At 72.0% G+C, this 229,583-nt stretch carries 207 protein-coding genes and 1 riboswitch (2 of these 208 running past the window's edge); of the genes, 91 read left to right on the forward strand and 116 right to left on the reverse strand.

All coding sequences use genetic code 11. From position 1 onward, the window contains the following. The 5 genes in view from K1X13_RS02455 to hisD are tightly spaced (at most 49 nt apart) and all read right to left on the reverse strand, a layout consistent with a single transcriptional unit that may run on beyond the window. Positions 1-158, reverse strand: the beginning of a protein-coding gene (locus tag K1X13_RS02455; protein ID WP_221023450.1) for a hypothetical protein. 175 nt of this gene lie to the left of the window's left edge; 158 of the gene's 333 nt are visible here — the first part of the coding sequence; it begins with the start codon at positions 156-158; its stop codon lies beyond the left edge, outside the window. Positions 159-207: 49 nt separating this feature from the next. Then, positions 208-840 (reverse strand): imidazole glycerol phosphate synthase subunit HisH, encoded by a 633-nt coding sequence (hisH, locus tag K1X13_RS02460; RefSeq protein ID WP_221023451.1) that lies wholly within the window; start codon positions 838-840, stop codon positions 208-210. Beyond that, on the reverse strand, positions 837-1,448 hold the full coding sequence (gene hisB, locus K1X13_RS02465; RefSeq protein WP_221023452.1) for an imidazoleglycerol-phosphate dehydratase HisB: 612 nt from the start codon (positions 1,446-1,448) through the stop codon (positions 837-839). Before hisB ends, hisH begins: the two co-directional genes overlap by 4 nt. Beyond that, complete coding sequence (locus tag K1X13_RS02470) at positions 1,445-2,512, reverse strand: histidinol-phosphate transaminase (RefSeq protein WP_221023453.1); 1,068 nt, start codon at positions 2,510-2,512, stop codon at positions 1,445-1,447. The genes hisB and K1X13_RS02470 overlap by 4 nt, the downstream gene beginning before the upstream one ends. After that, a complete protein-coding gene (hisD, locus tag K1X13_RS02475) occupies positions 2,509-3,819 on the reverse strand; it encodes a histidinol dehydrogenase (RefSeq protein WP_221023454.1) in 1,311 nt (436 codons plus the stop codon). The genes K1X13_RS02470 and hisD overlap by 4 nt, the downstream gene beginning before the upstream one ends. Positions 3,820-3,923: 104 nt before the next feature. Here hisD and K1X13_RS02480 point away from each other — a divergent pair, with 104 nt between their 5' ends. Together K1X13_RS02480 and ybaK are read left to right on the forward strand one after the other, a co-directional pair. Further along, positions 3,924-4,595: an LON peptidase substrate-binding domain-containing protein gene (locus K1X13_RS02480; protein WP_221023455.1), complete on the forward strand. Its 672-nt coding sequence runs from the start codon at positions 3,924-3,926 to the stop codon at positions 4,593-4,595. Next, positions 4,595-5,086, forward strand: coding sequence for a Cys-tRNA(Pro) deacylase (gene ybaK / locus K1X13_RS02485; RefSeq protein ID WP_221024520.1), 492 nt, complete (start codon positions 4,595-4,597; stop codon positions 5,084-5,086). The genes K1X13_RS02480 and ybaK overlap by 1 nt, the downstream gene beginning before the upstream one ends. Before the next feature lie 38 nt (positions 5,087-5,124). Here ybaK and K1X13_RS02490 read toward each other — a convergent pair whose 3' ends face one another. From K1X13_RS02490 to K1X13_RS19540, 8 genes are all read right to left on the reverse strand, one after another. Further along, the gene (locus tag K1X13_RS02490) at positions 5,125-6,810 is read right to left on the reverse strand and encodes a DUF3352 domain-containing protein (RefSeq protein ID WP_221023456.1); all 1,686 of its coding nucleotides are present in this window, start codon (positions 6,808-6,810) and stop codon (positions 5,125-5,127) included. 94 nt (positions 6,811-6,904) lie between these two features. Next, positions 6,905-7,468, reverse strand: a complete 564-nt coding sequence (locus K1X13_RS02495; protein ID WP_221023457.1) for a hypothetical protein — start codon at positions 7,466-7,468, stop codon at positions 6,905-6,907. A gap of 50 nt (positions 7,469-7,518) precedes the next feature. Beyond that, a complete protein-coding gene (gene dnaE / locus K1X13_RS02500; RefSeq protein ID WP_221023458.1) occupies positions 7,519-11,091 on the reverse strand; it encodes a DNA polymerase III subunit alpha in 3,573 nt (1,190 codons plus the stop codon). Between the two features lie 157 nt (positions 11,092-11,248). Then, positions 11,249-11,656: a PPOX class F420-dependent oxidoreductase gene (locus tag K1X13_RS02505; RefSeq protein WP_221023459.1), complete on the reverse strand. Its 408-nt coding sequence runs from the start codon at positions 11,654-11,656 to the stop codon at positions 11,249-11,251. An 86-nt stretch (positions 11,657-11,742) separates the two neighbouring features. Next, the gene (locus K1X13_RS02510; RefSeq protein WP_221023460.1) at positions 11,743-12,510 is read right to left on the reverse strand and encodes a GNAT family N-acetyltransferase; all 768 of its coding nucleotides are present in this window, start codon (positions 12,508-12,510) and stop codon (positions 11,743-11,745) included. Next, a complete protein-coding gene (locus K1X13_RS02515; RefSeq protein ID WP_221024521.1) occupies positions 12,497-13,423 on the reverse strand; it encodes an RluA family pseudouridine synthase in 927 nt (308 codons plus the stop codon). Before K1X13_RS02515 ends, K1X13_RS02510 begins: the two co-directional genes overlap by 14 nt. A 17-nt stretch (positions 13,424-13,440) precedes the next feature. Next, entirely contained in the window at positions 13,441-14,061 is a 621-nt protein-coding gene (locus tag K1X13_RS02520; protein ID WP_221023461.1) for a signal peptidase II, read from the reverse strand. Beyond that, positions 14,034-14,870, reverse strand: coding sequence for a TraR/DksA family transcriptional regulator (locus K1X13_RS19540; RefSeq protein ID WP_308249345.1), 837 nt, complete (start codon positions 14,868-14,870; stop codon positions 14,034-14,036). Before K1X13_RS19540 ends, K1X13_RS02520 begins: the two co-directional genes overlap by 28 nt. Positions 14,871-15,385: 515 nt before the next feature. Between K1X13_RS19540 and ileS the strand changes: the two genes are divergently transcribed. Then, positions 15,386-18,556, forward strand: coding sequence for an isoleucine--tRNA ligase (gene ileS / locus K1X13_RS02530; protein WP_221023462.1), 3,171 nt, complete (start codon positions 15,386-15,388; stop codon positions 18,554-18,556). A gap of 178 nt (positions 18,557-18,734) precedes the next feature. Here the strand turns inward: ileS and K1X13_RS02535 are convergent, their stop codons facing one another. From K1X13_RS02535 to mraZ, 19 genes are all read right to left on the reverse strand, one after another. Beyond that, on the reverse strand, positions 18,735-19,502 hold the full coding sequence (locus tag K1X13_RS02535; protein WP_221023463.1) for a DivIVA domain-containing protein: 768 nt from the start codon (positions 19,500-19,502) through the stop codon (positions 18,735-18,737). Positions 19,503-19,651: 149 nt separating this feature from the next. Beyond that, entirely contained in the window at positions 19,652-19,942 is a 291-nt protein-coding gene (locus tag K1X13_RS02540) for a YggT family protein (protein WP_221023464.1), read from the reverse strand. Between the two features lie 10 nt (positions 19,943-19,952). Next, on the reverse strand, positions 19,953-20,447 hold the full coding sequence (locus tag K1X13_RS19875) for a cell division protein SepF (protein ID WP_221023465.1): 495 nt from the start codon (positions 20,445-20,447) through the stop codon (positions 19,953-19,955). Positions 20,448-20,505: 58 nt separating this feature from the next. Continuing rightward, complete coding sequence (locus K1X13_RS02550; RefSeq protein WP_308249346.1) at positions 20,506-21,255, reverse strand: YggS family pyridoxal phosphate-dependent enzyme; 750 nt, start codon at positions 21,253-21,255, stop codon at positions 20,506-20,508. After that, a complete protein-coding gene (pgeF, locus tag K1X13_RS02555; protein WP_221023466.1) occupies positions 21,252-22,037 on the reverse strand; it encodes a peptidoglycan editing factor PgeF in 786 nt (261 codons plus the stop codon). The genes K1X13_RS02550 and pgeF overlap by 4 nt, the downstream gene beginning before the upstream one ends. A gap of 18 nt (positions 22,038-22,055) precedes the next feature. Beyond that, positions 22,056-23,366, reverse strand: a complete 1,311-nt coding sequence (gene ftsZ, locus K1X13_RS02560; protein ID WP_221023467.1) for a cell division protein FtsZ — start codon at positions 23,364-23,366, stop codon at positions 22,056-22,058. A gap of 342 nt (positions 23,367-23,708) precedes the next feature. Next, positions 23,709-24,485: a cell division protein FtsQ/DivIB gene (locus K1X13_RS02565; RefSeq protein WP_221023468.1), complete on the reverse strand. Its 777-nt coding sequence runs from the start codon at positions 24,483-24,485 to the stop codon at positions 23,709-23,711. Then, complete coding sequence (murC, locus tag K1X13_RS02570) at positions 24,472-25,902, reverse strand: UDP-N-acetylmuramate--L-alanine ligase (protein ID WP_221023469.1); 1,431 nt, start codon at positions 25,900-25,902, stop codon at positions 24,472-24,474. The genes K1X13_RS02565 and murC overlap by 14 nt, the downstream gene beginning before the upstream one ends. Further along, on the reverse strand, positions 25,899-26,975 hold the full coding sequence (gene murG, locus K1X13_RS02575; protein ID WP_221023470.1) for an undecaprenyldiphospho-muramoylpentapeptide beta-N-acetylglucosaminyltransferase: 1,077 nt from the start codon (positions 26,973-26,975) through the stop codon (positions 25,899-25,901). The genes murC and murG overlap by 4 nt, the downstream gene beginning before the upstream one ends. Before the next feature lie 9 nt (positions 26,976-26,984). Next, entirely contained in the window at positions 26,985-28,238 is a 1,254-nt protein-coding gene (gene ftsW / locus K1X13_RS02580; RefSeq protein ID WP_308249347.1) for a putative lipid II flippase FtsW, read from the reverse strand. Positions 28,239-28,293: 55 nt separating this feature from the next. Next, the gene (gene murD, locus K1X13_RS02585; protein ID WP_221023471.1) at positions 28,294-29,742 is read right to left on the reverse strand and encodes a UDP-N-acetylmuramoyl-L-alanine--D-glutamate ligase; all 1,449 of its coding nucleotides are present in this window, start codon (positions 29,740-29,742) and stop codon (positions 28,294-28,296) included. A gap of 49 nt (positions 29,743-29,791) precedes the next feature. Then, positions 29,792-30,862: a phospho-N-acetylmuramoyl-pentapeptide-transferase gene (gene mraY, locus K1X13_RS02590; RefSeq protein WP_221023472.1), complete on the reverse strand. Its 1,071-nt coding sequence runs from the start codon at positions 30,860-30,862 to the stop codon at positions 29,792-29,794. Next, the gene (locus K1X13_RS02595; protein WP_221023473.1) at positions 30,859-32,280 is read right to left on the reverse strand and encodes a UDP-N-acetylmuramoyl-tripeptide--D-alanyl-D-alanine ligase; all 1,422 of its coding nucleotides are present in this window, start codon (positions 32,278-32,280) and stop codon (positions 30,859-30,861) included. Before K1X13_RS02595 ends, mraY begins: the two co-directional genes overlap by 4 nt. Continuing rightward, positions 32,277-33,806, reverse strand: coding sequence for a UDP-N-acetylmuramoyl-L-alanyl-D-glutamate--2,6-diaminopimelate ligase (locus K1X13_RS02600; RefSeq protein ID WP_308249348.1), 1,530 nt, complete (start codon positions 33,804-33,806; stop codon positions 32,277-32,279). The genes K1X13_RS02595 and K1X13_RS02600 overlap by 4 nt, the downstream gene beginning before the upstream one ends. 19 nt (positions 33,807-33,825) lie before the next feature. Next, entirely contained in the window at positions 33,826-35,508 is a 1,683-nt protein-coding gene (locus K1X13_RS02605; protein ID WP_221023474.1) for a peptidoglycan D,D-transpeptidase FtsI family protein, read from the reverse strand. Positions 35,509-35,627: 119 nt separating this feature from the next. Next, positions 35,628-36,263, reverse strand: coding sequence for a cell division protein FtsL (gene ftsL / locus K1X13_RS02610; RefSeq protein WP_221023475.1), 636 nt, complete (start codon positions 36,261-36,263; stop codon positions 35,628-35,630). Further along, positions 36,260-37,225 carry a 16S rRNA (cytosine(1402)-N(4))-methyltransferase RsmH gene (gene rsmH, locus K1X13_RS02615; RefSeq protein WP_221023476.1) on the reverse strand — a complete coding sequence of 322 codons (966 nt, stop codon included), beginning with the start codon at positions 37,223-37,225 and terminating at the stop codon, positions 36,260-36,262. Before rsmH ends, ftsL begins: the two co-directional genes overlap by 4 nt. A gap of 10 nt (positions 37,226-37,235) precedes the next feature. Next, the gene (locus K1X13_RS02620; RefSeq protein ID WP_221023477.1) at positions 37,236-37,388 is read right to left on the reverse strand and encodes a hypothetical protein; all 153 of its coding nucleotides are present in this window, start codon (positions 37,386-37,388) and stop codon (positions 37,236-37,238) included. A 200-nt stretch (positions 37,389-37,588) separates the two neighbouring features. Then, positions 37,589-38,020, reverse strand: coding sequence for a division/cell wall cluster transcriptional repressor MraZ (gene mraZ / locus K1X13_RS02625; protein WP_221023478.1), 432 nt, complete (start codon positions 38,018-38,020; stop codon positions 37,589-37,591). A 453-nt stretch (positions 38,021-38,473) separates the two neighbouring features. Here mraZ and K1X13_RS02630 point away from each other — a divergent pair, with 453 nt between their 5' ends. The 3 genes from K1X13_RS02630 to K1X13_RS02640 are packed head-to-tail and all read left to right on the forward strand — an operon-like array spanning position 38,474 to position 43,201. After that, the gene (locus tag K1X13_RS02630) at positions 38,474-39,475 is read left to right on the forward strand and encodes an AAA family ATPase (protein WP_221023479.1); all 1,002 of its coding nucleotides are present in this window, start codon (positions 38,474-38,476) and stop codon (positions 39,473-39,475) included. 13 nt (positions 39,476-39,488) lie between these two features. Further along, positions 39,489-40,787: a DUF58 domain-containing protein gene (locus K1X13_RS02635; RefSeq protein ID WP_221023480.1), complete on the forward strand. Its 1,299-nt coding sequence runs from the start codon at positions 39,489-39,491 to the stop codon at positions 40,785-40,787. Further along, a complete protein-coding gene (locus K1X13_RS02640) occupies positions 40,784-43,201 on the forward strand; it encodes a transglutaminase TgpA family protein (protein WP_221023481.1) in 2,418 nt (805 codons plus the stop codon). The genes K1X13_RS02635 and K1X13_RS02640 overlap by 4 nt, the downstream gene beginning before the upstream one ends. A 134-nt stretch (positions 43,202-43,335) precedes the next feature. Here the strand turns inward: K1X13_RS02640 and K1X13_RS02645 are convergent, their stop codons facing one another. Then, positions 43,336-43,788: an SCO2097 family morphological protein gene (locus K1X13_RS02645; protein WP_221023482.1), complete on the reverse strand. Its 453-nt coding sequence runs from the start codon at positions 43,786-43,788 to the stop codon at positions 43,336-43,338. A 339-nt stretch (positions 43,789-44,127) separates the two neighbouring features. Here K1X13_RS02645 and K1X13_RS02650 point away from each other — a divergent pair, with 339 nt between their 5' ends. Then, positions 44,128-44,859: a L,D-transpeptidase family protein gene (locus tag K1X13_RS02650; protein WP_221023483.1), complete on the forward strand. Its 732-nt coding sequence runs from the start codon at positions 44,128-44,130 to the stop codon at positions 44,857-44,859. Between the two features lie 90 nt (positions 44,860-44,949). Here the strand turns inward: K1X13_RS02650 and K1X13_RS02655 are convergent, their stop codons facing one another. The 6 genes from K1X13_RS02655 to K1X13_RS02680 form a co-directional block, all read right to left on the reverse strand. Continuing rightward, positions 44,950-45,336, reverse strand: a complete 387-nt coding sequence (locus tag K1X13_RS02655) for a VOC family protein (protein ID WP_221023484.1) — start codon at positions 45,334-45,336, stop codon at positions 44,950-44,952. Positions 45,337-45,515: 179 nt separating this feature from the next. Beyond that, complete coding sequence (gene dinB / locus K1X13_RS02660; protein ID WP_221023485.1) at positions 45,516-46,727, reverse strand: DNA polymerase IV; 1,212 nt, start codon at positions 46,725-46,727, stop codon at positions 45,516-45,518. A 60-nt stretch (positions 46,728-46,787) separates the two neighbouring features. After that, complete coding sequence (locus tag K1X13_RS02665) at positions 46,788-47,549, reverse strand: methyltransferase domain-containing protein (RefSeq protein ID WP_221023486.1); 762 nt, start codon at positions 47,547-47,549, stop codon at positions 46,788-46,790. 34 nt (positions 47,550-47,583) lie between these two features. After that, the gene (locus K1X13_RS02670) at positions 47,584-51,525 is read right to left on the reverse strand and encodes a DNA polymerase III subunit alpha (RefSeq protein ID WP_221023487.1); all 3,942 of its coding nucleotides are present in this window, start codon (positions 51,523-51,525) and stop codon (positions 47,584-47,586) included. Next, positions 51,515-52,048, reverse strand: a complete 534-nt coding sequence (locus K1X13_RS02675) for an SAV_6107 family HEPN domain-containing protein (protein WP_221023488.1) — start codon at positions 52,046-52,048, stop codon at positions 51,515-51,517. The genes K1X13_RS02670 and K1X13_RS02675 overlap by 11 nt, the downstream gene beginning before the upstream one ends. 11 nt (positions 52,049-52,059) lie before the next feature. Continuing rightward, positions 52,060-52,434: a DUF6504 family protein gene (locus K1X13_RS02680; protein ID WP_221023489.1), complete on the reverse strand. Its 375-nt coding sequence runs from the start codon at positions 52,432-52,434 to the stop codon at positions 52,060-52,062. Positions 52,435-52,776: 342 nt separating this feature from the next. On the opposite strand from K1X13_RS02680, the gene K1X13_RS02685 reads away from it, so the two are divergent. The 4 genes from K1X13_RS02685 to K1X13_RS02700 all read left to right on the forward strand — a co-directional run bounded on the left by K1X13_RS02685 (position 52,777) and on the right by K1X13_RS02700 (position 54,819). Then, a complete protein-coding gene (locus K1X13_RS02685; RefSeq protein WP_221023490.1) occupies positions 52,777-53,253 on the forward strand; it encodes a VOC family protein in 477 nt (158 codons plus the stop codon). 46 nt (positions 53,254-53,299) lie between these two features. Next, complete coding sequence (locus tag K1X13_RS02690; RefSeq protein ID WP_221023491.1) at positions 53,300-53,788, forward strand: YbaK/EbsC family protein; 489 nt, start codon at positions 53,300-53,302, stop codon at positions 53,786-53,788. Positions 53,789-53,799: 11 nt separating this feature from the next. Beyond that, positions 53,800-54,165: an ArsC/Spx/MgsR family protein gene (locus K1X13_RS02695; RefSeq protein WP_221023492.1), complete on the forward strand. Its 366-nt coding sequence runs from the start codon at positions 53,800-53,802 to the stop codon at positions 54,163-54,165. Positions 54,166-54,345: 180 nt separating this feature from the next. After that, positions 54,346-54,819, forward strand: coding sequence for an STAS domain-containing protein (locus K1X13_RS02700; protein ID WP_221023493.1), 474 nt, complete (start codon positions 54,346-54,348; stop codon positions 54,817-54,819). Between the two features lie 93 nt (positions 54,820-54,912). Here K1X13_RS02700 and K1X13_RS02705 read toward each other — a convergent pair whose 3' ends face one another. Beyond that, on the reverse strand, positions 54,913-56,889 hold the full coding sequence (locus K1X13_RS02705; protein WP_221023494.1) for an N-acetylmuramoyl-L-alanine amidase: 1,977 nt from the start codon (positions 56,887-56,889) through the stop codon (positions 54,913-54,915). 194 nt (positions 56,890-57,083) lie between these two features. Between K1X13_RS02705 and K1X13_RS02710 the strand changes: the two genes are divergently transcribed. Then, complete coding sequence (locus K1X13_RS02710; RefSeq protein WP_221023495.1) at positions 57,084-58,481, forward strand: ATP-grasp domain-containing protein; 1,398 nt, start codon at positions 57,084-57,086, stop codon at positions 58,479-58,481. A gap of 24 nt (positions 58,482-58,505) precedes the next feature. Next, the gene (locus K1X13_RS02715; protein WP_221023496.1) at positions 58,506-59,810 is read left to right on the forward strand and encodes a phytoene desaturase family protein; all 1,305 of its coding nucleotides are present in this window, start codon (positions 58,506-58,508) and stop codon (positions 59,808-59,810) included. 6 nt (positions 59,811-59,816) lie between these two features. On the opposite strand, the gene metF is transcribed toward K1X13_RS02715, so the two are convergent. After that, positions 59,817-60,734 carry a methylenetetrahydrofolate reductase [NAD(P)H] gene (gene metF, locus K1X13_RS02720; RefSeq protein ID WP_221023497.1) on the reverse strand — a complete coding sequence of 306 codons (918 nt, stop codon included), beginning with the start codon at positions 60,732-60,734 and terminating at the stop codon, positions 59,817-59,819. Between the two features lie 60 nt (positions 60,735-60,794). On the opposite strand from metF, the gene K1X13_RS02725 reads away from it, so the two are divergent. Continuing rightward, entirely contained in the window at positions 60,795-61,880 is a 1,086-nt protein-coding gene (locus K1X13_RS02725; RefSeq protein WP_221023498.1) for a polyprenyl synthetase family protein, read from the forward strand. 39 nt (positions 61,881-61,919) lie between these two features. Here the strand turns inward: K1X13_RS02725 and K1X13_RS02730 are convergent, their stop codons facing one another. Together K1X13_RS02730 and K1X13_RS19545 are read right to left on the reverse strand one after the other, a co-directional pair. Next, entirely contained in the window at positions 61,920-62,363 is a 444-nt protein-coding gene (locus tag K1X13_RS02730; RefSeq protein WP_221023499.1) for a barstar family protein, read from the reverse strand. Between the two features lie 100 nt (positions 62,364-62,463). After that, positions 62,464-62,874 (reverse strand): Rv2175c family DNA-binding protein, encoded by a 411-nt coding sequence (locus tag K1X13_RS19545; RefSeq protein ID WP_221023500.1) that lies wholly within the window; start codon positions 62,872-62,874, stop codon positions 62,464-62,466. Positions 62,875-62,971: 97 nt separating this feature from the next. Here K1X13_RS19545 and K1X13_RS02740 point away from each other — a divergent pair, with 97 nt between their 5' ends. The 8 genes from K1X13_RS02740 (at position 62,972) to aroF (ending at position 73,477) form a co-directional block, all read left to right on the forward strand. Beyond that, entirely contained in the window at positions 62,972-64,690 is a 1,719-nt protein-coding gene (locus tag K1X13_RS02740; protein ID WP_221023501.1) for a sulfatase family protein, read from the forward strand. Positions 64,691-64,859: 169 nt separating this feature from the next. Then, the gene (locus K1X13_RS02745; protein WP_308249349.1) at positions 64,860-65,882 is read left to right on the forward strand and encodes a LysM peptidoglycan-binding domain-containing protein; all 1,023 of its coding nucleotides are present in this window, start codon (positions 64,860-64,862) and stop codon (positions 65,880-65,882) included. Positions 65,883-66,003: 121 nt separating this feature from the next. Next, the gene (gene pknB / locus K1X13_RS02750) at positions 66,004-68,031 is read left to right on the forward strand and encodes a Stk1 family PASTA domain-containing Ser/Thr kinase (protein WP_308249350.1); all 2,028 of its coding nucleotides are present in this window, start codon (positions 66,004-66,006) and stop codon (positions 68,029-68,031) included. 26 nt (positions 68,032-68,057) lie between these two features. Continuing rightward, positions 68,058-68,990 carry a deoxyribonuclease IV gene (locus tag K1X13_RS02755; RefSeq protein WP_221023502.1) on the forward strand — a complete coding sequence of 311 codons (933 nt, stop codon included), beginning with the start codon at positions 68,058-68,060 and terminating at the stop codon, positions 68,988-68,990. Next, complete coding sequence (locus K1X13_RS02760) at positions 68,987-69,925, forward strand: DMT family transporter (protein WP_308249351.1); 939 nt, start codon at positions 68,987-68,989, stop codon at positions 69,923-69,925. The genes K1X13_RS02755 and K1X13_RS02760 overlap by 4 nt, the downstream gene beginning before the upstream one ends. Before the next feature lie 96 nt (positions 69,926-70,021). Next, positions 70,022-70,816: a DinB family protein gene (locus K1X13_RS02765; RefSeq protein ID WP_308249460.1), complete on the forward strand. Its 795-nt coding sequence runs from the start codon at positions 70,022-70,024 to the stop codon at positions 70,814-70,816. A 114-nt stretch (positions 70,817-70,930) separates the two neighbouring features. Then, positions 70,931-72,148 carry a low temperature requirement protein A gene (locus K1X13_RS02770; protein WP_221023503.1) on the forward strand — a complete coding sequence of 406 codons (1,218 nt, stop codon included), beginning with the start codon at positions 70,931-70,933 and terminating at the stop codon, positions 72,146-72,148. 279 nt (positions 72,149-72,427) lie between these two features. Next, positions 72,428-73,477 (forward strand): 3-deoxy-7-phosphoheptulonate synthase, encoded by a 1,050-nt coding sequence (gene aroF, locus K1X13_RS02775; protein WP_225914498.1) that lies wholly within the window; start codon positions 72,428-72,430, stop codon positions 73,475-73,477. Here aroF and K1X13_RS02780 read toward each other — a convergent pair. The 3 genes from K1X13_RS02780 to K1X13_RS02790 form a co-directional block, all read right to left on the reverse strand. After that, entirely contained in the window at positions 73,405-74,442 is a 1,038-nt protein-coding gene (locus tag K1X13_RS02780; protein WP_308249352.1) for a threonine aldolase family protein, read from the reverse strand. The genes aroF and K1X13_RS02780 overlap by 73 nt on opposite strands. Beyond that, positions 74,439-75,770: a class II 3-deoxy-7-phosphoheptulonate synthase gene (locus K1X13_RS02785; RefSeq protein ID WP_308249353.1), complete on the reverse strand. Its 1,332-nt coding sequence runs from the start codon at positions 75,768-75,770 to the stop codon at positions 74,439-74,441. The genes K1X13_RS02780 and K1X13_RS02785 overlap by 4 nt, the downstream gene beginning before the upstream one ends. Before the next feature lie 103 nt (positions 75,771-75,873). Further along, positions 75,874-77,298 (reverse strand): APC family permease, encoded by a 1,425-nt coding sequence (locus K1X13_RS02790; protein WP_308249354.1) that lies wholly within the window; start codon positions 77,296-77,298, stop codon positions 75,874-75,876. A gap of 286 nt (positions 77,299-77,584) precedes the next feature. Here K1X13_RS02790 and K1X13_RS02795 point away from each other — a divergent pair, with 286 nt between their 5' ends. After that, positions 77,585-78,715: a S8 family peptidase gene (locus tag K1X13_RS02795; protein ID WP_221023506.1), complete on the forward strand. Its 1,131-nt coding sequence runs from the start codon at positions 77,585-77,587 to the stop codon at positions 78,713-78,715. 106 nt (positions 78,716-78,821) lie between these two features. On the opposite strand, the gene K1X13_RS02800 is transcribed toward K1X13_RS02795, so the two are convergent. The 3 genes from K1X13_RS02800 to K1X13_RS02810 form a co-directional block, all read right to left on the reverse strand. Next, the gene (locus K1X13_RS02800; protein ID WP_221023507.1) at positions 78,822-80,969 is read right to left on the reverse strand and encodes a RecQ family ATP-dependent DNA helicase; all 2,148 of its coding nucleotides are present in this window, start codon (positions 80,967-80,969) and stop codon (positions 78,822-78,824) included. A 63-nt stretch (positions 80,970-81,032) separates the two neighbouring features. Then, on the reverse strand, positions 81,033-81,824 hold the full coding sequence (locus K1X13_RS02805) for a hypothetical protein (protein ID WP_221023508.1): 792 nt from the start codon (positions 81,822-81,824) through the stop codon (positions 81,033-81,035). A gap of 157 nt (positions 81,825-81,981) precedes the next feature. Further along, positions 81,982-83,010 carry a 6-phosphofructokinase gene (locus K1X13_RS02810; protein WP_221023509.1) on the reverse strand — a complete coding sequence of 343 codons (1,029 nt, stop codon included), beginning with the start codon at positions 83,008-83,010 and terminating at the stop codon, positions 81,982-81,984. 120 nt (positions 83,011-83,130) lie between these two features. Between K1X13_RS02810 and K1X13_RS02815 the strand changes: the two genes are divergently transcribed. Next, positions 83,131-83,970 carry a DUF1028 domain-containing protein gene (locus tag K1X13_RS02815; protein ID WP_221023510.1) on the forward strand — a complete coding sequence of 280 codons (840 nt, stop codon included), beginning with the start codon at positions 83,131-83,133 and terminating at the stop codon, positions 83,968-83,970. Next, positions 83,967-85,442 carry a glycerol kinase GlpK gene (gene glpK / locus K1X13_RS02820; RefSeq protein WP_221023511.1) on the forward strand — a complete coding sequence of 492 codons (1,476 nt, stop codon included), beginning with the start codon at positions 83,967-83,969 and terminating at the stop codon, positions 85,440-85,442. Before K1X13_RS02815 ends, glpK begins: the two co-directional genes overlap by 4 nt. A 10-nt stretch (positions 85,443-85,452) precedes the next feature. On the opposite strand, the gene K1X13_RS02825 is transcribed toward glpK, so the two are convergent. The 4 genes from K1X13_RS02825 to K1X13_RS02840 all read right to left on the reverse strand — a co-directional run bounded on the left by K1X13_RS02825 (position 85,453) and on the right by K1X13_RS02840 (position 90,642). Next, a complete protein-coding gene (locus K1X13_RS02825; protein ID WP_221023512.1) occupies positions 85,453-86,427 on the reverse strand; it encodes a coiled-coil domain-containing protein in 975 nt (324 codons plus the stop codon). Positions 86,428-86,482: 55 nt separating this feature from the next. Further along, positions 86,483-88,192 (reverse strand): MXAN_6640 family putative metalloprotease, encoded by a 1,710-nt coding sequence (locus K1X13_RS02830; RefSeq protein ID WP_221023513.1) that lies wholly within the window; start codon positions 88,190-88,192, stop codon positions 86,483-86,485. Between the two features lie 100 nt (positions 88,193-88,292). Continuing rightward, positions 88,293-88,928, reverse strand: a complete 636-nt coding sequence (locus tag K1X13_RS02835; protein ID WP_221024531.1) for a response regulator — start codon at positions 88,926-88,928, stop codon at positions 88,293-88,295. Positions 88,929-89,079: 151 nt separating this feature from the next. Next, a complete protein-coding gene (locus K1X13_RS02840) occupies positions 89,080-90,642 on the reverse strand; it encodes a bifunctional AfsR/SARP family transcriptional regulator/alpha/beta hydrolase (protein ID WP_221023514.1) in 1,563 nt (520 codons plus the stop codon). A gap of 120 nt (positions 90,643-90,762) precedes the next feature. Here K1X13_RS02840 and K1X13_RS02845 point away from each other — a divergent pair, with 120 nt between their 5' ends. Continuing rightward, positions 90,763-91,302: a YbhB/YbcL family Raf kinase inhibitor-like protein gene (locus K1X13_RS02845; RefSeq protein ID WP_221023515.1), complete on the forward strand. Its 540-nt coding sequence runs from the start codon at positions 90,763-90,765 to the stop codon at positions 91,300-91,302. A gap of 21 nt (positions 91,303-91,323) precedes the next feature. Here K1X13_RS02845 and K1X13_RS02850 read toward each other — a convergent pair whose 3' ends face one another. The 4 genes from K1X13_RS02850 to K1X13_RS02865 are packed head-to-tail and all read right to left on the reverse strand — an operon-like array spanning position 91,324 to position 96,160. Next, positions 91,324-93,057: a glycoside hydrolase family 13 protein gene (locus K1X13_RS02850; RefSeq protein ID WP_221023516.1), complete on the reverse strand. Its 1,734-nt coding sequence runs from the start codon at positions 93,055-93,057 to the stop codon at positions 91,324-91,326. 1 nt (position 93,058) lies between these two features. Further along, complete coding sequence (locus tag K1X13_RS02855; RefSeq protein ID WP_221023517.1) at positions 93,059-93,901, reverse strand: carbohydrate ABC transporter permease; 843 nt, start codon at positions 93,899-93,901, stop codon at positions 93,059-93,061. Beyond that, positions 93,901-94,866 (reverse strand): carbohydrate ABC transporter permease, encoded by a 966-nt coding sequence (locus K1X13_RS02860; protein WP_221023518.1) that lies wholly within the window; start codon positions 94,864-94,866, stop codon positions 93,901-93,903. Before K1X13_RS02860 ends, K1X13_RS02855 begins: the two co-directional genes overlap by 1 nt. Before the next feature lie 4 nt (positions 94,867-94,870). Further along, positions 94,871-96,160, reverse strand: coding sequence for an extracellular solute-binding protein (locus tag K1X13_RS02865; RefSeq protein WP_221023519.1), 1,290 nt, complete (start codon positions 96,158-96,160; stop codon positions 94,871-94,873). An 87-nt stretch (positions 96,161-96,247) separates the two neighbouring features. Here K1X13_RS02865 and K1X13_RS02870 point away from each other — a divergent pair, with 87 nt between their 5' ends. Then, positions 96,248-97,390: an ROK family protein gene (locus tag K1X13_RS02870; protein ID WP_221023520.1), complete on the forward strand. Its 1,143-nt coding sequence runs from the start codon at positions 96,248-96,250 to the stop codon at positions 97,388-97,390. A gap of 74 nt (positions 97,391-97,464) precedes the next feature. Beyond that, entirely contained in the window at positions 97,465-98,469 is a 1,005-nt protein-coding gene (locus tag K1X13_RS02875; protein ID WP_221023521.1) for a potassium channel family protein, read from the forward strand. A gap of 1 nt (position 98,470) precedes the next feature. Here K1X13_RS02875 and K1X13_RS02880 read toward each other — a convergent pair whose 3' ends face one another. Beyond that, a complete protein-coding gene (locus K1X13_RS02880; RefSeq protein WP_221023522.1) occupies positions 98,471-98,695 on the reverse strand; it encodes a hypothetical protein in 225 nt (74 codons plus the stop codon). Positions 98,696-98,967: 272 nt separating this feature from the next. On the opposite strand from K1X13_RS02880, the gene K1X13_RS02885 reads away from it, so the two are divergent. Beyond that, a complete protein-coding gene (locus K1X13_RS02885) occupies positions 98,968-99,162 on the forward strand; it encodes a hypothetical protein (RefSeq protein WP_221023523.1) in 195 nt (64 codons plus the stop codon). A 27-nt stretch (positions 99,163-99,189) separates the two neighbouring features. On the opposite strand, the gene K1X13_RS02890 is transcribed toward K1X13_RS02885, so the two are convergent. Next, positions 99,190-99,702, reverse strand: coding sequence for a flavin reductase family protein (locus K1X13_RS02890; protein WP_221023524.1), 513 nt, complete (start codon positions 99,700-99,702; stop codon positions 99,190-99,192). Positions 99,703-99,940: 238 nt separating this feature from the next. Between K1X13_RS02890 and K1X13_RS02895 the strand changes: the two genes are divergently transcribed. After that, entirely contained in the window at positions 99,941-101,815 is a 1,875-nt protein-coding gene (locus K1X13_RS02895; RefSeq protein ID WP_221023525.1) for a GAF domain-containing sensor histidine kinase, read from the forward strand. Here K1X13_RS02895 and macS read toward each other — a convergent pair. After that, positions 101,799-102,968 (reverse strand): MacS family sensor histidine kinase, encoded by a 1,170-nt coding sequence (gene macS / locus K1X13_RS02900; RefSeq protein WP_221023526.1) that lies wholly within the window; start codon positions 102,966-102,968, stop codon positions 101,799-101,801. The genes K1X13_RS02895 and macS overlap by 17 nt on opposite strands. 6 nt (positions 102,969-102,974) lie before the next feature. Then, positions 102,975-103,727, reverse strand: coding sequence for a lysophospholipid acyltransferase family protein (locus K1X13_RS02905; RefSeq protein ID WP_308249356.1), 753 nt, complete (start codon positions 103,725-103,727; stop codon positions 102,975-102,977). A 129-nt stretch (positions 103,728-103,856) separates the two neighbouring features. Here K1X13_RS02905 and K1X13_RS02910 point away from each other — a divergent pair, with 129 nt between their 5' ends. From K1X13_RS02910 to K1X13_RS02920, 3 genes are read left to right on the forward strand one after another with little or no spacing between them, the layout of a single operon-like run. Next, positions 103,857-104,627 (forward strand): alpha/beta hydrolase, encoded by a 771-nt coding sequence (locus K1X13_RS02910; protein ID WP_308249357.1) that lies wholly within the window; start codon positions 103,857-103,859, stop codon positions 104,625-104,627. Further along, positions 104,624-105,169 (forward strand): hypothetical protein, encoded by a 546-nt coding sequence (locus K1X13_RS02915; protein ID WP_221023527.1) that lies wholly within the window; start codon positions 104,624-104,626, stop codon positions 105,167-105,169. Before K1X13_RS02910 ends, K1X13_RS02915 begins: the two co-directional genes overlap by 4 nt. A 36-nt stretch (positions 105,170-105,205) precedes the next feature. Then, positions 105,206-106,450 carry an ornithine cyclodeaminase, nickel-pincer nucleotide-dependent gene (locus K1X13_RS02920; RefSeq protein WP_221023528.1) on the forward strand — a complete coding sequence of 415 codons (1,245 nt, stop codon included), beginning with the start codon at positions 105,206-105,208 and terminating at the stop codon, positions 106,448-106,450. A gap of 27 nt (positions 106,451-106,477) precedes the next feature. Here the strand turns inward: K1X13_RS02920 and K1X13_RS02925 are convergent, their stop codons facing one another. Together K1X13_RS02925 and K1X13_RS02930 are read right to left on the reverse strand one after the other, a co-directional pair. After that, complete coding sequence (locus tag K1X13_RS02925) at positions 106,478-107,959, reverse strand: hypothetical protein (RefSeq protein WP_221023529.1); 1,482 nt, start codon at positions 107,957-107,959, stop codon at positions 106,478-106,480. Positions 107,960-108,031: 72 nt separating this feature from the next. Beyond that, a complete protein-coding gene (locus tag K1X13_RS02930; RefSeq protein ID WP_308249358.1) occupies positions 108,032-109,024 on the reverse strand; it encodes an ROK family glucokinase in 993 nt (330 codons plus the stop codon). Positions 109,025-109,231: 207 nt separating this feature from the next. Between K1X13_RS02930 and K1X13_RS02935 the strand changes: the two genes are divergently transcribed. The 3 genes from K1X13_RS02935 to K1X13_RS02945 are packed head-to-tail and all read left to right on the forward strand — an operon-like array spanning position 109,232 to position 112,708. After that, a complete protein-coding gene (locus tag K1X13_RS02935) occupies positions 109,232-109,705 on the forward strand; it encodes a TadE/TadG family type IV pilus assembly protein (protein WP_221023531.1) in 474 nt (157 codons plus the stop codon). A 1-nt stretch (position 109,706) separates the two neighbouring features. Next, positions 109,707-111,605, forward strand: coding sequence for a TadE/TadG family type IV pilus assembly protein (locus K1X13_RS02940; RefSeq protein ID WP_221023532.1), 1,899 nt, complete (start codon positions 109,707-109,709; stop codon positions 111,603-111,605). A gap of 17 nt (positions 111,606-111,622) precedes the next feature. After that, on the forward strand, positions 111,623-112,708 hold the full coding sequence (locus K1X13_RS02945) for an acyltransferase family protein (protein WP_221023533.1): 1,086 nt from the start codon (positions 111,623-111,625) through the stop codon (positions 112,706-112,708). Positions 112,709-112,730: 22 nt separating this feature from the next. Here the strand turns inward: K1X13_RS02945 and K1X13_RS02950 are convergent, their stop codons facing one another. From K1X13_RS02950 to K1X13_RS02965, 4 genes are read right to left on the reverse strand one after another with little or no spacing between them, the layout of a single operon-like run. Then, complete coding sequence (locus tag K1X13_RS02950) at positions 112,731-113,675, reverse strand: ROK family glucokinase (RefSeq protein ID WP_221023534.1); 945 nt, start codon at positions 113,673-113,675, stop codon at positions 112,731-112,733. Beyond that, the gene (locus K1X13_RS02955) at positions 113,675-114,091 is read right to left on the reverse strand and encodes a hypothetical protein (RefSeq protein WP_221023535.1); all 417 of its coding nucleotides are present in this window, start codon (positions 114,089-114,091) and stop codon (positions 113,675-113,677) included. Before K1X13_RS02955 ends, K1X13_RS02950 begins: the two co-directional genes overlap by 1 nt. Then, positions 114,088-115,266, reverse strand: coding sequence for an ArsA family ATPase (locus tag K1X13_RS02960; protein WP_221023536.1), 1,179 nt, complete (start codon positions 115,264-115,266; stop codon positions 114,088-114,090). The genes K1X13_RS02955 and K1X13_RS02960 overlap by 4 nt, the downstream gene beginning before the upstream one ends. Positions 115,267-115,270: 4 nt before the next feature. Next, a complete protein-coding gene (locus K1X13_RS02965) occupies positions 115,271-115,711 on the reverse strand; it encodes an SRPBCC family protein (RefSeq protein WP_221023537.1) in 441 nt (146 codons plus the stop codon). 179 nt (positions 115,712-115,890) lie between these two features. Between K1X13_RS02965 and K1X13_RS02970 the strand changes: the two genes are divergently transcribed. From K1X13_RS02970 to K1X13_RS03015, 10 genes are all read left to right on the forward strand, one after another. Then, a complete protein-coding gene (locus K1X13_RS02970; RefSeq protein ID WP_221023538.1) occupies positions 115,891-117,681 on the forward strand; it encodes an AMP-dependent synthetase/ligase in 1,791 nt (596 codons plus the stop codon). A gap of 236 nt (positions 117,682-117,917) precedes the next feature. After that, positions 117,918-118,676 carry a Flp pilus assembly protein CpaB gene (gene cpaB, locus K1X13_RS02975; RefSeq protein WP_221023539.1) on the forward strand — a complete coding sequence of 253 codons (759 nt, stop codon included), beginning with the start codon at positions 117,918-117,920 and terminating at the stop codon, positions 118,674-118,676. Positions 118,677-118,681: 5 nt separating this feature from the next. After that, positions 118,682-119,878, forward strand: coding sequence for a CpaE/TadZ family protein (locus K1X13_RS02980; protein WP_221023540.1), 1,197 nt, complete (start codon positions 118,682-118,684; stop codon positions 119,876-119,878). A gap of 6 nt (positions 119,879-119,884) precedes the next feature. Next, a complete protein-coding gene (locus K1X13_RS02985) occupies positions 119,885-121,276 on the forward strand; it encodes a TadA family conjugal transfer-associated ATPase (RefSeq protein WP_221023541.1) in 1,392 nt (463 codons plus the stop codon). 1 nt (position 121,277) lies between these two features. Next, positions 121,278-123,251 (forward strand): type II secretion system F family protein, encoded by a 1,974-nt coding sequence (locus K1X13_RS02990; protein ID WP_221023542.1) that lies wholly within the window; start codon positions 121,278-121,280, stop codon positions 123,249-123,251. A gap of 2 nt (positions 123,252-123,253) precedes the next feature. Next, complete coding sequence (locus K1X13_RS02995; protein WP_221023543.1) at positions 123,254-124,198, forward strand: type II secretion system F family protein; 945 nt, start codon at positions 123,254-123,256, stop codon at positions 124,196-124,198. Position 124,199: 1 nt separating this feature from the next. After that, positions 124,200-125,795: a sensor histidine kinase gene (locus K1X13_RS03000; RefSeq protein ID WP_221023544.1), complete on the forward strand. Its 1,596-nt coding sequence runs from the start codon at positions 124,200-124,202 to the stop codon at positions 125,793-125,795. Further along, on the forward strand, positions 125,792-126,445 hold the full coding sequence (locus tag K1X13_RS03005; RefSeq protein WP_221023545.1) for a response regulator transcription factor: 654 nt from the start codon (positions 125,792-125,794) through the stop codon (positions 126,443-126,445). Before K1X13_RS03000 ends, K1X13_RS03005 begins: the two co-directional genes overlap by 4 nt. A 164-nt stretch (positions 126,446-126,609) precedes the next feature. Further along, positions 126,610-126,804, forward strand: a complete 195-nt coding sequence (locus tag K1X13_RS03010) for a Flp family type IVb pilin (RefSeq protein ID WP_221023546.1) — start codon at positions 126,610-126,612, stop codon at positions 126,802-126,804. Positions 126,805-126,891: 87 nt separating this feature from the next. Beyond that, positions 126,892-127,065 carry a Flp family type IVb pilin gene (locus tag K1X13_RS03015; protein WP_221023547.1) on the forward strand — a complete coding sequence of 58 codons (174 nt, stop codon included), beginning with the start codon at positions 126,892-126,894 and terminating at the stop codon, positions 127,063-127,065. Here K1X13_RS03015 and K1X13_RS03020 read toward each other — a convergent pair. The 7 genes from K1X13_RS03020 to K1X13_RS03050 all read right to left on the reverse strand — a co-directional run bounded on the left by K1X13_RS03020 (position 127,062) and on the right by K1X13_RS03050 (position 134,082). Further along, complete coding sequence (locus K1X13_RS03020) at positions 127,062-128,198, reverse strand: glycosyltransferase family 4 protein (RefSeq protein ID WP_221023548.1); 1,137 nt, start codon at positions 128,196-128,198, stop codon at positions 127,062-127,064. The two genes, K1X13_RS03015 and K1X13_RS03020, sit on opposite strands and share 4 nt — an antisense overlap. After that, positions 128,195-129,469: a M48 family metallopeptidase gene (locus K1X13_RS03025; protein WP_308249359.1), complete on the reverse strand. Its 1,275-nt coding sequence runs from the start codon at positions 129,467-129,469 to the stop codon at positions 128,195-128,197. Before K1X13_RS03025 ends, K1X13_RS03020 begins: the two co-directional genes overlap by 4 nt. Positions 129,470-129,488: 19 nt before the next feature. Next, on the reverse strand, positions 129,489-130,727 hold the full coding sequence (locus K1X13_RS03030; protein WP_221023549.1) for a gluzincin family metallopeptidase: 1,239 nt from the start codon (positions 130,725-130,727) through the stop codon (positions 129,489-129,491). Positions 130,728-130,761: 34 nt separating this feature from the next. After that, positions 130,762-131,778: a C40 family peptidase gene (locus tag K1X13_RS03035; protein WP_308249360.1), complete on the reverse strand. Its 1,017-nt coding sequence runs from the start codon at positions 131,776-131,778 to the stop codon at positions 130,762-130,764. 11 nt (positions 131,779-131,789) lie between these two features. After that, a riboswitch (cyclic di-AMP (ydaO/yuaA leader) is annotated at positions 131,790-131,941 on the reverse strand. 199 nt (positions 131,942-132,140) lie between these two features. Then, entirely contained in the window at positions 132,141-132,347 is a 207-nt protein-coding gene (locus K1X13_RS03040) for a hypothetical protein (RefSeq protein ID WP_221023550.1), read from the reverse strand. A 134-nt stretch (positions 132,348-132,481) separates the two neighbouring features. Beyond that, entirely contained in the window at positions 132,482-133,780 is a 1,299-nt protein-coding gene (locus tag K1X13_RS03045; RefSeq protein ID WP_308249361.1) for an NYN domain-containing protein, read from the reverse strand. Between the two features lie 53 nt (positions 133,781-133,833). Further along, entirely contained in the window at positions 133,834-134,082 is a 249-nt protein-coding gene (locus K1X13_RS03050) for a hypothetical protein (RefSeq protein WP_221023551.1), read from the reverse strand. A 109-nt stretch (positions 134,083-134,191) separates the two neighbouring features. On the opposite strand from K1X13_RS03050, the gene K1X13_RS03055 reads away from it, so the two are divergent. The 5 genes from K1X13_RS03055 to K1X13_RS03075 all read left to right on the forward strand — a co-directional run bounded on the left by K1X13_RS03055 (position 134,192) and on the right by K1X13_RS03075 (position 142,801). After that, positions 134,192-135,988, forward strand: a complete 1,797-nt coding sequence (locus K1X13_RS03055) for a DEDD exonuclease domain-containing protein (protein ID WP_225914500.1) — start codon at positions 134,192-134,194, stop codon at positions 135,986-135,988. 10 nt (positions 135,989-135,998) lie between these two features. Continuing rightward, positions 135,999-136,277, forward strand: coding sequence for an Lrp/AsnC family transcriptional regulator (locus K1X13_RS03060; RefSeq protein WP_221023552.1), 279 nt, complete (start codon positions 135,999-136,001; stop codon positions 136,275-136,277). 135 nt (positions 136,278-136,412) lie between these two features. Next, positions 136,413-139,883 carry an Ig-like domain-containing domain gene (locus K1X13_RS03065; protein ID WP_221023553.1) on the forward strand — a complete coding sequence of 1,157 codons (3,471 nt, stop codon included), beginning with the start codon at positions 136,413-136,415 and terminating at the stop codon, positions 139,881-139,883. Positions 139,884-139,892: 9 nt separating this feature from the next. Continuing rightward, on the forward strand, positions 139,893-140,507 hold the full coding sequence (locus K1X13_RS03070; protein ID WP_221023554.1) for a hypothetical protein: 615 nt from the start codon (positions 139,893-139,895) through the stop codon (positions 140,505-140,507). Between the two features lie 224 nt (positions 140,508-140,731). Further along, positions 140,732-142,801, forward strand: coding sequence for a M36 family metallopeptidase (locus tag K1X13_RS03075; RefSeq protein ID WP_221023555.1), 2,070 nt, complete (start codon positions 140,732-140,734; stop codon positions 142,799-142,801). 92 nt (positions 142,802-142,893) lie between these two features. Here K1X13_RS03075 and K1X13_RS03080 read toward each other — a convergent pair whose 3' ends face one another. Continuing rightward, positions 142,894-143,559, reverse strand: a complete 666-nt coding sequence (locus tag K1X13_RS03080; RefSeq protein ID WP_221023556.1) for a hypothetical protein — start codon at positions 143,557-143,559, stop codon at positions 142,894-142,896. Positions 143,560-143,737: 178 nt separating this feature from the next. On the opposite strand from K1X13_RS03080, the gene K1X13_RS19550 reads away from it, so the two are divergent. Both K1X13_RS19550 and K1X13_RS03090 read left to right on the forward strand, forming a co-directional pair. Further along, on the forward strand, positions 143,738-145,849 hold the full coding sequence (locus tag K1X13_RS19550; protein ID WP_221023557.1) for a sensor histidine kinase: 2,112 nt from the start codon (positions 143,738-143,740) through the stop codon (positions 145,847-145,849). Next, entirely contained in the window at positions 145,846-146,499 is a 654-nt protein-coding gene (locus K1X13_RS03090) for a response regulator (protein WP_221023558.1), read from the forward strand. Before K1X13_RS19550 ends, K1X13_RS03090 begins: the two co-directional genes overlap by 4 nt. A gap of 45 nt (positions 146,500-146,544) precedes the next feature. Here K1X13_RS03090 and malQ read toward each other — a convergent pair whose 3' ends face one another. Genes malQ through K1X13_RS03110 form a run of 4 tightly spaced genes read right to left on the reverse strand, consistent with a single transcriptional unit; the run spans position 146,545 to position 151,182 of the window. After that, positions 146,545-148,704, reverse strand: a complete 2,160-nt coding sequence (malQ, locus tag K1X13_RS03095) for a 4-alpha-glucanotransferase (RefSeq protein WP_221023559.1) — start codon at positions 148,702-148,704, stop codon at positions 146,545-146,547. Between the two features lie 25 nt (positions 148,705-148,729). After that, positions 148,730-149,767, reverse strand: coding sequence for an anthranilate phosphoribosyltransferase (gene trpD / locus K1X13_RS03100; RefSeq protein WP_221023560.1), 1,038 nt, complete (start codon positions 149,765-149,767; stop codon positions 148,730-148,732). 10 nt (positions 149,768-149,777) lie between these two features. After that, positions 149,778-150,221, reverse strand: coding sequence for an Rv3143 family two-component system response regulator (locus K1X13_RS03105; RefSeq protein WP_221023561.1), 444 nt, complete (start codon positions 150,219-150,221; stop codon positions 149,778-149,780). A 10-nt stretch (positions 150,222-150,231) separates the two neighbouring features. Further along, positions 150,232-151,182, reverse strand: a complete 951-nt coding sequence (locus K1X13_RS03110; protein WP_221023562.1) for a cytochrome c oxidase assembly protein — start codon at positions 151,180-151,182, stop codon at positions 150,232-150,234. Between the two features lie 88 nt (positions 151,183-151,270). On the opposite strand from K1X13_RS03110, the gene ctaE reads away from it, so the two are divergent. From ctaE to qcrB, 4 genes are read left to right on the forward strand one after another with little or no spacing between them, the layout of a single operon-like run. Next, positions 151,271-151,945, forward strand: a complete 675-nt coding sequence (gene ctaE, locus K1X13_RS03115; protein ID WP_221023563.1) for an aa3-type cytochrome oxidase subunit III — start codon at positions 151,271-151,273, stop codon at positions 151,943-151,945. 28 nt (positions 151,946-151,973) lie between these two features. Beyond that, entirely contained in the window at positions 151,974-152,828 is an 855-nt protein-coding gene (gene qcrC, locus K1X13_RS03120) for a cytochrome bc1 complex diheme cytochrome c subunit (protein WP_221024538.1), read from the forward strand. After that, complete coding sequence (qcrA, locus tag K1X13_RS03125) at positions 152,825-153,919, forward strand: cytochrome bc1 complex Rieske iron-sulfur subunit (protein ID WP_308249363.1); 1,095 nt, start codon at positions 152,825-152,827, stop codon at positions 153,917-153,919. The genes qcrC and qcrA overlap by 4 nt, the downstream gene beginning before the upstream one ends. Beyond that, entirely contained in the window at positions 153,919-155,694 is a 1,776-nt protein-coding gene (gene qcrB / locus K1X13_RS03130) for a cytochrome bc1 complex cytochrome b subunit (protein WP_221023564.1), read from the forward strand. Before qcrA ends, qcrB begins: the two co-directional genes overlap by 1 nt. Positions 155,695-155,981: 287 nt before the next feature. Here qcrB and K1X13_RS03135 read toward each other — a convergent pair whose 3' ends face one another. The 4 genes from K1X13_RS03135 to ctaC all read right to left on the reverse strand — a co-directional run bounded on the left by K1X13_RS03135 (position 155,982) and on the right by ctaC (position 160,519). Next, positions 155,982-157,163 carry a L,D-transpeptidase gene (locus K1X13_RS03135; RefSeq protein ID WP_221023565.1) on the reverse strand — a complete coding sequence of 394 codons (1,182 nt, stop codon included), beginning with the start codon at positions 157,161-157,163 and terminating at the stop codon, positions 155,982-155,984. Between the two features lie 244 nt (positions 157,164-157,407). After that, entirely contained in the window at positions 157,408-157,806 is a 399-nt protein-coding gene (locus tag K1X13_RS03140) for a cytochrome c oxidase subunit 4 (RefSeq protein WP_221023566.1), read from the reverse strand. Then, complete coding sequence (gene ctaD, locus K1X13_RS03145; protein WP_264082271.1) at positions 157,803-159,551, reverse strand: aa3-type cytochrome oxidase subunit I; 1,749 nt, start codon at positions 159,549-159,551, stop codon at positions 157,803-157,805. Before ctaD ends, K1X13_RS03140 begins: the two co-directional genes overlap by 4 nt. 53 nt (positions 159,552-159,604) lie before the next feature. Then, positions 159,605-160,519, reverse strand: coding sequence for an aa3-type cytochrome oxidase subunit II (gene ctaC, locus K1X13_RS03150; RefSeq protein ID WP_308249364.1), 915 nt, complete (start codon positions 160,517-160,519; stop codon positions 159,605-159,607). Between the two features lie 94 nt (positions 160,520-160,613). Between ctaC and K1X13_RS03155 the strand changes: the two genes are divergently transcribed. Together K1X13_RS03155 and K1X13_RS03160 are read left to right on the forward strand one after the other, a co-directional pair. After that, complete coding sequence (locus K1X13_RS03155; RefSeq protein WP_221023568.1) at positions 160,614-161,777, forward strand: cysteine desulfurase family protein; 1,164 nt, start codon at positions 160,614-160,616, stop codon at positions 161,775-161,777. Beyond that, positions 161,774-162,049 carry a sulfurtransferase TusA family protein gene (locus K1X13_RS03160; RefSeq protein ID WP_308249365.1) on the forward strand — a complete coding sequence of 92 codons (276 nt, stop codon included), beginning with the start codon at positions 161,774-161,776 and terminating at the stop codon, positions 162,047-162,049. The genes K1X13_RS03155 and K1X13_RS03160 overlap by 4 nt, the downstream gene beginning before the upstream one ends. Positions 162,050-162,081: 32 nt before the next feature. Here K1X13_RS03160 and K1X13_RS03165 read toward each other — a convergent pair whose 3' ends face one another. Next, entirely contained in the window at positions 162,082-163,068 is a 987-nt protein-coding gene (locus tag K1X13_RS03165) for a carbohydrate kinase family protein (RefSeq protein ID WP_221023569.1), read from the reverse strand. Between the two features lie 98 nt (positions 163,069-163,166). Here K1X13_RS03165 and K1X13_RS03170 point away from each other — a divergent pair, with 98 nt between their 5' ends. Further along, positions 163,167-163,418 (forward strand): hypothetical protein, encoded by a 252-nt coding sequence (locus K1X13_RS03170; RefSeq protein ID WP_221023570.1) that lies wholly within the window; start codon positions 163,167-163,169, stop codon positions 163,416-163,418. Between the two features lie 336 nt (positions 163,419-163,754). Here the strand turns inward: K1X13_RS03170 and K1X13_RS03175 are convergent, their stop codons facing one another. The 3 genes from K1X13_RS03175 to K1X13_RS03185 all read right to left on the reverse strand — a co-directional run bounded on the left by K1X13_RS03175 (position 163,755) and on the right by K1X13_RS03185 (position 166,644). Continuing rightward, positions 163,755-164,843, reverse strand: coding sequence for a ScyD/ScyE family protein (locus K1X13_RS03175; RefSeq protein ID WP_221023571.1), 1,089 nt, complete (start codon positions 164,841-164,843; stop codon positions 163,755-163,757). A gap of 229 nt (positions 164,844-165,072) precedes the next feature. Next, positions 165,073-165,438, reverse strand: coding sequence for an iron-sulfur cluster insertion protein ErpA (gene erpA, locus K1X13_RS03180; RefSeq protein WP_221023572.1), 366 nt, complete (start codon positions 165,436-165,438; stop codon positions 165,073-165,075). Between the two features lie 108 nt (positions 165,439-165,546). Further along, positions 165,547-166,644: a glycerate kinase family protein gene (locus K1X13_RS03185; protein WP_221023573.1), complete on the reverse strand. Its 1,098-nt coding sequence runs from the start codon at positions 166,642-166,644 to the stop codon at positions 165,547-165,549. Between the two features lie 49 nt (positions 166,645-166,693). Here K1X13_RS03185 and K1X13_RS03190 point away from each other — a divergent pair, with 49 nt between their 5' ends. The 3 genes from K1X13_RS03190 (at position 166,694) to K1X13_RS19555 (ending at position 169,456) form a co-directional block, all read left to right on the forward strand. Beyond that, entirely contained in the window at positions 166,694-167,584 is an 891-nt protein-coding gene (locus K1X13_RS03190) for a GNAT family N-acetyltransferase (protein WP_308249366.1), read from the forward strand. Between the two features lie 30 nt (positions 167,585-167,614). Beyond that, positions 167,615-168,802, forward strand: a complete 1,188-nt coding sequence (gene nadA, locus K1X13_RS03195) for a quinolinate synthase NadA (protein WP_221023574.1) — start codon at positions 167,615-167,617, stop codon at positions 168,800-168,802. 210 nt (positions 168,803-169,012) lie between these two features. Beyond that, positions 169,013-169,456 carry a transglycosylase family protein gene (locus K1X13_RS19555; protein ID WP_221023575.1) on the forward strand — a complete coding sequence of 148 codons (444 nt, stop codon included), beginning with the start codon at positions 169,013-169,015 and terminating at the stop codon, positions 169,454-169,456. A gap of 30 nt (positions 169,457-169,486) precedes the next feature. Here K1X13_RS19555 and pspAB read toward each other — a convergent pair whose 3' ends face one another. Genes pspAB through K1X13_RS03220 form a run of 4 tightly spaced genes read right to left on the reverse strand, consistent with a single transcriptional unit; the run spans position 169,487 to position 172,078 of the window. Continuing rightward, a complete protein-coding gene (pspAB, locus tag K1X13_RS03205; protein WP_221023576.1) occupies positions 169,487-170,059 on the reverse strand; it encodes a PspA-associated protein PspAB in 573 nt (190 codons plus the stop codon). A gap of 2 nt (positions 170,060-170,061) precedes the next feature. Continuing rightward, complete coding sequence (gene htpX, locus K1X13_RS03210) at positions 170,062-171,009, reverse strand: zinc metalloprotease HtpX (RefSeq protein ID WP_221023577.1); 948 nt, start codon at positions 171,007-171,009, stop codon at positions 170,062-170,064. After that, positions 171,009-171,287, reverse strand: a complete 279-nt coding sequence (gene pspAA / locus K1X13_RS03215) for a PspA-associated protein PspAA (RefSeq protein ID WP_221023578.1) — start codon at positions 171,285-171,287, stop codon at positions 171,009-171,011. The genes htpX and pspAA overlap by 1 nt, the downstream gene beginning before the upstream one ends. Continuing rightward, entirely contained in the window at positions 171,284-172,078 is a 795-nt protein-coding gene (locus K1X13_RS03220) for a PspA/IM30 family protein (protein WP_221023579.1), read from the reverse strand. Before K1X13_RS03220 ends, pspAA begins: the two co-directional genes overlap by 4 nt. A 148-nt stretch (positions 172,079-172,226) precedes the next feature. On the opposite strand from K1X13_RS03220, the gene K1X13_RS03225 reads away from it, so the two are divergent. Beyond that, the gene (locus tag K1X13_RS03225; RefSeq protein ID WP_221023580.1) at positions 172,227-172,814 is read left to right on the forward strand and encodes a DUF3043 domain-containing protein; all 588 of its coding nucleotides are present in this window, start codon (positions 172,227-172,229) and stop codon (positions 172,812-172,814) included. Here K1X13_RS03225 and K1X13_RS03230 read toward each other — a convergent pair. Beyond that, positions 172,780-173,103 (reverse strand): thiamine-binding protein, encoded by a 324-nt coding sequence (locus K1X13_RS03230; RefSeq protein WP_221023581.1) that lies wholly within the window; start codon positions 173,101-173,103, stop codon positions 172,780-172,782. The two genes, K1X13_RS03225 and K1X13_RS03230, sit on opposite strands and share 35 nt — an antisense overlap. A 71-nt stretch (positions 173,104-173,174) precedes the next feature. On the opposite strand from K1X13_RS03230, the gene K1X13_RS03235 reads away from it, so the two are divergent. Then, positions 173,175-174,182, forward strand: a complete 1,008-nt coding sequence (locus K1X13_RS03235; protein WP_221023582.1) for an aldo/keto reductase family protein — start codon at positions 173,175-173,177, stop codon at positions 174,180-174,182. A gap of 88 nt (positions 174,183-174,270) precedes the next feature. Here K1X13_RS03235 and fdhA read toward each other — a convergent pair whose 3' ends face one another. The 4 genes from fdhA to K1X13_RS03255 form a co-directional block, all read right to left on the reverse strand. Beyond that, the gene (gene fdhA, locus K1X13_RS03240) at positions 174,271-175,482 is read right to left on the reverse strand and encodes a formaldehyde dehydrogenase, glutathione-independent (protein WP_221023583.1); all 1,212 of its coding nucleotides are present in this window, start codon (positions 175,480-175,482) and stop codon (positions 174,271-174,273) included. An 82-nt stretch (positions 175,483-175,564) separates the two neighbouring features. Then, positions 175,565-176,314: an MIP/aquaporin family protein gene (locus tag K1X13_RS03245; protein WP_221023584.1), complete on the reverse strand. Its 750-nt coding sequence runs from the start codon at positions 176,312-176,314 to the stop codon at positions 175,565-175,567. Between the two features lie 175 nt (positions 176,315-176,489). Continuing rightward, positions 176,490-177,659, reverse strand: a complete 1,170-nt coding sequence (locus K1X13_RS03250) for an AAA family ATPase (protein ID WP_221023585.1) — start codon at positions 177,657-177,659, stop codon at positions 176,490-176,492. Positions 177,660-177,808: 149 nt separating this feature from the next. After that, entirely contained in the window at positions 177,809-178,072 is a 264-nt protein-coding gene (locus K1X13_RS03255) for a hypothetical protein (protein WP_225914503.1), read from the reverse strand. Between the two features lie 290 nt (positions 178,073-178,362). Between K1X13_RS03255 and K1X13_RS03260 the strand changes: the two genes are divergently transcribed. Genes K1X13_RS03260 through K1X13_RS03290 form a run of 6 tightly spaced genes read left to right on the forward strand, consistent with a single transcriptional unit; the run spans position 178,363 to position 184,857 of the window. Further along, positions 178,363-179,073 carry an SCO2322 family protein gene (locus K1X13_RS03260; RefSeq protein WP_221023586.1) on the forward strand — a complete coding sequence of 237 codons (711 nt, stop codon included), beginning with the start codon at positions 178,363-178,365 and terminating at the stop codon, positions 179,071-179,073. Positions 179,074-179,092: 19 nt separating this feature from the next. Then, the gene (locus tag K1X13_RS03265; RefSeq protein ID WP_221023587.1) at positions 179,093-180,223 is read left to right on the forward strand and encodes a CbiQ family ECF transporter T component; all 1,131 of its coding nucleotides are present in this window, start codon (positions 179,093-179,095) and stop codon (positions 180,221-180,223) included. Beyond that, positions 180,220-181,851 carry an ABC transporter ATP-binding protein gene (locus tag K1X13_RS03270; RefSeq protein ID WP_221023588.1) on the forward strand — a complete coding sequence of 544 codons (1,632 nt, stop codon included), beginning with the start codon at positions 180,220-180,222 and terminating at the stop codon, positions 181,849-181,851. The genes K1X13_RS03265 and K1X13_RS03270 overlap by 4 nt, the downstream gene beginning before the upstream one ends. After that, on the forward strand, positions 181,848-182,645 hold the full coding sequence (locus K1X13_RS03275; RefSeq protein ID WP_308249367.1) for an ECF transporter S component: 798 nt from the start codon (positions 181,848-181,850) through the stop codon (positions 182,643-182,645). Before K1X13_RS03270 ends, K1X13_RS03275 begins: the two co-directional genes overlap by 4 nt. Beyond that, positions 182,642-184,036, forward strand: a complete 1,395-nt coding sequence (locus K1X13_RS18975) for a bifunctional adenosylcobinamide kinase/adenosylcobinamide-phosphate guanylyltransferase (protein WP_225914504.1) — start codon at positions 182,642-182,644, stop codon at positions 184,034-184,036. Before K1X13_RS03275 ends, K1X13_RS18975 begins: the two co-directional genes overlap by 4 nt. Before the next feature lie 23 nt (positions 184,037-184,059). Next, entirely contained in the window at positions 184,060-184,857 is a 798-nt protein-coding gene (locus tag K1X13_RS03290) for an adenosylcobinamide-GDP ribazoletransferase (protein ID WP_221023589.1), read from the forward strand. A gap of 15 nt (positions 184,858-184,872) precedes the next feature. On the opposite strand, the gene gcvT is transcribed toward K1X13_RS03290, so the two are convergent. Beyond that, a complete protein-coding gene (gene gcvT / locus K1X13_RS03295; RefSeq protein ID WP_221023590.1) occupies positions 184,873-185,997 on the reverse strand; it encodes a glycine cleavage system aminomethyltransferase GcvT in 1,125 nt (374 codons plus the stop codon). A gap of 93 nt (positions 185,998-186,090) precedes the next feature. Between gcvT and K1X13_RS03300 the strand changes: the two genes are divergently transcribed. Further along, the gene (locus K1X13_RS03300) at positions 186,091-187,593 is read left to right on the forward strand and encodes a leucyl aminopeptidase (protein WP_221023591.1); all 1,503 of its coding nucleotides are present in this window, start codon (positions 186,091-186,093) and stop codon (positions 187,591-187,593) included. Between the two features lie 76 nt (positions 187,594-187,669). Here K1X13_RS03300 and K1X13_RS03305 read toward each other — a convergent pair whose 3' ends face one another. Beyond that, a complete protein-coding gene (locus tag K1X13_RS03305; RefSeq protein WP_221023592.1) occupies positions 187,670-187,981 on the reverse strand; it encodes a hypothetical protein in 312 nt (103 codons plus the stop codon). Between the two features lie 202 nt (positions 187,982-188,183). Here K1X13_RS03305 and lpdA point away from each other — a divergent pair, with 202 nt between their 5' ends. Continuing rightward, positions 188,184-189,572, forward strand: a complete 1,389-nt coding sequence (gene lpdA / locus K1X13_RS03310; RefSeq protein WP_221023593.1) for a dihydrolipoyl dehydrogenase — start codon at positions 188,184-188,186, stop codon at positions 189,570-189,572. A gap of 51 nt (positions 189,573-189,623) precedes the next feature. Further along, positions 189,624-191,528, forward strand: coding sequence for a 2-oxoglutarate dehydrogenase, E2 component, dihydrolipoamide succinyltransferase (gene sucB, locus K1X13_RS03315; protein WP_221023594.1), 1,905 nt, complete (start codon positions 189,624-189,626; stop codon positions 191,526-191,528). Positions 191,529-191,848: 320 nt separating this feature from the next. On the opposite strand, the gene K1X13_RS03320 is transcribed toward sucB, so the two are convergent. Both K1X13_RS03320 and K1X13_RS03325 read right to left on the reverse strand, forming a co-directional pair. Continuing rightward, on the reverse strand, positions 191,849-193,744 hold the full coding sequence (locus K1X13_RS03320) for a proline-rich domain-containing protein (protein WP_221023595.1): 1,896 nt from the start codon (positions 193,742-193,744) through the stop codon (positions 191,849-191,851). Positions 193,745-194,071: 327 nt separating this feature from the next. Continuing rightward, entirely contained in the window at positions 194,072-194,551 is a 480-nt protein-coding gene (locus tag K1X13_RS03325; protein ID WP_221023596.1) for an NUDIX hydrolase, read from the reverse strand. Between the two features lie 67 nt (positions 194,552-194,618). On the opposite strand from K1X13_RS03325, the gene K1X13_RS03330 reads away from it, so the two are divergent. Next, a complete protein-coding gene (locus K1X13_RS03330; protein ID WP_221023597.1) occupies positions 194,619-195,512 on the forward strand; it encodes a TIGR01777 family oxidoreductase in 894 nt (297 codons plus the stop codon). Here the strand turns inward: K1X13_RS03330 and K1X13_RS03335 are convergent. Then, complete coding sequence (locus tag K1X13_RS03335) at positions 195,478-196,110, reverse strand: hypothetical protein (RefSeq protein ID WP_221023598.1); 633 nt, start codon at positions 196,108-196,110, stop codon at positions 195,478-195,480. The two genes, K1X13_RS03330 and K1X13_RS03335, sit on opposite strands and share 35 nt — an antisense overlap. Positions 196,111-196,212: 102 nt before the next feature. Next, a complete protein-coding gene (locus tag K1X13_RS03340) occupies positions 196,213-198,372 on the reverse strand; it encodes an MMPL family transporter (protein WP_221023599.1) in 2,160 nt (719 codons plus the stop codon). Positions 198,373-198,548: 176 nt separating this feature from the next. Here K1X13_RS03340 and lipB point away from each other — a divergent pair, with 176 nt between their 5' ends. The 9 genes from lipB (at position 198,549) to K1X13_RS03385 (ending at position 207,395) form a co-directional block, all read left to right on the forward strand. Next, a complete protein-coding gene (lipB, locus tag K1X13_RS03345; protein WP_221023600.1) occupies positions 198,549-199,292 on the forward strand; it encodes a lipoyl(octanoyl) transferase LipB in 744 nt (247 codons plus the stop codon). A gap of 44 nt (positions 199,293-199,336) precedes the next feature. Beyond that, complete coding sequence (locus K1X13_RS03350) at positions 199,337-200,305, forward strand: ABC transporter ATP-binding protein (RefSeq protein ID WP_221023601.1); 969 nt, start codon at positions 199,337-199,339, stop codon at positions 200,303-200,305. Next, positions 200,302-201,273 carry a hypothetical protein gene (locus K1X13_RS03355; RefSeq protein ID WP_221023602.1) on the forward strand — a complete coding sequence of 324 codons (972 nt, stop codon included), beginning with the start codon at positions 200,302-200,304 and terminating at the stop codon, positions 201,271-201,273. Before K1X13_RS03350 ends, K1X13_RS03355 begins: the two co-directional genes overlap by 4 nt. Positions 201,274-201,360: 87 nt before the next feature. After that, positions 201,361-202,356: a lipoyl synthase gene (gene lipA / locus K1X13_RS03360; protein ID WP_372450660.1), complete on the forward strand. Its 996-nt coding sequence runs from the start codon at positions 201,361-201,363 to the stop codon at positions 202,354-202,356. 71 nt (positions 202,357-202,427) lie between these two features. Then, a complete protein-coding gene (locus tag K1X13_RS03365; protein ID WP_221023603.1) occupies positions 202,428-203,123 on the forward strand; it encodes a DUF4191 domain-containing protein in 696 nt (231 codons plus the stop codon). A 68-nt stretch (positions 203,124-203,191) separates the two neighbouring features. Next, positions 203,192-203,980, forward strand: coding sequence for an alanyl-tRNA editing protein (locus tag K1X13_RS03370; protein ID WP_221023604.1), 789 nt, complete (start codon positions 203,192-203,194; stop codon positions 203,978-203,980). Positions 203,981-204,070: 90 nt separating this feature from the next. Then, positions 204,071-205,348: an NAD(P)/FAD-dependent oxidoreductase gene (locus K1X13_RS03375; protein ID WP_308249368.1), complete on the forward strand. Its 1,278-nt coding sequence runs from the start codon at positions 204,071-204,073 to the stop codon at positions 205,346-205,348. Next, the gene (locus K1X13_RS03380) at positions 205,345-206,097 is read left to right on the forward strand and encodes a DUF1365 domain-containing protein (protein ID WP_221023606.1); all 753 of its coding nucleotides are present in this window, start codon (positions 205,345-205,347) and stop codon (positions 206,095-206,097) included. Before K1X13_RS03375 ends, K1X13_RS03380 begins: the two co-directional genes overlap by 4 nt. After that, positions 206,094-207,395: an SAM-dependent methyltransferase gene (locus tag K1X13_RS03385; protein WP_221023607.1), complete on the forward strand. Its 1,302-nt coding sequence runs from the start codon at positions 206,094-206,096 to the stop codon at positions 207,393-207,395. The genes K1X13_RS03380 and K1X13_RS03385 overlap by 4 nt, the downstream gene beginning before the upstream one ends. Here K1X13_RS03385 and K1X13_RS03390 read toward each other — a convergent pair. Further along, positions 207,361-208,704 (reverse strand): phosphoribosyltransferase family protein, encoded by a 1,344-nt coding sequence (locus K1X13_RS03390; RefSeq protein ID WP_221023608.1) that lies wholly within the window; start codon positions 208,702-208,704, stop codon positions 207,361-207,363. The genes K1X13_RS03385 and K1X13_RS03390 overlap by 35 nt on opposite strands. A gap of 139 nt (positions 208,705-208,843) precedes the next feature. Continuing rightward, positions 208,844-209,284, reverse strand: coding sequence for an RDD family protein (locus K1X13_RS03395; protein WP_221023609.1), 441 nt, complete (start codon positions 209,282-209,284; stop codon positions 208,844-208,846). A gap of 207 nt (positions 209,285-209,491) precedes the next feature. On the opposite strand from K1X13_RS03395, the gene glnA reads away from it, so the two are divergent. Both glnA and K1X13_RS03405 read left to right on the forward strand, forming a co-directional pair. Beyond that, positions 209,492-210,910, forward strand: coding sequence for a type I glutamate--ammonia ligase (glnA, locus tag K1X13_RS03400; protein ID WP_221023610.1), 1,419 nt, complete (start codon positions 209,492-209,494; stop codon positions 210,908-210,910). Positions 210,911-211,190: 280 nt separating this feature from the next. After that, complete coding sequence (locus K1X13_RS03405; RefSeq protein WP_221023611.1) at positions 211,191-212,192, forward strand: hypothetical protein; 1,002 nt, start codon at positions 211,191-211,193, stop codon at positions 212,190-212,192. Between the two features lie 241 nt (positions 212,193-212,433). On the opposite strand, the gene K1X13_RS03410 is transcribed toward K1X13_RS03405, so the two are convergent. Then, positions 212,434-212,709 (reverse strand): hypothetical protein, encoded by a 276-nt coding sequence (locus K1X13_RS03410; RefSeq protein WP_221023612.1) that lies wholly within the window; start codon positions 212,707-212,709, stop codon positions 212,434-212,436. Positions 212,710-214,028: 1,319 nt separating this feature from the next. Between K1X13_RS03410 and K1X13_RS03415 the strand changes: the two genes are divergently transcribed. Together K1X13_RS03415 and K1X13_RS19880 are read left to right on the forward strand one after the other, a co-directional pair. Then, positions 214,029-215,102: a hypothetical protein gene (locus K1X13_RS03415; RefSeq protein WP_221023613.1), complete on the forward strand. Its 1,074-nt coding sequence runs from the start codon at positions 214,029-214,031 to the stop codon at positions 215,100-215,102. A gap of 84 nt (positions 215,103-215,186) precedes the next feature. Beyond that, positions 215,187-215,399 (forward strand): luciferase domain-containing protein, encoded by a 213-nt coding sequence (locus K1X13_RS19880; protein ID WP_443678908.1) that lies wholly within the window; start codon positions 215,187-215,189, stop codon positions 215,397-215,399. A gap of 51 nt (positions 215,400-215,450) precedes the next feature. Here the strand turns inward: K1X13_RS19880 and K1X13_RS03420 are convergent, their stop codons facing one another. The 10 genes from K1X13_RS03420 to K1X13_RS03465 form a co-directional block, all read right to left on the reverse strand. Further along, a complete protein-coding gene (locus K1X13_RS03420) occupies positions 215,451-216,047 on the reverse strand; it encodes an NADPH-dependent FMN reductase (protein ID WP_221023614.1) in 597 nt (198 codons plus the stop codon). 40 nt (positions 216,048-216,087) lie between these two features. Continuing rightward, positions 216,088-217,755: an FAD-dependent oxidoreductase gene (locus K1X13_RS03425; RefSeq protein ID WP_221023615.1), complete on the reverse strand. Its 1,668-nt coding sequence runs from the start codon at positions 217,753-217,755 to the stop codon at positions 216,088-216,090. Then, positions 217,733-218,011, reverse strand: coding sequence for a UBP-type zinc finger domain-containing protein (locus tag K1X13_RS03430; RefSeq protein ID WP_221023616.1), 279 nt, complete (start codon positions 218,009-218,011; stop codon positions 217,733-217,735). Before K1X13_RS03430 ends, K1X13_RS03425 begins: the two co-directional genes overlap by 23 nt. Then, a complete protein-coding gene (gene trxA / locus K1X13_RS03435; protein ID WP_221023617.1) occupies positions 218,008-218,460 on the reverse strand; it encodes a thioredoxin in 453 nt (150 codons plus the stop codon). The genes K1X13_RS03430 and trxA overlap by 4 nt, the downstream gene beginning before the upstream one ends. Continuing rightward, positions 218,457-221,093, reverse strand: a complete 2,637-nt coding sequence (clpB, locus tag K1X13_RS03440) for an ATP-dependent chaperone ClpB (RefSeq protein ID WP_221023618.1) — start codon at positions 221,091-221,093, stop codon at positions 218,457-218,459. Before clpB ends, trxA begins: the two co-directional genes overlap by 4 nt. Continuing rightward, on the reverse strand, positions 221,084-221,404 hold the full coding sequence (locus tag K1X13_RS03445) for a chaperone modulator CbpM (protein ID WP_221023619.1): 321 nt from the start codon (positions 221,402-221,404) through the stop codon (positions 221,084-221,086). Before K1X13_RS03445 ends, clpB begins: the two co-directional genes overlap by 10 nt. Then, positions 221,401-222,384, reverse strand: a complete 984-nt coding sequence (locus tag K1X13_RS03450) for a DnaJ C-terminal domain-containing protein (RefSeq protein WP_221023620.1) — start codon at positions 222,382-222,384, stop codon at positions 221,401-221,403. The genes K1X13_RS03445 and K1X13_RS03450 overlap by 4 nt, the downstream gene beginning before the upstream one ends. After that, positions 222,384-222,932, reverse strand: a complete 549-nt coding sequence (locus tag K1X13_RS03455; RefSeq protein ID WP_221023621.1) for a nucleotide exchange factor GrpE — start codon at positions 222,930-222,932, stop codon at positions 222,384-222,386. The genes K1X13_RS03450 and K1X13_RS03455 overlap by 1 nt, the downstream gene beginning before the upstream one ends. 5 nt (positions 222,933-222,937) lie before the next feature. Next, positions 222,938-224,830, reverse strand: coding sequence for a molecular chaperone DnaK (dnaK, locus tag K1X13_RS03460; RefSeq protein ID WP_221023622.1), 1,893 nt, complete (start codon positions 224,828-224,830; stop codon positions 222,938-222,940). Positions 224,831-224,933: 103 nt separating this feature from the next. Then, the gene (locus K1X13_RS03465) at positions 224,934-225,809 is read right to left on the reverse strand and encodes an MEDS domain-containing protein (RefSeq protein ID WP_221023623.1); all 876 of its coding nucleotides are present in this window, start codon (positions 225,807-225,809) and stop codon (positions 224,934-224,936) included. Between the two features lie 864 nt (positions 225,810-226,673). On the opposite strand from K1X13_RS03465, the gene K1X13_RS03470 reads away from it, so the two are divergent. Together K1X13_RS03470 and K1X13_RS03475 are read left to right on the forward strand one after the other, a co-directional pair. Continuing rightward, positions 226,674-227,078 carry a VOC family protein gene (locus tag K1X13_RS03470; RefSeq protein ID WP_308249369.1) on the forward strand — a complete coding sequence of 135 codons (405 nt, stop codon included), beginning with the start codon at positions 226,674-226,676 and terminating at the stop codon, positions 227,076-227,078. Positions 227,079-227,351: 273 nt separating this feature from the next. After that, positions 227,352-227,654 carry a DUF309 domain-containing protein gene (locus K1X13_RS03475; protein WP_225914506.1) on the forward strand — a complete coding sequence of 101 codons (303 nt, stop codon included), beginning with the start codon at positions 227,352-227,354 and terminating at the stop codon, positions 227,652-227,654. 41 nt (positions 227,655-227,695) lie between these two features. Here the strand turns inward: K1X13_RS03475 and K1X13_RS03480 are convergent, their stop codons facing one another. Continuing rightward, entirely contained in the window at positions 227,696-229,192 is a 1,497-nt protein-coding gene (locus K1X13_RS03480; protein WP_221023625.1) for an FAD-dependent monooxygenase, read from the reverse strand. Between the two features lie 200 nt (positions 229,193-229,392). On the opposite strand from K1X13_RS03480, the gene K1X13_RS03485 reads away from it, so the two are divergent. Continuing rightward, on the forward strand, positions 229,393-229,583 hold the 5' portion of the coding sequence (locus K1X13_RS03485; RefSeq protein ID WP_221023626.1) for a YiaA/YiaB family inner membrane protein. The gene runs 100 nt beyond the window's last position; the window shows 191 of its 291 coding nt (coding positions 1-191); its start codon is at positions 229,393-229,395; the stop codon falls past the right edge of the window.

Genomic DNA, 229,583 nt, shown 5'->3' on the forward strand with positions numbered 1-229,583 from the left:
TGCTTCCCACGCGGGGTCCAGGTCGGCGTCATCCGCCGCAGTGCCCTCTTCCTCGCCTCGTGACGCTCGCGACGCTCGGCCTCCGAGGCCCGTGCCGCCGCCCTGATCGCGGCCTCGCGCTCCCGTTCCGCGCGGCGCCGGGCACGCTCCTTGCTCATCGCCGCCCGTCCGACGGCGCGGCCTCGGTCCCCCGGCGGGGCCGGGGCGTCACAGCGACTCGACCCAGTTGCGCAGCAGCGCGGCACCGGCGTCGCCGGACTTCTCCGGGTGGAACTGGGTCGCGCACAGCGGCCCGTTCTCGACCGCGGCGACGAACCGGTCACCGCCGTGCTCGGCCCAGGTCACCAGCGGCGGGCGCGTCCGGCCGTGGGTCTCCAGGACCCACTCGCGGACGCCGTACGAGTGCACGAAGTAGAACCGCTCCCCCTCGATCCCGCGGAACAGGCTGCTGCCCTCGGGCACCTCGACGGTGTTCCAGCCCATGTGGGGTACGACGGGCGCCTGGAGGCGCTCCACGACCCCCGGCCACTCGGCCAGCCCCACCGTGTCGTCGCCGTGCTCGACGCCGTGCGCGAAGAGGATCTGCATGCCCACGCAGATGCCGAGCACGGGACGGCCGCCGGCGAGACGCCGTCCGATCACCTCGTGCCCCTTCACCGCGCGGAGCCCCTCGACGCACGCGCGGAAGGCGCCGACGCCGGGCACGACCAGGCCGTCGGCGTCCGCGGCGGCCTTCCGGTCGGCGGTCAGTGTCACGTCGGCCCCGGCGCGCTCGAGCGCGCGGACCGCCGAGCGGGTGTTGCCGGAGCCGTAGTCGAGGACCACGACGAACTTGGTCACAGGCTGCCCTTGGTGCTGGGCACGCCCGTCTCGCGCGGGTCGTAGGCGATCGCGTCGCGCAGGGCACGGGCCACGGCCTTGAACTGCGCCTCGACGAGGTGGTGCGGGTCGCGGCTGGAGAGCACCCGCACGTGCAGCGCGATCTGGGCGTGGAAGGCCAGCGTCTCGAAGACGTGCCGGGTCAGCGACCCGAGGTAGGAGTCCCCGATCGTGACGAAGACCTGCGCCTCGGGCTCGCCGGTGTGCACGCAGTACGGGCGGCCGGAGACGTCGACCGCGCACTGCACGAGCGCCTCGTCGAGCGGCACCAGGGAGTCCCCGAAGCGGCGGATCCCCTTCTTGTCCCCCAGCGCCTCGCGCAGGGCGTCGCCGAGCGCGATCGCGGTGTCCTCGACGGTGTGGTGGGCGTCGATGTGGGTGTCGCCGTCGGTGTGCACGGTCAGGTCGATCAGCGAGTGCCGCGCCAGCGAGGACAGCATGTGGTCGTAGAACCCCACGCCGGTGGAGACGTCGGCGTGCCCGGTGCCGTCGAGGTCGAGCTCGACGAGGACCTTCGACTCCTTCGTCTCCCGCTCGATGCGTGCGCGGCGGTTGTCTGGGCTGCTCATCGTCCTAGTACCTCCAACAGGGCGGCCTTGAAGGCCGCCATCTCCTCCGGTGTCCCGACCGAGACCCGCAGCCAGCCGTCGGGGCCGGTCTCGCGGATCAGCACCCCCTGGTCGAGTAGACCCTGCCACACCGCGTGCCGGTCCTCGAACCGGCCGAACAGGCAGAAGTTCGCGTCGCTGTCGGCGACCTCGAGGCCCTGCTCCCGAAGCCAGGACACGGTCGCGTCCCGCTCGGCACGCAGGTCGTCGACCCGGGCCAGCAGCTCGTCGGCGTGCCTCAGCGCGACGCCGGCCACGGCCTGGGTGACCGCCGAGAGGTGGTACGGCAGCCGCACCACCCGCAGCGCGTCGCAGATCTCGGTCGACGCGGCCAGGTAGCCCAGCCGTGCCCCGGCCAGCGCGAACGCCTTGCTCATGGTCCGCGAGACGATCAGGTTCGGCGTCGAGGCGAGTAGCTCCAGCGCGCTCGGCGTGCCGGTGCGCCGGAACTCGCCGTACGCCTCGTCGATCACCACCACCCCCGGGGCCGCCGCGCAGACGGCCTTGACCGTGTCGAGCGGCAGCGCGGTGCCGGTGGGGTTGTTCGGCGACGGCAGCAGCACGACGGTCGGCCGGTGCTCGGCGATCACGGCGAGGGCGTGCTCCACGTCGAGGGAGAAGTCGTCCTCGCGGTGTCCCACGACCCAGCCGGTGCTCGCGTCGCGGGCGTACTCCGGGTACATCGAGTACGTCGGCGCGAAGGAGACCGCGACCCGGCCCGGGCCGCCGAACGCCTGGAGGATCTGCAGCATCACCTCGTTGGACCCGTTGGCGGCCCACACGTGCTCCGGGGCCACACCGTGGCCGAGGTAGTCGGCCAGCGCGACCCGGAGCGCGGTGAACTCGCGGTCGGGGTACCGGTTGAGGGTGCCGGTCACCGAGGCGACCGCGGCGGCGACGTCGGCCACCACCGCCTCGCTCGGGCCGTAGGGGTTCTCGTTGACGTTGAGGGCCACGGGCACGTCGAGCTGGGGGGCGCCGTACGGCTCGATGCCACGCAGCTCCTCCCGAAGGGGAAGCGTCATCGGCGGTCCTCGAGACGGACCCGGATGGCGGCGCCGTGACCTGGCAGGTCCTCGGCGTCGGCGAGGGTCATCACGTGGTCGGCGATGTCGCGCAGCGCGGCGTCGGTGTACTCGACGACGTGCACGGCCTTGCGGAAGGACCGCACGGACAGGCCCGAGGAGTGGCACGCGCAGCCGGCGGTCGGCAGCACGTGGTTGGAGCCGGCGGCGTAGTCGCCGAGCGAGACCGGGGCGAACGCGCCGACGAACACGGCCCCGGCGTTGCGGACCCGGCCGGCCCAGCGGCCGGCGTCCTCGGTCTGGATCTCGAGGTGCTCGGCGGCGTAGCCGTTGACCACGGCGAGCCCCTGCTCGAGGTCCTCGACCAGCACGATCGCGGACTGACGGCCACCGAGCGCGGTGCGGACCCGCTCGACGTGCCGGGTGACCGACACCTGCTTGTCGAGCTCGGCCTCGACCTCACCGGCGAGCCGTTCGGACGGGGTGACCAGCACGGACGACGCCAGCGGGTCGTGCTCGGCCTGGCTGATCAGGTCGGCGGCGACGTGCGCGGGCACGGCGCTGTCGTCGGCGAGGATCGCGATCTCGGTCGGGCCGGCCTCGGAGTCGATGCCGACGACGCCCTTGAGCAGCCGCTTCGCGGAGACCGTGTAGATGTTGCCCGGCCCGGTGACCAGGTCGACCGGCCGGCAGGGCCCGGCGCCGTACGCGAACATCGCGACCGCCTGCGCACCGCCCACGGCGTAGACCTCGTCCACCCCGAGCAGCGCGCAGGCCGCGAGGATGGTCGGGTGCGGCAGGCCGCCGTTGGACGCCTGCGGGGAGGAGGTGAGCGCGATCGAGCTCACCCCGGCCACCTGGGCGGGAACCACGTTCATGACCACGCTGGAGACCAGCGGCGCGAGGCCGCCGGGCACGTAGAGACCGACCCGCTCGACCGGGACCATCCGCTGGGTGACCGTGCCGCCGGGCACCACCTCGGTGACCACGTCGGACTCGAGCTCGGCCTCGCAGGTGATCCGCAGCCGGCGGATCGACTCCTCCAGCGCGGCCCGGACGGCGGGCTCGAGGGCGTCGAGCGCCTCGGTCAGCGCCTCCCGCGGCACCCGGATGTCGGTCTGCTCGACCCGGTCGAACTTCGCGGCGAACTCGGTGATCGCCTCGACCCCGCGATGGCGCACGGCGTCACAGATGGGACGGACGACGTCGAGGGCGGCCTCGACGTCGAGCTCTGCGCGCGGCACCACGGTGCGGTAGTCAGGAGCCGCGTCCGCGGACGCGCCCCTGAGGTCGATACGGCGGATCATGGGTCCCAGTGTAGGGCTGCGCGGTGAGCCGCCCTGCGCGGTGTGTCAGCGCGCGGACCCCGCAGGGATGCCCCGGTGGGTAAGCCGGTGGGTAGGTTGTCCCCGTGACCTCGCAGCTGCCCATGTTCCCCCTGAACACCGTGCTGTTCCCGGGCGTGACGATGCCGCTGCACGTGTTCGAGGACCGGTACCGGGCGCTGGTCCACCACCTGCTGACCATCCACGACCGCAGCGAGCGGCTCTTCGGCGTGGTGGCGATCCGGGAGGGCTACGAGGTCGGCTCGCACGGCTCGCGGTCGGTGCACCGGATCGGCTGCGTGGCGCAGATGACGTCGGTCGAGCCGTACGAGGACGGGCGCTTCGACATCGAGGTGGTCGGCCGCTCCCGGTTCCGCCTCGACGCGATGGACACCTCGGGCCCCTTCCTCGTGGGTCAGGTCACCCACCTCCCGGACGACCCGCGCAAGGCCGGTACGGCGGAGGAGGCGGCCCGGGCTCTCGAGACGTTCGCGGTCTACCGGGCCCGGCTGTCGGAGCTGCGCGGCGCCGACGTCCTCGACGGGGCCCTCCCCCGCGACCCGACGTACCTGTCCTACACGCTGGCGGCGACCTGCCTGCTGACCCTGCGCGAGCGGCAGGCCCTGCTCGAGGCGGACTCCGCCCGCGAGCGGCTCATCATGCTGCGGATGTCGCTGCGCGAGGAGATGCGGGCGATGCGCGCGATCCCGTCCCTGCCCGCCACCGAGGTGGCCCGCACCGGGTGGTCCCCGAACTGATGGCGCGCAGGAACGCTCCCGGCGGTACGCCGGCGACCGTGGCCCTCACGCGCGCCGGGGTCGGGTTCACGACCCATCCCTACGACCACGACCCGGCCGCGGAGTCCTTCGGCCTGGAGGCCGCCCGGGCGCTCGGCGTCGACCCGGCGCGGGTCTTCAAGACCCTGTTCGTCTCGGCGGACGGCCGGCTCGCCGTCGGGGTGGTCCCGGTCTCGGGCCGGCTCGACCTCAAGGCGGTCGCCGCGGCCCTGGACGCGAAGAAGGCCGTGATGGCCGAGCCGGCCGTGGCGGAGCGCGCGTCGGGCTACGTGGTCGGCGGGATCTCCCCGGTGGGCCAGAAGCGTCCGCACCCGACCGTGGTGGACGAGTCGGCGCTCGCCTTCGAGACCGTCTTCGTCTCCGGCGGCCGGCGGGGCCTGGACCTGGAGCTCGCTCCGGCCGACCTGCTCCGCGTCACCTCGGCGACGACGGCGCGGATCGGCCGGAGCTGAGCCGGTGCCCGGTCAGTCGGTGGTGAGCCGGTGCCCGGTCAGTCGGTGGTGAGGCGGAACCGGGCGCGCACGACGTTGTCGGAGTCCACCCAGCTGCTGGCGCCGAGGGCGTCGAGCGGGGCGAGGTTCTCCTGGATCGTCAGCTCGTCGGGGCCGGTCTTCCCGGCCGCCTCGGTGAAGTCCTTGGCCAGCTTCTCGACGGCGTCGAAGCTCAGGTAGAAGGCGCTGGTCGCCTCGTCGGCCTCCGGAAGCACCTCCTGGAAGGCGACGTCGTCGCCGAGCGCCCCCTCCTCCACGAGCCGGGCGACGTACGCCGGGTCCAGGCCCAGGGCGACCAGGCCCTCGGCCTGCTCGACCTGGAGGAGGTCGGCGTCGGGGCCGATGGCGGCCTTGACCTTGTCGACCGCGGCCGTGACCTCGGCGGGGTCGCCGGAGACGCGGACCCCGACGGGCACCGTGGTCGGGTCGCCGGCATGCATCAGGGCATGGACGTCCACGTCGCCGTCGACCGAGATGCTGAAGCCGTCCCCAAGCAGCGCCTCGACGTCCTCGGGCAGGGCCAGACCGGTCTGCGCCTCGGCCTCGCGGAGCATCTCCTCGGTGGACATCCCGGGACCGAAGACGCCCGACATCGAGTCGAGCCAGGTGCCGAGCCAACCGTCCTCGAGGCCCACGGTGAACGCCGCCGCGGTCGTGGCGGGCAGGTCGGAGAGGCTCGGGCCGGCCGCCTTCTGCGAGACGCCGGCGGGCATGCCCTTCCCGGCGACCTCCACGTCCATCGCACCGTCCTCGAACCGGACCACCCCGGCCATGCCCTCGAAGTCGGCGTAGAGCTCCTGCACCTCCCGCATCCGGTCGGCGCCGGCCCCGGCCTCGAGCCGGGCCGTCGTCCCGCTCGGCGCGTAGTCGAACCAGGCGTCGCCCGACTCGCTGAGCTCGGCGAGCACCTCGGGGGCCTCGGCGGAGGCGTACATGGTCACGATCCCGGGGTCACCCACGGCGTCGGTCCACTCCTGGAACTCCGCGTCGTCGGCCAGCGACGCCTCCGCGGCTGCGGCCGCGAGCGCGTCGGCGTGCTTCTGGGTGTCGCTGACCACGGCGTAGTCGCCGACGAAGGCGAAGCCGCCCTCGGCGTCACCCTCGGACGTGTCGCCGGAGCCACCGGTGTTGTCCTCGCAGGACGACAGCTTCTCCAGGCCCGTCCGGGCGGCGTCCTCGTCGGTGACCTGCAGGGCGAGCACCGGGGTCGGACCTGCGTCCTCGCCGTCACCAGGGACGACGGCCAGCGCGACCCGGTCACCGATCCACGGGGCCACGTCGTCGCCGTAGGCGAGGTCGGTGCAGATGCCGTCGGCCTGGATCTGCTCGAACATCAGCCGGCGCAGGTCGTCCTTCGCCTCGAGGTCGAGCTCCTTCTCGAGCCCGGGGAACTTCTTGAGGATCCGCACGGCCTCGATCTTCTGCTCCGCGGAGGGGTCGAGGTCGAGGCTGACGTAGCCGACCGCGTCCGCGGGCACCGCGTCGGCGGGCTGGCTCCCACCGCCCATCAGGGCCAGGGCGCCCCAGCCGCCGACGCCGACGACCGCGACAACGCCGAGGGCCGCCACGGCGAGCAGGGGGCCGCGGCGCGTGGGCCGCGACTGCTCGGCGCCGCCCGCGCCGAGGTACTCCGGGGACCCGGCTCCCGTCGGCTCGTCAGGACCGGTGGGCTGGTACGACGACATGGCTGTCTCCCCGTGCGTGAAAGGTGGTTCTCAAGGATGGGTGCGATCCGCGACGAGACGCGCCGAGACCGCCCCCGTCGTTGCGGGGCCTACGCTACCGGGCCGGGCCGCCCTCGGTGCGGTCCTCGCCGAGATGGCCGAACGCGTCGTGGTCGCGGCGTGCGCCGGACGGCTCGTCCTTCGGTGGCGACCACAGGATGATCAGCGCACCGAGCAGCACGGCCACCGGCCAGACGAGGTAGCTCGCGGGGGCGGTGACCAGGAGCTCGACGGGCACCTTCTCCCCCGGCCGCGCCTGGGCAAGGGCGGCGTCGGGATCCCCGGGGCCGAGCAGCCACCCGGTCAGCGCCATCGTCGCGGCGGCGAGCCCGGAGCCGAGCACCAGGGTGAGCGTGGTCAGGCGCAGGTCGCGCTGCCGCCACCAGGTGAGCACGACCCCGGCCGTGAAACCCGCGACGGCGGCGACGACGGCGTACCAGCCGTCACTGTCGAAGCGCTTGGCGAGCTCGGCCTCGCCCATCGAGCCGCCGCGCCGGCCGGCGGTGAACACCGCGGGGTCGACCAGCGCCCACCACACGACACCGCACATCACGCCGAGCCCCAGCAGGGTGCCGAGGACCGCGGCCACGTCGGCGGCGGCGCCCGCATGCCGTCGCACGGACGGGGCCGGACCAGCAGCGCCGGCGCCGGACCCGGGGGCCGGGCGACTCACACCCCGGCCAGACAGCTCGGACCGAGCAGCGCCTTCAGGTCCGCGAACAGGGCCGAGGTGGGCGTGACCCGCAGCCGGTCGTCGAGCTTCATCACGGTGGTGGAGGTCTTGGTCATCAGCCGCAGCCGCACCTCGGTGACCCCGGGGTGCGTGCCGAGCACGTCCTTGAGCTGCTCCACGACCGGCGGGGTGCAGCGGGTCGAGGGCAGGCTGATCACCACCGGCCCGGCGGGACCGTCGTTGAGGTCGGGGAGGCTGACCTCCTGGCCGTGCATCTCCGGCTGGTCCTTGCTCCGGCTCAGCCGGCCCTTGACCGTGACGATCGCGTCCTCGGTGAGCAGGGTCGAGGCGAGCTGGTAGGCGCTGGGGAAGAGCAGGATGTCGATCGCGCCCTCGAGGTCCTCCAGGGTCACCATCGCCCACGCGTCACCGCGCTTGGTGATCTTGCGCTGCACCGAGGTGATCAGCCCCGAGATGGTGACCGTCGAGCCGTCGGTCCGTTCCTCGTCGAGGAGCAGCTGGCCGATGGTGCAGTCGGTGCCGTTGGCCAGGATGTGCTCCAGGCCGAGCAGCGGGTGGTCGGAGACGTAGAGGCCGAGCATGTCGCGCTCGTGGCCGAGCAGCGTCTGCTTGTCCCACTCGTCGATCTCGGGGATCGCGATCGACACGCCCCAGCCGCCGTCCTCGCCGGCGCTGTCGAGGCCCCCGAAGAGGGAGTCCTGGCCGATCGCCTCGTTGCGCTTGATGTCGACGTACTGGTCGACCGCGTTCTCGTGGATGGTGACCAGGGCCCGGCGACGGTGGCCGAGCGAGTCGAACGCGCCGGCCTTGACCAGCGACTCGATCACGCGCTTGTTGCAGACCAGCGTGGAGACCTTGCCCATGAAGTCGCCGAAGTCGGTGAAGCGCCCCTTCTCGGCGCGGGCGGCGACCACCGCGTCGACCACGTTCGTGCCGACGTTGCGGATCGCGGACAGGCCGAAGCGGATGTCGGTGCCGACCGGGGTGAAGTTCGAGTCCGACTCGTTGACGTCCGGCGGGAGCACCTTGATGCCCATCCGGCGGCACTCGTTGAGGTAGATCGCCATCTTGTCCTTGTCGTCCTTCACGGACGTCAGGACCGCCGCCATGTACTCGGCCGGGAAGTTCGCCTTGAGGTACGCCGTCCAGTACGACACCAGGCCGTACGCCGCGGAGTGCGCCTTGTTGAACGCGTAGTCGGAGAAGGGCAGCAGGATGTCCCACAGCGTCTGCACCGCGGCCATCGAGTAGCCGCGCTCCTGCATGCCCGCGGAGAAGGCCTCGAACTGCTTGTCGAGCTCCTCCTTCTTCTTCTTGCCCATCGCCCGGCGCAGCAGGTCCGCCTGACCCAGGGAGTAGCCGGCGAGCTTCTGCGCGATCGCCATGACCTGCTCCTGGTAGACGATCAGACCGTAGGTCTCACCCAGGATGTCCTCGAGCGGCTCGGCCAGCTCGGGGTGGATCGCCACGACCTCCTCGCGGCCGTTCTTGCGGCGGGCGTACTTGTTGTGCGAGTCCGCGCCCATCGGACCGGGGCGGTACAGCGCGCCGACCGCGGAGATGTCCTCGAAGGTGTCGGGGCGCATGCTGCGCAGCAGGGCGCGCATCGGGCCGCCGTCGAGCTGGAACACCCCGAGCGTGTCGCCGCGGGCGAGGAGCTGGTAGGTCTTCGGGTCGGTGAGCTCGAGCTCCTCGAGGACGACCGTCTCGCCACGGTTGGCCTCGACGTTCTTGACCGCGTCGTCGAGGACCGTGAGGTTGCGCAGCCCCAGGAAGTCCATCTTGATCAGGCCGAGGGTCTCGCAGGTCGGGTAGTCGAACTGCGTGATCATGGCGCCGTCGGCGGGCCGCCTGAGCAGCGGGATCACGTCGACCAGCGGCTCGCTGGACATGATGACGCCGGCGGCGTGGACGCCCCACTGCCGCTTGAGGCCCTCGATGCCGATCGCGGTGTCGACGACGCGCTTCACGTCGTTGTCGGACTCGTAGAGGCCGCGGAACTCCCCGCCCTCGCCGTACCGCTTGTGCTGGGGGTCGAAGATGTCGTTGAGCGGGACGTCCTTGCCCATCACCGCGGCCGGCATCGCCTTGGTGATCCGGTCACCCATCGCGAACGGGTAGCCCAGGATCCGGGAGGAGTCCTTGACCGCCTGCTTCGCCTTGATGGTGCCGTAGGTGACGATGTAGGAGACCCGGTCGTCGCCGTACTTCTCGGTGACGTAGCGGATCACCTCGCCGCGCCGACGCTCGTCGAAGTCGATGTCGAAGTCGGGCATCGAGATGCGGTCGGGGTTGAGGAACCGCTCGAAGATCAGTCCGTGCTTGAGCGGGTCGAGGTCGGTGATCCGCATCGCGTAGGCGACCATCGACCCGGCTCCGGAGCCACGGCCGGGGCCGACCCGGATGCCGTTCTCCTTGGCCCAGTTGATGAAGTCGGCGACCACGAGGAAGTAGCCCGGGAAGCCCATCTGGGTGATGACGCCGATCTCGAACTCGGCCTGCTTGCGGACCTCCGCGGGGACCCCGCCCGGGTAGCGGAACTGCAGGCCCTTCTCGACCTCCTTGACCAGCCAGGAGTCCTCGTTCTCGCCGGGCGGGCAGGGGAAGCGCGGCATGTACGTGCCGTTCCCCTCGGTGAACGACACGTCGCACCGCTCCGCGATGAGCAGGGTGTTGTCGCACGCCTCGCGCAGGCCGTACTTGCCGTCCCACAGAGCCCGCATCTCGGCGGCCGACTTCAGGTAGTAGCCGTCCCCGCTGAAGGCGAACCGCTGCCCGGGGCCGTCGCCGGCCGGGATGTCCATGGTGCTGCCGGAGTTGATGCAGAGCAGGTGCTCCTGGGACGGCGCGTCCTCGCGGTTGACGTAGTGCGAGTCGTTGGTCGCCAGCAGCGGGATCTGGAGGTCCTTGGCCAGCCGGAGCAGGCCGTCGCGGACCCGCTTCTCGATGTCGAGGCCGTGGTCCATCAGCTCGAGGAAGTAGTTCTCCCGGCCGAGGATGTCCTGGAAGTCGGCCGCGGTCTGGCGGGCCGCCGCGTAGTTGCCGTAGCGCAGGTGGACCTGCACCTCGCCCGAGGGGCAGCCGGTGGTGCCGATGATGCCCTTGCCGTGCTGGGCCAGGAGCTCGCGGTCCATCCGGGGGTGCTTGAAGAAGCCGTCGCGCCAGGCGCCCGTGGAGAGCCGGAACAGGTTGTGCATGCCCTCGGTGCTCTCCGAGAGCAGCGTCATGTGGGTGTAGGCACCGCGGGCGGAGACGTCGTCCGGACCGCCGTCGTAGAAGTTGACGCCGCGCTTGTCGAAACGGGAGATGTTCGGCGTGAAGTAGGCCTCGATGCCGATGATCGGCTTGACGCCGGCGGACTTGGCCTTCCTGTAGAACTCGTAGGCGCCGAAGACGTTGCCGTGGTCGGTCATCGCCACCGCCGGCATCCCCAGCTCGGCGGCCCGCTCGGTCAGCGCGGTGAGGCGCGCCGCGCCGTCGAGCATGGAGTACTCGGTGTGCACGTGCAGGTGCACGAACGAGTCGTTCGAACCGGACCCGACTGACATTGGCGGCGATCGCCCCTTCCAACCCGAACACAGACAAACAACAGCCGACGGGGGTCACCGCCGCTGGACCTCTTGGGGAAGAGAAGTCAGCCTACGTGACCCGTGAGCCCCATCGTGGCAGGACCCTCCGACAGTCCCGGGTGCGCCGGACCACAGGTCAGGAGCGCGCCGCGGAGCCCCACCCGTGCCACCGGTCGACCTCGATCCAGGCGCTGACCCGGGCCCGCTCGCGGTTGGGGTAGCGCCGTCCCGTGTAGTGGGTCGAGAGCCGGTCGATGTCGGCCAGGTCGGGGTCCTCGCGCAGCTCCACGATGCGGCCCTGGAGGCTGACGTGGGTGTACCAGCCCGCCTCGTCGAGGGCGGTCAGCGAGACCCGCGGGTCCTCGCGCAGGTACTCCAGCCGCTTGCGGCCCTCGTCCATGTTCACCAGCACCCGGTCGCCGTCCAGCAGGTACCAGGTGGCCACGGACACCGGCGCGCCGTCCGGCCGCAGCGAGGTGATCACCGCGGGGTTGGGCTTGGCGAGCAGGTCGCGGACGTCGTCGGGCAGCGGTGCGGCGGGCATGGGTCCTCCATCGGTACGGCGGGTGCCCGGGGACGTCCCGGGCGGGCGTCCCCGAACCTAGCGCGGCGGGCGACGCCGCCGTACGGCTAGCGACGGTCGGCGTCGACCGCGTCGCCGGCGGCGTCGAGGCTCACCGCGATCACGGTGTGCATGATCGCGGCGACCCGCTCCGGACCCAGGTTGGGGGTGCGGGCGGCCATCCGGGCCACGATCTCCGCCTCGCGCTCGGCGTCGCGGCCGGCGTGGCCCGGGACCGTCTTGCGGCGCTGGACCTCCGCGGTGAGGGCGGCCCGCTCGTTGAGCAGGTCGGCGAGCCGGTCGTCGACCTCGTCGATCCGGCCGCGCAGCTCGGCGAGGTCCCCGCGCCACACCATCCGCACGTCGGGGGCCTTCTCCTCGTTGCCGGCGCCGTCGGTGCGCTCGACCGCGACGAAGCCCTCGCGCTCGTAGAGGCGCCTGGCGTCGGTGTTGGACTCGAAGACCCACAGCTGGAGGCCGTCGGGACGGACCCCCTTGGCCAGGTCGAGCAGCACCGTGCCGATGCCCTGGCCGGTCCGGCCGGCCGCGACGTAGAGCGAGTGCACCCAGTCGTCCTCGAGCAGCAGCAGTCCGACCACCTCGCCGTCGAGCTCGGCGACCCACGCCTCACGGTCGCCGTGCAGCTGGTCGGAGAGGAACGCGCGGTCCTCGTCGGGGGTGTGCACCGGCGGGGGCATCATCGGCACCGCCGCCAGCCGGGTCTCGGAGAACATCGCGGCGACCGCGTCGAGGTCGTCGGGCACGCCGAGGCGCACCACGAGGTCGGCTACGCCGTCGGACCGCTCCATCCCCGCGTCCCCGTCAGTACTCGTCACGCAGCGCGTCGAGGGCGCGCTGCAGGTCGTCGGGGTACGGCGACTCGTACTCGACGTACTCCCCCGTCTCGGGGTGCTCGAAGCCGAGGCGTACCGCGTGCAGCCACTGCCGCTCGAGTCCGACCCGCTGCGCGAGCACCGGGTCGGCGCCGTAGGTGAGGTCGCCGACGCAGGGGTGCTTGAGCGCCGACATGTGCACCCGGATCTGGTGGGTCCGGCCGGTCTCGAGGTGGATCTCCAGCAGGCTGGCGAACCGGTGCGCCTCGAGCGTCTCGTAGTGCGTGACGCTGTCGCGGCCGCCGGCCATCACCGCGAACTTGTAGTCGTAGCGCGGGTGCCGCCCGATCGGGGCGTCCACGGTGCCGCGGAGCGGGTCGGGGTGGCCCTGGACCAGCGCGTGGTAGGTCTTGTCGACGGTGCGGTCGCGGAAGGCGTTCTTGAGCACCGAGTAGGCGTGCTCGGACTTGGTGACCACCATGACGCCGGAGGTGCCGACGTCGAGCCGCTGCACGATGCCCTGTCGCTCGGCGGCACCGCTGGTCGCGATCCGGAAGCCGGCCGCCCGCAGGTGGCCCACGACGGTGGGTCCGGTCCAGCCGGGGCTGGGGTGCACCGCGACGCCGATCGGCTTGTCGATGACCACGATCGACTCGTCGTCGTGGATGATCTTGATTCCCTCGACGGTCTCCGGCACCACCGCGACCGGGTCCACCAGCGACGGGATCTCCACGTCGAGGAAGGCGCCGGGCTCGACCCGGTCGGACTTGGCGACGGGCTTGCCGTCGAGGGTCACGTGACCGGCGGCGATCAGGTCGGCGGCCCGGGTGCGCGAGAGGCCGAACAGCCGCGCCAGGGCGGCGTCGAGCCGCTCCCCCGCCAGGCCGTCGGGCACCACCAGGCTGCGGCGCTCCATGCCGCCTGCGTCCAGTGTCACGGGCGGGTCCCTCCGCCGGCGGCGCCGGGGTCGGTCGCGGGCCGGGGCTCGCGGTCGCGCGCCGGCTCCTCGTGCCGGCCGCCGTCGACCCGCACGCCCCGCAGCGCCTGCAGGATGATCACCCCGGCGGCGATGTTGATGCAGATGTCGGCGACGTTGAACACCGGGAAGTTCGGGAACATGAAGAGGTCGACCACGTGGCCGCGGAACGGCCCGGGCGACCGGAAGATCCGGTCGCTGAGGTTGCCGGCCACGCCGCCGAGGAGGCAGCCGAGGCCGATCGCCCAGCCCACGCTGCCGAGCCTGCGCGCGGTCCACAGCACCGCCACGACGGCGACGACGGCGATGCCGGACAGCACGACGGTGTACGACGTACCGGTGCTGAAGGCCGCGCCGGGGTTCCGGGTGAGGTACAGCGAGAAGTAGTGGCCGACCAGCTCCACCGGGGGCTCACCGGTGAGCCGGTCGACCGCGATGATCTTGGTGACCACGTCGGTGACGAAGGCGACCGCCGCGATGGCGGCGAAGAGCCAGAGGTACCGGCGCCGGGACCGTGGCTGGGACTGGGGGTTCGACTGGTCGCTGGTGTTCAGCGACGCTCCTCGCGCTGCTTGCATGACAGGCACAGTGTCGCACGCGGGAAAGCCATGACCCGCATCTTGCCGATGGGCTGACCACAGCTCTCGCAGACGCCGTAGCTCCCGTCGTCGATGCGCGCGAGCGCCCGCTCGGTCTGCGCCAGCATCTCGCGGGCGTTGTTGGCCAGGCTCATCTCGTGGTCGCGCTCGAACGTGGTCGAGCCGACGTCGGCCTGGTCGTTGCCCGCGCCGTCACCGGCGTCGCGCATGAGCCCGGCGAGCTCCTCCTCGGCGTCGTGCAGCTCGTGCCGCAGCCGGTCGGCGTACTGGTTCAGCTCGTCGCGGACCTCGGCGAGCTCCGCGGTGGTCCACGGCTCCTCGTCGGACTTGACCGCCAGCGAGCTCGCAGCCTCCGCCGTGGACTTCTTCGCCGTGCTTCGCGCCGGGGCCTTCTTCGCCGCGGCCCTCGCCGTGGTCCGGGTGGCCGGAGCCGTGCTGCTCGTTGCCTTCTTCGTGGTTGCCATCTTGTTCACCGTGGCCTTCTTGGCGGGAGCCTTCTTGGCGGGAGCCTTCTTCGCCGGCGTCTTCTTCACCGACGTCTTCTTCACCGCGGTCGTGGCCGTGGAGGCCGTCTTCGCGGGAGTCTTCTTCGCGGGGGACTTCGTCGCCGGGGCCTTGGCGGCCGGCGCCTTCTTCGCGGGGGCCTTGGCCGCCGGCGTCTTCTTCGCGGGAGCCGAGCCGGTGGAGCCGGTGGAGCCCGGCGAGGCCTTGCGGGCGACCGTGGACGTCACGCGCTTGGCTGCCGCAGCGGTCCTGCCGGCGAGCTTCTTCGCGGTCGAGCGTGACATGGTGGAGCGGCCCCCTCAATACAGAAGGTGTGGCAGCAGCCACACGCGTGCCGCGAGAATATGCCCCTCGGAGGGGCTCAGCAACAGAACTCGCCAACTCCGACGCACAATCTCCACCGTCCCGGCACAGCCCGGGAAGCACCGCCGTGCGCCCGGACCACCACAAATCGGACCGTCCGTCTCACATCGGCACCGCCGTTCGCCCGAAAACCGGTGTGTGGCCTGCCCGGACGGTCTGGCAGACTTGGCGGCATCGCACGGCGTTGATGGGACGAGTAGCCCTGTACGGCCACGAGCGACCCGGGGACGGTGGGAGCCCGGGGGTGTCGGCAACGGTGAAGATCACCCCGGAGCCGCCGGAAGAGCGCCCCTCGGGGCGGGTAGAACCGGCAGCGATGACCTCACGAGAGGGTCGGCCTCCGCCAGGAGCCGGCCAAGGAGGGTGGTACCGCGGGTGCGGCCGACGGCCGGGCTCGTCCCTTCGCCAGGTTGACCCGGTGTGAAGGACAGAACCCGTGAGTGAGTACCGCCCCGTCCCGCCTCAGGTGGACCTCCCCGCCCTCGAGCACGACGTGCTCGAGCTGTGGCGCGAGCAGAGGACCTTCGAGCGGTCCCTGGAGCGCACCGACGGCGCCAAGCCCTGGACGTTCTACGAGGGCCCGCCCACCGCCAACGGCATGCCGGGCACCCACCACGTCGAGGCCCGCGTCTTCAAGGACGTCTTCCCCCGCTTCAAGACCATGCAGGGCTACCACGTCGACCGCAAGGGCGGCTGGGACTGTCACGGCCTGCCGGTCGAGCTCGCGGTCGAGAAGGAGCTCGGCTTCTCCGGCAAGGGCGACATCGAGGCCTTCGGCGTCGCGGAGTTCAACGCCAAGTGCCGTGAGTCCGTGCTGCGCCACGTCGGGGCGTTCGAGCAGATGACCGAGCGGATGGGCTACTGGGTCGACACCGAGGACGCCTACCGGACCATGGACCCCTCCTACGTCCAGTCCGTGTGGTGGGCGCTGAAGCAGATCCACGACCGGGGCCTGCTCGTCGAGGACCACCGGGTGGCGCCGTACTGCCCCCGCTGCGGGACCGGGCTCTCCGACCACGAGCTCGCCCAGGGCTACGAGACCGTCACCGACCCGTCCGTCTACGTCCGGATGCCCCTGACCTCCGGCCCGTACGCCGGCCGGGCGAGCCTGCTCGTGTGGACCACCACCCCCTGGACGCTGGTGTCGAACACCGCGGTCGCCGCGAACCCCGACGTGGACTACGTGGTGGCCGGCAACGGCGAGGAGACCCTGGTGGTCGCCGCGCCGCTGCTCGAGACCGCCCTCGGCGAGGGTTGGACCGTCGAGGCGACGGTGCGCGGCCGCGACATGGAGCGCTGGACCTACCAGCGGCCCTTCGAGCTCGTCGAGTTCCCCGCCGGCAGCACGCCCGCGCACTTCGTGGTGCTCGGTGAGTACGTCACCACCGAGGACGGCACCGGTCTCGTCCACCAGTCCCCCGCGTTCGGCGAGGACGACATGACGGTGTGCAAGGCCTACGGGCTGCCGGTGGTGAACCCGGTGCGCCCCGACGGGCACTTCGAGGACTCCCTCCCGCTGGTCGGCGGCCAGTTCTTCAAGCACGCCGACGCCGACCTGGTGAAGGACCTCGACAAGCGCGGCGTGCTCTTCCGCCACCTGGCCTACGAGCACTCCTACCCGCACTGCTGGCGCTGCCACACCGCCCTGCTCTACTACGCCCAGCCGTCGTGGTACGTGCGCACCACCGCGGCCAAGGACGCGCTGCTCCGGGAGAACGAGAAGACCAACTGGTTCCCCGACACGATCAAGTGGGGCCGGTACGGCGACTGGCTGAACAACAACATCGACTGGGCGCTGTCCCGCAGCCGCTACTGGGGCACGCCGCTGCCGATCTGGCGCTGCGCGGAGGGCCACCAGACCTGCGTCGGATCGCTGGCCGAGCTGTCGGGGCTGACCGGCACCGACCAGTCCGAGCTCGACCCGCACCGGCCCTTCGTCGACGACGTCACCTTCGCCTGCCCCGACTGCGGCGAGGAGGCCCGCCGGGTGCCGGAGGTGATCGACGCCTGGTTCGACAGCGGCTCGATGCCGTTCGCGCAGTGGGGCTTCCCGCACGCCGAGGGCTCCGAGGAGGCCTTCCGTACGGCGTACCCGGCGGACTTCATCTGCGAGGCGATCGACCAGACCCGCGGCTGGTTCTACACGCTGATGGCGATCGGCACGCTGGTCTTCGACCAGTCGTCGTACCGCAACGTGCTCTGCCTGGGCCACATCCTGGCCGAGGACGGCCGCAAGATGTCCAAGCACCTCGGCAACATCCTCGAGCCGATGCCGCTGATGGAGCAGCACGGCGCCGACGCGGTGCGCTGGTTCATGGCCTGCAGCGGCTCCCCCTGGGCCGCCCGCCGGGTCGGGCACGGCACCATCCAGGAGACGGTCCGCAAGGTGCTGCTGACCTACTGGAACACCGTCGCCTTCCACGTCCTCTACGCGCGCAGCGCCGGCTGGACCCCGGGCGGCGACGTGCCCCCGGTCGCCGACCGCCCGGTCCTCGACCGGTGGCTGCACGCGGAGACCGCGCGGCTGACCCGCGGGGTGACCGAGGCGCTCGAGGCCTTCGACACCCAGCGCGCCGGGAGCCTGCTGGCGCAGTTCGTCGACGACCTGTCCAACTGGTACGTACGGCGCTCGCGCCGCCGGTTCTGGGACGGTGACGCCGCCGCCCTGGCCACCCTGCACGACACCCTCGCCACGGTCACCAAGCTGCTCGCGCCGCTGACCCCGTTCATCACCGAGCGGGTGTGGCAGGACGTCGTCCGCCCGGTCGACCCGGCGGCGCCGGAGTCGGTGCACCTCGCCGACTGGCCCACCTGGACCGACGCCGACGTGGACGAGGAGCTCTCGGCCGCGGTCGCGCTCGCGCGCCGCCTCGTCGAGCTCGGCCGGGCCGCCCGCGCCGACGCCAAGGTGCGCACCCGCCAGCCGCTGCGCCGCGCGCTGGTGGGCTCCGCGGCCTGGGCCCGGCTCACGGAGGAGCTGCGCGCCGAGGTGGCCGACGAGCTCAACATCGGCGCGCTCGAGCCGCTGTCGTCGGCCGGCGCCGACCTCGTGGACCACACCGCCAAGGGCAACTTCCGGGCGCTGGGCAAGCGGTTCGCCAAGCGCACCCCGCAGGTCGCCGCCGCGGTCGCCGCCGCCGACGCCGCCGCCCTCGCCGCCGCGCTCGCCGAGCACGGCCGCGCCACGGTCAGCGTGGACGGCGAGGAGGTCGAGGTCCTCCCCGACGAGGTGATCGTCTCCGAGCGCCCGCGTGAGGGCTGGTCGGTCGTCAACGAGCAGGGCGAGACCGTCGCGCTCGACCTCGAGCTGACCCCCGCCCTGGTGCGGGCCGGTCTGGCCCGCGAGGTGGTCCGGCTGGTGCAGGAGGCCCGCAAGAACAGCGGCTTCGACGTCAGCGACCGGATCGTGCTCACCTGGAAGGCCACCGGGGAGACCGCCGAGGCGCTGCGCGAGAACGGCCCGCTCGTCGCCGGGGAGGTGCTCGCGGTCGAGATGCACGAGGGCGAGCCCGTGGGGCAGCCGGTGGCCCCGGCCGACGGCACGCCCACCGGGTCCGTCGTACACGACCCGGACCTCGGGCTGACCTTCTCGGTCACCCGCGTGTGAACCCGCGGCGCGGTGTCCCGGCCGCGACGTGCGACCGGGACGCCGCGACCGCCGGGTGCTGCCCGCCGTGGTGCCCGCCGGGGTGGTGTCCGCCGGACCGCGCGGACGAAGCACAACGCCGAAGGCCGGCTCCCCGTGCGGGGAGCCGGCCTTCGGCGTCTGTCTCTGCTGGCGCGGGTCAGCCGTGCTGGCTCTGCCCGCTCTCCTCGCCGAGAAGGGACTTGAGCCGCTTCGGGGCGTGGTCGCTCGAGCTGAGCGAACCGCCCTCGCCGTTGCCCTCGAGCGCGGACAGCTGCTGCTGGAAGTAGCTCTTCAGGCGGCTGCGGTACTCGCGCTCGAAGGAGCGGAGGTTCTCGACGTCGGCGCTGAGCTTGTCCTTCTCCTTCTCGAGGTCGCCGAAGAGCTGCTGGCGACGCTCGGCGGTCTCGGAGTCGAGCATCTGCGAGCGGGTCCGGGCGTCGGACTCCATGCGGTCGGCCTTGACCTTGGACTCGGACTCGAGCCGCTCGGCCTTGGTCCGCGCCTCGCCGACGATCTTGTCGGCCTGGTCCTTGGCGTCGCCGACGAGCTCGTCGGCGTTGCGGGCGGCGATCTCGAGCAGCCGCGCGGCGGCGCTCGACGCCTCCGCGACGGTGGCGACCTTGATCGTCTCCACCGAGCTCGACGCCGAGGCGGCGGGAGCGGGAGCGGGCTCGGGAGCCTTCACCGGCTCGGGGGCCTTGACGGGCTCGGGCGCCTTCTCCTGGACCGGGGCGGCAGCCGCGGCGGGGCCGCCCTGCTGCGCGCTGGCGAGCTTCGAGCGCAGGTCGTCGTTCTCACGAGTGAGTCGAGCAAGCTCGGCCTCGACCTCGTCGAGGAACTGGTCGACCTCGCCCATGTCGTAGCCCTCGCGAAGGCGGACCGGAGTAAAGCGCTTGTTGCTCACGTCCTCAGGCGTCAGCGGCATGACCTCACCCTTAATTCGTAGTCGGATGGAACGTGCGGCATCGCTGCCGCTGTCGCGCCCACGGTACTCCGCACGGAGGGCGGGGGCGCAACGGGGCTGCCCGATGGTCGAGCAGCCACAGAAGAGTATCGTCCGGGAGCCGCCAGCACTTAGACGAAGCTCTCGGTCAGGTTGAGCAGCAGGTACGTGATGATCAGCACGATCATGAAGCTCAGGTCGAGCGCGACGCTGCCCAGGCGCAGCGGCGGGATGAACCGGCGGAAGAAGTTGATCGGCGGATCCGTGATCGTGTACACGATCTCGAGTACGACCAGGATCGGTCCCGACGGCGTCCACGACCGCGCGAACACCTGCACCCAGTCCACGATGAAGCGGACGAAGAGCAGCGCGAGGAACAGCCAGAGGACCAGGCTCAGGATCTGGGCGACGGCACTAACCACGGAGACGAATCTAGCTCTGGTTGAAGAAGCCGCCCTCGGCGATGCGCTGCTTGTCCTCAGCGGCCACCGAGACGTTCGGGGGTGAGAGCAGGAACACCTTGTTGGTGACCCGCTCGATGGTGCCGCGCACGGCGAACACGAGGCCGGCGGCGAAGTCGACGAGACGCTTGGCGTCGTTGTCGTCCATCTCCGACAGGTTCATGATCACCGGGACTCCCTCGCGGAAGTTCTCGCCGATCGAACGCGCCTCGTTGTAGGTGCGCGGGTGCAGCGTGGTGATCCGCGACAGCTCCGCCACGACACCGGTCGGGCCGGGCGCGGGACGACGACGCTCGGCGATGTTCGCGACCGGCGTGGGCCGCGCGGCCTCCGCCCGGTCGGCCTCGGTGCCACGGGCCTGTCCGCGCTCGTCGTACTCGTCGTGGGAGGCGTACTCGTCGTCGAAACGATCGGTGTCCTCGAGCAGGCCTAGGTACACACCCATCTTGCGCATTGCGCCGCTCATGACCTGATGTCCTCCGGTACTCCGCGCCCTCGGTTAGGACGCTGCTGCTTGCTTGACACTACTTGATGGTGGGGCGACGTCCGAGCACCGCGCTGCCAATCCGCACGTGTGTCGCCCCGGCCCGGACCGCCTCTTCGAGGTCCGCGCTCATGCCCGCCGAGACCCAGGTGGCCTCGGGGTCCAGCCGTCGTACGTCGGCCGCCACCTCGGCGAGCCGGGCGAACGCCGCGGCGGGGTCGCCGCCGAGCGGGGCGACCCCCATCACGCCCCGCAGCCGCAGGCCCCCGGTGCCCGCGACCCGCTCGGCGAGGTCGAGCACGCCGTCGGGCTCGACACCCGCGCGGCCCTCCCCCGCACCGGGCGGGTCGAGGCTGACCTGGACCAGACAGTCGAGCTCCGCGCCGCGCTCGGCCGCCCCACGGGCCAGCCCGGTGAGGAGCTTGGCCCGGTCGACGGACTCGACCACGTCGGCGTACCGCGCGACCGCGGCCGCCTTGTTGCTCTGCAGGGTGCCGACGAAATGCCAGCGCAGGCCGAGGTCGCGGGTCTCGGCCGCCTTGGCCTCGGCCTCCTGGTGACGGTTCTCACCGACGTCGGTGACGCCGAGCCCGGCGAGCAGGCGTACGTCGGACGCCGGGAAGAACTTGGTGACCACGGTGAGCGTGACCTCGTCGGGGGAACGCCCGACCGACGTGCACGCGTCGGCGATCCTGACCCGCACCGCGGCGAGGTTGCGCTCGATCTCGGTCCGTCGCCGCGTGGCGGTGGCGTCCGTCTCGGTCCCGGTCCCGCTCGTGCGCGTGCTCACGGGCGCACCCAGACCAGGCCGGCGGAGCGGCCCGAGGCGGCGCCCTGGCGGCGGTAGGAGTAGAGGTCGTCGTCCTCCAGGGTGCAGCGGGAGGCGTCGAGCACCTCCACGCCGGCGGCCCGCAGCTGCGCGGTGACCCCGGCGCCCACGTCGACGGCCGGGGTGCCCCATGACGTCTCGGCGTAGGACTCGGGGACGACCGCGGCGACCTCGGCGCGCATCTCCTCCGGGACCTCGTAGCAGCGGCCGCACACGTGCGGCCCCACCCAGGCCACGAGCTGCTGCGCGCCCAGGTCACGCATCGCGGTCACGGTGCGCGTCACCACGCCCGCGACCATCCCCGGCCTTCCGGCGTGGGCCGCTCCCACGACGCCGTGCGCCTCGTCGGCGAGCAGCACCGGGACGCAGTCGGCGACCCGGACCATGAGAGCCACGCCGGGCACGGCCGTGACGAGACCGTCGGCCACCGGAGTCTCCTGCTCGTGCGGAGCGACGACGTACGCCTCGTCGACCACGTGGACCTCGGCCCCGTGGACCTGGTGCATGCGGACGACCAGCGGCGGGCGGACCCCCTCGGGCAGCGCGAACGGGTCCCCGTCGTACGCCTCGCCGCCCCGCGCGAACGCGTGGGCGACGAGGTCGACGTTCCTCCGCACCGTGACGGCGTCGTCCTCACCCTTCTCGGCGAGGTTCAGCGAGGCGTACGGCCCCGCGCTGACCCCGCCGTGACGGTCGGTGAAGGCGACGTCGATGACCCCGCGCGTGTCCTGGAAGGCGAACAACGAACCGGCGACCCTCGCCTACTTGAGGAAGTCGGGCACGTCGAGGTCGTCGTCGTCGAACTGCACCTGACGCGGCTGGCGCGGCGGGGCGGGCTGCGACGGCTGGCTCTGCTGACCCTGACCCTGCTGACCCTGACCCTGCTGGCCCGGCTGCGGACGCGACCCGTAGCCGCCCTGCTCGCCGGCCGGAGCGGCCGGACGCTGCGCGGGGGCGTCGGACTGCGGCCGCTGGTGGCTGACGCCGCCCTGGGTCGCGAGGCCGGGGTTGGCCGCCGGCCGCTGCGAGGCGAAGGACTGCGCGGCGGACCGCGTCTCCGCCTGCGACTGCGACTGCTGCTGCGGCTCGCGGCGGAGCACGGTGCCGCTGTCGCGACGCTTCGGCATGCCGCCGTCGAAGCCGGCCGCGATGACGGTCACGCGGACCTCGTCACCGAGCGCGTCGTCGATGGTCGCGCCGAAGATGATGTTCGCCTCGGCGTGTGCGGACTGCGCGACGAGCGCGGCGGCCTCGTTGATCTCGAACAGGCCGAGGTCGGAGCCGCCGGCGATCGAGAGCAGGACGCCGTGGGCGCCGTCGATGGACGCCTCGAGCAGCGGGCTGGAGACCGCCATCTCCGCGGCCGCGACCGAGCGGTCCTCGCCACGGGCCGAGCCGATACCCATGAGGGCGGAGCCGGCGTTGGCCATGACCGACTTCACGTCGGCGAAGTCGAGGTTGATCAGGCCCGGGGTGGTGATCAGGTCGGTGATGCCCGAGACGCCCTGGAGCAGCACCTGGTCGGCCTGCTTGAAGGCGTCGAGGACGCTGACGTTCCGGTCGCTGATCGACAGCAGCCGGTCGTTGGGGATCACGATGAGGGTGTCGACCTCCTCGCGGAGCTGGGAGATCCCCTCCTCGGCGGAGTTGGCGCGGCGACGGCCCTCGAAGGCGAACGGACGCGTGACGACACCGATGGTCAGGGCGCCCAGCGAGCGGGCGATCCGGGCCACGACGGGAGCGCCACCGGTGCCGGTGCCACCACCCTCGCCGGCGGTCACGAAGACCATGTCGGCGCCCTTCATGACCTCTTCGATCTCGTCGGCGTGGTCCTCGGCGGCCTTGCCACCCACCTCGGGGTTGGCTCCGGCGCCGAGCCCGCGGGTGAGCTCGCGGCCGATGTCGAGCTTGACGTCGGCGTCGCTCATGAGGAGTGCCTGGGCGTCGGTGTTGATCGCGATGAACTCGACGCCCTTGAGGCCGACCTCGATCATCCGGTTGACGGCGTTGACGCCACCTCCACCGATACCCACGACCTTGATGACGGCCAGGTAGTTCTGCGGTGCTGCCACGGCGGGTGCCTCTCGCTGCTCTTGCTGCCTGCTGCTTGCAGGCAGACGGGGTGTACGTCGGTGGGGGAAGTAGCCACGAGGCCTGTCGATAACCGGGAACCCTAACCCTGAAGTAGAGGGTTATAGTTATGTCAACCTCGTGCTTGCAAGACAACGTAGGCGGTGGGCCCAGGAGGAAACAAACGACACGCGGGGCACGCGGTACTTGTTTTTCGTGGCGTCCGACATGTGGCGCGCCCCGGCCCGCGCACGAGTGCCCTCTCGACGCCGTACGACTGACGTCTCAACGCCTCACGACTGACGCCTCAACGCCGAACGAGTGACGCCTCGACGCGGGCGGGGTCAGCGGGTGATGGTGGGCTGGCCGGGGACGCTGACGTCGTACACCTGGGCCTTGCGGTCCAGCAGCACGTCGAGCACCTCCGCCTTGTTCGCGGAGTCCTCCGCGCTCCCCCACAGGATCGTGCGCCCGTTGCGCAGCACCAGCGAGATGGTGTCCACGGTGCGCACCTCGAGGTAGTCGACCTTGCCGGACAGGTCGTCGGGCAGCGCGTCGATCACCAGCGCGGCCTCGGCGAGCGCCTCGGACCGGGTCGCCGCGGCCATGCGTACGACGGGCAGCCCGGCGGGCTTCGACGGGTAGCTGCGGAACAGCACCCCCTCGTCGTCGAGGCCGCGGACGATCCCCTCCCGCTCGACCACCGCGACCGCGACCCGTTCCTGGACCGCGATCCGGACCGTGTCGGGCCAGGCCCGGGACACGTCCACCGACTGGGTGGGCGCGAGCCCCTCGACCCGCGCGGCGATCGCGTCGAGGTCGACGGTCGCAAGGGGCTCCCCGAGCGGGACCGCTGCGGTGCGGCGGACCTCCGCCGTGTCCAGCACGTCGGTGCCGGTCACGCGGACCGAGGCCACGGCCAGGGTCGAGGAGAAGAGCACCAGCCACCCGGCGGCGCCGGCGAGGCCGAGCAGGAGCAGCGCCACCAGGATCGGGCGCCAGGCGAGCCAGCGGCGCGCCCACTGCCGGCGCGCGAAGCGTCGCCGCGCGACCCGGACGGTCTGCTCGTCCTGGTCCTCGCCGCCCTGCTCCGCGCGGGAGTCCGGCCTAGCCCGCAGCATCGCCCGACCTCTCCGCGAGCAGCACCAGCACCTCGGGGCCGACCAGGGTCACGTCCCCGGCGCCGAGGGTCAGCACCACGTCGCCGGGCCGGGCCCGCTCGACGAGCCGCTGCGGCGTCGCGGACCAGGACGGCTCGAAGACCACCCGGTCCGCGGGCAGCGGCACGTGCGAGGCGACCATCGCGCCGTTGACCCCGGGCTCGGGGTCCTCGCGAGCCACGTAGACGTCCATCACGACCACCTCGTCGGCCGCGCCGAGCGCCTCGCCCATCTGGGCGCCGAAGATCTTGGTCCGCGACACCAGGTGCGGCTGGAAGGCCACCACGAGGCGCCCCTCCCCCACGACCGAGCGGGCCGCCTGGAGGTCGCCGGCGATCTCGTTGGGGTGGTGGGCGTAGCTGTCGTACACCCGGATCCCGCCGACCTCGCCCTTGAGCTCCATCCGGCGGCGGGTGCCGCTGAACGCCTCCAGGCCGCGGCGCAGGTCGGTGAAGGAGAACCCCAGCCGCAGCCCGGCCGCGAGCGCCGCCAGCGCGTCGAGCACGTAGTGCCGGCCCGGGATCTGCAGGGAGACCTCCCCCAGCCGCCGGCCGCGGTCGACCACGGTGAAGGTCGAGGTGGAGCCGGCGAAGACCAGGCCCTCGGCGCGGAGGTCGGCCTCGGGCGACTCGCCCACGCCGACCGCGGTCATCCCGCGCTCGCGGGCCTGGCGCACCAGGTCCGCGGCGCCGTCGTCGTCGACGCAGGCGACCAGGAACCCATCGGGCGAGATCCGGTCGAGGAAGTCGGTGAAGGCGGCGTGGTAGGCCTCCTCCGTGCCCCAGTTGTCGAGGTGGTCGGCCTCCACGTTGGTGACCAGCGCGGCGTACGGCGAGTAGACGAGGAACGCGCCGTCGCTCTCGTCGGCCTCGGCGACGAACAGGTCGCCGCTCCCGTCGTGGGCGTTGGAGCCGGACTCGTTCAGCTCCCCGCCGATCGCGAAGGACGGGTCGGCCGCGCAGTGCTGGAGGGCCACGGTCAGCAGCGACGTGGTGGTGGTCTTGCCGTGCGTGCCGGCCACCGCGACCACGCGGCGGCCCTGCATCACCGACTCCAGCGCCGCCGAGCGCGGCAGCAGTCGCAGCCCCTGCCGGCGCGCCTCGACGACCTCGGGGTTGTCCTCGCGTACGGCGGTCGACACCACGAGCGTGTCGACGTCGCGCACGTGGGAGGCGTCGTGGCCGATGTCGCAGCGGGCGCCCAGCGCGCGCAGCGCCTCGATCGTGCGGGACTCCTTGGCGTCGGAGCCGCTCACGGTGATGCCGCGGGCCAGCATGATGCGGGCGATGCCGGACAGGCCGGCGCCGCCGATGCCGACGAAGTGGACGCGGCCGAGCCGGTCGGCGGGGAGCAGCTCGTCGGGGACGGGGACGATCACCGGACCGCCGCCGTCACCATCGCCGCGAGCCGCTCGTCGGCGTCGCGCGGGATCAGGTCCGAGGCCGCGGCCGACATCGTCTCCAGCCGCGCCCGGTCGCCGAGCAGCGTGGGCAGGGTCGCCCGCACCCACTCGGGGGTGAACGCGCCGTCCTGCACCAGCAGCCCGCCGCCGGCGTCGACCACGGGGCGGGCGTTGAGGTCCTGCTCCCCGTTGCCGATCGGCAGCGGCACGAACACGGCCGGCAGGCCCACGGCCGACACCTCGGTGACCGTGTTGGCGCCCGCGCGGCAGACCACGAGGTCGGCCGCGGCGTAGGCGAGGTCCATCCGGTCGACGTACGGCACCACGACGTACGCCGGGTCGCCGTCGCGGCGCTCGACGCTCACCTCACCGGACGGCCCGGCCACGTGCAGCACCTGGACGCCGGCGTCGGCGAGCGCACGCTGCCCGGCGGACACGGACTGGTTGAGGCGGCGGGCGCCCTGGGAGCCGCCGGTGACCAGCAGGGTCGGACGGTCGGGGTCCAGCCCGAAGGTGGCCCGCGCCTCGGCGCGCATCGCCGGCCGGTCGAGCGTGGAGATCATCCGGCGGATCGGCAGGCCGAGGTAGCTGGCGTGCCGCAGCGGTGTCTCGGGGAAGCTGGTGGCGACGTGCGTGGTCATCCGGGCGCCGAGCTTGTTGGCGATGCCCGGCAGCGCGTTGCCCTCGTGCACGACCAGGGGCAGCCGGCGGCGGCGGGCGGCGAGGTACGCCGGCACCGACACGTAGCCGCCGAAGCCGACCACCACGTCGGGGCGGACCCGGTCGACCACGTCGAGCGCGGCGCTCACCGCGCTCCTGAGCCGGCCGGGCACCCGGAGCAGGTCACCCGAGGGCTTGCGGGGCAGCGGGACCGGCGGGATCAGCTCGAGCGGGTAGCCGGCCTCGGGCACCACCCGCACCTCGAGCCCGCGCGGGGTCCCGAGGGCGGTGACCTCCACCGACGGGTCGGCCCGTCGCAGGGCATCGGCAGTCGCCAGGAGCGGCGAGGTGTGCCCCGCCGAGCCACCCCCGGCCAGGAGAACGCGCATCAGAGTTTTCTACTTTCCTCGTCTCGACAGTCCGCCGTTGGCGGTCACCCCCGCGGTACGCCGCCGCCGCTTGGCCTTGAGCGCTGCCGCGGCCCCGGGCTCGGAGCGGGCGAAGGACACCAGCAGCCCGAGCGCCACCAGCGACGGCAGCAGCGCAGACCCACCGTAGGACACGAGCGGGAGCGGGATGCCGATGACCGGCAGCAGCGCGAGCACCATGCCCACGTTGATCATCATCTGCACCGTCAGCCAGATCGTGATGCCGGCGGCCATGTAGCGCACGAACGGGTCGGTGGTACGCGTGGCGACCCGGATCCCGGCGTAGGCGATGGTGAGGAACAGCGCGAGCACGAGCAGGGTGCCGACCAGGCCGAGCTCCTCGCCGAGCACCGCGAAGATGAAGTCGGTGTGCGCCTCGGGGAGGCTGCCCCACTTCTGCTGGCTGGCGGAGATGCCCTTGCCGAACCAGCCGCCGCTCGACATCGCGAAGAGGCCGTGCGCGGCCTGCCAGCCGGCGCCCTCGTAGTTCTTGAACGGGTCGGCGAAGTTGGTCAGCCGCTCCAGGCGCTCGGCGCTGGTGCTGGCCAGCCAGAGGGCGAGCACCGCCACCACGAGCAGCGCCCCGCCGAACAGCCGGGCCGGGGCGCCGACCACCCAGAGCATGCCGAGGATGATCGCGAAGAGCACAAGGGCGGTGCCGAGGTCGCCGCCCTTGATCACGAGCAGGGTGAGCAGGCCGGTGACGGGGAGGACGGGGATCAGCGTGTGCTTCCAGTCCCCCAGCAGCCGCTCCTTGCGGGCGTAGAGGTCGGCGCACCACAGGATGATCGCGAGCTTGGCGATCTCCGACGGCTGGATCGTCAGCGGCCCCAGCGCGAGCCAGTTGGTGTTGCCGTTGACCTCCCGGCCGAGGCCGGGCACCTGGGTGAGCACCAGCAGGACCGTGGAGACGGCGAGGCCGGGCCAGGCCAGACCCCGGATCAGGCGGTGCGGCAGCCGCGACGCGACGAACGCGATGGGCAGCGCGAGCACGACCCAGGTGAGCTGGCGGAAGAAGACGTAGTAGCTGTTGCCGTCGTACTGCGTGTAGGAGTACACGCTCGAGGCGCTCAGCACCATCATCAGCCCGATGGTGAGCAGCAGCGTGGAGGCCCCGAGCAGCAGGTAGTACGACGTGAGCGGCCGGTCGAGCGCGTGCTTCGTCGCGGCCACCCAGCCGGCGACCGCGCCCTGCCTGCGCTGCTGCCCTGCCGTCGTGGTCACATCCAGCCCTTCTGCCCGTCGTACCGTCGCGGGCCGCGGGCGGTCCCGGCGGCCCCTAGCGTTCGCGGAGCCGGTGCACGGCGGCGGCGAACGCGTCGCCTCGCGCCCCGTAGTTCGCGAACATGTCCATGGACGCGCAGCCCGGGGCGAGCAGCACGGTGTCGCCTGGCTGGGCCAGGTCCGCCGCCGCTCCGACCACGCGGTCCATCACGTCAGTGTCCCCGCCCTCGATCGCGATGACGCGGACATCGGGGGCGTGTCGCGCAAGCGCGTCGGCGATCACATCGCGGTCCCGGCCGAGCAGGACGACGGCACGCAGCCGGTCCTTCGCGGCCCGCACCAGGTCGTCGAACCGGGCGCCCTTGGCGAGCCCGCCCGCGACCCACACGACGGGCTCGTAGGCCATCAGCGACGACTGCGCGGCGTGCGGGTTGGTGGCCTTGGAGTCGTCGACGTAGCGCACGTCGTCGACGGTGTCGACCAGCGCGATCCGGTGCCCGTCTGGCTCGAAGGCGCGCAGCCCGTCGCGGACCGACACCGGCGGCACCCCGTGCGAGCGGGCGAGGGCGGCCGCGGCCAGCGCGTTGGCGACGAAGTGCGGCGCGTCGGAGGCGAGGTCGCCCACCGTGCACAGCTCCGCGGCGCTGGTCTGCCGCTCCTCGACGAAGGCGCGGTCGGCCAGCACATCCTCGACCAGGCCGACCATGCCCACCTGGGGCGTGCCCAGGGTGAAGCCGACGGCGCGGCAGCCCTCCTGCACGTCGGCCTCGCGGACCAGCCGTTCGGTCACCGGGTCCGCGACGTTGTAGACGCAGGCCCGCTCGGCCCGCTCGTAGATGCGGCCCTTGTCGGCGGTGTAGTCGGCCATGGAGGCGTACCAGTCGAGGTGGTCCTCGGCGACGTTGAGCACGACGGCGGACTCGGCGGCCATCGAGTGCGTGTAGTGCAGCTGGAAGCTGGAGAGCTCGACCGCGAACACGTCGTACGGCGTCGGGTCCATCACCGCCTCGACGATGGGCAGGCCGACGTTCCCGCAGGCCACGCTGCGCAGGCCGTGCGCACGCAGGATGTAGTCGAGCATCTGGACGGTGGTGGTCTTGCCGTTCGTGCCGGTGACCGCGAGCCACGGCGCGGGGTGGTTCGGGTCGCGCAGCCGCCAGGCGAGCTCGACCTCCCCCCAGACCGGGATGCCGCGCGCGGCGGCCTGGGCCAGCAGCGGCGCCGAGGGCGACCAGCCGGGCGAGGTGACCACGACGTCGACGTCGTCGGGCAGCTGCGCGGTCGACCCGGGGCCGAGCCGGACGTCCGCGCCGAGGATCTCGAGGAGGGTGCCCTTCTCGCCGCGGTCGCCGGCGTCGGACTCGTCGAGCGCGGTCACGTGCGCGCCCTGGTGGGTGAGGTTGTCGGCGGCGGCGAAGCCGGAGACGCCCATGCCGGCCACGACGGCGCATACGCCGTCCCAGGCGTCGAGGCGGCCGAGCCGCTCCAGGTCGGGCTTGTTCATGCGGGGTCCCCTCCGAGGTGTGGGCGCGGCGAGGACGTGCGGGGCGTGCTCATGCTCCTGCCACCCACTCCGCGTAGAAGACGCCGAGGCCCGCGGCGACGCAGAGCCCGCAGATGATCCAGAACCGGATCACGATGGTGACCTCGGCCCAGCCCTTGAGCTCGAAGTGGTGCTGCAGCGGGGCCATCCGGAAGAGCCGCTTGCCCTTGGTCGCCTTGAAGTAGCCGACCTGGAGGATGACCGAGAGCGTGATCAGCACGAACAGGCCGCCCACGATGAGCAGCAGCAGCTCGGTGCGGGTGAGGATCGCCAGCCCGGCCAGCGCGCCGCCGAGCGAGAGCGACCCGGTGTCGCCCATGAAGATCTTCGCCGGGGACGCGTTCCACCACAGGAACCCGAAGCAGGCACCGGTGAGCGCCGAGGCGACCACGGCCAGGTCGAGCGGGTCGCGCACCTCGTAGCAGGCCGGGCCGGGGGCGATCTGGCACCACTGGTTGTTCTGCCAGATGTTGACCAGCGTGTAGGCGCCGAAGACCATCGTCGACGCGCCGGTGGCGAGGCCGTCGAGGCCGTCGGTGAGGTTCACGCCGTTGCTGGCGCCGGCGATCATCAACATGATGAAGACGATGACCACGACGCTCGGCAGGGTCAGCGCCGGGAAGTCCCGGATGAAGGAGATCGCCCGCGAGGCCGGGGTCTCACCGCGGCTGTCGGCCAGGGCAGGGTGCAGCGCGAGCAGCCCGAAGACCACCGCCACCAGCGTCTGGCCGGCCATCTTCGCCTTGCTGCGCAGCCCGAGGCTGCGCTGCTTGGCGATCTTGATGTAGTCGTCGAGGAAGCCGACCGTGCCGAGCCCCACGAACAGGAAGAGCAGCAGCAGCGCGGACGCCGAGGGCCAGTCCTGGGTGAGCAGCTTGGCGATGAAGTACGCGAGCACCACCGAGAGGATGATCACCAGCCCGCCCATGGTGGGCGTGCCGCGCTTGGTGTGGTGGGTGGTCGGCCCGTCGTCACGGATCAGCTGGCCGTAGCCCTTGGCCACCAGCACGCGGATCGCCACCCGGGTGCCGAGCAGCGTGAGGATCAGCGAAAGCCCGCCGGCGAGCAGGATCGCTCTCATCGGGGTGACTCCTTCGGTCCGGGGTCCTGCCCGGGGTCGTCGGCCAGCAGGGCCTCGGCGACGGTCTCCAGGGCGGCTGCCCGGGAGGCCTTGAGCAGGACGACGTCCCCGGGAGCCACGTGCTCCCGCAGCCACGCGAGTGCGTGGGCGTTGTCCTCGACGAAGACCGACTCCTCGCCCCACGAGCCCTCGAGGCAGGCCCCGAGGTGCATCGGGCGGGCCGGCTCGCCGACGACGAGGAGCTGGTGGATGTCGAGGCGCACGGCCAGCCTGCCGAGGGCGTCGTGCTCGTCCCGGCTCGACTCGCCGAGCTCGCGCATCTCTCCCAGCACCGCGACGGTGCGGGTGTCCGGGCCGCGGCCGCGGCCGACGGCCGCGAGGGCCTTGAGCGCGGCCCGCATCGAGTCGGGGTTGGCGTTGTAGGCGTCGTTGATCACGGTCACGCCGTCGGCGCGCTCGTGCACCTCCATCCGCCAGCGCGAGGCGCGGGCGGCGGTGAGCGCCCGGGCGCAGTCGGCGAGCGGGACCCCGAGCGCGAGCGCGGTCGCGGCCGCGGCGGTGGCGTTGAGGGCGTGGTGCTCCCCCACGAGCCGCATCTCGACGTGGGCGCGTTGGGTGCCCGTCACGAGGTCGAACCGGGGCCGGCCGAGCTCGTCGAGGGTCAGGTTCTCCAGGCGTACGTCGGCGCGGGCGCTCTCCCCGAAGGTGAGCACCGCGCCGCGGGACCGTCCCGCCATGGCGAGCACCAGCGGGTCGTCGGCGTTGAGGACCGCGGTCCCTTCCTCGGTCAGCGCGTCGACGAGCTCGCCCTTGGCCTGGGCGATGGCCTCCTGGCTGCCGAACTCGCCGATGTGCGCCTTGCCGACGTTGAGCACGAGCGAGACCAGCGGCGGCGCGACCGCGCACAGGTCGCGGAGGTGGCCGATGCCGCGGGAGCCCATCTCGAGCACGAGGTTCTCGGTGGCGGCGTCCGCGCGGAGCACGGTCAACGGCAGGCCGATCTCGTTGTTGAACGACCCGGCGGTGGCGACGGTGGTGCCGGACTCCGCGAGCACCCCGGCCAGCAGGTCCTTGGTGCTGGTCTTGCCCTGGGAGCCGGTCAGCGCGACCACCCGGACCTGCGGCAGCCGGGCGAGCACGTGCCGCGCCAGGCGGCCGAGCGCGTCGAGCGGGTCGGCGACCACGACGGCGGGCAGGCCGACCGGGCGGGTGCCCAGCACGGCGGCGGCCCCGGCCTCGAGGGCGGCGGCCGCGTAGGCGTGCCCGTCGACGTGCTCCCCCGCGAAGGCGACGAACAGCCCGCCGAGCTCGGCGACACGGCTGTCCACGAAGGCGGGCCCGGTGACGGTGACACCGGTGTCGTCGTGGACCTCGCCGCCGACGACGGCGGCGAGCTCCGGGAGGGTGAGCGGGATCATCGGCGGGTCATCTCCTCGAGGAGGACGGTGCGGTCGTCGAACGGGTGCACGGTGCCGTGCACCTCCTGGCCGGACTCGTGGCCCTTGCCGGCCACCACGACGGTGTCGCCGGGGCCGGCGAGCCCGACGGCGAGGCGGATCGCCTCGCGCCGGTCCCCACACTCGTGGACCTCGGCGCGGTCGCCCCCGGGCACGGAGGCGGCGCCCTCGAGCACGGCGGCGCGGATCGCTGCCGGCTCCTCGGTGCGCGGGTTGTCGTCGGTGACGACCAGGACGTCGGCCAGCCTGGCCGCGATCTCACCCATGATCGGCCGCTTGCCGTGGTCACGGTCGCCGCCGGCGCCGAGCACCACGACGAGGCGACCCGCGGTGAGGGGGCGCAGCGCGTTGAGGGCGGCGGTCACGGCGTCCGGCTTGTGGGCGTAGTCGACGACGGCGAGATAGTCCTGGCCGGCGTCGACCTGCTCGAGGCGGCCGGGAACTCCCCCGGACGTGGCGATGCCCCGGGCGACCGCCGCGGGGTCGAAGCCTGCCTCGCCCAGCGCCGCGATCGCGCACAGCGCGTTGGAGACGTTGAAGTCGCCGGTCAGCGGCACGTGCGCCGGGAACCGGGTCCCGTCGGGGGCCCGCACGGTGAAGGTCGAGCCGGTGGGCTCGAGGGCGACGTCGAGCGCGGTCCAGTCGGCCTCGCCGCCGGCCGCGGAGAACGTACGGACGGGGATGGTGGCCTCGCCGACGAGCCGGCGGCCGTACTCGTCGTCGACGTTGACCAGCCCGAGCCGCGCGCGCTCGGGGGTGAACAGGGACGCCTTGGCGGCGAAGTACTCCTCCACGGTGGCGTGGAAGTCGAGGTGGTCGCGTCCGAGGTTGGTGAAGGCGGCGACGTCGAAGACGACGCCGTCGACCCGGCCCATGACCAGCGCGTGGCTCGAGACCTCCATCGCGCAGCCGCGTACGCCGCGCTCGCGCATGACCGCGAACAGCGCGTGCAGGTCCGGCGCCTCGGGCGTGGTCAGCGTGGTCCTCACGTCGACCCCGTCGATCCGGGTGCCGACGGTGCCGACCACGGCGGCCGGGACGCCGGAGGCCTGCAGGCCGCCCTCGGCGAGCCGGGTGGTGGTGGTCTTGCCCTGGGTCCCCGTGACCGCGACGAGGCGCAGGTCACGAGCGGGCTCGCCGTACACCCGCGCGGCCAGGCCGCCGAGCACCGCCCGCGGGGCGGGTACGACGAGCACGGGCACGTCGAGCCCGTCGCAGAGCGCGACGCCGTCGGGGTCGGTGAGCACGGCGCTCGCGCCGGCCTCCACCGCGGCCGCGGCGAAGGTCGCGCCGTGCGCGCGGGCGCCGGGGAGCGCGGCGTACAGGTCACCGGGCCGGACCCGCTGCGAGCTCAGGGTCAGGCCGGTGACGAGCGTGGAGTCGCCGTGCCCGCCGGCACGGGCGAGCTCGGCTCCGAGCCAGTCGCGGACGGCGCCGACGGCGGTCTGCGGGGGCACGCTGGGGCGCGCGGGGATCACGTCTGGCACGCCGGAAGGTTACCTGCGCTCACCATTCGAGGGGGTGGTCGGGGGCGGGCACGCCGGTGGGCGGCACGGCGTACTTGCGCAGCAGGTAGCTCATGATCTTGTGGAACGCCGGACCGCCGATGGAGCCGCCGCCGCCGTCGTTCTTGGGGTCCTGGACCACGACGTACACGAGGAACCGGGGGTCGTCGGCGGGGGCGAAGCCGGCGAACGAGACGGTGAACGTGCCGTCGTAGCACTGGCACTCCTCGCCGACCCGCTGGGCGGTGCCCGTCTTGCCGGCCACCCGGTAGCCCTCGATGGCCGCGGCGGGCGCGGTGCCCTCCTCGGGGTCGGTGACCGCCTCCATCATCTCCGCGGTCTGCCGCGCGGCCCGCTCGCTGATCACCCGGCGGGCGGTCGTGGTGTCGGTGCCGACCTCGGTGCCGTCGCTGGTCGTCGCCGACCCCTCCACGAGGCTGGGCTGGACCAGGACTCCCCCGTTGGCGATCGCGTTGACGGCGGTGGCCATCTGGAGCGCGTTGACCGAGACGCCCTGGCCGAAGGAGATGGTGTCCTGGTTGATCTGCGACCAGCCCTCCCACGCGGGCAGCAGGCCACGGGACTCGCCGGGGATGCCCGAGCCGGTCTTCTGCCCCAGCCCGAAGCTGGACAGGTAGCCGTGCAGCTCCTCCGGGGAGAACTCGTCGGCGGCGAGGACGGTGCCGATGTTGGAGGACTTGGCGATCACGCCGGTCAGGGTGAGCCGCAGCCGGCCGTGGTCCCAGTAGTCGCCGATGACGCGGTCCTGCCGGGGCAGCTCCGCGGGCACCGGGATCTTGGTCTCCGGGGTGACCTTGCCGGCGTCGAGCAGCGCGGCGGCGGTGAGCACCTTCTCCACCGAGCCAGGCTCGTAGACGTCGGAGACCGACCGGGTGCCGAGGTCGGCCGGCGAGGAGAGCATCGGCTCGTTGGCGTCGAAGGTCGGGTGGTCGGCGAGCGCGAGCGTCTCCCCGGTGCGCGTGTCGAGCACCACCGCGGCGCCGGACTCTCCGCCGGAGCCCTGGACGGCCTCACGCAGCACGCGCTGGGTGTACCACTGCACGTCGCGGTCGATGGTCAGCTGGAGGTCGGAGCCGTTCTCCGGCGCCACGACGCTGTTGTCGCCGAGCGGCAGCTTCTGCCCGCCGCCCATCTCGTACGTCGCCGAGCCGTCCTTGCCCGACAGCAGGTCGTCGAAGATCAGCTCGAAGCCGGCGAGCGGCTCGCCCTCGGTGCCCATGAACCCGAGCAGGTTCGCGGCCACGTCCTTGGCGGGGTAGGCCCGGACCGGGTCGCGCTCGGTGTCGATCCCGGTGTAGCCGCGGTTCTCGATCTCGGCGACCACGGCGCGCGCCTCGGTGGCGGGCACCCGGCGGGCGATGTACTGGAACTGGGTGTCGGGCTTGCGCAGCCGCTCGAGCACCTCGAAGTAGTCCACGTCGAGCCGGCTCGCGACGATCTTGGCGATCGGCCCGGCGTCGGGCGCGCTCAGCGTGGGGTTCGCGGTGATCATCAGCCCGTCGAGGGACTCCGCGAGCGGCGCGCCGTTGCGGTCGGTGATCGTGCCGCGGGTCGCGGGCAGGGTCACCGTCTCCAGGCCCACGGCCTCCGCGCGCGCGGCGTACGCCTTGGCGTCGATGCCCTGGAGCTGGAACAGCCGGGCCCCGAAGACGGAGACCACCATGGCGATGAGGATGAAACCGACTCGCAGCCGGACCAGCGCGGCGCCGCGCGCGGGTCGGCGGCGGGGCCTCGAGGGTCCGGGCGAGGACGGGCCCGGCGTGCGCGGGCGCGTGCCCTGGGTCAACGCGTCCTCCCCTGGGACTGCTGCGGCTTCTGCTTCTTTGTACCTGCCTCGCGGGCCTCGTCACGGTTGCCACGCTCGGCGTCGGCGCGGTTTGCCGAGGCGGCCTCGGCACGGTCGCTCTTCCGGTCGGCCTTCCGGACGGCCTTGGGCTGCTCGATCTCGACGATCACCGGGTCGGGGCGCAGCGACTTGGGCTTCGCGGTGGGCAGCGGGTTGATCCGCATCCCGTCGGCGGGCTCGGCGGGCAGCGGCTTGCCGACGATCTCGCCGTCGGAGAGCCGGATGAACGCCGGGCTGCTCGCCGGCACCATCCCCATCCGCTTGGCCCGGGTGGCCACGCGCTGGGGGTCGCGCAGCTGCTCGAGCTGCATCTGCAGCGACTCCTCCTTGGCGGCGAGCACGGTGGCCTGCTCCTCCATCGAGGTGGCCACGAACGACGACTGCTGCATGCTCGTGTTGAACAGCAGCAGGCCGACCACGCCCGTGACCAGCAGCAGCGAGACCAGCGACACGAACGGCACCCGCGGCGCCTTCTGCGTGCGGCGGGGCACCACGGTCAGCCGGGCGCGCTCGACGGCAGCCTCGGCGAGGCGGGGGAACTGTGTGCGTGCCTGGCTGAGAGGGGTGCTCATGCGGTGGCTCCAGTGCTGGTGCGGACTCGTTCAACGGCGCGCAGGCGCACCGATGCTGCTCGGGGGTTCTCCGCGATCTCCTCGGCGGACGCCTTCTCGGCGCCGCGGGTGACCAGGCGGAGCTCGGGCTCGTGGCCCTCGGGGACGAACGGGAGGTCGGGCGGCAGGTCGCTGCGGGTCTTCTCGGTGAAGGCCTGCTTCACGAGCCGGTCCTCGAGCGAGTGGTAGGACATGACGACCACGCGGCCGCCGACGCCGATCGACCCCATCGCCGCGGGGATCGCCCGGCGCAGCACCGACAGCTCGTCGTTGACCTCGATGCGCAGCGCCTGGAAGGTGCGCTTCCCGGGGTGGCCGCCGGTACGACGGGCGGGAGCGGGGATGGCGTCCCGGATCAGGTCGACGAGCCGCGCGGACCGGGTGAACGGCTCGCGCTCGCGCTCCCGGACGACCGACTCCGCGATCCGCCGGGCGAACCGCTCCTCGCCGTACTGCTTGAGGATCCGGGTCAGCTCCTCCACCGGGTAGGTGTTGAGGACGTCGGCGGCGGTGAGCCCCGTCGTGTCGTCCATCCGCATGTCGAGCGGGGCGTCCTCGGCGTAGGCGAAGCCGCGCTCCCGGACGTCGAGCTGCATGGAGGAGACGCCGAGGTCGAACAGCACCCCGTCGACGTGGTCGAGGCCGAGGTCGGCGATCACGTCGGGGATCTCGTCGTACACGGCGTGGGCGAAGGTGACCCGGTCGCCGAAGGGGGCGAGTCGCTCGCGGCTGCGCTCGAGGGCGTGGACGTCGCGGTCGACGCCGATCACCCGCGCCTCGGGGCAGCGGGTGAGGACGGCTTCGGTGTGCCCACCGAGGCCGAGCGTCGCGTCGACCATGACCGACCCCGGCTGCTGGAGCGGGGGTGCGACCAACGCGACGACCCGGTCGAGGAGGACCGGGACGTGACTGGGGCTCGTCATGACCTCGCGCCTAGTCGCCCAGGTGGACGAGCAGCATGAGGGCGAGTGCGAGGCCGGAGGAGGCGACCGCCGAGAAGGCGATGACGGTGAGCCCGTCGCGCACCTCGTGGCGGACCCGCCTGGTGGGTTGGCCGGACAGCTGTCCGGAGAAGGTGACGCTCATGGTTTCGACCCCTTGCTGAGAATCCTGGGTGGAGAAGCACCGCGCGGTGCTGGTCCTGCTCTGCTCGACTCGGAAGGATTCGTCTGGCCAGGTCCCCGTCCGCTCGTCCTTGGGAAGCTGTCCTCTGGCACCGGGGAAGGTGCGCCAGATGACAGAGGAGAGCGGACGTGGGCCAAGCCCTACGACTCACCGTCATGTCCTCAGATCACGCCGGGGAACACCTCCTCGGACAGGTCCGCGAAGGCCTGCTCCTGCTCGTCGGAGTAGCTCTGCCACGACGCGGCGTCCCAGATCTCGATCCGGTTCATCGCGCCGATGACGATGCACTCCTTGGACAGCGACGCGTAGTCGCGCAGCATCGGCGGGATCGTGATCCGGCCCTGCTTGTCGGGCGTCTCGTCGGAGGCGCCGGCGAAGAACATGCGGACGTAGTCACGCGCGCCCTTGTTCGTCACGGGGGCCTCACGCAGCCGCTCGGTGAGCTTGCCGAACTCCTCCATCGACCACACGTAGAGGCAGCGCTCCTGACCTCGTGTGACCACTAGACCCTCCGACAGCTCGTCCCTGAACTTCGCCGGGAGGAAGAGGCGGCCCTTGTCGTCGAGCCGGGGCGTGTAGGTGCCGAAGAACACGGTGACACCTCCCCCTTCTGTGGCCGCCGGGAGTCCGTGAGAACTCCGGCGAACGCTTCCCTCTCCTCCACTGCGCACCACAGTACTCCACTTCGCTCCACCATCAACCCGAAACACGCAACTTCACGCCTGTTTCGCGGTGGAGCCGGCGGAGGGCGCCAGGCCGGTCTCCCGGGTGAAAAGCGCAGGTCACGGGGGTGGTGAGGCGGGGGTGGGGGGCGGTGGGGAGGAAAGGTGGGGCGAAGTGGGGTGCGGAGGGAGGACGCCGGCGCTCCCCACCCCGGTCGACCGTCCTCCACCGGCCTCCCCGCGACACCCTCCGCCCGGCCGGTGGGAACTCGACGGCCCGCTGCCTCGTCTCGGTGACAGGGGTGCAGCGATGGGGTTGGATGGGGACACGAATACGGGGAGGTCCGTGGCCAGGGCCGCGGACCCGGCGGGAGGCAGGGACACGTGACCTCAGTGCACGAGCAGACCAGCGGGGCGGGGCGGGCCGAAGGGTCGGACCTCGACACGCTGGCGCGGGTCACCGGCCGGATCCGGGCGAGCATCGAGAAGGTGATCGAGGGCAAGCCGGAGGTCGCGCGGCTCGCGATCGTCGTGCTGCTCGCCGAGGGTCACCTGCTCATCGAGGACGTCCCGGGTGTCGGCAAGACCATGCTCAGCAAGACGCTGGCCCGCTCCATCGACTGCTCGGTGCGCCGCATCCAGTTCACCCCCGACCTGCTGCCCTCCGACGTCACCGGCGTCTCGGTGTTCAACCAGGACACCCGCGAGTTCGAGTTCCGGCCCGGCGGCATCTTCGCCAACATCGTGGTCGGCGACGAGATCAACCGCGCCTCCCCCAAGACGCAGTCCGCCCTCCTCGAGTGCATGGAGGAGCGGCAGGTCACGGTGGACGGGTCGACGTACCACCTCGACGCTCCGTTCCTGGTGATCGCGACCCAGAACCCGATCGAGATGGAGGGCACCTACGCGCTGCCCGAGGCGCAGCGGGACCGGTTCATGGCCCGGGTCTCGATGGGCTACCCGGTCGAGGCCGCGGAGATCGCGATGCTCGACTCGCACACCCGCAGCAACCCGCTCGAGGACCTCGAGCCGGTGACCGACGCCGGGGAGATCCGGAAGCTGATCGACATCGTCAACCGGGTGCACGTGGCCGAGCCCGTGCAGCGCTACGCGGTCGCCCTGACCACCGCGACCCGCCGCTCCCCCGAACTGATGCTCGGCGCCTCCCCGCGCGCCACCCTGCACCTGGTGCGGGCGGCCAAGGCGTACGCCGCGATGGCCGGCCGCGACTACGTGATCCCCGACGACGTGCAGGGCCTCGCCGTGCAGGTCCTCGCGCACCGGCTGCTGCCCACCGTCGAGGCGTCGATGAGCGGCCGCACCACCGAGGTGGCCCTCAACCAGATCATCGCCGGCGTCGCGATGCCGGAGAGCCGACGCGGCTGACAGGGGTCCGGACATGCGCGAGGCACTCTCCGCGATGACCACTCGGGGTCGCGCGTTCCTGGCCGCGGGGATCACCGCGGCGGTCTGCGCGATCCTCCTCGGCCAGGAGGACCTGCTCCGGATCGGCGCGCTGCTGGTGCTGCTGCCGCTGGTGACCGCATTCTTCCTCGGCCGCAGCAAGTACCGCCTGGGCCTGGTCCGGTCGGTCAGCCCGTCGCAGGTGGCCGCCGGGCAGCAGGCGCGCGTGCAGCTCGACCTGACCAACGACGGCCGGATGCCCACGGGGCTCCTGCTGCTCGAGGACCAGCTCCCCTACGTGCTCGGCACCCGGCCCCGCTTCGTGGTCGACAAGATGGGTCCGCGCTGGCGCCGCACGGTGGGGTACGTCGTCCGCTCCGACGTCCGCGGGAAGTTCTCCATCGGCCCGATGACGGTCCGGCTCAGCGACCCGTTCGGCCTGGTGGAGCTGACCCGCGCCTTCCACTCCACGACGTCCCTGGTGGTGACGCCGCGGATCTCGCCGCTGCCCCCGATCCCGCTGTCCGGGGCCTGGACCGGCTCCGGGGACAACCGGCCGCGGGCGTTCGCGAGCGGCAGCGCCGAGGACGTGACCGTGCGCGAGTACCGTCGCGGCGACGACCTGCGCCGGGTGCACTGGCGCAGCAGCGCCCACGTCGGTGAGCTGATGGTGCGCCGCGAGGAGCAGCCCTGGCAGTCCCGGGCCACGCTGTTCCTCGACAACCGGAGGTCCACCCACCGCGGCAGCGGTGCCGCCTCCTCCCTCGAGCACGCGGTGTCGGTCACCGCGTCCATCGCGGTCCACCTCGTCCAGCGCGGCTTCGTGGTCCGGCTGGTCACCGCCGCCGGCGAGGAGCAGGGCGGCTCGTGGCACGAGCGCGGCGGTGTCGCGGCTGAGACCGGCCCGCTGCTCGAGGCGCTCGCCGTGGTCACCGAGGTCGACCGCACGCACCTGGACACGCGGTGGCTCCAGGACGTCGGGCACTCCGGCCTGCTCGTCGCCGTCCTCGGCGCCGTCGACGACCAGGACAAGGGCGCGCTCTCCCGGATGCGTCACTCCGCGGCGAGCGCGATGGCCGTCGCCCTCGACGTCGACCGCTGGGCGCGGACCCGGGACGCCCGCGCCGACGGCGACCAGGACGGCCCGGGCGCCGCCTGGCTCAAGGCGCACGGCTGGAAGGCGGCCACCGCACGGCCCGACGTCCCCGTCTCGACCACCTGGCAGGAGCTCGGCGTGGCCGGACGCAGCAAGGGCGCCCGGGTCCCCCGCTCGGTCGGCGGGAGGCTGTCGTGAGCAAGGTCCACCTCGGCTGGCCGGGCACCACCTCGGCGTCCCTCCTCGCCGCCCTCACCACGTGGATCGCACTGTGGGCCTGGGCCGGCTTCGTGGAGCGCCCCAGCGGCTTCCTGGTCCCGCTCTTCGGCGTGGGGCTGCTGGTGGCGGCGACCGGGATGCTGCTGCGCTCGGCACGCGTCCCCAGCCTGCTCACCGCGCTGGGCCAGGCGGGGGTGGTCGCGCTGTGGCTGCACCACCGCTGGGCGGAGGATCTCGCCCTCGGCGGCTGGATCCCCACCGACGAGTCCATGGCCCGGTTCGGCGAGGTGCTCCGTGACAGCGTCACCGCCGCGCAGAGCTACGCCGCGCCGGTGTCGGCCTCGGTGCCGGAGATCTACCCGCTGCTCATCGTCACCGGTGCGGCCGCGGTCGTGCTGGTCGACTTCATCGCCTGCGGGCTGCGCCGGGTGCCGGTCGCCGGGCTCCCCCTCCTCGCGGTCTACACCGCCCCCGCGTCCATCCTCGACGGCGGCGTGCCGTGGTGGGGCTTCGTCGCCGGGGCGATGAGCTTCCTGTTCCTGCTCGCCGGCGACGAGGGACGGCGGCTGTCCCACTGGGGACGCCAGATCTCCCACAGCGACCGGGTCTTCGACACCCTCGGGACCCGCGTGAGCACGGAGACGGTGCGTGCCTCGGCCCGCAAGATCGGACTCACCGCGACCGGGCTGGCCGTGCTGGTCCCGATCTTCGTGCCGACCTTCAGCGGCACCCTCTTCGACGGGAGCGGCCCCGGCGGGGACGGGGACGGCGACGCGGTGGCCATCGACAACCCGATGGCCGACCTCAAGCGGGACCTGGTGCGCGGACGCGACGTGGACGTCCTCGACGTCTACACGGTCACCGGCGACCCGACGTACCTGCGGGTCTCGGTGCTCGACTCGTTCGACGGCGAGACCTGGAAGCCCTCGGACCGCGAGATCCCCGCGGAGCAGCGCGCCGAGGGCCGGCTCCCCCGACCGCCCGGCCTGAGCTCGGGGGTGACGCGGCGGGAGGTGACCTTCCAGATCCGGGCCCGCGACACCTTCGACTCGCAGTGGCTGCCGGCGCCGTACCCGGTGTCCTCGATCGAGGCCCGCGGCGACTGGCGCTACGACACCGACACCTTCGACTTCATCAGCGCCGCCGAGGGACAGAGCACCGTCGGGCTGGAGTACGACCTCTCGGCGCTCCAGGTGGAGGCGCTCGCGAGCACCCTCGCGAGCTCCGGCCCCTCGCCCGAGAACATCTTCACGCCCTACACCGACCTGCCGGACAACCTGTCCGACCGGGTGCCGCGCCTGGCCCGCGAGGTGACCGCCGGCGCGACGAGCCGCTTCGAGAAGGCGGTCCGGCTCCAGGACTGGTTCCGCGAGGACGGCGGCTTCCGCTACTCGCTCACCGAGCGGGGACCGGGCAACAGCACCGACGACCTGCTCGACTTCCTGAGCCCCGACGGCCGGGTCGGCTACTGCGAGCAGTTCGCCGCGTCGATGGCGGTGATGGGCCGGAGCCTGGGCATCCCGTCCCGGGTGGTGGTCGGCTTCCTGCGCCCGGACAAGGTGGAGGAGGGCCACTACGTCTACAGCGCGCACGACCTGCACGCCTGGCCGGAGATGTACTTCGATGGCACCGGCTGGCTGCGCTTCGAGCCGACCCCGCAGGACCGCGCCAGGTCCGTGCCGAGCTACACGAACGCGCAGCTGGGCGTCGATCCCACGGCCGCACCCTCCGCGGCCGCGCCGACGCGCGCCCCCGACGACTTCGACCGGCCGAGCCCGTCGCCCGAGGCGGGCGCCGCCGGCGGGTCGAACGGCTCCGGCGGCATCGGCCGGGAGCTGCTCACCGGGCTGCTGGTGCTGCTCGGGGCGCTGGGGCTGGCGGTCCTGCCGCGCGCGGCCCGCGGCTGGGTACGGCGCCGGCGCTGGGCGTCCGCGACCACGCCCGCGGGGGTCGCGGAGGCGGCCTGGGCCGAGCTGCGCGCGAGTGCCCTCGACCTCGGCCTGGGCTGGGACGACTCGGTCACCCTGCGTACCCGGGCCCGCTCCCTGGCGGCGGCGTTCGGTGCTCCGGCAGCGGACGCCGAGGAGCGGCAGACCCGGTCGCCGGCGTCCGGCGTCGAGGCCGCACCGGAGGCGGCGCGCGCGCTGGAGCGGCTCGTGCGGTACGTCGAGCGGGCGCGCTACGCCCGGGCGGTGGAGGCCCAGGACGGTGTCGAGGACGACGTGCTGCTCGTCGTCGGGGCGCTGGGTGACGGTGCGTCCCGCCGGCGGCGGCTGCGGGCCACCTGGTGGCCGACGTCGCTGTTCGACCGGAGTTCCTCGCGCGACGCCCGCCGCCGGCGGGCGGCGTCCGGTCCGGCGATCGGCGAGCCCGGCGTCGACCACGCGGTGTAGGCGGCCGGAGCCGACGCCCGCGCGCGGCTCACCCGGCCGGCGCGACACGTCCTCGCAGACGCAGAGGTCCCGCTCCGGCTTGCTGCCGGGCGGGACCTGGGACGTCGTGGGGATGTGCCGGGGATGCCGGCTGGTTACATGCCGTTGTTGTCGCGCCGGCGGCGCCACCGCTCCTCGAACCGGTGCATCATCGACTGGTGGCCGCCGGACTTGCCGCGGGGACGCTTCTTGGTCTTGCCGCCCTCGATCACGCTGAGCCCGAAGGCCCCCTCGGGGGTGTCCCGCAGGACCCGCTGCTCCTCGGCGCTCGGCGCGGCGTTCTGCCCCTTCCAGGCGGTGAGGGCCACCACCGCGGAGCCGAGCATGACCACGAAACCGACGATGCCGACCAGCGTCTGCTGCAGGACCGCACCGGTCATCAGCACGACGACACCGACCAGGAAGACCCCACCGGCGACATAGGCACGGCGGCGGGCGTTGCGGCGCAGCGACGTACCCCTCAGCGCCGAGGCGAACTTGGGGTCCTCGGCCACCAACGCGCGTTCCATCTGCTCGAGCAGACGCAACTCTTCTTCGGAGAGCGGCACGGCTTCCTCCCGCAAAATGATCGTGCAACAAGTCTAGGCAGCACATCTGGCACGCGGTACCCGACCTCCAAAAAATCATCTACCACGGCACCAAATGCAACCTCGGCGGGACCTGCGGCGTCCTTGGTACGGGTGGGTCGGAGGCAGGTCTCCGGCATCGCGTGAGGCACGACACGTCGGGTCCGCGCGGACGCCCTGCGGGCACCCCGCGCGGTGGCCGTATTCTTTGACACGTTTTGTGGGTGCCGCTCGGGCGCACACACCGCTCGGATGGGCACAGGGCCTGGCCGAACGGGGGAAACCGCCGGTGTCCGCGCCGGCTCAGGCACGGAGGCCTACATGAAGAGATTGCTCAGTGTGGTGGCTGCCCTGGTGATGGGGCTCGGCCTCACCGCCGTGGTCGCCCAGCCGGCGCAGGCCGCGGTCGACCTGACCGCGCCGTTCTCGCGCGAGCCGGTGTTCCGCGGCGACGTCGACAAGGACCAGTACAACATCGAGCACGTGTACGACGTGCAGTACCGGCTGCGCTGGCTCGGCCTGCTCGACGCGACCCCCAACGGCGTGTTCGGCCCGCAGACCGAGCAGGCAGTGAAGCAGTTCCAGCGCAGGCTCGGGCTCAGGGTCACCGGCCGCGTCACCGCGAACACCTGGGCGCCCCTGATCAAGCGGACCATCCGCGGCAAGGGCGCGGTCCCGAAGGTCTGCCGCACCGACGGCTGGCACGTCTGCTACGACCGCAAGCGGCACCAGGTCAACCTGTACAAGCACGGCTCGCTGTACAACTCGTGGCTGGTCCGCGGCGGCTCCTACAGCACCCAGACCCGCACCGGGAACTTCACCGTGCAGTGGCGCGACATCGACCACCGCAGCCGCACCTTCGGCGGCGCGCCGATGCCGTACTCCCAGTTCTTCTCGGGCGGCCAGGCGCTCCACGGCTCGCGCAACATGATGGACCCGTGGGTCGGGCACAGCCACGGCTGCGTCAACTTCTGGGTCGAGGACGCGCGCCAGCTGTGGAACCTCACGCACGACAAGAAGCTGTACGTGCACGTGTACGGCGCCTGGGACTGACCGGTCCCCCACCACCGCACACAGGAGCGGGCCCCGGAGTCATCCGGGGCCCGCTTCGTCGTCCCACCCGGCGTACGGCGCGGCCGGCCGTCACGGCGCGGGGTGGCCGGGGTCGGCCACCACGTCGAGCTCGTGTCCCTCCGGGTCGGTCATCGGCTGCCACCAGACCCCGATGTCGTCGAGCAGGTCGGTGACCGGCTCGCCGACCCGGCGCCCGCCGAGGCTCTCCAGCCTGTCCACGAGGGCGGGCACCCCGAGCCCGAACGGCGGGTGCACGTCGAGGTGCATCCGGTTCTTGCCGGCCTTCGGCTCGGTGACCTGCTGGAGGATGAGCACCGGCCCGGGCGGCTCGCCGGCGGCCGGCTCGAGCACCTCGAAGCCGGGGACGCTGGCGGCGTGGACGTAGCCGAGCGCGGCGCACCAGAACTCCACGAGCCCGCGCGCGTCGAGGCAGTCGAGGACAACGGAGACTCTCATCGGGCGGCTCCCATGGGCCCAGCCTAGGGAGAACCGGCCTCCCGCGGCACGGGATCGGCGCCCTCGCGCCCAGGTCGTCGCTCAGGCGACGTCGGCGGCGGTCTCGAGCGTCGTCCGCAGGACGAGCCGGTCGTCGCGGCTCCGCGAGCGAGAGCTGCGCGAGCGCCTCCCGGGGAAGGTCAGGGCCTCCCCTCCCCGAGGAGGGTGGCCGGTCGGACCGCCTGCGCCCCGAAGCGCAGCGTGGCCCGGTCGACGGCCTGGTCGGCCTCGGACCAGCCGCTCTCGCGGGCGCCGAGCACCAGCTGCCGCTGGACCGCGGCGCGCGGCAGCAGCCCCTCCATCCGCACCCCGACCAGCCGGAGCCGGGCCCGCTGGAGCCCGAGCGCGGTGAACAGGTCGGCCGCGGTCTGGTAGATCTCCTGGGTCACGTCGGTGGCGTCGCCCAGGGTGCGGGAGCGGGTGATCGTGGTGAAGTCGGCGAACCGGACCCGCAGCGTCACCGTCCGGCCGGCCACCCGTGCGGTGCGCATCCGACCGGCGACCTTCGCCGACAGCCGGAGGATCTCGCGCAGGATCACCTCGGGGTCGTCTGTGTCGCGGCCGAAGGTCTCGTCGGCGCCCATGCTCTTGTCGGGCTCGTCCGCCCCCCGGCGGGGGGTGACCACCCGGCGGTCCTGCCCCCACGCGAGCTGGTGCAGCTGCGCGCCGAGCGAGGCCCCCACCGCCCGCTGCAGGGTGGCCAGCGGGGTGTGCGCGATGTCGCCGACCGTCATCAGCCCGAGCCGGTTCAGCATCTGGGTGGTCTTCTCGCCCACCCCCCACAGCTCACCGACGTCGAGCGGGTGCAGGAACGCGGTCACCGACTGCGGCGGGACCACGACCACCCCGTCGGGCTTGGCGCGCCGGCTCGCCAACTTGGCGACCGCGACGGTGCTCGCCACCCCGACCGAGCAGGTGATCCCCTGCTCGTCGTAGATCCGGGCGCGCAGCTGCTCGGCGATGGTGTACGGCGACCCGAGCCGGCGTACCGACCCCGACACGTCGAGGAACGCCTCGTCGAGGGAGAGCGCCTCGACGAGCGGGGTGACCTGGCGGAAGTTCTCCATCACCGAGGAGGAGACGGCGGTGAAGGTCGCGAACTCGGGCGGGATCACCACCGCCTGCGGGCAGAGCCGGCGGGCCCGGGTCATCGGCATCGCCGAGCGGACGCCGTACTCCCGGGCGAGGTAGTTCGCCGACAGCACCACCCCGCGGTGCCCGCCGCCCACGATGACCGGCACGTCCTGCAGGTCGGGGCGGTCGCGCACGGCCACCGACGCGTAGAACGCGTCCATGTCCACGTGCAGGATCGGGCACTCGCGGGAGGCCGCCGCCAGGTCGCGCGGGCTCATCGCCGCACCCCCGGGACCCCGGGGACGGGACGGACTGGGGACGGCCCGGGGCCGGCCGGGTCAGCGGCGGGTGGCCAGGGCGTGCAGCTGGGTGCCCAGGGGGAGGTACTCGGGTCGGTCCGCGACCGCCCGCTCCAGCTCCACCAGCGCCGTCGCGGCGCCGGGCTCCAGGTCGACCAGCGAGCTGGGCACCAGGTCGACGAAGACCCGCACCGCGTGCAGGGCGGTGGTGTCGAGGCCCGCCCGGTCGAGCACCGTGGTGATCTCGTCGGCGGTGAACCGGCGGTGGCTGCCGCCGCGGGAGGTGTCGTCGAGGAGCTCCCGGGCCTGGTTGAAGTGGCCGGCCATGGCCCGGGTGACCACCGCGGCATGCCGCTGGCTGACCAGCAGGCTGAGGGTGCCGCCGGGACGGAGCACCTCGGCGATGGAGGCCAGCGCCGCGGCCGGGTCGTCGACGATCTCGAGCACCCCGTGGCACAGCACCACGTCGGTGCGTCCGGCGGGGACCAGGTCGTGCAGGCTGGCCAGGTCGCCCTGGCGGCCGGTGACGAGGTCGGCGACACCGCGCTCCTCGGCCCGCCGGGCCAGGATCGCGAGGGCGTCGGGGCTGGGGTCGATGACGGTGACCCGGTGGCCGAGCTCGGCCACCCGGACCGCGAAGCCGCCGGTGCCGCCGCCGATGTCGAGGACCGAGGCGGTCTGGTCGCCAGCATCGGCGGGGACAGCGGCCAGGACGTCCTGGAGCGCCTCCCAGACGACGGCGGTGCGAGCGGCTCCCCGCCCCTGGTGACCGGGACGCTGCGAGCTGTTCTGTGCTGGCATGGCGCCCACCCTAGTGAGCCACGGCACGGGTCGGTCATCCGGCACTCCCGGGACTGCGGTGCCACAGCTTGCGGGGCGCGGTCTTGGTGTCGTCGCCCGCGGGCTTGATGTCGGCGTAGGGCGACAGCTTGAAGCCGCTCGAGTGCACCAGCACCCTGCGTCGGCCCATCCCGCCCGCGGTGCCGGCACTGCCCTGCTGCTGCGCCGCGGGCGGGTCGGCCATCACCGGCCGGGTCGCCCGGCTCTCGGCCGCCCCGGTGACCGCGGACTCCCCCACCGCCACGGCGTCGGCGAAGCCGAGCGGCACCTCGGCCATCGCCGCGCGCACCGCCTCGACGCCGTCGTGCTGCCACAGGTCGTAGAGGGCCGGCAGCTCCCAGCACCCGGTGGCCCGCAGCGAGACCCCGCGCGGCCCGGTGCGCCGCAGCTCCCCGCGCACCAGCAGCAGCCAGGAGTGGAAGACCGTCGCGGCGTACGGGCCCTGGGCGTCCTCGAAGAAGGTCGCGTCGACCGGGCCGGTCGCGTCGTCGAGGGTCAGGAAGACCACCCGGCGCCCGGACCGGATCGGCGGGGTCTGGGTGGCGACCTTGACCCCGGCGACGAGCAGCTCGGACCGGCTCCGCTGGTGCACCAGGTCACGGGACCGGACCACGCCGAGGTCGTCGAGGAACCCGGTGTAGAAGTCCACCACGTGCCGGCTCACGTCGAGGCCGAGGATCTCGAGCTCGGCGCGGACCCGCTCGGAGGCGTTCATCTCGGGCAGCCCGCTGACCTCGCCGTCGGCGGGGGTGTCGCCGAGGTCGAGGGCGAGCTGGACCGAGGTGAGCGGGGCCGCGGCCCGGGTCGCCCGGGACTGGGCGGCGGCCTGCTGCCACACGCCCGGCCCCGCGGCCTGCTCGCGGTCCCGGTGGTCGGAGCTGTTCCGGCGCGCCGCCTCGGCCGCCCGGACCGCGGCGGTGGACCCTGCCCCCGCGCGGTCGCCCCCCGGGTCGCCGGGCAGCGGAGTGCGCGCGGCCGGGCCGGCGGGGCGGGTGCGGGACAGCCCGCGGCTGCGGCCCTTGCCCGCCCGGTCCACCGCCCGCGCGTGCCGGTCGAGGTCGGCGACCTGGAGGAGCAGGTCGCGCCGGGTCACCTTGCTGCGGCGGCGCACCCCGAGCGGTGAGCCGATCCCGTAGATCGAGTCGAACCCGCCGGCGAGCACGAGCCGCTCCACGACCGGCCGGGAGACGCGGGCGCGGTGCCAGAAGTCGGTGAGCGAGTGGTAGGGACGGGCCGCGACGACGCGGCCCACCTCCGCCTCGGAGATCCCCTTCACCTCCGAGAGCGCGAGCCGGATGCCGTAGGCGCGGCCGTCGGGCAGCCCCTCCCCGGGGGCCTGCCGGGGCGGCTGCCCGAGCACCTCCGGCGGCGGCTCGTCGTACACCCCCACCTTCTCCACGACGTACTCGGCGCCGCTGGCGTTCACGTCGAGGCCGAGGACGGCGATGCCGAGCTGGCGGGCGTCGTCGAGGATCAGCCGCTTGGGGTACATGCCCGGGTCGTGGGTGAGCACCCCGGCGAGGAAGTGGGCCGGGTGGTGGGTCTTGAGCCAGGCGGACTGGTAGGTCGGCAGCGCGAACGCGGCGGCGTGGGCCTTGCAGAAGCCGAACGAGGCGAACGCCTCGAGCACCTTCCAGACCTCCTCCACCACGGCGGGCGGGTAGCCGCGGGCCACCGCGCGGGGGAAGAACCAGAGTCTGGTGTCGGCCATCCCCTCCACGTCGCCGAGCGCCCGGCGCGCCTCGTCGGCCTCGGCGAGGGTGCAGCCGGCGAACTGGGCGATGATCTCGATGACCTGCTCGTGGAAGACCACCACGCCGGAGGTCTCCTCCAGGATCGGCCGCAGGTCGTCGTGCAGGTAGGTCGGCATCGACCAGCCCTGTCGGGCGTTGAGGTACGGCGTGATCATGTCGCTCTTGACCGGCCCGGGCCGGAACAGCGAGATGTCGATGATGATCTCCTCGAACGTCCGCAGCCCGGACTTGCCGACCAGCTCGCGCTGGCCCGGCGACTCGATCTGGAAGCAGCCGAGCGTCTTGGACTGGCCGATCAGCGAGAAGGTCGCGGGGTCGTCGAAGGGCACCTGCGCCTCGTCGTCGAGGTCGACGACCTCGCCGTCCACCCGCTCGATCTCGCGGAGCGCGTGCGCCATCGCCGACTGCATCCGGATACCGAGCACGTCGAGCTTGAGCAGGCCGAGGTCCTCCACGTCGTCCTTGTCGAACTGGCTCATCGGGAAGCCGGCGTAGCTGGCCTCCACCGGGGTGCGGTCGAGCAGGGTGGCGTCGGAGAGCAGCACGCCGCAGGGGTGCACCGCGATGTGCCGTGGCAGCCCGTCGAGCCGCTCGACGAGCCGGAACATCAGGTCGAGCCGCTCCTCGCCGAGACCGGAGGCGCGGAGCTCGGGCAGCTCCCGCAGCGCCACCCGGGCGTCGCGGGCACGGATGTGCGGGAAGGCCTTGGCGATCGCGTCGACCTCCCCCGCCGGCATGCCGAGCGCGGCCCCGACGTCGCGGACCGCGTGCCGGACCCGGTAGGTGTCCATCATCGAGACGCAGACGCAGCGTTCCCCGCCGTAACGGTCGAGGATGCGCTCGTAGACCTCGAGCCGGCGCGCGGACTCCACGTCGACGTCGATGTCGGGCAGCGCCTGGCGCAGCGGGGAGAGGAACCGCTCCATCAGCAGCCCGTGCCGCAGCGGGTCGACCCCGGAGATGCCGAGCAGGTAGTTGACCAGGCTGCCCGCCCCGGAGCCCCGGGCGGCGGAGCGGACCCCCATCTCCCGGACCAGGTCGGTGACGTCGCCGACGGTGAGGAAGTAGGAGGCGTAGCCGAGCTCGTCGATGGTGCGCAGCTCGTCGTCGAGCCGCTTCCAGATCCGCTGCCGCGGCGCGCTGCCGTACCGGCGGCCGATGCCCGCCTCGCAGCGGGCCCGCAGCATCGCGCTCGCCTCGGCCCGCGAGGAGCCGAACTCCGGGAAGTGCACCTCGCCGAGGCCGAGGTCCTCCCGCGGGTCGACCGCGCACCGGTCGGCGACCATCCGGGTGCGGGAGAGCAGCTGGCGGGCGTCGCGCTCGCCGAGGCCGGCGAGCCGGCAGACCTCCTCGGCCACCTCGGCCATCTGCTTGCCGGACTTCAAGAAGCCCTCGGCGTTGCCACGGTCGACGTGGCGCAGGTCGAGCGGGACCAGCCGGCGGGCGGCGTCGAGGACGTCGACGGTGGGCGCGTCGGTCCGGTCGGCGTAGCGGACGGCGTTGGTCAGCACCACCCCGAGCCGCTCCGCCCGGGAGATCCCGGCCATCCGCGCGGCGTGCGAGGCGGTGCCCGGCCCGGACCCCGGCAGGCGGTGGGAGACCACCTCGACGAGTAGGTCGGCGCGGTCCACGACGCGCAGCCACGGCTGGAGGGCGGCGCGGGCGAGGTCGTCCCGGCGCAGGGTGGTGGCCCGTCCGAGCTCGGAGCCGGGGCCGAGCATGACCAGCACGTCCCGGCCCGCGACGTGCTCGGCGACCAGGTCCACGGTGGTGACCGGGGTGCCCCGCTCACCGGCGAGATGGGTCGCGGAGACCAGCCGGCACACCGCGGCCCAGCCCTGCTTGCTGGTGGCCAGGAACGTGGCCCGCGGCAGCCGCTGGTCGCGGAAGGCGCCGCCGCGCGCCGGGGTCCGGCCCCGGCGGCCCGCGGTCGCGTCGGCGGCCGGGGGCAGCGCCCCGGTGGGGGCCACCGCGAGGTCGACGCCGAGGACCGGCCGCACCCCGGCCTGCATGCAGGCCTTGGCGAAGCGGACCGCGCCGTAGACCCCGTCGCGGTCGGTCAGGGCCAGCGTGTCCATCTCGTGCTCGACGGCCCGCTCGACGAGCACGTGCGGGTGGGAGGCGCCGTACTGCAGGGAGTAGCCGGACGCGACGTGCAGGTGGACGAACGGGTCACGCGACACCGGAGCGCCCCTGGACGAGCGGGAGGTACTCCTGGAACGGGACGTGCCGGGTCAGGCCCAGGCACTCCTCGACGACGCCGAGGAAGCGGTCGGCGTCACGGACGAGGTCGTCGGCCTCCCGCTCGGTGACGGCACGGACCGAGCCCGCCTCCGCGGCCGCCCGCTTCGCGGCGCCGGCGGCGAAGAACGCCGCCCACTCGCTGAGCTCGGGAGCGACCTCGGCGAGCAGGACCCAGGCGTTCTTCTGCGGCGAGCGGCCCCGCCGGGCACCCGCGACCGGGTGCGCCCGAGCGGCCAGCAGGGCGGCCGTTGCCCGCAGCGCGGACACGTGGGCGTGGGCGTAGCGCAGTGTCACCTCCGAGGTGGTGATCGCCTCGCGCAGGGACGCCGCCGCACGCTCGAGGTAGGAGTGGGTCGCCGCCGGGAGGGCCAGGGGGTGCCGGGCCGGGCCGGGCGGGACCGCCCCGCCACGGGCCGGGCCGGCGGGGCCGTGCGGACGGGGGGACCTGGTGGAAGTGGTCATCGCAGGCCCTCTCAGTCCACGCAGCGGGCGAGCTGCCAGCTGCCCGTCGCCCAGTCGAAGACGAGGTCGAAGACGCCCCGCCCCGCTCCCCCGGGCCCCGACGCGGCGAGACCGCGGGCCGCCTCGACCCGCCACACCTCCCGCTCGGCGGCGAGGTCGCTACGGACCAGCACCCCGCCCCCGTCGGATTCGCCGGCGGCCCCGGAGTCGGCGGTGCCGAGCACCGCGCGGACCCCGGAGGACTGCCACCACGGACCGGTCTCCACCCAGTGCGCGACGACGTCGCACACCTTCCACAGCCGGCCACGCCACAAGAACTGCTCGGGCCCCTCGGTGTCACCCACCATTCCCTTGCGCACTTCCACGGGGTCGTCGTAACGCCGCATGTCCCACCCTCCGACGAGATAGTCACCAGACCAGCTACTGAGCTCGACCCCTGCCCGACCCCTGCTCCCCCCGCTCCCGCGGGGGTCCGTGCCGCCTCCCGCACCGGCTCGGCGCGGGAGGTGTGGGCGGGGATGGGGGTCGAGGTCATCCCCGCCCAGCACGGGTGTTCGAACACCTGTTCGAACACATCCAAAGGTACACCTGGCTTCCGACAGTCCGTCAAACCTTGCGGAGAAACCTGGGGACGGCCGGGGGACGCCGATGAGTTCCGGCCCGGGCCGCGGTCTACTCCTTCAGCGGCTCACCCCGGGGCCGCGACCGGCACGAAGGGACCAGGAGCCATGCAGAAGATCACCCCCTGTCTGTGGTTCGACACCGAAGGTGAGGAGGCGGCGACCTTCTACACCTCCCTGTTCAAGAACTCCCGGATCCTCGGCGTCACCCGGTACAGCGAGGCAGGCCCCCGGCCCGCGGGCATGGTGATGACCGTGAGCTTCGAGCTCGACGGGCAGGAGTTCACCGCGCTCAACGGCGGTCCGGACTTCACGTTCAACGAGGCCCTCTCCCTCCAGGTCAACTGCGCGGACCAGGCGGAGGCCGACCACTTCTGGACCGGGCTCGCCGAGGGCGGCGAGGAGGGGCCGTGCGGCTGGCTCAAGGACAAGTACGGCGTCTCGTGGCAGATCGTCCCGACCGCGATCCAGGAGCTGTTCAGCGGCGCCGACGCCGCGGCCACGGAGCGCGTGATGGCCGCCCTGCTCCAGATGAGCCGGATCGACATCGCCGCGCTGCAGAAGGCCTACGACGACGCCGGGTAGGGCGCCCGTGGCCGACCGGTCGGCGGCGGCCACTAGGGTCTGGCGCATGACGTCGGACCCCGCTCCCGTGGAGCCCCTGTCGGTCACCCGGTTCCGCGAGGAGCTCGCCCGTCGCGGCGGCACCGGGCGGGTCGTGGTCCTCCCCGACACCGTGCACACCGCCCCGCTCGCGGCCGCGGCGCTCGGCTGCGAGGTGGGCGCGATCGCAAACAGCCTGCTCTTCGACGCCGACGGCCGGCCCCTGCTGATCCTCACCTCGGGGGCGCACCGGGTCGACACCGCGAAGGTCGCCGCCGAGCTCGGCGTGCAGCGGCTGCGCCGGGCGAGCCCGGAGTTCGTGCGCGAGCACACCGGCCAGGTGATCGGCGGGGTCTCCCCCATCGCCCACCCCGTCCCGGTCCCGACCCACGTCGACCCGTGGCTGCGCCGTCACGCCGAGGTCTGGGCCGCGGCCGGCCATCCCTCGGCGGTGTTCAGCACGTCGTACGACGAGCTGGTCGAGCTGACCGGCGCCACCGAGCTCGACGTCGAGTAGCGAGGACAGCCATGGAGATCTGGGTCAACCCCGCCTGCTCGAAGTGCGCGGCCGCCACGGCGGCGCTCGACGAGGCCGGCGTCGCCTACACCGTCCGCCGCTACCTCGACGACCCGCCGACCGAGGCCGAGCTGACCGACGTCCTCGACCGGCTCGGCCTCGAGCCCTGGCACATCACCCGCACCGGGGAGCCGGTCGCCGCCGACCTCGGGCTCGCGGACCTGCCGCGGGACCCGGAGCACCGGGACCGCTGGCTGGCGCTGCTGGCCGCCCACCCGGTCCTCGTGCAGCGGCCGATCCTGACCGCCGACGACGGCACCACGGTCGTCGGACGCGACCCCGATGCGGTGGCCCGCGCGCTCGACGCGGCACGCTGAGCCGGGCGGTCGGCTGGCCACACCCCGTCCGGGGGCGTACTGTCATGAGGGCCGGGGGTCACCCGCGTGTTGCTGGCCATGGTTGCATCACCCCCGGTTCACGAAGAATCAGGGCTTTCGTCCGCTCGTGGCGGACACCGGGCCCAGAGAACACAGGTGCGACACATGACGTCGCCGAACATGACAGATTCCGGCCCCGGCCCGGACGAGAGCTCTCCGCTCGACCAGGCCACCCCCACCGCCCCGACACTCGTCGCGGACACCGCGCTCCCGCGGGTCCCGACCCAGCTTCCCGCCACACCCGTCCCGGCCCAGGTCTCCGCTCCGGAGGTGCTCGTCAGCCCGTTCGACCTCGCGGTCACCCCCGACGACCCCCGGCGCACCGTGATCACCCTGACCGGTGAGCTCGACCTCGTCTCCTCCCCCCGCCTCGGCCATGCGATCGACGACCTCGTCGGCGCCGGCCCCGTCGACGACGTGGTGCTCGACCTCGCCGGCGTCACCTTCTGCGACGTACGCGGCCTCACCTCCGTGCTCGGCGCCCACCACGCGGTGGTCCAGGCGGGCGGCCGTCTCGCGGTCGCGGGCGCGTCCAAGATGATGGTCCGCCTGCTCACCCTGACCGGGCTCCACCTCGTGGTGGTCCTGGTCTGACCGGCCGCTGACCCGCACCGACGACGAACGGCCCCCTCCCGCAGGAGGGGGCCGTTCGTGTCTCTGGTCCGGGTCGCCCGGGGCAGGAGTCGCTCAGAGCAGCTTCGCGATGCCGTCCTCGACCCGGACGTCGGCCGCCCGCACGTAGGCGTACCGGTGGCCGAACCAGATCTGGTAGTACTCGTCCTCGCCCACGACCTGGGTGCAGTCCATCGCCACGAACGCGCACTCGAAGGTCTTCGCGTAGTAGTAGTCGGTCTCCAGGTCGTCGTCGGCGAGCACGTAGGCCTGCCCGGGCTTCAGCGTGTACTGCAGCGGCGCGACGCCCTGGTCCGGGATCGCCGCCGGGTAGGCGGAGGACTCCGGGTAGGCGCGGCCGTAGACCGGCACTTCCGCCGTCCCGGCCGGCACCACGACCTCACCGTCGGAGGGCACCACGCGCGGGTCGTCCTTGGGGCTGTAGAGCCAGGCGATCTTGCCCAGCCACCAGACGCCGAGCCAGTCCCCGGAACGCTGCGCGACCAGGAACTTGCTGCCCGCCGCGGCCCGGGCGCCGATGTCGGAGACCGAGGTCGTGGCGGGGGCGCCGTTCGGCTTCATGCCCGGGTCGTTGACCAGCGGCGCGGAGGCGTCGGGCGCCTGGTGCAGGTAGACGAAGTTGGTGGCGTCGGTCTGGCAGGGGGTCGTCCCGCACGAGGTGACCGGCTGGCTGTTCCCGTCGTAGCCGGGGGCCACGGTCACCACGTCGCTGCGCGAGGTGCGGTCGGCCGCGATCGGCGCGCCGAGCAGGTCGAAGTAGTGCTCCCAGTCCCAGTACGGGCCCGGGTCCCAGTGCATCGCGGGCACCCGGGACGGGACGTGGCCGGGGATCTGGTCGTGGCCGATGATGTGCGCGCGGTCGAGCGGCACGTCGTACTTCGCGGCGAGGTGCCGGACCAGCGCCGACGAGGTCTGGTACATCGACTCGGTGTACCAGCTCGCGCCCTGGGCGGCGAAGCCCTCGTGCTCGAGGCCGATCGAGTGCATGTTCACGTACCAGTTGCCGGCGTGCCAGCCGACGTCGCTGCTGTCGAGGTGCTGGGCGATGTGCCCGTCGCGCGAGCGCAGCGAGTAGTTCCAGGCCAGGTAGTTCGGCCGCTGGACGAGCTGGAGGGTGGTGTTCCAGCTGGCCTCAGTGTCGTGGATGACGATGTAGTCGATGTCCATGTCGGCCCGCCGGTCGGCGAGGTCGTGGTTGCCGTAGGCACCCGGCGAGTCGCCGTACTTCTCGTACGGCGCCGGGATCGACTCGCAGCCCAGGCCCACCGGGCAGTCCACGCCCTCGGTCGACGCGACCGCGAGCCCCATCGACGCCACGGCCTCCCGGTCCACCCGGGCGGGGGCGGCCTCCAGCGTGACCCGCTGGCCGTCGTTGGTGACCCGGCTGCGGCCCTCGCGGATCACGGTGAAGACCTGCTCGACGAAGCGGAGCGCCGAGGCCTCGTCGGCGGCGCCGCTGTACTTCGCCACCGCGGCGCTCCAGCCCGCGACACCGGTCGCGCCGGAGCCGTCGGAGCCGAGGTCGCGCTGGTACGACGCGAGCAGCGCGGCCCCGCCGCAGATGTTCGCGACGTCGTCCGCCCGGAGCCGGGCCGGCGTCGAGCCGACGAGCCCGGCCGCCTCGTCGAGGGTGAACAGCCCGTCCACGGCCGGGTCGACGCCGGGGCTGTCCGACGTACCCGCGTCGCCCTCGTGGGCGTGCGCGCTCTCGCCCTTGCCCTGGAGGTGCGGGTCGGCGACGGCGGAGGCGTCGACCTGGGTGAGGTGCATCGGCCCGTAGCCGCCCGAGGTGCTCGGGCTGGTGCCGTGGTCGTCCCAGCGGGACTGCATGAAGGAGACGCCGAGCAGCACGCTCTCGGGGACCCCGCTGACCGTCGCGGCGCGGGCGAAGACGGCCTGCCGGTCGGTGGTGCCGTCGAGGCACCGGCTCCAGTCGGCGGCCGCGGCCCCCGGAGCGGAGAGGGCCGCCATCCCCCCTGTGAGCAGGGTGACCACGGCAGCGGCCGCGCCCAGCTTGTGCGTTGACCTCACAGCACTCCTCGAGTCCGACAATCCGGAAGATCCGGACGTATGCGTATCGAACAGGGTGCATGCGGGCAAAGTAAAGGGGTTCACGCAGAAGTTACGCGGGAGCGTCGCGCCGGCGGCCGGTCCGTGCCGTCGGAGCGCCCCGGCACCGGAAAACCTGTCGCCGCGCCGACGCGCGTCTCCCTAGCCTGAGCCGCATGGATCTCTTCGACCCCGCGCAGCGTCAGGCCTGGATCGACGACCTCGGCACCGTGTTCGCCGGGCGCAGGGTGATCGCCGGGATCGCCCCGCTGGCGGGCCTCGTCGACCTGGTCCCGCTCACCCGTGACGCCGGGGCCGACGGGCTGATGTTCGTGGCCAACGGGACCGGCGCCGGACCGGTCCCGTCCCCCGACGACGGCCGCGTGGTCCTGGTCGAGGTCGCGCGGTACCCGACGGTGACCGAGGAGCTGCGCGCCCACGACCGCCTGCTCCGGGACCTGCCGGACGCGGTCCGGGCCGAGGTCGACGACTTCGACCCGGACCGCAAGGCGGTGTGGCTGGTCGGCCCGTTCGTGGCCAACGAGCCGATCGAGGGCCGCGACGTGGTGGGCGGCCGCCGCCGTTCCTGGATCGCGCTGGAGGACAAGATCGTCGCGGAGGAGATCTGGTCCGCGGTGGGCGCCGCGCAGAGCCCGTACCGGGTGGTGCCCGCGGACAGTCCCGACCTGCTCGACGAGGCGAGCGCCGCCCTGGACGCCGGGTCGGGCGCCGTCTGGTCCGGCGACGCCCGCGACGGGTTCAACGGCGGCGGCGAGTTCGTGCGCTGGGTGACCGACGCCGCGGAGCGGGAGGCCGCGCTCGGGTTCTTCGCGCCGCGTTGCGACCGGGTCCGGGTGATGCCGTTCCTCGAGGGCGTCCCGTGCAGCATCCACGGGATGGTGCTGCCCGACGGTACGGCGGTGTTCCGCCCCGTCGAGCTCGCCATCCTGCGCGACGCCGGACGCCGCTTCGTGTACGGCGGCCAGGGCACCTCCTGGGACCCGGCCGACCGGGACCGTGAGGAGATGCGCGACCTGGTCCGCCGCACCGGCGAGCACCTGCGCGAGCGCGCCGACTACCGCGGCGCCTTCGGCATCGACGGCGTGATGACCGCGGACGGCTTCCGCCCCACCGAGCTCAACCCGCGGTTCTCCGGCGGGCTGAACACGCTGGCCCGCGGCGTCGGATACGCCGCGTTCTCCCTGCTCCAGTACGCGCTCGTCGCGGGCCGCGACCCGGGCGTGAGCACGGCCGAGCTGGAGCTCTGGGCGCTCGCGGCGATGGACGCCGAGCGCGTCGTCAAGCCGCTCGCGGTCAGCGACCGCCGGGTGGTCGAGGAGTCGCTCGAGGTCCGGCTGTCCTGGGACGGCGAGCGACTGCGTCGCGACGACGGGGGCCAGCTCACCCTGGTCGTGGGCCCGTCGGCGGCGGGTACGTTCGCCAAGCTCGTCCCCGGCCGCGCGGTGCGCCCGGGCGAGCGGGTCGGGCCGCTCAACGTGGCCCTGATGCGCTTCCTCGACGAGGAGCTCGGCACCGGCTTCGGCCCGGTCGAGGCCGCCCCGGACGTCCGCTGACCCTGCCCCACTAGGCTCGCGCCCATGGCGCGTGTGGTGGTGGTCGGCGGGGGTCTCGGCGGGACGGCGAGCGCCGCGCGTCTCGCGAAGCTCGGCCACGAGGTGACGCTCGTGGAGCGCGCGGACCGCCTCGGTGGTGCGGTCGGCTTCCTGGAGCGCGACGGGTACCGCTGGGACACCGGCCCCACGGCGACCGCCCTCCCCGCCGTGCTGCGGGACCTGTTCCGCAAGTCCGGGCGGCCGCTGGAGCGCGAGCTCGACCTGGTCCCGGTCGAGCCGATGCGCGAGCACCGCTTCGAGGACGGGTCCGCGGTCGCGCTCCCCTCCGGCAGCCGGGCCGCGCAGCAGCAGGCGATCGACGCGGGCCTCGGTCCCGGGCTTGGCGACCGGTGGCTCGACTGGACCCACGGTTTCGCCGACACGTGGAACCTGCTGCGCCGCGACTACCTCGAGCGCCCCTACTCCCCCGACCACGTGGGCAAGGAGACCCGGGCGACGCTGACCACGCGCACCACGCTCCACCGGGCGGTCACCCGCGCGTTCAAGGACGAGCGGCTGCGCGCGCTCGCGCTGGCCGGGACCGTGCTGGACGGGCACGACCCTCGCAACGTGCCCGCCTGGGTGGGGATGACGGCCTACGTCGAGCAGAACTTCGGCGTCTGGACCGTCCCCGGCGGGATGGGCGCGCTCGCCGGCGCGATGACCAAGCGGCTGGGCGAGCGCCGCGTCGACGTCCGGCTCGGTACGACGGTCGAGGACCTCGTCGTGCGTGACGGCCGGGCCACCGGCGTCGTCACCGACGGGGGCCTGGTCGAGGCCGACCTCGTGGTCTGCGCGGTCGACCCGCGGCGGCTGCCGGCGCTGGCGTCGCTGGTGCGGCGCACCATGCCGGCGCTCCCCCCGGTCGTGTGCCACCTCGGCCTCCAGGGCGACGTGCCCGCCCTGCCGCACGAGGTGGTCCTGCACGGCGACCCGCTGCTCGTGGTCCGCACCGGCGGCTCCGCCCCGGACGGCGGCGCGGCCTGGACGGTGCTGGGGCGGGGCCGGCTCGCGGAGGACATCGTCACCGCGCTCGCGCGCCGGGGCGTGGACGTGCGCGAGCAGGTCCGGGTCCGGGTCGACCTGTCCCCGCGCGACCTCGTCGAGACGTACGGGGGGTCGCCGTACGGGGTGCTCTGGCAGGGCCGGACCACGCTGCGGCACCGGCTCGGCACCACGACCCCGGTGACCAACGTGTTCTGCGCGGGCGCCCACGCGGCGCCCGGGGCCGGGGTGCCGTTCGTGGGGCTGAGCGCGGCTCTCGTCGCGCAGGCCGTCGGGAAGGCCTGAGCGGGCTCAGCCGCCGACCGGCGCGCGCAGCCCGGCGAAGATCTCGCGGGTCGCCTTGGACCGGTTCAGCGTGTAGAAGTGCAGCCCGGGCGCGCCGCCCTGAAGCAGCGTGTCGCACAGCTCGGTGGCGAGCGCGATGCCCTCGGCGCGCACGGCCGCGGGGTCGTCGCCGTGCTTGGAGACCCGCTCCACGACGTGAGGGGGCAGCTCGGCGCCGGACAGCTCGGCCATCCGCCGGATCTGGGCGAGGTTCGTGATCGGCATGATCCCGGGGATCACCGGGATGTCCACGCCGAGCGCGGTGAGCCGGTCGACGAGGCCGAAGTAGTCCTCGGGCCGGAAGAACAGCTGGGTGATCGCGAAGTCCGCGCCGGCCCGGGCCTTCTCGGCGAGCACCCAGGCGTCGCGGTCGAGCGACTCCGCCGACGGGTGCCCCTCGGGGAACGCCGCCACCCCGACGCAGAAGTCGCCGAGCGACTTGACCAGCTCGACGAGCTCCACGGCGTAGCGCAGGCCCTCGGGGTGGGCGGTGTACGGCGCCGCGGGCCCCTCCGACGGGTCGCCGCGCAGCGCGAGCACGTTGCGGACCCCGGCGGCGGCGTACGAGCCGATCACCGAGCGCAGCGTCTCGCGGGAGTGGTCGACGCAGGTCAGGTGCGCCAGCGGGGTCATCGAGGTGTCCTGCGCGATCCGCTCGGTGACCCGGACGGTGCGGTCGCGGGTGGACCCGCCCGCGCCGTAGGTCACCGACACGAACGTCGGCTGCAGCGCCTCGAGCTCGCGCAGCGCCGTCCACAGCTGCCGCTCGCCCTGCTCGTCCTTCGGCGGGAAGAACTCGAACGAGAACGACCGCTCGCCGGCGGCGATCAGGTCCCGGACCGTCTCGGCGCCGCCGGGCATGCGCGAAGGAAGTCCCAGAGCCATGCCTCAAGGATAGGTGGGACGGCCCCTCGCTCCGTCCCGTGTCCAAAGTAGGCTCGCCGGGTGCACTCCCCCGACACCTCCGGCCCCGGCTGGGACGCAGCCGCCTTCCGCGCCGCGGTCCAGAGCACGCTCGACACGTTCGTCGACGCGCAGGCCGCCGGCCTCGCCCCGCTCGGCGACGACGCGGCCCGGCTGGTCGGCTCCGCCCGCGCCTCGGTCTCCGGCGGCAAGCGGTTCCGCGCGGCGTTCTGCTACTGGGGCTTCCGCGCGGTCCGCGACGGCGGGTACGACGAGGCACCCCTGCTCCGCGCGGCCGCGGCGCTCGAGCTGCTGCACGCGAGCGCGCTGGTCCACGACGACTACATGGACGCCTCCGACGTACGCCGCGGCCGTCCCGCCACGCACCGGGCCTTCGAGAGCTACCACCGCGAGCACGGGTGGGACGGTGACCCCGCGCAGTACGGCGCGGCCGCCGCGATCCTGCTCGGCGACCTGCTGCTGTCCTGGTCCGACGAGCTGCTGCGCACCTGCGGCCTCGACGACACCGTGGTCCGTGACGCGCTCGGGTACTTCGACACGACCCGCACCGAGGTGATCGCCGGGCAGTTCCTCGACGTGTCCGTGCAGGCCCGGGGCGAGTCGGACGTCGACGCCGCGATGCGGGTGCTGCGCTACAAGTCCGCGAAGTACTCCATCGAGCGGCCGCTGCACATCGGCGCCGCGCTCGCCGGGGCCGGTCCCGACGTGCAGCAGGCGCTGACCGACTTCGGGCTGCCGCTCGGCGAGGCGTTCCAGCTCCGTGACGACCTGCTCGGGGTCTTCGGCGACCCCGAGGTGACGGGCAAGCCGGCCGGCGACGACCTCACCGAGGGCAAGCGCACGGTGCTGGTCGCACTGGCCCTCGAGCACGCCGACCCCGAGTCCGCGCGGCTGCTGGACTCACGGCTCGGCACCGCCCTCGACGAGGAGGAGGTGGCCGCCCTGCGGACGGTGATCGAGAAGTCCGGGGCGCACGCCGACGTGGAGCGCCGCATCGAGGAGCTCACCGAGCGCGCGATGCGGGCGCTCGCGGCGGCACCGGTGACCGAGCGGGCTCGTTCGGTGCTCGGCACGCTCGCGACCGCGGCCACCCAGCGCGTGGTCTGAACCGGCCCGGGCGGTCCCGGGCCGGGCCGGGTGCGCGGCTCAGTGGTGGGCGGCGGGCAGCTCGGGCACGTCGACCGGCGGCCCCTCGCCGCGCAGCAGCACCGCGAACGTGTCACCACGGTCGGCGTTGACCCGGCCACCGAGCACGCTCAGCGCGACGTGGAAGGCCTGCTCGTCGGCCCGGGCCAGCGGGCTCCAGCCGTCCCAGAGCACGACCGTGCCCTCGTGCTGCCCGGAGGTGACGTCGTTCAGCGCGTCGGAGAGCGCGTCGAAGCTCTCCGAGGCGGTGCCCGGCAGGTCGAAGGCCGCGGCGGCGGTCTTCAGGAAGGTCGCCTTGTCCTCCACCGTCCACCCGTCGACGTACACGAAACGCCACCCGGCGTGCTCGACGGCGTGTTGCACGTCGGGGACGTGGGCGGCGTTGTGCCAACGGTAGATGTCGGGTGGGTTGTGCCCGGCGAGGAGTGCTGCGAGACCGCTCATACGAATGGCCCTCCCGTGAGGATTCGTGGTCGTCAGTCCTCCGACTGTAGCGACCGTGAGCGGCCGGCGGCAGGGGTCGTTGGACCTCCGCGGGAGAGTGTCAGAAGGCCTTCGCCTGGGCGCGGCGCTTGACCTCCGCGCCGCGGTTCTCCCGCAGGGCGTCGATCGGCCGGCCGGGCAGCGTGTCGTCGGCGGTGAACAGCCAGGTCAGCGCCTCGCGGTCGTCGTACCCGCCGTCGTGGAGCACGGTGAGCACACCGGACACGCCCTTGACGATCTGGCCGTCCATGACCAGCTCGGCCGGGACCTTCTGGCCCGCTCCGGGGGTGGGGACGGCGGCCGCCAGCATGTGCTCGCGGATGAGCTGGCGGACCTTGCTCACGCTGATGTTCAGCGCGTCGCTGGTCTCGCTCCAGTCCCACCAGGTGCCGACGAGCTCGCCGAGGTCGGCCTGCCCGCTCGAGGCGCCGGCGGGGTCGTGCTGCGGGGTCGGGGTGTCGGGATTGTCCACGGCTCAACTGTGCCACCGGTGCACCGTCGGCACCCAATCGAGGCGCCCGTAGGATGGCCGCGCCGGACGCCCCGCCCCGATCTCGGAGGACCCACCTGTGCTGACCAGACGCGGCCGCGCCGTCGTCGCCGGGGTCGCGCTGACGGCGCTGGGCACCGCGGTGGCCTCGCCCGGGCACGCGCTGGAGCCGGACGCGCCCGTCGAGACGGTGGCGTCCGCGACGCCGGCGGGGCCGGGCTCCCCGGCCGGCGCCGGCACGGCGGAGCCGGCCGCGACACCGCTGCCGGGCCTCGCCGAGGTGCCCTCGGACCCGCGTCCAAACGTCGTGGTCGTGATGGCCGACGACATGCGCGACGACGAGGTGCGGTGGATGCCGAACCTCCAACGGCTGCTCGGCGAGGGCGGGGTCCGCTTCGAGAACTCCTTCTCGCCCCACCCGATCTGTTGCCCGGCCCGCGCGTCGTTCGTGTCGGGGCAGTACACCCACAACCACGGCGTGTGGAGCAACGGCCGCAACTTCGGCTTCGGCGCCTACGACGACCGCCACAGCCTGGCCACCGAGCTTTCCGAGGTGGGCTACAACACCGCGTTCCTCGGCAAGTACCTCAACGGGTACGGCGCCGAGCCGCCCCACGACGGCTCGGCCGAGGACAGCCTGACCTACGTCCCGCCGGGCTGGACCGACTGGCGCGGCGCCGTGGGCAGCCCGCCCGGCTGGGACTCCGAGGAGGCCGGCGGCACGTACCGGTACCGGGACACCACGCTCAACGTCAACGGCACCCTGCGCGGGAACCAGGGGTGGTACCAGACCGAGATGCTCGGCACCGAGACCGAGGACGTCATCGGCCAGTTCGCCCGGTCCCCGCGCCCGTTCTTCCTGTGGGCGTCGTACGTCGCCCCGCACATCGGCCTGCCCGACGAGGCCGACGACCCGCCGACGCTGCGCCGCAGCGACGGCGTCGAGAGCCGGATCAAGACGCCGGCCCGCCCGCCGCGGGTGTGGGGCCTGTTCGACGACCTGATCACCGAGGCGCCCGGCGCCGCCGGCGAGGCGGACGTGAGCGACAAGCCGTACTTCATCCGGTCGCTGCCCGAGGCCACCGCCGAGGAGCGCGAGGCGATGGCCACCCTGACCCGGCAGCGCGCCGAGTCGCTCTACGTGCTCGACGAGCAGATCGGCCGAACCGCCGAGGCGCTCGAGGCCGCCGGCGAGCTCGACGACACCATCTTCATGTTCACCTCCGACAACGGCTTCTTCATCGGCGAGCACCGGATGCGCTCGGGCAAGCTGCTGCCCTACGAGCCGTCGCTGCGGGTGCCCACCCTGATGAGCGGGCCGGGCATCCCCGCGGGCCAGACCCGGCGGGACCCGTTCCTCACCATCGACTTCGCGCCCACGATCCTCGACGCCGCCGGTGCCCGGCCGGACCCGGCGATGGACGGGGTGAGCCAGCTCGAGGTGGCCCGCACCGGCGACCGCGGCTGGACCCGCGGGGTGCTCACCGAGAGCGGCCCGCTCAACGCGCACAAGTACCCCCGTGGCCCGGGCCCCCTGCTCGACGTGCGGCCCGGCGGGCCGTCGCCGCTCCGGTTCAGCCAGGGCGTGCGCACCGACCGCTACCTCTACGTGGAGTACGCCTCCCGGGAGCAGGAGCTCTACGACCTGCGCCGCGACCCCGGCCAGCTGGAGAACCTCGCCGACGAGCCGGCGACGGCCCCCGTGGTCCGGCAGCTGGCCCGGGAGCTCGACCGGCTCCGGATGTGCCGGTCCGACGGGTGCGCGACGCCGCTGCCGGCCGACCTGCAGGCCCGCTGACCCTCGTCCGGATCGCCACTCCGGTCACATCTGTCACAAAAACATCAAGAGTGAACAGGTTTACCATCCGTCACACGGGGTAAGCGGGCCCCGCGGGGACCGCTCGGGTTCCCCGTGCGTCGTTGTGCTCCGCGCGTCGGCGCTGCGGCACACGAAGGGACCCACGCCCGTGAACTCCCAGCTCTCCCAGCACCCCCCGACCGTCCGCAGGTCCGGACTCCGGCGCCGGCTCGCCTCCCTGCGGCCCGGCCCGCGCGGCTCCCGTGGCTCCCTGGAGCGGCTCACCGCCTCCACCACCGCGGGCGGCATGCTCCTGGCCGGGGTGCCGCTGATGATGGAGTACGTCGTCCGTCCCGGCGACACGCTCTCCGAGATCGCCGCCGACCACGGCACGTCGGTGAGCCGGATCGTGGCGCGCAACGGTCTCGACTCCTCCGGCGACCACGTCGTGGCCGGGCAGACCCTGCGGGTCCCGGCGGCGCACGGCCGCGGTGGCGCGGCGCAGGCGCAGCCCGCCTCGTCGGGCGGCGGCTCCGAGACCCGCCGGATCGTGCGCTACACCGTCCGGCCCGGGGACACCCCGAGCGGCCTCGCCGTCCGGTTCCACGCGTGGACCGCCGAGCTGGTCGCGATGAACGGGCCCGTGCTCCGCGCCGGCGAGACCATCCGGATCCCCGTCGTACCCGAGGCCGCCCGGGAGGGCGCGCCCGCACCGGCCGCGCCGGCGGCACCCGCTCCCGCGCCGCGGCGCGGCAGCGCCCCCTCGGCCGACGCCGTCGACGGGCCGAGCCGGGCGCGGGTCCGGTCGGTGATCGAGTCCACCGCCCGCCGGCACGGCGTCGACCCGCAGCTGGCGCTCGCCGTGTCCTGGCAGGAGGCCGGCTGGCAGATGCACCACGTGTCCTACGCCGACGCCGTGGGCGCGATGCAGGTGATCCCCTCCACCGGGCGCTGGATGTCCGGCCTGGTCGGCCGGGACCTCGACCTCACCGACGTGCACGACAACGTCACCGCCGGGGTGAAGCTGCTCGACGTGCTCGTCGAGCAGGCCCCCGAGCGCACCGCGGTGGCCGGCTACTACCAGGGGCTCGCGGGCGTGCGGAAGCACGGGATGTACGACGACACCCGCCGCTACGTCGCCAACGTGATGGCGCTCAAGGACCGGTTCGAGCGGGGCGACTACCCCGCCTGAGCGTGTTCCTCGCCACGCCGGGCGCCGTGGGAGGTCGGGATCGAACCGCGCGTTCCGTAAAATCGCAGGTTGAGCCGACCCCACCCCCTTCCCCGACCCGGTCGACTCGGGAGGACACGTCGTGGACAGGACCGTCGCGGACCCGATGATCGGGCGCCTGCTCGACGGTCGGTACCGCGTGGGGCCGAGGATCGCCCGCGGCGGCATGGCCACTGTCTACGAGGCCACCGACATGCGCCTGGACCGGGTCTGCGCACTGAAGGTGATGCACACCGGCCTCGGCGACGACGAGGACTTCGCCGGGCGCTTCGTGCGCGAGGCCCGCTCCGCCGCCAAGCTGTCCCACCCGCACGTGGTCGGCGTCTTCGACCAGGGCGACGACGACGGCACGCTGTTCCTGGCCATGGAGTACATCCCCGGCCACACCCTGCGCGACGTCATCCGCAAGGAGTCGCCGATGGCTCCGGCCAAGGCGCTCGCGCTGGTCGAGCCGGTGCTCTCCGCGCTCGCCGCCGCGCACCAGGCCGGGATGATCCACCGCGACGTGAAGCCGGAGAACGTGCTGATCGCCGACGACGGCCGGATCAAGGTCGCCGACTTCGGCCTGGCCCGCGCGGTCAGCGCCGAGACCCAGCACACCGCCACCGGCGGTGTCCTCATCGGCACGGTCTCCTACCTCTCCCCCGAGCTGGTCATCGACGGCCGGGCCGACGCCCGCTCCGACGTGTACGCCGCCGGGGTGCTGCTCTACGAGATGCTCACCGGCCGCAAGCCGCACGAGGGCGAGTCGCCGATCCAGGTCGCCTACAAGCACGTGCACGAGGATGTCCCGCCGCCGTCCGAGGAGATCCCGACGATCCCGGCGTACGTCGACGCGCTCGTCGCCCGGGCGACGGCCCGCGACCGGGAGCTGCGCCCGGCCGACGCGCGGGTGCTGCTGCACCAGGTCCGCCGGGTCCGCGCCGCCCTGGACCACGGGGTCACCGACGACCCGGAGCTCACCGCCGACCTCGCCCCGTCCACCGGCGCCTCCGCGCCCGACGACGACATCGACTACGTCCGCGAGGACGCGCCGACCATCGTGGCCCCGGCCGCGGCGGCCGCCGTCGTGGGCCACCGCGGCGCGGGCGCCCCCGCCGCATCCGACCACCACGAGCACACCTCGGTGATCGGCGCGGGGCTGCCCGGCGACCGTCCCTCCCGCCCGGCACGCCCCGGCGGGCCCCCGGGCCGGAACGACGCGTCCCGGCCGACGCCCCCGCGCCGCTCCCGCCGCGGTCCCCTGCTGCTCGCACTGGTGCTCGTGCTGGCCACCGTGGCCGGGCTGGTCGGCTGGCACTACGGGGTCGGCCGCTACACCGCCACCCCGGGCGTGATCAACCTCAGCCAGGCGCAGGCCCGGGAGAAGGTGCAGGCCGCCGGGCTGTCCTTCGAGGTCGGCGACCGCGCCTACAGCGAGACCGTGACCGCCGGGTCGGTGATCAGCACCGACCCCGGCGCCGGCGAGGACATCCTCGAGGACGGCACGGTCAGCGCCGTCGTCTCGCTCGGCCCCGAGCGCTACGCGGTGCCGACGCTGCGCGGCATGCGCGTCGACGAGGCGCAGGAGGCGGTCGCGGAGGCCAACCTGGTCTTCGGCGACGTCACCCAGAAGTTCAACGAGAAGGTCGCCGAGGGCGTCGTGCTCTCCTCCGACCCGGCCACCGGCACCGAGCTCAAGCGCGACGCCGTGGTCGACGTCCTGGTCAGCCGCGGACCGCGGCCGATCAAGGTCCCCGACTTCACCGGCAAGTCCGCCGACGAGGCCGAGAAGGCGCTGGTCGACCTCGGGTTCCAGGTGGCGATCACCCGGGAGAACGACGACACCGTCCCCGAGGGCGACGTGATCGCGCAGTCCCCCGACCGCGGCACCCTCTTCCGCGGCGAGACCGTCGAGCTCACCGCCTCCAAGGGCCCGGTGATGGTCGAGGTCCCGAAGGTCCAGGGCGTCGGCGTCGCGGAGGCCACCGCCCGGATGGAGGCCGCCGGCTTCGAGGTCCGCACCGAGCGCAGCGACGTGTACGTCGGCCTGGAGTTCGTGGTGAAGTCCGACCCCCCGCAGGGCTCCATGGCCCCCGAGGGCAGCACCGTCACCCTGTTCCTGGTCTGAGCCCGACCCGCACCTAGGCTGTCCGCATGTCCCCCACCCTGTCCTCGGACGCGCACGTCCCGGCCACCCCGCTCGCGGCGTCCCCGGCCGCGACACGCAACCCGGTCGGCACCCACCTCAAGGTCGGCAAGGGCCTCGTCGCGGGCGCGTTCGCCGACGCGCGGCGGATCGGTGCGGAGACGATCCAGGTGTTCGCCGGGAACCCGCGCGGCTGGGCGAGCTCGGCCGGGAAGCCGGAGCAGGACGCCGCCTTCCGCGACGTGTGCGGGGCGGCCGGGATGCGGGTGTTCGTGCACGCGCCGTACCTGGTGAACCTGGGCAGCCCCACCCCGGCGACGTACGAGAAGTCCGTGCACACCGTCGCGCACAACCTCAAGCGGGCCGCGGAGATCGGCGCCGAGGGGGTCGTCGTGCACACCGGGTCCTGCGTCGCCGAGGGCGGCATCGAGAGCGCGATGCGGCAGGTCCGCGAGGGGTTGCTGCCGATCCTCGAGACCCTCGACGCCGCGGGCGAGAACGCGCCGTGGCTGCTGCTCGAGCCGACCGCCGGACAGGGCCGCTCGCTGTGCGCCGGCGTCGACGACCTGGAGCCCTACCTGGCCGCGCTCGACTTCCACCCGCGCGCCGGCATCTGCCTCGACACCTGCCACGTGTTCGCCGCCGGCGCCCCCCTCGACGAGCCCGGCGGCGCGACCGCCACCGTAGAACGGATCGTGGAGATCGGCGGGCCCGGCCGGCTGCGGCTGGTCCACGCCAACGACTCGATGGACGTGCGTGGCGCGTTCAAGGACCGCCACCAGAAGATCGGCCAGGGGTACATCGGCACCGGCGCGTTCGCCGAGCTGTTCGCCCACGAGGCCACGGCCGGCGTCCCGTTCGTCCTCGAGACCCCGGGCTCCCGCGACGAGGACGACCCCGACCTGCCGCTGCTCAAGCAGCTCCGCGAGCCCGCACCGTGACCGGTCCGGACGACAGCAACCCGGTCGACGTACCCCCGCGCCACACGGCCACCACCCGCCAGTCGGTGCTGGCCACCCTCGCGCTGCTGGCGATGACCGCCTGCTGGGGGTCGACCTTCTTCCTGATCAAGGACCTGCTCGACCGGGTCCCGGTGCTCGACTTCCTCGCGGTCCGGTTCGCGATCGCCACGGTCGGCCTGTTCCTGCTCGCGCCGCGCGCGCTGGGCCGGCTGTCGGCGGCCTCGCGCCGGCACGCGGTCGTGCTGGGTCTGCTGTACGGCGTCGCGCAGATCCTGCAGACCGCGGGCCTGGCGCACACGCCGGCGAGCGTCTCGGGGTTCATCACCGGCATGTACGTCGTGTGCACACCGCTGCTCGCCGCGCTCATCCTGCGCACCCGGATCACCGCGATGACCTGGGGCGCGGTGCTGCTCGCCACCGCCGGGCTCGCCGTCCTCACGCTCAACGGGTTCAGCGTCGGCTACGGCGAGGCGGTCACCCTCGTCGCCGCGGTGCTCTACGCGCTGCACATCGTCGGCCTCGGCGCCTGGGCCGGCGCGCGGCAGGCGATGGGGATGACGATCGTGCAGCTGTTCGTGATCACCGTGGTGTGCTTCGCCGCCACCGCGCCCGACGGGCTCGTCCTCCCCTCGAACCCTCGGGACTGGCTCTCGGTGGTCTACATGGCGCTGTTCGCGGGGGCGCTCGCGCTGGCCGGGCAGACCTGGGCGCAGGCGCACCTGCCGCCGACCCGCACCGCGATCATCATGAGCATGGAGCCGGTGTTCGCGGCGTTCTTCGCGGTGCTGCTCGGCGGGGAGTCGGTGACCGCGCGGATGGCGGTCGGCGGGCTGATGGTGCTGACCGCGATGCTGGTCGTGGAGCTCGCGCCGCGGCGCAAGATCGAGGCCGAGGTCCCGCACATCGCGGTCTGACGGCGGTGCGCTCCGGCCCGCCCCCCCTCGTCCGGACCTGGCGAATGACGGACGGGTCGCCGGCGGGCGGCGCTACGGTCAGGTGCGGCCGACTTCATCGACGCAGACCTGACGGGCTCCCGGTTCCAGCGGGTCGACCTGACCGACGCCCGGTTCGAGAGGGTGGACCTGAGCGGGGCCGAGATCCGCATGGCCAACCTGAACGGCACGACGTTCCGCGCCGTCGACCTGGACAACGTCGTGATGCGCGGTGTCGAGCTGGTCGACGTCGACATCTACGGGGAGATCGGGAAGGTCACGATCAACGGTGTCGACATCGGTCCGCTGGTCAACGACGAGCTCGACCGGCGCTACCCCGGGCGAGCCCTGATGCGCCCGACCGATCCCGCCGGCTTCCGCGCGGCCTGGGACCTCGTCGGGCGGCTCTGGGACGGCACCGTCGAACGCGCCCGCCGTCTCGACCCCGCGCTGCTGCACGAGTCGGTGGGCGGAGAGTGGTCGTTCGTGGAGACGCTGCGGCACCTCGTGTTCGCCACCGACGCATGGGTCCGGCGGGCAGTCCTCGGCGACCCGTCGCCGTGGCATCCCCTGGACCTGCCGTGGGACGAGATGCCGGACACCCCCGGGGTGCCGCGCGACCGCGCAGCGCGACCGTCCCTGGAGGACGTGCTCGCGTTGCGCCACGACCGGATGGCCACCGTGCGCAGCGTGGTCGACGACCTGACCGAGGAGTCGCTCGACGGTCTCACCGAGCCCGTCGAGGCCCCGGGTTGGCCGGAGCCGCGCAGCTACCCGGTGCGTGAGTGCCTGCTGGTCGTCCTCAACGAGGAGTGGGAGCACCGGCTGTACGCCGAGCGGGACCTGCACGCCGTGGAGGCGCGCGGCTCGTAGCGCCTGGCCGGCTGGCAGTGTCTGGCAGGTCACGCCGGTGTGGTCACGCCCCTCGGGACACCTGGTGGGACAACCGCTGCCCCGGACGCCGCGGCGGGGGTCATCATGGAAGCCATGACGCTGCAGGTGCCGCGCTTGCGGATGGAGGCGAACAGCAGGGATGCGGTCGTCACCCCGCTCGAGCTCTACTTCGACCTGGTGTTCGTCTTCGCGCTGACCCAGGTGACCGCGTTCATGGCCGACGAGCTCAGCGGCCGCGGGGTGGTGCGGGGGCTGCTCGTCCTCGCCCTCCTCTGGTGGAGCTGGACCGGCTACGCCTGGTTGTGCAACGTGGTCCGGGTCGACGTGGGCGCGATCCGGCTCGTCCTTCTCGTGGCCATGGCCGCGATGTTCATCCTGGCGCTGTCGATCCCCGAGGCGTTCGACGACCTGCCCGGCGGGCTCGAGGGGCCGGTGGTCATCGCCCTGTGCTACTTCGTCTTCCGGCTGATGCACCTGGTCCTGTTCTGGATCATCGCCCGGGACGACCCGGGGCTGCGCCGGCAGCTGCTGCGCTTCGCCCCCTCGATGCTGGCCGGGACGGGCCTGCTCCTGGTCGCCTCCCAGTTCACCGGGACGGCGCAGACCCTGCTCTGGGCGGCCGCCCTCGTCGCGGACTACCTGGGCACCCTCCTCGCCGGCGCGGGCGGCTGGCGGCTCCGGTCGGCCGGCCACTTCGCCGAGCGGCACGGCCTGATCGTGATCGTGGCCCTGGGCGAGTCGATCGTGGCCATCGGCGTCGGCGTCGCGCAGCTGCCGATCTCCTGGCCGATCGTGGTCGCCTCCTGCCTCGGGCTGACGGTGGCCGCGGCGCAGTGGTGGACCTACTTCGACATGAGCGCGCTCCACGGGGAACAGGCCCTGGCCGCCGAGCCGGAGGCCACCCGCCCACGACTGGCCCGCGACGCGTACAGCTTCCTGCACGTCCCGCTCATCGCCGGGATCGTGCTGACCGCGCTGGGCATGAAGAAGGTGCTGGAGTACGTCGGCGACGGTGAGCACCACCAGCTGTCCGAGCCGCTCACGGGGATCGGGCTGCTCGCCCTGTACGGCGGGGTCGTGGTCTACCTCCTCGGGCACATCGCCTTCAAGTGGCGCACCGGCCACCAGGTGCTCCTGGTCCGCGTCCTGACGGCGGTCGTCGTCGCCGTGCTCGTCCCCGCGGCGGCCCGGCTCCCCGCCCTGGCCGCGCTCGGACTGCTCGCCGCGGTGCTGGTCGCGATGGTCACCTTCGAGTCGGTGCACTACGCCGAACACCGCCGGGAGCTACGCAGCCACGCACACCACCGGTGAGCGGAGCGGCTGTCCCGGATCGTGGAACGGGCGGACGCCTGTCGGACACCGCGGGTTAGTGTCCTCCCGTGCGCGGCAACCAGACCTATTTTTTCGGCTACATGCCCGGGGCTCCCGAGCAGGCGGCCGACTAGGTCCTGCCCGCACACGAGACACCAACGCCCCTGGCCACGCGCGAGGGGCGTTCTGCTTTGTCAGGGGCCCTGCGCAACGAGGCGTGGCCGCCGCCCTCCCCCGCAGTGAACCCAGCAGAGAAGAGGAACCCCCATGGTCGTCGTGATGACTCCGGAAGCCACCGACGCCGACGTCGCCCACGTCGTCGAGCGTGTCGAGAGCGTCGGAGGTGAGGCGTTCGTCAGCACGGGTGTGGTCCGCACGATCATCGGCCTGGTCGGCGACATCGACTCCTTCCACCACCTGAATCTGCGCAGCCTGCCCGGCGTCGGGGACGTGCACCGGATCTCCGACCCGTACAAGCTGGTCAGCCGCCAGCACCACCCCGACCGCTCGACGGTCTGGGTGGGCGAGACGACCAAGGTGCCGGTCGGCCCCGACTCGTTCACGTTCATCGCCGGCCCGTGCGCGGTGGAGTCTCCGGCGCAGACCCTCGAGGCCGCGGAGATGGCCAAGGCCGCCGGCGCGACCCTGCTCCGCGGCGGCGCGTACAAGCCGCGGACCTCGCCGTACGCCTTCCAGGGACTCGGCGTCAAGGGGCTCGAGATCCTCGCCGGCGTCCGCGAGACCACCGGGCTGCCGGTGGTGACCGAGGTGGTCGACGCGCGCGACGTGCAGGTGGTGGCCGAGCACGCCGACATGCTCCAGATCGGCACCCGCAACATGGCCAACTTCGGCCTGCTCCAGGCGGTCGGCGAGTCCGGCAAGCCGGTGCTCCTCAAGCGCGGGATGACCGCGACGATCGAGGAGTGGCTGATGGCCGCCGAGTACATCGCCCAGCGCGGCAACCTCGACATCGTGCTGTGCGAGCGCGGGATCCGCACCTTCGAGCAGGCCACCCGCAACACCCTCGACATCTCGGCGGTGCCGGTGGTGCAGGCGACCAGCCACCTGCCGATCATCGTGGACCCGTCGCACGCGGCCGGCCGCAAGGACCTGGTGGTCCCGCTGTCCCGCGCGGCGGTGGCGGTGGGCGCGGACGGCGTGATCGTCGACGTGCACCCCGACCCGGAGACCGCCCTGTGCGACGGGCCGCAGGCGCTGCTCGGCGCGGAGCTGCGCAGCCTCGCGCAGGCGATGCGTCAGCTGCCGCCGGTGGTGGGCCGCGTGGACGCGAGCACCTTGGTCAGGACGGAGGCCGCGGCCACCGCCTGATCGCGGGAGACGTCGAGGTGGGTGACCACGCGGACGGTCCTCGCCCCGACGGCCCCGACGAGCACGCCGGCGTCCCGGGCGGCCGCGACCACCGCGGCCGCGTCGGATACGTCGACCACCACGATGTTCGTGTCGACCGTGCCGGGGTCCACGTCGCACGCCTCGGCGAGCAGCCGGGCGTTCGCGTGGTCGTCGGCCAGCCGCTCGACGTGGTGGTCGAGGGCGTAGATGCCGGCCGCGGCGAGGATGCCGACCTGCCGCATGCCGCCGCCCATCCGCTTGCGCCAGACCCGGGCCTCGTCGACGGCGGCCCGCGTGCCGACCATCAGCGAACCCACGGGCGCGCCGAGACCCTTGCTCAGGCAGACCGCGAGCACGTCGGTGACGGCGCCGTACTCGGCCAGCGGGGTGCCGGTGGCGACGTGGGCGTTCCAGATCCGGGCGCCGTCCATGTGCACGGCGGCGCCGACCGAGTCCGCGTAGGAGCGGAGCGCCTGCAGGTCGCCGAGCGGCAGCACGGTCCCGCCGCCGAAGTTGTGGGTGTTCTCCACCGAGATGGCCCGGGTGGGCACGAAGAACGGCCCGAGGTCGGGGGCGAACAGCGCCTCGATCGCGGGCAGGTCGATGCCGCCGCGGGGGCCGGTCCAGGTGCGCATGGTCAGCCCGGTGTAGGCGGCGTGCGCGCCGAGCTCGGCGCGGGCGATGTGCGCGGAGGAGTCGCAGAGCACCTCCTCGCCGGCGCCGACGACCGAGCGGACCGCGAGCACGTTGGCCATCGACCCGGTCGGCGTGAAGATCGCCGCCTCCTTGCCGAACAGCGCGGCCACCCGCTCCTCGAGGGCGCGGACGGTCGGGTCCTCGCCGTACACGTCGTCGCCGACCTCGGCGGCGGCCATCGCCGCCCGCATCTGCGGGCCGGGCCGGGTGACGGTGTCGCTGCGCAGGTCGATCAGGGCGTCGGTCACTTGCGCAGCATCTCCGCGACGAGGAACGACAGCTCCAGGGACTGCACCCGGTTCAGCCGCGGGTCGCACACCGACTCGTAGCGGTTGCCGAGGTCGATCTCGGCCAGGGCCTCTCCCCCGCCGACGCACTCGGTGACGTCGTCACCGGTGAGCTCGACGTGCACGCCCCCGGGCCAGGTGCCGAGCGCGTGGTGGACGTCGAAGAAGCCCTGCACCTCGTGGATCACGTCCTCGAAGGAGCGGGTCTTGTAGCCCGAGGAGGCCTCCCAGGTGTTGCCGTGCATCGGGTCGCAGACCCAGGCGACCTGGATGCCGGCGGCGGTGACCTTCTCCACGAGGTTCGGCAGCAGGTCGCGGATCTTGCCGGCACCCATCCGGGTGATGAAGGTGAGCCTGCCCGGCTCGTTCTCGGGGTTGAGCTTGTTGGCGAGCGCGATGGCGTCGTCGGGCGTGGTGGTCGGGCCGAGCTTCACGCCGATCGGGTTCTTGATGTGCGAGAGCAGCTCGACGTGGGCGCCGTCGAGCTGGCGGGTCCGCTCCCCGATCCAGACGAAGTGGCTCGACACGTCGTACGGCTGCTGGGTCCGGGAGTCGACCCGGGTCAGCGCGTGCTCGTACTCCAGGATCAGCGCCTCGTGGCTGGAGTGGAAGTCGACCCGGTGGAACTCGTCGGGGTCGGCGCCGATCGCCTTCATGAACGTCAGCGCCCGGTCGATCTCGTCGGCCAGCTGCTCGTAGCGGCGGCCCACCGGCGAGGACTTCACGAAGTCGGTGTTCCAGGTGTGCACCTGGCGCAGGTCGGCGTAGCCGCCGGTGACGAACGCGCGCACGAGGTTCAGCGTGGACGCGGAGGCGTGGTAGACCTCGACCAGCCGCTGCGGGTCGGGCACCCGGGACTCCGCGGTGAACTCGAAGCCGTTCACGGCGTCGCCGCGGTACGCCGGCAGGGTCAGGCCCTCGCGGGTCTCGGTGTCCGAGGAGCGCGGCTTGGCGTACTGCCCCGCGAGCCGGCCGAGCTTGACCACCGGCACGGACGCGGCGTAGGTGAGCACGACCGCCATCTGGAGCAGCACCCGGAGCTTGTTCCGGACGTTGTCGGCGGTGACCCCGTCGAAGGTCTCCGCGCAGTCGCCGCCCTGGAGCAGGAACGCCTCCCCCCGGGTGACCGCGGCAAGCTTCGACTTGAGGTCGTCGCACTCGCCGGCGAACACCAGCGGCGGCACGCTGCGGAGCTTGCCCACGGCCGCGTCGAGGGCCGCCTGGTTCGGCCACTGCGGCTGCTGTGCGGCGCCGAGGTCACGGAGGGTCTGCAGATCAGGGACGGTCACCCCACCAGACTACGTCCGGGGCCACCCGGCGCCTGCGGGCGAGGTCGGGATCCGGACAGCGGGTGCGGCGCACGTCACGGCGGTGGCGCAGGCGCGGACAGGGTCAGCCGTCGAGGTCGTCGACGTGGCGGAATCCGGTCTTCTTGCCGCGCGCCCCGCGGTTCCACAGCCAGGTCAGCAGCCACAGCACCACGCCGAGCAGCAGCAGCCCGCCGCCGATCTGGTACTGCACCGTGTCGCGGTCGGTCCACGGGCCGACCAGGAACGCGCAGGTGATGGCGCCGAGGACGGGGACCACCGTCGGGGCCTTGAAGTGGTCGTGGTCCACGTGGTGGGCCCGGCGCAGCACCAGGCAGGAGACGTTGACCAGGGTGAACACGCCGAGCAGCAGCAGCGCGGTGGTACCGCCGAGGGCCTCCACGGTGTCCTCGCCCATCACCTGGGTGACCACGAAGATCAGGCCGAACGCCACCAGCGTCACGAACACGATCGACGCCCACGGCGTACGGCGCGCGGGCAGCACGGAGGCCAGCGACCGGGGCAGGACGTCCTGCTTGGCCATGCCGTAGATCAGCCGGCTGGCCATCAGCATGTTGATCAGGGCGGTGTTGGCGACGGCGAACATCGAGATGACCGGGTAGATCTGGTCCATCGGCAGGCCCGGGGCGCCGGTCCGGACCACCTCGAGCAGCGGCGTCTCGCTGTCGGCGAGCGTGCCCACCGGGACCAGCGCCACCGCGGCGATGGAGACCAGCACGTAGATGAACGCCGCGATCCCGAGGCCGGTGAGCATCACCTTGGGGAAGGTGCGCGTCGGGTCGTGGGTCTCCTCGGCCATGTTCACCGAGTCCTCGAAGCCGACCATCGCGAAGAAGGCCAGCGAGGTCGCGGCGGTGATCGCGACGAACGTGCTGCGGTCCGCCGAGGTCTCGAAGACCATCACCCGGCTGAAGTCCGCGCCGCCCTGGGACATCGCGTAGAAGCCGATCAGGATCACCAGCAGCAGGCCCGTGAGCTCGACCAGGGTGAGGACGACGTTGAACTTCACGCTCTCGCTGACGCCGCGCAGGTTGATCAGCGCGAGCACCGCCATGAACGCGAGCGCGATCGTCATCACCGCGGTGGTCCCCAGGTCCAGGCTGAAGGCGACGACGAGGTTCTCGGCGAAGAACTTCGACGCGGTCGACGCGCTGGTGATCCCCGAGCTCATCACCGCGAAGGCGACCAGGAAGGTGAGGAAGTGCAGGCCGAACGCCTTGTGCGCGTAGAGCGCCGCGCCGGCCGCCTGCGGGTACTTCGTCACCAGCTCGAGATAGGAGAACGCGGTGAGCGTGGCCACCGCGAAGGCGACCAGGAACGGCGCCCAGGCGGCGCCTCCGACCTCGCCGGCGACGTCCCCGGTCAGGGCGTAGACGCCGGTGCCGAGGATGTCCCCGATCACGAAGAGCAGGAGGAGCTTGGGGCCGAGCACCCGGCGCAGCTCGGGCTGCGCCGTCTCGCCGGCCTGGCTGTTCACGTCCGTGGTCACTGCAGTCCCCTGTCGCCTCAGGTCGTGTCGTTCGACGGATCCACCGTGGCGGACGCCCGGTCCGTGCCACAAGCACGCGTCCTGGCGATCTCCACGCTGGCAGCCTGCCCCGTCGCGACGCTCCTTACACCGGCCGACTTCGTCGAACGTCGTAGGAGGCTCGGTCGGCGACGGCGGCCGCACGCCCGAGGCCGCCCGAGGCCGCCCGGGGCCGCCGGCCCGCGTGACCTTTCGGCACCCTCCTCGTTGCACCGGTACCGGTTCTCCCCCCATCGGAAGGTTCCGCATGACTCTCGGTAGCACCCGCAACCCGGGCCGCCGTCGGATCGCCGCCGTTCTCGGCGCCGCAGGTCTGGCCGTCGCCGCCGTCACCGCCCCGGCCGCCGCCGCCACGAACGACCCGCTGCGCCCGCAGGAGTGGGGGCTGGACCAGGTCAGGGCCGAGCAGGCCTGGCCCGCGTCGACCGGTGACGGGACCGTCGTGGCCGTCGTCGACTCCGGCGTCGACCTGAACCACCCCGACCTCAGGGCCAACCTGGTCCCCGGCGCGACGTTCATCGAGTGCGACCCGTCGTGCGGCAACGGCGACTGGAAGGGGCCCGACGGCGTCGGGCAGGACCTCGACACGCACGGCACCCACGTCTCCGGCACGATCGCCGCGGTGACCGACAACGGCATCGGCGTCGCCGGGGTGGCCCCGGACGCGCAGATCATGCCGATCAAGGCGCTCGAGGACGGCAGCGGCGCCTTCGAGGACATCGCGGCCGGCATCACCTACGCCGTCGACCACGGCGCGGACGTGGTGAACCTGAGCATCGGCGCGATGCCGGGCGTGCAGGCGCTCACCCTCACCGGGCTGGAGTCCTCGGTCACCGACGCGATCGCCTACGCCGAGTCCGAGGGCGTGCTCGTGGTCGCCGCGGCCGGCAACGAGAGCTTCCCGGTCTGCGACACCCCGGCCTTCGAGGACGGCGCGCTGTGCGTCACCGCGACCACCCGCGAGGAGACCCCGGCGTACTACTCCAACGGCGCCGTCAAGCCGGACACCTTCGCCGTCGCCGGTCCCGGGGGCGCCGGACTGGTGGCCTGCGAGGAGGACATCGTCTCCACCGTGCCGTCGGGCACCGGCTCCGAGGCGTGCGGCGAGTCCGACTACGACTACTACGCGGGCACGTCGATGGCGACCCCGCACGTGTCCGGTGTCGCGGCGCTGCTCTTCGGGCAGGACCGCACGCTCGACAACGTGAAGTCGGCCCTGGTCGACACCGCGCGCACCCCGGGCCTCGGCACGGGCGTGTTCACCACGTCCTACGGCCACGGCATCGTCGACGCCGAGGCGGCCACCGCCTACGAGGGCGCCGCCGCGACCGGCACCAAGAGCACCGGCAAGGGCAAGGGCGGCAAGCCCCGGCGCTGAACCGGCGCCGACCGGCGCACGTCGCCCCGGGCCCTGGCCCGGCGGGCCCAGCCCGACTCCTGAGGGGTCGTCCCGTTCCGGGCGGCCCCTCAGTGACGCCCGGGGGTCAGGGCCGGCGGTGCAGGAGCAGCGGGAGTACGGCGGCCGCGCCCGCCCGGCGCAGCACCGCCGAGGCGACCGTGACCGGCCACAGCGACGACGACGCGTCGACGACGAGCAGCGCCGACCGACCTCCGACCGCGGCGCCGACCTCCGGCGCGGAGCCGTCCTGGGCGGCGGACAGCCGGTCGCGCCACAGCGCCGCCTCCTCGGCGGAGCTCAGCTCGCGCAGGTCGGCCGGCCCTCCCCCGGTGTCCGGGAGGGAGGCGCGCTCGAGCCGGCCGATACCGGCCAGGTGGTCCGCGACGTCGCGGGTGAGCGTCGGGAACCCCGCGGCGGCGAGGTCCACCACGACCTCGGGCCGCGCCGTCCACGAGGTGCGCCACTGCGACAGCAGCCGCACGCAGGCGTCCTTGACCTCCTCGGGCGCGGCCGCGTCGCGGGCGAAGATCGCCGCCACCGTCTCGCGCCACTCGGGCGCGTCGGCGTACACCAGCGCCCGGCCGTTCTCCGGCATCTCCTGCGGGGCGATCCGGCCGCGGGAGCCGAACGCCCCGCCGGGCCACATCTTGCGCGGCTCGACCACGTGCACCTGCCCGCGCAGCAGCCCGGTCACCGCGGCGACGGTGGCCGGGTCGGCCGCTCCGGCGAGCGCCTCGGGCAGCTCGCCGCGGCACACCGAGCACCGGCCGCACGGCTCCGCGGTCGGGTCGTCGAGGGATTCCTGGAGCAGCTGCATGAGACACCGCGACCCGTGGGTGTAGGCGCGCATGATGTCGGCCTCGCGGCGGCGGACCGCGACGATCCCGTCGTAGTGCTCGGCGTCGTACTCCCAGGGCACCCCGGTGGCGGTCCAGCCGCCCTCGACCCGGTCGACCACGCCGTCCACGGCGAGCTGCTTGAGCATCAGCTCCACCCGACCGCGGCGGACCCCGGACTGCGCCTCGACCGCGGCCACGCTCACCGCCTCGCCGGTGGGGACCACCTCGAGCACCCGGGACACCTGCTCGGGCTTCGGGATGGTCGCGGTCGCGAAGTAGTCCCAGACCCCCGCGTCGGCGTCGGAAGGCAGCAGCACGGCGTGCGCGTGCTCGATCGCGCGGCCGGCACGGCCGACCTGCTGGTAGTACGACACCGGGGACGGCGGGGCGCCGACGTGGACCACGAAGCCGAGGTCGGGCTTGTCGTAGCCCATGCCGAGCGCCGAGGTCGCGATCAGCGCCTTGAGCCGGTTGTCGCGGAGGGCGTCCTCGAGGGACTCGCGCTGCCCGGCCTCGAGCTGCCCGGTGTAGGCCTCGACCGGGTAGTCGGCGCCGTGCACCTCGCGCACCGCGGCCGCGAGCCGCTGCGCGTCGGCGACGGTGAGTGCGTAGACGATGCCCGACCCGGGCAGCCGCGGCAGGTGGTCCACGACCCAGGCGTAGCGCTCGAGCGGGCTGAGCCGGTCGACCACGGAGAGCTCCAGGCTGGCCCGGGCGAGCGGGCCGCGCAGCACCAGCGTGGTGTCCCCGAGCTGGCGGGCGACGTCGTCGGTCACCCGTGCGTTGGCGGTCGCGGTGGTGGCCAGCACCGGGGTCTGCGGGTTGAGCCGCTGGAGCACGTCGGAGACCCGGCGGTAGTCGGGGCGGAAGTCGTGGCCCCAGTCGGAGACCGCGTGCGCCTCGTCGACGACGAGCAGGCCGAGGTTGCCGGCGAGCCGGTCGAGCACCCGGCGGCCGAAGCCGGGGTTGGCCAGTCGCTCGGGCGAGACCAGCAGCACGTCGAGCGCGCCCGACCCGATCGCCTCCTCCACCGCCGACCACTCGTCGATGTTGGAGGAGTTGAGCGTCGCGGCGCGCAGGCCGGCGCGGCCGGCGGCGGCGACCTGGTCGCGCATCAGGGAGAGCAGCGGCGAGACCACCAGGGTCGGCCCGAACCCCTCGGACCGGCGGACCGCGGTGGCCGCCCAGTAGACCGCGGACTTGCCCCACCCGGTGGCCTGGACCACCAGCACCCGGGAGGCGGGCTCGCTCAGCGCCGCGACCGCGGTGGTCTGGTCCTCGCGCAGCCGCGCGTCGGGGCCGGCCATCGCCGCGATCACCCGGTCGGCGACCGCGGCCCGGTCGGGGGTGAGTCGGGGGGCGTCGGTCGTGCCGGGGGTGCTCGTCGCTGCCATGGCGCCCACCCTAGGTGCGCACGCCGACAGGCCCGCGCCCCGGATGCCCCGCCGCCGGACCGCTCAGCCGACCTGCTGCTCGTCGAGCACCGCCCCGTCGGGTCCGTAGGCGGTCGCGGTCAGCACCGGCCGCGGGACCAGCGCCCACCAGATCGTCTCGTCGGCCACCGCGACGTCGCTCGAGGTCCACGCCACCACCTCGGCGCCGGTCTCCATGGTCAGCACCACCCTCTCGGTCAGGGTGCCGTCGAGGCCGCCGAGCACGAGCTGGGCCCGGTGCGGACCGTCGAGGGCGTCGAAGACGAAGACCTCCATCGGCGCCCCCTCGTCCAGGAAGGTCTCGGACCCGAGCCCCGAGCGCAGGTAGAAGTAGTCCTCGCCGTGCTCGATCAGCAGCGCCGCCGAGCACTCGTCCTCCCCCGGCCACCGGGTGCAGGCGAAGCTGAGCGGGCCGACGTCGGAGAGCACCCGGTCGTCCTGGTCGATCTCGCGTGCCCAGCCGGGCGTCAGGTCCGAGGACCCCAGATAGCCGTACGGCGCCAGCCCGCGCACGCCGAGCGGGATGGCGAACCCCTCGATCCGCTCGCGCGGGACCGGGGTCAGCCAGCTCACCGTCGGGTCGGTCTCCGCGGGGACCACCACGTCCCGGTCGAGCTGGTAGGCGAAGGGCAGCCCGTCGAGCGCACGGCGCCCGAGGTCGGTCAGCTCCGCGCGCGGGTCGTCGTGCGGGGTCGCCCGGGGCAGCGCCCCGATCCCGGTCGCGATCTCCGGGCCCGCGACGACGGCCAGCGTCAGCGCGGCCGCTGCTGCGACCGTCAGCCGCTGGTGCCAGGTCTGGTCGAGCGCGAAGTGCACGGCAACCTCCCGCAGGTGTGCCTCATCTCACGATCACACACCCGGGGAGCGTGGTGAAGACCCGTGGGGACCGGCCCGCCGCGCTCGGCGAGGGATGTCCCGGGATGTCCCGGGACGGGCACCACGGGGGCCGGGAAGGGCCCCCGTCGCAGGGGGGTCAGCCGAAGAAGACCTCGGCCTCGGCGTACAGCTCGGGGGTGACCAGCTTCAGCTCGCCGGTGCCCTCGATGAGCGGGACCCGGACGATGTCGGTGCCGCGCAGCGCCATCATCGTGCCGAAGTCGCCGTCGCGGACCGCCGCGATCGCCTGGAGGCCGAACCGGGTGGCGAGCCAGCGGTCGAACGCGGTGGGGGTGCCGCCGCGCTGCACGTGGCCGAGCACGACCGCGCGGGCCTCCTTGCCGGTACGGTCCTCGATCTCCTTGGCCAGCCGGTCACCGATGCCCCCGAGCCGGACGTGCCCGAACGCGTCGAGCTCGCCGCTCTGCAGGGTCATGTCGCCGCCCTCGACCGGGACCGCGCCCTCGGAGACCACGATGATCGGCGAGTAGTTGGTCTCGAACCGCGCCTCGACGTACTTGCAGACCGCGTCGATGTCGAACGGCTTCTCAGGCACCAGGACGACGTTGGCGCCGCCGGCGATCCCGGAGTGCAGCGCGATCCAGCCGGCGTGGCGGCCCATCACCTCCACGACCATCACCCGGTGGTGCGACTCGGCGGTGGTGTGCAGCCGGTCGATCGCCTCCATCGCGATGTTCACCGCGGTGTCGAAGCCGAAGGTGAAGTCGGTGCCGGAGAGGTCGTTGTCGATCGTTTTCGGCACGCCCACCACGTTCACACCGAGGTCGGCGAGCTTGGTGGCGACGCCGAGGGTGTCCTCGCCGCCGATCGCGATCAGCGCGTCGATGCCGTTCGCGGCGAGGTTCTCCTTGATCTTCTCCACCCCGCCCTCGATCTTGAACGGGTTGGTGCGCGAGGACTTCAGGATCGTGCCGCCGCGCGGGAGGATGCCGCGCACCTGGTCCACGCCGAGCGGGACCGTGATGTTCTCGAGCGGGCCGCGCCAGCCGTCGCGGAAGCCGACGAACTCGTAGCCGTACTCCTTGATGCCGCGACGGACGACGGCCCGGATCACTGCGTTCAGTCCGGGGCAGTCCCCGCCGCCGGTCAGCACTCCCACGCGCATGAGTTCACTCCTTCGAAGGATGGTGAGTCCGAGCCTAGCGACGAGCGGCGGGCACGCAACGGGTTGATTGGATCGTTCCACGGGCTGGATCCCGGCGCGGGCGTGGATAGGGTCTGCGCCATGACCTTCTCGATCGTCGCCCGGTCCGCCGACGGACAGTCCTGGGGAGTGGCCGTGGCCTCCAAGTTCCTCGCGGTCGGCTCGGCCGTCCCCGCCGCGGTCGCCGGGGTCGGGGCCGTGGCCACCCAGGCCGAGGCCAACGTCGCCTACAAGGGTCTGGCCCTCTCCCACCTGGACGAGGGGGCGACCGCCGAGGTGGCGCTGCAGCGGCTGCTGGAGGAGGACGACGGGCGCGACCACCGCCAGGTCGGGATCGTCGACCTGGACGGGAACGCCGCCAGCCACACCGGCGGCTCCTGCCTCGACTGGGCCGGGGGCGTGACCGGCGACGGGGTGGCGATCCAGGGCAACATCCTCGCCGGCCCCGAGGTGGTCGAGGCGATGAAGACCTCCTGGGACGGCTCCGCCGAGGAGGCCGACCTCGGTCGGCGGCTGCTCGCGGCGCTCGTCGCCGGCGACCGCGCCGGAGGGGACAGCCGCGGCCGGCAGTCGGCGGCGCTGCTCGTGGTCCGCGAGGGCGCCGGGTACGGCGGCAACGACGACGCCGCGGTGGACCTCCGCGTCGACGACCACGCCGACCCGTGTACCGAGCTGGGCCGGCTGCTCGACCTCAACGACCTCTACCTCACCGCCTCGACCGACGAGGAGAAGGTGGCGCTCACCCCCGAGCTGAAGACCGAGCTCGACGACCGCGCGCGCTCGCTCGGCGCCCGCGACTTCCACGCCTGGGTCGGCACCGAGAACTACGAGATGCGGGTCGGCGACGGGGACTCCGAGGCGCCCTGGGTGGACCGCCGGGTGCTCGCCATCCTCCGCGACACGTCGGGCGACCTCGCATGAGCGTCCTTGCGATCGACGCGGGCACCACCGGTGTCACCGCGCTCGTGGTCACCGCCGAGGGCACCATCGCCGCGCGCGGCTACCAGGAGTTCGGCCAGCACTTCCCCCGGCCCGGCTGGGTGGAGCACGCGCCCGAGGAGATCTGGCAGGCGACCCTCGAGGCCACCCGCGCCGCGCTCCGGCAGTACGACGCGACCGGCGGTCCCGCGCTGCGCGGCATCGGCATCACCAACCAGCGCGAGACCGTGCTGCTGTGGGACCGCGAGACGCTCGGGTCCCCCCGCCGCGCGATCGTGTGGCAGGACCGCCGTACCGCCGGCGTCTGCAACCGGCTCCGCGAGGAGGGGCACGAGCCGCGGGTCGCCGAGCTGACCGGGCTGCGCCTCGACCCGTACTTCTCCGCCACCAAGCTGCGCTGGCTCGCCGAGGAGGAGCCGAACACCTGGGCCCTCGTGGAGTCCGGCCGGTACGCCGTGGGCACCGTCGACTCCTACCTCGTCGCCCGGATGACCCGCGGCACCTGGCACGTCACCGACGTCTCGAACGCCTCGCGCACGCTGCTGTTCGACCTCGAGACCGGGGACTGGTCCGACGAGCTGTGCTCGCTGTTCGGGGTGCCGCGCGACGCGCTCCCCGACGTCGTCCCCTCGTGGGGTCCGGTCGCCACCTCCGACCCGCGCTCGTTCGCCGGGCTCGAGCTGCCGATCGCGGGCATCGCGGGTGACCAGCAGTCGGCCTTGTTCGGGCAGACCTGCTTCGACGAGGGCGACACCAAGTGCACCTACGGCACCGGGTCGTTCATCCTTACCAACACCGGGTCCACGGTGGTGCGCTCCGACGCCGGGCTGCTGTCCACCGCGGCCTGGCGGTCGCCGTCCGGCGAGACGACGTACGCGCTGGAGGGCGCGATCTTCGTGACCGGCGCGGCGGTGCAGTGGCTGCGCGACGGGCTGCAGATCATCGGCTCGGCCGCGGAGACCGAGGCGATCGCCGGCACCGTCCCCGACAGCCACGGCGTGGTCTTCGTGCCCGCGCTGACCGGGATGGGCGCCCCCGACTGGGACCCGCACGCGCGCGGGCTGATCGCCGGGATCACCCGGGGTACGACGCGCGCCCACCTCGTGCGGGCCACGCTGGAGGCGATCGCGTTCGAGGTGCGCGACGTCGTGGAGACGATGCCGGCGCTCACCTCGCTCGCGGTCGACGGCGGTGCGTCGGCGAACAACCTGCTCTGCCAGCTGCAGGCCGACCAGCTCGGCGTCCCGGTCGAGCGGCCGGAGATCGTGGACACCACCGCGCTCGGCGCCGCCTTCCTCGCCGGTCTCGGCACCGGGGTGTGGGAGTCCACCGAGGAGCTGCGCCAGACCTGGCACCTCGACCGCCGCTTCGAGCCGCAGGGCGACCGGGCCGCGGCCGACGCCGCGCACACCAGGTGGCGGGAGGCCGTGGAGCGGGCCAAGGGCTGGGGCTAGCCGTCGCGCGTCAGGACCGGAGCCGGTCCAGCTTCTCCCGGGCCTCCGCGAGCACCCGGCGCAGGTCGTCGGCGATCTCCCGCCGCCCGTCGCGGCGCTCCTCGGCGTCGGCGAGCTCCTCGTCGTTGGTCTCGATCCGGTGCTCCACCTCGGCGGCCTTGCGACGCAGCTCCTCGAGCTCGGCCTGCAGCTGGAGGGTCCGCGCCTCGAGCTTGGCCACCCTGCGCTCGGCCTTGGCCAGCTTCTTGTCCGCACCGGCCGCGGCACTCTCCGCCTCGGCCAGGTGCTGCTCGGCCTCGTCGAGCTCGCGGTTCTCGTCCGGTACCACGCTGAGCTCGGCCCGCGCGGGCTGCTCCTCCTCGGCCGGCGCCGCGGTGCCGGCCGCCCGGCGCGCGGGCCGCTCCAGGCTGGCGAACCGGACGGCGTGCTCCCCCAGCAGCTCGGGCAGCGCCACCGCCCCCGTGATCTCGGCGCCCTCCACCCCGCTGGCCGACAGCGGGCGGACCAGCGCGGCGGTCCGCACGGCGGCGGCCGCACCCTCGTCGACCATGGCCGCACGCAGCGTCTCCTCGACCTGGTCGGCCACCGCGTCGCCGACCCGGGTGCCGAGGTCGGCGGCGAGCACCCTCGCCTGGGTGGTCACCGCGGCGGTCAGCTGGCGGCGTTGCCGGCCGAGCTGGCGCAGCTCCTCGCCGGCCATGTTCTCCTGCGCCTCGCGCAGCGCCGCGCCGAGCATGAGCACCTGGTCGACCTGGTCCGGGTCGTGCCGGACCAGCATGTTGACCACCCAGGCGGCGGTGCTCGGCTTGGGCAGCTTCCCGACCCGGGCCGCGAGGTCCTTGTCGCCGGCGCCCTTGGCCTCCTTGGCGAGCTCGTTGCGGCGGGCGGTGAACGCGTCGGGGCCCAGGGCGTACAGCTCCTCCGCCGCGGCGGTCAGGTCACGCACCGCCACGTCGTCGGCTCCCCCGTCGGCTGCTCCTGGCACGCTCCCGAGGATAGGCAACACCGCCGTACGGCGCGGGCGGACCGGGCAGGACGGGCTAGCGGACCGCCTTCGCGGCGAAGACGTAGCGGGTGTCGTCGTCGAGCGGGACGCCCTGGCAGGACCAGATCGTCGCGCCGCCGCACGACATCCGGCTGCTGGTGTTGGACAGGGTCAGGTTGACGCGGGCGACCGACCGGCGGTCGAAGGGCACCGTGAGCACGCCGTTCCCGCGCCGGTCCAGGCGGACCGGGACCAGCCGGACGTCGCCGCCCACCCGGTGCACCGCGACCGTGGCCTTGGCCCCGCGGCCGGGGGCGGGCAGGTCGAGCAGCAGGCGCAGCCGCCAGGTGCCGGTCAGCGAGCTCGCCGGCCGGAAGCCGACGTGCGCGTTGGAGAGGTGGTCCAGGTCGATCTGCCGGGCCCGCACCGTCGGCCGGTCACGGCTCGGCCAGAACGTGCGCAGCACCGGGGCCACCGGGTAGCGGGCGCCCTCGTCGTACCAGCGGCGCGCGATCTGGTTCCGGGCACCGAAGGCCGCGAACGCCCTGCCGAAGCCGACCCCGCGCGCGGCGAGCACGGCGCGCACCGCCTGCAGCGAGTACTCGTCGCGGGCGCCGGCCCGGGCGTCGAGGCGGCGCCAGACCTGCCGGACCACGGTCGGGTCGGAGGCTGCGCCGGCGCCGAGGTACTCGCTGAGGAAGCGCCAGAAGATCCAGTTGCCGTAGACGAAGCCGTCGCTGTCGGTGCCCGGGTAGTCCAGAGGCGCCAGCGGGTACCGGAGCGGGCTGTCGGCGAGGTACTGCAGGTTGTCGTCGACGTCGTCGAACACCTCGTCCTCGACCCAGGTGGCCGTGCCCTCCATCAGCCACAGGTCCTCGAGGAAGTCGTAGGAGAACTGCACCGCGTGGAAGAACTCGTGCGCGGCGGTCGCCCGCAGGCTGTCGTCCGGCTGCGCGCCGCCGTACTGCTCCGCTGAGAAGTCGTCGTCGACCGCGCAGTAGGCGGACACGTCGTAGCGCCGCCAGCGCTCGGGGTCGTCGGTGGTGCAGTAGCCGTACGTCGGCCGCTCCTTGCCGCCGAGGTCGGCGAGGTAGACGTCGAGCAGGCCGTTGGGGCCGGGGGTGCTGGAGTCGCCGTCCGCCAGCGGCGCCCGGTAGCCGCCACTGGTGACGACCTTCGCCCACGCCTCCTCGAACACCGCCGCGGTGGTCTCCACCTGGTCGGGGACTCCGTCCCCGTCCGCCTCCCCGTTCGTGTCCTCGAGCGACGGCGCGTCGGCGGTGCTGGCGACCCAGTGCACGCAGAGGTGCTCGGTGCAGGTGACCTCGGCGCGGACGGTGTAGCCGTTGCCCATCTCGTCGGCCTTGCCGTCGGTGGGCCGGGCCAGGATCGACCGGGCGGTGGCGCGGTCCGCCGGGTCGAGCGCGGGCAGCGTGGCGACGAGGTCGCGCAGCACCATCGTCGCGTCGCCCTCGGGTGCCTCCGTGGCGGTGGGCTCGGGCGCCGCCTCCGGGCTGTCGTACGGCGTCGGTCCGCCCGGCGTACGGCGGGCTCGGTCGCGGTCGTCCGCGAAGAGCCGCTGGGCCGCGGCCAGCGCGTCCTCGGCGGCCTGGCGACGCTCCGTGCCGGTGCCCGTGTCGCGGGGTGCCGCGGTGACCAGGAGCCGCTCCGCAGCGGCCGGCCGCGGCTCGGCGGCCGCGCTCGGCACGGTGGTGGGGACGACGATCGCGAGCAGCATGACGAGCAGCCCGGCCTTGGTGCGCATGGTTCCCCTCCGGGTCCGCATTGTGTGGGTAAAGACTAGGGTCAGCCACCGCCACACACGGGTAGATCGGCGCAAACGGGATCCCGGCGCGCCGAGGGGGTCAGTCGTCGTCGAGGCCCTGCTCGATGGCGTAGCGGACGAGCTGCACCCGGTTGTGCAGCTGGAGCTTGCGCAGGGTGTTCTGCACGTGGTTCTGCACGGTGCGGTGGGACAGGAACAGCCGCTCGGCCACCTGCTTGTAGGAGAGCCCCTTGGCGACCAGCCGGAGCACCTCGGTCTCGCGGTCGGTGAGCCGGGGCGTGTCCGCACCGTTCGGGGCCGGGGCGTCGGAGAGCCGGCGGTACTCCCCCAGCACCAGGCCGGCCAGGCCCGGGGTGAACACGGTGTCGCCGCGGGCCACCCGCAGCACCGCGTCGAGCAGCTCCTCGCGTGAGGCCGACTTGACCAGGTAGCCGGTCGCCCCCGCCTTGACCGCGTCGAGCACGTCACCCTGCTCTCCGGACGCGGAGAGGATCAGCACCCGCAGCGCCGGGTCCGCCTTGACCAGTGCGGCGGTCACCTCGACGCCGTTCGGTGCCGGGATCTGCAGGTCGAGGACCACCACGTCGGGGCGGGCCGCGGGCGCCCGGTTCAGCGCCTCGGTGCCGTTCGCGGCGCTGGCGACCACGTCGAGCCCCGCCTCGGTGAGATCGCGGGCCACGCCGTCACGCCACATCGGGTGGTCGTCGACGACCATCACCTTGATCCTGGGGTCGGTCACCCGCGGTCCTTCCGTCGCTGCTCCTGCCGAAGGCTAACCGCCGCACGCCGCGCAGCGGGGGAAGATGGCGACCACGCGCAGGGCGCGCGGTTCCGGCGAGGCGCCACGGCGAGGCTCGAGGGCAGGCTCAGTCCGACAGGAACTCCTCCACCTCGGTGAGGAAGACCGACCAGGCCGGCTCGTCGGCGAGCAGGATGTGGTTCGAGCTCTCGAGCAGGACGAAGCGGCTGTTCGGGATGACCGACGCCAGCAGGCGCCCCTGCTCCAGGGGCGGTCGACGATCGTCGCGCGCGTGCAGCACCAGCGCGGGGGCCCTCACCCGTGGCGCGACGTCGAGGATGTCCACCTGGCCGTTCACCTCCAGCACGCGCGCGGCGTTCTCCGGTGAGCTCGTCCTGCGCTGCAGGTCGTTGAAGGCGTCCCAGAGCTCTTTCGACCCGCCGGGCATGAACTGTGTGGTGAAGAACTGACGGAAGGTCGGTTCGTCCCTGCCCCAGCCCAGACGCATCAGGTCGATCTCGAGCTCGTGCTTCCGCCGCTGCTCCTCGGTGCGCGCCCGGACGGCCGTGCCCTGGGCGTAGCCGCCGTAGAGCACCAGCCGACTGACGCGCTCCGGGTGGCGCACGGCGTACATGACCGCCACTGCGGCGCCCTGCGATATGCCCAGCAGCGGGAACCGGTCGAGACCGGCCTGGTCGACCACCGTCTCCAGGTCGCTGACGAAGTCCTCGAACGTCGGCGGAGGGATGTCCCAGTCGGACAGGCCGCCTCCGCGCACGTCGTACCGGATGAGGCGGTGACGGCGGGACAGCTCGGTCAGCCAGTGCCGCCACACCGGGCTGTGCCAGTCGTGATCGACATGAGTGAGCCAGTTGGCCGCCTTCACCAGCGGCGGGCCGGCGCCGGAGCTCGCGTAGGCCAGCGTGATGCCGTCCGGCGTGCGGCAGAACCGGATCTCCTGCTCCAGGCGGCCGAGATCGGCCGCACTGATCGCACCGGCGTCCTCGAGTCCCCGGATCAGCTGCTCCCGCAACGCCGACGCCTCGGGTCCCGGGGCCACGCCGAGCTCACGGAGGAGGGTGCGGTCCAGGCGCTCGTACTGCCGCAACGCGGCACGGGTGTCGCCGGCGCGGGCACGCTCGCGCATGAGGCCGACGTGAGCCTCCTCGTCGAGCGGGTCCTCGTCGAGGATGTCCCGCCACCGCCGAGCCTGGCGCAGCAGCGCCTCCCGGAGCTCGGCCAGCCGCTCCCGGCTGTCCGCGGCCCACTCGGCGTACAGGTCCGCCGGAAGCAACGTCGCACCGTAGCGGTCCAGCACCTCCTCCGCAGGGGTCACTCCACCGGCGTCCAACGCCGCGCGCGCGTCACGCTCGAACCCGGCCGCGTCGATGTCCACCGTGACCCCCGGGAGCAGGGAGACCATCTCGTCCCGGAGCGCGACGGCGTCGCGCCGGTCCATCGCCCGGCGGGCGTAGTGGGCGGCCTTGTGCAGCCGTGGACTCGCCGCGTCCACGTCCAGTCCCGGCCACAACCGCTCGATCAGCTGCTCACGGTGCAGCCGCCGTCCCTCCGTCAGGGCGAGCACCTTCACGACGGCCGCGGCATCCCGCCGCGCCCACGCCGCATCCTGGACGCGCATCCCGTCGACGCGGACGGCGAAGCCGTCCAGAAGGTCGATCTCGACCGACACCGCACCCACCTCTCCCCCTCAGGATGGCAGGACGTGAGCTCCCCGATCCATGGCCGACGCGGACGAGAACCCCTGGCGCGCACGGCGCTTCCGGCGGACGCTGGAGAGGTGCCTTCCCGCATGCCGGCTCTGTGGCTGCTCGTGCTGGTGACCGCCGCGACCGCATGCGAGGGGTCCTCGACCAGGGAGGAGACCGTGGTGCATGCCCCCGACGTGATGACCGTGAGCAGCCCGGCGTTCCGGGAGGGCCACCCCATCCCGGCACGTTTCACCTGTGACGGCGACGGCCAGTCCCCGCCGCTGGACTGGCACGGCGTGCCGGCGGGGGCGGCGGCCCTGGCCCTGGTCGTCGACGACCCGGACGCCCCGCGGAGGACGTTCGTGCACTGGGTGGTGCTGGACCTGCCGGTCGAGACCGCGGGGCTGGACGCGGACCAGGTGCCCCCTGGCGCCGTACAGGCGAGGAACTCCGCGGGACACGCCTCGTACTTCGGCCCGTGCCCGCCCAGCGGCACGCACCACTACCGGTTCACGGTCTATGCGCTCTCGGAGCGGACCGGGCTGCGTGACGGCGCCCGGCTCGACCAGGCGCTGCGCGCGGTCGAGGCGGCCGCGACCGCGCAGGGCCGGCTGGTCGGCACCTACGCGCGCCACGGTTGACGGCCGTCCCGGGTACGACGCTCAGCGGCTCCGTCTGAGGACCCGTGCCTCCCAGGGGGCGAGGGTGATCCCCGCATCCGAGCCGGACGCCTCGGCGGGCTCGACGTTGCCCAGGACCAGCTCGGCCGCGGCCCACTCCGCCGCCTCGGGGACCGTGGCGACGACCTCGCGGCCGGTGAAGTTGCCGAGCACGAGCAGCTCGACGCCGTCGAGGCGGCGCGTGAACGCGTAGACGTCGGGGTCGTCCGGGAGCAGCATCGTGAAGTCGCCGTGGGCCACGACCGGCTCGGTGTGGCGCAGCCCGACCAGCCGGCGGTAGTGCGCCAGCACGGAGTCCGGGTCAGCCAGGGCGGCCTCGGCGTTGACCTGCTTGTAGTCGGGGTTCACCCCCATCCACGGGGTGCCGGTCGTGAAGCCGGCGTGGGGCGAGTCGTCCCACTGCATCGGGGTGCGCGCGTTGTCCCGGCCCATCGTCCGCAGTGCGTGCAGCACGGCCTCCGGGTCGGCGCCACCCGCGACCGCGTCGTGGTAGTGGTTGACCGACTCGAGGTCCTGGAAGTCGTCGATGTCCTCGAACGGCGCGTTCGCCATGCCGAGCTCCTCGCCCTGGTAGACGTACGGCGTGCCGCGGTGCAGGTGCAGCACGGTGCCGAGCATCTTCGCGCTGCGCACGCGGTGCTCGCCGTCGTCGCCGAAGCGGGAGACCACCCGGGGCTGGTCGTGGTTGTTCCAGTAGAGGCTGTTCCACCCCTCGTCGTGCAGGCCCGCCTGCCACCGGCCGAGCGATGCCTTGAGGTCCCGCAGGTCGAGGGGGCGGACGTCCCACTTGCTGTCGCCCTGGTCGAGGCTGACGTGCTCGAACTGGAACACCATGTCGACCTCGGCCCGGTCGGGGTCGGTGAACAGCCGCGCCTCCTCGACCGTGACGCCCGGCATCTCGCCGACGGTGAGCAGCTCGGCGTCGCGGCCGGCGAAGACCTCCCGGTGCATCTCCTGCAGGAACTCGTGGATCCTCGGGCCGCCGGCGTAGAGGTCGAAGCCGTCGCCGTGTCGCTGTCCCGGGTGGACGTGGCCGTCGCGGAGCGGGAGCACCTTGGAGATCAGGTTGATGACGTCCATGCGGAAGCCGTCGACGCCCCGGTCGAGCCACCAGCGCATCATCGCGTAGACGGCGTGACGGACCTCGGGGTTCTCCCAGTTCAGGTCGGGCTGCTTGGGCGAGAACAGGTGCAGGAAGTACTCACCCGTCGCCTCGTCGTACTCCCAGGCGGGTCCCGAGAAGAACGACCCCCAGTTGGTCGGCTCGGCCCCCGGCGTCCCCGGGGTCATTCCCTCGCGGGCCGGGCGCCACCAGTACCAGTCCCGCTTCGGGTTGTCCGTGCTGCTCCGCGACTCCTGGAACCAGGCGTGCTCGTCGGAGGTGTGGTTGACCACGAGGTCCATGACGAGCTTCATGCCACGCGCGTGGACCCCGTCGAGCAGCGCGTCGAAGTCCTCGAGCGTCCCGAAGACCGGGTCGATGTCGCAGTAGTCGCTGATGTCGTAGCCGTTGTCGTCCTGCGGCGAGGGGTACACCGGCGAGAGCCAGAGGACGTCGACGCCGAGGCCGGCCAGGTAGTCCAGGCGCGAGGAGATCCCGGCGAGGTCACCGATCCCGTCGCCGTTGCCGTCGGCGAAGCTGCGCGGGTAGATCTGGTAGACCACGGCGCTGCGCCACCAGGGGTGCTCGGGGTCGTGGGTCAGGTGCTGGGGCATCTCAGTCCTTCACTGCGCCGGCGGTCACGCCGGCGATGAACTGTCGTTGGGCGAACACGTAGACGACGATCACCGGTATCACCGCGATCGCCGAGGCGGCGAAGACGAGCCCCCACTCGGTGGCTCGCTGCCCCTGGAGCGCGGCGATCGCCACCGGCAGCGTCCGCTTCTCGGGGTCGTTGATGACCGTCAGAGCCCAGACGAACTCGTCCCAGGCCCCGAGGAAGGTGAAGATCGCGGCCGTCGCGAGGGCAGGTCGCGAGAGCGGCAGGTAAAGGTGGAAGAACCGGCGTACCGGGCCCGCTCCGTCGATGGTCATCGCCTCGTCCAGCGCGAGCGGGATCTTCTCGAAGAACCCTCGCAGCAGGAAGGTCATGAACGCGACCATGCCGCCGCTGTAGAACACGGTCAGCCCGTTCAGGGAGTCCAGGAGGTTGAGGTTCTTGGCGAGCACGAACGCCGGGACGATCGTGATGATCCCGGGGATCATCAGGCCCGCCAGAAGCACGACGAACACGATGCGCTTGCCGAGGAAGTCGAAGCGGGCGAAGGCGTAGGCCATCATCGAGGAGAGCAGCAGCACGACGAACGTCGTCGAGAGCGCGACGTACAGCGAGTTGGCGAAGTACTTCGCGAAGCTGTTCCCCGACCACGCCTCGCGGTAGTTGCGCGTCGTCGGCTCCGACGGGATGAGCTCGGGCGGCATCTCGAGCACGAACGTCTGGGGCTTGAAGGACGTGCTCAGCATGATCACGAACGGCAGGATCATGATGAGCGCCGCGAGCCCCGCCAGGAGGATGCGCAGCGAGACGTGCCGCTGGTGCCTGGGGTTTCCGACCGACATCAGTCGACCTCCTTCTCGTCCCCGCCGAACAGCCGGAACTGGCTGTAGGAGACGAGCATGATCACGATCGCGAGCAGGAAGGACAGGGCGGCCGCGTAGCCGAAGTCCAGGAAGTCGAAGGCCTGCCGGTACATGTACGTGAGCGGCACCTCGGTGCTGCCCGCCGGCCCACCGCCGGTCATCAGCAGGACCGAGATGAAGACGTTGAAGCCGCCGATCACGAGCAGGACCGTGACGAACAGCAGAGTCTTGCGGATCGCGGGCAGGGACACGTGGACGAACCGGTCCCACGCGCCGGCGCCGTCCAGAGCCGCGGCCTCCTTGAGGTCGTCACGGACGCCGGTGAGCGCGGCCAGGAAGATCACCATCGCCCAGCCCACTCCCTTCCAGACACCGAGGATGCTCACGGCCATCAGGCCGGGCCACCGCGACTGGAGCCAGGCGATGTTGGCGTCGGCGACGTGCAGGACGTCGACCAGCAGCCAGTTCACGACCCCGGCGTCGGTGTTGAACAGGTACTTGAAGACCAGGGCCACGACCACCCAGCTGGTGATCACCGGGACGTAGAAGAGGACCCGGAAGAGACCGCGGGCGGGCATCTTCGCGTCGAGCAGCACGGCGAGGGCCAGGCCGATCACGAGCTGGCCGGGCACGGTGACGAGCAGGTAGACGCCGGCGTTGGCCATGCTCAGCCAGAACTGCTCGTCAGCGAGCCCGCGGGCGTAGTTCTCCAGGCCGATGAATCGGCTCGCCTGGGTCGGGACGACCGCCCAGTCGTAGAGGCTGATCTGGAAGGACCGCGCCAACGGGTAGGCGACGATGAGGCAGAAGAGCGCGAAGCCTGGCAGCAGGAACACGTACGCGGTCAGCGACTCGCGCCGCCGCTTGCGGCTGTCTCGTGGCGCGGGGGCCGGCGCCGCCACCTCGGGCGACGCCGGACCTGTCGTGGTGGCCGTGGCCGCCATGTGTTCAGCCCCTCTCGAGCAAGGGGTCGATCTGCGCCACGGCCTCGTCCATCGCCTCCTGCGCCGTCATGTCACCGCGCACCGCGAGCTGGACCTGCTTGCGGATGATCTCGTCGATCTTCGTCCACGCGGGTGTGGGCGGGCGGGGGCGAGCGGTCTGGAGCTGGTTCATGTACTCCTCGTACGACGGCTCGATCTCGACCATCTTGTCGGACAGGGACTCGAGCACCGAGATCTGCCCGGCCTCGGCCATGGCGAGCTGGGCCTCCTCGCTCAGCATGTACCGGGTGAACTCGGCGGCGAGCTGCTTGTTCTCGGAGGCCTGGGTGATCACCAGGTTCTCGCCACCGACGACGCTGGTGCTCTCACCGTCCCCGTGCGGCATGGGTGCGGTCTTCATCTCGAAGTCCTTGAACTGGCCCTCGATGATCGGGAACGCCCAGGGGCCGTCGACGATCGTGGCGTACATGCCGTTGGCCAGGCCCTCGAAGGTGTTCGTCCCTCCGCCGCCACCGAGGATCAGCTTCGGCAACGCCTGCTGCTCGTAGAGGTCGACCAGGAGCTCGACCGCCTCGACGGACTTCGGGCCGTTGAGGTAGCCGTCCGAGGTCGTGATGTCCTCGTCGGTGATGTCGCCTCCGTTGGACCAGATGTAGGGAAGGACCTGCCATCCGGCCGCGTCGGCCTCCGCGAGGAGGTAGTTCCCGGTCTCGGCGACCTTGGGCGCCGACGCGCGCAGGTCGTCGAAGGTCTCCGGGACGCCGACACCGGCCTCGTCGAGTGCCTGCTCGTTGTAGAGCATCACCTTCGTGTTCGTGGTGAGCGGCAGCCCGTAGTAGCTGTCCTGCCACTTGTTGGTCGCCAACGGACCGTCGTAGGTCTGCTCCGCGAGCTTCTCGAAGTCGGGCATCGCCTGGTCGAGCGGGACGAGGACGCCGAGGTCGGCCAGCTCCGGGACCCAGATGATGTCGCTGCGGACCACGTCGGGCAGGCTCTCCCCCGCTGCAGCGGTCACCAGCTTCTGGTGCAGCTGGTCGTACTGCACCGTCACCGGCTTGACCTCGGTGCCGGGGTGCGCCTTCTCGAAGGCGGGGATGACCTCCTCCTCGAGGGTCGTCACCTCGGGGCCGCCCTCGCTGTAGGCGTGCCAGAAGGTGATCTCACCCTCGACCTTCTGCCCTGCGGGGAGCTCCTCCGTCGAGCTCTGTGCCCCGCTGCCGCCCGTGCCGCAGGCCGCCAGCAGGAGCGGGAGCCCGAGGGCGGCCGCCAACGCCGAGGAACGTCTCATCGTCATGTGTGTGCTCCGAGATTGATTAAGGAGGTTGATTAAAGTGCTTTATGTACCATGCCATTGTGATCCGGAGACAGTCAAGAGGTGGGCATGGCACATGACATCGGAACCACCCCGCTCCTGCGAAGGATGAACGCGGCGGCGGTGCTCGACGCGATGCGCTCGAGTACGGCGCCGCTGACGGGGACCGACCTCATGGGGTCGACCCGCCTCTCACGGCCGACGGTGCACGCCGTGTGCGGCGAGCTGTTGCGTCGCGGGCTGATCACCGAGATCGAGGTGCGCGTGCCCGACACCGGGTCCCAGCCCGGCCGCCGCCCCCGGCAGTACCTCTTCAACGCGAGAGCCGGCTTCGTCCTCGGCATCGACCTCGGGGCGAAGAAGGTCACGGCCCGGCTGGCCGACCTGCGCGGCGATGCGGTGGCGGAGCGGACGACGACCTTCCGGCACGAGCGGGTGCGCGCCGGCACCCGCCTCGACGGCGTACGGCGGACCGCGCAGCAGGTGCTCGACGAGGCCGGCGTCGAGCCGTCCGCGGTGCGCGCGGTGACCATGGGCGTCCCCGCCCCCGTCGGCAGCGACGGCCACGTGATGGCCAGCCAGGCCTACCTGCCGGGGTTGGCCAGGCACGACCTGCGTGAAGCGCTGTCGACCTGCGGGTGGGCCACCCACGTCGAGAACGACGCCAACCTCGCGGTCATCGGTGAGCGCTGGCGCGGCGTGGCGCAGGGGTGCGACAACGTCATCGAGCTGCTGGCCGGCTACCGGCTCGGCTCCGCCCTCTTCATGGACGGCAGGCTGATCAGGGGCAGCGCGGGCAGGGCCGGTGAGCTCACCTTCCTCAGCCTCGTCGAAGGAGTGGGCAACACCGACGCCATCGCCGAGCTGACCGAGCAGGCCGCAGGGGCGGAGGTGCCGGTCGAGGAGGTCTTCGAGGCGGCACGCTCGGGCGACCCCGCCGCCGTCGAGATCGTGGGCGGGGTGCTCGACCGGATCGCCAGGGTGGTGGCGATCTTCGGGACGTTCCTGAACCCCGAGCTCGTCGTGATCAGCGGCGGCGTCGCCGGCGCCGGCGACCTGATCGTCCCCGGCCTGGAGCAGCGGGTGCCTGCGCTGACGCAGTCGCCGCCGCGCATCGTCGCCTCGGCCCTGGAGGACCACGCCGTGGTCACCGGCGCGATCCGGGTCGCGCTCGACGACGTCGAGGCGACGATCCTCGACCTCGACGCCTGAACGAGCCGGTCGGCGGGCCACGGCCTGACCCGATCCAGCAGCTCGTCACGGCCGCACGGACCTAGGATCTTGTCGTGAACCAGGGAGCGATTCGCCGCATCGCCGTGGCGTTGACCGGGCTGGTCGCGGTGACCGTGCTGGGAACGGTCGGCTATCTCGCCCTCGGGTTCACCTTCCTCGAGGCGCTGTACCAGACCGTGACCACGGTCGCCACCGTCGGCTTCCGCGAGGTCCGGCCACTGAGCCCCGTCGGCCAGGTGTTCACCATCCTGCTGATCGTGGTCGGCGTCGGCGTCGTGCTCTACAACCTCAGCGTGATCTTCGAGGCGCTCACCGAGGGCCACCTGCGTGAAAACCTGGAGAGGCGACGCATGGACAAGCGCATCGAGGCACTTCGCGGCCACGTCATCGTGTGTGGGTACGGCAGGGTGGGCAGGGCCGCCCAGGAGCAGTTCCTCGCCAGTGGGCTCGACGTCGTGGTGGTGGACATCGACCCCGCGGTCGTGACCGGGATGACCGACGGGCTCTACCTCGTGGGCAACGTGACCGATGACGCGGTGCTGCGCAGGGCCGGCATCGAGCACGCGCGGGCCCTGCTGGCCGCGCTGGAGACCGATGCCGACACCGTCTACGTGACGCTGTCCGCGCGCGCCCTGCGCAGCGACCTGGTGATCGTCGCCCGCGCCCGCACCACCGCGTCTGCCGAGAAGATGATCATGGCCGGCGCCACCCACGCGGTGAACCCGGAGCGGATCGGTGGGCGCCGACTCGCGGTGTTCGCGCTGCAGCCCGACGTCGCGGAGTTTCTCGACGTGGTGATGCACGAGGAGAGCCTGGACTTCCGCATCCAGCAGATCCCGGTGGAGGCCGGCTCCGCGCTCGAGGGCCGCGCCCTGGCCGACCTCGGTCTGCGTGGGCACGCCGGCGCGCTCGTCCTGGCGCTCCGGTCCGCGGCAGGGCACCCGCTCGTGCCTAACCCGGCAGCGAGCACGGTGGTGCCGGCCGGCGCGGTGCTGATCGCGCTGGGTACCGCCGAGGAGATGGGTGCGCTCATGGCGCTCGGCAGGGCAGGCGGCTGAGTCAGCCGCCACCGCCTGCCGGCTCGGACTCGTACTCCTGGGCAAGCCGCCGCATCCGCCACTTCGTGACCTCGCGACCGGCCACCGCGCAGACCGCTCCCGCCCAGAACCACCATCCGACGTCGAACAGCACCATGTCCCCGAGCACAAGGGCCACCGTGGCCACCACGTAGCCGACGAGGTCTCGCGCCCGCGCGGGTGCGTAGCGTTCCGGGGTGCCGGACACGGCGTCCTCCTGTCAGCGGATGCGTGCTCGAGGGTGGTGGCGAAGCCGACCAATCGTCAAGACTTTCGCAGGGCACCGTGCAAGCGAAGGAATCGTATGCAACGCTCGCTCGCACCCACGTGGGGGTTCTGGCGACGACGTTCAGCGCGATCGGTGACGGGAACGTCCGTCGCGTGCGCTGATCCCGACGCAGGCTGGCGAAGGACGCTGCGCGCTGCCAACATGGGGAGTCCACCCGACCTTGTATTGGTCGTTGATGTAGGGCGGCTCAGATGGTTGATCCCAACGATCCCACCCTCGTCTCGGTCGGCTTCGCCATCATGCTCGCCCTGATCAGCGCCGTCGGTCTCCTGTACGACTGGCTGCACAAGAATCACCAGCTGCACTTGTGGCCCGACCCTGTCGAGCACGAACGAGCAATCGCCACCCTCCGGTACTACCGCGACGTGCAGGATTCGAGCGACTAGTTCCTCGTCCGTGCGCACAAGTACGCGCTACGGGCGCACGTACCGGCCGCGCCGGTGCACCAGCGGCGCGGACTCCTCGCCGAGCTCGACGTGCTCGACGGTCATGTCGAGCAGCAGCGACCAGCCCACCTCGCACGGCTCGCCGGCCTGCCGCAGGCCGGCCCAGGCCGACGCCCCCTCGAGCCGCGGGCCCCAGTCGGTGTCGGTCCAGCTGCCCAGCGTGAAGACGCCGCCGGGCGCCGGCGCGAGGCCGGCGAAGGCCTCGGCGAGGTCGCGGTGCGGCCACTCGAGGACCGAGACCACGCAGGCGCCGGTGTCCTCCACCGTCGCGGCGAGGTCGGAGTCGGGGTCGACCAGCGCGAGCACGTGGGCCGGCTCGCCGTTCGCGACCATCAGCGAGGCGACGGTGAGCCCGGCGCGCGCGGGTCCGGCACCAGCGGTCCACAGGGTGACCGTGCCGCCGAGACGGCCCCGCAGCCGCCGTACCGCGTCGCGCTCGTGCTCGGGGTCGGCGAACGGGTGCGAGGAGTGGATGGTCACGTCCGCGACGCTATACCCGGGGCCCACCCCAGGGGCTGACCCCAGGGTGTTCTAGACACGAACCCTAGAAACGGACGAAAAGCACATACCGCAATCTCTTGTCCGATACCGTCCCTCACGGTTGAACATTGCACGTTCCTGCAGTTACACATTCATGCACCTACAGAGCGGGGAGACTCACATGGTGCCAGTCAAGGACTCGCGGGCCATCGCCACGCTCCGGCGGATGCATCAGCTGATGAGCAAGGTAAACGCGGGTCACGACCTCCAGGAAGTGCTGCAGACCGTCGCGGAAGGCGTCGCCGACGTGGTCGGGTTCCAGGTCGCCTGCATCCGACAGCTGCGCAGCGACAACACGCTCGAGGTGGTCGCGGTGGCCGGCGACGACCACGCCCGCGAGACGCTGCTGGGCGACCGAGTCCCGGTCGAGGCCCTGGAGCGCGAGTTCGCGCTCGCCGACGAGTGGGGCGACCTGCGGTTCGTGCCGCACGAGCGTCTGGAAGAAGGCATGGACGGCCTCGGCTGGGTGCCGGACCTGACCCCGCTCGACGTCCCCGACGCCTGGCACCCGCTCGACGCGCTGTTCGCCCCGCTGTTCACCGCCACCGGCGAGCTGTCCGGTCTGCTCTCGGTCGACCTCCCCCACGACGGCCGCCGGCCCGGCCGGATGCAGCGCGAGGTCCTCGAGATGTACGCCGCGCAGGCCGGCATCGCGATCAACAACGCCATGCAGCGCGCCCGCCTCGTGGAGCAGGTCCGGCTCGCCGAGGCCACCCGCACGATCCTGCACACCGCCGGCCGCGACCTGAACCTGGCCCGGCTGATCGAGGACTGCGTCGCGCCGATCGTGCAGGGCCTGCGCACCCACGGCATGTGGATCCGCGCGTTCGCCCCCGACAGCCGCACCGCCGGCGGGTACGGCGCCGTCCACCCGCCGCAGATCTCGCTGGACGCGCCCGGGCAGGTCCTCGACCTCGCCGGCCGCATCGCGACCGCCTGCTGGGACCAGCAGCGCGCCGTCGTGCTCAGCTCCACCGCCACCCCGCCGGCCGACCTGGTGTCGGCGGAGGAGTCCGCGCTGCTGCTGGAGTTCATCGGCCGGATCAACGCGCGGTCGCTGCTCTGCGTGCCGATGGGCGCGGGCCGTGAGTGCCTGGGCTACCTGGCGCTGACCCGCACCGCGAAGGCTCCGGCGTGGAGCGACGAGGAGATCGCCGCCGTGCTCGCCATCGGCCGCGACCTCGGCCGGGCGGTGCTGCACGCCCGGCTCTTCGAGCGCGAGCGCCAGCTCGTCGAGGAGCTGCAGAACCTCGACCGCTACAAGACCGACCTGATCGCGACCATCTCCCACGAGCTGAAGAACCCGCTGACCTCGGTGATGGGGCATCTCGAGCTGATCCAGCCGGTGCTCGCGGAGACCAGCGCGGCCCGCTCGCTCGGCGCGATCAGCCGCAACGCCGCGCGCCTGGAGATGATGGTCGAGGACCTGCTGCTGCTGTCCAAGGTGGGCGACCCGACCCGGCCGCTGATCCCCGTCGAGGTGGACCTGGTGCCGCTGCTCGACGACACCGTCGAGATGCTGCGCATCCAGACCGAGCGGCGCGGCGTCGCCCTGCGGCTGGACCACCCCGGCACCCCGGTCCTCGCCTGGGGCGACCGCGGCGAGCTCGAGCGGCTGGTCACCAACATCGTCAGCAACGCGATCAAGTTCACGCCCTCGGGCCGCACCGTGCAGGTCACGCTCGCGGCGCACGCCGACCACGTCACGTTCACCTGCCGCGACGAGGGGCTCGGGATCTCCGAGGAGGACCAGGAGTTCCTGTTCACCGAGTTCTACCGGTCGAGCAACCCCGAGGCGGTCGCGGTGCCCGGCACCGGTCTCGGGCTGACCATCGTCAAGCGGATCGTGGACCGGCACCACGGCAGCATCGACGTCCGCTCCGCGCTCGGCGAGGGCAGCACGTTCACGATCCGGATCCCCTCGCCCGCGCGGCTGCTCGACACCGCGCCGGCCGAGGTCCCGCCGACCGAGGTGTCCGCGGAGCCCGCCGCCGAGATCACCGCGGAGGCCCCGTCCGCCCGCGTCGAGGAGCCGGTCAGCGCGGGAGCGTGAACTCCCACTCCGTGCCCTGACCGGGCGCGGTCACCAGCGCCGCCGTACCCCCGAGGTCGGCGACCCGGCCGCGGACCGACTCGGCCACGCCCAGCCGCCCCTCGTGCGCGGCCTCCTCCAGGCGTCCCGGCTCGATCCCGTCCCCCTCGTCACGCACCGACACCACCAGCGACGACCCGAGGTCCTCCAGCAGCACCCACGCCGCCGCGTGGTCCCCGACGTGGCGTACGACGTTGTCCAGGCACGCGCGTACGACGCACACCACCTCCTGCGCGACCCGCTCCGGGACGAGCACGGCGGCCCCTGGCACGGACACGGTGACCGTGCGCGAACCGAGCCGCGCCAGCGACGCCGCCAGGTCGACGAGCACGCTGCCCGCGGCCGCTCCGCGCCGGCCGTTCGACGTGGCGCCCGCGACCGGGGCCTCCCCTTGCACGAACGCGCGCAGCGCCACCTCCTGCTCCCCCGCCAGCCGGCCCAGCTCCGCGGCCTCCCCGCCGAGCTCGAGCCCACGGCGCTGCACCAGCGCGAGCACCTGGAGGACGCCGTCGTGGACCACCCGCGCCAGCCGGACGCGCTCCGCCGCGGCCGCCGCCTCGCGTTCGGCGCGGTCCCGCGCGGCGGCCATCTCCTTGAGCAGCCCGGAGGCGTAGCCGAGGATCGGCCCGCCGATCATCAGCAGGAAGATGTTGCCGTAGTTGTTCTGGTCGAGGTCGGTGCGGACCGCGAGGTCGGCCAGCGAGACCGCAGCGGCCGCGACCAGCCCACCGACCCAGTGCGCGCGGATCCCCCAGGCCAGCACCACGCCCATCACCCAGAAGCCGGGGATGGTGGCCTGCATCTCCGGGCCCTTGACCAGGGGCGAGACGCCGATCGCGGCCACGGTGACCGCGAGGTCAGCGACCAGCAGCGGCCAGCCCCGGCGGCGCGGCTCGTCGTAGGCCCAGACCGTGAAGACCGTCCACGCGGACATCACCAGGAGCACGACGACCGCCGCGGTGGGATGGTCGATGTTGTCCCAGCGGTAGAGGTTCAGCCCGATCGCGTTCGCCAGCACCACCAGCCGGAGCACCGCGAGCGCGCGGTACATCGTGGTCTCGACGGCCTCGGTGGCCGGATCCGCGGCTGGCCTGCCCGCGCCGGGTCTGGTCATCGACGATCAGGATGCTTTGAGCGCGGGGTCCTGGGGGTTCTTCGGCTCGGTGTCGCCGCCGGACCGCTTCGCGGCCTCCTTGTCCTTGGCTCTGGCCTTGGCCTTGGCGGCGTAGATGTCGACGTACTCCTGGCCGGAGAGCTGCATGATCTCGTACATGATCTCGTCGGTGATCGAGCGCAGCACGTAGCGGTCGTTCTCCATGCCCTCGTAGCGGGAGAAGTCCAGCGGCTTCCCGAAGCGCACCAGCGGCCGGGTGAACGCGCCGAACTTCTTGCCGGGCGGGGCGACCACGTCGGTGCCGAGCACGGCGACCGGGATCACCGGCACCTTGGTCTCCAGGGCCAGGCGCGCCACCCCGGTCTTGCCGCGGTAGAGCTTGCCGTCGTGGGAGCGGGTGCCCTCCGGGTAGATCCCGAAGAGCTCACCGCGGCCGAGGACCTTCTTCGCCGAGAGCAGCGCGCCCTCGGCGGCGCCGCCGCTGGACCGGTCGATGGGGACCTGGCCGGCGCCGGAGAAGAACGACTTCTGCAGCCAGCCCTTGAGGCCCTTGCCGTTGAAGTACTCCGCCTTCGCCACGAAGGTCACCCGGCGGGTCAGCGTGAGCGGCATGAACAGCCAGTCGGCGTAGGACAGGTGGTTGCTCGCGAGGATCGCCGGCCCCTCCTCGGGGACGTGCTCGGCGCCCTCGGTGCGCGGACGGAACACCATCCGCAGCAGGGGCCCTAGAAAGACCCACTTGAGTAGCCAGTAGAACACCCGTCACCCCTTCGTCCCGTTGTCGCAAACCCTAGCCGCGAATGAACCTGCGTGCGACGATGCACTCGACTTCTCGGTGGCCTGTCCGTACGAGAACATTCAACACCCTGCCGACCCCCGGGAGAGACCGTGACCCTCGACCCCCACGCCGAGCCCTTCCACGCCGACGGGAGGCCCGACGAGGTCGGCGGGCAGCGGGTCGGGGTGCTGCTCAGCCACGGGTTCACCGGCTCGCCGGCGTCGATGGTGCCGTGGGGCCGTCACCTCGCCGACCAGGGCTTCGCGGTCGCCGTGCCCCGGCTGCCCGGGCACGGCACCACGTGGCAGGAGATGAACACCACGGGCTGGGCCGACTGGTACGGCGAGCTGGAGCGGGCCTTCGAGAAGCTGCGCGCCAACTGCGACCAGGTCGTCGTCGGCGGCCTGTCGATGGGCGGTGGACTGGTCCTCCGGCTCGCCGCCGAGAAGGGCACCGCGGTCGCGGGCGTGATGCTCGTCAACGCGGCCGTGGCCAGCAGCAACAAACAGCTGCTGGCGCTCCCGGTGCTCAAGCGGCTCGTGCCCTCGATGCCGGGGATCGTCAACGACATCAAGAAGCCCGGCCAGGACGAGCACGGCTACGACCGGATGCCGCTGAAGGCGCTCGCGTCGATGCTCTCCGGCTGGAAGTCGGTGCGCGCGGACCTGCCGAAGGTGACCTCTCCGATCGTGCACTTCCGGTCCGCCGAGGACCACGTGGTCGACCCGTCGTCGGCCCGGATCATCGCCAGCACCGTGTCGTCGCGGGACGTGACCGAGCGGGTTCTGGAAAACAGCTACCACGTGGCTACGCTCGACAACGACGCTCCTGCGATCTTCGAGGAGTCGGTCGAGTTCGTACGACGAGTGACGGGACCATGAGCCACGACCCCGAAGACCCGCAGGACCCCGCCGAGGGCGGGCCGTCCGGCACGGGCGACGGGGATCCCCGCAAGCTCGACGAGGACGCCGCCTGGCGCGAGATCGTCGCGCACTACGGCGACGTACCGTCGGTGGAGCCCTCCGCGCTCTTCGACCCGCCCGCGCAGCCCGAGCCCGGGCCGTCGGACACCCACGACGAGGCGCCCGCCGAGCCGCCCGCCGCGCCGCCGCGCCGTCCGGTCCTCGAGCCGGGGTGGAACGACCCGCTGACCACCCGGGCGACCTGGCAGGACGAGGGCCACTTCGTCCCGCCGGAGCCGCCGCCGCTCCCCCCGCTGGAGCCGCGCCGCCGGCTCGCCTGGTTCGGCCTGCTCGGCGCGCCCGTGGTGATGCTGCTCTTCGCGTTCTTCCAGTACCGGCCCCCGGGGTGGCTGGTCTTCCTGCTCGTCGCGGGCTTCGTGGGCGGCTTCGGGTACCTGGTCGCGACGATGCCCTCGTCGCGTCCCGGGGACGGGTCGGGCGACGACGGGGCGGTTGTGTAAGGATCGCCCCAGACCCCGAACGAAGGAGCCTGGAGAGTGCACTCGAGCGAGACCGTCGAGATCACCGGTCATCTGATGGACACCGGCATCCTGTCGCGGGTGCTCGACGACATCCGGGAGTACGAGGGTGACTACGTCATCGACCGGTTCGACGTCGGCCACGACGCCCACGACACCTCGCACGCGGTGATCACCGTGTCCGCCGAGGACGACGACGCGCTGCAGCGGCTGCTGATGCGGCTGCAGACCCGCGGCGTGAACCAGGTCGAGCCCGGCGAGTCCCACGTGTCCCTCGCGGAGATGGACGGGGTGTTCCCGGACAACTTCTACTCCACCACCAACCTGGAGACGAAGGTCCGCCTCGCCGGCAAGTGGGTGAAGGTCGACAACCCGGAGATGGACTGCGGGCTGATCGTCGACGACTCCGGCGAGAAGGTCCGGATCTACACGCTGCCGATGGCCGACGTGAAGGCCGGGATGAAGGTCGTCTGCGGCGCGGACGGCATCAAGGTGACCATCCCGCTCCAGGAGAGCGGGGGCGGGTCGTTCGGCTTCATGGAGTCCGACGTGTCGAGCGAGAAGCCGCAGGCGGTGCTGGTGCGCCAGGTCGCCGAGGGCATGCGCGAGGCGAAGGCGCAGGGCAAGAAGGTGCTCTGGGTCGGCGGGCCGGGTGTGGTCCACACCGGCGCGGCGCCGGCGATGGTGGCCCTCGTGAACGCCGGCTTCGTCGACGTCCTCTTCGCCGGCAACGCGCTGGCCACCCACGACATCGAGTCCGCGCTGTACGGCACCTCGCTCGGCGTGGACCTCGCGATGGGCCGCGGCGTCGAGCACGGCCACGAGCACCACATCCGCGCGCTGAACACCATCCGCAAGTGCGGCTCGATCAAGCACTCCGTGGAGCAGGGCGTGCTGACCGGCGGGATCATGCACGCGCTGGTCACCCAGGACAAGGAGTTCGTGCTCGTCGGCTCCGTCCGCGACGACGGCCCGCTGCCCGACGTCTACACCGACGTGATCGAGGGCCAGCGCGCGATGCGCGCGAAGCTCGAGGACGTCGGCTTCTGCCTGATGGTGGCGACCATGCTGCACTCGGTGGCGACCGGCAACATCCTGCCCGCGTCGATCCCGCTGGTGTGCGTGGACATCAACCCCGCGACCGTCACGAAGCTCGCCGACCGCGGCTCGTCGCAGGCGCGCGGCATCGTCACCGACGTCGGCCTGTTCCTCGAGCAGCTCGCGATCGAGCTGGTGCCGGAGTACCGCAACCGCCGCGGCTGACCCGCCGTACGGCGACCCCGGCTGTTCCTACGGCGCCTCGAGCAGCACGTAGCCGGCCCTGGGGTCGCGGCCGACCTCCCGCCAGTCCAGGTGGGAGGCGAGCTCCAGGGCGAGCGGGCTGGCGGTCCGGAGCAGCGCATACTCCGCGCCGGTCCCCTCGACGACGTCCTGCCAGCCCTTCTCCAGCCGGGTGGCGCGCACGTGCTCGCCGACCCACGCGTCCGGGTAGGCGTGGGTCATCCCGTCGATCACCGGTACGACGTTGCGGTGCTCCCACTCCAGCCAGCCGCCCACGAGGTACTCGTTGAACACCACCGTGCCCTCGGGCAGCGCGGCGAGGTCGGCGTCGAGCGCCACCGGGAACTGGTCGGTGGCCGGTGACGCGACCGACGTCGAGGTGCTGACCACAGCGGCCGCCCCGGCCAGGCAGGCGAGGAGCATCCCGGCCACCACCAGACGTTCACGGAGGGCCGTTCCGGCCTCGTGGGGGTCGCGGCGCAGCGACTCGAGCGCGGCGGCCAGCAGGGGCGCGGTGATCACGGCACCGAGCGCCACCGTCCGGTAGGACAGCAGCGTCCAGGCAGTGGCAAACCCGAGCAGCACGACGTGGGTCCAGGGGACGCGGCCCCCGCGCCGCGCCCACACCACCACGACGACGCCGATCATCAGCGCCGTCGTCGCCGGCGCGATCTCCTGGAAGGACGGGGATCCCCACTCGGAGATGTACTGCTGGCTGGTCCCCCGCGTCGTGAAGGGGACGAGCACGAGACCCGGCCCGGCCGGGGTCAGCGCGGCCGCCACGACGCTGCCGACCGGGACCGCCAGCAGGCGCGCCAGGCGTCCGGTCGGGAGCCGCCTCTCGAGCAGCAGGCCACCGATCACCGCCAGGCCCACCATCGGGCCGAGCAGCCACATGCCGTGCGAGCACGCCCAGACCCAGCCGAGCGCGAGCAGCCACCAGCGTGGCCTGAGGTCGCGCGCCGTCCCGAGCCACGCGTGCAGGGTGATCGCCAGGAAGAGGAAGCTGACCAGGTGCGGTCGCGGGGTCAGGCTGAGCGAGGCGCCCACCATCGTCGCGGCGGTGGCCAGCACGGCGGGCAGCACGCCCCCGACGCGCCGGCAGGACCCGAACACCGCAGCGGCGAGCAGGAGCATCCCTGCCGCTGCGAACCAGACAACCCCGGGCAGGCCGAACCAGCTCGCCAGCTGGCTGGCGAGCACGTCCGGGAGCCACTGGGTGGCGGTCCAGGGCCGGTCCGCGAACGGCGAGAGGCTGCCCGGGTCCCGGGGCGACCAGCCTCCGCGGAACTCCTCCCCCAGCCGCAGGTGCCACCAGGTGTCCGGGTCGCGGAGCGGCTGGAGGGCCTGGCGCAGGGCGAGCCCGAAGGTCAGCAGGAGCAGCGCATAGGACAGCACGCCGACGAGCCGGTCGACCCGCAGGTCCGTGGAGCGCTCGGCGCGCCCCGTTGCCGGGTCGACCGATGCGGAGGTGTCCGTCGCCATGACCATGAGGGGAGTATCGCCCGGTACGTCGGCCTCTGCAGGTGATCGCACCATTCCTCCCGGGACTCCCGACGGTGCTCAGACTTGTGGACGCGCCGCCCTCTCGCGCGCCAGCACCGCCGCCCCGATGAAGCCCGCGTCCGGACCGAGCGCCGCGCGGACGACCGGCGGCTCGGGCCGGAAGCCGCGCCCGGTCAGCGACTTGCGCAGCGCCTCGCGGGCGGGGTCGAGCAGCAGGTCGCCCGCCTCCGACACCCCGCCGCCGACGACGATGACCTCCGGGTCGAAGGCGGCGGCCAGGTTGGCCAGGCCCGTGCCGAGCCAGCTGCCGATCTCGTCGAACAGCTCCCCGGCCGCGGGGTCACCGGCCCGCGCAGCCTCGGTGACCACCGGCCCGGTCAGGCGGGAGACGTCGCCGACGACCAGGTCCCGCAGGAGGAAGGCGGTGGGTGACTCCGCTGCGACCAGCTCGCGCGCCTCGCGGACCAGCGCGTTGCCGCTGGAGTACTGCTCCCAGCAGCCGCGGTTGCCGCACTCGCACCGGCGGCCGCCGGGCATCACCTGCATGTGGCCGAACTCCCCCGCCATCCCGTTGCCCCCGCGGAACACGTCGCCGTCGAGCACGAGCGCCCCGCCGATCCCGGTGCCGAGCGTCACGCACAGCACCTGCCGGTAGCCGCGGCCCGCGCCGAAGCGCATCTCCGCCAGGGCCGTGGTGTTCGCGTCGTTGTCCACCACGACCGGTACGCCGAGCCGCGACTCGAGCGCGGCCTTGAGCGGCTCGTCGCGCCAGGACAGGTGCGGGGAGAACCGGACGATGCTGCCGGCCGCGTCGACGAAGCCGGCGGCGCCGACCCCGACCGCCGCCAGGCCGCTGCGCCCATCGGTCAGCTCGCGCACCGCCTCGACGATGGTCGCCTCGACCACGTCGGGGGTCTTGCTGCGGTGCGGCGTCTCCCGGCGCACGGTGGCGGTCACCGTGCCGTCCGGGGCGACCAGCCCGGCCAGCACCTTGGTGCCGCCGATGTCCACGCCGACGACGTCTGAGAGGCCCCGTTTCTCCTGCTGCACGCGGCAATCCTCGCCCAGTGCGGGCCGTTCGGCCATCCCGGGCAAAGACACACCACCCGATAGGACCATTTCGGTGCCATTCCGTCCCGAATTCCTCAAGTCCCCCATAGCCTCGTCGAGGGCGAGGTAGAGGGGATTGTTATGTCTGGTTGTGACCAGGGTTCGACCCGGGGGGAAAGCCGTCGCAAGCGCAAGGAGCGAGGCGCGGTGGCCGTCGAGTTCGCGCTCGTGCTGCCGCTGCTCGTGATGATGATGCTGGGCACGATCACCGGCGGGCTGGCGTACACCCGCAGCATCGGCCTGACCAACGCCGTGCGGGAGGGCGCCCGGTTCGGCGCCACCGGCGACATCGCCGCCGCCACCTGGGCGACAGACGTGATCGACCGCGTGCGCGAGACCCAGTTCGACGACGGGATCACCGCCGGCGCGTCCACGACGACCGTGTGTGTCCAGGTGATCGGCGCCACCCCCGTGGCGCCGTTCTGCAGTGACGCGGGGGTCAACCCTCCCCCGCCACCGGCCTTCCCGGTCGCCGACGCGGACCTGCCTGCGCTCGGCGCGGGCGAGTGCCTGGTGAAGGTGTGGGCGTCCCGGCACTTCGAAATCACGCTCGGAGTGGCCACGCCCAAGCAGGGCGACATGATCCGCCACTCGGTGGCTCGCTACGAGAGGGACTGCTGAGATGCGCCGCCTCAACGCCCGGCTGCGCGGACGCAGGGACGAGCGCGGCGCGGTCGCGATCATGGTGGCGATCAGCCTCACCGCCCTGCTCGTCGTCGTCGCGATGGTCCTCGACTTCGGCCTGGTCCGGATGGACCGGCAGTCCAACAAGTCCGCTGCCGACTCCGCGGTCGGCGCCGGCATGCGCGCGCTCGACGGGGGCACCGGCGAGATCTACTCCTACCGCGGTGTCTGCGAGGCGATCGACTACCTGAACGCCAACCAGCCCGAGCTCGACGGCGCTGGCCTCGCGTGGGGCGAGTGCGGCGGAGCCAGGGACTCCGTGGTGTGCAAGCCCGGCGTGCCCAGCACGGCGGCGAACTTCGCCCAGACCGTGACCACGCCGGACGACGTCGAGTACCTGGTCGAGATCAGCATCCCGTACGTGCTGGCCGACCACCCCGAGTTCCAGGAGGAGACCAAGGCCACCCTCGCCGGCGACCAGGGCGAGCCGGCCGAGCAGGGCTGCGACCAGATCGGCGTCCAGATCACCCAGACGCGGCAGCCGGGGCTGGGCAGCATCGCCTCGGACGAGGACATCGTCTCCCGGGTCCGCTCGGTCGGCCGGGTCACCATCGGCAACGACGGCCAGGGGGCCGTGGCGCTGCTGCTCCTGGAGCGGCACGACTGCCGGGCGATCGACACCGTCGGTGGGGCGAGCGTCCACGTCTACGGCACCGCCGAGATGCCCGGCATGATCCACACCGACAGCCTCGGCGACGGCGACGACTGCAACTCCGTGAACAAGGTGTACAACGGCAACCACACCAACGGCATCGTCGCGGACGAGTCCGACGACGGCCTCCTGCCCGGCCTCCTGAGCACGGCCGCGCTGAGCGGCGCCGCCGCTGCGGTCGCCGGCAACGCCACCGACCCGATCGACCAGGTGCACGGCGGCCCCTACCCGCCGGGCAACCCCCCGGAGGGCCGCGACCCGGTCACCCGTCGCCCCGTCGACAACCGGTGGCTCGACGCCGTACGCACCCAGGACGCGGTCGGCTACGCCAAGACGGTGATGACCCCCGCGGCCGCGACAGCCGCCGGCTACACGCTGAGCACCCTGGTCGGCAGTGGGTGCAACCTCGCCGGCGCGGAGCTGACCGCGGTCAAGCTCTACGTGGACTGCAACACCGGACCCGGGTTCACCCAGGCAGGCGTCACCCTGCCCGACGCGGTCGAGGTCGTCTTCAACGGCAAGGTGAAGGCGGACAACCTCTCCATGCCCAAGGCGACCGGGGTCTACGTCTACGGGGAGTGGGGCGGCAGCGGGCTGGCCTTCGACGTCTCGCCGTCCTTCCGCCTGCACCACTTCGGCGCCGCCACGTGCTCGTCCGCGCCCACGGGCGACGTCAACAACCGTGCGGTTCTCTACATCGCCGGTGGCTTCCTGAAGTCGGCCAACTCCTCGTCGTTCCTCCAGATGTGCAACACCACGCTCATCATGGGCGGCGCCCAGGTCGGTGGCTGCCTGCCTGCGACCAACGGCGTCGACCCGGTGGACAACGCGTGTAACGGGATCATCCAGATCACCGGTGGCTCGCAGGACTGGACGGCGCCCAACTCGACGTCGGACACCGCCGACCCTTCGAAGTGGGCACTGTTCGAGGACCTCGCGCTCTGGACCGAGGCCTGGGGCGCGCACACCATGGCCGGTGGCGGCACCATGCACCTGTCCGGCGTGTTCATGCTCCCCGAGGCCGACGCCTTCAACATCAAGGGCGGCGGTCTCCAGGACGTGCGGAACTCGCAGTACATCGCCCGCAAGCTCAACGTCACGGGTGGCGGTGCGCTCGAGATGGAGCCGAACGCCAAGGACGTGGTGACCATCCCGGTCCTCGGCGGCTTCTCGTTCGTCCGCTGAGACGCGCGGTGCGGGTCGTGGACGAGTCAGTGGCCACGACCGGCCGGTGGCGGCTCGGTCACCGGCCCGCGCTCGACGGGGTGCGCGGGCTGGCGATCCTGCTGGTGCTCTACGACCACGTCCGGCTCCCCGGTCTCGGGGCCGCGGGGCCGGCCGGGGTCACGGTGTTCTTCTGCCTCAGCGGCTTCCTGATCACCGCGCTGCTCCTCCAGGAGCACGCCGCGCACACCGCCATCGACCTGGTGGCGTTCTACCGCCGCCGGGTGCTGCGCCTGCTGCCGGCACTGGTCGCGTTCCTGGTCGTGATGACGGCCGTGGCGCTCGCTCTCGGATTCCCTACAGGCAAGAGCCTGCTCGACACCGTCCCAGTCCTGCTCTACCTGGGGAACTGGGTCCAGGCGTTCGGCGGGCGCCTCGGCACGGTCGGGATCACGTGGTCGCTCGCGGTCGAGGAGCAGTTCTACCTCGTCTGGCCGGTAGTCGTGCTCGCGCTCGCGCGCTTCGGGCGCACCCCACTGCTCGTGGTCGCAGCGCTGGGCTCCGTCTACGCGGTCACGGCCAAGATCGTGCTGTGGGACGGCGGCGCCGGGCTGGACCGCGTCTACTTCGGGTCGGACACCCAGGCGCTCGGGCTGCTGGTCGGCTGCGCCCTCGCGCTGGTGCTGCACCACGGCCGGCGACTTCCCCGCGTCCCGGGGCGCCTGCTCGGCGTCCTGCTCGCGGGTCTGCTCGGCTGCGCGGCGCTGCCGGGCGAGCTGGGCCGGTGGGTGGTCTCCACCGTCCTCGTCCCGCTGGTCACCGCCGGGATCATCTACGCGGTCGCGACCGACAGCGCGCCCCGGTGGCTGTCCTCGCCCGCGCTCGTGCTGGTCGGCCGCCGCTCCTACGGGATGTACCTGTGGCACACGCTGCCCGTCCTCGTCGTGCTGCCCGGACTCCGTGAGGCGGTCCCCGCCCCGGTCGCGGTGGTCCTGGCGCTCGCCGCGACCTGGGGGCTGACGCTGTTGTCGTGGAGGTTCGTCGAGCAGCCGTTCCTCCGCCTGAAGGACCGGCGCGCCGACCGCGCTCCGGCCGAGCACCGGTCCCGCGTGCCGGCCGCCTGACCCTCGGTCGAGCCTCTACCGGCTACGGGCGACGGGCGAGGTCCGCCGCGCCGATCACGCCGGCACGGTTGCCCAGCACCGCCTGCCGGATCTGCAGCGTGGGGCGGTAGTTGCGGCCGGTGAGGTTGGACCGGAAATGCGCCCGGATGGGGTCCAGCAGCAGGTCGCCCGCCTCGGAGACCCCGCCGCCGATCACCACGACCGCCGGGTCGAGCACGGCGGTCAGCGTGGCGATCCCCTCGCCCAGCCACCGGCCGAGGGCCTCGAGCTGCTCGGCGGCGAACGCGTCGCCGTCCCGGGCGGCCTCGGTGATCAGCGGGCCGGTGATGTCCTCGACGTTCCCGCCGGCGCGGTCGAGCAGGGACTTCGCGATCAGCGAGCCCTGCGCCGCGAGCTCGCGGGTCTCGCGCACCAGGGCGGAGCCACTGGCGTACTGCTCCCAGCAGCCACGGTTGCCGCAGCCGCAGATCAGCCCGCCCGGCACCATCCGGATGTGACCGATCTCGGCGGCCACCCCGAACGCCCCGCGGTGCAGCTCGCCGTTGAGGACGATGCCGCCACCGACCCCGGTGCCGACGGTCACCAGCATGAAGTCGTCGACGTCCGCCCCGGCGCCGAAGGTGAACTCGCCCCAGGCCGCGGCGTTCGCGTCGTTCTCGATCACCACGGGCAGGCCGAGCCGGTCCTCGAGGTCGCGCTTGAGGTGCTCGTCGCGCCAGGCCAGGTTCGGCGCGAACAGCACCGTCGCGCGCTTGACGTCGACGAACCCGGCCGCGCCCACGCCGACACCCTCGATGTCGTAGCTGCCGCGCAGCTCGTCGACGACGTCCTGCACCGCGCTCTCGATCGCCTGCGAGTCGGTCGCCGGGGACTCCCGGCGCGCCGTGCTGAGGATGTTGCCCTTCTCGTCGACCACCCCGCCGGCGATCTTGGTGCCGCCGATGTCGATCCCGACCGTGAGTCCCACTAGTCGTCCTCCCAGTCGTCGTCGGTGAGGTCGATCTTCTCGACCCCGGTCTCGTTCTCTGCCTTAGTGGCCGGTCCCGTGTGGGTGGCCATCACGCCCGCGACCGCCTGCATCAGCGACGACGCGGCGGCCGCCAGGTGCTGCCTGACCTCCGGGCTCGTCCCGCGGGCCGACGCGATCAGCCGGCAGACCGGGCAGTAGCGGCACTCCTCGGCGCCGGTCGCGATGTGCTCGTTGACCGCTCCCAGCGCGGAGGCCGCACTCGCGGCGGCGCCGGCCGCCGCACCGGCGTACTCGCCACCGCTCTTCCCGGCCCAGTCCTGGAGGGCGGCGAGGAGCTTGACCGCTTCCTCCCCGACCGAGCCGACCTCGCCCTGGTCGTCCTCGTTCGTGCCGTCGTTCTCGTGGCCGGTCACGGGGACGCCTCCACCGGCGCCCGGAAGCGCACCTGGAGCGCGCCGTCCTCGACCCGTGCGCCCGCGACCGTCTGCTTCCCGAGTGCCGCGGGCAGGGCGAGCACGCGTCGGTAGGAGCCCACGGTCACCACCAGCTCGTCTCCGTGTCTCGCGAGGTCGATGTCGGTCTTCGCCACGAACGGTAGTGCGATGGTCAACAGGGCACCGGAGGGTGTCCGCCGGATGGTCATCGGCCCGTCCCCCGTCGGCGCCTCGAGCGGGTCGTGCCCGTCGTACGCCGCGGTGGCGAACGCCGCGAGCTCGGCCACCCCGACCGGCTCGCAGGGCCGGTAGGCCGAGCGCCAGACCGGCAGCCCGGCGAAGGACTGCTCCACCTCGCGCAGCACCTCGCCCTGGGCGCTGACCCACTGCCGCCGCCATGCGTCGGAGCCGGCCTCCGGGAAGACCCGGTTGGCCACCACCCCGTCCACCCGGTAGCCGAACAGCGACAGCGTCGTCAGCGACCGGCGGGCCTCGGCGACCACCATGCTCTCCGGTGTCAGCACCAGGCGGACGCTCGCCTGCTCGCCGGTCAGGATCGTGCGGATCTCCTCGAGCTCCCGGTGCAGCCGCTCGACCGCGTCGAAGACCGAGTCGTGCGGCATGGGCACGCCCGCGGCCCTGGCCAGCATCGGCTTGAACGCCCTGACGACACGGCGCTCCATCGGCAGCACGCGGTCCATGTACCAGCCGAGCGCCTCCGGGAGCGCGAGCAGGCGCAGCGTCTCCGCGGTCGGCGCGCAGTCCACGACGACCACGTCCCACTCCCCCGACGTGGCGTGCCTGCGCAGCTCGAGGAGCGCCAGCACCTCCTCGGCGCCGGGGATGACGGTCAGCTCCTCGGCGGTGATCGGGTCGAACCCGGCCGCGTCGAGCACGGACAGCAGGTAGCCCTGGATGTCGGCCCAGGAGCGCTCGAAGCGGCGCTGCGCGTCGACCTGCTGCACGAAGAGGTTGTCGTCGACCTCGGTCGGCTCACTGCCGACGCTCACGCCGAACGCGTCCGAGAGCGAGTGCGCGGCGTCGGTGGAAAGCACGAGGGTGCGCCGGCCGCGCAGCGCCGACACGGTCGCCGTACCCGCTGCCGCGGTGGTCTTGCCGACCCCGCCCTTGCCGGTGAAGAGAATGATCCTCACGAGGTCAGGCGAGGGACTCGACGCGCTTCTTCAGGCCCTTGAGCGCGGTGTCGATGATGACCTTCTCGGCCTTGCGCTTGAGCATCCCGATCATCGGGATGGAGATGTCGACGGCGAGCCGGTAGGTGACCTCGGTCGAGCCGTCGTCGCGACCCACGAGCTCGTAGGCGCCGTCCATCGTCTTGAGCATCTTGCCCTCGACCAGGTTCCAGCGCACCGCGTGGTGGCCGTGCCAGTCGTAGCCGAGGGTGTACTGGTCCTTGATCGGGCTGGCGTCGAGCTCGAAGTAGACCTGCTCCGCCCGGCCCTCGGGGCCGTCCACGACCACGTCGGCGACCTTCACGCCCTGGACCCACTGCGGGTAGGCCGGGAAGTCCGCGATGACCGCCATCACCGAGGCCGGCTCGGCGTTGATCACGATGCTCGAGGTCGTCTGCTCGGCCATGGCTCTCGGATGCCCCTCAACTCGAAGACTGCTGTGGCGGCGAGCGTACCGGATCACCGCTGCCGCACTGTGACTGCGGCCATGCCGCGACAGCGGCCCATCTGGTGCTCGCGCGGCGAGACGCAGCGGTAACGTGCAGCGTGCACATCGCCGTCAGCTGAGCGAACCGGAGGAACAGCGTGCGGGAGTACTCCACGCCCATCAACATCGAGATCCCCACCACCGGGAACCTCACCGACGACATCGTCACCAACGCCACGGACTACCCCGACGTCGTCTCGTTCAGCCGCCGGGTCGACGGCGCGTGGACCGACGTGACGGCGGCGCAGTTCCTCGGGCAGGTCCGCGCGGTGGCCAAGGGCCTCGTCGCGGCCGGCATCGGCGAGGGCGACCGCGTCGCGCTGATCTCGAAGACCCGCTACGAGTGGACGCTGCTCGACTACGCGATCTGGTGCGCGGGCGCGGTGACGGTGCCCGTCTACGAGACCTCGTCGGCCGAGCAGGTCGAGTGGATCCTCTCCGACTCCGGGGCCACGGCGGTGGTCGCCGAGACCGCCGCGCACGCCGCCCGGGTCGCGGAGATGCGCGGCAGCCTGCCCGACCTCAGGCACGTCTGGCAGCTCGACGAGGGCGCTGTCGACGAGCTGGTCGCCCTCGGCGCGAGTGTCTCCGACGACGACGTGGAGCGGCGTCGTACCGCGCTCACCCCGGACTCCCTCGCCACGCTGATCTACACCTCGGGTACGACGGGCCGCCCCAAGGGCTGCATGCTCACCCACGGCAACTTCATGTTCGAGCTCGGCGTCGCGGTCGAGGAGCTGCACCAGCTCTTCGACGACGAGGACTCGGCGACCCTGCTCTTCCTGCCGCTCGCCCACGTGTTCGCGCGGATCATCCAGATCGGCGCGATCAAGGCCCGGTGCCGCCTGGGCCACTCCGCCGACGTGAAGAACCTCGTCGCCGACCTCGGGTCGTTCCAGCCGACGTTCATCCTCGCCGTGCCGCGGGTCTTCGAGAAGGTGTTCAACTCCGCCTCGCAGAACGCCGCGGCCGACGGCAAGGGCCGGATCTTCGACCACGCCGCCGACACCGCGATCGCCTACAGCAAGGCGCTCGACGGACGCCGCGTCGGGCTGCTGCTGCGCGCGCGGCACGCGCTCTTCGACAAGCTGGTCTACGGGAGGCTGCGCACGGCGCTGGGCGGGCACTGCGCGTACGCCATCTCCGGTGGCGCCCCGCTCGGCGAGCGGCTCGGCCACTTCTACCGCGGCATCGGCCTGGTCGTCATCGAGGGCTACGGCCTGACCGAGACGACGGCGGCACTGACCGCGAACCTGCCGGAGACCTCGAAGATCGGCACCGTCGGACGGCCGCTCCCCGGTACAGGGGTGCGCATCGCCGAGGACGGCGAGCTGCTGGTCAAGGGGGGCCAGGTGTTCACCGGCTACTGGCACAACCCGGAGGCCACCGCCGAGGCGCTGAGCCCCGACGGCTGGTTCCACACCGGGGACCTCGGCGAGATCGACGACGAGGGCTTCGTCCGGATCACCGGGCGCAAGAAGGAGATCATCGTGACCGCGGGCGGCAAGAACGTCGCGCCCACCGTGCTCGAGGACCGGCTGCGCGCCCACCCCCTGGTCAGCCAGTGCATGGTCGTCGGCGACGGCCAGCCCTACATCGCGGCGCTGGTCACGATCGACCCGGAGTCGTTCCCGCAGTGGGCCGAGCAGCACCACAAGACCGGTGCGATCGCGGACCTCACCGAGGACCCCGACCTGATCGCCGAGGTCGAGCGCGCGGTCGAGGAGGCCAACAAGGCCGTCTCCCAGGCCGAGTCGATCCGCAAGTTCACGATCCTCCCGGTCGACTGGACGGAGGAGGGCGGCCAGCTCACGCCCAGCCTCAAGCTCAAGCGCAACGTGGTGAGCCGGGAGTTCCGCGCCGATGTCGAGGCGCTCTACTCCCGCTGATCGGGTGGACCCGCTCTAGTCATCCCTAGTCATCCCTAGTCACCCTGAACGCCCCCGGAGAGGGCAACCCCGTCTGTTCGGGCCAAATCAGGCATTCCTGAGACGTACTGCCTGAATTTGTAGAACGCTTAACTTCGGTCTCCGGGGGGATGGAGGCCGACGGGACGGGGCAAGGCGCAACACAAGACGGCGTCTGTCTGCGATCCGTTCAGGTACTAGCAGACATGGGATGACACATGGGACGCAGAACAGTTCTCTTGATCGTGTCGGTGCTGGTCGCCGCACTTGGTACCTCGCTGGTCTTCATGTACGTCAAGACAGCGGACGCCCGCGCCGCGGATCAGTACGACACCAGGCAGGTGCTCAAGGCGGTCGAGATCATCCAGCCCGGCGAGACCCTGGCCCAGGCGCAGCAGGCCGGCAAGATCGCCATGGGCACCGTCCCGGTCGGCTCCCTGCTCGACGGTGCGCTCTCCGGCACCACCGGCCTCGCCGACAAGGTCGCGCTGACGACGGTCTACCCCCAGGAGCAGATCGTCGCCGCGAAGTTCGGCTCCCCGGGTGACCAGAAGGTGCTCACCATCCCCGACGGCAAGATGGCGATCTCGGTCCAGCTGACCGACCCCGCCCGCGTCGCCGGCTTCGTGTCGCCCGGTGCGGAGGTGGCGGTCTTCGTCAGCGCCGAGCCTGAGGCGACGGACCTCCAGACCGGCGCCACGACGAAGCTTCCGAAGTTCACCCGGATGCTGCTCCCCCGGGTGCAGGTGATCGGTGTGGGCGACACGACGGTCATCTCCACCACCACGACCAACGAGGAGGGGGCGCAGACGACCGAGCAGATCCCGCGCACCCTGCTCACGCTGGCGGTGGACCAGGACGAGGCGGAGCGCGTGCTCTACGCCGCGAAGAACGGTGAGCTGGCCTTCGGCCTGCTGACGGACAAGTCGTCGGTGAAGTCCGGCAACGGCGTCACGGCCGCGAACATGTTCCGGTGATCTGAATGCCGATCATCGTCGAGAGCCAGTCCGCCAACGCGGAGCTGTTCACCACCGTGACGGGGTCCGCGTCGAGCGTCGTCGCGAACCTCGAGGAGCTCAAGGCCACGCTGGCCGAGGCACCGGAGGAGTACGCCATCGTCCTGGGCCCGGCCGTCGACCTCGAGGCCGCCGCCTCGCTGGCCGACACGCTGCGGGTCACGCGCCCCGCCACCAGCGTCATCCTGATCCGCCGCCGCGTCGACACCAGCGTGCTGGCCGAGGCACTGCGGTCGGGGATGCGCGAGGTGGTCGAGGAGCGCGACCTCACCGGCCTCGGGGAGGCGGTCCGGCGTGCCGGCCAGGTGTGGGAGGCCCTGAACGGTCCGATCGCGCCGGTGGACGACGCCGGCCGCGGCAAGCTGATCACGGTCTTCTCGCCGAAGGGGGGCGTGGGCAAGACGACCCTGGCGGTCAACCTCGCGATCGCCCTCGCCGACAAGGGTGCCCGCAAGGTGTGCCTGGTCGACCTCGACCTCGGCTTCGGCGACGTCGCGATCACCCTGCAGCTCTTCCCGGCGCGCACCATCGCGGACGCCGTCCACATGGAGTCCGGGCTGGACATCACCGTGCTGGAGACCCTGCTGACCCCGCACCGGGACGGCCTGTCCGCCCTGGTCGCGCCGGTCCAGCCGGACGCGAAGGACTCCATCCCCGCTCCGCTGATCGGGAAGATCCTGCGCCTGCTCAAGGCCAACTACGAGTACGTCGTGGTCGACACGTCGCCCGCCTTCGACGAGCACGTGCTCCAGGCGTTCGACGAGACCGACGAGATGCTGCTGGTGACCACGCTCGACGTGCCCACGCTGAAGAACGTCAAGATCGCCGTGGAGACGCTGGACCTGCTCAACTTCCCCGTCGCCCGCCGCAGCCTGATCCTCAACCGGGCCGACGACAAGGTGGGGCTGACCAGCGACAAGGTCGAGAGCACGCTGGGGCTGAAGATCTCGCGGTCGATCCCGACCTCGCCGCAGGTGGCCAACGCCACCAACTCCGGGGAGCCGATCGCCGCGTCGCTCCCCCGTCACCCGGTCAGCCAGGCGATCACCGCCCTGGCCAAGGACCTGCTCGGCTCCGCGGACGCGGCCACCCGCTCCACCGATCCGAAGGCCACGCACGCCAGCCCACCGAAGCGCGGGCTCCTCCGCCGGAACAGTAGGTAGGAAACCATGAGCAGCTTGACCGACCGCCTCGCGGCTGCCTCCCGCGACCGCACGACCACCACCGTCGCGTCCACCGACGCGATCCCGGTGAACGGCAAGACCAAGGCACCGAAGAACGCGGCCGAGGACGACTTCCGCGAGCTCAAGGCCACGGTGCACAACCGGCTGCTCCAGCAGCTCGGGCCCCAGCTGTACGACGCCGAGCTCACGCAGAGCGAGCTCGAGCAGATGGTCCGCGCCACCCTCCAGGAGGTGATGGCCGACGACCAGACCCTGCTCACGCCGCAGGAGCGCACCCGGATCGCGCAGGAGATCGCCGACGACATCCTCGGCTACGGCCCGATCGAGCCCTTCCTGCGCGACCCGGACCTCACCGAGGTCATGGTCAACGGGGCGGACGACATCTGGATCGAGCGCGGCGGCCGGCTGAACAAGGTCGAGGGCCGGTTCACCGACGAGGCGCACCTGCGCCGCACCATCGACAAGATCGTGTCCCGCATCGGCCGGCGCGTCGACGAGTCGAGCCCGATGGTCGACGCCCGCCTTCCCGACGGCAGCCGGGTCAACGCGGTGATCCCGCCGCTCGCGGTCGACGGGTCGCTGCTGACGATCCGTAAGTTCTCCGCCGACCCCTACACCGCGCAGGACCTGATCGCGTTCGGCTCGTTCACCGAGCGGACCGCGCAGTTCCTCGAGGCCTGCGTCAAGGGCAAGCTCAACATCATCGTCTCCGGCAGCACCGGCGCCGGAAAGACGACGACGCTCAACGTGCTCTCGTCGTTCATCCCGAGCGACGAGCGGATCATCACCATCGAGGACGCCGCCGAGCTCCAGCTCCACCAGGACCACGTGCTCCGGCTCGAGTCGCGGCCGGCCAACATCGAGGGCAAGGGCGCGGTCGACATCCGCGACCTGGTGAAGAACTCGCTGCGTATGCGCCCCGACCGCATCGTGGTCGGCGAGGTTCGCGACTCCGCGGCCCTCGACATGCTCCAGGCGATGAACACCGGTCACGACGGGTCCATCTGCACTATCCACTCCAACGGCCCCCGCGACACGCTGGCCCGCATCGAGACGATGGTGCTGATGGCCGGCATGGACCTCCCGATGCGCGCCATCCGGGAGCAGGTGGCCTCGGCGGTCGACGTCATCGTCCACCAGAGCCGCCTCAAGGACGGCTCGCGGCGGATCACCCACGTCACCGAGGTCGAGCGGATGGAGGGTGACGTGATCACGCTCCAGGACATCTTCGTCTACGACCACTCCTACGGCTTCGACGAGAACGGCCGCAGCCTCGGCCGCCTCCGGTCCACGGGCCTACGCCCGAAGTTCCTGGAGAAGCTCGCGCACGAGAATGTCCACGTCGACCCGATGCTCTTCGCGATGGACGGGATGTGACATGGCGCTGTTCAGGGGGGCGCGCCGTGGGCGCACAGTAGGCCTGGCCGGCGCCGTGGTGGCGCTCCTGCTCGGCACCGCCGGGCCCGCGACCGCGGCCGAGGGCGACATCGACCACGTCGAGTCCGACGCCGGGACGCTCCGGGTCCTCTACTCCGTCCCGGGTATCGGCGAGGGCACGGAGCCGGACCTGGGCTCCGTGACCGCCACGCTCGACGGCGAGGAGACGGTGGCGTCCGCGGAGCTGGCCGCCGACAGTGGTGAGGGGATCACCCGCACGACCGTCCTCGCGATCGACGTCAGCCAGAGCATGGAGATCGACAACCGCTTCGCCGAGGCCAAGCAGGCGGCCGAGATCTTCCTCGAGACCGCGCCGCTCGACGTGCTGGTCGGGATCGTCACCTTCGCCGACGAGGTCGAGGTCGTGCAGGAGCCGAGCCTCAACCGTGAGGCGGCCGTCGCCGCCCTCGACGACCTCGCGCTCAGCCGGCAGACCAGCCTGTACGACGGTGTGCAGCAGGCCGTGCGCACCGCCGGCTCGCAGGGCCAGCGCAACGTGCTCGTCCTCTCCGACGGCGTCGACACCTCCGACACGGAGATCGAGGACGTCACCGCGACGATCAAGGGCGCCGACATCAAGGTCGACGTGATCTCGCTCGGCCAGACCGGCGCCGAGGCGGCTCCGCTGGAGACGATCGCGGCCGCGGGCCGGGGCACGGTGCTGAGCACCCAGGACCCGGAGGCCCTGTCGGAGGCGTTCGCCAGCGAGGCCCAGGCGCTCGCGAAGCAGGTGCTGGTCACCGTCGAGGTGCCCGAAGGCGTCTCCAACGAGGAGGCCACCCTGGCCGTGACGATCGACGCCGCCGGTGAGACCTTCACCGACTCGGCGTTCGTCTCGGTCGTGTCCGCCGGACCGGCCAAGGCTCCGGCCGGCACCGGACCGGTCGCCACACCTGCGCCCCGGTTCGCCGTCTCGACCGAGATGATGCTCGCCGGCCTCGCGGCCGCGACGCTCGGCGGCCTGCTGGTGCTGCTGAGCGCCCTCGGTGTCTTCGCGCCGCGCAAGCAGGAGTCCTTGGAAGACCGGGTCGCCGCCTACAGCCGCACCGGCAACACCAGCGCCGCGACCCGGGGGATGTCCGCCCGCCCCGCGCAGAGCGTCGCGGCCCCGAACATGACCAGCCAGGCGGTCGGTATCGCCGAGCGCGCCCTGGCCGGCAACAAGGGCTTCGAGGCCAGGCTCGGCAACAAGCTCGAGGGCGCGGGCATGTCGGTCAAGCCGGCCGAGTGGCTGCTCGGGCACGCCGGGTTCGCGCTCGGCGCTGCCCTGGTCGGCTTCCTCCTCTCCTCGGGCAGCGTGCTGTTCACCCTGATGCTGCTCGCGGGCGGTGTCGTGGTGCCCTGGATCTACCTCGCCATGAAGAAGAGCCGGCGTCTGAAGGCCTTCGACTCCCAGCTTCCCGACACGCTTCAGCTGATGTCGGGCAGCCTCTCCGCCGGCCTGTCGCTGGCCCAGTCGGCCGACACCGTCGTGCGGGAGGGGTCCGAGCCGATGGCGGCGGAGTTCCGCCGGGCGCTCGTGGAGGCACGGCTCGGCGTCCAGGTCGAGGAGGCGCTGGAGTCGGTGGCCGAGCGGATGCAGAGCGAGGACTTCAAGTGGGTGGTCATGGCGATCCGGATCCAGCGGGAGGTCGGCGGCAACCTCGCCGAGCTGCTGAACCAGGTGGCCGAGACGATGCGTGAGCGGGAGTACCTCCGCCGGCAGGTGAAGTCGCTCTCCGCCGAGGGCCGGCTGTCCGCGTGGATCCTCGGCGGCCTGCCGCCGGTGTTCCTGGCCTACCTCGCGCTGCTGCGGCCCGACTACCTGGACCCGATGATCGGGTCCCCGCTCGGCTGGCTGATGTTCGGTGTCTGCGGCGTGATGATGGTCGTCGGCGCCTTCTGGATGAGCAAGATGGTCAAGGTGGAGGTGTAGTCATGGGAGCAACCCTGGTACTGACGGTCGGGATGGTCGGCATCTTCACCGCCCTGTTCGTCAGCCTCGCGGCGATCGGCGTCTTCACCAACGAGACCCGGGGCGTGAGCAAGTCGCTGGCCGTGGTCGAGGCCTTCACCACCGCGCCGAAGTCGATGCAGGACGAGCTCCAGCCGTCGTTCAACGACCGGGTGCTGGTCCCGCTGCTCAACCGGTTCGTGGGCCTGGGCAAGAAGCTCACCCCGGCCGACCACGGCGAGCGGATCAGGCACAAGCTCGACGTGGCCGGCAACCCGCCCGGGTGGACCGTCGACCGGGTGACCTCGCTGAAGTTCGTCGGCTTCGCCGGCGCGCTCGGCCTGTCGCTGGTGGCCTGCCTCCTGCTGGGCGTCGGGTCGGGCCCGACCATCGCGGTCTGCGTCCTGGCGGCACTCATCGGCTACCTCGCGCCGAACATGTACCTCTACCAGATCGGCTACGACCGCACCGCCAAGCTCCGCAGGGCGCTGCCCGACGCGCTCGACCTGCTGACCATCTCGGTGGAGGCCGGTCTCGGTTTCGACGCCGCCCTCTCCCAGGTGGCCCGCAACACCCAGGGTCCGCTCGCCGACGAGTTCGCCCGCGTGCTCCAGGAGATGCAGATCGGGCTCGGCCGGTCCAAGGCGCTGCGCGCCCTCGGCGAGCGCACGTCGCTGCCGGAGATCCGCGGCTTCGTCTCCTCGATGGTGCAGGCCGACGCCTTCGGCATCCCGATCGGCCAGGTGCTGCGGGTGCAAGCCTCCGAGATCCGGGTCAAGCGCCGCCAGCGCGCCGAGGAACAGGCGCAGAAGGTGCCGGTCAAGATCCTGCTGCCGCTGGTCTTCTGCATCCTCCCCTGCCTGTTCCTGATCGTCCTCGGCCCTGCCGTGATCAGCATCATCGGTGTCTTCTCCTCGGGAGCCATGTAGCTTGAACCAGCTCGACCGCGTCACCCTTGCCAGTCGGGTCTTCTGCATCGCCGCGGTCCTCGGCCTGACACTGCTGTCCCGGGACGGCGAGGTGCTCTTCAGCCTCGTCGTGGTGGCGACGGTCGCGATGACCGCGGTGTACGTGTCGCTGGTGACCGAGCTGCGGGGCATCTGGGTGGTCGCGTTCGAGGCGCTGGTCACCGGCCTGGTGATCGGGTCGGCCCCGCCCGGCGGTGTGGTCCTGCTGCCATACCTGGTGGTGCTGTCCCTGATCGCGGGCATCACCCGGGGCCTCGTCGGGCTCGCCACGGTGATGACGGCCGAGCTCGCCACCGTCCTCGCCCTGCCGATGCTGTTCGCCGAGGTCGAGGGGCTCCAGGCCCGCTCGGAGGTCTTCGCGCCCTGGTTGCTCACCAGCCTCGGCGCGGGTCTGCTCGGCGCGTGGCTGCGAGAGATCGGCAAGGCGCCCCTGCCCGTGTCCGACCCGTCGTACGAGTCCGCGCGACGGCTGCTCACCCAGCTGCGCACCGTGGCCCGCCGGCTCTCCGCCGGCCTCGACCCGGTCAGCCTGGCCTCGCAGATGCTGGCCACCGTGCACGAGACGACCGGTACGAGTGGCTCCGCCGTCTTCGTCCGGGTGGACGGCGGCCTCCTCACCCCGTTGAGCTACCGCGGGGAGGGCGCGAACGAACGCCTGCACCCGGAGCTCGCCGTGGTCGGCCGGTGCTGGACCGAGATGGTGCCCTGCGACGCCGCGGTCGCGGGACCCGAGTCGGCGCCGCGCCGGCTCGCCGCCTTCCCGCTCCGCGTGGGGTCGCGGATGATCGGGGTGCTCCTGGCGGACGTGCCGGAGCTTCTCGACCGGGCGTCCACGGCCGACCTGATGCGGGAGCTCGACGCGCAGAGCATCCGGCTCGACACCGCGCTCGCCTTCGAGGAGGTGCGCTCCCTCGCCACGGTGGAGGAGCGCCGGCGCCTGGCCCGCGAGATCCACGACGGGATCGCCCAGGAGGTCGCCTCCCTCGGCTACCTCGTCGACGACCTCACCGCCACCGCCGAGTCCGAGGACCAACGGGCCCGGCTGTCGGCGCTGCGCGGGGAGCTCACCCGCGTGGTCAGCGAGCTCCGGCTCTCCATCTTCGACCTGCGCAGCGACGTCGTGGCGTCGACCGGCCTGGGCGCCGCCCTCTCCGACTACCTCCACTCGGTCGGAGCCCGCTCCGACCTGACCGTCCACCTCACGCTCGACGAGGCACCCACCCGGCTCCGCGCCGAGACCGAGACCGAGCTGCTGCGCATCGCGCAGGAGGCGGTCACCAACGCCCGCAAGCACACGGACGCCCGCAACATCTGGGTGAACTGCCGGGTGCAGCCGCCCTTCGCCAGCCTCGAGATCCGCGACGACGGCGGCGGGCTCGGCACGGCCCGTCCGGACTCCTACGGCCTGCGCATCATGCGCGAGCGTGCTGAACGGGTCGACGCCCGGCTCGCGATCAGCGAGCACCACGATCTCCCGGGACCGGGGGGAACCGTCGTGACGGTCACCCTCGGCACCGAGCACGCCCTACCCGAGCCCCGCGTGAAAGCAGACCGATGACGAACAAGTCCGAGACCAAGACCGTCGTGCTCGTGGACGACCACGACCTGATCCGCCAGGGCCTGGCCCGCGCCTTCGAGCGGGCCGAGGACTTCGTCGTCGTCGGGCACGCCGGCTCCGTCGCCGACGGCCGTAAGGCGGTGACCGCGCTCCGGCCGGACGTCGTGGTCACCGACGTCCGGCTCCCCGACGGCACCGGCCTCGACCTGGTCCGGGGCCTGCGGGAGCGGGACGACGCCGTCGGCATCGTGGTGCTGACGATGTACGCCGGCGACGAGCAGCTCTTCGCGGCCCTCGAGGCCGGGGCCTCCGCCTTCGTGGCCAAGGACGCCCCCGCCGACGACGTGGTCGCCGCCGCCCGGCACGCATCTGTCTCCCCGCGCTCGTTCACCGCCGCCAACCTCGCGGACGCCATGCGCCGCAGGATGTCGCCCACCGGCCCGCAGCTCTCCCCCCGGGAGACCGACGTGCTGCGCCTCCTCGCGGAGGGGCAGGGCGTCTCGGCGATCGCGCGGACGCTGTTCGTCAGCGAGTCGACCGCCAAGACCCACATCTCCAAGATCTACGAGAAGCTCGGGGCGGCGAACCGCGCCCAGGCGATCATGAACGCGATCCGGGCCGGCCTGCTCACCGGAGCCGAGCGGATCTGAGCCGGGACCACCCCCCACGACTAGTCATTGGGGACTACCCGGCGAAGACCGAACAGTCAGACAAACGCGGCTTCTCCATCGTTCTGCGGACACAGGTTACGAGGCCTGGTTTTCTACTCATGGGGCCACTGACCGGCCTCATCAGACATCAAGGGGAGATTCACATGCGTCAGCTCATCGTTCTTCAGCAGTACCTCCGGGCCCGCCACGACGAGCGCGGCGCGTCCGCCGTCGAGTACGGCCTGCTCGTCGCCCTGATCGCGGCGATCATCGTCGCCTCGGTGCTGTTCCTGGGCAACGCCCTCGACGGCATCTTCAACGAGACCGGCTCGTGCGTGGACAACACCGCGACCTGCTGACACCGTGCACGGGAGGTGGCCGCAGCGCTGGGCGCTGCGGCCACTTCTCATTCCAGGGGCTGCCGAAGCCACACAAGGGAGAAAGTGATGAACCACCACCGACGCACCGACGAGTCCGGCGCCTCAGCAGTCGAGTACGCACTGATCATGACCCTGATCGCCATGGCCGTGGTCCTGTCCGTCGCGTTCTTCGGCACCACCACCGCCGGGCTGTTCGACAAGCCCTGCAACGCCGTGGTCGACGCCGGCTCGACCTGCTAGACCTGCTCGACCTCGAGGAGGACCGCGAGCCGCTCGGCGACGCGGTCCCACTCCCAGAGCTCGGCGACGCGCCGCCGGCCGGCCGCCCCCAGCTCCTCACGATCGGCCCTGGACAGCAGCCCGACCAGGACGCCGGCCAGAGCGCCCGGGTCCCGCGGGTCGACCAGCGCCCCCGTCTCTCCGGGCACCACCGTCTCCGGCGCTCCGCCCGAGCGGCCCACCACCACCGGCACCCCGCAGGCAGCGGCCTCGAGGAACACGATGCCGAACGCCTCCACCTCCAGCCCGAAGACCCGGGTCCGGCACGGCATGGCGAACACGTCCGCCGCGTCGAAGTAGGCCGGGAGGTCCTCCCACGGCACACCACCCGTGACGATCACCGAGTCCGCGACGCCGAGTCGCTCCGCCAGCTCCTCGACGTGCGCCCGGCGGGGCCCCTCGCCGACCAGCACGAGCCGCGCGTCGGGGACCTCGGCCAGCACCGCCGGCCACGCCCGGACCAGCGTGTCCTGGCCCTTCCGCGGCACCATCCGCCCCGTGCACACCACCACCGGGGTGTCGGGCAGGAGCCCGAGCCGCTTGCGCATCTCCGCTCCCCCGCAGCCCGGGCGGAACCTCGCGGTGTCGACGCCCGGCGCCAGCTGCCGCATCCGGGCAGTCCCCTGCGATGACAGGGCGGGGGCGATCCGCTCCCGGCACCAGTCGCTGACGTAGGTCAACACGTCCACCGAGTCCCCGATCCGGTGCAGGAGCTGCCGGGTCACCGGCACCTTCGCCCACCACACCTCGTGCCCGTGCGTGAGCGCGACGATCCGCCGGGCGCCGGCGCGCCGCAGCCGCGGGGCGAGCAGCCCCAGCGGCGCACTGGCGCCGAACAGCACCCGGTCGCAGCCGTGCCGCCGCATCACCTCGACCACCCGCCGCGCCACGGCCGGCGTGGGCAGCAGCATCGAGGCGGGGTCCCGGTAGACCGGGAACGGGAGTGTCGCGTCGTGCTCCAGGTCGCCCGGCATCGAGGCGGTGTACACCACGACCCGGTCCGGGTCCATCCGCTCGCACAGCGACATCACGAACGTCTCGATCCCCCCCGTTCGCGTCGGGAAGTCGTTGGTGACGACGAGGACCTTGCTCATCTCGCTCCTTCCAGCGACGCGGGGAGGCCCGCTCGCTGCAGCACGGTGGGGTGGCTGCCGAACCACAGCTGGCTCCAGGCCGGCGGGGTCGGGTCACTCAGGGCGCGGAGCGACAGCTCGCGCTGCATGTCGACGAACGTCGTGCTCTCCCCCGTCACCGCCAGCGCCTCCCGGTCCGCGCGGACCTCGATGGCCCGGCTGGTCGCGTTCTGGACGGGGGCGGCCAGCAGGCCAGCGAGGGCGACCAGCGCGAGGACCACCGCGACCGACCCGGGGTCCCCGGGGCCCGAGATGCCGGCGCGGCGGCGGAGCGGGGCGGTGTCGAGCAGCAGCGCCAGCACGGTGACCCCGAGGACGGCGCCCGCGGCACCGAGCGCGGTGCCCACCAGCACGTCGTCGTGCTTGGCGTGCGCCAGCTCGTGCGCGACCACCACCCGCGCCTCGGCCGGGCTCAGCTCGGCGAGCAGGGTGTCGTAGACGACGACGCGGCGGGTCCCGCCGAAGCCGGAGACGTAGGCGTTCAGCGTCGTCGTACGGCGGGAGGCGTCGGCGACCAGCACGTCGTCGACCTCGACGCCCTCGTCGGCGGCCATGCTCAGGACCGAGGACCTGAAGGGGCCGTCGCTCATCGGCGTGAAGGTGTTGAACAGCGGTTCGACGACCAGCGGGTACAGGAACGAGCCGGCCACCACGAGCAGCGCGGCGAGCCCCCCGGCCCAGGCGAACCAGAAGCGCGGGGCACGGCGGGCGGCTCCGACCACGACCAGCAGCAGCAGCGCGGTCAGCACCCAGGAGACCAGCAGTGACTTGCCGTAGTCCGCCCACCAGCCGGCCCAGCCCTGCTCGGTCAGCCCGTAGCCGAGGTTGCGGCGGTAGACCGCCACCGCGAACGGCAGCGTGACCAGCCTGCCGACCAGCAGCAGCGCGAGCGTCCCCACCGGCACGGCGAGCCACCAGCGGCGCCCGCCGACCCGGCGGACCAGGCGCGCACCGGCCGGGGTGAGCCCCAGCACCAGCGCGACGAGCAGGGAGACGCCGTACGACGCCCAGCCGAGGTAGCGGCGGCCCGCGGAGTACTCCTCCGCGCGGGCGAGCTGATCGCTGGTGAACACCTCGTGCGGGGACGCCGGGACGAGCCGGCCGCCGGGCACCCAGTCCCACGGGACCAGCCACACCGCGAGCAGCACCAGGACGACCGAGGCGACCGCCACGGTGGCCCACGCGGCCCCGCGTGCCAGGGGCACTCCGGCGGAGGCGGGCGCGGTGGTCACGGCGCCAAGCCTGCCATGCTCACCCGGCGAGCTCGGTGAGGTAGTCCTGCCACGCGCGGGTGAAGCTGCGCTCGGAGGTGCCGAGCACGTCGCGGAACGCCTCCTCGACGGGGGTCCCGTCGTCGACGGTCTCGTAGAACCTGATCAGCCTGGCCTCGCCGTAGGTCTCCCCGATCAGCCGGCACGCCAGCCAGGCCGCCTCGTAGGAGGATCCGAGCAGCCTGTTCGAGGTGGCGAACTCCTTGCTCCCCGGCAGCGCCTCGGGGGCCCCGTCCCGGCGTACGTCGGCGAGGATCTGGCTCGCGGTCAGCGACACCGGCAGGTCGACACCGGCCAGCGCCACGTAGTCCGCGAACCCCTCGAGCAGCCACAGCGGCATCGACGACACCGCCGCGTCCGTGGCCACGTGGGTGGCCTCGTGGCTCATCACGATCTGCGACCCGTCGGCGCCGAGCCGGCCGAACACGTCGGGGTTCACGATGATGTGGCTCGGCGCGGACGGGCTCAGGGAGCCGTCGACGGTCGACGTCACCGCCGCGATCGCGCTGTAGGTGCCGGGGTCGGCGTCGAGCACCTGGTGCATCTCCTCCTGGGTCGCCGGCACCTCGACGACCAGGCTGCCGCGCCAGGACGGGATCACGCGTGCCACGTCCGCGACGGCCCGGTCGACCAGGGCGGCGTACCGGTCCGCGTTGGCCGGGTCGGCGACCATCAGCACCCAGCGGGCGCTCCGCCGGACGGTGAGGTCGTCGATCAGCCAGAGCGGCGCGGGGTTGCCGTAGTCGCCGGACGCCGACCCGAACGCAGCCCCGTCGGGGGTCTCCACGAAGGTCATCGAGACCTCGGTCTCGGTCGGCGTCTCCCCCGCGCCGCCGAGCCGCCAGCCGAGCTGGACGTCGGCGACCCAGGCGCGGGCGCCGAAGGCACGGCGGTCCTCGGCGGACAGCTCCCCCGCCTGCTCATCGACGTAGCGCAGGGACAGGTCCTCGACGCGCAGGTCCTGGACGTTGTCGTAGACCGCACCCAGCGAGGCGCGTGCGGACCGACCGGGCGCCGCCAGCCGGAGGACCTCCTGCCGCGAGCCTTCGCTCAGCGCGGAGGCGAGCTCGCTCAACAGCTCCCCCGCCGCGTCCTCCCGCGTCGCGACCCCGTCGCTGGACGGGGTGGGCGTCGGGTCGGGACGGACCACGGTCTCGTCGTTCCCGACGACCAGGAACACCGCGGCGGCGACGAGTGCCGACAGCACAAGACCGGCCACCCACAGCAGTGGGCGGCCGGTCTTCGAGGCTGGGTCAGCCGGGTCGGACAGCACCGGAGTACGGCATCGACATCACGTCGACGACCTCGACACCGGAGCTGGGGTTCGCCGCGTGGACGATCTGCCCGTTTCCGATGTACATGCCGACGTGGCTCACCGGGCTGTAGTAGAAGACCAGGTCGCCGGGGGCGAGCTCGGAGGAGGAGACCGGGGTGCCCGAGCTCATCTGGCCACTGGACGAGTGCGGGAGGCTCACGCCTGCCTGCGCCCACGCCATCATCGTGAGGCCGGAGCAGTCGAAGGCGTCCGGGCCCGCCGCGCCGTACACGTAGGCGTCACCGACCTGGGCGAGCCCGTAGGACACGGCGGCACCGGCGCGACCGGAGGCGGCGACGTCGGGCGCGGGAGCCGGGGCGCGGTCCACGCTGCGGCTGGCGGCCTGGGCACGGGCGGCGGCGGCTGCCTCCGCCTCGGCCTCGGCCTCGAGGTCGCTGAGCAGCTCCTCGGCGGCGCCGGCCTTCTCGTCGATCTCGGCCTTCTCGGCGGCGAGCTTCTCCTTGGTCTCGGCGACCTCGGCGAGCTCCCGCTTCGCGGCGGCCTCGCGCAGCTCGAGTTGCTTCACCTGGGTGGCGAAGTCGGCCATCATCTCGCCCTGCTGGTCGTTGTAGGCCGACACGGTGGCGAGCTGGTCGAGGAACGCGTCGGGGTCCTCGGAGAGGAACACCTGGCTGGTGGTGGAGAGTGCCTGGCCCTGGTACTGCGAGACCACCGCGGCGGCGACCTGCTCGCGGACGCTCTCGACCTTGGCCTGCTGCCGCTCGAGGTCGGCTCGCAGCGAGCTCAGCCGGGTCTGGGTGGCCTTCAGCTCCTCGCGCGCCTCGTTGTAGCGCTCGGAAGCCATCTCGGCCTCGTGGTAGAGCTTGTCGACCCGCGCCTCGACCGAGTCGATGTCCGGCTCGGCGTAGCTGGGGCTGACCAGCACGGAACCACCGAGAGTGGTGATGCCCAGTGCTGCGATGACACGTGTGATGCGCTTCCGGCCGTCGGTCACGAGCGGACGGTCTCCTCTTTGTCTGACGCCTACCAGGTGAGCTGACGGGTTCGGGCGGCAAAGAAGCCCTACACACGGCGCGCGACCATGGTGCGGTCACACTCCAGCGCGATTCACCCCAGGAACTTGGTTCCCCGGCTCCGGGACTCGGCTTCCCCGTCCGCGACCCAGACTCGACGCGACGCCTGAGTCGACCCGGTCTGGTCGGCTTGTACAGGCGTCTGAAGTGCCCAGGTTAGTTAAGAAGGTCGTTGAGCCGCAAACCTTCTCCGGAGTGTTGTGCGGCGTGTTGCCCGACTTTCTCCTGAGCAGCAGCCAAATGAGCCCCACCTGTAACACAAGTCACAAAGACCCCACGGGCCTCAGGCGCTGGCGACGTCCGGCCCGGACACCGGGGTGACCATGCGCAGCGGGGGCACCAGGCCCGACCCGGCGAGCACCGAGAGCGCACGCTGCTCGTCGTCGTCGAAGCTGAGCTCGGGTGGCGCCCCGAGCAGCACCGTCACCACGCAGTCACCGCACGCCAGGCCGCGCACCACGCAGGTGTCGCAGTCGATCTCGACGCTCATGTCGTCCTCCAGGGAAGTGTCGTGAACCTTGTGAGGACGGTCGCAGCGACCACCGACAGTTCCGCGAGGCGAACCCGGGCGGCGTGTCGCCCGGCGTGTCGCGGGCTCTGTCGCGGGCAATGCCGGCGCGTGCGTCAGGAGCGGGCGAGCAGCCGGCTGAGGACCACCGAGCCGACCACGCGGGCGCCGGCCCGCTTCACGTCGCGCACCACCGCCTGGTCGCTCGACACCACGACCACCGGGCGTCCCTGCGGCTCGGCCGCCACCAGCTGCCGGATCACGTCGTCGGCGATCACGCCGACCGGGCTGAACAGGACCCGCACACCCCGCGGCCGGTTCACCAGCGGCCGCTCCACCTTGTCGGCCGCGTCGAAGACCACGGTCACCTCGGCCCGGGTCCGGGCCGCGAGCGGCGCGACACCGGCCAGCAGCCGGTCGCGCTGGATCTCCAACGACGAGTCGGGCCAGGCGTTCTTCGTGACGTTGTAGCCGTCCACGATCAGGTGCACCCGCGGGAGGTTCAGCAGCTGGTCGAGCAGCGCGGGGTCGTCGGAGGCCAGCGAGCCGTGGCTGGTCGGCGTGCGTCCGCCCTGCTGCGCGACGTCGGCCTCGACCGCGTCGGCCGGCGCGCCCTCGACGGCCGGCAGCGCGAGCTCGCGGCGCAGGCCCTGCGCGGTGTCCAGCAGGGTGTCCAGCAGCAGCCGCGCGCGGAGCGTCCCCTCGCCCTTCTCCGTCCGGTCCGCCCGGCGGGCGGCGGCGACCTCGCGCTCGAGCTCCTCGATCCGGGACCGCAGCCGGCGGACCTCGGCCTCGGCGACCGACGCGGCGGCAGCCGCCGCCGTGGTCGCCTCGGTGACCCGGGTCTCCACCGTCGCGGCGGACTGCTCCGCGGCCTTGAGGCGGACCCGGGTGTCGCCGAGCTTGTGCCGCAGCTCGGAGTTCTCGGACTTCAGCTCGGCGACCTGGGCCCGGTTGCGCTCGCGGGTCTCGCGCAGCTCCCCCAGCGTGTCGTCGAGCTGGCGGCGCAGCCGCTCCACCTGCTCCGAGACCTGCCGGCTGGTGGCCTGGGTGCGCTCGGCGTCGGCGACACCGGCCGCCCGCGCGACCACCTCCTCCCAGCCGTCGGGGCGCAGCAGGTACGCGACGGCGGCGAGCTCGACCGGGTCGGCCGCGGCGGGCGCCGTACCGGCCTCCAGCGCCGCGGCCAGCTCCGCCACGTCGGCCCGGACCTGGTGACCCAGCCGCTCACGGAAGATCTCATCCGTCTCGAGGACGCTGGCGATCTGCGACCCGGCGAGCTTGGCGCGCCGGCCGGGCGCGAAGGAGGCCACCCGCTTCAGGGAGGCGGGGAGCTGGTCGGCGGGCATCTTCCCGAGCGACCCGGCGGCGAGCGAGATCACCCGGGTCCGCACGACGTCCGGCAGCGGGCCCACGAGCCCTCCACCTGATGTCTCGGCGGGCCCGGCCGCCGGATCGCTCGAGAGGGTCACGAAGAGGTGGTGTCCGCTTCTGTGCGGTCCACGAGCTCGATCGCGTCGGAGCGGCCGCACCAGCGGCAGGTCACCGACTCGACGTCCTCGCTCTGGGTCTTGCTCTCCTCGACCTGGTGCTCACCGGCGAGGTCGAAGTGCCAGAACTCCGTCGTACGGCGGGTGCGGGTCACGTCGAAGCGGGTGAGGTTGCCGCATCCACCGCACCGCCAGCGGGTGTTGGCATCGGGCAGGGAAGCAGCCACAGGTCTCTCCTCGGATGGTTCGGTGTGACACGTCGGACGCGTCCTGGGCCTCAATCCTATGGCGCGTGTCTGCCCGTTTTGGTCGGTGCCCACGTCTAGCGTCGCGTCCATGAGCAACACCATGACTCCATCCGCCGGTCCCGGGGCCGGAGGGAAGTGGGAGTCGCAGCGCAGCTTCGACGAGCTCGGCCGGTCCCTGCGGGACGTCACGTTCTGCGTGGTCGACCTCGAGACCACCGGCGGCTCCGCCCAGGGCGGCTCGATGATCACCGAGATCGGCGCGGTCAAGGTCCGCGGCGGCGAGGTCCTCGGCGAGTTCCAGACCCTGGTCAACCCGCACCAGGCGATCCCGGCGTTCATCGCGGTGCTGACCGGCATCACCGACTCGATGGTGGCCACGGCTCCCCCGATCGAGCGGGTGCTCCCCCAGTTCCTGGAGTTCGCGCAGGGCTGCGTGCTGGTGGCGCACAACGCGCCGTTCGACGTCGGCTTCCTCAAGCACTTCGCCGCCGAGCAGGGCCGGCCGTGGCCGAAGTTCGAGGTGCTCGACACCGCGAAGCTTGCCCGCCGGGTGATCACCCGCGACGACGCGCCCAACTGCAAGCTCGGCTCGCTGGCCCAGCTGTTCGGCGCCTCCACGACCCCCAACCACCGGGCGCTCTCCGACGCCCGCGCGACCGTCGACGTGCTGCACGGGCTGACGGCCCGGCTCGGCGGGCTGGGCGTGCACACGCTCGAGGAGCTGCAGACCTTCTCCTCGCGGGTCAGCCAGGCGCAGCGCAAGAAGCGGCACCTCGCCGAGCAGCTCCCGCACGCGCCCGGCGTCTACCTGTTCCGCGACGACCGGCAGCGGGTGCTCTACGTCGGCACCTCCAAGGACCTCCGCACCCGGGTGCGGTCCTACTTCACCGCGTCCGAGACCCGCTCCCGGATGGGCGAGATGGTCGGGCTCGCGGCGTCGGTCACCGGTATCGAATGCGCGACCCCGCTGGAGGCGGAGGTCCGCGAGCTGCGCCTGATCGGCGAGCACAAGCCGCGCTACAACCGGCGCTCCCGGTTCCCCGAGCGGGTGCACTGGGTCAAGCTCACCGTCGAGCCGTGGCCGCGGCTGTCCCTGGTCCGGCAGGTGCTCGACGACGGCGCCGAGTACGTCGGCCCGTTCAGCTCCAAGAAGGTCGCGGAGCGGTCGGTCGCCGCGCTGCACGAGGCGTTCCCGGTCCGGCAGTGCAGCGGGCGGATGGCCAAGGTGCCGTCGATGACGCCCTGCGCTCTCGGCGAGATGGGCAGGTGCCTCTCCCCCTGTGACGGCAGCGTCACCCCCGAGGCGTACGACGGGGTGGTGCACGAGCTGCGCACCGCCCTCGTGCAGGCCCCCGACGCGGTGATCGGCTCGCTCTCCCACCGGATGACCGCGCTCGCCGCCGAGGAGCGCTTCGAGGACGCCGGCTCGTTCCGCGACCGGCTCGCCGCCTTCCTGCGCGGCGCCGCCCGCACCCAGCGCCTGCGCGCGCTGACCCGGTGCCCGGAGATCGTCGCCGCCCGCCGCGACGACGACGGCAGGTGGGCGGTGCACGTCGTGCGCCACGGCCGGCTGGCCGCCGCCGGGGTCATCCCGGCCGGCGCCCACGCGGGACAGTGGGTGCAGGAGCTCCAGGCCAGCGCCGAGAGCGTCTCCCCCGGCCCGGGCCCCACACCGTCGGCGACCGCCGAGGAGTCGGAGAAGATCCTGCGCTGGCTGGAGTCACCCGGCGTCCGGCTGGTGCACGTCGAGGGCGAGTGGACCTGCCCCGTCGGCGGGGCGACGAAGCACCTGCGGGTGCACGACGCGGTCAACGAGTCCAGGGCCAACCTCGTGCCCTTCGACGACCGGCGGTCGATCCGCCCGGTGCACCAGCCGGTCCGATAACGTTGCGGCCATGATCACCGCCATCGTCTTCGTCAAGGCCGACGTCGCCCGCATCCCCGAGGTCGCCGAGCAGATCGCGGCCCTCGAAGGCGTCAGCGAGGTCTACAGCGTGACCGGCCAGATCGACCTGATCGCCCTGGTCCGGGTCCGCCAGCACGAGGACGTCGCGGCGGTCGTGGCCGACAAGCTCAACAAGGTGCCCGGAATCCAGGCCACCGAGACGCACATCGCGTTCCGCGCCTACTCCCAGCACGACCTCGAGTCTGCCTTCTCCCTCGGCCTCGACTGACCGGGTTCACCCCGCTTCTCCCCTTTTCAGCCGCATCGCATAGTCAGAACGGGTCAGTCCGATTCGTTCGCCTGCGCCCCGTATGCACCCGCTCCTAGCGTGACCTTGATCTGTTTGCTCAGGTAGGGGGAACGCATGACCGGCAGCTCGAGCGCCTGGAAGCGGTGGGGAACCGCGATCGGCACCGTGATCATGATGGTGGTCGGGGTGCTGGGGGCCCCACCGGCCAGCGCCGCACTCGCGGCACCGGGCGGGTTGTCGCCCTCGACCGCAGTGTCATCGACGGCTCCGGTGCTGACCTGGAGCCGGGTCGGAGCCGCGACCACGTACGAGGTACAGGTGGACTCCACCTCGTCGTTCTCGTCGCCGCTGTTCTCGACCAGGACGACGAACCGTCGTGCGGTTCCCACCCAGATGCTGCCGGAGGGCCCGCTCTACTGGCGCGTGCGCGCGGTGAGTGCGTCGGGTGTCGCCGGGTCCTGGGCGACGCGATCGTTCACCGTCAACCCCGCCGCTGCCCCGTCGCCGCTGGCCCCCGCCAACGGAGTGCAGCTCGCCCAGCCCAACGACCCACCGCTGCTCACCTGGAGCGCCGTGCAGGGTGCCACCAAGTACGACGTCGAGGTCGACACCGAGAACGACTTCATCGGCGCGGTGTCGTACTCCACGCAGACCACCTCCTACGTCTTCCCCAACGCGCAAGAGCCCCGGACGTACTACTGGCGCGTGCGGGCGACCCGGGCCAACGGAGTGTCGACGATGTGGTCTGCCCCGAGCAGCTACACGGTCCAGCCGCTCGGTGATGTGACCACCAGGTACCCGGCCGACAACGCAGATACCTCGGTCGAGGACGTCGTCCTCGACTGGGACCCGGTTGCGGGCGCGACGAAGTACGAGGTCCGGGTCAGCACCGACCAGCAGTTCAACACGATCGTCGACACCAAGACCGTGATGAGCACGCGCTACTCGCCGCCGACCACGTACCTGAACAACCAGTACTACTGGCAGGTCCGGGCTCTGAACCCGGCCGGTCTCACCACGGGTTGGAAGGAGGTCCCGGCGACCTTCCGTCGGCACTGGCCCGACAAGCCCGCTCTTGTGTACCCGGCTGACCAGATCAGCCAGGCAGTTGCCGATGACTTCTACTACCAGTGGACACCCGTCCAGCACGCCACGCGCTACCAGCTCGACGTCGGCAACGACCCCAACTTCTCACCCGGCGAATACGTCACCTGCTACACGGCCGGGACGACCTACACCGGCGGCTACTTCAAGAATCCTGGCAACACCTGCATGCCGAGCCAGGGAGCCGTGACCTACTGGCGGGTGCGCGCCCTCGACGAGCCTGCCGGCGTCCAGGGCATCTACTCCCCGATCTACTCCTTCGTCTACGACTCGGGAAATGTTACGAAGACATCTCCGCAGAACGGAGCCGCCGTGGCGGTGCCCACCCTTGAGTGGCAGGCGTCCCGCGAGGCGGAAAAGTATCGAGTCATCCTCAAGGACGCCGCTGGCAGCAACGTCGGCGGCACGCCTGTCGACACCTACTCGTTGAGCTGGACGCCCGGTGGCACCAAGCCACTCGACCCCACGAAGGGTCCCTTCTCGTGGACGGTTCAGGCGATCGACGCGAACGGCTCGGTGTCGCCGAAGTACGGCGCGTGGACCTTCTCGATCTCTGGCGCTCCTGCCGACTCCTCAGCGGCTCCCCTGTCGCCCTTGACCGGCGTGGCCGGAGAATCTCCCACCACCCGCTTCCCGGAACTTCGCTGGGAACCGCTCGACGGCGCCGCCTACTACAAAGTCAACATCGGGCGGAGCGGAGCCGGCTACTGGTTCGAGACCAGCTACTCGCCCATCCTGAGCCAGTCGTTTCCCTACAACGCGGCAACCGACACCGGAAAGGCGTTGCTGTCACCGGGGTCCTACGACTGGCAGGTTCGGGCGTTCGACGCCCAAGGTGGGTCGCTGGGCTACGGTGCGATGGGAACCTTCCGGATCGCTGACCTCGCTGCGGTACGCGGTCAGCAGATCGCGATCAACGGCACCAGCCTCGACGCAGGCACCTCGTGTGACGCCGTCCTCGACGACCCCGGGACGTCGATCGACATCTGCACCGGTGTGCCGACCACCCCGGTCCTCGACTGGGATCCGGTGCCTGGGGCATCGCACTACATGATCTACCTCGCCCAGGACCGCGAGTTCACGAACATGGTGTACACCTCCATCCCGGAGACCACCAACACCCGGTGGACCCCGAACTGGAACTCCTCACCCAGGGCGCTGCCGGACAGCCAGGCGGGCAAGGCGTACTACTGGTTCGTCCGCCCGTGCAAGGCCGTCAACGTCTGCGCTCCCGACCCGATCTCGACCAACGAAGCGGCGACGCACGCCTTCGACAAGAAGTCACCGGCGGTCGAGCTGGGCTCACCGGCGAACCTCGGCTCCGCGGAGGACGACGTGACGTTCACCTGGGAGGACTACCTCACCACCAACACCGCCGCGACCTACGCCGCCAGCGGTGAGAAGAGCACCCAGACCGCGCAGCAGTACCGGATCCAGGTGTCCACGTCGAAGACCTTCAGCCCGCTGCTGGAGAACAGGCTGGTGGACCAGCCGACGTACACGCCGTTCGACAAGACCTACCCCGAAGGAGAGCTCTTCTGGCGGGTCCAGGCCGTCGACGGCGCCAACAACGGCCTGACCTGGTCCGAGACGCGGAGCTTCACCAAGGCCAGTCCTCGACCGGCTCCCCGTTCCCCGATGAACGGGACCGTGACCGCTGGGGTCAGCCCCTTCCGGTGGCAGGCACCCGACTTCGCCGGCAGCTACAAGCTCGAGGTCTACACCGACAAGACGCTCTCGCTGACGAACCGCATGCTGGCCACCACGAGCAAGCAGGCGGCCTACTCCGCCACCAGTCCGTTGAAGGCGTCGAGCACGCCCTACTACTGGCGGGTCCAGCGCTTGGACGCGACCGGCAAGCCCGGCCTCTGGTCCGCGGTAGGTCAGTTCTACTCGCGGGGCACAAGCCCCACGCTGGTCGCACCCAGTCACGGCACGTACGTGAGCCCGAGGGACCCGATGTTCACCTGGGGCGCCGTCACCGGCGCGGTCTCCTACCGGTTCGAGCGGAGAGCAGCCGGCTCGACCTCGAACAGCGAGACCATCACGACAGCCGGTCTGGCATGGGCGCCGACCAGCGCCATCCCCAACGGCACCTGGGAGTGGCGGGTCACGGCGTACGACGTCGGCCGGAACCTCCTGGGCGCAAGCTCCTGGCGGACCTTCTACGTCGACGCCGTGGCGCCGCGGGTGGTCTCCAAGTCGCCGACGAGGACCGCCTCGCGCACGGTGAACTTCGTGGCGAAGTTCAGCGAGCCGGTGCGCAACGTGAGCCGCTCGACGATGAAGCTCTACGTCCAGGGTCGCGAGGACGCCCAGACCGCCCAGGTGACGCTGAGCTCCGACGGCAAGACGGCAACGCTGAACCCGAAGTACAACCTGCGCGCAGGGAAGTACTACACGGTCAAGCTCTCTTCAGCCATCACCGACAGACGTGGCAACCGCCTGGCGGCCACCGCGTGGAAGGTGCGCGCCAAGTAGCCTTCGGGCATGAACTGGCTCGACCTACTCGGTTGGGCAGGATCCGCGCTGCTGATCTACTCGATCATGCAAGCGCGGGTCCTGCGCTTCCGGGTCCTCAACCTGATCGCCTGTCTCGTCCTCGTCGTCTTCAACGGCCTCCTCGGCATCTGGCCGATGGTCGCGATGAACGTGGTCCTCTCCGCGATCAACCTCTGGTTCATCCGGCAGCTGATCTCCGACCGGCACGACGCCGCGGCGTTCACGGTGCTCGAGGTGGGACCCAACGACGAGTACCTCCGGCACGTGCTGCGGGTGCACGGCCCGGACATCTTGAGGTTCCAGCCGGACTTCCTCTGGGACGGCGCGGCGCCGGACCGCTCGGCGTACCTCGTCCAGCGCGGCGACGAGACCGTCGGCGTGGTCCTGATCCGCGACGCGGGCGACGGGGTGGCCCAGGTCGAGCTCGACTACGTGACGCCGCGGTTCCGGGACTTCTCCCCCGGCGAGTTCGTGTGGCGGCAGAGCGGCGTCCTCAAGGACGACGGGTTCCGTCGGGTTGTCACCCCCTCGGGCATGGTCGCTCCGTACTACGACAAGGTCGGTTTTCATCGTGAGGACGACGTGTTCGTCCTCGACCTGTGACCGACGCTTCGCAATTCGTCGGGGAGACTCCCCGTAATTGCTGACATCTTGCGCCGCTCCGCATAAGTTGAAGACTCCTAACAACCCGCGTGGAGGACCACATGTCGGCAGCACGCCGCCGTAGGAGCCACAACGTTCGACGGGCGACCGGAGCTGCCACCGCAGCGGTCGTCGCGATCGGACTCGTCTCCTTCGCACCCACGGCACAGGGCCAGGAGCGCCCGGTGCCCACCGCCAACCAGAGCTCCGAGATCCACCGCCAGGGCGGCAAGCCGCTCTTCGCGAAGTCCGACGGCAGCGCCGTCGGCCTCGTCCGGGCCTACCTGAAGAGTCAGGGCCTCGGCCGGGAGACCGCCACGTCGGTCCAGGCCAGCGGCGCGCTGTGGAAGACCCGCGGCGTCGGCCACCTCCGGATGAGCCAGTACGTCGACGGGCTCCGCGTCCACGACACCTACGCCAAGGCCGCGTTCAACGCCTCCGGCAAGCTCGTCGACCTCGTCGAGAACATCGCCGCCGTGCCCCAGGGCGGGCCGAAGGCGGCCTCGGTCGACAGCGCCGACGCGCTCCGCGCCGCGGTCTCCGCGCTCTACCCGAACCGCTCGGCCGACACCCGCGAGACCGGGAGCGCCGGCAACACCACGAGCTTCGCGAAGGGCGGCTTCCACGCCGCCCCGACCGTCGAGCGGGTCGCGGTGCCGACCTCGGACGGCGGCATGGCCGTCGGCTACGTGGTGACCACGTGGACGACCGACGACAACGAGCTCTACGAGACCCTGGTCAGCGGTGACGGCGACGTCGTCGAGAGCGTGCTCCGCACCGCCGAGGACGGCTACAACGTCTTCCCGGTCGACCCGGACACCACCCCGCAGCAGATGGTCGCGGGCCCCGGCACCGGCAACGCCGCGTCGCCGCAGGGTTGGCTCGCCGGCGGGCAGTACTCCCGCGACATCAACGGCAACAACGCGCACGCCTACCTCGACACCGTCGAGGACAACGCACCCGACGCCCCGGGCACGCCGGTCACCAACGGGAACTTCTCCGCGGTCGCCGACCTGACCAAGCAGCCCGACACCGGCGCCAACCCCGACGTGGCGGTGCAGAACCTCTTCTACCTCAACAACGTCATCCACGACACGCTCTACGCGGCGGGCTTCGACGAGGTGGCGGGCAACTTCCAGCAGAACAACTTCGGGAACGGCGGGCGCGGCAGCGACCCGGTCGCCGCCGAGGCGCAGGACGGCGGGGGCACCGACAACGCCAACTTCGCCACCCCGCGCGACGGCCAGGACCCGCGGATGCAGATGTACCTGTGGAACGCCCCGGTCACCCACAGGGTCGTCCTCGGCACCGCCGAGTACGACGCCACCGGCGCCACCTGGGGCAAGACGCTCGACGGCACCGGCATGACCGGCTTCCTCGAGGTCGCCAACGACGGCACCGGGACCACCTCGGACGCCTGCGAGACCCTGGCCGGCAGCACGTACGCCGGCAAGCTCGTGATCGCCGACCGCGGCGCCTGCAACTTCACGGTCAAGGCCAAGAACGTCCAGGTCGCCGGCGGCGCGGGCATCATCGTCGCCAACAACGACGGCACCGCACCGTTCACGATGGGTGGCGACGACACCACCGTCACCATCCCCGGCGTCATGGTCAGCCAGGCCGACGGCACCACGCTCAAGGCCGCCAAGGGCCAGTCGGCGACGATCAAGCTGATCACGCCGAAGCCGCTGATGCGTGACGGCGACGTCGACTCCGACATCGTCTGGCACGAGTACGGCCACGGCCTCACCTGGCGCATGATCGGCCGGATGGACGGCCCGATGGCCGGCGCGATCGGCGAGGGCATGAGCGACGTGCTCTCCCTCATCGCCAACGAGGACGACCGCGTCGGCGAGTACTCCGTCGGCGACGGCCTCGGCATCCGCCGCTACGCCTACGACGACTACCCGCTCAGCTACGCGGACATGACCAGCGGCGAGGTGCACAACGACGGCGAGGCGTACGGCGCCATCGGCTGGCAACTGCTCGAGAGCTACGAGGCCGCCGGGATCGACAAGAGCGTCCTGCTCGGCGACCTGGTCGACGGCATGAACTACACGCCGGCCAAGCCCACCTACGAGATGATGCGCGACGGCATCCTCGCCGGTCTCGACAACTCCGGCGGCAACGCCCGCGCCTGCCTGGTGTGGGACGCCTTCGCCGAGTACGGCGTCGGGGTCGGCGCCCAGGCCACGGTCCGTGGCTCGCGCGTGACGATCAGCGAGTCCACCACGGTCCCGGCCAGCTGCGCCTAGGACCCAGCAACACCGCATGACGACGGTGGCCGGCCTCTCCTCGAGGCCGGCCACCGTCGTCGTTTCCCAACTCACAGGCGGGGCTGACGGCGTCAGGGTCGGCCGACGCGCTCCCCGGCTCGGGGCATCACCAGCGCGGGCCGTGCGGCGATGACCAACCCCAGCGTCGCGTAGCCCACCAGCAGGTGGGTGGCCCCGACGACGTCACCGATCCCCGGACCGAAGATCCCCATCACCGGGATGCAGACCACCGCCCAGCTCTCGGCCACGAGCGGCCACAGCCGGGCCGCCCCGCGCCAGCGGCCCGCCACGGCGACCTTGATACCGATGACGAACATGCCGAGCATCGACAACGGCCAGAACACGTCGAGCACGGTGAGCCAGACCTCGTCCCGCGCCGCGGGCACGAGCCCGTGCACCAGGCTCCAGACCATGGCCAGCGACAGCAGCACCCGCTCGACCTTGAGCATCGCCACCGCCTTCCGGGAGACGCCGGTGGCCCGGGTGCGCAGCTGGAGCTGCACCAGGGACAGCACGCCGAGCTGGAAGGCGAAGCCGGTCAGGTCCGTGACCTTGATGCCGACCTCGGTCTCGGGCTGGAAGCCGTAGGCGAAGTTCGCCACCGACCAGGTGACGGCGCCGGCGGTCAGGCCCAGGGCCAGCCCGCGGGCCCCGCCCTCGGTGACCGGCGGCGCGGACGGCGTGTCGGTTCCGTAGCCGTCGGTGCGAGCCGGAGCGGACGTGGTGGAGATGTTCATGGCGGTGCTTCCTCCTGGTCGTGAGCGGTGCCGTTCACCGCATGCCAGAAGCCTCGGCGGGACGCGTCCCGGGCCACCAGGGCGCCGCGTCCCGACCTGTGTCACCTCTGCTGTCCCAGGCCGGTCGGGACTCCGGTCCTAGGGACACCGGGACGCTTCGTACGGCACGCTTCTCGATGTGACGACGTCGACGCTGCGCCCGCGCCCGGGACCGGTGCTCCTGCTGCTCGCCGCGGCCGCCACGGCGCTCGCGGCGATGCTCGACCTGCGGGTGCCCGGCGCGCACCGCGCCGCGGTCGCGATCGAGCCCGGCTGGACCGGCGGCCTGCCCGGCCTGGCCCTTGCCGGGGCGGGCGCCGCGGTCCTGGCCCAGGACCGCCGGCACACGCTCGGCTGGGTGCTCGGCGTCTTCGGGGTGTGGTGGGCCGTCGACGGGCTCGCCGCGTCCTGGCTGACGTACGCGACCCTGTCCGACCCTCCGCTCGCGGGCGCGTCGGTGTCGTTCTGGGTCTACCAGCGCCTCGGCGCCGGGCTGCTCCTCGTGCTGCCGCTCGTGCTGGTGCTCTACCCCGACGGCCGACTGCCCGTCGGCCGCTGGCGGGCGCTCGCCCTCGTCGGGCTGGTCGCCACCTCGCTGCTCCCCCTCACCCTGGTCGCCGCCCCCGCGGACGTGGCCCAGCCGGCCTCCGGGGCCGGCGCCCTGCCCGCGGCGTTCGGCTCGCTCGACCTCGACATGGTCACCCTTCCCCTGCCCGACGCCGCGTGGTCGGTGCTGCTCCGGGTCTCCTACCTGGCGCTCGCGCTGAGCCTGCTGGCGCCGTTCGCGGTCGTGGTCCGGGAGTACCGGCTCGCCACCGGCCTGCGCCGCACCCGGATGCGCTGGCTGCTCTGGGCCGCGGTCGTCGACGTGCTGCTCATGCTCACGATCCGGCTGCTGCCCGGCAACGTCGGCTCCGTGGGGCTGGTCGTGGCGGTGGTCGTCACCGCCGGCTCGGTCGCGGTCGGCATCACCCGCCCCGACCTCGTCGACGTCGACCGGCTGCTCGGCGGCACCCTGCTGTACGGCGCCCTCCTGGTCGCCGCGTTCGTCCTCGACCTGCTCATCCTCGGCGCGGCCGGACGTCTCCTCGGCGGACGCCTCAGCGACGACCAGGCCCTCGTGCTCGCGGTCTTCCTGGTCACCGCGGTCTACGCGCCGCTGCGGCACCGGGTGTGGCGGGCGGTCCGCCGATGGGTCCTCGGCGAGCGCGACGACCCCTACCGGGTCGTGGCGGTCCTCGCGGAGCGGCTCGAGGACTCCCCCGCCTCCGACGTGCAGCTGCTCGAGGTGGCGCGGGCGGTGGCGCAGGCGTTCCGGACGCCGTACGTCGGCGTCGAGATCCGGCAGGTCGGCGGGGAGCTGCTCGTCGCCGAGCACGGCGACCGTCCCGCCGACACCCGCGCCCTGCCGATCGCCTACCGGGGCGAGCAGATCGGCCGGCTGCTGCTCCCCCGCGACGGCGGACGCGGCTCCCGGCTCAGCGCCTCCGACGAGCGGCTGCTCGCCGACGTCGTGCGCCAGGCCGCCGCCGCGACCCGGGCCGGGCAGCTCGCCGCCGAGCTCCAGCGCGGCCGCGAGCGGATGGTCGCCGCCGTCGAGGACGAGCGCCGCCGGCTCCGCCGCGACCTGCACGACGGGCTCGGGCCCACCCTCGCCGCGGTCGCCTCCCGGATCGACACCGCCCGGATCACCGCCGCCCGGTCGCCCGAGGAGTCCGACCGAATGCTCGCGCTGGCCCGCGACGAGGTCGGCGGCATGCTCACCGAGCTGCGCCGTCTGGTGCACGGGCTGCGCCCCCCGGCGCTCGACGACGTGGGGCTCGTCCGCGCGATCCGCCAGCAGACCGAGCGGCTCCGCGCCCCCGGCCTCACCGTGCGGGTCGAGGCACCCGACGACCTCGGCGCGCTGCCCGCGGCCGTGGAGGTCGCGGCCTACCGGATCGTCTCCGAGGCGCTGACCAACGTGGTCCGGCACGCCCGCGCGACGCACGGCATCGTCCGGATCGCCCGGGACCCGGCCCGGCCGTGCCTCGTGGTGGAGGTGCTCGACGACGGCGTCGGCATCGCGCCCGGCACCAGCGCCGGGGTCGGCCTGGTCTCCCTCCGGGAGCGAGCCGCAGAGCTCGGCGGGCGGTGCGAGGTAACCGCCGGCGACCCGACCGGCACGAAGGTCCACGCCGAGCTCCCGCTCGCCCCTACACTCACCGAACCCGTACTCACCGGGGCCGGGACGGAAGGCGGACTCGCATGACCCACGAGCCGATCGGCGTGCTCGTCGTCGACGACCACCCGGTCTTCCGCGAGGGGTTCGCGGCGCTGCTCGCCAGCATCGACGAGGTGCGGGTGGTCGGCACCGCCGCCACCGGGGTCGAGGCGCTCGGTGCGGTCGAGCGGCTCGCGCCGCAGGTCGTGGTGATGGACGTGCAGATGCCGGAGATGGACGGCATCGAGGCCACCCGGCGCCTCGTCGCGGAGCACCCCCACGTCGGGGTGGTCGTGCTGACCATGTCCGAGGAGGACGGCACGGTCTTCGACGCGGTCCGCGCCGGCGCGCGCGGCTACCTGCTCAAGGGCGCCGAGCCGGCCGAGGTGGTGCGGGCGATCAGCACGGTGGCCGCCGGCGGCGTGGTCTTCGGGGCGGTGCTGGCCGGGCGCATCGCGGAGTTCTTCGCCCGCGCCCCCGAGCCGTCGGCCACGACGGCGTTCCCGACGCTGACCGCCCGCGAGCGCGAGGTGCTCGACCTGGTCGCGGCCGGCCTGAGCAACGCCCAGATCGCGGCCCGGCTGTTCCTGTCCCAGAAGACGGTGCGCAACCACGTGCACGCGGTGCTCACCAAGCTCCAGGCCGCGGACCGCGCCGAGGCGATCGTCCGCGCCCGCGACGCGGGGCTCGGCCGCTAGCCTCCGCCGACCGCGCGACAGGGCGCGACGGCCGGACCGCCCGGGTCAGTCGGCGCGGCGCCGTACGACGTCGGCCAGCGACGCCGCACGGGCGGAGCCCATCACGTCCTCGAGCATCAGCAGCCGGCCGTCCGGGCCGGACAGCGGCACCCGCCAGTTGGGGTACTCGTTGGTGGTGCCGGGCTGGTTCTGGGTCCGCCGGTCCCCCACCGCGTCCACGAGCGCGACGCTCAGCAGCCGCGCCGGGGTGAGGGTGAGGTACTCGTGCAGCGCCCGCACGGTCGCCTCGATGTCGTCCGTCCCGGCCGCTGCCGACGCGGGCAGCAGGCCACGGTCGCTCACCTCGGCCAGCCAGGCGGCGCGCTCGGCCTCGTCGGTGGCCATCTCCTCGGCGACCGGCCGGGTCAGCAGCCCGAGCTCGTCGCGCAGCCGGACGTGGTCGCCGGCGAGGTAGCCCGCGCTGGGCGGCAGGTCGTGGGTGGTCACCGACGCCAGGCACAGCTCACGCCAGCGCTCCGCGGGCAGCGGCTTGCCGTCCTCGCCCTTCTCGAACCACAGGATCGAGGTGCCGAGGATCCCGTGCGCCTTCAGGTAGTCGCGGGCCGACGGCTCGACCACGCCGAGGTCCTCGCCCACCACGACCGCGCCCGCGCGGTGCGCCTCGAGGGCGAGGATGCCGATCAGCGCGGTGTGGTCGTAGCGCACGTAGGTGCCCTCGCGCGGGGTCGCCGCGGCCGGCACCCACCAGAGCCGGAAGAGCCCGATGATGTGGTCGACCCGGACCCCGCCGGCGTAGCGCAGCAGCCCGCCGATCAGCTCGCGGAACGGTGCGTAGCCGACCTCCTGGAGCCGGTCGGGCCGCCACGGCGGCTGCCCCCAGTCCTGGCCGATCTGGTTGTAGGCGTCCGGCGGCGCACCGACCTGCATGCCGGCGGCATAGACGTCCTGGAGCCGCCACACGTCGGCGCCGCCGGGGTGCACGCCGACCGCGAGGTCGTGCATCACCCCGAGCCTCATCCCGGCGGCGACGGCCTTGGCCTGCGCGAGCTGGAGCTGCTCGTCGACCACCCACTGCAGCCACATGTGGAACTCCACCACGTCCGCGTGCTCGCGAGCGAAGGCTGCGACCTCCGCGGTGGCCGGGTGCCGCAGCGGCTCGGGCCAGGCCCGGAAGTCGTTGCCGTGCACCTCGGCCAGCGCGCTCCAGGTGGCGAACCCGGTAAGGCTCTCCCCCTCGCGGCGGCGGAAGGCGCGGAAGTCGGCCTCGCGGCCGGCGGTGCGTGAAACCCCGTGCACCAGCTTCAGCGCGGACCGCTTCGCGGTCCAGGAGGCGTTCCGGTCGATCACGTCGGTGCCGTCGACCTCCCGGCGCAGGCCGGCGAGCAGCTCCTGCACCGCGGCCCGGTCACGGGCGGACAGGTCGGCGTACTCGGGGATCCGCTCGACCCGCAGGTAGAGGGGGTTGAAGAACCGGCGCGAGGCCGGGAGGTACGGCGACGGCTCCATCGGCGCGAGCGGCTCACCGGCGTGCAGCGGGTTGACCAGCAGGTAGTCCGCACCGAGCTCGGAGCCCGACCACACGGCGAGGTCGGTCAGGTCGGCGAGGTCGCCGACGCCCCACGACTGCCGCGACCGGACGCTGTAGAGCTGGGCGGCCAGGCCCCAGGAGGGTCCCTCGCCCATCCGCTCGGGCAGACCCAGCCAGCGCGGGGTGACGACCAGCGCGCAGGACGCCGTCCGGGCACCGGCGCGGGCGTGGATCGTGTGGTAGCCCAGCGGCAGGTCCTCGGGGAGCCGGAACGACGCCTCGCCGACGAGCGTGCCGTCGACGTCGCGGGGCTGCTCCCAGTTGTCGACCTGCGAGAGGCCGGCCCGGGTGCCGCCGGACTCGAGCTCGACCCACACCTCCACCGGCGTGCCGTGCGGCACGTGCACCGGGAACGACGTGCCGGCGCCCTGCTCGGTGACCACGCACGGCGGCAGGGTGCGCCGCCACGAGGCGCCCGCCTCGGCCGCCAGGGCGCGGGCGGCGGCCTCCGGGGTGGACGCGTCGACGTCCATCGCGGCGAGCACGCCGACGATCGTCTCCTCCGGCACCGAGACGTGGTTGCCCCGCCAGTCCCAGTAGTCGGTGGCGACCCCGTAGGCCTGGGCGAGTGCGAGCAGCTGGTCGCTGAGTCCTGTCACGGGCACATCCTTGCGCATGCCACGTGCGGGAAGACGCGCCCCGTCACTGCGACGCGCTGACCGCGACCCACAGGTCGAGGGTCCGCTGGGCGCTCCCGGAGTCGATCGACTCGTTCGCCCGGGCGATCCCGGCGGCCAGGCGCTCGAGCAGGGTGCCGGGCTCGGCGGCGTGCACCGCGAGGGCGGCCCCGGCGTTGAGCACCACGGCGTCGCGGACCTGCCCGTGCTCGCCGGCCACCACCCGCCGTACGACGTCGGCGTTGTAGGCCGCGTCGCGGCCCCGCAGGCCCTCGGCGGTCCCGCGGGCGATGCCGAGGTCGGCCGGGTCGAGCGTGTGCTCCTCGACCTCGCCGCCGGACACCGCCCAGATCCGGGAGGTCGTCGTGGTGGTCAGCTCGTCGAGCCCGTCGTCGCCGCGGAAGACCCACGCGTCGACGCCGCGGTTGGCGAAGACATGGGCCATCACCGGCGCCATCGCGAGGTCCGCGCAGCCGATCGCCTGCGCCTCGGGCTTGGCCGGGTGGGCCAGCGGGCCGAGGAAGTTGAAGGTGGTGCCCACCCCGAGCTCGCGGCGCGGCACGGCGGCGTTCCGCAGCGCGGGGTGGAAGGCGGCCGCGAAGCAGAAGGTGATGCCGGCCTCCTCACCCACGCGCGCCACCGTGGTGGCGGGCAGGTCGAGCCGCACCCCGAGCGCCTCGAGCACGTCGGCACTGCCGGACGTGGAGGAGGCGGAGCGGCTGCCGTGCTTGACCACGGGTACCCCGGCGCCCGCCGCGACGATCGCGGCCATCGTGGAGATGTTCACCGACATCGACCGGTCGCCGCCGGTGCCGACGATGTCGAGCACCCGCCCGGTCACGGTGAGCGGCGTCGCCCGGGCGTACATCGCGGCGATCAGGCCCTCGACCTCGTCGACGGTCTCGCCCTTGGCGCGCAGGGCGACCGCGAACCCGGCGATCTGGGCCGGCGTCGCCTCGCCGGCCAGGATCTCGCCCATCGCCCACGCCGTCTGGTCACCGCTCAGGTCGCGGTGCGCGATCAGCGCGGAGAGGACCTCGGGCCAGGAGTGCTGCTGTGACATGCGGCTGGGGTCAGTGCGCCGAGGCGGTCGACGCCGACGCGACGCGCGGGCGGAGCAGGCGGGTCACGGCCTCGGCAAGCTGGATCGGGTCGATCGGGTGCGGTACGGCGGCCTCCGCGCGTGACCACGTCGCCAGCCACGCGTCCTGCGGGCGACCGGTGAGCACGAGCACCGGCGGGCACCGGAAGATCTCGTCCTTCATCTGCTTCGCGATGCCCATCCCGCCGGCGGGCACGGCCTCGCCGTCGAGGATCGCGAGGTCGATGACGCCGGAGTCCATCTGCTGCACGACGACCGGCTCGGTGGCCACCTCGACGTACTCCACGGGGGGCAGGTCCGGGTGCGGGCGCTTGCCGAGCGCGAGGATCACCTGCTCGCGCGTGTGGGCGTCGTCGCTGTAGACGAGGACCTTCAACGGCTTGTCCGCGGCATGGGGCTTGGTGGCGTCGGTCACGCGCCCGATGCTACCGGTCGCCGTCCGCCTCGGGCTTCGGGGGCGCGCTCGACGAGCCGCCCCCGGAGCCGAGCCGCTCGAGCCGGTCGAGGCGGCGGTCCTCCCGCTGCGCCTCCCGCATCGACGAGCGCACCCACTGCACGAACAGCACCGCGAAGAAGGTGAGCCCGACAAGGTCGCCCGAGCCCCACAGGATCCCGCCCGCGAGGTGCTGGTCGTCCGCGGGGTCGGGCAGCCACGCCATCGGCAGCGAGCGGTACCAGTCCCCCGCGATCAGCTCCTCCTGGCCCATGATCGTCACGCCCAGGAAGGCGTGGAAGGGCAGCGTGAGGAAGATCAGCAGCAGCCGGAACGGGAACGCCACGCGCCCCGGGACGGGATCCACGCCGACCAGCGGCCAGAAGAACAGCGACCCGACCAGCACCAGGTGGACGTGCATCATCTCGTGCACGAACTCCGACCGCAGCGAGGCGTCGTACCAGCCGGAGAAGTAGAGCGCCCACGGGCTGACCACGAACAGCAGGAACGTCAGCGGCGCGAACGACAGCACCGCGACCGGCCGCGAGTGCAGCAGCGCCAGCAGCCAGCCGCGCGGCCGGGGCGGCAGCGTGCGCAGCATCAGCGTCACCGGGGCGCCGAGAGCCAGGAACAGCGGCACCATCATCGACAGCACCATGTGCTGGACCATGTGCACGCTCAGCAGCACCGTGTCGTACGCCGCGATCCCCGACGACGTGATCACGTAGAAGCTGCCCATGCCGAGCACCACGAAGCTCAGCGTGCGGCCCACCGGCCACGTGTCCCCCCGGCGCCGGAGCACCCACACGCCGTACAGGTAGAGCCCGGTGACCCACACCGAGACCACGAACAGGAAGGGGTCGACGCCCCACTCGGAGAGGACGGAGGCGGCGGAGAACGGGGGCAGGTCGGAGAGGCTCTCCGCGCTGGTGAGGGCTCGCACGCGTCCAGATTAGGCGCGCCCTACGCCCATCCCTCAGGGCCCCGGCAGCGAATGTGAAGTAGATGACTGCCTTGGGAGAGGGGGTCGGATGTCCACGGCATCTGGTTACAGACATAATGTGCGGGTGGCGACAGCAACTGTGATTCCTGCATCCCGTCTGCACGGGCACCATGACCGCCCCAGCATGGTCAGCGTCGGAACGATCGTCTGGCTCTCCAGTGAGCTGATGTTCTTCGCGGCGCTGTTCGCGTGCTACTTCACGATCCGGGCGGTGTCCCCGGAGCTGTGGGCGCAAGAGACCGAAAAGCTGAACATCCCGTTCTCGACGGTCAACACCACGATCCTGGTGCTGTCCTCGCTGACGTGCCAGCTCGGTGTCTTCGCGGCCGAGCGCGGGCAGGTCGGCCGCTCCGGCGGCGTCCTGAACATGAAGGGCTGGGGTCTTCGCGAGTGGTTCGTGCTCACCTACATCATGGGCGCGATCTTCGTGGGCGGTCAGGCGCTCGAGTACGCCGAGCTGATCCACGAGGGCGTGACCATCCCCTCCTCGGCGTACGGCTCGGTCTTCTACCTGACCACCGGCTTCCACGGACTCCACGTCACGGGTGGGCTCATCGCCTTCCTGCTGGTGCTGGGCCGTACCTTCGTGGCCCGCAAGTTCACCCACGAGCAGGCCGTCAGCGCCATCGTCGTGTCGTACTACTGGCACTTCGTCGATGTCGTCTGGATCGGCCTCTTCGCGACCATCTACCTGATCAAGTAGCGACGGATTCGAGGACTCTTTCGTGCGCATGCTTTCCGCTCGACTCTCCAGCAGACGTCGCAGCCCCCTCGCCGGGGTCGTCGTACTCCTGCTCGGCCTCCTGGTCACCGGGGGCGCCTACGCCCTGCTGTCGCCGGCAACCGCCCAGGACTCCGCCGCGGGTGACGAGGCGCTCGTCTCCCAGGGCCGCGAGCTGTTCCTCGTCGGCTGTGCCTCCTGCCACGGCAAGAACGCCGAGGGCATCGTGACCCAGGACGGCACCCAGTACGGTCCGTCGCTGGTCGGCGTCGGCGCCGCCGCGGTCGACTTCCAGGTCAGCACCGGTCGGATGCCGATGGCCCAGCCGGGTGTCCAGGCCCCGCGCAAGGACCGCCTCTACAACGAGGAGGAGACCCGCCAGCTCGCGGCCTACGTCGCCTCCCTGGGCCCCGGCCCGGCGATCCCCACCGCGGAGCAGTACGACCCCGAGACGATCCCCGAGGAGGAGCGCGAGGAGGCCATCGTCCGCGGTGGCGAGTTCTTCCGCACCAACTGCACGGCGTGCCACAACTTCGCCGGCTCCGGCGGCGCCCTGCCCGGCGGCAAGTACGCCCCGACGCTGATCGGCGTCGAGCCGAAGCACGTCTACGAGGCCATGCTCACCGGCCCGCAGCAGATGCCGGTGTTCTCCGACGACGTGCTCAAGCCGGAGGAGAAGCGCGACGTGATCGCCTACCTCCAGGCCAACGAGGAGACGCCCAACTACGGCGGCTCCGCGCTCGGCTCGTACGGCCCCGTTTCCGAAGGTATGTTTGCCTGGTTGGCTGGCATCGGTGTCCTCGTCGGCTTCGCCGTCTGGATCGCCGCCCACTCGACCCGATCCAAGAAGGGTGTCCAGCAGTGAGCGACCGCGGTAACCCCAACGACTCGATGCCGGTCCCCGGCAACGAGGACGCGGCGGCGCACCAGCACACTCCCGCGGTCCACGGCGACCCGATCGCCGACCCCGGTCTCCCGCCGCACCATCCCCGCCCGACGGACGTCGAAGAGCACGCCGAGCGCCGCGCCGAGAAGCAGGTGGCCACGATGTTCGGCCTCTCGGCCGTCTTCGCCCTGCTGTTCTGCGTCGCCTACTTCGCCCTCTCCGTGGGCGAGGAGACCGACGTCTGGCTGGGCATGGGCGCCTCCAACCTCGCCCTCGGCGTGACGCTCGGAATGGCGTTGCTGCTCATCGGCATCGGCGCGATCCAGTGGGCGCGCAAGCTGATGTCCGACACCGAGATCATCGAGATGCGGCACCCCGTCGCCTCCTCCCAGGAGGACCGCGAGGCCGCCCTCACCGCGCTCGGCCAGGGCGCCGAGGACTCCGGCATCGGCCGGCGTCCGCTGATCCGCAACTCCCTGCTCGGGGCGGTCGCGATGCTGGGTCTCCCGGCCATCGTCGCCCTGCGCGACCTCGGCCCGCTCCCCGGTGACGCGCTCGAGCACACCGTGTGGAAGAAGGGCATGCGGATCGTCAACGACGTGTCCGGCGCCCCGATCAAGCCCGACGAGGTCGAGATCGGCCAGCTGATCAACGCCGAGCCCGCCGTCTTCTTCGCCACCGACGAGGAGGGCGAGCCCGTCTACGAGGGTCACGAGCTGCAGGCCGCGAAGGCCAAGGCCGCCGTGATCCTGGTCCGTATGCAGCCGAGGGACATCACGCCGTCCGCCGGCCGCGAGAACTGGGGTGTCGAGGGCATCCTGTGCTTCTCCAAGATCTGCACCCACGTGGGCTGCCCGATCTCGCTGTGGGAGCAGCAGAGCCACCACCTGCTCTGCCCCTGCCACCAGTCCACATTCGACCTCGGGGACAACGGCAAGGTGATCTTCGGACCCGCTGCCCGTTCGCTCCCCCAGCTTCCGATGGGTCTCGACCAGGAGGGCTACCTCGTCGCACTCAGCGACTTCGAGGAGCCGGTCGGCCCCAGCTACTGGGAACGTGGTGACCGTTGATGGCTATCGCAACGAACGGCAAGCAGGCCGCCAAGGCCGAGAAGCCGAGCAAGATCGGCGGTGCCGCCACCTGGGCGGACGACCGTCTCGGGCTCGCCACCATCGCGAAGAAGCAGATCAGGAAGGTCTTCCCGGACCACTGGTCCTTCATGCTCGGCGAGATCGCGCTGTGGAGCTTCGTCGTACTGCTCCTCACCGGTGTCTTCCTCACGCTCTGGTTCAAGCCGAGCATGGCCGAGGTCACCTACATGGGCTCCTACGACCAGCTGCGCGGGCTGCACATGTCCGAGGCGTACGCCTCGACGCTGGAGATCTCCTTCGACGTGCGCGGCGGTCTGCTGATGCGGCAGATGCACCACTGGTCGGCGATGCTCTTCATCGCGGCGATGTTCGTGCACATGATGCGCGTGTTCTTCACCGGCGCGTTCCGCAAGCCCCGTGAGCTGAACTGGGTCATCGGCGGCCTGCTGCTGATGCTCGGCATCCTCGAGGGCTTCGCGGGCTACTCGCTGCCCGACGACCTGCTCTCCGGCACCGGTCTCCGCATCGCGGACGGCCTGATGAAGTCGGTCCCGGTCCTCGGCACCTACGTGTCCTTCTTCGCCTTCGGCGGGGAGTTCCCGGGCGACGACATCATCCCCCGTCTCTACACCGTGCACGTGCTGCTGATCCCCGGCCTGCTGCTCGCCCTCATCGGCGCGCACATGCTGCTGCTCGTCTACCACAAGCACACCCAGTGGGCGGGCCCCGGCCGCACCGAGGAGAACGTCGTCGGCTTCCCGATGATGCCGGTGTACGCCGCGAAGGCCGGCGGCTTCTTCTTCATCGTCTTCGGCGTGACCGCCCTCATGGGTGGCCTCATGCAGATCAACCCGGTGTGGCGCTTCGGCCCCTACAACCCGGCCGAGGTGACCGCGGGCTCGCAGCCCGACTGGTACATGGGCGTCGCCGAGGGTCTGCTCCGGATCATGCCGGGCTGGGAGACCGAGCTCTTCGGGTTCACGCTCTCCTGGAACGTCTTCATCCCCGGCGTCGTCGCGCCCGGCATCATCTTCGGTCTGGTGCTGGCCTACCCGTTCATCGAGGCCTGGATCACCGGCGACAAGCGGGAGCACCACCTGCTCCAGCGTCCGCGCAACGCTCCGAACCGGACCGCGTTCATGGTCGCGATGATGACCCTCTACGGCCTGCTCTGGGCCGCCGGCGGCAACGACATCCTCGCGGTCGTGTTCAACCTGAACCTGAACTACATCACGTACTTCATGCGGGTCGCGGTCTTCGTCGGACCGGTCATCGCGTTCATCCTCGCGCGTCGCTGGGCGATCTCGCTCCAGCGTCACGACCAGGAGGCGCTGCTGCACGGCTACGAGACGGGCGTCATCATGCGCTCCCCCGAGGGCGCGTACTCCGAGCGTCACCTGCCGATCGACCCGGCGCGGGCCTACACGCTCACCGCGCGTGACCGCGACCAGGTCTACGCCCTCCCCTCGGGCGAGGACGAGAACGGCGTCAAGGCGCCCGGCACCCGCCGGAACCGTCTCCGCGCGAAGCTGTCGCACTACTGGTTCGCGCACAACGTCCAGAAGCCGACCCGCGAGGAGCTCGAGGAGGCCAGGGAGCACGCCGAGCACGAGCTCGCGATGCACTCCGGCGGTCACCAGCACATGCCCGCTGGTGACTACCTCGGCGACCACGAGCTCGACGGCCACCCGGCCGACGGCCACCAGTTCGACGGCCGGCACGACGTACACGGTGAGGAGCTCCGCAAGCACTGAGCTCGCGCAGCACCACAGCCTGAGAGAGGGCCCCGTCCGCACCCGCGGCCGGGGCCCTTTCGCTGACCCGCCGCACGCTGCCTCGCTATCCCCGCTCCCCCGGGAACGGCCCGTCCGGCGACAGGGAGGCACGACACGCGCGCTCTTAGCCGGGTCGATCCCCCGCAGCACGTGCAGGTGATCGACCCCGGGAGGCGGTGGAGGCGGTGGAGCCGCCGCGGCTCCAGCAGGATCCGACGGGTCAGCGAACCGCCCCGCGTCTCAGGACGCGGCAGGGCCGCGACAGGTCAGGAGAGGGCGGAGCCGGCCTTGTACTCGTCGAAGCTGAGGTTCCAGTCGGTGTAGCCGTTCCCGGGCTCCATCGTGCGGTCGGTGCCGGTCACCACGACCACGTCACCGCGGCGGGACATGTCGAACAGCCAGGCCGCGTCGCTCATGCTCATCCCCACGCAGCCGTGGCTGACGTTGTCGGAGCCCTGCGAGCCCTCGGACCACGGGGCACCGTGGATGAACTCCCCGGAGTAGGTGACCCGCATCGCGTACTGCACCTTGAGCCGGTAGTACTCCGGGTCCTTCTTGTCGATTCCGATCGTGCTGGCGTCCATCACCTTGGTGCGGAACTTCTCCATGATCACCTTGGTGCCGCTGCGGGTGGTGAACCCGTCCTTGCCGGCGGTCACCTGGATCGTCCGGAGCAGGTCGCCGTTGCGGAACACCTTCATCTGGTGCTTCGCGACGTCCACCTTGCTGATCAGCGCGTCACCCACGGTGAAGGTCGTGGACCGGCTCTCCTGGCCGTAGATGCCGTTGCCCGCCGGGATGCTGTTGATGTCCGCGTCGACGGTGACCTCGGTCCCGGGCTTCCAGTACGTCTTGGGGCGCCAGTGCACCTCGTTGTCCGACAGCCAGGTCCAGGCCCCCTGCTGCGCCGGCGTCGTGGACACCGACAGGTGCTTCTCGATGGCGGCCCGGTCGGTGACGGGTACGTCGAACCGGACGATCACCGGCATCCCGACCCCCACCGTCTCGCCCTCCAGGGGCGCGATGGACGCGAAGGTCTGCTGGTCGAGCGTGAGGTCCTCGGTGCGGAACCAGGAGCGCGACTCCGCCTCGAGGCCCTCGTCGTCGACCGCGACGGCGTCGACGGAGTACCTCAGGCCGGGCTCGAGCCGCTCGCTGGAGGTCCAGGTGGTCCGGTCCTTCGACAGCGTCCCGTCCAGCTCGTCATCGCCGCCGCCCACCTCGACCGCGACCTGGGAGAACGTGCCGTCCGACGCGGTCAGCCTCACGGCTCGGTCGACGGTCACGGCCTTCGCACGGTCAGGGATGTTCGAGGCCACCGACGCCGCGGAGACGGGCGGGGCGCTCGACGTGGCCGCTCCGGGGCCCGCGGACTCCCCCGCCGACGGCTCCTCCGCGCCGGCGGTGCAGGCGGCGGCGACGACACCCAGCGCGAGCAGACCGGCCATCGTGGCCGCACCACGACGGGATTCGTCACGAGAGCCGCGACGTGGTCCGGGGCGGGCGTCGGAGCGCGCGGGAAGGACGTGACGAACGGGCATGGGTTCCCCTCGGAGACTGCACGGGCCTCACCAGCGTAACAACGGCACGCGTCAGGTCAGAAAAACGCGCGGTGACGGTCCTCACACTGAGGACCGTCACCGCGCGTCGAGCTACCCTGCGGAGCCGGCCGGGGCCGGGCCAGGGAAGGGCTCAGTGGGCGTGCTCGCCCCGGTAGTACTCGTAGATCCAGCCGGTGAGGGCGACGGTGCCGAGACCGGCGCCGATCACGAACAGCCACCAGGCGCCGAAGGCGACCGAGAGCACGATCACGGCCAGGGTCATCGCGCACCACAGCGGCCACCAGCTGTACGGCGGGAAGAAGCCGAGCTCCCCGGCGCCGTCCGCGATCTCGCCGACCTTGTTGTCCTCCGGCCGCGGCTCCATGCGCGAGGCGTGGAAGCCGAGGTAGAAGGTCACCAGCACGGTGAGCAGCGCGGTCATGACCAGCGCCGACGTACCGGTCGGGTCCTGGGTGATGAACCAGTAGGCGGGGGCAACGAGGGCGAAGAAGACCGCGTTGATCCCGAAGATGTAAGTCTCGGCCTTCATCGGTGTCCGTCCTCGTCGTGGCGCTTCTGCGCGTCCTCAGCGGCGTGCTCGACGGTCTCGCCGGCCATCCGCTCCTCCAAGTGGCCCTTGCGGCCGGAGACGTCCGGGGCGTCCACGAGGTCGTCCTCGCTGCGGAGCGCCTCGTTCTCGACCATCTCCAGCGCCGCGACCTCGGGGTGGTGCAGGTCGAACGCCGGCGACTCCGAGCGGATCCGCGGCAGGCTCACGAAGTTGTGCCGCGGCGGCGGCGAGGAGGTGGCCCACTCCAGCGAGCGGCCCCAGCCCCACGGGTCGTCCACGCCGACGAGCGGCGACTTCGCGGACTTGTAGACGTTCCACAGGAACGGCAGCGTCGAGGCGCCGAGCAGGAAGGCGCCGATGGTCGACACCTGGTTCAGCGTGGTGAAGCCGTCACCGGGCAGGTAGTCGGCGTACCGACGCGGCATGCCCTCGACACCCAGCCAGTGCTGCACCAGGAACGTGGTGTGGAAACCGATGAACAGCAGCCAGAAGTGGACCTTGCCGAGACGCTCGTCGAGCATCTTGCCGGTCATCTTCGGCCACCAGTAGTAGAAGCCGGCGAACATCGCGAACACCACGGTGCCGAAGACCACGTAGTGGAAGTGCGCCACCACGAAGTAGGAGTCCGAGACGTGGAAGTCCAGCGGCGGCGAGGCCAGGATGACGCCGGTCAGACCACCGAACAGGAAGGTGGTGAGGAAGCCGATCGACCACAGCATCGGGGTGTCGAAGGAGATCGAGCCGCCCCACATGGTGCCGATCCAGTTGAAGAACTTCACGCCGGTCGGTACGGCGATCAGGAACGTCATGCCGGAGAAGAACGGCAGGTCGACCGCGCCGGTGACGAACATGTGGTGCGCCCACACGGCCACGGACAGCGCCGCGATGCCGAGGGTCGCGGCCACCAGGCCGACGTACCCGAAGATCGGCTTGCGGCTGAACACCGGCAGGATCTCGGTGATGATGCCGAAGAACGGCAGCGCGATGATGTAGACCTCGGGGTGCCCGAAGAACCAGAACAGGTGCTGCCACAGGATCGGGCCACCGTTGGCGGCGTCGAAGACGTGGGCGCCGAGGAGCCGGTCGGCCTCGAGCGAGAGCAGCGCGCCGGCCAGGATCGGGAACGCGATGAGCACGAGCAGGCTGGTGACCAGCGCGTTCCAGACGAAGATCGGCATCCGGAACATGGTCATGCCGGGGGCGCGCATGCAGATGATCGTGGTGATGAAGTTGACCGCACCGAGGATCGTGCCGAGACCGGCCAGCCACAGACCCATGATCCACAGGTCACCACCGACGCCCGGCGAGCGGACCTCGTTGGAGAGCGGGGTGTAGGCGAACCAGCCGAAGTCCGCCGCGCCCTGCGGGGTCAGGAAGCCCGACGCGGCGATCAGGCCGCCGAACAGGAACAGCCAGTAGCTGAACATGTTCAGGCGCGGGAACGCGACGTCAGGGGCGCCGATCTGGAGCGGCATGATCACGTTGGCGAAGCCGAAGAACAGCGGGGTCGCGAACAGCAGCAGCATGATCGTGCCGTGCATCGTGAACAGCTGGTTGTACAGCTCGTCGTTCACGACCTGCTGACCGGGGAACGCCAGCTCGGACCGGATGATCATGGCCATCAGGCCGCCGACCATGAACCAGGCGAACGACGTACCGAGGTACAGCTTCCCGATGAGCTTGTGGTCCGTGGTCGTCATGACCCGCACGATCTGCTGCCCCAGGGGCTTGCGGACCGTGCGTCCGTACGGACGGGTTGCCTCGAATGTTGCGCCGCTCACTGCGCATCTCCTAGCTCAGAGGTTTCGTCGTCGTGGACCTGGTCCTCGCGCCCCGGCTGGGTGACTGCGTCGGAGCCACCGAGGACGGTGCCGACGTTGCCCTGGTCGGCGAGATCCTGCAGGTGCTGCTCGTACTCCTCCACGCTGACCACCTCGACGTTGAAGAGCATCCGCGAGTGGTACACGCCGCAGAGCTCGGCGCACTTACCAACGTAGCTGCCCTCCCGGGTGGGAGTGAAGGAGAAGGCGTTGTCGCGACCGGGGACCACGTCCATCTTGAACAGGAACGCGGGCACCCAGAAGGAGTGGATGACGTCGGGCGAGGAGAGGTTGACCTCCACGGACTCGCCGACCGGGAGGACCAGCGTGGGCGCCTCGGCGGTCGTGCCGACGGTGTAGACGTCGTCGGTCTCGTCGGTGGAGCCGACCGACTCCTCGTTCCGGTAGTTGAACGACCAGGACCACTGCTGCCCCACGACGTCGACCGTGTGGTCGGCCTCGCCGGACTCGGACGCGGTGGCCAGGACGTCGTTCTGGGTCTGCACGGTGAAGTAGAAGAACACCAGCACCATGACGACCGGGGCGACCGTGTAGAGGATCTCGATCGGCAGGTTGTAGCGCGTCTGGACCGGGATCTCGTCCTCGTGACGCCGGCGGAACTTGAACGCGGCGTAGAGGATCAGGCCCCACACCACGACGCCGACGATCATCGCCGCGAGCCAGGCGCCCTTCCACAGGTCGTCGATGAGGGGGGCACGGTCCGTGGCCGGTACCGGCATCGCCAGGCGCCTGATCTGGTCCTGGTCTTCACTGGAGCACGCACCCAGCATCAGCAGTCCGGCGGAGGCAAGCACTGCGGTGCCGGTCCGCGCGCTGAGCTTCCGTGCACGCTTGGGGAGTTGCAGACCCACGAACGAGCCTCTCTCTCAAAGACGACGGTCAGCACCGAACATTACTACCGAGACATCCTCGCCCGTCGCTCAGGTAGGCCGGTAGGTTCCCGGTGTGACCAATTCGACCGGGGCCCCGGCGACGGGCGGCCACGGCTACCTGGACGCGGCCTCCGCCGAGCCGCTGCACCCGGCCGCGCGAGAGGCCCTGCTGGCCGCGCTCGACACCGGTTTCGCGGACCCGCTCCGCCTCCACGGGCGGGGCCGGGACGCCCGGCTGCTGCTCGACAACGCCCGCGCGGTGGTCGCCTCCTGCCTCGGCGTCCGCGACGACGAGGTCAGCTTCACCTCCTCGGGTACCGCGGCCGTCCACCTCGGCGTCCTCGGCCTGCTCCGGGGCCGCGCGCGGGTGAGCACACGTCTGGTCCACTCCGCCGTCGAGCACTCCGCGGTGCTCGCGGCGGGTGACTGGTGGACGCGCGAGCACGGCGGTACGACGGACCCGGTCGGCGTGGACCGCCACGGCCGGCTGGCGGTGGGCGCGCTCGCCGCCGCGCTGGAGCGGCCCGCCGGGGCGGTGGCGGTGCAGTCGGCGAACCACGAGGTGGGCACGCTGCAGTCGCTGGAAGAGGTCTACGCCGGCGCCGGCGACACCCCGGTCTTCGTCGACGCGGCCGCCTCGACGGGCCGGACGGACCTGCCACCGGGCTGGTCCGCGGCCGCCGCCTCCGCGCACAAGTGGGGCGGGCCGGCGGGCGTGGGTGTGCTGCTCGTGCGCAAGGGCGCCCGCTGGCGCGCCCCCTTCCCCACCGACGACCGGACCGACCCGCGGGTGAGCGGCTTCGAGAACGTCCCGGCGGCTCTGGCCGCGGCCGCCGCGCTCCAGGCGCGTCTGGCCGAGCGCGACGAGCTCGACGCCCGGCAGCGCGCGCTCGTGGACCGGATCCGGGACCGGGTCGCCGCGACCGTCCCGGACGTGGAGGTCGTGGGCGACCCGGCGGCGCGGCTCCCCCACCTGGTCACGTTCTCCTGCCTCTACGTCGACGGGGAGGCGGTCGTGACCGAGCTGGACCGGCGCGGTTTCGCGGTCGCCTCGGGCTCCGCCTGCACCGCGTCGACGCTGGCCCCCTCGCACGTGCTCGAGGCGATGGGCGTGCTCACCCACGGGAACGTGCGGGTCTCCCTGACCCGGGACACCACGGCGGACGACGTGGAGCGGTTCCTCGAGGTGCTGCCGGGCGTCGTAGCGGAGATCCGCGCACGGGCGGGGGTCCGGTGAACGCGTCCGGCGAGGCGCGGCACGGCCCGGGCGGGACGCCGCCGGCCGACCTCGAGCTCGACTGCCGCGGGATGCGTTGCCCCCTGCCGGTGATCCGGCTCGCGAACAACATCGGCGACGTCGCCGTCGGGCAGAGCCTCGCGGTGGTCGCCGAGGACCCGGCCGCCCGGTCCGACGTACCGGCGTGGTGCCGGATGCGGGAGCAGGAGTACGTCGGCGAGGGGGTCGCCGAGGACGGCGTGCCGCGGTACGTCGTACGGCGGCTGCGCTAGCCGGCCCGGGGCCGCGGACTGGCGGGCGACCGCTACGGGCGGGGCGTCCGCACGTGCGCGGCGACCTCGGCCGCGGCGGCCTCGCCGTAGGTGTCGGCGAACCGCTTCACGAACGCGGCCTGGTGCAGGCTGTACTCCTGCGTGCCGACCTTCTCCACGACGTAGACCGCGAGCAGGCAGCCGAGCTGCGCGGCCCGCTCCAGCGACAGCCCCCACGCGAGCGCGGCCATGAACCCGGCCCGGAACGCGTCGCCGACCCCGGTCGGCTCGACCTTCGCGATCTCGGGGACCGCGGCGACGACGATCGGGTCCTCGCCCTTGCGCTCGACCCGGACCCCCGCGGCGCCCAGCGTGACCACCCAGGTGCCCACGCGGGAGAGCACCTCGTCGGCGCTCCAGCCGGTCTTCTGCTCGATGAGCGCGGACTCGTACTCGTTGGAGAACAGGATCGCGGCGCCGTCGATCAGCTCGCGGATCATGTCGCCGTCGCCGAAGGCGAGCTGCTGCGACGGGTCGGCGATGAACGGGTACCCGCGGTCGCGGCACTCGTCGGTGTGCCGGAGCATCGCCTCGGGGTCGTTGGGGCCGACCAGCACGTAGTCGACGCCGCCGATCCGGTCCGCGACCGGCTTGAGCTCGATCTCGCGGGCCTCGCTCATCGCGCCCGGGTAGAAGGAGGCGATCTGCGCCATCGAAGCGTCGTTGGTGCACACGAAGCGGGCCGTGTGCTTGCTGTCGGAGACGTGCACCGACTCGCAGTCCACGTTGTGCCGCTCGAGCCAGGAGCGGTAGTCGACGAAGTCCTCCCCCACCGCGCCGACCAGGATCGGGCGCAGCCCGAGACAGCCGAGCCCGAAGGAGATGTTGGCTGCGCAGCCGCCCCGCCGTACGTCGAGGTCCTCGACGAGGAACGACAGCGAGATCTTGTCGAGCTGGTCGACCACGAGCGAGTCCGAGAACTTGCCCCCGAACGACATCAGGTGGTCGGTGGCGATCGAGCCGGTTACGAGCAGCGACACAGGGGGTTCCTCGAGCATCACGGGGGGCGTGCGGACACGCAGAACACTACCCGCGGGTACCGGTGCCGACACTCGCTGGTAACGCCTAGGTTGGGGGTATGACCTACCAGCGACTCGCCTACGACGACGCGTCCAGCTCGAGCGAGATGGCCTCCGACTGCCAGGCGGTGGAGTCGGCGCTGCACCTGCCGGCCCGGCGTACGGCGGCCGAGCGGGCGGCTCGTGCGGCCTCCCGGCCCGCCCCGAGCATCCGCTTCGAGGACTACCCCCGTGACGTCGCGAAGCCGACCATCGCGGTGAGCGACGCGGCGGCCCGTCTCGGCGCCGCCCTGCACCTGCACCTCGACTGAGCCACCCCGAACCGACCCGCCCTCGACCGGGCGAGGATCTTCGCGGAGACTTGTGCAACCGGCTGGCCCGGGTCCTGCCCCGTACGAGAGGGCAGGACCTGGGCCAGCCGATCAATCCCCTGGGCAACCGATGCGTGATACGGCTGCCGGCCAACCTCTCGGTGACCGCCTTTACTCAAGCATCGGCGGCGCTAGTCGCTCAATGACGAGATTTCGCGGTCCGCCATGGCGTGTTCGGGTCATGCAAACCGGGCAGAAGTCACAGGGACCCCCACCCGTCACAGGCGGAGGTCCCTGCTGCCTCTCCGGGCGTCGCCCGGTCGGGCTACGCCGTGCTCAACGGACCCGCCTGATCACGCCGTCGCCGAAGATCGGCGTGGTCACCATCACCGCGCCCCGGCGGCTGACCGCGACGTCACCGGGGAGGCGGATCTTCCCGGACTTGAGGTCGCGGCGCTTGTCGGTGTCGCGGCCGACCCGGATCACGCTGCCGACGAAGGCCGACCTGGGCGCGTTCGGGTCCTCGATGGCCAGCCAGCTCTTCTTGGAGAGCTCGGCGACGTAGAGCGCGCGGCCGCGGCCGGCGGCGAGCCCGACGATGGAGGTGAACCCGTCGGCGTACATGCGGCAGGCGCCCTTGTCCGGCCGCTTGGGGTTGCAGACCGCGCCGTGCGCGTTCGGCGCGACCCGCCACACCGCCGACGTACCCGGGGTGGCCGGGAAGCCGCGCAGCTCGCCGATGTAGTAGTAGCCGTCCGACCCCACCGTGACCGAGGTGATGACCGCCTCCGCCCTCATGCGCGTGCCGGCCGGCGGGGCGTTGTCCCCGAGCCCGTCGGGCACCTCGACGGTGCGCGGCCTGACCCGCGCCACGGTGTAGATCTTGCCGTTCGGGCGCACGCGCAGCAGGTCGTTGTTCGCGGCGTCGGCGACCAGCGCGGACCCGTCGTCGAGCGCCGCGACGCCGTACGGGTTGCTCTCCGACGGGGACTGGGCGAGGTTGAACGGGTCGGGGTCGGTGCGCTGGTAGCGCACGATGTTGGCGACCTTCTCCTGGCCGTCGGCGCGGGTCCAGCGGTAGAGCGTGCTGAGGCCCTGCTTCGCGGGTCCTGCCGGTGCGAGCACGAACAGCTCCCGCCTGCGGTTCATGTCCAGGGCGGGCGCCACGAACGACTTGGGCACCTTGCCGAGCCGGTGGAAGGTCCCCCGCCCCTCACCGCCGCGCTCCACGGAGCCGTAGGCACCGTTGGCCTGGCTGACGATCAGCCGTCCGCCGGGGCCGAAGTCGAGCCCCCGGGGCCCCTTGAGCCCGGAGATCGACTGCTCCTGCGCGACGCCGGGCGCCGGCGCCGAGCCGATCAGCACCGCGGCCACGGCCACCGCGACCGCCGCGGCCGTCCTGCGTGACTTTCCTACCTGTCGCATCACTGCGACCCCCTCTGCTGGTCGTCGAGTCGCGCCGCGGGGCGCGGCACGCCTCTCAAACAACCAAGAGACGGCGCAGTGCCACAATGGCGCGATCGGACCAGCGGACGGGCAGACGGGCCAGGACAGAGCGGGCGGAAGCGGGGCGCAGCAGGGTGTCCCGGACGTGCGAGAAGCCCCCGCCGGCGACCGGTGAGGGCTTCTCGGGAAAGCGGTGGAGCGGGGGCGCCTAGTGGAACGAGTCCCCGCACGCGCACGAGCCCGTGGCGTTCGGGTTGTCGATCGTGAAGCCCTGCTTCTCGATGGTGTCGACGAAGTCGATGGTGGCCCCGTGGAGGTAGGGGGTGCTCATCCGGTCCACGACCACGGCCACGCCGTTGAAGTCGGTGACGACGTCTCCGTCGAGGGTCCGCTCGTCGAAAAAGAGCTGGTACCGCAGGCCGGAGCAGCCACCGGGCTGCACCGCGATACGGAGCGCGAGGTCGGCGCGCCCCTCCTGCTCGAGGAGGCTCTTCACCTTCGAGGCGGCGGTGTCACTGAGGTTGATGCCGTCGGTGCGGATCTGCGACTCGGTGGTTTCGACCTGCTCGGTCATCGTGCGACTCCCAAAATCTGGACAGAAGAACTGCTCGGTTCAATGGTCGCACATCCCCGCTTATTCCCAAGAACGACGCCGGATCCCGCCCGCCGTCCGCCGTGGGCCTCAGCGGGACCAGGTCCGCGCCGCACGCTCGGCGAGCGCGGCGAGGCTGCCGGCCGGGTCGGCGTACGACGCCTCCTCCCCCACCAGCTCGACCATGCTGTACGCCGACTCGATGCCGACGGTGCGCATCTCGCGCGACCCGATCAGCACCTGCCCGGCGAGCGCGATGCACGGCTGCAGCGCCTCCGCGGCCACCGCGGCCACCCCCGAGGGGACCTTGCCGGAGCGGGAGGAGAAGTCGAAGGCGCCCTCCCCGGTGATCACGAGGTCCGCGGCCCGGGCCTTGTCGGGCAGGCCCACCGCGTCCGCGACCAGGGCGATCCCGGGCTCGCGGGTCGCCCCGACCAGCAGCAGCGCGTAGCCGAGCCCGCCGGCCGCACCCGCCCCCTTGGCGAGCGCGAGCTTCTTGTCGGCCAGCGCCGCGAAGCCCTCCAGCATCGCGTCCACGGCCTGCTTCCGGTCCTCGGTGACTCCCTTCTGGGGGCCGAACACGCTGGTCGCGCCGATCAGGCCGAGCAGCGGGTTGTCGACGTCCGTGGCGGCGACCAGCCGCACACCCGCGAGTCGCTCGCGGGCCGGGGCGAGGTCGACCGCGGTGAGGTCGGGGAGGCCGCGGGGGCCGCGGTCCATCGCCCCGCCAGGCTCGGCGACCGCGCCGAGCGCGGAGAGCATGCCGGCCCCGCCGTCGTTGGTGCCGGAGCCGCCGAGGCCGACCACGACGGTCTTCGCGCCCGCGTCGACCGCGGCGAGCACCATCTCGCCGACCCCGCGGGTCGTGGCGCGCTCGGGGTCGCGCTCCTCCTTCGGCGTGAGGTGCAGCCCGCAGGCCTGGGCGCTCTCGACGTACGCCGTGCCGTCGGCGACGAGCACGGTCGCCGGGACCGGCTCGCCGTACGGCCCGCTCACCGTGACCGCGAGCAGGTCACCGCCGAGCGAGGCGTGCAGGACGTCGCAGAAGCCGGGCCCGCCGTCGGCCATCGGCACGAGCACCAGCTCGTCGTCCGGGGCGCGGCGGCGCCACCCCTCCGCGATGGCCTCCGCGGCCTCGACCGCGGTCAGCGTGCCGGCGAACTTGTCGGGTGCGATGAGGACGCGCATACCCCCATCCTGCCCTGCCGCGAGGCCGGCTGCTCGATAGGTTGGCGCAGTGGATGCCGACTACTACGTGCGCGCGATGCGCCCCGAGGACGTCCCCGCCGTCGAGCGCCTGGCCGCTGAGGGCTTCTACGAGCTCGACTCGCGGACCCTGCCGCGGTCCTGGCCGGAGCCGGAGATGCGCAGCGAGGCCAGGGCAGCCGGCTGGCAGCGCCGGATGGAGCACATCCTGGCCCACGACCCCGGCGGGTGCTGGGTGGCCGAGGACCGCTCCGGGCTGGTCGGCGCCGCCGCGGCCCTGCGCCGCGACGTCACCTGGATCCTCGCCACGTTCGTGGTCCGACCCGGGGTCCAGGGCCGCGGGGTCGGCCGGCAGCTGCTCGACGCCGCGCTCTCCTACGGGGACGGCTGCCTGCGGGCGATGCTCGCCGCCTCGGCCGACCCCAAGGCCGCGCGCCGCTACCGGGCGGCCGGCTTCACGCTGCACCCGGCGATGCTGATGACCGGCCAGGTGCCGCGCGACGTGCTGCCGGTGGTCGAGCGGGTCCGCGAGGGCAGCCTCGCCGACATCGACCTGATGAACTCCGTGGACCGGCAGGTCCGCGACGCCGCGCACGGGCCCGACCACGAGGTGCTCACCTCGCTCTTCAGGCTCGTCGTGGTGGATCGGACCACCGGCTCGGGCTACGCGTACGTGCCGCCCGGGGGCGGGACCTACCTGCTCGCCGCCACCAACCGGCGTACGGCGACCGACCTGCTCTGGGAGGCGCTGGCGGCCTCCTCCCCCGACACCCCCTGCTCGATCGCCCACATCTCGGCCGAGAACGAGTGGGCGGTCGACGTCGGGATGGCCGCGCGTCTGGACCTGTACAACACCGGTTACCTGGCTTTCCGCGGGATGAGACCGCCGATGCCGTACCTGCCGAGTGGACACTTCCTCTGAGGTTTGTGACCGTGTGAAAAACTCTGTCTCGTGACCACGACCGACCTGCCCCTGCTCGTGCTCGGCCGCGGCTCCGACGCCGCCTCCGAGCGCGGTGTCGACTGCCCCGGCTCGCTCCCCGCCGCCTCCGACCCCGACCTGGTGGCCCGCGCCCGCGCCGCCAAGGAGGCGCTCGGCGACCGGGTGTTCGTGCTCGGCCACCACTACCAGCGCGACGAGGTCATCGCCTTCGCCGACGTCACCGGAGACTCGTTCAAGCTCGCCCGCGACGCCGCCGCCCGGCCCGAGGCGGAGTACATCGTGTTCTGCGGCGTGCACTTCATGGCCGAGTCCGCCGACATCCTCACCGGACCGGGCCAGCAGGTCGTCCTCCCCGACCTCGCCGCCGGGTGCTCGATGGCCGACATGGCCCGCCTCTCCCAGGTCGAGGACGCCTGGGACGCGCTGGCCGCGGCCGGCATCGCCGACAGCGTCGTGCCGGTCACCTACATGAACTCGTCGGCCGACATCAAGGCCTTCTGCGGTCGCAACGGCGGCGCGGTCTGCACCTCCAGCAACGCGAAGGTCGCGCTGGAGTGGGCGTTCGCGCAGGAGCCCGCCACCCCGGGCGAGCACACCCGGGTGCTGTTCCTGCCAGACCAGCACCTCGGCCGCAACACCGCGGTGCTGGACCTCGGGATGTCCCTCGACGACTGCGTCGTGTGGGACCCGCACCGGCCGGACGGCGGGCTCACCGCCGAGCAGCTGCGTGACGCCCGGATCATCCTGTGGAAGGGCCACTGCTCGGTGCACGGCCGGTTCTCCGCCGACGTGGTCGACGAGCTGCGGGCCACGGTCCCCGACGTGAACATCCTGGTGCACCCCGAGTGCCGGCACGAGGTGGTCACCCGCGCCGACCTCGTCGGCTCGACCGAGTTCATCATCAGGACCATCGAGGCCGCTCCCGCCGGCTCGACCTGGGCGATCGGGACCGAGCTCAACCTGGTCCAGCGCCTGGCCGCGGCCCACCCGGACAAGAACATCGTGTTCCTGGATCGGACGGTCTGCTACTGCTCCACGATGAACCGCATCGACCTCCCGCACCTGGTGTGGGCGCTGGAGAACCTCGTAGCCGGGAACGTGGTCAACGTGATCGAGGTCGACCCCGACACCGAGCGGTGGGCCAAGGTGGCCCTGCAGCGGATGCTCGACCTGCCGGCGAGGACCGCCTCCGCCTGACCGCCGTACCCCTCGTCCCAGTTGTGTGACTCCTCACGTCCCAGGCGTGCCCGACTTGCGTCATTTCGCATGATGCGTAACGTCGAGCACTTGCCCCGAGGTCCGCACGGCAGCCTTCTCCCACCCACCGGCGGACCGGACGTCGAGGAAACACCGGCGGGTGGGAGTGGCGCGTAGCGCTGCCGCAGGCTCCGGACGAGGAGCGATCGAATGCGAACTTTCCCCAGCACCCGCACCACCCGCACCGCCCAGCACCGCCGCCACGGCCGCGTGGCCGCCGCGACCGCGACGCTCGCCACCGCCGTGGCAGCCCCCGTCCTGATGGCCGCGCCGGCCGAGGCCGCCAGCGACACCACCTGGAACCGGCTGGCCGAGTGCGAGTCCAGCAAGAACTGGGACATCAACACCGGCAACGGCTACTACGGCGGGCTGCAGTTCTCCGGCGACACCTGGGACGCCTACGGCGGCGACCACTGGGCCGACCGGGCCGACCAGGCGACCCGCGCCGAGCAGGTCCACATGGCCGAGAAGGTCCTCGACGGGCAGGGCTGGGGCGCCTGGCCCGCGTGCTCCGAGGAGCTCGGCCTCGACGGCGACGACGCCCGCGGTGAGCCGAACAGCGACCCGAACGACGACCGCGACGGCAGGGACTGACCCGAGCACGAACCGCTGGGGCGTCCTGGGCTACAGGCCCGGGGCGCCCCAGACGGGCATCCACCTGCTGAGCTGCGGCTCGAGGGGCAGGTCGCTGCCCAGCAGGTCCCGGACCTGGATCTCCAGCAGGTTGTCGCGCCTCTGGCCCTCCTGCGGGGCGAACGGGTAGAACGTGCCCTGCTTGTAGAGGTAGACCAGCCCCAGCCGGCGGCCGGCCGCGTCGGTGAACCCGACCAGCGAGCAGAGCAGCCCCTGGCCGAACCCCTGCGCCTCGAGCGTGGTGTTGACCGCGTGCAGGTCGGTGACCAGCGCGGACAGGTCGGACGGGTCCTGCCGGGTGACCAGCCAGGTGAAGCCGAAGCTGTCGGTGGTCCGCTCCACGTCGGGGCCCTCGTCGGCGTCGAGCAGCGCGACGATGTCGCCCTGCGTCTGCGCGAACGCCGCCCCCTCCGCCTCCCGGTAGCAGACCGAGCCCACGCCGGTCGGCTGGAACCCGGCGGCCGTCTGCAGGGTTATCGCCGCTGAGGGCAGCGCGAAGAGCGCGTCCAGGTTGGCCGCGACGGGCTTGCTGCGGCCCAGGAGCGAGTCGAGGAAACGACCCACCGTCACAGCTCCGGTCCGGGCGACGGGAAGCCGCCGTCCATCGGCCGGCCGAGCTCCGCGGAGACCTTCGCGAGCTGCTCGATCCGCTGCTCCAGCGAAGGGTGGGTCGAGCTGAGCGTCGACAGGGTCGCGCCGCTGATCGCCGGGGCGATGAAGAACGCGTTCATGCTCTGCGCCGAGCGCAGGTCGCGGGTGGGGATCGCGGCGATCTCCCCGGTGATCTTGGTCAGCGCCGAGGCGAGGGCCGAGGGCTTCTGCGTCAGGAAGGCGCCGGCGCGGTCTGCGGACAGCTCGCGATAGCGCGAGAGCAGCCGGGTGAGGAAGAAGCTGATCGCGTACACGACCAGGCTCACCACGAGCGCGATCAGGAACCCGAAGGCGCCCGCCCCGTTGTTGTCGCTGCGCCGCCCGCCCCCGAAGATCGCGCCGTACTGCGCGCCGCGGGTGGCCATCCCCGCGACGATGCCGGCCGACGAGGCCAGCGTCATCACCAGCACGTCGCGGTGCGCCACGTGGGAGAGCTCGTGCGCGAGCACCCCCTCGAGCTCCTCCGCGGTCAGCCGGTCGAGGATCCCGGTGGTGACGCAGACCGCGGCCCGGCTCGGCGAGCGGCCCGTGGCGAACGCGTTGGGCAGGTCGGTGTAGGCGATCGCGACCCGCGGCTTGGGCATGTCGGCCATCGCGCAGAGCCGGTCGATCATCCCGTGCAGCTCCGGGGCCTCCTCGGGCGAGACCTCCCGGGCGCGCATCGCCTTCAGCGCCAGGGTGTCGGAGTTGTACCACTGGAACCAGGCGATGCCGAGGCCGATGACCCCGATCAGGAAGGCGTAGTTAGGCAGCGCGTACATCAGCCCCACGACCAGCCCGACGAACAGCGCGCCGAGCAGGAACATGACCAGCGTCATCCGCGCGGTCAGCCCGGTGTCCTTGATGAAGCGGGAGTGTGCCATCAGCCCGGGATCAGCCCTTCGTCGCTGAGCAGGGCGCGGACCTCGTCGATGGTCGCGTCGGCCGGGGGCAGGATGAGGTCGGAGTTCACGAGGGACTCGTCGGGGAGTACGGCGCCGTGCTTGCGGACCCCGTCGAGGAGCGCGGCGAGGCTCTGCGAGAAGGTGACCTCGTCACCGTTCTCGACCGCGGCCTCCACCACCTCGTCGAGGTCGTTCAGCGCGGTGAGGTGCTCCTCGGAGACGTCCCACTGACCTTCTCCGAGAATGCGCACGATCATGGCTGTCCCTCCTCCTTCTCCCGCTCGGCGGCGAGCTGCGGGGAGGACGGAGTGGTCTCCCCCGCCTCGATCGCACCCGGCTGCGCCGTACCACTCGTGCCCGAGCGGAGCGCGGCCAGCTCGGCCTCGACGTCGGAGTCCTTGGACATCGCGTCGAGCTCGCGGGCGATGTCGTCGCCCTGGCCGTGGGAGCTGACGTCGTCGAGCGCGCCCGAGGCGATCAGCTCATCGATCGCACCGGCGCGGGCCTGCATCTGCGCGGTCTTGTCCTCCGCGCGCTGCACGGCCATGCCGACGTCGCCCATCTCCTCGGAGATCCCGGAGAACGCCTCGTTGATGCGGGTCTGCGCCTCGGCGGCGGTGTAGGTGGCCTTGATCGTCTCCTTCTTGGTGCGGAAGGACTCGACCTTGGCCTGGAGCCGCTGCGAGGCGAGGGTGAGCTTCTCCTCCTCGCCCTGGAGCTGGGCGTGCTGCACCTTGAGGTCGCTGATCTGGCCCTGGAGGCCGGACTTGCGCGTCAGCGCCTCGCGGGCGAGGTCCTCGCGGCCCATCGACAGCGCCTTCTGCGCCTGGTCGTGCAGCTTCTGGGACTGCTGCTCGAGCTGGGCGACCTGCAGCTCCACGCGCTTGCGGCTGGTGGCGACGTCGGCCACCCCGCGGCGTACCTTGGACAGCAGCTCGATCTGCCGCTGGTAGCTGTAGTCGAGGGTCTCGCGCGGGTCCTCGGCACGGTCGAGAGCCTTGCTGGCCTTGGATCGGAAGATCAGGCTGATGCGCTTCATGAGGCTCATGGAGTGCGGACCCCCTTCAGGTTCGTGGCTGGATGCGTCGCTTCCACCCTACGGTGCAACGTGCCGCTGGGGCAGCAGGTTCCCGCGGGTACGCTGGGCGGCAAACCCGGGGCGGACACAGCCCCCTCCGATGAGCAGAAGGCCAGCCTTGTTCCGTCGTACGAAGCCCGAAGACAGCACCGCCTCCTCCGCCTCCGCCGAGGCCAAGCAAGGCGGCAAGGGCCGCCCCACCCCCAGCCGCCGCGAGGCGGAGGCAGCCGCGAAGGCGCGCGCGAAGTCCCCGGGGAACAAGAAGGAGGCCGCCCGCCAGCTGCGTGAGCGGCGTGCCCAGGAGAACGCCCGGATGCGGCAGGGCATGAAGACCGGCGACGAGCGCTACCTCCCGGCCCGCGACCAGGGTCCGGTTCGCAGCTTCGTGCGCGACCGGGTCGACTCCCGGCTGTGCATGGCGGAGTTCCTGCTGCCGCTGCTGCTCGTGATCATGGTGATGCAGTACTCCGGCAACGCCACGCTCCAGGGCTTCAGCAACGGCCTCTGGTCCGCCACGATCATCCTCGTGCTCGTCGACACGATCCTGCTGGTCATCAAGCTCAAGCGCGAGCTCAAGAAGCGGTTCGGCGACGAGGGCACCAAGGGCGCGGTGTTCTACGGGATCCTGCGCTCGATGCAGCTGCGCTTCCTGCGGCTGCCGAAGCCCAAGGTCAAGATCGGTCAGCGTCTCCCCGAGCGCTACTGAGCCGGTCCTCGATCCGCTCCACCTTCGCGGTGAGCTGGCCGGTGTGGCCCGCCCGGATGTCGGCCTTGAGCACGAGGCCGACCCGGGGCGAACGCGCGGCGACGACGTCGACGGCCCGTTTCACCACGGCCATCACCTCGTCCCACTCCCCCTCGATGTTCGTGAACATCGCGTTGGTCTCGCACGGCAGCCCGGACTCGCGCACGACGCGGACGGCGTCGGCGACCGCCTCGCTGACACCACCGGTCTCGTCCCCGGACGACGGGCTGATGCTGAAGGCGACGATCATGCGCCCACGGTAGCGGTCACGGCGCGGCACACCGCCGTACGGCGTTGTGGCGGGTGGCTAGGGTCGGAACCATGGAAATTCGCAATCTTGGATCGAGCGGTCTGAAGATCTCGGCGATCGCCTACGGCAACTGGCTCACCCACGGCTCGCAGGTCGAGGAGGACGCCGCCCTGGCGTGCGTGCGCCAGGCGCTGGAGGAGGGCATCACGACCTTCGACACCGCCGACGTCTACGCCAACACGGCCGCCGAGACCGTCCTCGGCAAGGCCCTCAAGGACGAGCGCCGCGAGGGGCTGGAGATCTTCACCAAGGTCTACTGGCCCACCGGCCCCGGCAGGCACAACGACCACGGGCTCTCCCGCAAGCACATCATGGAGTCGATCAACGGCTCCCTGAAGCGGCTCGGCACCGACTACGTGGACCTCTACCAGGCGCACCGGTTCGACTACGAGACCCCGCTCGAGGAGACGATGGAGGCCTTCGCCGACGTCGTGCACTCGGGCAAGGCGCACTACATCGGCGTCTCGGAGTGGACCGCCGAGGAGATCCGGCGCGGCCACGCCCTGGCCCGCGAGCTGCGGATCCCGTTCGTGTCGAACCAGCCGCAGTACAACATGATCTGGCGGGTCATCGAGCCCGAGGTGGTGCCCACCTCGGAGGAGCTCGGCATCGGCCAGATCGTCTGGTCCCCGATCGCGCAGGGCGTGCTCACCGGCAAGTACAAGCCGGGCCAGGACGCGCCCGCCGGCTCGCGCGCCACCGACGCCAAGGGCGGGTCGGACATGATCTCGCGCTGGATGAAGGACGACGTGCTCAGCCGCGTCCAGCAGCTGCAGCCGATCGCCGACGAGGCCGGCCTCTCGATGGCCCAGCTCGCCGTCGCCTGGGTGCTGCAGAACCCCAACGTGTCCGCGGCGATCATCGGCGCCTCGCGTCCCGAGCAGGTCACCGAGAACGTCAAGGCCGCCGGGGTGAAGATCGAGGACTCCGCGATGAAGCAGATCGACGAGATCCTCGACGGCGTCATCGAGCGCGACGCGTCGAAGACCGTCTCCCCGCAGCGCCGCGAGTTCGGCTGAGCCGGGCTCGGCCCGTACGACGGACGCCGGCGCCGGCCCTCATGGGCCGGCGCCGGCGCCTCGTTTCTCCCCGGGTGCGTCCGCTCGCTCAGGCGACCATGTTGTGCGGGTCGATCACGTACTTCTTCGCAGCTCCCTTGTCGAACTCCCGGTAGGCGGCCGGAGCGTCGTCCAGGCCGATCCTGGCGGCGTTGACCGCCTTCGCGATGTGCGCCTTGTCGGCCAGGATCAAGTTCATCAGCTGCCGGTTGTAGCGCTTGACCGGGCACTGTCCGGTCGTGAACGAGTGCGACTTGGCCCAGCCGAGACCCAGACGCACGCCGATCTGGCCGACCTTGGCGTTCTCGTCGATGCCGCCCGGGTCCCCGGTGACGTACAGGCCGGGGATGCCCAGCGAGGCACCCGCCCGCGAGATGGACATGATGTCATTGAGCACCGTCGCGGGCGCCTCGGCGGCGTCGGCCCCGTGACCACGCGCCTCGAAGCCGACCGCGTCGACGGCGGCGTCCACCTCCGGCTCCCCCAGGATCTGCTCGATCATGTCCACCAGCTCGTTGCCCGAGCTCAGGTCGACGGTCTCGCAGCCGAAGCTCTTCGCCTGTGCGAGGCGCTCGGCGTTCATGTCACCGACGATCACGACCGAGGCGCCGAGCACCTGCGCGGAGTACGCGGCCGCCAGGCCCACGGGACCCGCCCCGGCGACGTACACGGTGGAACCGGTGGTGGTCCCGGCCGTGTAGGCGCCGTGGTAGCCCGTCGGGAAGATGTCGGAGAGCATCGTCAGGTCGAGGATCTTCTCCAGCGCCTGGTCACGGTCGGGGAACTTCAGCAGGTTGAAGTCCGCGAAGGGCACCATGACGTACTCCGCCTGCCCCCCGATCCACCCACCCATGTCGACGTACCCGTAGGCGGCCCCGGCGCGGGCCGGGTTCACGTTGAGACAGACGCCGGTCTTGCCCTCGTTGCACATCCGGCAGCGCCCGCAGGCGATGTTGAACGGCACCGAGCAGATGTCGCCCTCCTTCACGAAGAGCACGTCCTCCCCGACCTCGACCACCTCGCCGGTGATCTCGTGGCCCAGGCTCTGACCGACGGGTGCGGTGGTGCGGCCACGGACCATGTGCTGGTCGCTGCCGCAGATGTTCGTGGTGACCAGCTTGAGGATCGCGGCGTGCGGGGCCTTCTTCTTCAGGCCCAGGCCGTTGACCACGTCCTCGGGCAGCTCGAGCTTCGGGTAGTCGACGGCCTCGACCGCGACCTCCCCAGGACCCTTGTAGACGACTACGCGGTTCCCCGTCATGGAGATTCCTTTCGTTGCCAGTGCGTCGGGGCACTGCGGTGGTTGTGTGCTGTCGTGCGGTGCGTGCTCGGCGGTGCGGGGTTCAGCTCTCCTCTCCCGGGCTCGGTGTGTAGGACTCCTCGGCCGCCGGGATCTCCGCGGCGCGGGTCTGGGCGACGAAGTCGAAGACGAGGACGGCGGCGACCGCCCCGAACAACGGGCCGATGAAGTAGACGAGGAGCTGAGCCCAGTCGGGCCCGTCCCCGAAGATCGCGAGGGTGACGTAGGGGCCGAAGGTGCGCGCCGGGTTCAGCGAGCCGCCGGTGAGCGGGGCGATCAGCAGGATCGCGGCGGTCACGGCCAGCCCGATGATCAGCCCGGCCCAGCCCAGGGGCGCCTGCGAGTTGACCGCGAGCGCCATCACGGCGAAGAGCAGCAGGAACGTGCCGGCGGCCTCGGCCGCCATGCCCTGGGCGAAGGACACCCCCTCGCCGAGCGAGGTCGCGCCGAGCCCGAGATCAGCCGCGCCGGTGCCGAACACCGCCACCACGGCGAACGAGCCGACCACCGCGCCCACGACCTGCGCGAGCACGTAGGGCACGACCTCGGCCCACGGGAAGCGCCGGGTCACGGCGAGGGCGAGGGTGACCACGGGGTTGATGTGCGCCCCGGAGACCGGTCCGAACCCGTAGATGACGACGGCGACCACGACGCCGAAGGCCAGCGAGATGAACCCGAGCCCCGCGTAGTCCAGCTCGCCTCCGCCGAGCGTGAGGGCCGCGACCACCGAGCCTGTGCCCACGAGGACGAGCAGGGCGGTGCCGACCGCCTCGGCCACGATGCGCCTGGTCAAGGTCGCCTGCATCTGGACCACTCCCCCGTGGAGCCGTGTCAGGGCGGGTCGTCGGGACGACCCCGGCGGGCTGTGACGTGCGTCACTCCCGCTTGGCACGCTAACCGCTGGTCCGCAGCCCTACAAGGGGGCGGTCGCCCGAGGGGGCCCGGCGCGGGCTCGGGCCGGGGGACGCTCAGTAGGTGCGGCCGCGCTGGCGCACCCACAGTGCGAGCAGCGGGTCGACGAACCGCCACAGGGCCATGTCGCCGTCGCGCGTCACGTGCTGGCCCTCCTTGGCGAGCTCGCGCAGCGCGCTCTGCAGCGTCGCGCGCGAGGTCTCCAGACGCCGCGCGGTCGTCGTGCCGGTGGGCGAGTCGCCGTCGGCCAGCGCCACGAGCACCGCCTTCTTCCCGCCCGACAGCCCGTCCCAGACCGCCTGGTGCGCCTCGTTGGTCATGGACAGCGCCCGTCGTACGACGGCGTCGGCGAGCGCGATCTCCTCGACCTCGGCCCCCTCGGGCAGCGTGGTCGTCCCCTGGGCGCGCGCGGAGAGCTCGCGGTGCAGCAGGTGCGCGAGCAGCATCGTGCGCTGCGGGTGGCCGGCGGCGGTGGACATCAGCGGCGCGAGCGCGCCGACCGGATCCTCGCCGAGCTCCTCGAACCGCTCGCTGAGCTCGACCAGCACGTCGTCGAGGGGCAGCGGCCCGAGCTCGAGCGGCTCGGCCTGGCCGTAGAGCGGCCGCTCCCGGTCGCTGAACAGCTTGCGCATCAGCGACGGCTGCGAGCCGGCGTAGATGTAGACGGCCGCGTCCCCGTGGTACTGCACGTGCGAGCGCAGCAGCCCGTCGAGCGACGTGCCGGCGGTGAGCAGGTCCTGGAACTCGTCGAAGACCACGAGCGTGGGGATGCGGTCGCGCTCGAACAGGGTCAGCGGCAGGTCGAGCAGCTCCGCCGCGGCGGTCTGGGTCGCCTCCGGGCTGGGCACCCGCTGCCGCGGGCCGAGGGTCAGCCCCGGACCGGCCGGGGTCAGCGAGAGGCCGAGGCGGCTGCCGAGCGAGTCGAGGTGCGCGCGCAGCCTGCCGTCGCGGAGCCGGGAGTACGACGAGGCGATCCGCACGCAGATCTCGGCGAGCGACGTGACGCCGTACATGTCGACGTGCACGGTGCGCCAGCCCGCGCCCTGGAGCCCCTGGGCGTGCGCGAGCAGCAGGGAGGTCTTGCCGAAGCGCCGGGGGCCGGCCAGGCGGACGTGCACGCGCTCCTCGGCGGCCTGGCTCAGGCGGCGGAGCTCCTCGCGACGGTCGATCAGGGCGTCCGGGGCGATCGGGGTCTCGAAGGGGAAGGGGCGCAGGGTGGCCGGCATTCTTTTACTCTACGGGATTCGTATATACGAAGCAATACGCTTTCGCATGGCTGCGTCAATACGACTCCACGGACCTGCGGAACGGGTGACGTCTCGACGGCTCACGACTGACGCCTCGACGCCGAACGAGTGACGCCTCGACGAGGGGGTCAGGTGTTGGCGTGGAGGCTCATCGGGCCGTAGACCTCGCGGTCGCCCTCGAACAGGGTCACCGCGTCCACGCCGTCGTCGAGGAGCTCGCGCCAGGCCTCCCCCACCCACGACTCCGCGTCGCTCTGCGAGGGGAACTCCTGCGCCGCGTCGGACGCGCGGACCTCGTTCCCGGAGGCGTCCTCGAGGCGCCACCACCAGCGCGAGGACGACCCGGAGGCGGACTCACCAGGGAAACCGGAAGGCTCGAGAGAGTTCGTCATGTGGCGAGCCTAACGCCGGAAATCCGCGAGACCCCTTTGACGCCCCGCAGGCGGCATGCGACTGTCTACCCATCACTGCCCTCGTGTGGGAAAGCCGGTCAGAAGCCGGCGCTGACCCGCAACCGTGGTCCGAGCGTGAGCTCGGAGAGCCGGAAGACCAGACGAGTGCAGCGGCTCCCACCATCCGTCGAGGTCTACGGGACGGAGCCGGATCAGGGCAGGTGCGGACGTCGTCCGGCAGGCCCGGCGGTCCGGTCTCGTCATGTGCACCGCCGCAAGAAAGGGCCATCGTGGCCAGCTCTCCCCTCCGCCGCATCGTCGGCGCCCTCGCCTCCGCGCTCCTCGCCTGCCTCGCCGTCACCGGCTTCGCGGGCGCGGCCCACGCCGAGGACGGCTACCAGTACTGGAACTACTTTCACCTCGAGAACGACGCCTGGGAGTTCTCCATGGACGGCCCGGCCGAGTACCAGCCGAAGGACGGCGCCGTCGAGGCGTTCCGCTACGGCACCTCCACCGAAACCCAGGGCATCGAGCCCCGGGTCGACCTGGCCGAGGTCAGCTTCGACACCGTCTGCGCCGACCAGGAGGCCGCCGCGGGTGAGAAGCGGGTCGCCGTCGTGCTCGACTACGGCACCGACGAGGGCAACGGCAACCCGCCGCAACCGCGTGCCGAGTGCGCGGTCGTCGACCAGTTGGCCAGCACCCAGGACATCCTCGGCGAGATCACGGAGGTCCGGGTCGAGTCCGGGCTCACCTGCGCCATCGACGGCTACCCCGCCACCGGCTGCGGCGAGCCGGTGAAGAACGCCCAGGTCCCCGCCGACGAGCAGGCCGTCGCCTTCACCCTGCCCTCCGACGACTCCGCGGCGGCCGACGAGGGCTCCGCCGCCACCGCCGAGGACGACGGCGGCACCGTGTGGCCGCTGGTCGGCGTCGGCGCGGCCGTGGTCGTGCTCGGCGGCGGCGCCTACGCGCTGAGCCGCCGCAACCGGGCCGTCTGAGCCGACGCCTGCCACGCCGATGCGCCCCCAGAACCTGGTCACCTTCCCCCGGATCCTGCATCCGGGGGCCTGGTGGCTGTGGGCGCTCGGCCTGGCCGCGGCGGCCAGCCGCACGCTGAACCCGGTGCCGCTGCTGCTGATCCTCGCGGTCACCGGGTTCGTGGTCGCCGCCCGCCGCAGCGACGCCGCGTGGGCGCACTCCTACGGCGCCTTCCTCAAGCTCGCGCTGCTGATCATCGCGGTGCGCATCGTCTTCCAGTCCCTGCTCTCCTCGGGGTCCCAGGGGCCGACCGTCCTGTTCACGCTCCCGGAGGTCCCGGTCGCGGGCAGCACCGGCCTCAAGCTCGGCGGCGTGGTCAGCCTGGAGGCCGTGCTCCGCGCGTTCTACGAGGGTCTCCAGCTGGCCACGATCCTGTGCTGCGTCGGCGCCGCGAACTCCCTGGGCAGCGCGCGCCGGCTGCTCCGCTCGGTCCCCGGGGCGCTCTACGAGATAGGAGTCGCGGTGGTCATCGCGCTCACGTTCGCGCCCCAGCTCGTCACCGACGCCGCCCGGGTCCGCGCCGCCCACCGGCTCCGCGGACAGAGCGGCGGCGGGCTGCGCGCCCTCAAGCGCCTGGCGATGCCGGTGCTCGAGGGTGCCCTGGACCGCTCCGTCGAGCTGGCCGCGGCCATGGACTCCCGGGGTTACGGGCGTACGACGGACGCCGGCCGCGTCTCGCGCCGGCTGACCGGCCTCCTGGTCTTCGGCGGACTGCTGGGCGTGTGCGTGGGGGTCTACGGCCTGCTCTCCGGCACGAGCGCGGGCTGGCTCGGCATGCCGGCCCTGCTGACCGGGTCCGTGCTCGCGGCCGGGGGGATCTACTTCGGCGGCCGCCGTACCGGCCGGTCCCAGTACCGCCCGGACCCGTGGGCGCTGCCCGAGTGGCTGGTGGCCGGCAGCGGCCTGGTCGCCGCGGTCACCATGTTCGTCACCCTCGCGGTCGACCCCGCTGCCCTGGTGCTGGCCAGCGTCACCGCGGTCCCGCCGGTCCCCCTGCTCGCCTGCCTGGGCATCGGTGTGGCGGCACTGCCGGCGTTCCTCGCCCCTCCCCTGCCGCGTCCCGCGCCCGCGGCGCCGGCGCGCACCGAGACCGTGGAGGTGGCCGCGTGATCGAGTTCGACGGCGTCACCATCACCTTCTCCGGCGAGAGCACCCCGGTGCTCCGCGACGTCACCCTGGCCATCCCCGAGGGCGAGCTGTGCCTGGTCGTCGGGCGCACCGGGTCCGGCAAGACCACGCTGCTGCGCGCGATCAACGGCCTGGTCCCGCACTTCTCGGGCGGCACCCTCGCCGGCCGGGTCGTCGTGGACGGCCGCGACACCCGCGACCACCGGCCCCGTGACCTGGCCGAGGTGGTCGGCTTCGTCGGGCAGGATCCGCTTGCCGGCTTCGTGACCGACACCGTCGAGGACGAGCTCGCCTACGGCATGGAGTCGCTCGGGCTGCCCGCCGACGTGATGCGCAAGCGGGTGGAGGAGACCCTCGACCTGCTCGGGCTCGCGGAGCTCCGCGACCGGCAGCTGACGGACCTCTCCGGCGGCCAGCAGCAGCGCGTCGCGATCGGCGCCGTGCTCACCACGCACCCCCGGGTGCTGGTGCTCGACGAGCCCACCTCCGCCCTCGACCCGCTCGCCGCGGAGGAGGTGCTCGCCACCCTCCAGCGCCTCGTGCACGACCTCGGGCTCACCGTCGTCCTCGCGGAGCACCGCCTCGAGCGCGTCGTCCAGTACGCCGACCGGGTGGTCCTGGTCCCCGGCGGCGGGAGGCCGGTGTCCGACGGGACGCCCGACGAGATGCTCCAGCACTCTCCCGTCGCACCGCCGGTCGTGGAGCTCGGCCGGGTCGCCGGATGGCAGCCGCTGCCGCTCTCGGTGCGCGACGCCCGGCGCAGGGCCGCCCCGCTCCGCGCCCTGCTCGACGGGCTGGTCCCCCCGGGCCACGAGGCGGCCGACGGCGCCGGTGAGGTCGTCGCCGGGCTGTCGGACGTGGTCGCCGGCTACCGGCAGGTTCCCGTGCTCAAGGGCGTCTCCGTGACGCTGCGCGGCGGCGAGGTGGTCGCCCTGATGGGCCGCAACGGCGCCGGGAAGTCCACGCTGCTCAAGACCCTGGTCGGCATGCGGAAGCCGTCGAGCGGGCGGGTCCGGGTCGGGGGCGAGGATCCCGCCGCGCTCAAGCCGGCACGGCTGCTGCGACACGTCGGCCTGGTGCCGCAGGTCCCCGGCGACCTGCTCTACGAGTCCACCGTCGCCCGCGAGTGCACGCAGGCCGACAAGGACGCCGGGGTCCCGTCGGGCACCACCGTCGCCCTGTTCGAGCGACTCTCGCCCGGCGTCCCGCCCGGGCAGCACCCGCGCGACCTGTCGGAGGGACAGCGGCTGACCCTGGCGCTGGCCATCGTGCTCGCCGCGCGCCCACCGCTGGTGCTCCTCGACGAGCCGACCCGCGGCCTCGACTACACGGCCAAGCACCGCCTCGTGGAGATCCTGCGGGACCTGGCATCGCGCGGGCACGCGGTCATGCTCGCCACGCACGACGTGGAGCTGGTCGCGGAGGTCGCCACCCGGGTCGCCGTACTCGCCGATGGCGAGGTCGTCGCCGACGGGCCGGTGCGCGACGTGGTGGTCTCCTCCCCCGCGTTCGCGCCGCAGGTCGCGAAGATCCTCGCGCCGCAGACCTGGCTCACCCCGACCGACGTGGCGGTGGCGCTCGCCGGCGTCACCACGGTGTCGCGGCCGTGAGGGCCACCGACCTCGTCCCGCTGCGCGGCCGGTCCGCGCTGGCGCTGGCGGTGGTCTCCGCGGTCGGCCTGGTCGGGTTCTGCTGGCCGTTCTTCGTCGCCCCGGGCAGCGCGCTGGACAGCTCCCACTCCGGTGACGCACCGTTCCTGTTCGTGGCGATCCTGCCGCTGCTCGCCGCGATCGTGCTCTCCGAGCTGACCTCGGGCGGGATGGACGCCAAGGCGGTGGCGATGCTCGGCATGCTGTCGGCCGTCGGCGGCGCGCTGCGGGCCCTCGGGCCGGGCACCGCCGGGCTGGAGCCGAGCTTCGCGGTGATCATCCTCGGCGGCCGGGTCTTCGGGCGCGGCTTCGGGTTCGTGCTCGGGGCCACCACCCTGTTCACCGGGTCGCTGATCACCGGCGGCGTGGGGCCGTGGCTGCCGTTCCAGATGATGGCCGCGGGCTGGGTCGGCTTCTTCGCCGGCTGCCTGCCGCGCGCCGAGGGCCGCACCGAGGTGGGCCTGCTCGCCGGCTACGGGTTCGTCTCCGGGCTGGTGTTCGGCATGGTGATGAACATCTGGTTCTGGCCGTTCGCCTCCTACGGCCCCGAGGTCAGCTACGTCGCCGGCGACCCGCTCGCGGCCAACCTGCAGCGGTACGGCGTGTTCTACCTGACCACCTCCCTGCTGTGGGACCTCGGCCGCGCCACGATGTCGCTGCTCGTGCTCGCCCTCGCCGGGAGCGCGCTGCTCCGAGCCCTGCGGCGGGCCGCGCGACGCGCCGCGTTCGACGTACCGGTGGTGTTCCAGCGATGACCCGCACCGACGGCTCCCGGCTGGACGTGGTGGCGCTCGGCACCGGGTCGGCCGACGGCTGGCCCAACCCGTTCTGCGGCTGCGCGTCGTGCACCGCGCAGCGGGCGTCCGGGCGGGTGCGCGGGCAGACCTCCGCGCTGGTCGACGGCCGGCTGCTGCTCGACTGCGGCCCGGAGACCCCGCGCGCCGTCGAGCGCCTCGGCCTCGACCTCACCGGGCTGCGGCACGTGCTGATCACCCACCGGCACCCCGACCACTGCGCGCCGGCGTTCCTGCTGTTCCGGTCCTGGGTCGGCGACCCGCCGCTCGACGTGCTCGGCCCGCCGGAGGTCGTCGAGGCCTGCCGGATGTGGGTCGCCCCGGACTCCCCCGTGAACTTCGTGACGGTGCGGCCGGGCGACCGGCACCGGGTCGGCGGGTACGACGTCCGCGTCCTCGACGCGCGGCACGGCAGCCCGGGCTCGGCGGTGCTGTACGACGTCACCGCCCCGGGCGGCCGGCTCCTCTACGCCACCGACACCGGGCCGCTGCCCGACGCGACGGTGGCCGCCGTCCGCGGCGCCGCCTTCGACCTGGTGCTGATGGAGGAGACCTTCGGGGACTTCACCGAGCACGGCACCGACCACCTCGACCTGCCCGCCTTCGCCGACCAGGTGCGCCGGCTGCGCGAGGCCGGTGCGGTCACCGAGCGCACCGACGTGGTCGCGGTCCACCTCTCGCACCACAACCCGCCCGGCCCGGAGCTGGCGCGGCGGCTGGCCGCGTGGGGCGCCCGCACCGTCGACGACGGCGCGCACCTGCCGGCGCGGCCCGAGGCGGTCGGCGCGCCGCCCGTCGGTCCGCGCGCCGGCCTGCCGCGGCGGACGCTCGTGCTGGGTGGCGCCCGGTCGGGCAAGTCCCGGGAGGCGGAGCGGCTGCTCGCCGCCGAGGCCGACGTCACCTACGTCGCCACCTCCTACCCCTCCGGCAGCGGCGACGCCGAGTGGGACGAGCGGTTGCGCGCGCACCGTGACCGGCGTCCCGCGCACTGGGCGACGCTCGAGACCCTCGACCTGGTCGCGCTGCTGGACGCGCCCGGCGGCCCGCTGCTCGTGGACTGCCTGACCCTGTGGCTCACCCGGGTGATGGACCGGCACGACGCCTGGGACGACGACACCTGGGCGGCCTCCGGGGAGAAGGCGGTGCTGGCCGAGGTCGACGAGCTCGTCGCCGCCTGGCGCCGTACCTCCCGCCGGGTGGTCGCGGTGTCGAACGAGGTGGGCCAGGGCGTCGTGCCCGAGACCACGGCGGGTCGCCGCTTCCGCGACCTGATGGGCCGGGTCAACACCCGGGTCGCCGCCGAGACCGAGGACGTGCGCTGGTGCGCGGCGGGTCGCGTCGTCGGCCTGTGACTGCGGTGCGCTACCCACCTGGCATGGACGCCCTCCGGCTCGCGTTCGGCACGCTGACCGTGCTGCCCACACCGCCGCCCCGCGTGGTGGACCGGCGGGTCGGGTCCTGGGCCATGACCCTGGCCCCCCTCGTCGGACTGGTGCTCGCGGTGCCCGCCGGGCTGCTCCTCTGGCTGGCCGCCGGCGACCGCACCGCGACGCCCGCCCTACAGCCGGCGCCGGCGGCTGCGCTCACGGTCGCCCTGCTCGCCGTGCTCACCCGGGCGATGCACCTGGACGGGCTCGCGGACACCGCCGACGGCCTGGGGTCCGGCAAGCCCGCACCGCAGGCGCTGGAGGTGATGCGGAAGGGCGACGTCGGGCCGTTCGGCGTGGTGACGCTGGTGCTCGTGCTGCTGGTGCAGGTGCTCGCGCTCGCGGAGCTCGTCGCCGAGGGGCACGGGGTCGCAGCGCTCGTGCCGGCCCTGGTGGCGAGCCGGCTCGTCCTACCCGTGGTCTGCCTGCGCGGGGTGCCGGCGGCGCGCCGCGACGGGCTCGGTCAGGCCGTCGCGGGGACGGTGTCGTGGGGGCAGCTGCTGCTGGCGGTGGGGCTGGCCGCGGCGGTGACCACCCTCGCGGCGCTGGTCACCCCGGGGCCGCAGTCGCTCGAGCCCGGGGTCCTTCTGCGGACCGGCGCCGCGGTGGCGGTCGCGCTCGCCGCCGGGCTGCTCCTGCTCCGCCGCTGCGTGGTCCGCCTCGGCGGCGTGACCGGCGACGTGCTGGGCGCGTGCGTCGAGGTGACGTTCACCGTGGCGCTGGTCGCGCTGACGGTCCTGCTCTGACGCCGGACGGCGCGGTCAGCTCTCGCGGACGCCGGGGGTCACGAACGGGGGCCGGGTGACCGTGAAGACCTCGCGGCGCCCGCGTACGTCGACCGACACCTCCTGCCCCTCGCCGACCTGCGTAGCGATGAGCGCCAGGCCGATGCCCTTGCGCAGGGTCGGGGAGAACGTCCCCGAGGTGACCTCGCCGAGCGGCACATCGGACACCAGCAGCACCCGCATGCCCGGTCGCGGGATGCCCCGGCCGGTGGCGACGAGCCCGCGCAGCACGCGCCGCGGCCCGGCCTCCTTCTCCTCCAGCAGCACCGACCGGCCCCAGAACCGGTCCTTCTTCCAGCCGACCGCCCAGCCGAGGCGCGCCTCGTTGGGCGTGACGTCGCGGGTGATGTCCTGCCCGTGCAGCGGGTAGCCCATCTCGGTGCGCAGCGTGTCGCGGGCGCCGAGGCCGCAGGCGGTGACGCCGTACTTCTCCCCCGCGGCGAACAGGGTGTCCCACAGGAGCCCGACCACCTCGTCGGGCACGACCAGCTCGTAACCGCGCTCGCCGGTGTAGCCGGTGCGGCAGACCACCACGGGGGTGCCGTCGAACTCGGCCTCGACGAACGACATGTACTCGTGGCCGACGGGGAGGCCCGCGGCCTGGAGCAGCTCGTCGGACCGCGGCCCCTGGACCGCGAGGATCGAGTGCGTGTCGTGGTTGTCGTCGATCTCGATCCCGTCCGGCGCCTCGGCGGCGAGGCGTCGTACGACCTCGGCGGTGTTGGCGGCGTTGGGGACCAGGAAGACCCGCTCGTCGCTGTGCAGGTAGACGATCAGGTCGTCGACGATGCCGCCGGTCTCGGGGTCGCAGCACAGGGTGTACTGCGCCTTGCCGGGGGCGATCTTGGCGAGGTCGTTGGTGAGCGTCGAGTTGATCAGCGCGGCGGCGCCCGGGCCGCGGACGACCACCTTGCCCAGGTGGCTGACGTCGAACACGCCGACCGCCTCGCGGACCGCCGTGTGCTCCTTGACCACGCCGGTGTACTCCAGCGGCATCTCCCACCCGCCGAACTCGGCGAGCTTGGCCCCGAGCGCCACATGGCGGTCGTGCAGGGCGGACTGACGGAGCGCGGAACCGCGGCGAGACTCGACAGGACGCATGCGGGGAACCTACCTCAGTGGGATCGGGGGCCGACGGCGGCTAGCATGCCGGGAACGCAACTGCGATTTACAGGACATGGGGGTCAACCCGACGTGACGAGCTACAGCCTGCACAAGGGCGCAGCCGACAAGACCAAGTGCGACGTGGTGGTCGCCGGCGTGGTCCGGACCAAGAAGGGTCTGGAGGCTGCTCCCGGAGGCGAGGGGATCGCGTCGGCGTACGGCCGGAAGTTCCGCCCGCTGCTGTCGACGGTGGGCTTCGAGGGCAAGCCGGGCGAGGTCGCGAAGATTCCCACCGGCGGCACCCTGCGCTCGCCGCTGATGATCCTCGTGGGCCTCGGTGAGGCCGAGAATCTGACGCCGGAGAAGGTCCGCCGCGCGGCCGGTGCCGCGGCGCGCTCCGTCTCCAACGCCGCGAACGTCGCGCTGGCGCTGCCGACCCCGGACGCCGACCACGTGCGCGCGGTCGCCGAGGGCTTCCTGCTCGGCACCTACGCGTTCACGGAGTTCAAGACCAGCAAGAGCGACGAAGCGCCGGGTGAGGTCGTCGTGCTCACCGACCTGGCCCGGAACAAGGAGGCCGTGACCGCGCTGGAGACCGCGCAGGTCGTCGCCGCCGCCACGGCCCTCACCCGCGACTGGGTGAACACTCCCCCGGGCGACTTCACCCCGGAGAAGTTCGCCGCCGCGGTGACGCAGACCAAGAAGGAGAAGAAGGCCTCCAAGGTGACCGTGAAGGTGACCGACGCGGCCACGCTCGAGGCCGAGGGCTGCGGCGGCATCATCGGGGTCGGCCGCGGGTCGGCGAACCCGCCGCGACTGGTGCAGCTCACCTACAAGCCGCGCGGCGCGAAGACGCACCTGGCCTTGGTCGGCAAGGGCATCACCTACGACTCGGGCGGCCTCTCGATCAAGCCCGGTCCGTCGATGATGACGATGAAGTGCGACATGGCCGGCGCCGCCGCCGTGGTCGCGGCGACCTTCGCGATCGCCGAGCTCGGCCTGCCCATCGCGGTCACCACGTTCGCGCCGATGGCCGAGAACATGGTGTCGGGCAGCGCGACCCGGCCCGGCGACGTGCTCACGATGTACGGCGGCAAGACCGTCGAGGTGCTCAACACCGACGCCGAGGGCCGGCTCATCCTCGCGGACGCCCTGGTGAAGGCGACCGAGAACGAGCCCGACGTGATCGTCGACGTGGCGACGCTGACCGGGCACTGCGTGGTGGCGCTCGGCGACCGCGTGGCGGGCCTGCTCGGCAACGACGACGAGCTCATCCACACGGTGCAGGCCGCCGCCGCCCGGGTCGGCGAGGCGCTGTGGCCGCTGCCGATCCCCGAGGAGATGCGCGAGAAGGTCCGCACCAACACCAAGGTGGCCGACCTGGCGCAGCACAACACCGAGCGGTGGGGCGGCGCGCTCTACGCGGCGGCGTTCCTGCGCGAGTTCGTGGGCGACACCCGGTGGGCGCACCTCGACATCGCGGGGCCGGCGTTCAACGGCCACGGCCCGCACGGGTACACCCCGGCCGGTGGCACGGGCATGTCCGTGGCGACGCTGGTGGAGCTGGCGCGGGAGCTGTCCGAGAAGAAGTGACGTGCGGCTGAGCCCGCCGGAGCCGGCGGCTGGCCCGTGCGGCGTCGCGCCCTCTGAGGGTGCGGCGCGGTGCGGCTCAGCTGCCGGCGTCCTTCTGCCGGCGGTTGTACTCCCGCATCCGGGCTGGGTAGCCGACCACCGCCGCGTCGTACGACGGGACGCCGTGCTTGTTCGCGAAGGAGTGGGCCCACTCGACCGAGGGGACGCGACGCCGCGTCCACTCCCCGTCGTGTGCGACGAGCATCAGCGTGACGTCGGTGACCGCGGTCCGCGGCTCGACGAAGCCCTCGACACCGCGGCGGGTGCTCGCGAAGTCGGCGAGGTGCTTCTCGTCGGCGCTGTCGGACGCGCGGACCGTCGTCGGACCACGCCCACGAGGACGGCTCATCCGCCTGCGACGACCACGCCTCAGCCGGTCCATCAAACCCATTTCCACAGTGTGGCCCACCTTCCCAAGGATTCGCTGAACGTCGCCCCGTTTGCGCGGTCGGCGCCACGTCTTGAGGGCCGGTGTAGACATGGACGGGATTGGTGGAAAGATGACCCCGGACAGGCGAACCCCTGACAGCTGAACATGACCGGAGGAACGGGTGGCGGACAACGCCGGCAACAACTTCGATGTGGTGATCCTCGGCGCCGGTAGCGGCGGCTACGCGTGCGCGCTCCGCGCGTCGCAGCTCGGCCTCACCGTCGCCCTCGTCGAGAAGAACAAGCTCGGCGGCACCTGCCTCCACGTCGGCTGCATCCCCACCAAGGCACTGCTGCACGCGGCCGAGGTCGCCGACTCCGCCCGCGAGTCGGAGCAGTTCGGCGTCAACGCCACCTTCGAGAGCATCGACATGGCCGGGGTGAACAAGTACAAGGACGGTGTCGTCTCCCGCCTGTACAAGGGCCTGACCGGCCTCATCAACCACCGCGGCATCAACGTCGTCGAGGGCGAGGGCAAGCTCGTCGCGCCGAACACCGTCGAGGTCAACGGCCGGCGGCTCGTCGGCCGGCACGTCGTCCTCGCCTCGGGCTCCTACTCCAAATCGTTGCCCGGCCTCGAGGTCGACGGCCGTCGCGTGATGACGTCGGAGCACGCGCTGACCCTGGACCGCGTGCCCGACTCCGCGATCGTGCTCGGCGGCGGTGTCATCGGCTGCGAGTTCGCCTCGGTCTGGAAGTCCTTCGGCGCGAACGTCACGATCGTCGAGGCGCTCCCCCGGCTCGTGGCGGCCGAGGACGAGGCGATCTCGAAGCAGCTCGAGCGGGCGTTCCGCAAGCGCAAGATCGACTTCAAGGTGGGCACCCCCTTCAAGAGCGTCGAGCACACCGACACCGGTGTCCGCGTGACCGTCGAGGGCGGCGAGACCATCGAGGCCGAACTGCTGCTCGTCGCCGTGGGCCGCGGGCCCACGACCCAGGGGCTCGGCTACGAGGAACAGGGCGTGTCCATGGACCGCGGCTTCGTCCTCACCGACGAGCGGTGCCGCACCAACGTCGAGAACGTGTACGCCGTCGGCGACATCGTCCCCGGCCTGCAGCTGGCGCACCGCGGTTTCCAGCAGGGCATCTTCGTGGCCGAGGACATCGCCGGCCTCGACCCCACCCCCATCGACGAGGCGGGCATCCCGCGCGTCACCTACTCCGAGCCGGAGGTCGCCTCGGTCGGCCTCAACGAGGCTGCGGCCAAGGAGAAGTTCGGCGAGGACCAGGTCGAGTCGCTGACCTACGACCTCGGGGGCAACGGCAAGAGCCAGATCCTCAAGACCCAGGGCTTCGTCAAGCTCGTCCGCCAGAAGGACGGTCCGGTCGTGGGCGTCCACATGGTCGGCGCCCGCGTCGGTGAGCTCGTCGGAGAGGCGCAGCTCATCTACAACTGGGAGGGTTACGCCGAGGACGTCGCACCACTCGTCCACGCCCACCCCACCCAGAACGAGGCGCTCGGCGAGGCGCACCTGGCCCTGGCCGGCAAGCCTCTCCACGCACACTCCTGATCAAGACCACGACCAGCGAGCACCACAGCCGACAAGAAGCGAAGGAACGCAATGGCGACCTCAGTCACCCTTCCCGCCCTCGGTGAGTCCGTCACCGAAGGCACCGTCACCCGCTGGCTGAAGCAGCCAGGCGACCAAGTGGCGGTCGACGAGCCGCTGCTGGAGGTCTCGACCGACAAGGTCGACACCGAGATCCCCTCACCGGTCGCGGGCACCCTTCTCGAGATCAAGGTCCAGGAGGACGAAACCGTCGAGGTCGGCGCCGAGCTGGCCACGATCGGCGACGAGGGCGAGAGCGCCGGCTCCGGTGGCGGCGGCGAGCAGGAGGCAGCGGAGGAGTCCGCTCCGGCCGAGTCCGCTCCGGCCGAGTCCGTCTCGGCCGGGTCCGAGGAGGAGCAGGGCGCTCCCGCGCAGACCGAGCCGCAGGGCGACGTACCCGTTGCCAAGACCGAGCCCACGCCTCCCGCGCAGGAGACCGCTCCCGGCTCCGCCGACACCAAGCCCGAGGTCGAGTCGTCGCAGGCCGGCACCAGCGCCGCCGCCGGTACGCCGGTCACGCTCCCCGCGCTCGGCGAGTCCGTCACCGAGGGCACCGTGACCCGCTGGCTCAAGCAGGTCGGTGACGACGTCGCCGTCGACGAGCCGCTGCTCGAGGTCTCCACCGACAAGGTCGACACCGAGATCCCCTCCCCCGTCGCGGGCAAGCTGCTCGAGATCAAGGTCCAGGAGGACGAGACGGTCGAGGTCGGCGCCGAGCTGGCCATGATCGGCTCCGGCGTCGCCGCTCCGCAGGAGGAGGCTGCCGCCCCGGCCCCGCAGGAGGCGCCCGCCGAGGAGGAGAAGCCCGCCGACGAGAGCGACCAGTCCGACGGCGCAGCCCAGGGCGCGACGCAGACCCAGGAGGCCCCGAAGGTCGAGGAGCCGAAGGCAGAGGCCCCGGCCGCCGCGCCGCAGCAGGCGCCGGCTGCGCAGGAGGCTCCCGCCGAGCAGGCGGCTCCCGCGGCATCGTCCGGTGACGGCGCGTACGTCACGCCGCTCGTGCGCAAGATGGCGGCCGACCAGGGTGTCGACCTCGCGCAGATCCAGGGCACCGGTGTCGGTGGCCGGATCCGCAAGCAGGACGTGCTCGACGCCGCCAAGGCGCAGAAGGAGGCCGCCGCTGCCCCCGAGGCTCCCGCGGCCCCGGCTGCTCCGGCTGCCGCCTCCGGTGCGGGTGCCGAGGCTCCGTCCGGTGCGCCCAGCCCGCTGCGCGGCAAGACCGAGAAGCTCAGCCGGCTGCGCAAGGTCATCGCGACCCGCATGGTCGAGTCGCTGCAGACCTCGGCGCAGCTCACCACCGTGGTCGAGGTCGACGTCACCTCGATCTCGCGGCTGCGTGACAAGGTCAAGGACGACTTCGCCAAGCGCGAGGGCGTGAAGCTCTCGTTCATGCCGTTCTTCGCCAAGGCCTCGATCGACGCGCTCAAGCAGCACCCCTCGCTCAACGCCGCGATCGACACGGAGAAGGGCGAGGTCACCTACTTCGACCACGAGAACCTCGCGATCGCGGTCGACACCGAGAAGGGTCTGCTGACCCCGGTGATCAAGGACGCCGGCGACCTGTCGATCGCCGGGCTCGCCCGCAAGATCGCCGACATCGCCGAGCGGACCCGCACCAACAAGATCGGTCCGGACGACCTGTCCGGCGGCACGTTCACGCTGACCAACACCGGTAGCCGTGGCGCGCTGTTCGACACCCCGATCATCAACCAGCCGCAGGTAGCCATCCTCGGCACCGGCTCGGTCGTGAAGCGGGCCGTCGTGATCGACGACCCGAACCTCGGCGAGACGATCGCGGTACGTCGCATGGTGTACCTCGCGCTCACCTACGACCACCGCCTCGTGGACGGTGCCGACGCGGCTCGCTTCCTCAGCGACGTGAAGGCGCGTCTCGAGTCCGGGAAGTTCGACGTCTGACCGGAAGTCCAGTCGTGGACGACGCCCGCTGCCGACTCGGCAGCGGGCGTCGTTGCGTCTCCGGACCTGCATGACGTCGACCCCGGGGCGGTCATGGGTCGACGGCGGAACTCGAGCGAGCCCTGGCTCGGGCCGAAGTCCGCGCGGCAGACCCAGGCGGAAGCTCCGGGACGGTCATGGGTCGACGGCGGAACTCGAGCGAGCCCTGGCTCGGGCCGAAGTCCGCGCGGCAGACGCAAGTGGAAGCTCCGGGACGGTGGCGGTCGAGCAGATTTCTGGTCGAGGGATGAAGCGTTCTGCGGCGAGCGATAGCTCGGAGGTCAGGCTGCGCCTTCGCTGATGATCAGGGCGAAGTGGGTCTCGAGCGGGGTGAGCGTCGCGAGGCCGTCTTCTGTGTCGTCTCTCGCGCCGTCAGTGTGGTCGTTCTGACTGGTCGCCGACTTGGTCCAGGGGTCGGTGACCTTGCGGGTTCCGGTGTGGTCGACGAGGTAGATGCTGCCGTGTGGTGCGCGCCAGAGGTAGATGCCCGGGAAGGGCTGTTCGACGGCCCAGTTGCCGTGGGTGCGGACCCGGTGATGGAACCGGCCGAGCGGGCCGAGGTTGTCCATCCGGGTCTGCCCTGCCGACGCCGTGTGCCGGTAGGGCCGGGTGTGGTCGAGGTCCATCCGGCGGCTGGTGTTCGACGCGTACGGGAACACGTCCGCCGGGGTACGCAGGTGCACCGCCTCGCGGAGCCGGTCCGGGACCTCGTAGGCGTCCACGGCCGCCTGGCCGGCGAGGTCGATCACCGGCTTGATGGTGAACCGACTGGTCGGGCCGAGGAAGTCCCGGACGTACCGCGCCGAGACCGGCCCCTCGCCCTCCCAGCGGGCGACCCCGTGGCCGGTGGCCAGGGTGTGGTCGGTCAGGTGCACGTACAGGGTCACCGTGGGCAACAGCCGGGCCCAATCCACCCCGACCACGTGCCCACGCCCGGCGGCGGGTGCGGGCAGGTCGGCGGACCGGAACCATGCCGGCCGGGTGAACGGTGACGGGTCCCCTGTCGGTGACGACTGTGCGCCGCTGGCCGGTGGTGACGTCGAGCCGCCCCACGCTGGACCTGCGCCGCAGGTGGGGCAGGGCAGAGCTGTCCCCTGGCCGGGGTCGGGTGGGTCGTCGGCGTCGTTCTCGCCCGGGTGCAGGTCGTGCTCGCCGAGCCTCGGCGGCCCGGCATCCGGCCCAGACATCGAGTCCGACCCTGAATCCGGGGTGGTGCTGGATGCCGGACCAGACGCCGGGCCGTCGAACGGCAGCGGCATGTCCTCGTCCTCGTCCGAACCACCGAACGTCGAGCCGCTTGCTCCGGTGCGTTGTCCGGGAGCCGGACCACCCGCAGCGGAAGCCGCGCCTGAGCCAGGCGTGTCTGCGGCGGGGGCGGTCGTACCTCTGCTGTGGGCGTGCTTGTAGGCGGTGAGCAGCTCGACGGCCTGGAGCGGGTTGGCGAGCAGCAACATCGCCTTCACCCGCAGCTCGTCCGCGTTCTCGGTCTCCCCGAGCGCCCGCAGCGCCTGGCACAGGTAGTCCAAGGTGGCGTCGATCCGGGTGATCACCGCCGCGGTGGACCTCACGTACAGCGTCTTCTGGCCGTGCTCGTTGGACCGGCCGACCTTCGCGAACTGCTCCGCCGCGGCCGCCGCCTCCCGCGCCGCCGCCGCCTCCGGGTCCGCCTCCACGACCCGGGCCTCCAGCACCGTCTCGAACCTCGACCACGACAGCCGCCCGTCGGCGTACTCCGCCACCCCGGCATCGACGAACAACGCCTGCTCGGGTGTCAGGTCCCGGGTCGCGACCGCGACCTTCCGCGCCACCCACGTCGCCACCTCACACGCGGTCACCCGGGCCCACAGCCGCGGCAGCCGGTGCCGCACGTCGAGGACGTCGGCCAGCAGCGCCCGCGCGGCGTAGCTGGAGATCTCCAGCTCCCCGGCCACCTCCGAGGCGGCGAACTCCCGCACCAGCGGCGTCCCCACCCCACCCAGGCACACCGCCCGCTCCATCCCGGTGAACACCCGGCCCGCCCTCGCCGCGGACCGCTGCACCGAGTCGGCGTGGCACAGGTCCGCGAAGTGCGCCACCAGCAAGAACACGTCCCGCTCCGCCTCCACCCGGACCCGACGAAGACGCGCCAGCGACGCCAGCGTCCCCGCCGCGTCCTGGTCCTCGATCACCGCCTCCATGATCACCAACCTACGACCGACCACCGACACTTTCCGGGCGCCCGGAACCAGGCAGATCCCCAGCTGTGCAAAGAGATTCCAGACTCCACGCGAGGCCCCAGGATCGACCGACCTTCCACCCACAAGAGGTGCCCTCAGCGGTGACGCCCGACCCGACCGCTCGACCAGGAAGAAGCTGCGGTACGCGTGAAGGAGACCCAGGAGTCGACGCCCGCGCCGAGCGGACGCGGCCCAAGTCAAGAGCGTGGCTGAGTGGAGGCGTCGATTGGATGCGCGCGGACTGGCGCCGTCCCGACCGAGCACAGACCGAGTGCTCGGCCGACGGCGTCAGAGGGTGCTGAGGAACTCATCCTGGTGCCCGGACAGCTCGACCCCGTCGAGCGGCAGCGGCGTGAACCAGCACCGGAAGAGCAGGCCCTCGTCCTCGCCGTTCCCGCCGACGCGCCACGTCCAGCCGGGTCGCGCGTCGGTGGTCGTGGCGAGCACGTAGGTGGTGTGCTGCGCCCGACCGGTCTCCGCGTGCGGCCGGTCCGACGTACCGAGCTCCCGGACCACCGCCACGGTCGACAGACCGCACTCCTCGGACACCTCCCGCGTCGCCGCCTCGGAGACCGACTCCCCGGGGTCCATGCCGCCGGCGGGTACCTGCGTCCCCGCGTCGGGGAAGTCGACGTGGTCGAACACGAGCAGCTCGAGCCCGTCACCGAGGTCGCGTACGACGTAGCAGGCGACCCGCTCCCGCACGGCGCCGTCGACCACGCCGTCGACCGCCGCGTCGTCCGGCGGGGGCGGCGTCGAAGGGGGCACGGACGCGCACTCTACTCACTGCCAGACAACGCCGACCCTCCTTGGCGCCCCGTGTCAGAGTGTGCGCATGCGCATCGTTGTCGCCGGCGCGTCCGGCTTCCTCGGTCAGGCATGGCGCGAGCACCTCGCGCGTCAGGGCCACGACGTCGTCCGCCTGGTCCGCGAGGAGGCCGTCTCGGCCAACGAGTCGCAGTGGGACCCCTACGCCGGACACGTCGACCAGCAGGTCATCGACAGCGCCGACGTCGTCGCCAACCTCGCGGGCGCACCGATCGGTCACTGGCCCTGGACCGCGTCGTACAAGAGGACGCTGCGCGACAGCCGGACCGCCACGACCCGCACCCTGGCCGACGCCATCGCCCGCTCCTCCGGGAAGCCGACGTTCCTCGTGCAGAACGGCGTCGCCGGGTACGGCGACCGCGGCGACGAGGTCCTCACCGAGGACTCCTCCACCCCCGGCGACACGACGCTCGGCCGGATCACCCTCGACTGGCAGGACGCCGCACAGCCCGCTGCCGACGCCGGGGCGCGGGTCTGCATCATGCGCACCGCTGTCGTGCTGCACAAGAGCGGCGGCGCGCTCAAGCCGATGATCCTGCAGTTCCGCGCCGGCCTCGGCGGGCCGATCGGCGACGGCCGGCAGTACTTCCCCACCATCTCGCTCAACGACTGGGTCCGCGCGGCCACCTTCCTCGCGACCACCGACACCTGCAAGGGCGTCTACAACCTCACGGGACCGAACCCGACCACGAACGCGGAGTTCACCAAGGAGCTCGGTCGCATGCTCAACCGGCCGACGCTGATCCGGGCGCCGAAGTGGCCGATGCGCAAGTTCCTGGGCGAGCTCTCCAACGAGCTGCTCAGCTCGGTCCGGCTCGAGCCGGCCCGTCTCGAGGCCGACGGCTTCGTCTTCGAGCAGCCCACGCTCAACGATCGCCTCGCATCGGCGATGACGACCTGACCGACGCCACCCGCCACAGCCCCGGTGCTCCGTCCGGCCGGGCCGTGGCAGCGAGCCGGCGGAGTACGACGACGCGGGTGCTCGCCTCGTCCCGGGGCAGCGCGACCCGCCCGCTCTCCCCCACCGCGACGGCGCCGACGAGCCGGTCGGTCACCCGCAGCCGCAGCGACCCGGGCCGCCGGGCGAGCACGTCGAGCGCGAGCACCTGCACCCGCATCCCCTCGACGCGCAGCCCGCGGTCCAGGTACCCCCGCAACAGCGCGCGGTCCGCCGTACCGGCCCGGGACCCCGGCACGTAGAGCCGCCCGAGCGCGGCGAGGTCCCCGGCCGCGAACGCCTCCGCCCGCCGGCCGTCCCAGGCACGCAGGACGTCGGCGGCAGGCAACGCCGCGGCCACCGGGCGTACGGCGCCCGCCCGACCGTGCGACGGACCGGACGACAGCCACGACCGCGCCGAGGAAGCCGCAGGACCCGCCGACCCCTCCGCCTCCTCCGGGCCGCGCGTCGCCGAGCGCCCGCCGACCCACCACGCCCCGCCGGCGAGCAGCAGCGCGACGACGGCGAGCCCGGCGAGCCAGCGGGCGGGATGAGACCTCACCCCGCCCACTGTGGATCACCGCACGGACGAGTGCGCGCCGTCATCCACAGGCGGCCGGACCTGCCGGGCCACAGCGAGCCGCCCGACTGTCCGACCGGCGCGTCAGGGGGTGCGGCCCTCCTGGTCCATGTGCAGCATCTCCGCGGTCTCCCGGTCGGCGTGGTCCGGGCTGTGCCAGAGCTTGCTCGGCCACCAGATCGCCGGGCCGATGTCGTGCGCCAGCGCGGGCACCAGCAGCGACCGCACGATGATCGTGTCGAGAAGCACGCCGAACGCGACGATGAACGCGATCTGCGCCAGGAACAGGATCGGCAGGATGCCCAGCGCCGCGAACGTGGCGGCCAGCACCACACCCGCCGACGTGATCACACCGCCGGTGACCGACAGGCCCTTGAGGATACCGGGGTGGGTGCCCTGCTTCATCGACTCCTCGCGGACCCGGGTCATCAGGAAGATCGAGTAGTCGATGCCCAGCGCCACCAGGAACACGAACGAGATCAGCAGCGTCGACGGGTCCGAGGCCGGGAAGCCGAAGACGTGGTTGAACAGCACCGCGCTGATGCCCATCGTCGCGCCGAAGGAGAGCACGTTCGCGACGATCAGGATGAACGGGGCGAGCAGCGACCGCAGCAGCAGCGACAGCACCAGGAAGATCACGACCAGGATCGCCGGGATCACCTTCTGGCGGTCGGCGTCGACGGTGTCGCGCGTGTCCAGCAGGATCGCGGTCTGCCCGCCGACCGTGATGTCCGGGCTGACCGCGTCGATCTCGCTGCGCAGGGCGCGGACCGTCTCCGTGGCGCCCTCCGAGTCGGCGTTCTGGTCGAGCGTGACGAGGACGACCGCCTCGCCGTCCACGATCTTCGGCTCGGGTGCCTGCCCCGGCGCCGGCGGGCCGGCCGGCAGCACGCTCACGCCGTCCTCGGCGACCCCGGGCTGCTGCTGGGCGAGCTCGACGGTCTGCTGGACCTGGTCCTGCGGCACGATCACGATCGCCGGGCTGCTCTGGTCGGACTCGAAGTGCTCGTCGATGACGTCCTGCGCCTTGACCGAGTCCACCTCGGTGAGGAACAGCTCCGTCTGCGGCACCGGGTCCTCGTTCAGCGTCGGCACGAACGCCGCGCAGGCCGCGAGCGCCACGAAGGTGACCATCCACACCGTGCGCGCGCGGCGCCCGATCAGCCGGGCCACCGCGCCCCAGATCCCCTTGGTGTCGGTGTGCGGCGAGCCGTACCTCGGGATCACCGGCCAGAACGCCGCCCGCCCGAGCAGCACGAGCGCCGCCGGCAGCAGGGTCAGCGCCGCGAACATCGCACCGGCCACGCCCAGGGCGCCGACCGGGCCGAGCCCCTGGAGGCTCGACAGGTCCGAGAGCAGCAGGCAGAGCAGGCCGAGGATGACCGTCGCACCCGAGGCCAGGATCGGCTCGAGGGCGGCACGGTAGGCGGCCCGCATCGCGTCGTACTTGGACTCGTTGTCGCGCAGTTCCTCGCGGAACCGCGCCACGATCAGCAGCGAGTAGTCCGTCGCGGCGCCGACGGCGAGGATGAACAGGATCCCCTGGCTCTGGCCGTTCACCTTGAGCAGGTCGTTCGAGGCGAGCGCGTAGATGACCGCCGACGCGACGCCGAGCGCGAGCACCGCCGAGAGCAGTACGACGAGCGGCAGCACCGGCGTGCGGTAGACGACGAGCAGGATCACCAGGACCACGAGCAGCGCGACGCCGAGCAGGATCCCGTCGATGGCCCCGAACGCCTCGATGAAGTCGCCGAGGATGCCGCCGGGGCCGCCGACCAACGCGGTCAGCCCGTCCGGTGCGTCCGCGAGCACGTCCCGGATGTCGACCACGGCCGCCTCGAGCTCGTCGCCGTCCGACGTCGCGATGGGCACGACCACCTGGGCGGCGCTGCCGTCCTCGGCGGGGATCGGTCCGACCACGCCCTCGGCGTCGACGTTCTCCACCTGCCTGAGGTCCTCGACGTACTGCCCGATCGTCGCCTGGTCCTGCTGGGTGAGGCCGCCGTCGCGCTCGAACACCACGATCGTGGGCAGCGACTCGTTGCCGATGAACTTGGTGTACTCGTCCTGCGCGAGCGTCGACTCCGCGCTCTCCGGAAGGAAGGCCGCGTTGTCGTTCTCCTGGACGCTGGCGAGCTTCCCGGCGTACGACCCGAGCGGGCCGCCGACGAACAGCCAGAGGAGCACGACGACCAGCGGGAGGATCCAGCGCCTCGAGCGCGGGGACCGGTGGGATCTCGCCATCAGCGGGTGGCCTTTCGGGGTCAGGTGCCGTGGTGCGGGGTATGCGGTCGGAGGCTCGGTTCCCATGCTCCCCGAGCGCTCGCCCGGGCGACCCGAAACCCTCCGGTTCCATAATCGGGTATCGCCCTCCCTCGGCCCAACACCGACCCCGTGCGACGCGCGTTAGGCTCGTCACCGTGAGCGACCTGATCTTCAAGACCGTCGGGCTCGGGGACGCGGCCGTGGAGTACCTCGCCGCCTGGGACCTGCAGCGCGAGGTGCACGCCGGGGTGGCCGACGGCGGCACCGACACCGTCCTGCTGCTCGAGCATCCGCCGGTCTACACCGCGGGCAAGCGCACCGAGCCGCACGAGCGCCCCAGCGACGGCACCCCCGTCGTCGACGTGGACCGCGGCGGCAAGATCACCTTCCACGGGCCGGGCCAGCTCGTCGGCTACCCGATCGTCCGGCTCCCCGAGCACGTGAAGGTCGTGGACTACGTACGGCGCCTCGAGGAGGCGCTCATCCACACCTGCACCGACCTCGGCGTGACCACCGCCCGCGTCCCCGGCCGCAGCGGCGTGTGGCTGCAGGCCGACGATCGCGGACCGGAGCGGAAGATCGCCGCGATCGGGATCCGGGTGAGCCGCGGCGTCACGATGCACGGCTTCGCGCTGAACTGCGACGTGGACCTCACCTGGTACGACCGGTTCGTGCCCTGCGGCATCGCCGACGCCGGGGTCACCTCGCTGTCCCGCGAGCTCGCCCGCGACGTCACCGTGGCCGAGGTGCTTCCCCACGTCGAGCGGCACCTCGCCGACCTCCTCGCCTGGGACGACTACGTGCCCACCCCCGACTACGAGCCCCGCCCGGACCCGTCGAAGAAGGACCCCGCGCGCCAAGACACGTTGAGCGTTCCGGTTCTCAATCCGCTCGGCTGAGCCGCCGCTCCGCCACAGTGGTCCCCGACACATCAGGGGGACCCATGAGTGACCTGGTCATCGAGACCACCGGCCTGCGGAAAGAGTTCCGCACCCGACGCGGACGGCACGTCGTCGCCGTCCACGATCTCGACCTCGCCGTGCCGCGGGGCGGGGTACACGGCTTCCTGGGCCCCAACGGCTCTGGGAAGACCACGACCATCCGGATGCTGCTCGGGCTGGCCCGCGCCAGCAAGGGCGAGATGCGGCTGTTCGGCCAGCCGGTCCCGCACCTGCTGCCCAGCGTGATCGACCGCATCGGCGCCGTCGTCGAGCAGCCCAAGTTCGTGCCGACCTTCAGCGGCCGCAAGAACCTCACCCTGCTCGCCCGCACGATCGGCGTGCCGAGCCACACGGTCGACGCGGCCCTCGAGCAGGTCGGCCTGAACGGTCGCGACCAGGAGCGCTACAAGGGCTACTCGCTCGGCATGAAGCAGCGGCTCGCGATCGCGGCGACCCTGCTCAAGAGCCCTGACCTGCTGATCCTCGACGAGCCGACCAACGGACTCGACCCGGCCGGCATCCGCGACATCCGCGACATGATCCGCGGACTCGGCGACAGCGGCGTCACGGTGCTGCTGAGCTCGCACATCCTGGCCGAGGTGCAGCAGGTCTGCCACTCCGCCTCCATCATCGGCAAGGGCCGCCTGCTCGCCTCCGGCGACGTCGACGACCTGGTCGGGGGCGGGTCCACGAGCACGACGCGCGTGGGCGTCGCCGACCCCGCGACGGCGGCCCGGCTGCTGCGCGAGGCCGGCCACCACGTCATTCCGGACGGCGAGGCGCTCGTCGTCGAGGGCGTCGAGCCGCGCGAGATCAACCGGCTGCTCGCCGGGCACGAGATCTTCGTGCACGAGCTGACCCCGGTCCGCGCCGACCTGGAGTCGGTCTTCCTGCAGCTCACCCGCGACGCGTCGGTCGGTCGTCCCGCCGGACCGGCCGCGCCCGTCACCACCGAGGCAGGTGTCGCATGAGGCTCTTCCGTGTCGAGCTCACCCGCTTCCGCTCCCGCCGCGCGATCGTCCTGCTGCTGGTCGCCGCCGCCCTGCTCACCGGCCTCCTGGCCGCCAGCACCGTGTGGGAGACCCGTCCGGTCAGCGCCGCGGACCAGGCCCGGGCCCAGGCGCAGGCCGACGCCGAGGCCCAGCAGCCCTACATCCAGCGGGAGATCGCGCGCTGCGAGAAGAACCCGGCGCGCTACTTCGGCGTCGGGTCCGGCGCGCCGGACTGCGCCGAGAACATCACCCCCAAGGCCGAGTGGTACCTCTACCGCTCGGTGGTGTCCCTCGCCCAGGAGCGGAACGACTCCGGCATCGCTGCGCTGCTGATCGTGTCGGCGCTGATGATCATCGTCGGGACGACCTTCGCCGGCGCGGACTGGAGCTCCGGGTCGATGAGCAACCAGCTGCTCTTCGAGCCGCGGCGGCCGAAGGTGTGGCTGGCCAAGGGAGCCGCCGTGCTCGTGGGCACGCTCGTCGCGTCCGCGGTGATCCTGACGGCGTTCTGGCTCACCCTCTACCTCGTCGCCGAGTCGCGCGGGATCCAGACCGGCGCGCAGGTGCAGGAGCAGATCCGGTGGCTGGTCGGTCGCGGCGTGGTGCTGGCCGGCCTCGGCGGGCTCGGCGGCTACGCGCTGACCATGCTGGTGCGGCACACCGTGGGCACGCTCGCGGCGCTGTTCGCCTACGTGGTCGGCGGGGAGGCGCTCATCGCCGCGCTCCCCATGGAGGGCGCCGCCCGCTGGAGCCTCTCCAACAACGTGTTCGCCTGGGTGCGCGACGGCCACCGGTACTTCGACGAGAGCATCCGCTGCCTCCCGGGTCGGCAGTGCAACCAGGAGGCGCTGCTCACGCTGGGCGGTGGGGCGACCTACCTCGGCGTGCTGCTCGCCGTGGTCGCGTTGGTGTCGGTGCTGCTGTTCCGTCGTCGCGACATCCCCTGACACCGCCGTACGGCGCCCCGCCCACCGGCCTACCGCCGGGCACGGTTCGGTTGGGGCGCCTCACGGGCGCGGCGTACAGTGGCGGGCGTGACTCACGCGCCCACACAGCCCGACACCACGTCCGGCGGCGCGGCCTCGACGGGTTCGATCAGCCCCGAGGGCCGCAAGCTGCTCCGTCTCGAGGTCCGCAACGCCCAGACCCCCATCGAGAAGAAGCCCGAGTGGATCAAGACCCGGGCCCGGATGGGACCGCAGTACACCGAGCTGCAGAACCTGGTGAAGTCCGAGGGTCTGCACACGGTGTGCCAGGAGGCGGGCTGCCCCAACATCTTCGAGTGCTGGGAGGACCGCGAGGCGACCTTCCTCATCGGCGGCGACCAGTGCACCCGCCGCTGCGACTTCTGCCAGATCGACACCGGCAAGCCGCAGCCGCTCGACCGTGACGAGCCGCGCCGGGTGGCCGAGAGCGTGCAGACCATGGGCCTGCGCTACGCCACGATCACCGGCGTCGCCCGCGACGACCTCCCCGACGGCGGCGCCTGGCTGTACGCCGAGACGGTCCGCGCGATCCACGAGCTCAACCCCGACACCGGGGTGGAGAACCTGATCCCCGACTTCAACGGCAAGCCCGACCTCCTCCAGGAGGTCTTCGAGTCCCGGCCCGAGGTCCTCGCACACAACGTGGAGACGGTGCCCCGCATCTTCAAGCGGATCCGCCCCGCGTTCCGCTACGACCGGTCGCTCGACGTGCTCACCCAGGCCCGCGAGTTCGGGCTGGTCACCAAGTCCAACCTGATCCTGGGCATGGGCGAGACCCGCGAGGAGGTCTCGCAGGCGCTGCGCGACCTGCACGAGGCCGGCTGCGACCTGATCACGATCACCCAGTACCTCCGCCCCTCCCCCCGGCACCACCCCGTCGAGCGGTGGGTCAAGCCCGAGGAGTTCGTGGAGCTGCACGACGAGGCCCTCGAGATCGGCTTCGCCGGCGTCATGTCCGGGCCGCTGGTGCGCTCGTCGTACCGTGCGGGCCGTCTCTACAAGCAGGCGCTCGAGTCGCGCGAGCGTGCAGGCCAGCCGGTCTGACAGACTTCAGCCGCCGCGCGACCATGGCGGCGACACCGCAGACCCTGAGAGCAGAACGAGGCAGCGAGGCAATGGCCAGGAAAGACAAGACCGCGAAGCAGGGCCGGCTGAGCCAGATCGCGGCCAGCTACAAGATGACCAAGCAGTCCGACCCGAAGATCGGGCTGGTCCTGCTCGGCACGTTCCTCCTCACCGCCGGCGTGATCTTCGGCGTGCTCCTGCTCGTGCCGGGGGTCTGGGTCTTCGACCTGATCGGCGCCGTCCTGCTCGGCGTCCTCGCCCTGCTCATCGTGTTCGGCCGGCGCGCGCAGCGGGCCGGCTACGCCCAGATCGAGGGCCAGCCCGGGGCCGCCGCGGCCGCCCTCGGCATGCTCCGCAAGGGCTGGAAGCTCGACCCCGCGGTCGGCTTCAACCGCAACCAGGACGTCGTGCACCGCGTCGTCGGCCCGCCCGGGATCGTCCTGGTCGGCGAGGGCAACCCGAACCGGCTCAAGACCCTGCTGGCCACCGAGCGCCGCAAGCACGAGCGGGTCGCCTCCGAGGTGACGATCCACGAGGTGATCGTCGGCAACGGCCCCGGCGAGGTCCCGCTGACCAAGCTCGTCCGCCACGTCACCAAGCTGGGCCGCAGCCTCAAGCCGGCGCAGATGACCGACGTGCTCGCCCGGCTCCGCGCGCTCGACGCGAACCGCTCGAACATCCCGCTCCCCAAGGGCCCGATGCCGACCAGCATGAAGGGCGCCCGCCAGAACATGCGCGGTCGCTGACCGCTCCCCCTCCCTCGCCCGCCGGGTACGTTGTTCCTGCTGAGGCGTACGAGGGAGGGAGACCCGTCATGGCAGTGCCCGGCCGTGCCGTGCCCGAGGGTGCACCGGACGATCTCGCCCGGACCGAGCTGTTCGCGGTCGACGCCTACCAGCGGTCCTTCGACGCCGCGGTCGCCGACGTCGACCGGGAGCAGAACCGGGTGCTCCTCGGGCGGACGGCGTTCTACCCCGGGGGCGGTGGCCAGCCGCACGACGTCGGCACCCTGACCTGGGACGGCGGCGCCGCCCTGGTCGCGAAGGTGGCCCGGGACCGCGCCACCGGCCGGATCTGGCACTGGCTCGACCTCGAGGGCGACCTGCCCTCCCCGGGCACCGCGGTCGCCGGCGAGCTGGACTGGGAACGCCGCCACCTCACCATGCGCACGCACACCGCGCTGCACATCCTGTGCGGGGTGATCTGGGCCGACCATCGGGTCGCGGTCACCGGGGGCAACATGGACCCGGGCAAGGGCCGCCTCGACTTCCCGCTGGAGTCGATGTCCGCGGAGTTCGGCCGCCAGGTCGAGGCCCGGATCAACGAGGAGATCGCCGCCGCGCGGGAGATTCTCGTGGAGTTCGTGGGCCGCGAGGTCGCCGACGAGGACCACGCGCTGATCCGGACGGTGGCCAACCTCATCCCCCGCGAGATCGACCCGCTGCGGGTGATCGACATCGTCGGCCTCGACAAGCAGGCTGACGGCGGCACCCACGTGCTGAGCACCGCCGAGGTGGGCCGGGTGGCCGTCACCGGCACCGAGTCCAAGGGGCGCGGCAACAAGCGGGTGCGGCTCGAGGTCCTCGACCCGGAGCGGCCCTAGCTGCCCATGTCCGATTTCCGTCGCACCCGCCACCCATCCACCCACCCCTCCGGTCCGAACACCTGGCATGACGACCTCCAGGAACAGCCGGTGACCGCGGCGTACGACGGGCGGCCTACCGTCGCCGTCGTCGGCGGCGGCGTGTCCGGCCTCACGGCGGCCTACCTGCTCCAGCGCACCCACCACGTCACGCTCTTCGAGGCGGACGAGCGCCTGGGCGGCCACGCGCACACGCACGACGTGCCGCTCGGCGACGGGTCGACGGTGCCGGTGGACTCCGGGTTCATCGTGCTCAACGACCGGACCTACCCGCTGCTGCGCCGGCTGTTCGGCGAGCTCGGCGTGCAGACCCGGCCCACCGAGATGAGCATGAGCATCTGCTGCGACCAGTGCGGGCTGAGCTACACCGGCGGGCGCAAGGCCGACGGGATCTTCTCCCAGCGCCGGCGCGCCCTGGACCCGAGGTTCTGGCGGTTGCTGCTGCAGATCAGGACGTTCCAGAAGCAGGCGCTCGCCTTCCTGGAGGAGGAACCGTCCTCCGAGCTCACCTACCGCGAGTTCCTCACCGAGCACGGCTTCGACCGGCACTTCGTCACCCACTACGCGCTGCCGGTGGTGTCCTGCGTGTGGTCCATGGGCCACCACGAGGCGCTCGCCTACCCGGCGGCGTACCTCTTCGCGTTCCTGCGGCACCACGGGTTCCTCACCCTCGGCGACTCCCCCACGTGGCACACCGTGGTCGGCGGCTCCCGTTCCTACGTGCGCGCGGTCACCGACCGGCTCGACGTGGTCCGCTCCTCCACGCGGGTCACCGCGGTGAGCCGCAAGCCCGAGGGCGTCGAGCTCGACACCGCGCACGGCGAGCACCACCGGTTCGACAAGGTCGTGATCGCCACCCACGCCGACGAGGCCCTCGCGCTGCTCACCGACGCCGGCGACGAGGAGACCGAGCTGCTCGGCGCCTTCGGCTACTCGACGAACACCGCCTGGCTGCACCGCGACGAGTCCGCGCTGCCCGCGCACACCCGGTCGCGCGCGAGCTGGAACTACCGCCTCGCCGACTGTGACACGCTGACCGACCGCACCCGGGTGTCGTACTGGATGAACCGGCTCCAGGGCCACCCCGAGAGCTCCCCGCTGATCGTCACGCTCAACCCCGACGAGGGCCCCGCCCCCGAGCACGTGGTCGCGACGATGACCTACCAGCACCCGACCTACACCGGCCGCTCTGTCGCCGCGCAGCAGCGGCTCGCAGCGCTCAACACCGACCGGCTCGCGTTCGCCGGCGCCTACCACGGGTGGGGGTTCCACGAGGACGGCTGCCGGTCGGGGGTCGCCGCGGCCACGGCACTCGGAGCCGCCTGGTGAGCGCGACCGCGCCACGGCCGGCGTCCACCCGGGCGCTCGTGCACCATCGGCGCAACCGGCCGTTCCGCTACGAGTTCACGCACCGCACCACCATGTGGCTGGTGGACGCAGCGGACCCGAATGCCGCGTTCCCCCGGTGGTTGCGGCCGCTGGTGTCGATCCGGGCGCGGGACCACTTCTCCCCCACCGACGACGGCTCGCTGCTCGACAAGGCGCGCCGCTTCGTCACCGCGCAGGGGCTGCCGTGGACCGCGCACCGCGTGCTGGTGCTCGCCAACGCGCGGAGCCTCGGCTACGTGTTCGACCCGCTGACGACGTACTTCTGCCTCGACGCCGCCGGGGAGTTCGAGGGTGTCCTCGCCGAGGTGCACAACACCTACGGTGAGCGGCACTGCTACCCGTTGTCGGTCGAGGACCGCAAGGCGACCGTCGACAAGGAGTTCTACGTCTCCCCGTTCTTCGCCGTCGAGGGCCGCTACGACATCCGCACCCGGCTCACCGCCGACGACGTGGCGATCGCGATCTCGCTGACCACCCCTGACGGCCGTACGGCGTTCTCGGCCTCGGTCCACGGCGCCCTCGAGCCCGCCACCCCCTGGCGCACGCTGCGCCGCGTCGCTGCGAACCCGTTCCCGTCCCAACGCGTCGCGGCGCTGATCCGCTGGCACGGCGTCCGGCTCTGGCTGCGCCGTCTGCCCGTCGTACCCCGTCCGCACCACGAGGCACCGAAAGGCATGGACCCCGCATGAGCACCACGATCGACGGCCCCGGCCAGGAGTCGCTGGCCGCCGCCCAGGAGTCCCTGGCCACCGGCGAGAACACCGCGGCGCGGAGCCTGCCGCCCGCACCGGCGTACGGCCTGCGCGCCAGGGTCGCCAAGCAGGTGCTGGCGCGGATCCTGCGCAACGTCCCGGTGACCGCCCGGCTGTCCACCGGCGAGGTGTACGGCGGCGGCGAGGTGACCCTCGAGGTGACCGACCCGACCGCGTTCTTCGCGCGCCTGGGGCAGAGCCCGATGATCGGCATCGGCGAGTCCTACATGGCCGGCGAGTGGCGCCCGTCGGCCGACACCGACCTAGCGGACGCGCTGGCGCCCTTCGCGGAGCGGCTCAACGAGCTGATCAGGCCGGTGTTCTACCGGATGCGTCACGTGGTGCTCCCCCGCGGCCTGAACCCGGAGAACAGCAGGCACGGCGCCCGCAAGAACATCGAGGCGCACTACGACCTGTCGAACGAGATGTTCGCGCAGTTCCTCGACCCGACGATGTCCTACTCCTCGGCGCTCTTCGCCTCCCTCGTCCCGGCGCCCACGCAGGACGAGCTGGAGCAGGCCCAGCTCCGCAAGGTGGACGCGATCCTCGACGCCGCCGGCGTCACCGCGGGCAGCCGGGTGCTCGAGATCGGCACCGGCTGGGGGACGCTGGCGATCCGGGCCGCGCAGCGCGGTGCCCGGGTCACCACGATCACCATCTCCACCGAGCAGGCCGCCCTCGCGCAGCAGCGGGTCGACGCGGCCGGCGTGTCCGACCGGGTCGAGATCGCGCTGCGCGACTACCGCGACCAGACCGGGCAGTTCGACGCGGTGGTCAGCGTGGAGATGATCGAGGCGGTCGGCGAGAAATACTGGCCGACGTACTTCCGGTCCATCGACGGGCTCCTCGCCCCGGGCGGCAAGGTGGCGATCCAGGCGATCCTGCTCGAGCACCACCGGATGGTCGCTACCCGGGACACCTACACCTGGATCCACAAGTACATCTTTCCGGGCGGGCTGCTGCCGTCGCAGACCGCGATCGAGCAGGTCCTCGCCGAGCACACCACGCTCGGCGTCAGCGACGTCGCGCCACTGGGCCAGCACTACGCGCACACGCTGCGGCTGTGGCGGGAGCGGTTCCTCGCGAACTGGCCGACCGTGCGGGACCTCGGCTTCGACGGCACCTTCCGGCGCATGTGGGAGTTCTACCTCGCCTACTGCGAGGCGGGGTTCCGCACCGGCTACCTCGAGGTCGCCCAGATCACGATGGAGCGTCCGGCACCAGGTGCTCGCTGAACCAGTCCCGCGCCAGCCCGGCGGCCTCGGCCAACGTGCCCGGCTCCTCGAACAGGTGCGTGGCCCCGGGTACGACGGACAGCCGGTTCTCGCACTCGAGGTACTGCTGGGCCCGCCGGTTCAGGTCGAGCACGACCCCGTCGTACCCGCCCACCACCAGGAGGGTCGGCGCCCGCACCTCGTGCAGGCGCGGAAGGGCCAGGTCGGGCCGCCCTCCGCGTGACACGACCGCGGCCACCGTCTCCGGCAGGTCCGCGGCGGTCCACAGCGCGGCGGCCGCGCCCGTGCTCGCCCCGAAGATCCCTATCGGGAGGCCCGCGGCGGCGGGCTGCTTGCGCACCCACTCGGTCGCGTCCCCCAGCCGGCCGGACAGCAGGTCGATGTCGAAGACCAGGCCCCGGTCGCCCTCCTCACGGGCGGTGAGCAGGTCGAACAGCAGCGTGCCCAGCCCGGCCCGGTGCAGCACGTCCGCGACGTACCGGTTGCGCGGGCTGTGCCGGCTGCTGCCGCTGCCGTGCGCGAACAGCACCACGCCCCGGGCCCCGTCCGGGATCGTCAGGCGCCCCGGCAGCTCGACGCCCCCGGCCGGGATCCGCACCTCCTCGTCGCTCGGCCCCACATGCACCGGGGCGGTCCCCGAAGCAGCGGAGCCGGCCGCCGGCGTCTGTCCGGTCTCGGCCGCCGCGGCTCTCGCCAGCAGGTCCACGACCTCCTGGTCGGAGACCTGCCGGAAGTCACGGTAGAACTGGCCGATCGCGGCGAAGCCCTGCGGCTGCCACGGGCACACCACCTCGTCGACCCGGTCGTGGAACCGGCGCTCGCACTCCGGTGGCCCGACCGGCACCGCGAGCACCACGCGGGTCGCGCCGTGCGCGCGGGCCACCTCGCACGCCGCCATCGCGGTCGCGCCGGTGGCCAGCCCGTCGTCGACCACCACCGCGGTGGAGCCGGCGAGCGGCCGCGGGGGGCGCCCGGCCCGGAACAGCCGGGCCCGGTGCTCGAGGGAGGCGCGCTCGCGCCGCTCCACCGAGGCCATCTCCGGCTCGCTGACGTGGGCCATCTGCAGCACGTCGGGGTTGATCACCCGCACCCCGCCCTCGCCGATCGCCCCCCAGGCCAGCTCGGGCTGGAACGGGACACCGAGCTTGCGGACCAGGATCACGTCGAGCGGCGCCCCGAGGGCGGTGGCGACCTCGGCGGCGACGGGCACCCCGCCGCGTGGCAGCCCGAGGACCACGGTCCCGGCACCCTTCAGGTGTGCGAGGTGGGACGCCAGCTGACGTCCCGCGTCACGACGGTCGCTGTACATGGCCGACCTCCCGTCGAGGGATGAGCTCCTCGTCCCACGCTAGGTCGCCGGCCGGGCGGCGCTGTAGGGCCAGTGGTCACCTCTCGCACGACCCGTCCGCGGGGCGCCGTACCGGAGGCCGGCCGCCGTACCCGACCGGTCAGCGGACGACGGTCACCGTCTTGACGGCGAGGTCGTGCAGGCCGCGCTGGTCCCGGTTGAAGACCAGCGGCGGGACCACCAGACAGATCAGCGCGGTGCGGAGCAGCGCGTGCAGGACGTTGACCGGCTTCCCGTCGACCCGCACCACCGCCACGCGGCACACCAGCTGCCCGAACGACCCGCCCATCAGCGGGGTGAGCAGGGTCGCCTCGAGCAGGAACACCGTCATCGGCGCCCACTGCGCCAGGCCGCGGCCGGTCCAGACATCCGTGCCGATGAACGCCGCGACCACGAGCATGGAGGCGAACCAGTCCAGGACCAGTGCGAGGATCCGGCGCCCCCAGCCGGCCACGGACCCGGGGCCCTCCGCGGGCAGCCCGAGCCGCTGGCCGGGGTACGACGGACCGAGGGAGGAGGCGGGAGGCCGGGGGTCACTCACCCGGACAACGCTACCTGTCGCACGGACGCCCGAGCGCGGGCCGTCCGTCCCGGGCGTTCCCTGGACACCCGGACTGTTACACGCATGAAACAAAGTGGATACGGTCACTTAATCGCCCGTACATAGGTTGCGGGGAATGGTGCAGCGACGCATCTGACGATCCCTTGCAAGAAAAGTGGACCGCCTCGGCGCGGCCAAGGAGGACGAATGTTCCAGAACAGCGAAGAGCTGCTGAAGTACATCAAGGACGAGGGCGTCGAGATGGTCGACGTCCGTTTCTGCGACCTGCCCGGCGTCATGCAGCACTTCACGGTTCCCGTGTCGTCCTTCGACCAGTCGGTCTTCGACGACGGCCTCAACTTCGACGGGTCCTCGATCCGCGGGTTCCAGGCGATCCACGAGTCGGACATGTCCCTGTTCCCGGACCCGACCACCGCGTACCTCGACCCGTTCCGCGAGCGCAAGACGCTCATCGTGAACTTCTTCATCCACGACCCGCTGACCGGTGAGGCCTACAGCCGCGACCCGCGCAACATCGCGCGCAAGGCGCAGGCGTACCTCAAGAGCACCGGCATCGGCGACACCGCGTTCTTCGCCCCCGAGGCCGAGTTCTACGTGTTCGACTCGGTGCGCTTCGAGACCACCCAGAACGCCGGCTACTACCACATCGACTCCGAGGCGGGCGCCTGGAACACCGGCGCCGAGGGCGACAACCGCGGCTACAAGGTGAAGTACAAGGGCGGTTACTTCCCGGTGGCGCCGTACGACCACTTCGGTGACCTGCGCGACGAGATCACCGTCGAGCTCGAGAAGGCCGGGCTTGTCGTCGAGCGCGCGCACCACGAGGTCGGCACCGCCGGCCAGGCCGAGATCAACTGGCGCTTCGACGAGCTGCTGAACTCCGCCGACGCGGTGATGAAGTTCAAGTACATCGTCAAGAACGTCGCCTGGCGCAACGGCAAGACCGCGACCTTCATGCCGAAGCCGATCTTCGGTGACAACGGCTCCGGCATGCACTGCCACCAGTCGATCTGGAACAACGGCGAGCCGCTGTTCTACGACGAGTCCGGGTACGCCGGCCTCTCCGACATGGCGCGCTACTACATCGGCGGCCTGCTCAAGCACGCCCCGTCGCTGCTCGCGTTCACGAACCCGACGGTGAACTCCTACCACCGTCTGGTGCCCGGCTTCGAGGCCCCGGTCAACCTGGTCTACAGCCAGCGCAACCGCTCGGCGTGCATCCGGATCCCGATCACCGGGTCGAACCCGAAGGCCAAGCGCGTCGAGTTCCGCTGCCCCGACCCGTCGTCGAACCCGTACCTCGCGTTCGCGGCGATGCTGCTCGCCGGCATCGACGGCATCAAGAACAAGATCGAGCCGGCCGCTCCGGTCGACAAGGACCTCTACGAGCTGCCGCCGGACGAGCACGCCGACATCGAGACCGTGCCCGCGTCGCTCGACGCGGTGATGGACTCGCTCGAGGCCGACCACGACTTCCTGCTCGAGGGTGGCGTGTTCACCCCCGACCTGATCGAGACGTGGATCGACTACAAGCGGACCAACGAGATCGCCCCGATCCAGCTGCGCCCGCACCCGCACGAGTTCGAGATGTACTACGACATTTAGTGAGATCTCACGTAGAGCTCGAACTCAGAGCTCCAACACGAGGGCCCCGGCTTGCGTTGGGGCCCTCGTCGTTCTCACGCGTGGCGGCCGTTGCTGGCTCGGCTTCAGCCTGACGGCACATTTATGTCGCGTTTGACCCTGCGACCCCTTGTCCCGATGCTCCATGGACTCCATGGTGTGAAGAGACGGCCGGAGGTCCCTTGTATCACCTCTAGCCGGTGAGCGGACCTCGAGTAATGGGCTCACGCGTCTACGCGAACGCTGTGGGTACATTCGGACCATGAAGCCGATCCACGTCGGTCTAGTGGCTGACCCGGCCTCGCCCACCCAGATGGCGCATCGGATCAAGGACCTCGACCCGCCGACGGGCGAGCATCACGGCGCCTGGGACATCGAGGTCGTCAGCGAGCCGTTCACCACCGGTTCCGAGGACGTCGACACCGCGTTAGCGCGTCTGGGGGACCAGGCTCACCAGCATGAGTGGGACCTCGTCGTCGGCCTGACCGAGCTTCCCCTTCGCGACGACGACGGCCGCTATCTCCTCATCGAAGCCGACCCGCAACAACGGACAGCCGTGCTGTCGCTGCCTGCGCTCGGCGGACTCCGTACGCAGGCACGCACTCGCCACGCCGTGCGCACGCTCGTCCGCGGCATGGCCGCCTCCTCCTCGCAGGACGAGCAGCACCGCGTCCCGCTCCCCCGCCTCGGTGGCCGCTGGCGATTGCTCGCGGGGATGGTGCTCGCCAACCGACCATGGCGCCTCGTGCCCGGACTCAAGTCCGCGCTCGTCGCGGCACTGGCAACCGGCGCCGTCGCCACGATCAATTCCACGGTGTGGCTACTAGCTGGCTCCTTGTCCTGGTGGCGCCTCATGGTCGCGACGATCGCCTCCGTCGCGCTCGTCGTCGCCTGGCTCGTGATTGACGGCGAACTGTGGGACCGCCCCGACGACAACTCCCCCGAGGCTCGGGAGAGGTCGCGCCTCTACAACACCTCGACGTTGCTGACCCTGACCGCCGGGGTGCTCATCTGCTACCTCGCGCTCTACGTCGTGAACCTGGTCTGGGCGATGTTCGTCCTCGATCCCGCCGTGATGGGCGGCTACCTCCACGCCTCCCTCGGCTACGGCGATCTCTTCGTGCTGGCCTGGTTCGTGGCGTCGGCGGCGACTGTTGGCGGGGGCCTCGGCAGTGGCTTGGAGTCGGACGAGGCGATCCGCGCGGCCGCGTACTCAAAGCGCGAGGAGGAGCGTCGCAACCGTCTCGCGCGGCAACGAACCTAGATCGGGGTTCGTCAGATCGTCGGTGTAACTCGAAGGCGGCGCTGAACACGTTCGCCATCACCTTCAAAGACGGATCAACCCCTCGACCAACTAGAACGCCAGTGGCCAGTCACACCGGATCCCGAGCACCCAGGCGTAGCGGTCACGACGGAGTCCGGCTGGACGCTCAGCGCCTTTCCGAGCGGGCTGGTGGTCTTCGAGAATGTCGAGGGCGATGCCTGCGCCCGTCACCGGACAGGCATTAGTCGGGATGAGGCACGGAGGCGTGGGCATCCGACTCGGTTCCTCCGTCCGGGTACTTGATCAGCGGGGCATGCTGGGGCCTCATCCGCGCCACGTTGTCCGCATAGTCAGACCACAAGCCTGCGGCAGGTGCCGCATAGGTGGCTTCGTCGGTGTTGATGACGACCACGCCTCTCGTGAGGTCGAAACCCACCGTTCGCACCTTGCCCTCGGGCGCGATGCCGATCTCGCGGACGAACCGCATGACTCTGGCCTCGAGCTCTCGCTCCTTCATGTGGCGGCACACTACGCGGGCCTCGCGTGCAACCTCCGGAGACAGCATGAGAACGCCTGGACAGCGGCACGAGGCTGGGCTCGCGTGATCTGAGTCGGGACAAGAGACCGACCGGCGCGGTTACCTGCGACCCGTGGTCGGCCTAGGACGCGACGGGGGCAGGATGAGGGCCGCTCTGATGCCACTCGCAGAGGGTCTTGATGGGCACGTCGAGGTACTCCGAGAGCTCTGCGACCCGATCAGCGGTTGCAGGCCGCTCAAGGTGCGTGCGTCCGCGGCGGGGCGTCCCCGGACTAGGGAAGGCAGGCTGAGGGACAGTAGAAAGAAGAAGAAGAGGACTCCTGCTCCCCGGTTCCCCGGGATCCACAAGGGATTGGGGCGCAACGCGCTCCAGGAAATCGCGCAAGCCCTATCCCGAGCGGCGGTAGGTGTCCGACGCCCGGTCGATGTCCAGAAACCGCCCCCAAGGCCGTCTCGCGACGTACTGCGCAATTCGGCTACGAGGCGGCGCTGCGCGGCTCATCAAGGACCGTGCGGCTTGGGCAGACGACGACCGCGACGAGGCCGAGGAAGAGGTCATCACCGAGCTCTACCTCAACGCGGAGGCTCTCGGCGTCAGCCGCAACCCGGGACGCCCCAGGGGTTCCGTCGGGACCTCGCCACGCGTTGATGACGTATGTGCGGCGCCAGATCCGGCTACGCCGGGCGCACGAGGCGCCCAAGGCTGCCGACCACGAGACCATCGGTGAGAACCCCTTCGTACACGCTCAACACGGTCCCTGGCACCGACCCATCACGTTCGGCCAGCCCTCAGGCGGTACTCGTGCACGTGGCGCACAGAGATCGCGCCCTCACCCACCGCGGACGCCGGCCGGATCACCGAGTCACAACGCACCTGCCCGAAACGCGAAAACGTCCGTGCTCGCTCCGAACGTCCCGTGCCTCCATGGGCCCTGCCGGTCAGGACGAACCTCTGTCGCGCACGAGTCGCGCCGAAACCACCGGGTGTCCCCGGGCCCGATCAGTGCGAAGAGAGCCGTCTCAGGGCGCGGCCGCCGCTCGTCCGTCGTCAGGCCGTGGACCATGGCCTCCTCGAGGCTGAGGGCGCCGGTCGACAGGATGACGGCGCGCGTGCCGAGAACACTTCTATAGCGGCGAGCTGCACGGCGTGGTAGCCGTCGACGCGCCGCGGCATGCCCGTGACCCTCCGAAGCGTCTCAGATGGGACCGTGTCTCTTGCTTCACGCAGCGCGGTGATCCGACACTCGCACCATGACGCACGAAGGTCGAAACCATCGGCGCAGCCCGGCCGCTTCCCCATGAGCACGGACGAGGTGGGGATCGGACTCATCTCGGCGCCGGGTTCGGCCACTGAGATTGCATCGATCCTCGCCGACGACCTGCACGCCGAGCTCAGTTTGCACTTGCCCGCCGTCCAGTGGCGGGTGTCCAACGTGGTCGACGCCCTCGTGTATCCACCTTCCGACGACGCCGCCCTCGTCGCCGCGGCAAGGAACCGGCTCTTGAAGGAAGGATGGGATTTGGTCGTCTGTCTCACCGATTTGCCCCTGAAGGCACACCGGCGACCGGTGGTGGCTCACGCGAGTCCTCTGCACGGCGTGGCTGTCGTGTGCCTCCCGGCGCTCGGCGCCATCGGACTGCGTAGACGCACCCGTGACGCGGTCGTCGGGCTCGTGCGCACCTTGCTCGGGGACACGGCGGACCACGCCCTCTCGGGCCGTGTTGCTGGTCTCGGACGCCGCGCCAGCGAGCTCGGAAGGAGCCAGCAGCCGGAGAGAGACGGCAGCGTGATGTTCACCGCGAGAGTCCTCAGCGGGAACCTGCGACTACTGATCGGAATGATCCGGGCCAACCAGCCGTGGAGACTTGCGATCGGACTCTCGAGAGCGCTGACCGCCGCTCTGGCAACGGGGGTGTTCGCCCTCGTCACCCCCGACATCTGGCAGCTGAGCGCCGCGCTCGGCTGGATCCGACTCTCGGCGATCGCGATGGGGTCTGTCGCAGGGATCACGGTCGCGCTGATCGCGGGGGCTGGTCTGTGGGAACACACGTCACACCCGGCCGGTCGTAAGCAGGTAACCCTCTTCAACCTGGCTACCACGGCAACGGTCGTTCTGGGTGTGCTCTTCCTCTACGCCGCACTGCTCCTGCTCGCACTCGTGACCTCACCGGTTCTGGTGCCTGCACAACTGCTCGAGGAGGGCATCGGGCATGCCGTGCGAGTTGGCGACTACATGAAGCTGGCGTGGCTCACAAGCTCTCTCGCAACACTGGGCGGCGCTCTCGGGGCGGGTCTGGAGAGCGACGACGTGGTCCGGGCCGCCGCTTACACGTACCGGCAGGAATCGCGCCAGAGCGTGCGGAAGGGGTGACCAGCGCTCGTCAACGTCGTCCGACACGGTCGTCGCGCGCGAGCCATGCACGAACGCCGACCTCGTCACCCGCGGCTGGGCCGCATGCACCCCTGGGCCGGGACCCGCCTCTCCCCCGGCTTCGTGATGGTCTACGGACCACGGGACGACGAAGAGCTCGACATCGTCCAGAGCATCGTGGCCGCCAGCCATGCCTACCCACCGGCCCTGGGGCGTAGCTCGTCCGCCCCTCGATGGCGATCGCAAGCCCGAACCCCCATTCTGTCCGAGCGGGGACCTACTGGTTCCCGGGAGTGAGCTCGATCCGCCGGTCGTCGTTCCTACCTGTCGTCATCTTTGCCAGAAGGCTCACCTTGTCGCGTCGTCGCTCGGCTCTTGTGGGCGTGGCAGGACTGTCAGGACCATGCCGATGTAGGTGCGGAACTCGGCCATGTAGGCGCGGAGGAACTCTTTGGTGGAGTCGTTGGTGACCTCGCCGTCTTCCTGGAAGACATCGGGGGAGTACTGGATGTAGGCCTCGGGAGAGGTCATCTGCCGGGCGTTGCAGAAGCTGAGCACACCGCGCAGGCTTTGTTGACCCATGGCGGTGCCGATCTGGCCGACGGAGGCGCCGATCACCGCCGCTGGGATGTGGTCGAAGGAGTTCTCTCCCCATGGTCGGGACGCCCAGTCGATCGCGTTCTTCAACGCCCCGGGGATTGAACGGTTGTACTCCGGAGTGACGAAGAGCACCGCGTCGACGGCAGCGATCGACGCCTTGAGCGCTCTGGCTTCAGGCGGGTAGTCGTTGTCGAAGTCCGGGCTGTACAGCGGGAGGTTGCCGATGGGAATCTCGCTGAACTCCAGGTCGTCTGGGGCCACCCGGATGAGGGCCTTGGACAGGATGCGGTTGATCGACGTCGACGAAAGGCTGCCAACGAAGTAGCCGACCTTGTCGGTGGTCATGTGTTCCTCCTGGTTTCGTGCCTTCTTGGCGGGCGGCCTCTCACCGACGTCCCTCGGCTTCCAGGAACTCGTGGACCTGGCGGATCGCGACCGAGCCCTCGCCGACGGCTGAGGCGACGCGCTTGACCGAGCCACTGCGGACGTCGCCCACGGCGAACACGCCCTGGCGACGGGTCTCGAACATGCCGTCGTGGCAGTCGGCGGCGGGTCCGGTGAGCACGAAGCCCTTCTCGTCCAGCGGGATCTCCCCCTGGAGCCAGCTGGTGTGGGGGGCCGAACCGATCAGCACGAACAGAGCTGTCGTCGCGACGCGCTGCTTCGCATCGGTGTGGAGGTCGTGCAGCAGCACCTCATGGAGCGCTTCGTCCCCGATGAGCTCGCACACCTCGCTGTTGCGCCAGACCTTGATGCGTGGTGACTGCTTGACGCGGTCGGCCAGGTAGCGGGACATGTCCCTCCCCAGGTCGTCGTGTCGGATGACCAGGTTGACCACTGGCGACTGTCGGGCCAGGAAGCAGGCCGCCTGACCTGCGGAGTTGCCGCCGCCCACGACGGTGACGGGGTCCTGTCGGCACAGCCGGGCCTCGAATTCTGTGGCGGCGTAGTAGACGCTGCTGCCCTCGAGGCGGTCCGTCCCCGGGATGTCGAGGCGTCGGTAGCGCACGCCGGTGGCGACGAGCACGGCGTGTGCGATCAGGTCGTCCCCCTCTGCTAGCCCCACCACGTGGTAGCCGTCGGCCTGTGTGAGGGAGGTAGCCTCGCCGGGGATGGTGAAGACGGCGCCGAACTTGCGGGCCTGGACCACGGCGCGGTCGGCCAGCTCGCCGCCGGTGATGCCGGCGGGGAACCCCAGGTAGTTCTCTATCTGGGACGACGTGGCCGCCTGGCCGCCGGTGGCGAGCGCGTCCAGGACGACTGTGGAGAGCCCCTCGGATGCGGCGTAGACCGCTGCGGCCAGTCCGCCCGGGCCCGCGCCGACCACCACGAGGTCGTACGCCGAGCGCTTCGGCGCCGCTCGTAGCCCGATGAGGTCGGCCAGCTCAGTGGTGCTGGGGTTTCGCAGGACCGTCTGCCCTTTCAAGATCACGACGGGTGTCTGGTCGGGTGGGATGTCGAACGCTCGCAGGGTGACCTCTGCCTCGGGATCCTCCTCCACGTCATCCCAGCGGCACGGGATGCGGTTGCGGCTCACGAAGTCCCTCAGCCGGCGGGTGTTGGCTGAGTAGCGGGAGCCGATGATCCGGAGGCCGGCGCCGAGGTCGGCGTGAATGTTGCGTCGGAGGATGAAGGCCCGCAGGATCAGGTCTCCGAGCGCCTGATCCTGGGTGACCGCCTCCTTGAGCCGGTCGTAGAGCACTTCGAGGACCTCGACGTCGGTCTGGGCGACGGCGGTGACGTAGACCGCTTGGCCGGTCAGGATCGACAGATCGCCCACGAAGCGACCTCGCCCGTGGACGGCGAGCACTCGCGACTCTCCCTCGGGGCCGTCCTCCTGGACGACCCGGACCCTGCCGTCCAGGACGATGAACAGGCCGCAGTCGCGGTCCCCCGCGCAGAACAGCGTGGTGCCCTTGGTCAGCGCCTTCCGCTCTCCGTACTGCGAGAGCTGCATGATCTGCTCGTCGGTGAGGCGGGGGTAGGCGCCGGTGGTGTCGGGGGTCTCGGGTAGGTCCGCGAGCTCGAGTTCAGACGAATTGCTCGTCGACATAGCACCATCTCCAGTTCTCCCCAGGTTCGATCGAACGCACGATGACGTGGCCAGTCGTGGCGGCGTGAGCGCGCGCGTGTCGCATCGGTGAGGAGTCGCAGCAGCTGATCTGGCCACAGGTCAGGCACTGGCGCAGGTGGACCCATGGGGTGCCGAGCTGCACGCACTCGGCGCAGGCGCGCCGGGCGGGTGGCGGCACAGGTCGGATGATTTCGAGGTGTGGGTCGGCGCCGACGCGCGTCGGGTTGGCGGTCATCGCGCCCTCGTCGGGAGCTTGGACTCGAGCCATGAGCGCAGCTGGTGCTCGGGAAGGGCGCCGATCTGTTTGTCGACCACCTTGCCGTGGTCGAGGAGGACCAGGGTCGGGATCGCCTGGACCTCGAACCGTCGGCTCACAGTTGGGTTCTCGTCGGCGTTGACCTTGACCAGCTTGAGGTTGCCGGCCAGCTCCCCGGCCAGCTTCTCCAGGGCCGGGCTCACCATCCGGCAGGGGCCGCACCACGGAGCCCACACGTCGACCAGCACGGGCAGGCTCGACTCGTCGACGACGGCGTGGAACTCGTCGTCGGTCGCGTCCACCACCCAGCGCAGCGGAGTGCTGCACTTCCCGCAGCGTGGCGTGCCCTCGGCAACCGCCGGAACGCGGTTCTTTGTTCCGCAGTTGCCGCACTCGACCTTCGTCGACTTCTGGGCGGTCGCGGTCATGCCACGGCCCGCCCGTCTGACGGCTTGCCGGCCGCAGTCACCGTGATCTTCCCGTCGGCGAAGTCGACCGAGATCGCGCCTCCGTCGGCCGCGTCGCCGCGCAGCAGCGCCCGGCCGACCTGGGTTTCCACCTCGCGGGAGATGAGCCGTCGCAGCGGGCGGGCGCCGTACGCCGGGTCGAAGCCCTGGTCGGCGATGAAGCGACGCGCCGCAGGCGTGACTTCGAGGGTGATCCGCATGTCGGCCAGCCGCTCGCGCAGCTCCTCGAGCTGGAGGTCGACGATCCGCTCGATCTCGGAGAGCGTCAGTGGCTTGAACATCACGATCTCGTCGACGCGGTTGAGGAACTCCGGGCGGAAGTGCGACTGCAAGGTGCGCATCACCATCGAGCGCGCATCGTCCTTGACCTCGCCGCCCGCGGTGACCCCCTCGAGCAGGTATTCCGAGCCGATGTTGGAGGTCATGATCAGCACGGTGTTGCGGAAGTCGACGGTGCGGCCGTGGGAGTCGGTCAGGCGGCCGTCGTCGAGCACCTGGAGCAGCGTGTTGAAGACGTCGACGTGGGCTTTCTCGATCTCGTCGAGCAGGACCACCGCGTAGGGCTTGCGGCGCACGGCCTCGGTGAGCTGACCGCCCTCCTCGTAGCCAACGTAGCCGGGAGGTGCCCCGACCAGCCGGCTGACGGTGTGCCGCTCCTGATACTCGCTCATGTCGATCCGGATCATGTTCTCCGCGGTGTCGAACAGGGCGGCGGCCAGCGTCTTGGCAAGTTCGGTCTTTCCGACGCCGGTGGGGCCGAGGAAGATGAACGACCCGATGGGTCGCTGGGGGTTCTTGATGCCTGAGCGGGCGCGGACGACGGCGTCGGCCACCAGTTGGACTGCTTCGTCCTGGCCGATGACGCGTTCGTGGAGCACCTCGTCGAGGCGGAGCAGCTTGTCGCGCTCCCCTTCCTGGAGTCGCGTGACCGGGATGCCGGTCCAGCGCGAGACGATGTCGGCGATCTCGTCGGCGGTCACGACCTCGCGCAGCAGCCGGCGCCCGCCCTGCTTGCCGGCGAGCCGGGATTCGGCCGCCTCCAGTCGCCGGTGGATCTCCGGCAGCTTGCCGTGTCGCAGGGACGCCGCTCGGTTGAGGTCGTATTCGCGCTCGGCCCGCTCGCTCTCCAGCCGGACCTGTTCCAGCTCCTGGCGTAGAGACTGCACCTCGCGCAGCGCGGACCGTTCGGCCTCCCACTGTGCGCGCAGGGCATCGGCCCCGGCTCGCGAGTCGGCCAGCTCCTTGCGCAGCTCCTCGAGGCGGGCCGTGCTCGCGGCGTCCTCCTCCTGCGAGAGTGCCGCCTCCTCGATCTCCATCCGGGTCACGCGCCGGGTGAGCTCGTCGAGCTCGGCCGGCATCGAGTCGATCTCGGTGCGCAGCATCGCGCAGGCCTCGTCGACGAGGTCGATGGCCTTGTCGGGCAGGAAGCGGTCGGAGATGTAGCGGTGACTCAGGGTCACCGCTGCCACCAGGGCGCCGTCGTGGATCTTCACGCCGTGGAAGACTTCGAGCCGCTCGCGGAGCCCACGCAGGATCGAGAGGGCGTCCTCTTCGTTGGGCTCGTCGACGAGGACCGGCTGGAAGCGGCGCTCGAGGGCTGCGTCCTTTTCGATGTGTGTGCGGTACTCGTCCAGGGTGGTTGCGCCGATCATGTGCAGTTCGCCGCGGGCGAGCATGGGCTTGAGCATGTTGCCGGCGTCCATCGCACCCTCGCCGGCGCCGGCACCCACGACGGTGTGCAGTTCGTCGACGAACAGCAGGATGTGGCCCTCGGCGCTCTGGACCTCGTTGAGCACGGCCTTCAGGCGCTCCTCGAACTCGCCGCGGTACTTCGCTCCGGCGATGAGGGCCCCCATGTCCAAGGCGAAGATGGTCTTGTCCCGCAGGCCCTCGGGCACGTCGCCGTCGGTGATGCGTTGGGCCAGGCCCTCGACGATCGCGGTCTTCCCGACCCCGGGCTCGCCGATCAGCACCGGGTTGTTCTTGCTCTTGCGCGACAGGATTTGGATGGTGCGGCGGATCTCCGAGTCCCGGCCGATCACCGGCTCGAGCTTGCCGGCTGCCGCGGCCGCGACGAGGTCGCGGCCGTACTTGTCCAGCGCCTCGTAGGTCCCCTCCGGTGTCGCCGATGTCACCCGCTGGTGACCGCGCACTTCGGTCAGTGCCGCCAGGAAACTGTCGCGGGTCAGCCCCTGAGCGTGGAGGAGCCGCCCGGCCGCCGAGCCCGACCCCTCCTCCACCAGGGCGATCACGAGGTGCTCGACCGAGACGTACTCGTCCTTGAGCCGGCGGGACTCGCGGTCGGCCGTGTCGAGCAGTCGCGAGAGCCGTTGGGTGATGTGGACCTGCCCGGGCGTCACACCGGGCCCGCTGACCCGCGGGCGGCGGCCGAGCTCGGCCTCCAGGTCCTCGCGGAGCCGGTCCGGATCGGCTCCCGCCCGGGTGAGCAGTGGCGCGACCAAGCCTTCCGCCTGGTCGAGCAGTGCCAGCAGCAGGTGTTCCCCGTCCACCTCGACGTGACCGAAGCGCAGCGCCTTGGTCTGGGCGTCGTGCAGAGCCTCCTGCGACTTCTGGGTCAGTCTGTTCATGTCCATGGAGCGTCTCCTCGTCGTGACATTCGTCGTTGGGTCTTCTCCAGCTCTGCGATCCGGTCAAGCAGCTCGACGACCAGCCCGATGGCCGAGTAGCCGAGGTTCAGGCTCATCCGCAGCCGCTGGATTCTGGCCATCTCCCTCACCTGGGAGGGGTCGAACCACAAGCGCCCCTGTGTGTCGCGGGTGACCTCCAGGAGCCCGAGGGCGACCAGGCGGCGTACAAGCTCGGGATGTACGCCGGCGACCTGGGCATAGCTGTCGAGGCTGAGCCGGTAGGGCCGAGCGAGGGCGAAGTGCGTGACCGCGGTCATCGTCTGCTCCTCGCGTCGAAGCTGGACACCTTCGCGAGCTCCTCGAAGAGCCGCTGCTCGTCGTCGTCGAGGGTCCCGGGCACGCGGATCTGCAGTTCGGCGTAGAAGTTTCCCGGCTTGCCGCGTCGGTTGGGAAGCCCGCGGCCCTGGAGCCGCAACCGGCGGTGGCTGGACGAGCCGGTCGGGACCTTCAGGGTGGCGGCGCCTCCGGGCGTGTCGACGGAGACCGAAGCGCCCAGGGCTGCCTCCCACGGAGCGATCGGCAGGAGTGCGTGCAGGTCGCGGCCCTCGACCCGGTAACGCGGGTGGTCGGCGATCCGGACCACTAGGTAGAGGTCTCCGTCTGCCGCCGAACCGCTGCCCGGGCCGCCCTGGCCGCGCAGCCGGATGCGCTGACCGTCGACCACGCCCGCCGGGACGGTGACGTCGAGCGTGCGAGGGCCGTCGGGGCCGCTGATCGTGAAGCTGCGCTCGGTGCCGTGGTAGGCCTCTTCGACCGACACCTCCACCTCGGCCTCGTGGTCGGAGCCCGGGACCGGGCCTGGTCCCCAGCCGGCCCGGCCCCGACCACCGCGCCCCCGGCCGCCGAAGATTCCCCCGAGCAGGTCCTCGATGTCGACGTCGTCGCCGAAGTCGCCGGCTCCGAAACCTCCCGACGGGCCTGCCCCCGACGCCCAGCGGCCGCGCGCCCCCGCCCCTGCACCGGCGTCGGCGTACGTCCGGGCTTGGCGCCAGGCGGCCGGATCCGTGTCGGGAGGAACGCGGCGGAAGTCCTCGCCGAAGGCGTCGTAGCGGCGACGCAGCTCGGGATCCGAGAGCACGTCGTAGGCCTCGGCGATGTCCTTGAACCGCTCCTCGGCCTCGGAGTGCTTGTTGACGTCGGGGTGGTGCTGGCGCGCCAGCCTGCGGTAGGCCCGCTGGATGTCGGCCGGGTCGGCATCGCGGGAGACTCCGAGGATCTCGTAGAAGTCTTGGGCCATCAGGTTGCCCTGGTGGCCACCACGACCGCGGCCGGCCGCAGGATCTTGTCATCGGGCCCGTAGCCGGGACGCACGACCTGGGCCACGGTGCCGGGCACCAGCCCCTCATCGGACATAGTGCTGACCGCCTCGTGCACGGCCGGGTCAAAGGCCCGGCCGTTGTCGTCGCGACGCGGGTAGCCGAGGTCGGCCAGGACGCCGATCGCCTGCGCCAGCACGGCACGGACGCCCTCGACCACAGACTCGGGGTCGGACGACGCGTGCTCGAGCGCCCGCTCCAGGTTGTCCAGGACGGGTAGCCAGCTGGTTGCGACGGCCGCCCGTTCCTGCTCGCGGCCGCGGACCACGTCGCGCGCGCAACGCTTGCGGAAGTTGTCCAGCTCGGCAGCCGTACGCCGCCACGCGTCCTCCAGCTCGGCGATCTGGCGCGCCTGGTCGACGCGCTCGGCTGCGTCGTCGACGTGCTCCGGGGTTTCGTTCGCCGGAGCCTCGTCGCTTCCTGTCCCGTTGGTCGGGGCCTCGGTCGTCGGTGCCTCGTGGTCGGACATGGCCGTCAGTGAGCGGTGAAATCGGCGTCGATGACGTCCTCGTCATCACTGTCAGTCGTCTCATCGGAGGCGCTGGCCGGCCCGGCCGAAGATCCGCCGCCGGGCCGGGTGGCGGTGCTCAGCGCCTGGCTCATCTGGTGGAGCTCCCCGGTCAGAGCGCGGAGGCGGTCGACGGGTTCGTCGCCCTCGACGGCCTGCCGGGCCTCCTCGACCAGCATCTCGGCGCGGGCGCGGTCGTGCTGGGGCACCGATGCACCGGCTTCTTCGAGGCCCTTGCGAACCTGGTAGGCCACGGAGTCGAGCTCGTTGCGAGCATCGACCCGTTCGCGCAGGGCGGCGTCCTCGCCGCGGTGAGTCTCGGCGTCCTTGATCATCCGGTCGACTTCCTCCTGGCTGAGCGTGGAGGTCTCGCTGATGGTCACCTGCTGCTCGGCACCGGTGTCCTTGTCGCGCGCCGAGACGTGCAGGATGCCGTTGGCGTCGATGTCGAAGGTGACCTCGATCTGGGGCACCCCGCGGGGCGCGGGACGGATCTTCTCCAGCCGGAACCGGGCCAGCACGCGGTTGTCGGCCGCTCTCTCCCGCTCGCCCTGGAGGACGACGACGTCGACGGCGGACTGGTTGTCCTCGGCGGTGCTGAAGATCTCGGTTCGCCGGGCCGGGATGGTGGTGTTGCGGTCGATGACCTTGGTCATCACCCCGCCCATGGTCTCGAGCCCCAGCGACAGGGGCGTGACGTCGAGGAGCAGCACGTCCTTGACGTCGCCCTTGATGATCGCCGCCTGGACGGCCGCGCCAATGGCGACGACCTCGTCCGGGTTGACGGTCATGTTGGGGTCCTTGCCCCCGGTCAGGCGGCGTACCAAGGCTTGCACGGCCGGGATCCGCGTCGAGCCGCCCACGAGGATGACCTCGTCGATGTCGTCGGCGGTGACCTTGGCGTCCTCCATGGCCTGCTTGACCGGGCCGAGGCAGCGCTCGACGAGGTCGGCGGTGAGCTGCTCGAACGTCGACCTCATCAGGTTGACGTTGAGGTGCTTGGGCCCGGAGGCGTCAGCGGTGACGAAGGGGAGGTTGACGGCGGTCTGGGTGACCGCCGAGAGCTCCACCTTGGCCTTCTCGGCAGCCTCGAACAGACGCTGCAGGGCCTGGGAGTCGTCACGGAGGTCGATGCCGTTGGCCTTCTTGAAGTCGTCGGCCAGGTAGTCGACGATGCGGCGGTCGAAGTCGTCGCCGCCCAGATGTGTGTCCCCGGCCGTCGACCGGACCTCGACCACGCCCTCTCCGACGGTCAGGATGCTCACGTCGAACGTGCCGCCGCCGAGGTCGAAGACCAGCACGGTCTCGTTCTCGAGCTTGTCCATCCCGTAGGCGAGGGCTGCTGCCGTCGGCTCGTTGATGATCCGGAGAACTTCGAGCCCAGCGATCTTGCCTGCGTCCTTGGTGGCCTGTCGCTGCGCGTCGCTGAAGTGCGCCGGGACGGTGATGACCGCCTCGGTGACCCGCTCGCCGAGGAACTTCCCGGCGTCGTCGACCAGCTTCCGAAGCACCTGCGCCGAGATCTCCTCGGGCGCGTAAGGCTTGCCGTTGACCTGGAAGCGCGCCGCGCCGTCGGGACCGGAGACCACGTCGAACGAGACGGTTGTCAGCTCGCTGCTGATCTCGTCGTACATGCGGCCGATGAAGCGCTTCGCGGAATAGATCGTCCCCTTCGGGTTCAGGATCGCCTGGCGTCGGGCCATCTGGCCGACCAGTCGCTCGCCATTCTCCAGGAAGGCGACCACCGACGGCGTCGTCCGGTTGCCCTCCGCGTTGGGGATCACCTGCGGCTGGCCACCTTCCATGGCCGCGATCACCGAGTTCGTCGTTCCCAGGTCGATGCCGACTGCCCTGCCCATGACCGCTCCATTCGCCGGAAGCACTTGTCACGCCATGCTCTCGGGCGCGCAGGTCACCTGCATCCCGTGAACGGGTGCACCTGACGGGCCGGAGCGCCTCGGGCTAGCCCACGTGGACGCGGTGCTGCATAGCCAGCACGGTCAGCTCGACTCGGGAGTGGATGTCGAGCTTGAGGTAGACGTGCTTGAGATGGGCGTCCACCGTGTGGCGGGAGAGGTGGAGCTCCTCCGCGATACTGCGGTTGGTCATCCCCCCAGCTACCCGGGAAACGACGCGCCGCTCGGCGTCGGTGAGCGACGCCCACCCGCGGTCCGTTCCCTCCTCGCCGTCCGCACCTACCTTGACCATGGGATACCGGGTTCCGGCGGTGGCACTGGCGGCGGGCGGGTACTCCGTCGGGTGCAAGTAGTGGGGGTTGTCGATCACCGTGCGGTCCAGCAGAACCGTGGGGTGGGTGCGGAGCACCTCGACGAGCATCTCGGCCCCGAACTTCTGCAGGTCGTAGAGGCACATGAGGATGGCGGGCATCTGTTCGACGGCGTGGTTGAGGGCCGTCTCATAGAGGAACAGGTCCTCCCAGCCCGGGGGCCCAGGCAGCACCCACGACATCTCACCGGCGGCCCGGAGAAGGTCGAAGTCGTCTGCGATCGCAGCGTCCGCGCTCTCGAAGAGGAAGCTCATCATTTCTGCGATGCTGAACTCCCCCGAGCGGAGGTAGGTATCCGACGCCCGTTCGACGTCAAGCTGTGCCGATCGTTGGGAGTACTCCCGGCCGGGCTGTCCCACGGCGAGATCCCGGACCAGCGCCGGCTCCACATCGTCGATCAGGCATAGGCACTTGTCGCCGTGCCTCAGCCCCTCCTCGAGGAATGGGAACAAGAGCCGGTCGCGCTCGGCCGGGCCCGAGTAGAGCGCGCAGAAGTGCGTTCCTGGGCTGACAACTCCGACCCCGGGGATCCCGAGGCTCAGACCGTTCATAGTGGACCCCGTTCACCGAATCCGAGATTCCAGATTCGACACTACGCGCATGCGGCACAGGTAGCCTCCATGCGCCCAGTTGGCTTCCGCCAGGTGGACAGGACCGAACGGAGGGTGCTCGCAAGCGGGCGCTCGAACGCCCCCACGTGCATAGGGGCCTGATCGTGGGGGTCGCACTCTTTGCCCATCTCACCGGAGTGCGGCGGCTGATCTTCTCAACGGCTGTCGCGTTCGGTGCGGCGACCGACGATTTGGGTTCGTCCGTGTGATCCGCTCAAGTTGGGGCCAGCTACTGCCTCTCGCCACGGGGCTATCGTGGAGTCTAAGATTCGGCGATCCAGGTGCCTGGCCGCCATTGCCTCACGCCTTCCCTGCACCTCGCCGTCCGTCTGGTCGCAGGCGCGCACCTGGCTTCCGAGCGAGGCACCACCAGGAGGCCCCGGCGAGACGGGAGTCAGCATGTCCATTCCCAGCCAGATGAGCCTGGCCGCGTTCATCGCTTCTGAGCCGGTCTTCACTTCACCTCAGCGGCGCGCCCATAGTGCGCCCGGCGTTGACCGAGCTATCAAACTCGCTGCCCTGTGGCTCTGAGGCTCTGAGGCTCTGACCTTGGGAGTAAACCGCGTGTGGCCCCAGCGGCCCAGCACCTCTAGATTCGAGTGTTTGCGCAGGTCAGCCGGGTGTGACATCAGAACTACGACATCTGATCGGCGGGACCTGATGGTCCCCTGATGGTCGACGGAGACGGCGGCTGACCTGCACAGCACTGTGCAGTGTCAGCCGCCGTTTTCGTTGCCGCAGGCCGGACCGTGCCGCACACCGAGGCGACCACGCGCGTGCGTCCGTCGCGGTAGCGTCGCCTTCGTGGAAGAGAACCCGCAGACGGAGGATCGCGGCGATCGCTGGTCTCGCTCGGACTGGTGGGGCGTGGTGCTGGACGCGCCGGACGTCGGCGTGCTCGCGCACTTCTACTCCGAGCTACGCGGATGGCCCATCTGGAAGCAGGATTCGGAGGGCGCGGCGCTGGACCTCGGCGAGGGCGTGGCGTACCTCAGCATCCAGCGCAACCCCGACTACGTGCGCCCGGTGTGGCCGGGCGTCCCGGACCGCCAGCAGATGATGGTCCACCTCGACTTCGAGGTCACCGACCTCGAAGAGGCCGTGGCCCACGCGGTGGGACTGGGCGCAGAGTTGCCCGAGCACCAACCGCAGGACGACGTGCGGGTCCTCCTCGACCCCGCGGGGCACCCGTTCTGCCTGTACACCTAGCCGCGGCCCAGGGCGGCGATCGCTCGCCGATCGGCATCCAGCGCGCGGACAGCGGCCGTCGCGGAGGCTCAGCGGACCACCTCCTACCATGGGGCACATGACGTCGTCGGGAATGCCTCGGGGCCACTCGGGCCGGTGCCTGCCATGACCGGTGACCGGGACCGCGACTCCGCCGGTCGCCCACGCCAGGAGCGCCCTCGTGATGCTCTCGGTCGACCATTGCCCTATGGGGCCGCCGGCGTCGAGCCGGTCTCGGAGGAGCCACTGCCGCCGTTGGAGACCCTGGAATTCGCCCGGAGCCTGGTGCGGGAGGGGAGGCCCTTCTCCGCGCACGAGGTCCTGGAGGCCCGCTGGAAGGCCGGCCCGGACGAGGAACGCGACCTGTGGCAGGGTCTCGCGCAGATCTGCGTCGGACTCACGCACGCCGCCCGCGGCAACAGCACCGGAGCCCTCCGGCTCCTCGAGCGGGGTGCGGCCCGACTCGAGGAGTACGACGCCGGCGACGGCTCGGCGTACGGGCTCGACCTGAGGGCGGTCATCAGCTGCGCGCGCGAGCACGCGGACACGGAACGCTGAGACGCTCGTGTGGCCGGGTACCACCGGACCGCCATCCGCGGCTAGGCGGGCGGCCCGAACCAGCGAGTAAGCGCGTCCTCGAGCCCGACGTGGGTCCCGTCTCCCACCCACGCGACGTATCCGTCGGGCCGGATCAACACCGCAGCGGGAGCAGCGACGTTGCCGAGCGCCGGGAGCTCCCAGGTGCCGCCGAAGTCGGCATCGACCAGCTGGACCCGTTCCGCCCACGGCGTGATGTCGAGTCCACCGGGTTCGCCGAGGTTGAGCAGGACCGGCCGGGCCTGGTGAAGCAGGGTGAAGACCCGACGCGGCCCCTCCGCGGTGACCAGGTCGAGATCGGGCATGCGACGACCGAGCAGCGGGTGTCCCTCGCCGAGCTCGTAGTGGATGTCCAGGCCGGACATCATCGCGGCGTACCGCTTGCGCGGCTCGTCCATGCTCAACAGGTCGGACACGGTGTCGCGCAAGGCATCGAGGCGCGCGTCGCCCGGGCGGATGAGAGCGACTTGCGCCATCGTGTTGCGCAGCACGCGGGCAGCGACCGGGTGGCGTTCGTCGTGATAGGTGTCCAGAAGACTGTCCGGCGACACGCCCTTGACCACCTGGGCCAGCTTCCACCCCAGGTTCACCGCATCCTGCACGCCGGTGTTGAGTCCCTGCCCGCCCACTGGGGAGTGCACGTGTGCGGCGTCGCCGGCCAGCAGCACTCGGGCTTTCCGGTAGGCCGCGGCCTGACGGGTCAGGTCGGTGAACCGGGAGATCCAGATGGGACTGTGGATCCCGTAGTCGGTCCCATACACGCCGATGAGCGCCTCGCTCACATCGTGCAGGGTGGGCTCGCTCTTCGACCCGACGTGCTGCTCGGTCACCATGACCCTGACCGGCCCGTGGTCGGCGAAGATCACGTCGCCGTCGCGGATCTCGTACTCGACCCTGCCGAGGCCGTGGAGGCCGGCGGCGTCCTGGCGGGTGCCCAGCTCCGGCTCCTCGGCCATCTCGGCCTCGGCGATCAGGGCGCTGGTCGTCGGATCCCACCCGGGGAACTCGATGCCGGCCTCTTTGCGGACGAGGCTTCGCCCTCCGTCGCACCCGACGAGGTAGTCCGCCCGCAGCGACCGGCCGTCGGACAGCTCGACGTCGACGCCGGTGTCGTCCTGCGCGATCCCCATCGCCTCACGTTCGCGGTAGATGGTCACGGCCAGCTCGTCGACCCAGCCGGCCAGGATGCGCTCGATGTGGTTCTGCCACAGCCCGAGCCCGTAGGGATGCCGCGTAGGGAAGTCGCTGATGTCGAACGCGACCCGAGCGAAACCCGCGACCTGGGCCACCTTTCCCTCCGCGAGAAACCGATCGGCGATGCCACGCTGATCGAGGACCTCGATGGTTCGTGCGTGAAGACCGCCGGCGCGCGAGCCGGGGAGGTCCTGGCTGGCGCGCCGCTCGACGATGGCAGCGTCGACCCCCGCCAGCGCCAGCTCGCCGGCCAGCATCAGCCCCGTGGGCCCTCCGCCCACGATCAGTACGGCATGCTCGGTCACAGTCCAGCCCCTCCGACGTTCTGCCTTCGAGTCGGCGATTCTGCGGCATGAGGGGGGCCTTGCAGCAAGCCCCCCTCCGCGGGTTACCTTGGAAATGCGAGGAGCGGGCGGTGCCGCTCCTTTCTTGCAGGAAATGGGACACACCCAGTTGAGTACCTGCACGGATGTCGTCCGTCGCCGACACAGGCACAGTCGTCTCCATGAGCACACCAGGCACCTCCAAGACCACCACCGCCTTCTTCGCCCAGGCGGGCCTCTCCTTCGGCATCGCCCTCCTCTCGGTCGTCCTCGGCATCTGCTACCTGCCGGTCGACCCGTGGATGCGGGCGTTCCTCGCGGTCGGCACGCTGTTCCTCGTGACGTCGTCGTTCACGCTCGCCAAGTGCGTCCG

Origin of the sequence: Nocardioides jiangsuensis, assembly GCF_019679455.1 — a bacterium.
GTDB classification, from domain to species: domain Bacteria; phylum Actinomycetota; class Actinomycetes; order Propionibacteriales; family Nocardioidaceae; genus Nocardioides_C; species Nocardioides_C jiangsuensis.

Coding starts and splice junctions, on each gene's coding strand:
- hisB (WP_221023452.1), bottom strand. CDS start 1,448: ATGAGCAGCCCAGACAACCGCCGCGCACGCATCGAGCGGGAGACGAAG.
- K1X13_RS02470 (WP_221023453.1), bottom strand. CDS start 2,512: ATGACGCTTCCCCTTCGGGAGGAGCTGCGTGGCATCGAGCCGTACGGC.
- hisD (WP_221023454.1), bottom strand. CDS start 3,819: ATGATCCGCCGTATCGACCTCAGGGGCGCGTCCGCGGACGCGGCTCCT.
- ybaK (WP_221024520.1), top strand. CDS start 4,595: ATGGCGCGCAGGAACGCTCCCGGCGGTACGCCGGCGACCGTGGCCCTC.
- K1X13_RS02490 (WP_221023456.1), bottom strand. CDS start 6,810: ATGTCGTCGTACCAGCCCACCGGTCCTGACGAGCCGACGGGAGCCGGG.
- dnaE (WP_221023458.1), bottom strand. CDS start 11,091: ATGTCAGTCGGGTCCGGTTCGAACGACTCGTTCGTGCACCTGCACGTG.
- K1X13_RS02505 (WP_221023459.1), bottom strand. CDS start 11,656: ATGCCCGCCGCACCGCTGCCCGACGACGTCCGCGACCTGCTCGCCAAG.
- K1X13_RS02515 (WP_221024521.1), bottom strand. CDS start 13,423: ATGGAGCGCCGCAGCCTGGTGGTGCCCGACGGCCTGGCGGGGGAGCGG.
- K1X13_RS02520 (WP_221023461.1), bottom strand. CDS start 14,061: ATGCAAGCAGCGCGAGGAGCGTCGCTGAACACCAGCGACCAGTCGAAC.
- K1X13_RS19540 (WP_308249345.1), bottom strand. CDS start 14,870: ATGTCACGCTCGACCGCGAAGAAGCTCGCCGGCAGGACCGCTGCGGCA.
- K1X13_RS02535 (WP_221023463.1), bottom strand. CDS start 19,502: ATGCCGCTGACGCCTGAGGACGTGAGCAACAAGCGCTTTACTCCGGTC.
- K1X13_RS19875 (WP_221023465.1), bottom strand. CDS start 20,447: ATGAGCGGCGCAATGCGCAAGATGGGTGTGTACCTAGGCCTGCTCGAG.
- K1X13_RS02565 (WP_221023468.1), bottom strand. CDS start 24,485: ATGCTGCGGGCTAGGCCGGACTCCCGCGCGGAGCAGGGCGGCGAGGAC.
- murG (WP_221023470.1), bottom strand. CDS start 26,975: ATGCGCGTTCTCCTGGCCGGGGGTGGCTCGGCGGGGCACACCTCGCCG.
- murD (WP_221023471.1), bottom strand. CDS start 29,742: ATGAACAAGCCCGACCTGGAGCGGCTCGGCCGCCTCGACGCCTGGGAC.
- mraY (WP_221023472.1), bottom strand. CDS start 30,862: ATGAGAGCGATCCTGCTCGCCGGCGGGCTTTCGCTGATCCTCACGCTG.
- K1X13_RS02595 (WP_221023473.1), bottom strand. CDS start 32,280: ATGATCCCGCTCACCCTCCCGGAGCTCGCCGCCGTCGTCGGCGGCGAG.
- K1X13_RS02605 (WP_221023474.1), bottom strand. CDS start 35,508: ATGGTGGTCTCCGTCTTCGGGGCCCGGCTGTTCCAGCTCCAGGGCATC.
- ftsL (WP_221023475.1), bottom strand. CDS start 36,263: ATGAGCACCCCTCTCAGCCAGGCACGCACACAGTTCCCCCGCCTCGCC.
- rsmH (WP_221023476.1), bottom strand. CDS start 37,225: ATGACGAGCCCCAGTCACGTCCCGGTCCTCCTCGACCGGGTCGTCGCG.
- K1X13_RS02620 (WP_221023477.1), bottom strand. CDS start 37,388: ATGAGCGTCACCTTCTCCGGACAGCTGTCCGGCCAACCCACCAGGCGG.
- K1X13_RS02635 (WP_221023480.1), top strand. CDS start 39,489: ATGCGCGAGGCACTCTCCGCGATGACCACTCGGGGTCGCGCGTTCCTG.
- K1X13_RS02650 (WP_221023483.1), top strand. CDS start 44,128: ATGAAGAGATTGCTCAGTGTGGTGGCTGCCCTGGTGATGGGGCTCGGC.
- K1X13_RS02655 (WP_221023484.1), bottom strand. CDS start 45,336: ATGAGAGTCTCCGTTGTCCTCGACTGCCTCGACGCGCGCGGGCTCGTG.
- dinB (WP_221023485.1), bottom strand. CDS start 46,727: ATGAGCCCGCGCGACCTGGCGGCGGCCTCCCGCGAGTGCCCGATCCTG.
- K1X13_RS02665 (WP_221023486.1), bottom strand. CDS start 47,549: ATGCCAGCACAGAACAGCTCGCAGCGTCCCGGTCACCAGGGGCGGGGA.
- K1X13_RS02675 (WP_221023488.1), bottom strand. CDS start 52,048: ATGACCACTTCCACCAGGTCCCCCCGTCCGCACGGCCCCGCCGGCCCG.
- K1X13_RS02680 (WP_221023489.1), bottom strand. CDS start 52,434: ATGCGGCGTTACGACGACCCCGTGGAAGTGCGCAAGGGAATGGTGGGT.
- K1X13_RS02685 (WP_221023490.1), top strand. CDS start 52,777: ATGCAGAAGATCACCCCCTGTCTGTGGTTCGACACCGAAGGTGAGGAG.
- K1X13_RS02690 (WP_221023491.1), top strand. CDS start 53,300: ATGACGTCGGACCCCGCTCCCGTGGAGCCCCTGTCGGTCACCCGGTTC.
- K1X13_RS02695 (WP_221023492.1), top strand. CDS start 53,800: ATGGAGATCTGGGTCAACCCCGCCTGCTCGAAGTGCGCGGCCGCCACG.
- K1X13_RS02700 (WP_221023493.1), top strand. CDS start 54,346: ATGACAGATTCCGGCCCCGGCCCGGACGAGAGCTCTCCGCTCGACCAG.
- K1X13_RS02710 (WP_221023495.1), top strand. CDS start 57,084: ATGGATCTCTTCGACCCCGCGCAGCGTCAGGCCTGGATCGACGACCTC.
- K1X13_RS02715 (WP_221023496.1), top strand. CDS start 58,506: ATGGCGCGTGTGGTGGTGGTCGGCGGGGGTCTCGGCGGGACGGCGAGC.
- metF (WP_221023497.1), bottom strand. CDS start 60,734: ATGGCTCTGGGACTTCCTTCGCGCATGCCCGGCGGCGCCGAGACGGTC.
- K1X13_RS02730 (WP_221023499.1), bottom strand. CDS start 62,363: ATGAGCGGTCTCGCAGCACTCCTCGCCGGGCACAACCCACCCGACATC.
- K1X13_RS02755 (WP_221023502.1), top strand. CDS start 68,058: ATGTCCCCCACCCTGTCCTCGGACGCGCACGTCCCGGCCACCCCGCTC.
- K1X13_RS02770 (WP_221023503.1), top strand. CDS start 70,931: ATGACGCTGCAGGTGCCGCGCTTGCGGATGGAGGCGAACAGCAGGGAT.
- aroF (WP_225914498.1), top strand. CDS start 72,428: ATGACTCCGGAAGCCACCGACGCCGACGTCGCCCACGTCGTCGAGCGT.
- K1X13_RS02795 (WP_221023506.1), top strand. CDS start 77,585: ATGACTCTCGGTAGCACCCGCAACCCGGGCCGCCGTCGGATCGCCGCC.
- K1X13_RS02800 (WP_221023507.1), bottom strand. CDS start 80,969: ATGGCAGCGACGAGCACCCCCGGCACGACCGACGCCCCCCGACTCACC.
- K1X13_RS02810 (WP_221023509.1), bottom strand. CDS start 83,010: ATGCGCGTGGGAGTGCTGACCGGCGGCGGGGACTGCCCCGGACTGAAC.
- K1X13_RS02815 (WP_221023510.1), top strand. CDS start 83,131: ATGACCTTCTCGATCGTCGCCCGGTCCGCCGACGGACAGTCCTGGGGA.
- glpK (WP_221023511.1), top strand. CDS start 83,967: ATGAGCGTCCTTGCGATCGACGCGGGCACCACCGGTGTCACCGCGCTC.
- K1X13_RS02830 (WP_221023513.1), bottom strand. CDS start 88,192: ATGCGCACCAAGGCCGGGCTGCTCGTCATGCTGCTCGCGATCGTCGTC.
- K1X13_RS02835 (WP_221024531.1), bottom strand. CDS start 88,928: ATGGTCGTCGACGACCACCCGATGTGGCGTGACGGCGTGGCCCGCGAT.
- K1X13_RS02845 (WP_221023515.1), top strand. CDS start 90,763: ATGCCGGCTCTGTGGCTGCTCGTGCTGGTGACCGCCGCGACCGCATGC.
- K1X13_RS02850 (WP_221023516.1), bottom strand. CDS start 93,057: ATGCCCCAGCACCTGACCCACGACCCCGAGCACCCCTGGTGGCGCAGC.
- K1X13_RS02855 (WP_221023517.1), bottom strand. CDS start 93,901: ATGTCGGTCGGAAACCCCAGGCACCAGCGGCACGTCTCGCTGCGCATC.
- K1X13_RS02860 (WP_221023518.1), bottom strand. CDS start 94,866: ATGGCGGCCACGGCCACCACGACAGGTCCGGCGTCGCCCGAGGTGGCG.
- K1X13_RS02865 (WP_221023519.1), bottom strand. CDS start 96,160: ATGACGATGAGACGTTCCTCGGCGTTGGCGGCCGCCCTCGGGCTCCCG.
- K1X13_RS02870 (WP_221023520.1), top strand. CDS start 96,248: ATGGCACATGACATCGGAACCACCCCGCTCCTGCGAAGGATGAACGCG.
- K1X13_RS02885 (WP_221023523.1), top strand. CDS start 98,968: ATGGTTGATCCCAACGATCCCACCCTCGTCTCGGTCGGCTTCGCCATC.
- K1X13_RS02895 (WP_221023525.1), top strand. CDS start 99,941: ATGAGCAAGGTAAACGCGGGTCACGACCTCCAGGAAGTGCTGCAGACC.
- macS (WP_221023526.1), bottom strand. CDS start 102,968: ATGACCAGACCCGGCGCGGGCAGGCCAGCCGCGGATCCGGCCACCGAG.
- K1X13_RS02915 (WP_221023527.1), top strand. CDS start 104,624: ATGAGCCACGACCCCGAAGACCCGCAGGACCCCGCCGAGGGCGGGCCG.
- K1X13_RS02925 (WP_221023529.1), bottom strand. CDS start 107,959: ATGGTCATGGCGACGGACACCTCCGCATCGGTCGACCCGGCAACGGGG.
- K1X13_RS02940 (WP_221023532.1), top strand. CDS start 109,707: ATGCGCCGCCTCAACGCCCGGCTGCGCGGACGCAGGGACGAGCGCGGC.
- K1X13_RS02965 (WP_221023537.1), bottom strand. CDS start 115,711: ATGGCCGAGCAGACGACCTCGAGCATCGTGATCAACGCCGAGCCGGCC.
- cpaB (WP_221023539.1), top strand. CDS start 117,918: ATGGGACGCAGAACAGTTCTCTTGATCGTGTCGGTGCTGGTCGCCGCA.
- K1X13_RS02980 (WP_221023540.1), top strand. CDS start 118,682: ATGCCGATCATCGTCGAGAGCCAGTCCGCCAACGCGGAGCTGTTCACC.
- K1X13_RS02985 (WP_221023541.1), top strand. CDS start 119,885: ATGAGCAGCTTGACCGACCGCCTCGCGGCTGCCTCCCGCGACCGCACG.
- K1X13_RS02990 (WP_221023542.1), top strand. CDS start 121,278: ATGGCGCTGTTCAGGGGGGCGCGCCGTGGGCGCACAGTAGGCCTGGCC.
- K1X13_RS02995 (WP_221023543.1), top strand. CDS start 123,254: ATGGGAGCAACCCTGGTACTGACGGTCGGGATGGTCGGCATCTTCACC.
- K1X13_RS03005 (WP_221023545.1), top strand. CDS start 125,792: ATGACGAACAAGTCCGAGACCAAGACCGTCGTGCTCGTGGACGACCAC.
- K1X13_RS03010 (WP_221023546.1), top strand. CDS start 126,610: ATGCGTCAGCTCATCGTTCTTCAGCAGTACCTCCGGGCCCGCCACGAC.
- K1X13_RS03015 (WP_221023547.1), top strand. CDS start 126,892: ATGAACCACCACCGACGCACCGACGAGTCCGGCGCCTCAGCAGTCGAG.
- K1X13_RS03020 (WP_221023548.1), bottom strand. CDS start 128,198: ATGAGCAAGGTCCTCGTCGTCACCAACGACTTCCCGACGCGAACGGGG.
- K1X13_RS03040 (WP_221023550.1), bottom strand. CDS start 132,347: ATGAGCGTCGAGATCGACTGCGACACCTGCGTGGTGCGCGGCCTGGCG.
- K1X13_RS03055 (WP_225914500.1), top strand. CDS start 134,192: ATGAGCAACACCATGACTCCATCCGCCGGTCCCGGGGCCGGAGGGAAG.
- K1X13_RS03060 (WP_221023552.1), top strand. CDS start 135,999: ATGATCACCGCCATCGTCTTCGTCAAGGCCGACGTCGCCCGCATCCCC.
- K1X13_RS03065 (WP_221023553.1), top strand. CDS start 136,413: ATGACCGGCAGCTCGAGCGCCTGGAAGCGGTGGGGAACCGCGATCGGC.
- K1X13_RS03070 (WP_221023554.1), top strand. CDS start 139,893: ATGAACTGGCTCGACCTACTCGGTTGGGCAGGATCCGCGCTGCTGATC.
- K1X13_RS03080 (WP_221023556.1), bottom strand. CDS start 143,559: ATGAACATCTCCACCACGTCCGCTCCGGCTCGCACCGACGGCTACGGA.
- K1X13_RS03090 (WP_221023558.1), top strand. CDS start 145,846: ATGACCCACGAGCCGATCGGCGTGCTCGTCGTCGACGACCACCCGGTC.
- malQ (WP_221023559.1), bottom strand. CDS start 148,704: ATGCGCAAGGATGTGCCCGTGACAGGACTCAGCGACCAGCTGCTCGCA.
- trpD (WP_221023560.1), bottom strand. CDS start 149,767: ATGTCACAGCAGCACTCCTGGCCCGAGGTCCTCTCCGCGCTGATCGCG.
- ctaE (WP_221023563.1), top strand. CDS start 151,271: ATGTCCACGGCATCTGGTTACAGACATAATGTGCGGGTGGCGACAGCA.
- qcrC (WP_221024538.1), top strand. CDS start 151,974: ATGCTTTCCGCTCGACTCTCCAGCAGACGTCGCAGCCCCCTCGCCGGG.
- qcrB (WP_221023564.1), top strand. CDS start 153,919: ATGGCTATCGCAACGAACGGCAAGCAGGCCGCCAAGGCCGAGAAGCCG.
- K1X13_RS03135 (WP_221023565.1), bottom strand. CDS start 157,163: ATGGCCGGTCTGCTCGCGCTGGGTGTCGTCGCCGCCGCCTGCACCGCC.
- K1X13_RS03140 (WP_221023566.1), bottom strand. CDS start 157,806: ATGAAGGCCGAGACTTACATCTTCGGGATCAACGCGGTCTTCTTCGCC.
- K1X13_RS03170 (WP_221023570.1), top strand. CDS start 163,167: ATGACCTACCAGCGACTCGCCTACGACGACGCGTCCAGCTCGAGCGAG.
- K1X13_RS03175 (WP_221023571.1), bottom strand. CDS start 164,843: ATGCGACAGGTAGGAAAGTCACGCAGGACGGCCGCGGCGGTCGCGGTG.
- erpA (WP_221023572.1), bottom strand. CDS start 165,438: ATGACCGAGCAGGTCGAAACCACCGAGTCGCAGATCCGCACCGACGGC.
- K1X13_RS03185 (WP_221023573.1), bottom strand. CDS start 166,644: ATGCGCGTCCTCATCGCACCCGACAAGTTCGCCGGCACGCTGACCGCG.
- K1X13_RS19555 (WP_221023575.1), top strand. CDS start 169,013: ATGCGAACTTTCCCCAGCACCCGCACCACCCGCACCGCCCAGCACCGC.
- htpX (WP_221023577.1), bottom strand. CDS start 171,009: ATGGCACACTCCCGCTTCATCAAGGACACCGGGCTGACCGCGCGGATG.
- pspAA (WP_221023578.1), bottom strand. CDS start 171,287: ATGATCGTGCGCATTCTCGGAGAAGGTCAGTGGGACGTCTCCGAGGAG.
- K1X13_RS03220 (WP_221023579.1), bottom strand. CDS start 172,078: ATGAGCCTCATGAAGCGCATCAGCCTGATCTTCCGATCCAAGGCCAGC.
- K1X13_RS03230 (WP_221023581.1), bottom strand. CDS start 173,103: ATGATCGTCGCCTTCAGCATCAGCCCGTCGTCCGGGGACGAGACCGGT.
- K1X13_RS03235 (WP_221023582.1), top strand. CDS start 173,175: ATGGAAATTCGCAATCTTGGATCGAGCGGTCTGAAGATCTCGGCGATC.
- fdhA (WP_221023583.1), bottom strand. CDS start 175,482: ATGACGGGGAACCGCGTAGTCGTCTACAAGGGTCCTGGGGAGGTCGCG.
- K1X13_RS03250 (WP_221023585.1), bottom strand. CDS start 177,659: ATGCCGGCCACCCTGCGCCCCTTCCCCTTCGAGACCCCGATCGCCCCG.
- K1X13_RS03255 (WP_225914503.1), bottom strand. CDS start 178,072: ATGACGAACTCTCTCGAGCCTTCCGGTTTCCCTGGTGAGTCCGCCTCC.
- K1X13_RS03265 (WP_221023587.1), top strand. CDS start 179,093: ATGCGCCCCCAGAACCTGGTCACCTTCCCCCGGATCCTGCATCCGGGG.
- K1X13_RS18975 (WP_225914504.1), top strand. CDS start 182,642: ATGACCCGCACCGACGGCTCCCGGCTGGACGTGGTGGCGCTCGGCACC.
- K1X13_RS03290 (WP_221023589.1), top strand. CDS start 184,060: ATGGACGCCCTCCGGCTCGCGTTCGGCACGCTGACCGTGCTGCCCACA.
- gcvT (WP_221023590.1), bottom strand. CDS start 185,997: ATGCGTCCTGTCGAGTCTCGCCGCGGTTCCGCGCTCCGTCAGTCCGCC.
- K1X13_RS03305 (WP_221023592.1), bottom strand. CDS start 187,981: ATGAGCCGTCCTCGTGGGCGTGGTCCGACGACGGTCCGCGCGTCCGAC.
- sucB (WP_221023594.1), top strand. CDS start 189,624: ATGGCGACCTCAGTCACCCTTCCCGCCCTCGGTGAGTCCGTCACCGAA.
- K1X13_RS03320 (WP_221023595.1), bottom strand. CDS start 193,744: ATGGAGGCGGTGATCGAGGACCAGGACGCGGCGGGGACGCTGGCGTCG.
- K1X13_RS03330 (WP_221023597.1), top strand. CDS start 194,619: ATGCGCATCGTTGTCGCCGGCGCGTCCGGCTTCCTCGGTCAGGCATGG.
- K1X13_RS03340 (WP_221023599.1), bottom strand. CDS start 198,372: ATGGCGAGATCCCACCGGTCCCCGCGCTCGAGGCGCTGGATCCTCCCG.
- K1X13_RS03350 (WP_221023601.1), top strand. CDS start 199,337: ATGAGTGACCTGGTCATCGAGACCACCGGCCTGCGGAAAGAGTTCCGC.
- K1X13_RS03355 (WP_221023602.1), top strand. CDS start 200,302: ATGAGGCTCTTCCGTGTCGAGCTCACCCGCTTCCGCTCCCGCCGCGCG.
- K1X13_RS03365 (WP_221023603.1), top strand. CDS start 202,428: ATGGCCAGGAAAGACAAGACCGCGAAGCAGGGCCGGCTGAGCCAGATC.
- K1X13_RS03370 (WP_221023604.1), top strand. CDS start 203,192: ATGGCAGTGCCCGGCCGTGCCGTGCCCGAGGGTGCACCGGACGATCTC.
- K1X13_RS03385 (WP_221023607.1), top strand. CDS start 206,094: ATGAGCACCACGATCGACGGCCCCGGCCAGGAGTCGCTGGCCGCCGCC.
- K1X13_RS03390 (WP_221023608.1), bottom strand. CDS start 208,704: ATGTACAGCGACCGTCGTGACGCGGGACGTCAGCTGGCGTCCCACCTC.
- glnA (WP_221023610.1), top strand. CDS start 209,492: ATGTTCCAGAACAGCGAAGAGCTGCTGAAGTACATCAAGGACGAGGGC.
- K1X13_RS03405 (WP_221023611.1), top strand. CDS start 211,191: ATGAAGCCGATCCACGTCGGTCTAGTGGCTGACCCGGCCTCGCCCACC.
- K1X13_RS03410 (WP_221023612.1), bottom strand. CDS start 212,709: ATGAAGGAGCGAGAGCTCGAGGCCAGAGTCATGCGGTTCGTCCGCGAG.
- K1X13_RS03415 (WP_221023613.1), top strand. CDS start 214,029: ATGAGCACGGACGAGGTGGGGATCGGACTCATCTCGGCGCCGGGTTCG.
- K1X13_RS19880 (WP_443678908.1), top strand. CDS start 215,187: ATGCACCCCTGGGCCGGGACCCGCCTCTCCCCCGGCTTCGTGATGGTC.
- K1X13_RS03420 (WP_221023614.1), bottom strand. CDS start 216,047: ATGACCACCGACAAGGTCGGCTACTTCGTTGGCAGCCTTTCGTCGACG.
- K1X13_RS03425 (WP_221023615.1), bottom strand. CDS start 217,755: ATGTCGACGAGCAATTCGTCTGAACTCGAGCTCGCGGACCTACCCGAG.
- K1X13_RS03430 (WP_221023616.1), bottom strand. CDS start 218,011: ATGACCGCCAACCCGACGCGCGTCGGCGCCGACCCACACCTCGAAATC.
- trxA (WP_221023617.1), bottom strand. CDS start 218,460: ATGACCGCGACCGCCCAGAAGTCGACGAAGGTCGAGTGCGGCAACTGC.
- clpB (WP_221023618.1), bottom strand. CDS start 221,093: ATGGACATGAACAGACTGACCCAGAAGTCGCAGGAGGCTCTGCACGAC.
- K1X13_RS03445 (WP_221023619.1), bottom strand. CDS start 221,404: ATGACCGCGGTCACGCACTTCGCCCTCGCTCGGCCCTACCGGCTCAGC.
- K1X13_RS03450 (WP_221023620.1), bottom strand. CDS start 222,384: ATGGCCCAAGACTTCTACGAGATCCTCGGAGTCTCCCGCGATGCCGAC.
- K1X13_RS03455 (WP_221023621.1), bottom strand. CDS start 222,932: ATGTCCGACCACGAGGCACCGACGACCGAGGCCCCGACCAACGGGACA.
- dnaK (WP_221023622.1), bottom strand. CDS start 224,830: ATGGGCAGGGCAGTCGGCATCGACCTGGGAACGACGAACTCGGTGATC.
- K1X13_RS03465 (WP_221023623.1), bottom strand. CDS start 225,809: ATGAACGGTCTGAGCCTCGGGATCCCCGGGGTCGGAGTTGTCAGCCCA.